The sequence below is a fragment of the Terriglobales bacterium genome (assembly GCA_035573675.1).
In the GTDB taxonomy this organism is placed as follows: Bacteria; Acidobacteriota; Terriglobia; order Terriglobales; family Acidobacteriaceae; genus DATMAB01.
Map to the genome: position 1 here is coordinate 52501 of DATMAB010000026.1, position 188041 is coordinate 240541.

A 188041-nucleotide genomic window follows, 5' to 3' on the forward strand; every position below is an offset into this window, starting at 1 on the left:
AGATCGCCTGCTAAGGTCCCTAAGTCTCGGTTAAGTGGGAAAGGATGTCGGAACGCCCAGACAGCCAGGAGGTTGGCTTAGAAGCAGCCATCCTTTAAAGAAAGCGTAATAGCTCACTGGTCAAGCGGTCCGGTGCCGACAATTCAACGGGGCTCAAACCGAGTACCGAAGCAGCGGATGTCCGCCGTCAAGGCGGACGTGGTAGGAGAGCATTCTCAACCGTGCAGCCAGACCGCAAGGACTGGTCTTCGGCTGAGAAGAGACCCTGCCGGCATAAGTAGCGATAACGGAGGTGAGAACCCTCCGCGCCGAAAGTCTAAGGTTTCCTGAGAAAGGTTAATCCGCTCAGGGTTAGTCGGTCCCTAAGGCGAGGCCGAAAGGCGTAGCCGATGGACATCCGGTTAATATTCCGGAACTCCCGTGGGTTCGTTACGACGATGGGGTGACGCAGAAGGATAGGCGGGACGTGTATTGGTTCCGCGTTCGATGCGTGTCAGCCGGTCCCTGCAGGCAAATCCGCAGGGGCATTCAACGGTGAGACGCAAAGCAGGGCTTTTGTGGCCCGAAGCCGCTGACTCCATGCTGCCAAGAAAAACCTCTAAGCAGAACTTGCGGGAACCGTACCTCAAACCGACACAGGTAGACGAGGAGAGTATCCAAAGGCGCTCGAGAGAACGCTCGTTCAGGAACTAGGCAAGTTGGACCCGTAACTTCGGGAGAAGGGTCGCCTCAGTAGGGTTCATAGCCCGAAGAGGCCGCAGTGAAATGCGCTCTGCGACTGTTTAACAAAAACACAGGTCTCTGCAAAGTCGAAAACGACGTATAGGGGCTGACGCCTGCCCGGTGCCGGAAGGTTAAAGGGAGAGGTCATCTCCGCAAGGGGAGAAGCTTCGATCTGAAGCCCCGGTGAACGGCGGCCGTAACTATAACGGTCCTAAGGTTGGCTTCGCTAGCCTTAGTAAAACTGAACTATATGCGGGAAACTCCTCACACAGCCGCGCGGTACTCGCAGGCCCCCTGGGCCGGCAGTCAAAATCCGACGGACAAGGGGACAATCCGCAGGGAAGGCTCCATCATGGAGAACCCTCAGAGACTTCACGTTCAGTCACAGTCAGGCAAGATGGAGGCGCAATGGGTGGTGGGTTTCGTGGACGGCGAAGGCTGTTTCTTCGTCGGCATCAACCCGCACCCGGAGATGTCCTCCGGGTTTCAGGTGTTGCCGGAATTCACGGTTGTCCAGCACCAGCGGGACATCCAGTTGCTGCACGCGCTCAAGAGGTTTTTTGAGTGCGGAGTGGTTCGCAGGAACCACGGCGACCGGATGGCCTATCGGGTGCGCGGTTTGGACCACCTGAATGACAAGATCGTTCCGTTCTTCGACCAGCATCCACTGAGATCGAAGAAGCGGATCGACTTCATCAAGTTCAGGAAGGTCCTGCGACTGATGAAGGAGGGAAAACACCTGGAACCGGATGGCATCGAGAAGATCCGCGCCATCGCATCTACCATGAATCGAGGCTGTGAAAGATAAAGTCCAGCTCCTCCGGAAACGGAGCGAGAACAACTGAGCGAAATTCCTTGTCGGGTAAGTTCCGACCTGCACGAATGGCGTAACGACAGAGCGACTGTCTTAACGAGCGACTCGGCGAACTTGTAGTACCGGTGAAGATGCCGGTTTCCCGCACCTAGACGGAAAGACCCCGTGCACCTTTACTATACCTTCACTATGAATTATGGCTCTTGCTGCGCAGGATAGGTGGGAGGCTTTGAATCCAGGCTCTCGGGCTTGGAGGAGCCGACGGTGAGATACCACCCTGCGAGTGCTGTGATTCTAACCTGCTCCCGTGATCCGGGAGAGGGACATAGTGAGGCGGGTAGTTTGACTGGGGCGGTCGCCTCCTAAACGGTAACGGAGGCGCACGAAGCTACGCTCAGGCTGTTTGGAAATCAGCCGGCGAGTGCAAGGGCATAAGCGTGGTTGACTGCGAGACCCACAAGTCGAGCAGATGCGAAAGCAGGTCCTAGTGATCCGGTGGTTCTGCATGGAAGGGCCATCGCTCAACGGATAAAAGGTACGCCGGGGATAACAGGCTGATCGGAGCCAAGAGTTCATATCGACGCTCCGGTTTGGCACCTCGATGTCGGCTCATCGCATCCTGGAGCTGTAGAAGGTTCCAAGGGTTAGGCTGTTCGCCTATTAAAGCGGTACGTGAGCTGGGTTCAGAACGTCGCGAGACAGTTCGGTCCCTATCTGGTGTGGGCGGAGGAGATTTGAGGGGGCCTGTCCTTAGTACGAGAGGACCGGGATGGACGAACCTCTTGTGTTCCAGCTGTCACGCCCGTGGCACGGCTGGGTAGCGAAGTTCGGTGGTGATAAACGCTGAATGCATATAAGCGTGAAGCACTCCCCAAGATGAGATCTCCCAACTCCCAAGGAGTACGAAGGGCACAGGAAGACCACCTGTTCGATAGGCGGGAAGTGGAAGCTGCCGCAAGGCGCGAAGCTGACCCGTACTAATCGCCCGTTCGGCTTGACCATAAAATTTACCGAGCGCACTGTGCGCCCGCGCGTTTTCTGGATTCCCGTCTGTTCCGTTGTGAGGCTTCGTCCTCGCGATCTTTGAAAAATTGCGATAAGCGATAAGCAGTAAGCAACAAGCTTATTGCCAATTGCTTATGGCTTCGCGCGCCGCAGGCGCCGAAATGGGTTGCCGGTGATCACACCGCGGGGGCAACACCCGTTCCCATCCCGAACACGGAAGTTAAGCCCCGCCGGGCCGATGTTACTGCACGGGAAACCGTGTGGGAGAGTAGGTCGTTGCCGGCATTAGACAAAGGCCGCACGCCAAAAGCGTGCGGCCTTTTCCTCTTTTGTCAGAGGATCCGCTTGCCGTGAATCACGGCCACGATCACCACTTCGCTCGCTTCGACTCGATAGATGATACGGTAGCTGTAGGCAAGCAGTTCTCGGACATCCTGGTCGTCGAACTCGGGGACGACGCGGCCACTGCGCGGAAAACTCTTCAGATTGCGGGTCAGGGCGATAATCTTTCGGACGACGGTCTTGGCGTAGGAGGGAGAGTCTTCTGCGATGAAGGCTGCAATGTCTTCCAAGTCGGCTAGCGCGCGTTGCGATCAGGCTACTCGGTCAGCCATCGCCTCAGCTTGGCTTCCACGTCTTCCTGGGGGATGGTTCCGTGCCGGCGCGCATCCTCCAGTCCGCCACGAACCTTTTCGAGCACGTAGAGGTGGTACTGGATGTCTTCCAGGGAACAATCATCCGGGAGCTTGCTCAGCAGCAGCTCGACATCATGTTTTGCTGTCCCCATCTCCACCTCCGCCGCTGCCTTAGGATAGCATCCGCCGGGCCGATGGGTACCGTCAGACGCAGCGGATGGGAAAGAGCAAGGTCGTTGCCGGCATTAATAAAGGCCGCACGTTCATAGCGTGCGGCCTTTTCCTTTTCTGCAGAAAGCTTCTCACCGCCGAGGGCGCAGAGAACGCAGAGGCTCAGCGCCGAGCGCGCTTGGCCCGCTGCTTCTTGCCACGATGGTTGCCCGCCGCCGGGGCTCCGCGCAGCAGGCCTTCGGTGCTCAGGTCTTCATCCAGGTCGGGCCAGTGAATTTCCATAGCCCCCGCCCGCAATCTTTCAGTTGTTCCTCTGGGCGGGGCTGGCGTGGAGCAGCCGCGGGTACCAGGCGAGCGGCGCGGAAATGACTCGCCCATCTTTGAGCGCGACCACCAGCGAGTCAGCCGTGAAGGAGACGTTCGCCACCCGTTCATCGGCGGCCAGAGCCAAAATACGCATTCCAAGGCTCCCAGAGTCTTGTGCGGTGGTCCTCAATGAGCGATTCCGTGTACATGCGGCGGTTCGTTGGGCTCGTGTGAATAGAAATAAAAGCGGTACGGCCCGGACCTCAACACCGTGAGGATCGCGCTGATTCTAGTCCTTCCGGAATCCTTCGAGAAACCTAGATAGGGTACCTTTCTTGCTTCTGTCGTCGGCAGCACGGTTGAGCTGGCTCGCCAAATGTTCCATTTCGGCGGCGAAGTCCTCGTGGGCAAGAAAGCGAGGTACAAGGAGATCCATGACGGGGTCAGAGATTCCGAGACAGGCTTGGATTCGGTCCATCGCGAAGAACAGCGACGCTCGTGCGTCGTTCGCCCCGAACCTGTCAAGTTCACCAAGTGTCCCTACCCAACCCCTAAGCATCTGTCGAAGTTGCTCGTCAATCCTCACGGCTTCGAGTGCGACGTCGCGGACGTCGGAGCCAGCCGTCACGGTTTTCGCAAGCTCTGTTGAGAACTTCTGTACCGTTGCCTCCATCAGATCACGGCGTAGTCGCGTGTTGTTCAAGTTCGACCAGACACCGTTCGCAATCGACCAATTCAGGAAGGCGAAGGCAATCATCAGATCGCGGCGCTGTGTGCCGTCGCAAGAAAAAGCGCAAGTGGCCAGCTCCTGTTCGAACAGCTGAGCCTGACGCCGGGCGCGCCGAACTCCTTCTTCAGCGATGAACCCTGCAAAACGCCCAAGAGGTTCGTTGTCCATTCGTTTGCCAAACACTCGCTCAAGCGCTCCACATTTCCGCGATGCAGAGCCCCTGTGCCAGGATTGCTGTCTATCAGCCACGAGGGAGTGCACGACTGCTCAGCACCGGACTGACTCACCGCTTGGGAGAGTATCCTACACGGGTAGTCCTCTCAGGCGACATGATGAAAGGGATTCAAGCACGAGCGTCTGTGCTCCGCTCAATCGCACCGGCTACCGGCCGCACTGGCTGGTCATCCACATTCCCCTCGACGCTGCCAAGGTCTGCGGAGTTGCGGGCAGATCCGCATCCGGCCACGTCACAGAACTTGCCGCTGGTGATTCTCGTCGCGTAACATGCAGCCATGCCCAGCCGTGTAGTAACCGTCTCGCCGGAGATCATGGGTGGGGCTCCTGTCTTCGCTGGAACCCGAGTCCCGGTGCAGACGTTCATCGAGCATCTGAAGGCCGGAGATTCCATCGACAGTTTCCTGGAGGGCTTCCCTTCGGTGTCACGAGAGCAGGTTCTGGCATTGCTGGACGAGGTCAAAGACCACATCTTCGAGATGGTGCATTGAGTGAAACTGCTGCTCGATGAGTGCATCGACCAGCGATTTGCCCGAGAGATCCCCGGTCACGAGGTTCGTACCGTCCCTCAAATGGGCTGGGCGGGTAAGAAAAACGGAGAGCTGCTGACGCTGGCGCAGGGGCGATTCGATGTGTTCATTACGGTGGACCGCAATCTATCCTTCCAGCAAAATCTGCCTTCCCTGGGTGTCGCGGTTGTGGTGCTGAGTGCGGCGACCAACCGGCTGGCGGATCTGAGGCCCCTCGCCCCGAAGCTGCTGCAAACACTCGCCAGCATTACCCGAGGAACCGTAGTTACCATCCGCTAGCTTCTTCGCCATGTCGATGGCAGCCGTCAGAACTTTCTCCACCACTCTCGAGCGCACCGGTGACCGGCTGCACTGGGTGGTCATCCGCATCCCCTTCAACGCCGCCAAACTCTGGGGCCGGCGCGGGCAGATCAAGGTCAAGGGCGAGATTTCGGCAGCGGGCGGCGGTGGAACGGGCAGCGCCAGGAGCTTCGCCTTCCGCACCTCGCTCTTCCCCGACGGCAAGGGCCGGCACTTCATGATGGTGAACAAGGAGATGCAAAAGGGCGCCGGCGTGAAACCCGGCATGACGGCGCGCTTCCGCATGGAGCCGGACACGGAAGTGCGCACGGTAACCACTCCGCCGGAACTGGAGCGTGTTCTGCGCGAGTCGAAGCGGCTGCGCAAGTTCTACGAGTCGCTGAACTACTCCACGCGTCGCGAGATCGCGAAGTGGATTGCGCAGGCGAAGCACTCGCAGACGAGGCGGCGGCGCTCCGAGCGGCTTGCGGTGCGGTTGATGGAGACGATGGAGGCCGAGCGCGAGCTGCCGCCCATGATCGAAGCCGCGCTGGCGCGCAATCCGAAAGCGCGCGAGGGCTGGCAGCGCATGACGCCTGCGCAGCGCCGCGCGGACCTGCTGTCCATTCTCTACTACCGTGATCCGGAGTCCCGCGCGCTGCGGATCGCCAAGGCGGTGGAGAGGATGCTGGAGAACACCAAAGGCCAAGGCGGCCACGGATCAACACGGATGAACACGGATAATGATTGAGGATCGATGATTGATGGAGACCCACCCTGTCGCTCCAACAGCGGGAGCGATAAGGGTGGGGCAACCGACGATTGGACATTCGCCGCGGATGAACGCCGATGGACGTGAATGAATTGCATGGGGTGATGTAGTCATCTCGTCATCTGGTCATCGGGGAGCCGGCGAGAGAGACGGGCTCTCAATCAGGCTGGACACGTGTCCTTGCCCTGCATATCCTTCCGACAATCTCAATGGGAGGTGGGCTATGAGAACGCGGCTGGGAATCCTGACGCTGGTGACGATAGCTTCGGTGGGTCTGCTGGGCATCGGTATCGACATGGGCAAGGCAGCTTCGCCGGGGTCGAGCGCGGGGAGTGCTCCGGCGCACGCGATGGTTTCGCCCGCGGAACTCAAGTGGACGCCGCTGTTCCTCGGGCTGGAGACGGCGGTGGTGCACGGGGATCCAGCCAAGGCGGGAGAGCCGTTCGTGATGCGGGTGAGGGCCACGAGGGCGGCCGAGGTGGCCGCGCACTGGCATCCGCAGGACGAGCACGTCACCGTGCTTGAGGGTTCGATCAAGCTCGGCATGGGCGAGAAGTATGACGCCAAGGGACTGCAGGACATAGCCGCCGGCTCCTACGTCTTCATTCCCCGGACCATGCGGCACTACGTGTGGCACGGGCCGGACAGCGTGATTCAGGTGCACGGCATCGGACCGTTCCAGTTGTACTTCGTGAATCCGGCGGACGATCCACGCACGGCTGCGCCCGGCAAGTAGTCCTCGCCTCGGGAAAGAAACGCGGGGACGGACGGGAAACCGGGCGGAGTTCTCCTGCGTACTAAGCTGGGAGGAGCTTCTCTGTGCGATCCCTGTCCGCAACCTTGGCCTGGATACTGATCTGGTGCCTGCCTCAAGCGGCGGCCGCCAGCGAGCAGAAATCGGCCGCGTCGCGGCTCGACGTGCGCATGGTCACCGACGAGCCGGAAGCGGTGCTCGCCATCCTGGCCAAGCGCAAGGCAGGCCAGCCCGTCACTGAGGCGGATTGGCAGCGCCTCTTTGCCACCGAGGGCTACGTCCGGCTGAAGAGGCGCGAGCGGGCGATGCAGCGTCCGTTCGAGGACGAGGACTTCCGCACATTCGTAATGTCCGATGCGCTGCTGGCAAAAGCGGCGGCGCTCGAAGAGACGCTGGGCCGCTGGAAACAGGCCGACCTCCACTCGGCGGCACAACGCGCATTCGCCTACCTGCCTCCCACCGCCACTATCCGCGCCAAGATCTATCCCTCCATCAAGCCGCGGGGAAACTCGTTCGTGTTCGAAGTGACGACCGACCCGGCCATCTTCCTCTATCTCGATCCGGCCATCACCTCCGAGGAGTTCGAGAACACGGTGGCGCACGAGCTGCACCACATCGGCTTCGGCACGGGCTGCGGGAGCAAAGAAGAAGTAGGCACGGGTGATCCAGCGCGGGCGCAGTTGCTGCGGTGGACCTCGGCCTTCGGAGAGGGATTCGCGACCTTGGCGGCGATGAACTCGCCGGACGGCCACCCGCGTCCATCGAACCGGCCGGAGCAGCGCGCCGAATGGGACAAGGAGATCGCCAGGTTCGGAGAGAACCAGAAAGAACTGGACACGTTCTTCCTCAAGATTGTGGAAGGGAAACTCGCCGAGGAAGAGACCACCAAGCAGGCGTTCGGCTACTTCGGCCTGCTGGGGCCCTGGTACACGGTGGGATGGAAGATGGCGGTGACGATCGAGAAGGCGTACGGCCGCGAGAAGATGATCGAGAGCTTCTGCGACCCGCGCCAGCTGTTCGCTAGCTACAACCAGGCGGTGGACAAGACGAACGCGGCGCTGCCGAAGTGGTCCGAGAAGCTGGTGGAAGTGGCGACCGGCTCCAGGACTCCGACCGGCGCGAAGTAGCGGCCGCATACCACTGGCCTTAGCGTCGCGTGGTCAACTACCCTTCGGCTTCCAAAGCGGGCCGCGGAATAGCTGTGGCGGTCGCTGACCTATGGACGCGTGCAGCCCGTGCGGATTGCCCCGAAGGCGGAATTGGCGGCTGGCGCCGCGGCCCCCTAAAGCGGCCGAATCGCAAGCACGGCCCGCGGCTTTGGGCGCAGCTTGCGGAACAGGTCGCCGACGCGCTTCCCGAAATACTTCCGGCTGAGCAGGTGGTCAGCGTGCGCAGCGCGCTCGCCGGCGAGCAGTTCGGCCTCGGCGTCGATCCATTCGCCCTTGGGGTTGCCGCGTATGTCCGAGGGCACAATGCGCACGCGCGGATTGCGCCGCATGCGCTTCACCTTGCCGGAGTCGGCCAGCGTATAGATGTAGAGGAGCCCGCCGTCCTGCGCGAACCAGAGCGGCGTGCGTATGGCACGGCCGTCCCTGCGGTAGCTCTCCAGGTTGAGATAACGGCGGCCGTGAAACTGAGCCAGCAGGTCCGTGGCGTTCATGAAACCTGATTGTAACCACTGACGGGAAAGACGGTCGCCGGCCGTGCTCGATCCTTGCGCGATTTTCGCCAGCTAGCTGAGGGCACGCAACCGGCGCACCGTTTCTTGCAGATTCCCCTGCTGGAACAGCCGGATCGCTGCCACTCCCGCGGCGCCGGCGTGCAGACAATCCTGCACGTTCTCGAGCGTGACGCCGCCGATGGCGAGCACCGGCGTTCCCAGTCCAGTCACGTTCACGGCCACCACGGCGGCGCGCAATCCCTCCACGCCCGCACCCGCTCCCGGACCTGAGCCCTGCTTCTCGAACACGGGGCCGAAAACGACGAAATCGGCTCCCAGAGCGGCGGCGCTGGTCACTTCGGCGGGGGAATGACAGGAAACGCCGACGACGAAGTGCGTCCGGACGGCCTGGGCAAAGATAGCCCGCGCCTCGTCGATGGGAATATCGTCAGAGCGCAGGTGAACGCCGTCGGCGGCAACGGCCAGGGCCACATCGCAACGTGAGTTGATGAGGATGCGGGTTTGCGTGGAGCTTTCCCTGACGACCCGCACGGCCTCGCGGGCCAGCCCCTCGAGTTCGCGCGCCGGCAGATCCCGTTCGCGGAGCTGGACGTAGTCCACGCCGGCGCGGGCGGCTTCCCGAATGTTCGCCAGCAGAAGCTCCCGGCGCGCCGTTTCACCGGCAGCAAGCTGTGCCCGGTCCGTGACGTAGCAGAGCAGCACTGCAGGCTCTTATGGGCGCGTGCGAGCGAGTTCCGGCGACTCCGGCCGCGCGGGTTCCTGCTGCAGGTGAAAGCGGGTCAGGCCCACCCGCAGCCGCTCGAAAGCTTCCTCGGGTGAATCCGCGACGCGGAACAGGTCGAGGTCGCTGGGAGAGATGGCGCCGGCCTGCAGCAAAGCCTGAAAGTTCATGACCTGGTCCCAGTACTCGCGGCCGTAGATGATGACCAGGATCTTCTTGGCCAGCTTGTCGGTTTGCGCCAGTGTGAGGATCTCGAACAGCTCGTCCAGCGTGCCAAAGCCCCCGGGGAAGATGACCAGGGCCTTGGCGGGATAGGCGAACCAGAACTTGCGCATGAAGAAATAGCGGAACTCGAAGTTAAGCGCGGGCGTGATGTACGGATTGGGTTTCTGCTCGTGGGGCAGGCGGATGTTCAGCCCGATGGTGACGCCGCCGGCCTCGCGCGCACCGCGGTTCGCGGCTTCCATGATGCCCGGTCCGCCGCCAGTCGCCACCACGAAGCGTCGCCGGCGCGAGGGCAGACGTTGCGCCCAGCGCGTCAGCAAAGTAGCCAGCTTCCGGGCGTCCTCGTAGTAGCGCGAGAGGTCCAGGTTCTTCTCCGCGAGCTTGCGTTCGGCGCGAAGCTGCTGCCGGGGCAGCGCCTTGCCTTCGGGGCTCTCCAATCGCGCCAGTCGCCGGGCCGCTTCCGCGCGGCTGGGAAACCGCGCCGAACCGAAGAAGACGACCGTGTCCTGAATGCGCTGGCGGCGGAAGCGGGCCAGCGGTTCCAGATATTCGGCGAGGATGCGGATGGCGCGTCCGTCCGCACTCTCCAGGAAGGCCGGGTTCAGGTAGGCAACCGGGACAGGATCGTGCGAAGACCTGGGCATAGGCGCGCTCGCCGACCGCAAGGCGCGTTTAGCATACGAGAAATCCTGCGAGGAACCAAGCAGAAGACCGAGGTTCAGGAGCCTTGCGGCGACGAAGTGTGCGCCCGTTCCTCCCGGTAACGGAGCGCTTCCGAGATGGCCAGCCAGATATCCACCAGCCCCAAACCGGAAACAGCGCCGCGCACAAAGTCGTTGTTCGCCAACGCCTCAAGATGGGAATGCCCCGCAACCAGCGAGTTGTTCAGCCACCACGAGGTCCAGGGAAGCACCAACAGCAGCATGCCCATCTCCAGGCAGAGGAGGATGTAGACAACCAGCGACAATCGGCGCAGCCAGTTGGGGACGTCGGCGCGCGGGACAGGTGCGGCCGGCGAGGCCGCGGAAGCGGAAAGCGATGGAGTTTCTTCGGAAGCTCCGGCGGCAGGCTCGGATTGCCGGCGGACGAGGTGCATCCGGGTACGGTTATCCCTTCAGCGCCTTGATGCGGTCGGCGACGTCACGGTAATCGATGTTGGTACCGTAAACTTCCATGAAGTTGCGCAAGGCGGCCTGTTTGTCACCGGCAGCCTCCTGTGCCGAGGCCAGTTCGTAATAGAGCGCGAGCCGGTTCTCCTGCTGCAGGTTGGGCACCTTCAGGGCTTTCTCGTACCAGCGGGAAGCCGCCAATGGCACACCCTTTTCCATGAAGCAGTGAGCCAGCCAGATGTACGCCTGCATTTCCTGGCTGAAGGGCTGGCCCTGGTCGATGGCCTGGCAGACCTTTTGTAGCTCGCCGATGGCTTCGTCCAGCAGACCCATCTCCTTGAAGGCCACGCCGAGGTTGTAATGCGTGTCGGGATCCTCGGCTTCCTGCGCGGTTTCTTCCACTTCGCCCTTGAACTCCTCGAACAGGTCGGAAAGGACCGAAGTGGCTTCCGCAGGGGCGGCTGCTTCGGCAACCGGAGCAGGGGTGGACGGGGGCGCAACGGCCTTCGCGGGCGGCGCTTTGGCGGCAGGAGCGGGTGGCGGCGGTGTGGGCGGGGGTGGCGGAGCGGCGACTGCGAAATCGTCACCCAGCGACTGCTCGATGTCGAGCACCATGTCGCCCAGCAAGTCACCAGCAGCCGCCGCAGGCGGCGGAGGCGGTGGCGGGGCGGCAGGCTTCGGGGGCGGCGCCGGTTTGGGCGGTGCGGCCTTCGGCGGGGGAGCCGCCGGCTTGGGTGGCGGAGGAGGCGGAGGAGGAGGCGGTGGCGGAGCCTCAACCACGGGCGGCTCGACAGCGGCGGCGTCGAACACGAACTCGGCCACGCTGGGTTGGGCTTCGGCGGGTGTGACCTCCATCTCCATCACCGGCGGAGCCGCCGGAGTCGTGGCGGCGGCAACCTGCTGGCGAAGCGCGGCCAGTTCCGCGTTGTCCGGCGCGAGCGCTTCTCCTCTTTCGATGGCAGACTGGGCTTCCGTCCACATGGACTGCGACACGTAGAAACGGATTTCCTCGACCAGGTCGGCGACCGATGGCGCTACCGGCGGGGCAGCGGCCGGGGCCTCGGGCGCTGCTTCGACCGAAGTCATGCTCTCCCACTCCGAGGAGAGGTCGACCTCGTGCGCCATGACCGGTTCAGGAGCCGACACTTCCATGGCAAACTCGCCGGGAGCCGCGGCAGGAGCGGGCGGCGGAGGCGAGACCTCCACGGCAAATTCGGCTGCCGCGGCAGCAGGCGCTTCCCCTGCGCGGGAGCGATACTTGGCGGCCATGTCGGCGTACTGCCTGGCCTGTTCAGGATGCCCAGCCTCGGCAAAGACGCCGGCCAGGATGTCGCAACAACGCGCCGCTTCCTCCATCCGATTGGCGCGGGCGTAAAGAGACGCGAGCTGCTGGTTGAGCTGCACGTCCCTGGGAGCTTTCGGCAGCGCGGCTTCCAGCGGGGCGATGGCCTTGGCCGGCACGTTGTAGGAAGCATAGAGCTCGGAATCGGTGAGGGCGGCACGAACCGCCTCGGCGACCTCCGGGGGGTATTCCTGCTGGACGGCGGGAGCAGCATGCTCCAGCTCATCCACCATGAAGGCCTGGGCGCCTTCCTCAGGAGTGAGCGGACGCAGGGCCGCGTCCTCGCCGAGTTTGGCAACCACCTGCTTGTAACTCTGCATGTGGAGCTCGTTCTCGGGCTCGAGTTCGGCCAGTTCCTTGTACAAGTCGCGGGCCTTGGCGAGTTCACCGGCCTGCACCCAGGCATGAGCCAGCAGCTCGCTCACGTCGGCAAGGTGAGTGGTGATTCCGGCCTTGAGGTACAGGTTGCGCAGGATGGCGAGGGCGGGGGCGTTCTCTTTGATCTGGTTGATGCTGCCGTGCAACGCGTCCAGCAGCGCCTGCGCATTGGAGGCGAGGAAGGTGTCGGCGTGCTGGTCGTAAATCTTCAGGGCGTCCTCGAAGCGCCCTGCCGCCAACAAGTTCTCGGCAAAGCTGGAGACGCCGCTGGCATCGTTGTGCACCGTGAGCAGCTTGCCGGCGATGGGCTCCGCGGCGGCCACGTTGCCCACCAGCAGGTAGGCGCGGAGCAAGGCGCGCAGCGCATCCGGACGCGAATCCAGGTTGGGGATCTTCTCCAGATGGTTGACGGCGGCGTTGCCGTCTCCGGAATCTACCGCGATCTGGCCGCGCAGCATGAGCGCGTCTGCGTTGCCCGGTTCGAGCGACAGGACCTTGCCCAGGGCTTCATCGGCGGCATCGAGCGCGCCGCGGGCGTACAGGGACTGGGACGCCGTGAGGTAGATATCGCGCGCCTCGGTCTTCTTGCCCAGCTTGATGTACAGGTCCGCCAGCCGGGCGCGCATGGCAGCGTTCTCGGGATCGAGCTCGAGGATCTTCTGGAAGATCTTGGCGGCCTGCTCGGTCTCCCCCGCCTGCATGAACTTGTCCGCGACCTGCACGTACTGAGCGCGGGCGTCGTTGTAGAGGCCCTGCTGGGTGTAGAGTTCGGCCAGCTTCAGGATGGCCTCGCTGGCTGATGGGTTGAGCTTGGTGAGCTTCTTGTAGAGGGCGATGGCCTTGACGGTAAAGCCCTCCATGGCGTAGCTGTCGCCCACGCGCTTGAAGTAGATGCAGGCCTTGTCGGTCTGGCCGACCTGGAAGTACAGGTCGCCGATGGTGTTCAGGATGGTAAGGTCCTTGGGGTCTTCCTTGGCGATCTTCTCGTATTCGGCGATGGCGTTCTGCAGCTTGCCCTGCTGCTGGTACTTCTGGGCCGCAGCCATGACCTTGGTCTTGTTGAAGCCGAATCCGAGCGCCATAGACGAGTGGTTCCCCCGGCCTGCTGGGCGGCGAACCGCGGCCTGCCCGGCCGGAATCTACAAAACTATCACGTCCGCAGCCGTGACGGTAACCCGCCGGGCAATAGCCTGCTCCCGGCCCAGGAACGACCGGGCTCACAGCCGCTCCGCCCTCTACGGTCACCGGGAGCTGACCAGCCGGAGCAGCAGGGAACGGCGCTAAACGTATCACAAACAAGGGCACTCCCCAAGTGCCCGGGGCGGGTGGATGCTCGTGCGATTGGCCGCCGTGTGGCTCCACATCACCGAAGGCTCGCGCAGTATAATCAGCCCGTCTGTGGGAGAGCCGGACCAGGCGGCTGCGGCCGCCATCCTGCACAGAGACCGGCTGCGATGAAGGCTCCACTGCCCAGCAACGAAGCGGCCCGGCTGAAAGCGTTGCGGCGGTACAAGGTGCTGGATACGCCGCCGGAGCCGGCCTTCGACGATATCACCCGCATTGCGGCGCACATCTGCGGCACGCCGCTCGCCCTGGTCAGCCTGGTGGACGCCGAGCGGCAGTGGTTCAAGTCCAGGATCGGCGTCGAAGCCACCGAGACCCCGCGCGAGGTCGCCTTCTGCGCCCACGCCATCCTGGGGGACGACCTGCTGGAAGTGTCGGACGCCCTCGCCGACGAACGCTTCGCCCACAATCCGCTGGTCACCGGGGAGCCGCGCATCCGCTTCTACGCTGGTGCGCCGTTGATTGATCCCGACGGCCACGCCCTGGGGACGCTGTGTGTGGCCGACCATGAGCCCCACCGGCTGACCCCGGAGCAGCGCGATGCCTTGCGGGCGTTGGCCCGGCAGGTCATCGTGCAACTGGAACTGCGCCGGCGCCTGGACGAGCTGGCCACTGCCATGGCGGAGCGGCGCCTGGCGGAGAAGGAACTGGACCGTTTCTTCCGGCTTTCGCCCGATCTGCTGTGCATCGCCAGTCTCGACGGGCGCTTCCAGCGCCTCAACCCTGCCTGGGAAACGGTGCTCGGTTTCTCGCGTGAGGAACTGATGGCCGCACCCTACCTTGACTTTGTCCATCCCGAAGACCGTGAACGCACCCACGCGGAAGCGCAGAAACTGAGTCAAGGCACGGATGCGCTGCAGTTCGAGAATCGATACCGCACCCGCGACGGACGCTACCGCTGGCTGCAGTGGACGTCACGCGCGGCGGTGCAGCAAGGGCTGATTTATGCCGTGGCCCGCGACGTGACCGAACTGCGCGATGCGGCGCGTCGCCAGGCCGCAGGCTACGCCGTGACTAAGGTGCTGGCCGATGCCGACTCGCTGGCTGAAGCCACGCCTCGCATCCTGGAGGCCGTGTGTCTGAACCTCGGTTGGGAGATGGGGGCCCTGTGGATCGTGGACGAGAACTCAGTCGCGCTCCGCAACGTGGAAATCTGGCACCTGCCCCAGACCGATCTGGGGGAGTTCGAGGCCATCACTCGCAGCATCCTGTTCCAGCCGGGCATCGGGCTGCCGGGGCGGGTGTGGACCAGCGGCCAGCCGGCCTGGATTCCGGACGTGGTCCGCGACTCCAACTTTCCTCGCGCTCCCTACGCCGAGCGCGTGGGGTTGCACGGGGCATTCGGTTTCCCCATCCGGCAGCGGGGCCGGGTGGTGGGAGTGCTGGAATTCTTCAGCCGCGAGATCCGCCAACCCGACCCGGCGCTGCTGGAGATGTTCGACGCCATCGGCAGCCAGGTGGGACAGTTCATGGAGCGCAAGCAGGCCAAGGAGGCGCTGCGCCGCTACGCCCGCGAGCTGGAGTCGGCCAAGCAGGCGGAAGAAGAGAACGCCGCCCGCCTCGCCCAACTGGTGAAGGAGCTGGAGGGCGCCCGGCATCGCGCCGAGGAGGCCACGCTGGCCAAGAGCCGCCTGCTGGCCAATATGAGCCACGAGATTCGCACGCCCATGAATGCCATCCTGGGCATGACCGAACTGGCGCTGGATACGCGCCTGTCCCGGGAACAGCGGGAGTACATTCGAACCGCGCACCATTCCGCCCAGTCGCTGCTGGCGCTGATCAACGACATCCTCGACTATTCCAAAGTGGAAGCGGGCAAGCTGGAGATCGATCGGCTGCCTTTCAGCCTGCGCGACACGCTGGACGAGACGCTCCGGGTGCTCGCCCTGCGGGCACGGGAAAAACGCCTGGAACTGGCTTGCCACGTGCATGCCGGTGTTCCCGACGCGCTGGTGAGTGATCCGGGGCGCTTGCGGCAAATCGTGATGAACCTGGTGGGCAACGCCATCAAGTTCACCGAGCAGGGCGAAGTGCTGGTAGAAGTGGGAATGGAATCCGCGACGCGCAACGAGGCGGTACTGAGTTTCGCCGTGCACGACACCGGCATCGGCATCCCCACCGACAAGCAGGCGATAGTGTTCGATCCCTTCGCGCAGGCGGACGCCTCCACCACACGTAAGTACGGAGGAACAGGGCTGGGGCTGGCCATCGTCAAACAACTGGTGGAACTGATGGGCGGGCGCGTCTGGGTGGAAAGCGAGGAAGGCCGGGGCAGCACGTTCCACTTCACTGCCCGCTTCGCCCTGCAGAAGGGCGCCGTCCGGCGGCGCGCGCCCGAGCGGCTGCGCAGTTTTCGCGTGCTGGTGGTGGATGACAACCAGACCACACGCCGCATCCTGCAGGAGATGCTTGCGGGGTGGAACATGCAGTCGGAGGCGGCGGCCGGCGGCGCCGAGGCGCTCGACCTCTTGCGCCGGAGCCGCAAGGAGCGCACACCGTTTGCTCTGGCCGTCATCGATGCTGATATGCCGCAGATGGACGGCTTTTCGTTGGCGGAGCAGATACAGCGGAGTCCGGAAAACGGCAAACTCAAGATCCTGCTGCTGACCCCGCCCGCTACGGGCGCCGATGAGCGCTGCCGCACGTTGGGTCTTGCCGGGTGGGTGCACAAGCCGGTGATGCAGTCGGAACTGTACGACGCGCTGGTAACGGCTCTGGACAGCGGCGCCCGCGAGACCGGGCCGCAGCGGATGCGCCGGGTTCCGGTCCGCAAGGGATTGCGCATCTTGCTGGCGGAAGACAATCCCGTGAACCAGAGGCTGGCCGTGAAGCTGCTCGAAAAGCAGGGACACCGCGTGGCGGTCGCAGCCACGGGCAGGGAAGCTCTGGCCGCAGTAGAGCGCGAGCCATTCGACGTGGTCCTGATGGACGTGCAGATGCCAGAGATGGACGGCCTGGAGGCGACGCGTGCGCTCCGCGAGCGCGAGCGTACCACCGGCGGCCATATGCCGGTCATCGCCATGACCGCCCACGCCATGAGCGGAGACCGGGAGCGCTGCCTGGAGGCGGGCATGGACGCCTATGTGGCCAAGCCCATCCAGAAACAGCAACTGGTGGCTGCCCTCCAGTCGGTTTCGACGTCGCCCGCCACGGTCGCGTCCACGGTCTTCGACGAGGCGGAGCTGATGGAGCGCGTGGAGGGGGATGCCCGCCTGGCGGCGGAGATGAGTGAGTTGTTTCAGGCGAACGCGCCGCAATGGATCCGGGCCATCCGTGAAGCTGCCGCGAAGGGTGACGCCGATTCCCTGGAATCGGAGGCGCACCGGTTGAAGGGGTCAGCCGCGGGGTTGGGAGCGCACACCGCCGCCGAAATCGCAGCTCAGCTGGAGAGCCTGGCGCATGCCCGCAATCTTGAGAATGCCGGCGCCGCCTGCGTGGCCCTCGAGGCAGCCTGCCGGGAGCTCGGCGACGTGCTCCAGTCCTTCTGCGCGCGTGTGCGCAGGAAGTCCGGGCGGGCCGGCAAGCGGCCGGCGCGAGCCATCGCGGCCAGGCGAAAGAAGCGGACCGGGAGCCGGTGACATGTCTGCTGGAATGAGCGGCAAGGAGAAGAAGACCAAGGTCCTGGTTGCCGACGACGACCAGTCCGTCCGGCTCCTGCTGGGCGAACTCCTGGACAAGGCGGGATACACCGTAACCGTGGTCCCGGACGGAGTGGCTGCCATCGCCCAGATTCGCAAGAAGCCGTTCGACCTGGTGATGCTCGATGTCCACATGCCGGGCATGGGCGGCCTGGAAGTGCTTCAGAAGCTGAAAGACCTGGGAAGGCGTTCGAAGGTCATCATCATGACCGCAGACAACACTCCGGAAACGCTGCTCCAGGCGGTACGCGAGCAGGCCGACCGCTATGTCCCCAAGCCGTTTCGCACTCAGGCGCTGTTGGAGCTGGTGAATGAGACGCTCGAGGAACGTCCGCCCGCCACGCCCATCGAGGTGGTCTCGGCGCGGCCGCATTGGGTGGAACTTGTGGTTCCTTGTGAGCGCCCCGTGGCCGACCGCATCCAGGGCTTCATGATGGCGCTGAAGGCCGACCTGCCGGATGAGGTGCGCAATGCCGTCGGGGATGCCTTCCGCGAAATGTTGCTCAATGCCATCGAGTGGGGCGGCAAACTCGACCCCACGCGCAAGGTGCGCATCTCTTACCTGCGCGCCCAGCGCATGCTCATGTACCGCATCGCCGACCCGGGCGCCGGCTTCCACTTCGAAGGCCTGGAGCACGCCGCCATCAGCAACCCACCCGAGGACCCCATCCGGCACATGCGGGTGCGCGATGAAAAAGGCCTGCGCGCGGGCGGCTTCGGCATCCTGATGACGCAGCAGAAGGTGGATGAAGTGCTCTACAACGAGAAGCAGAACGAAGTCGTGCTGATCAAGTACCTGGACTGACCGGCTGTCTCCGGATCCCGCCATCCACAAGCGCATGGCCGCGGGGTAGAGGTGTCGCGGTGCCGCCTGTGATTCTCCGCCAACACAATCTCGCCGGCTGGAAAGATGTCCTGCCGTATGCTTTCCCACGGCAATGAAGAATCGCGCTCGCAAGTGGCTGCCCTGGCTGGCGCTCGCCGCCTTGTTGACCGTACAGGGCCTCACGCTGGTTGAGCTTCGGCCGCGCATCCTGGGCGGGGAAGTTGACTTTACGGCGTTCTACAGCGCCGCTCGCGTGGTGGCGGAGGGACGCGGTGCCGATCTCTACAAGTTCGATACGCAACGCGAATTCCAGCGCGACTTCCCGGCACGTCGCACGCCGCTGCTCTTTTACCATCCGCCGTTCGAGCTGTTGCTCTTCCTGCCGCTCGCGTGGCTGCCTTATGTGCCGGCCTACGCTGCGTGGATGGCACTGAACCTGGGAGTGCTGGCCTGCTTGGCTTGGCTTCCACATCCTTACGCGGATGTCTTCCCCCGCTTCCGTGGATTGCTGCCCCTGGTGCTGGCACTGGCCTTCTTCCCTATTACGGTCGCCCTGATGCAGGGCCAGGATTCCATTCTGCTGCTGTGCGTCTTCACCCTGGCCTGGATGGCATTGCGCCGCGGTCAATCCTTCCACGCCGGGTGCATACTGGCGTTGGGGTTGTTCAAGTTTCAGTTCGTGTTGCCCTTCATGGTGGCGCTGGCCGTGCGCAGGAAATGGAAGGCGCTCAAGGGATTTCTGTTTACGGGCCTGGGACTGGGCCTTGTGTCGCTCGTTCCCGTGGGATGGCCAGGCGCACGGAGCTACGTGGAGTTCCTGCTGGAGATCAACCAGCACCTGGCCTACGGCACCATCCGTCCCGTCAGCATGCCCAACCTTCGCGGCCTCATGGCAGCGCTAGGTACCGGGTTGCCGGTGTTGTGGCTGAGTGTGACCACGGCCATCCTGTCGCTGTGCTTGCTGGCGCTGGTTGTACGGTACTGGCCGCCAGAGGAGCACAGGGCTGCCGATTCGCTCGATCTGGCATTCGCGGTGAACCTGATCGCCACCTTGCTGGTCAGCTACCACCTGAACGTCCACGACCTGGCATTGCTCTTCCTGGCGATGCTGCTGGTCGTTCGATACCTGGTTGCCACGAGCGGACATCGACGACCGGCCGGCAGGGCGCTGCTGGCATGCCTGCTCTTGCTGTTCTTCCCTCCGCTGCTGATGCCCTCCGACGCGACCATGCCTCCACCCGTCGTCTGGGTATTGCTGGTCATGGTCGGCGCCCTGGTGAGCGAATTGCGCGCCGCTAGCCGCCTTCATCTGTCGGCCGCCTGAAGCCGCCACCCCGGCGAGTCACGGCTAGGCCACGCGACGCAGGCTGCGCAGGTTGTCCGCCTTGTTGAGGTGGCGGTAGGCGTTGTCGATCATGGTGGGGATTTTCTTGCCGATCAGCCAGAGCAGCACGGCCAGTTGCGCCGCTACTGTCATCGGCAGGGTGATTGCGAACCAGTCGAAGAACCAGTCGGCGAAGGCCGCGAAGCGGCCAAAAAGATTCATCAGCACGACATCCACGCATTTGGCCAGCAGGAAAGCGATGGCAAAGAACGTCAGGAAGGTGTTGGAACCCATGAAGCGCTCGAACTCGCCGAATGACTCCTGAAGCAGCGCTTCCACTCCATGCAGCGGCCCGCGGCCCGTGGCCGAGTAGTGCAGCGTGCCTGATGGTGTCTCCATCTGCAGGTCGTTCACCGGGACCGTTTTCCAGTTACCACCCGTATTCTTTATCTGGTCCTGCACTTCATGACGCAATCGCGTGTGCACACCCCAGGTGAGGATCTGCGGATTGCGGCAGACGGCGCGGTGGCCGCGAACTTCCGCTTCCACCCGGTACAGCCCGTTCAGGTTGCGGCGGTTGGGCTCGATGGCGTCCTTGAGCGCGAGCCAGTATTGCTCGCCCTGCCCGCCCGCGGCCGAGGTCACGCGGAACAGTTGCGCGTAGTGGTATTCGGAAAAGTCGCGTGGCTCGGCCAGTCGCGGGCCACCGTGCATGCGATAGAACCAGTAGTCGAGGATGCGCAGCGCCTCCGAGAGCGGCCCGGGATAGACGCGGTCCGGCGTATCGGCAGGCGTATGGATTTTTCCACCGAACACCAAAGGCGATGCCTTACCGGGCATCAGGCAGACCAGCGCCGAAGCGGGGATCTTTCGCTTGCCGTGTTGGTGGCAGCCCAGCCAGCGCGGGCAGCCCAGCCAGTCGCCCAAACGGTCGCGCAGCCCGCTGTTCACCTCCAGGAAACTGATGTGATCCGTGGTGCCGCCGGCGATGAAGGTGTTGTACTTGATGCCGTTCAGGTGCGCCGCTTCTTCCAGCAGGTCGTTCAGCGCGGGATAACCCGGGAAGGGAAGGAAGGCGCGCACGAAATCGGCGCCCAGCGAAGACTCCGGGATATACATGCGGCCTTCCCCGACCGAATCCACGGAAATCACCGACTGGATGCGCGCCAGCTCGTCGGGCGACAGGCTCTCGACATACTCCCGCGAGCCGGAAACCCCGAAGCGGTACTTCGCCAGCGGGATCAGCGCGGCTCCCAGCAGCGTCAGCGCCCAGACGCCCTTGGCCAGCGCCTGGTTGGCCAAGCCGATGCCGAGCGCCAACAGCATCTGCGACGTAAAGCCGATCAGTCCGCATTCTTCCGAGCCGGCCAGAATGTAGGTATGGGTGAGAGGCGGGCGGCGGGTTGCGCGCAGGTCACTGAGCAGGTACTGCTTGGTGATTTCTTCGCCGGTGGTGTTGTCGTCGGCCCCGGGGCCGCGCCAGGTGTCGTAGTGCGCCACCAGGATGAGCCGCTCCGGCCGCTCGCCGGGTACAGTGAAGATGTAGTTGTAGCCCGTCGTGCGCCGCGCTACCGGATGCAGCCGCTGCCGCTCGACGATGACCACCGGCTGGTCGCCGTCGCCCGGGAGCGATTCCGGCGCGAGAGTGTCATCGCCCGGGTGAGGCCCGGTGCCCGTCTCGCGTTCGCGCGGGCGCGCCGTCAAGAACACGCGCCCTGTAAACTCACGCTCCAGTGAGGCAATGAACTCTTCGGCGTGGCGCTCGTTGGCCTGATCCCAGTCTTCGGCGACGTAGCGCTCTGCGCCTGCGCGCACCGCGGCCAGCAGCTCGGTCACGCGCTCCTCCACCGGACGCCGCGCGCAGGCTTCCACCTGGCGCAGCCAGCGTTCCACACGCAGCGTGGCGGGTTGGGTATGCGCCTCGGAAGCCACGGTGGCTGCTTTTCGCTACCGGCCTGTCCAGCAGGCCGGACGCTTCTCGAGGAATGCGGAGATGCCTTCCTGTGCATCCGCCGCCATGTTGTTCATGCTCATGACCTCCTTGGCGTAGGCGTAGGCTTTGGGCTGGTCGAGGTCGATCTGCGCGTAGAAGGCCTGCTTTCCCAGCCCGACCACCAGCGGGCTGGCCTCGGCGACGCGGCAGGCGAGCTTCTTCGTCTCACTGCGCAACTCGCCGGCAGGCACTACTCGATTCACCAGTCCCCACTCGGCGGCCGTGACAGCGTCGATCATCTCGCCGGTCAGCAGCATTTCAAGAGCGCGCTTGCGGCTGACCGCACGGCTCAGGGCCACCATGGGCGTGGTGCAGAACAGCCCGATTCGTACGCCGGGCGTGGCGAACTTCGCCGTCTCGGCCGCGACCGCCAGATCGCAGGTTGCCACGAGCTGGCAGCCTGCGGCGGTCGCTACGCCCTGCACCTCGGCGATGACCGGCTGCGGGATGGACTGCACCTTCTCCATCATCTCGGTGCACACGTCGAAGATGCGGCGGTACTCGGCGATGTTGCGGCCCACCATTTCGCTCAGGTCGTGGCCGGAGCTGAACACACTGCCGGCCGCGGCCAGGATGACCGCGCGCACTTCGGGATTGGCGCCGACCGCATCCAGGCAGTCGATGACCTCGAGCATCAGGTCGAGCGAAAGCGCGTTCCGGCGCTGCGGGCGGTTGAGCGTGACAAGGGCGATGGACCCTTCAGTCTCGTGCAACAGGTTCTTGTAGTTCATCCTTTCACCTTCTTCTCGTAGCCGGCCCAGGCTGCGTTCCGCAGCTCGGCCTTGCGAATCTTGCCGGTGGCGGTTTTGGGCAGCGGCCCGAACACAACCTTCTTCGGACACTTGAAGTGCGCCAGCCGTGCGCGGCAGAACTGGATGAGCTCATCCGGGGCTGCGTTGTGGCCCTGTTTCAGGGTGACGTGCGCCTGCGGCACCTCGCCCCACTTGTCATCCGGCACCGCGATGACGGCGCATTCCATCACCGCGGGATGCTCGTAGAGCACCTTTTCCACCTCGATGGAAGAGATGTTCTCCCCGCCGGAGATGACGATATCCTTCTTGCGATCGCAAATCTCGATGTAGCCGTCGGGGTGTACCACGGCGATGTCGCCGGAATGGAACCAGCCGCCGCGGAACGCCTCTTCAGTAGCCTCAGGATTCTTGAAGTAGCCCAGCATGACGTTGTTGCCCCGCATGAGGACTTCTCCCATGGTCTTGCCGTCGGCGGGCACGTCGTTCATCCGGTCGTCCACCACCCGCAGATTGGTGCCTGCGATCACGTAGGGCACGCCCTGCCGGGCCTTGAGCTGGGCGCGCTCGGCCAGCGGCAGCGCGTCCCACTCCGGCTTCCAGGCGCAAACCGTGTGCGGGCCGTAGGTCTCCGTAAGGCCATAGCCGTGGGCCACTTCGGCGCCCATCTCTTCGGCGGCGCGCAGCACGGCGGGTGAAGGCGGCGCACCCGCGGTAACGATCTTCAACCCGTGCTCGAAGCGGATGCCGTGGCGTGCACAGTGCTGCGTGAGGGCGTTGAGCACTACCGGAGCGCCGCACATGTGTGTCACCTGTTCGCGCCGGATGAGCTCCACGATGTGCGCATAATCCACGTGCGGTAACAAAACGTGCCGGCCGCCCACTGCCGTCACGGCCCAGGAAAAACACCAGCCGTTGCAATGGAACAACGGCACCGTCCACAGATAGACGGAACGGTTCGAAAGGCCGTACTCCAGTGCTTCGCCGATCGCATTGATCCAGGCGCCGCGGTGCGTGAACACCACGCCCTTGGGGAATCCGGTGGTGCCGCTGGTGTAGTTGATGCAGATCTCCGCATCTTCCTCGGGCGGCGGCGCCTCAGTGCACGGGAACTCCCCCTGAGCGAGCAGCCCCTCGTAATCGTCGGTGATCAACGACAGGCTGCGAAGTTCATGGCGCACAGGATCGAGGACGGGAAGAAACTGCGGATCGGCGATGAGGACCTTGGCTTCACAGTGATTCAAGATCCAGCCCAGTTCCTGGGCCTGGAGCCGGATGTTCAGCATCACCAGCAAAGCTCCTCCCAGCAGCACGCCGAAGTGGGGCTCGAGCGCGGCAAGCGTGTTGGGCGCGAGCACGGCGACGCGATCGCCGGGCAGGACCCCGTGCCGGCGCAGCGCCGAAGCCAGCCGGTGCACGCGCTGGTTGAATTCGGAGTAGGTGAAACGCCGGTCGCCCTCGACCACGGCCACACTGTCCCGGTACACCTGCGCGCTGCGCGCCAGGAAGTCCAGCGGCGTCAACACGTTCTTCATGGCGGGCGATTGTACTCCAGCGACGCAGGCTCAGCTTTCCTCCAGCGTCTCCTCCGGGCTGTATTGATGCAGGCCGCGGACTACCTTGTTCAGCGGCGCCTTGCGCATCAGATAGACGAAGCGGCGCGGTGGAGGGCCATCCACCGCGCGCAGGACTTCGTACAACTGATCCTGGTAGGCGATGGTGGAAAGCGCGGTCCAGGACTTGGGCCGGCAGCTTTCGATACGCAGGTCGTAATCGACCGCGCCCGGCTTGACCACGTCCACGACGCGCGGTCCGAGATGGCGCTGGCGCTGCTTGCGCTCGATGAAGCCGTGACTCCACGCCACCAGTTGCAGCGGCAGTGTGGGCATGACTTCGCCGGCAACCACCGCGGCCGACAGTCGCACCATGCTCTCCACCAGAAAGTAAAAGATAACGAATGTCACAGGTTGCGTGATGTATTCGACAAAAGTCATTCCGCTGAAAGCGAAGGCGGCTCCCGCTTCCGCGAAGCGGTCTCCTCCGGCCGCTGCGGCGGCGCGGTGCGCGTCTTCCATGCGGGCCGCATAAAGGACCTTATAGCGGTACCACAGCAGGAAGCCGCAGACGACGAACTGGACGACGCCGGAAAGGATTGCGCCGCGTTTCATGCCCAGGTCGGGATCGTCGAGAAAGCGGTGGCGATACCGCCGTGGCACCAGCGAAACGAAAATGCTCGTCAGCAGAGCGAGCATGGGAACTCCGGCCCGTGCGGCGGGGAATCTTACACCGGTTACGCCTCACGCGACAGGTAGAATGGCGAGGGTGAGGCTCCCTTGAGGACCATCTTTCACGTCGACATGGACGCTTTCTTCGTGTCCGTGGAGGAGATTTTCGACCCTTCGCTCAAGGGCAAGGCGGTGGTCGTGGGCGGGCAGCGGGACGAGCGCGGCGTGGTCTCCGCCGCCTCCTACGAGGCGCGCAAGTTCGGCGTGCACTCGGCCATGCCGCTGCGCACCGCAGCCAGGCTCTGTCCGCATGCCGTCTTCGTGGACGGACACCGCGACCGCTACCTCGCGTACTCGCAAAAAGTGAAGCTCGTATTGCAGCGCTTCTCGCCGCAGATCGAGATGGCCTCCATCGACGAGGCCTATCTCGACATGACCGGTACAGCGCGCCTGCACGGGCCGCCGTTGGCCGCCGCCCACGCGCTGCATCAGGCCGTGAAGGCGGAGACGAGCCTGAACGCCTCCATCGGCATCGGGACCTCACGGCTCATCGCCAAAGTAGCTTCGGACCAGGCCAAGCCGAACGGCATCCTCTACGTCCTGCCCGGGCAGGAGGCGAGGTTCCTGGCGCCGCTGGACGTGCGCAAAATTCCCGGTGTGGGCAAGGTCATGGAGAAAAGCCTGGAGGCGCTGGGTGTGCGGACCGTCGCCGATTTGGCGCGTCTGGATGAATCTGTTCTCGAGGAGCGCTTCGGCAAGTGGGGTCTCGCCCTCGCGGGCAAGGCGCAGGGTCTTGACGCCGGCGGATGGTTCGACGCGGAAGTGGGCGCGGACACCGGCCCCAAGTCCATCAGCCACGAGCATACTTTCATGGTGGATACCGGCGACGCGGAACAGCTCGAGGCCACACTCGCCAAGTTGACAGAGATGGTCTGTCGGCGCTTGCGGGAGCAGAGACTGTATGCCCGTACGGTGCAACTCAAGCTGCGCTACGAGGACTTCCACACCATCACCCGCGCCCGCACGCTCCACCGAGCCACGCAACTGGACACCGAAGTCGCCGCCGCGGTCCGCGATCTCTTCCGGCGCAACTGGAAGCGCGGCGCCAAAGTGCGCCTGCTGGGTGTGCAGACTTCGGGCTTCGCGCCGGAGGAGGGACAGATCGGCCTGCTCGACCGCGAGCAGCACCAGCGCTGGCAGAAAGCTCTGGGCGCCGCCGATCGCCTGCGCGACAAGTTCGGCGAAGACGCCGTCTCGCTGGGCGGCGGGCTGAAGGGCGCCTTCCGCGAGCGCATTCACGACGCCCTGCCCACGCGCCCGGAAAAGCGCGGCAAAACCTGATTGGTCTACTTCTTTTTCGCCGGCAGGTACTTCTTCGGGATCTTCGCGATCACGACGTAGTTGGGATCGACCATTTCGGACAGGCGGATCTGCGCCACCTTGGAGAGCAGCTCGTAGGCATCGAGCCGCGAGAGGCCGTAGTCGGCGTGAATCCAGTCGATAAGCTCGGTGAAGGCGATGCGCAACGCGTCATCCAGCGGCCGGTAGGCGCCTACAGCCATGATCGACCCGTCGTTTTCCAGGCGTGGCCACTTCAGCCGCCGGCCTTTGATCACCTCCACTTGCAGGCGCACGCGCATGGGGATTTCGATCCCGGTGCCGGCAACCTCGCCGTCGCCCTGCGCGGCATGGCCGTCGCCCACGTACAGCAGGGCGCCCGCAACATTGACCGGAAGGTACAGGGTGTGGCCGGCGCTGATCTCCGGCGCGTCCATGTTGCCGCCCCACTCGCCGGGGGTGATCGACGCGCGGGCCTCGCCCATCGGTGGCGCCACGCCGATGCATCCCAGGAACGGATGCATGGGAATCTGCACCGCGAAGTCGGAATCCTGCGCCCGGAACGTGGCCATGCCCGACTTCCGGTCGATGGGATAAAAGTAGATGCGCGCCGGCAGATCGGGATTCAGCATGGGCGTGTAGAAACTCGTATTGAGCGCGCCGAACCCAGGCCCCATTTCACCGATGCCCTGGTCGCGGTCCACCTCCACGCTCAGGATGCGGACGGCGAGGGCATCGCCGGGCTCGGCTCCCTCCACGTAGAACGGCCCTGTCAGCGGATTCGGCCCCTTGGAAGGATCGGGTTGGTCGCCCGGTTTGTTCACTGAGTTTCCGAGAGCGTCAAAGGTGTTGGTCTCAAGGACGTCGCCGGAACGCAGGCGTGCCACTGGTAGAGCCACGCCATACACGAACTTCAGCTCGTTTTCCTTCGCTTCGTAGCGGACCACTCTGGACTCAGCCGGTGCGCCGGCGTCGGCCGCAATCACCGCCGTGCCGTTGAGGAGAAGAAGAGCGAGCAGAACGCGGGTTCTCATGAGTCCTCCGTCAGTCCCGGTTGAATGGCGCGCATCTTACACCGTTCGCCACCGGCCTCCGAGCATGATTTTCCGTCGGCGGCGCGGTATGCTGCGCTCGCGCGGGAGCCTTCCCGAGGAGCGTATGGCCCATGAAAACCGTCGAGACCCGTTTTCTGCTCTACGCGGTTGTGTTGATCGTGCTGCTCATGCTGTACGGAGCGGCCATTCCCGTGATGCTGCCGGGCGTCGCGCGCATGCTGGGCGGCAACGTGATCGAATACCTGAACCGATCGCTGTTCGCCATCGGCCCACTCCATGTAACGCCCCTGTTCCTGGCCAAGTGCCTGCTGTTCCTGCTGGCCCTGACCGTGGCCTCACGCATGCTCAGCCGTTTCCTGCAGCATCGTGTGCTGCCGCACATTTCGATGGAGCCGGGACAGCGGTACGCCCTGGCCCGCTTCAGCTCCTACATGTTCTTTCTCTTGGGGCTGGCCATCGGATTGCAGTCTCTGGGTGTGGACTTGAGCAGCCTGGTGGTGCTGGCCGGAGCGCTGGGCGTGGGCGTCGGACTCGGCCTGCAGAATGTCGTTTCCAATTTCGTTTCCGGGCTCATCCTGCTCATCGAGCGCCCGGTGAAGGTGGGCGACCGCATCGAGGTCGAAAACACCTTCGGCGAAGTGGTTCGTATCGCCGGGCGCAGCACCTGGGTCCGCACCAACGACAACGTGGTCATCATCATCCCCAACTCGGAGTTCATCGCCGGGCGGGTGATTAACTGGACGGCCAACGACCGCCAGGTGCGCTTCTCCGTGCCGGTGGGTGTGGCGTACGGCAGCGATCCGGAGCAGGTGCGCCGCGCCCTGCTCGAGGTGGCGCAGCAGAACCCCGACGTGCTCCGCGACCCGGAGCCCGACGTCATCTTCACGGAGTTTGGCGAGAGCGCCTTGCACTTCCAGCTTCGCGTTTTCACCACCAGCAAGGTGAGCACGCCGCCCACGTTCCGGAGCGACCTGTACTTCGCCATCTTTCGGGCCTTCGCGGAAAAGGGCATTCACATCCCGTTCCCGCAGCGCGACCTGCACCTCCGCTCGGCGGTGCCCGTCGTGGTGACAGGTAACGCTACCCTTTCCGCCTAGCAGTCTTGGGAGGGCAGTGCCAGCACGTGTAAGATGACTCCCGCATCCGGGGGACTCATGGCTCCTCGCACCAGCGAAGAATGGATCGCGCAGTACGCCAGCAGCCACACCCATCCCGTGAACCGGTTCTGCCACACCATCGGGATTCCCATGATCGTGGTCTCGCTGTTGGTGCTGGCTGGGGAGTGGTTCATGTCCGGACTCTGGAAGCTCGCCGTTGCGCTGTTCGTGGTCGGCTGGATCTTCCAGTTCGTCGGCCATGCCTTTGAGGGCAAGCCGCCTGAGTTCTTCAAGGACCCGCGTTTCCTGTTCGTAGGGGTGCGCTGGTGGCTCGCCAAGTTGCGTGGCAAAGCGTAAGAGATAAGATCGGCTTCAGTCGTGCGGGAACAACTCCGGCAGCACCTTTCCTGATTCTCCCAACACGCATTCATCGAACGCGTGGCGGTTGAGCGGTTCTTCCGGGCCGATGTAAATCGTGCAGGCGCCAGCCTGGCGGGCCGCTTGCGCGAAGCTCGCCGCGGGATAGACCGCTCCCGAAGTCCCCACCGCCAGGAACAGGCTCGCGCGCCCGAGCGCATCCAGGATGCTGTCCAGATGAAACGGCGTCTCTCCGAACCACACGATGTTGGGCCGCCACAGGCCGCCGCACGGGCAGCGCGGCACCTCCGCAAGCGATGCGTAGCTGCGCGCATCCTCGGCCGGGGGTCGTGTGCACCGGTCGCACCGGCTCTCCAGCAGCCGGCCATGCATGTGAACCACACGCTTCGAGCCTGCTTGTTCGTGCAGGCTGTCCACATTCTGCGTGCACAGGAACAGGCGCTCCCCCAGCCGCTGCTCCAGGCGCGCCAGCGCCACGTGGCCGGGATTGGGACGCACCGCGCGATGCACCTCTCGCCGCCACGAGTAGAATTCCCAGACCATCTGCGGATCGCGATGCCAGGCCGCGGGCGACGCCACCTCTTCCACCCGATGACCTCGCCACAAGCCGTCGGCGCCACGGAACGTCGGCAGTCCGCTCTCCGCGCTCACCCCGGCGCCGGTCAGCACGAAAAGCCGGTCGTCATCGCGGATAGGAAGCGTCGTCATCGCCGGAAAAAGCAGAATACCGCAAGAAGACTGCTAGGCGCGGATGCCGGCCCCGCGCGAATAACGCGAGGGCGACGTGCCGAAGCGCCCCCGGAAGAGCCGGATGAAATGGCTCAGGTTGGAGAAGCCCACGGCGAAACACGTGTCGGTGACCGGGCAGCCGTCGCGCAAACGCTGCGCGGCACGCTGCAGGCGCACCTCCAGCAACCGCCGATGCGGCGGGGTCCCCGTCAGTTCGCGGAAAATGCGCGCGAAGTGGTAGGGGCTCATCCCCACTGCGCGCCCCAGCGAGGTCAGCGAATGCTCCTGCGCATAGTCCCTTTCGAAGCGCTCGCATACCGCGCGTACCCGCTCCGCGTACCAGGCAAGCTGGCGGGTCGACGCCACGTGCGTCCTGCGCTCCTCTTCCGTGAGGGTGGCTCGCAGAAGGTCGCAGGCTATCGTTTCCAGTGCCATGCTTTCGGCGGCGGGCGTCCGCTCGACCAGCCACTTCAGGTAACCCAGGCGGTTGGTCGCCTGGCGGACGCGGAGGCCCGGCCACTTCGAAACTCCCGCCGTGCGCTGCACGTCCTCGACCAGCCCGCGCTGAAAGGCGAGCGAAAAGCATACGTCGCTGGGGAAACGCTCCTCGTGCCGGCAGCGATAGACCAATCCCGGCGCGACCACGAAGACCGTGCCTGCTCCCAGCCGCCAACTGGCGCGCCCCGCCGAATACCGAAAGGCGCCCTGTTCCACGAAGTTCACCGTGAAGTCCGGCGCCACTTCTTCATGCGGGTCGTGGTGCGGCACCGTGCCGGGATGGTCGAAGCGTGCCAGGCTGACCTGTCCGGTCTGGGCCAAGGGGACGTAGCGAATCACGCTGCTAGTCTACCTCCTGGAAACAACTGCGCCTATGGATGCGGCCCAGCGCGCAAAAGGCGCAAGAAAGTGCAAGTCGGCCTCTTGAATTCGGCAAGAAAGCGCAAGCCGTTCCCGCCCTGCGACTCGCAGATTGGTCTGAGGAGGAACATGTGTCATGGTCGCTACCGGATTTCTCTTGGCGTCGCTGATGGCCGCCGGCGCGGCCGCGGGCGACGCCATACCCACGAAAACGCGCCAGGCTGACCGCGAGGCCATCCGGGCGCACATCGATCGCGTTTTTCGCGCCTACATGGCCCGCGACCGCGCCACCGTCGAGGCCACGCATGCCCGCGAGTGGCGCGGCTTCCTCACCCGTTCGCGCGGCATCATCCGCGGCCTCGACGAATACATGCGCGAAGCCGACGCCATCCTGGCCGGCCCTGTCCGTATCACCGCCTACCGCATGCGCGATTTTGACGTGTATTTCCTGGGCGACCTTGCCATCGTCCCCTACATCGCCGACCTCTCCCTGGACGTGAACGGCTCGCCGCGCCAGACCACTCTCCGCGTGCTCGATCTGTATGCCAAAGAGCACGCCGAGTGGAACCAGATGGCCTCACAGGTGGCGGCGCATCCCGATGTGGTGACTTTTGCCGGCGAAGCCCCGCCGCTGCGTGAGCTCGGCGCCGAAGAACGCCGCCAACTCCTGGCTGAGCGTGAGGCCGTATGGCGCGCCTACTTCGCCGCCGACGAAGCCGCGCTGAAAGAGGTTCTTCCTCCCGAACTCATCGGCATCAATGCAGGAGAGGAGGCGTGGGTGGACGCTCCCGCCACCATCACCGCCGCCAAAGGCTTTGTGAATTCAGGAGGAAAGCTGGTCTCGCTCAGTTTCCCTGAGACGCGCATGCAGGTCTATGGCGACGTCGCCATCCTGTACACCACGTGGGCTTACGAGCTGGAGAATGCAGGCCAGCGGGAACGCTACTCCGGCCGCGCCACGGAGATCTTCGTGCGCCGCAACGGCCATTGGGTCAACTCCGGCTGGCACCTGGACTCGGGGAAGTAAGCTCGAGAGGGCATGACTTTGGTCGTGCCCGAAGGCCAGCAAGAAAACAAAGCGGCTGACGCCGCCCCCGGCGTCAGCCGCCTCCCCTTTCGCGATGCTCAGTCTTCCGGCGTCCCTCTGGGTTTGCCCTCCGCCTTCTTCGCGGTCTCGGGCGGGCCCACGTCGGCCGGCATCGTCCCCGTCAGCGACTCCAGGAACGCCAGCAGGTCGGCGCGTTCCTGTCCCGTAAGGAAGTCGAGCACCTTCACTTCCTTGTCGAGGTAGGGATTGGAGTTTCCCCCGCCGATATAGAAATCGATTACCTCTTTCAGCGTCTTGCGGCTGCCGTCGTGGAAATACGGCGCGGTCAGCGCTACGTTGCGCAGCGACGGCGTCTTGAAGGCGCCCCGGTCGGCGTCGCGCTTGGTCACCTCGTAGCGTCCCAGGTCGGTGGGTTGGCCGTCCTTCACCCCCACGCCGATGTTGTGGAACTTGTCGTCGCTGAACAGCGCGTCTTTTTCGCCGATGGTATGGCAAACCGCGCAGTTGCCCTTCGCGGGATCACGGAACACTTCCAGGCCTCGTCGCGCCGAAGCGCTGAGTGCGTTCTTCTGCCCGCCGTAAAAGTAGCGGTCGAAAGGCGAGTCCCCGCTGATCACCGTGCGCTCGAAGCTGGCGATGGCTTTGCCCACCATGTCGAACGTGATGGGACCGGGTCCGAACGCTTCTTCGAAGGCTTGCTTGTAGGATGGGTCGGCCTCCAGCCGCTTTACGCACCCCTCCAGCGTGTGCACCATCTCCACCGGGTTCTGCACCGGGCCTTCGGCCTGCTTCTCCAGGCTGGGCGCGCGGCCGTCCCAGAACTGCACGCTGTAATAGGCGGCGTTGAACACCGTCGGCGCGTTGCGGGTGCCCTTCTTCCGGCCCACGCCTTCGGAGACCGGCTTGCCGTCGGAGAAGCCGAATCTCGGATCATGACACGACGCGCAGGAAACGGTGTTATCCACGGAAAGGACCGGGTCGTAATACAGCCGGCGGCCCAACGCGATGGTGGCTGCGGTCGGCGGATTGTCCGCCGGAATCGGTACCGCCGGCAGGCCCAGCGGCGCCTTGATTTCCACCGGCGCGCCGATCGGGCGGACCGCGGGTCGGACTGCTGTCTGCTGCGGTTGCGGTGCCGGTGCTTCCCGCCTGCTTGGCCAGAACACTACCGCCAGTGCCGCTACCAGGAGAATGAGCCAGATGAGCTTGCGGTTCATGATGCGTCCCAGTGCCTCCGAGATGGGATGGATTGCCTGTCTACGCGAGCGGTGCGACATGCAGCTCGCCTTGCGGGGCGATTTTCATGCTATCGGGCTGCTCCAGCCGGCGGCAATATTCGCACATGGAACTGTGACAGCCCGAAGCGCAAGAGATGCAGCCAATGGGAAGGAGGATGCGAAATCTTGCGGCTCTCTGTGCGCCGCCTTTCTGGATCAGCCGAGGAACTTCAGGAACTCTTGCACCATAGCGACAACGTCAACGCCGTGCTTCCGCCCAAAGCCCAGGTCGTGCCCTGCGTCGCGGACCAGGTAGAGCTGTGTCTCCGCCGGAATCAGTTCGAGCGCCGCCTGCATCTCTTCCGGTGTGCCGAAGTTGTCCCGCGTGCCCTGCACAAAGAATGCCCGCATGCGCAGGTTGGGAAGATGTGCGGTGCGCAGTTGTTCCGGGCGTCCCGGCGGATGCAGCGGGTAGGACTGCAGCAGCAAGGCATCGCCCAGACTGGGATCCTCGGCGGCGACCATGCTGGTTTGCCGGCCGCCGTAGGAGTGTCCGCCCAGCAGCAGGCGTCCTGAAGCCATGCCGCGCATCACCGCAGCCACGCGCCGGATGCCTTCGCGGTCCCGCGCCGCATCGCCCGGACGCGGCGGACCCTTGGCCCGCGCCTGCCGGTACGGCAGGTCGTAGCGCAGCACCGTCATGCCGGCAGCCGCCAGCGCCTCAGCCACGGCTACCAGCAGCGGCGCGCCGCTGTCCGACCCCGCTCCATGCGTCAGCGCCAGGCCGTCGCCCGACGTGCTCTCGGGCCGGTGCAGGTGTCCACGTACCGGGGGATCGGCGGAATCGTCGAAGTAAGGTTCGGCTCTGGCCATGGGCGTGCTGCGCTCCGAATTTCAGATCACTTCCCGGCGCAAGCGGCGTTTCATCTCATACAGCACGCGGTCGGCGGCGCGCAGCAGCCCTTCCACGGTCTCTCCGTCGTGTGGATATTCGGCCACCCCGATGCTCACCGAGAGGGGCGGCTGCTCGGCATCGTGCGCCAGTTGCTCGTAGATGCGGCTGGCCACCTGGCTGGCCGCCGTCGCCCCGGCTTCCGGCAGGATGACGGCGAACTCGTCGCCGCCGTAGCGCCCCGGAGTATCGATATCGCGGCATTGGTCGCGCAGCACGTCTGCCACCCGGCACAGGGCCCGGCTGCCTACCAGGTGGCCCTGCGCGTCGTTGATCTTCTTCAGTTCGTCCAGATCCAGCAGCAGCAGCGCAAACGGCTTCCCGCTGCGCGCCGACCTCCGAATCTCCGCCTCCATCTCCTCGAGCAACCTCCGATAATTGGCCAGCCCGGTCAGGGAATCGGTGATGGCCAGGTAGTACGCCCGCTCCTCGGCGCGCCGCCGTTCCGCCAGTGCCGCCGCAAACGCCAGCGTCATCACCGTGACGATTCCGAGAAACGACTGCAGCAGAAGCAGGGATTCGTGTGCCGTCGGCCGGAAGAAGGGTCCGGATCCCCTCAGTGTGCCCACCGACGCCACGATGGCGAGCAAGAGGATAGCCGTCGACGCCTCTCGCGGGCTGAACCGGTAGGCGGCCCACACCAGAAACGGCAGGCACAGGTACTCCAGTGGGTAGTGCTTGGGCGCCAGGATGTTGCCCGCGAACACTAGATGGCTTATCAGCAGCAGGCACACCGCCAACACCGCCGCTTCCACGCCGCGCACGACCGTCCAGCCGTCGCGCACCCGCGAACTCCACAAAAGGATCAGGGGCGTCACCACCACGATGCCGACCGCGTCCCCCAGCCACCACGTCAGCCAGATAGGCCCGAACTGGATCCATGGAGCGAAGCCCCCCAGCGAAAGACTGATGACGCCGGTCGTCGCCGCTACCGTAGTGCTCAGCATGGCGGCGAAAAACGCGAACTTGAAGGTATCCTGGGCCCGCTGAAATGCTTGCCGCCCTCCGGCGAACTGGTTCACCAGGTGCGCGGCCATCAGTGCCTCGAGCGTATTGCCCACGGCGATGCCGAGCGATGTGGCCGGCGAGCCCGCCGTCGTCAGATTCACCAGGAAGGCGCCCAGCATGATGCCCGGCCATACCGCGCGGCCGAAGATCAGCACCGCCGCCAGCGCGATCCCCGAAGCGGGCCACACCGCCGACGCGCTGGGATGCACGAACGCCAGCCGCAATCCCAGCTTCCCGGCCGCGAAATACACCACCGCCAGGCTCCCGATGATCGCCAGGTTCTTCCTCGTGAACAGGGTCCGTCTCCTTGGGCGCGCTTCCCCGGTCCATCCGCTTGCTCGAATCCGGCCGGAGTCGATTCTTGGACGAAGGATGCTATCACCGCAGAGCCAGCGTTGTTGAGAAACTCTGTAAAATCCGCATGGAATCCTTTGCGACTCGATTCCGCCGGAGCGACGATGACCCATCAGCAGCAGGTTCCGATCCGTACCCAAGGCCATGGGGACATGCATGACCTCACGGCGCAGGTGAAGAAAGTCGTGGCCGATTCCGGCGTTCGCCGCGGGACCGTCAACATTTTCAACGTCGGCAGCACCGCCGCCGTCGGCACCATCGAATTCGAGCCCGGCCTGCAGGGCGACTTGCCGGCCGTGCTCGACCGGCTGATTCCGGCCAGCCGCAGTTATGGCCATGAGCAGGCCTGGCACGACGGCAACGCCCATTCCCACTTGCAGGCGACGCTGCTCGGCCCTTCACTCACCGTGCCCATCGCCGATGGCAAACCCGTGCTGGGCGCCTGGCAGCAGATCTTCCATCTGGAATGCGACGTCCGCGGACGCGACCGCACCGTGGTGATTACCGTGGTCGGAGAGTAGGTGTTTCGGCGGCTGAGCCGAGCCGAGAATTGGAATGCAGCGCCGGCGTTCGTAACCCGCGGACTCAACTTCTGGCGGAGGGACTGGGATTCGAACCCAGGAGAGCCTTCCGACTCTAGCGGTTTTCAAGACCGCCCGTTTCAACCACTCACGCATCCCTCCGCGCGGGATATTGATTCATTCTAGCGGGATTCTGTGCGGCCGAAGAGCAGGAAGCGGCGGCATGCGGTCGACCCAAGAACCCGAAGAACACCAGGGAAGGCAGCAGCGGGCCGAAAAACGAAAAGGCCGGGCGGGTTAGCCCGGCTTCTTCCTTGGCGCTCTAGGCGGTACGGTTAGACCACCAGCGCCAATCTGTTCAGCTCGCGGCGCACGATCTCCTCGTTGCAACCCGAGCTTTCCATCAGAGCGGCGGCTTGCAGAGCGGCGTCGTGACTCAGCCCGTAACCGTGCCCGGTGAAGAAGATCTGCAAAAATTCTGCGGCCTGCCAGGGATCCATTTCGCCCGTCAGCAGGCTCTGACACACGGTGGCAATCTCGACCGCAGTGAATTTCTCGCCCATGACGACCCCACCTCCGACCCGGCCTGGCGCCCCGCTGGGCTGCCGTCCGTCCGAATTGGCCATCCTGCGCCGCATAAGCCAAAAAGCTTACCCAGTTAGATGCAATCTCCCCTCCAATGTCGCTTTCCAGAACAAGAATCGGTAACTCCAATGGATATAACGGATTACACAGACCCAAAACCAGGATGAGACGGTCAGCTGTCCGGAAAATGAGACGAAAACCGTCAATCCGTGAGACACAGCCTGCACTGCGACCCGCGGTGCGGGCAACAGTTTCCCAAAATGGGAAAACGGGCCTGAACCGGGTGTCGGCTCGCCCTGTAGAATCCGTTTGTGCGCCTGACATTGGCATCATGTGTTGTGTTGCTCACGGCGTGCAGCCCTTCCGCGCCGCAACCGGCAGCGGCGGAGCGCGGTGCGCTGACGGTTCCGCCCGGATTCCACGTGGAGGTATTCGCGGAAACGGGCTCGACGCCGCGGTTGCTGGCCTTCAGTCCGGGCGGTGTGCTGCTGACCACGGCCATGGCGGACGGCAAGGTGCTGGCGCTGCCGGACACGAAGCGCAACGGCCGCGCCGAGCGCGTGGTCCCCGTGCTGAGCGAGCTGAATGCGCCTCACGGCATCGCCTTTCATGAAGGCAAGCTCTACATCGCCGAGACCAACCGTGTAGTGCGTTATGACTGGGATGAGGCCAACCTGCGAGCCTCGAATCCCAAGCCACTGGCCGACCTGCCGGGTGGCGGCGGCCACTTCACCCGAACGCTGGTCTTTCACCAGGGCAAGATGTACGTTTCCATCGGCTCGACCTGCAACGTCTGCCGCGAGCAGGATGAGCGCCGCGCCGCGGTGATGGAATTCAACCCGGATGGCAGCGGCGGCCGTGTGTTCGCGCGCGGGCTGCGCAACGCCGTGGGCCTGGCGGTAAGCCCGCAGACCAACACCGTATGGGTGAGCGACAACGGCCGCGACTGGCTGGGCGACAACCTGCCGCCCGAAGAGATCAACGATCTGGGCGCGAGCGGCGGCGATTTCGGCTGGCCCTTCTGCTACGGCGATCGCACTCCCGATACCGAATTCTCGCGCGAAGCCACGACCCGCTGCCCCTCGACCATCCCCGCCAAGTTCCAGATGCAGGCGCACTCGGCGCCGCTGGGCATCGCCTTCTACACCGGGACGCAATTCCCGCCGGAATATCGCGGCGATCTGTTCGTGGCTTTCCACGGCTCCTGGAACCGCAGCGTGCCCACCGGCTACAAGGTGGTGCGCATCGAGGTGAACGAGCGCGGCGAGGCTACCGGCATCTCCGACTTTCTTACCGGCTTTATCGCGCCGGGCGAGACGCGCAAGGGCCGCTGGCGCGGCCGGCCGGTGGGCCTTGCCGTGGGGCCCGAGGGCGCGCTGTACGTCAGCGACGACTCGCGCGAGGGGCGCGGAAAAATCTATCGCGTGACTTGGGAAGGGAAGTAGCCGCTTCGGTCCCTTTCGTTTCGGGGGGGGGGGTACCCCCCTCCCCCCTGTTTTGCGCAAATTCGTAAAAACAAAGGGGGTTAGGCGATGCGATTCCGCCAAAATATTGATGTCAAAGAGCTTAGAGCCAAGATAGTCAAAACAAATGACTTATCATTTTGATAAGTCATAAAACAAGACTATATCACATGTGGGGAATTGTCAAGAGAAATTTTCGACAGCGCCTTGGGGGTTCGAGTTAGGACGAGGGCGTCCTTTGTCTTATGAATGGAACGGGACGTCCTTTGTGCCGAAATGGTCAATTTCCCCACGTAAGCCCTCGTAGGGTCTGTCTCCCCCATGTCTGCGCCGAACGGCATGGCGCAGACATGGGGCACCGCCAGGGTCCGGAGAGTATCCAGGCCGCGCTTTTTGGCAACTACGAGATAGAGAAATGAAAGGCTACGAGCCAGGCAAAACCCACGACCAGGAACGCCGGCATGAGGAAGCGTGAAAGCTTGTAAAGGCGGTCGTCGCCGATGGCTTCCTTGTACTGCGCTCGCACTTCTGCGAGGCTTGCTCTTGGCGGGAGCATCACCTTTCTTGAAAACAGCATTCGTTCCATCTTGAGTTTCACGGCGTTGAAGATCAAGACAATAGCAACACCCAGGAAGAACAGAATTGAGCTCAGGTTGAAGTCGTTACCTAGCGGCCAGCCGTCGCCCGCCTTGGCCTTGAACCAGGTGAGAAACCAAGCGACTGCGAGTACCCACTCCAAAGCTTTGGTCATGCTGGCTATCCGCTTCCCGACAGCTCCGTGATTATCGCGCCACTACGTTCTTCCCGCCGCAATTCTTCTCGTGCTGTTCCAGGATGAAGTTGTCGGTCATGCCGGCGATGTAGTCGCAGACCACGCGGGGCAGGGATTCCTGGCGGGCCTTTTCCTGGTAGGTGGCGGGAAGCATCTCGGGGCGGGCGATCCAGTACTCGAAGAGTTCGGTCACGACGCGCTCGGCGTGGTCTTTCTCGGGGCGCAAGGCGGCGGAGGAATAAAGGTTCTCGTGCAAGAAGGCCTTGGCCTGGAGGCGCTCTTCGTCCACCTGCGGGCTAAAGGCGGCCAGGCGCTCGGGCGAGTTGCGGACATCTTCGACGCTCTTGACGCCGGCTTGGTGCACGCGGCGGGCGGTATTTTCGATGAGGTCGGTGGCCATGCGATTGAGCATGCGCTTGAGGGCTTCGTTGAACTTCAGCTTGTCGAGGGCGCTGGGATACTTCTGCCCGGCCTCGCGGTAGAAGCGCTCGAACACGGGGAGGCCGCGGCGCACCTGGTCGAGCGAAAGGATGCGCGCCTCCAGGCCGTCATCGAGGTCGGCGGTGTTATAGGCGATCTCGTCGGTGAGGTCGATGAGCTGGGCTTCGAGCGGCGGCTGGCGGTCAAGCAGATATTCGGCCAGCTCGGGGAAGCGGGCGGCGTCGTAGTCGCGGGAGTGCTTGATGATGCCCTCGCGAACCTCGAAGGTAAGGTTCAGGCCGCGGAAGCCGGCGTAGCGCAGCTCGAAGTCCTCGACGATGCGCAGCGCCTGCAGGTTGTGGTCGAAGAAGTCGCCGTGGGCGCGCATGGCCGCATCCAGCGCCTTTTCGCCGGCGTGGCCGAAGGGAGGATGCCCGATGTCATGCACCAGGGCCAGCGCTTCCACCAATCCTTCGTTGAGGTGGAGGGCGCGGGCCAGGGTGCGCGAGATCTGCGCCACTTCGATGGTGTGCGTGAGCCGGTTGCGGAAATGGTCGGAATGGCGGCGGGTGAAGACCTGGGTCTTGTTCTCCAGGCGGCGGAAGGCGCGGGAGTGGATGACGCGGTCGCGGTCACGCTGGAAGTCGTCGCGATAAGGGTGGGGCGGCTCGGGATGCCTGCGCCCGCGCGATTCCTCCACCTGCACCGCGTAGGAGGCGAGCATGAGTGGAGTTTACCTCAGCGAGCCGCGGTGAAGGTCAAGGGTCGATACGTAGAGGAACCCGGCTCTCCGCTTTCCGCTCTCCGCTCTCCGGATCAAGCACAGGCGAAGCAAACACCCGTAAGCCGGTCCTGCGGAAAACGGATAGCGGGGAGCGACGCTACTCGCGCACTTGCTTCGCCAGGCGCACGCGAGCCTGTTCGAGCTTCTTCTGCACACGGGCAACTTCGGCGGGGTCAGCGTCGGAGGGCAGGCCGCGGGTCCACTCTTCCAGGGCGCGCTCCCAGTGAGCGGCGGCTTCCTTGAGGCGGCCGGTCTTGAGGTAGAGATCGGCGAGGTGGTCGTGGATGGTGGAGTCGTTGGGCAGGCGCGCGATGGCCTTCTGCAGATACTCCTCGGCGAGCACGTCCTGGCCCATCTTGAAGTAGACCCAGCCGAGGGAATCCAGATAGGCGCCGCTCTGCGGGTCGCGCTGCACGGCTTGCTTGATGTAACCCAGCGCTTCTTCCAGGCGGACGCCACGGTCGGCCAGCATGTAGCCCAGGTAGTTGAGCACCATGGCGTTGTGCGGATCGAAGGCCAGGATCTTCTTGAACATCTCCTCGGCCTGCTCGAACTTCTTCTGGCGCTCGTAGACGGAGCCGTACAAGAACCAGGCGTAGTACTTTTCGCGCGGGGTGGTAGAGAGCTTGTCGGCCTGGGCGATGGCGTCTTCGGCTTCCTTCCAACGGCGCAGGCGGCTGTAGATCTGCGCCAGAGCGAGATGGACGTCGCGATCCTCGGACGTGCCCTTCAGCAGCGCGCGCACCCGGGCGATGCCTTCGTCGGGCTTGCCGCTATCCGCGAGCTGGGCGCCGAACTGGATTTGAAGGTCGCGATCCTGGGGGAACTTGGCGGCGGCCTGCTCGGCCATGCGGAGGGCTTCCGCCCACTGCCGGGCGGCGCGGCGAGTCTCCACGATCTGCTGGTATCCGCGGGAAGCCTGCTCACCGCCCAGGGCCAGCATCTGGGTGAAAGTCTCAATCGCCTTCTCGGTCTGGTGGGCGTCGCGATAGAGATCGCCCAGGCGCTCCAGGAAGACGGCGCGGTTGGAACGCTCGCCTTCGCTGTAGTTCCCGTCCTCCCTGGCGGTGCGATCGAGCAACTGGGTGTAAACGCGGACGGCTTCGTCGAACTTGCCCTGGGCCTGGTAGACCAGGGCCATGTTGTAGTGGACCTCGAGGGAGTTGGCCACCAGCGCGTCGGCTTTCTTCAGGCTGTCGAGGGCCTCGTCGAACTGGCCGTCGCGCCGCTGGATCTCGGCGATGCGCACCAGGGTGGTGGCGTCCTGCGGATCGGCCTCGGCCAGCGCCTTGTACTGCTCCAGCGCTTCCTTGAGCTGGCCGTCGTTGAACAGGTTCTGGGCCAGGCCGCGCTGCCAGTCGAGATTGTCGCTGTCCTGCTCCACCGCCTTGCGGTAGGCTGCGACGGCTTTGGCGTAGTCCTTTTGCTGCTCGTAGCTGAAGCCCAGAGCGGCAAAGATCTTGCCGGTGCGCTCGGCCTCGGGCACCGCTTCCAGCGTCTGGACGGCGCGGGCGTAGTTGCCCTGCTCGGTGTAGAGATAGGCCAGGTTGGTGAGCGCTTCTTCCGACCCGGGATCGTTCTGAAGCGCGGCCTTGAACGCCGCCTCGGCCTGGTCGAGTTCCTTGGCCAGGATGTACAGGCGGCCGAGCAGCAGGTAGTTGTCGGTGTTCTTGGGCTCCAGGCGGACCACTTCGCGGATCTGCTCGAGGGCCCGCTTCAGCATCTCCTGCGAGGAGCCGCTCTGCGAATCGCCCAGGGAGCGCACGTAGATGCGCCCCAGCAGCTTGCGTGCCTCGAGGTTGTTGGGATCGCGCTTGAGGATCTCCTGCGCTTCGAGCACCGCGTCGCGGATGCGGCCCGTCTTGGCGTAGAACTCGGCCAGCTCCGAGTTCAGGAACTCCGAGGCGGGGTCGTTCTGGAGAGCCAGCTTGTACTGTTCCACCGCCTTGCCCACGTACTCCGGCCGGCCGTAGACCGTGGCCAGCTCCTCGTAGATGTGCGCCAGGGTGTAGTGGTAGTAGGCCTTGGCGCGATCCGGGGCCTTTGCCGGCGCTGCAGTCTGGGCCGCACCCGGGGCCGGAGATGGGGTCGGAGGCGGCGCGGCCTGCTTGGAAGCCGGGGTAGGCGCCTGAGTGGAAGGCGCAGTCTGCGGCACAGCCACAGCCTCGGGCTTGTCTTGCGCAGCGAGGGGAAGGGCGAGCAGAAGAGCAAGGGTCGGCAGACGACGAAGCTTCATCTAGGTTCCTTGACGGCCCGGCACGGCGCCATGATTGGTTGGATGCGCGCGGGGCCGACCCGGTACATAAGCCATTTTACGCTGCTCGCGGTGACGGGAGCGAGAGAAAGCGTGGCGAGGCGGGCTGGATCAATGGCGGAAATGGCGTACCCCGGTGAACACCATGGCCAGGCCCAGGCGATTGGCGGCGTCGATGACGTCCTGGTCGCGGACCGAGCCGCCCGGCTGGATGATGGCCGTCGCCCCGGCCCTGGCGATCTCCTCGACGCCATCAGGGAAGGGAAAGAAGGCGTCGGAGGCGGCGACGGTGCCCTTGAGCGGCAGCACGGCCTTCATGGCGCCAATCTTGCACGAGTCCACGCGGCTCATTTGCCCCGCGCCCACGCCCACGCTCTGCCCGTCGCGAGCGTAGACGATAGCGTTCGACTTTACGTGCTTGGCGATCTTCCAGGCGAAGAGCAGCGCGCGCATCTCTTCGTCCGTGGGCGGGCGCGTGGTGACGACCTTGAGGTCGGCTTCGGTGAGCGGGCGCTTGTCGTCATCCTGCAACAGCAGGCCGCCGGAGACGTTTTTCAGCACGCGGCCCGGCGGCGCCGGCGCGACTTCCATCAGCCGCAGGTTTTTCTTGGCGGCGAATGCCGCACGCGCGGCTTCGTCGAAGGCGGGTGCAGCCACCGCCTCGACGAAAAGCTTTGCGACTTCGCCAGCGGTTTCGCCATCCACCGGGCGGTTGAACCCGATGACGCCGCCGAAAGCGGAGACCGGGTCGCATTCAAGGGCTTTCTTGTACGCCTCGGCCAGCGTCTTGCCGGTCGCCGTGCCGCACGGGTTGGTGTGCTTGATGATGGCGCACACCGGTTCGGTGAACTCCTGGGCCAGGTTCCATGCGGCTTCGAGGTCCACGATGTTGTTGAAGGAAAGCTCCTTGCCCTGGAGCTGGCGGCCGTTGGCCACGCCCCGGCCGGAGCCATCGGAATAGAGCGCGGCTTTCTGATGCGGATTCTCGCCGTAGCGCAGGTCCATGGCCTTGGTGAAGGCCAGGCGCAGGGTCGTGGGAAAGGCCGGAGCGTCGGTGAACGCGAAGTCGCCGTCGGCCGGCTGGATGCGCTCGAGCGTGGAGGCAATGGCGGAATCGTAAGCGGCAGTGAGCGCGAACGCCTTCTGTGCTAGACGCCAGCGCGTAGCGAGAGAGAGTTCGCCGCCGGAGTTTTCCATCTCCTGGGCGATGGCGTCGTAGTCGGCTGGCGAAGTAACGATGGCGACGTCGCGAAAGTTCTTGGCCGCGGAGCGCACCATCGAAGGTCCGCCGATATCAATGTTCTCGACAATCTCGTCGAAGCGCACGCCCGGTTTCGATGCGGTCTTCTCAAAGGCGTAGAGGTTGACGACCACCATGTCGATGGGCGCGATGCCGTGCTGGGCGACGGCGGCACGGTGCTCGGCGTTCGAGCGGATGTGCAGGATGCCGCCATGCACCTTGGGATGAAGCGTCTTGACGCGGCCATCGAGCATCTCCGGAAAGCCGGTGAGTTCGCTGACGTCGCGGACCGCCACACCGGAATCGCGCAGCAGGCGGGCCGTGCCGCCGGTCGAGACCAGATCCACGTTCATGGCGGCCAGGCGGCGGGCGAATTCCGCGAGGCCTGTCTTGTCGGTCACGCTGAGGATGGCGCGCTGGATTCTCGGCACAGGTTCCCTCGAAGGCAGGATTGGCAGGGCGCAACAGAATACATGGCGCGCCGGAGGCGCGCAAAGATGTCACAGACACAAGTACCGAGTGGCGAGTACCGAGTGAAAGAGGCAAGGACGGGCTTCGGGACTCGCACCTCGGTACTCGGAAGTCGGAACCCGGTACTAGACTTTGGCTTTGGCCTTCAGGCGGACCTGGCCGTTCTCCACTTCGACGGCGTATTCCACCGCGTGGCAGCCGTAGTCTTTGCGCAGTTGGTCGGTTTTCTTCTTGACGAAGGACTTGAAAGACTCGAAGTTGGCGGCGCCGGCTCCGGCATCACCCGCCTTCTTGCGCGCTTCCACCATGGCGTTGAACAGCGCCTGCACTTTCTCGTGGTCGGAGTCGACATCGGAGCAGGCCACGCGGAAGGGCTCGGCCGCGCGTATCTCCTCGCGCGCCTTGGCTTCCTCCTCGACACGCATGCCCTGGATGCCCAGCACGGCGTCCTGCGGGCGGCGGAAACCTTCCTCCTTGATCTTGACCTTCTGCCGCCACAGGTCGCTGAAGATGGCGTACTTCTGCTGGATGGTGTTGAAGCGGAAGCGCTGCGCGAAGCTCAGCTTCTGGCTGTCGGAGTACTTCTTGAGGAGGGCCTGCACGCGCCATTCGCTGTCGGTGGGGGGCTTCTTGGCTCCGCCGCCGAAGTAAATGTCGTATTCGATCTTCAACCGGCGAACCATCTCGTCGAGATGACTGAGTTCCTCGTCGATGGTCACGGTCCACCTCGCCCACCGGGGAAACGGGAAGCGCGCAGCATGGGCCCAGCGCTGGGGCGCGAAGGGCACTATACCACAGGGCGAGTCTCGAGTAGCGAGCAGAGAGTTCGGGCCGACGACGAGCGGCCCGACCCGTCACGTTGCTTCGAGCCGCTGGCAGGGAGGTTTCGCTGCTCGAAAACTCGTTACTCTGGACTGGGAACTTGCTACTTGCCGCTGTTGACGGCCATCTTCTTGACCATGGCCAGCACCAGCTTGCGGTCGCTCTCAGAAAGGCTGGTGGAGTAGCGGCGGATCTGGGTGAGGAAGCGGACTTCGTCGTCGCTCAACTGGGGCAGCGCACGGGCGGAACCGTTGGAGCGCGCCGGATCGGCGAAAAACTGAGCCAGCGGCACTTCCATAGCTCCGGCGATTTTGGCCAGCGTGTCCAGCGAAGGAATGGTATGGCCGTTTTCCACGCGCGACAGATAGCAACGCAGTAACCCTGTCCGCTTCTCGATGTCGCCCTGGGACATGCCCCTCTGCAACCGAAAGCTGCGGATCGTTTCGCCGATGTTCATGCCGGGTGTAATAACGGTTCTCGAATCGTCTCGAAGTGCGGGAATAGTAGCGAGAGTCCCTCGCTCTTGCAAGCAGAATCTTCTCGGGTGGAAAGAATCGCCCGGACCGCAAGAGCACAACTTTCTGTGCAGTGTCAAACGGGGATGGACTCAGAGATCGAGCTGCATGTAGGTGGCGCTGGCGATGGGATTGGGACGGTAAGGAGGAATCTCGCGAAACCCGAGCGCGCGATAGAGCGCTACGGCTTCGCGCATGGAGTCGGCGATGGTATCCAAGCGCATGCTCCGGTAGCCGATGGCGCGTGCTTCCGCGATGACGCGCTCGGTGAGCGTGCGACCGAGCCGGCGGCCACGGAACACCGGCCGCACGTAGAGACGCTTCATCTCGCAGATGTCGTCTTCCAGCCGGTGCAGCGCCACACAGCCTGCCGCCCTGCCGTCTTCTTCGGCCAGCAACAGGCGGCCGGAAGGCGGTGCATAATCGCCGGGCAGACCGGCCAATTCCTGGTCAAAACTCTGAAAACAAAGGCTGAAACCGAGCGATTCGCCGTACTCGACAAAGAGCTTGCGAACCTCCTCCACCTGTTCGGGGGTCGCGGCTTGGATGAACTCGACGCTCACAGCCTGATCCGATGCGCGGGCTTGCGGGCAGACTCGGAATGTTCAGGGTCAGGTCGTCAGGATCGAATGCCAAGAGCCAATAAAGAATGGCTCCTACCCCATGTGCATGCCGCCGTTCACGTTGAGTACGTGGCCGGTGATGTAGGCGGCATCGTCGGAAGCCAGGAAGCGGACGGCGTGGGCGACGTCCTGCTCGGTGCCGGCACGGCCCAGCGGGATCATCTCCAGCACTTTCTTCTTCATGTCCTCGGAGAGCACGGCGGTCATGGCGGTTTCGATGTAGCCGGGCGCCACGGCATTCACGGTGATGTTGCGCGAGGCCACTTCGCGCGCCACCGCCAGGGTCAGGCCGATCAAGCCCGCCTTCGAGGCGGCGTAGTTGGCCTGGCCGACCTGTCCGATCTGGCCGAAGATGCTGGTCATGTTGATGATGCGGCCCCAGCGTTGTTTCAACATGGAGCCGATGACCTGCTGAATGGTGAGGTAAGCGCCGGTGAGGTTGGTCTGGAGGACGGCGTCCCAGTCGGCGCGCTTCATCCGCATGACCAGTTGGTCGCGCGTGATACCGGCGTTGTTCACCAGGATATCAATCTTGCCGAAACGTTCGAGGGCCGCTTTGCAAGCGGACTTGATCTCCTCTTCGCTGGCCACATCCATGCGGAAGGCGGCGGCCTGGCCTCCGGCGGCCGCGATGTCTGCCACCAGAGCAGCCAGCTTCTCTTCGTTGCGGGCGGCCACGGCCACGGCCGCCCCGTCGCGCGCCAGCTCCAGGGCACACGCCCGCCCGATGCCCTGCGAGGCGCCCGTCACCAGCGCGACATGTCCGGAAAGCCCCGCCACAGTCAAGCGCTCCTTGAGAGGTCGAGATTATACGGGAGACAGAAAGACAAAATGAAAAATGAAAATGCAAAAAAGCGAAGGTCAAAGCACAACCACCAAGACACGAAGGTTTGCACGAAGAAAAAGCCGCGATGAACGTGTCAATCCGTGGCTGCCTCTGGTTCCTCACGGCGAAAGAGCACACGCAGGGCGGGCGGGGCCAGGAGCGTGGTGACCGCGGTCATGAAGATGACGATGGCGTAGGACGATTGGGTGATGGCTCCCAGGTTCAGGCCGACCAGCGCCACGATGAGGCCGACTTCGCCGCGGGGCATCATGCCTACGCCCACGCGGAGCGCGATACGCCAGCCTTCGCGCAGCACCGGCAGCCCGCAGCCGGCGATCTTCGAGATGAGCGCCAGGATGGAGATGGCGACCGCGGAAATCAGGACTGCGGGCGTGAAGGCGTGCAGGTCGAGGCGGGTCCCCATGGTGAAGAAGAAGAAGGGAGCCAGGAACTCGTTGATGGCGTGGACCCGGGGCTGGAGGTTCCACTGGGGCGAGTACTCGGCGAAGGCCAGCCCGGCAAAGAAAGCTCCGATGATGGCCGCCATGCCGATCTTCTCCGCGGCCACGCTGAGGCCCAGGCAGAGGGCGAGGGAGGCCAGAAGCGGCGCATCGGGAACGGCCATCTGCTCCAAGCGGGGTTGCACTCGGCGGATGACCCGCGGCGCAATGAAAATCATGAACAGCGCAAAGGCCACGGCCTCGGCGAAGAGAATGCCCAGGTGAAGCCACTGCACACCCCCCGCTGAGCCCAACCCGGCCACCACAGCGAGCAGGATCATGGCCAGGATGTCATCGAAGACGGCAGCGCCCAGGATGATGCGGGCGGCACGCGTCTGCAGCACCTTCATATCGCCCAGCACGCGCGCCGTGATGCCCACGCTGGTGGCCACCATAGCGGCGGCCACGAACGTGGCCTCCTGTGCCTGTCCGTACCGCAGCATCATGTAGGCGAAGCCGAGGGCGAAGGGGACGATGACGCCGGCCAGGGCCACGCCCAGGGCTTTCCGCCCCACGCGGATCAGGTCCTTGGGGTGGGTTTCCAGGCCGACGGTGAACAACAGGAAAATGGCGCCCAGTTCGGCCACCGAATGGATGGTCTGGTCCGGTGCGACCCAGGCGAGCGCGTACGGGCCGAAGACCACGCCGGCCAGGATCTCGCCCAGCACGGCAGGCAGGCGGAGGCGCTCGAAGATCTCGCCCAGCAGCTTCGCCAGCACGAAGATCAGGAACAGGTTCAGCAGGAGCGGACTGGAGCCGTGCGGCATGGTCAGATTTTTCTACCGCAGCGGGACGCATTCCGCCAGAGAAATCGGCCCGCGATTCAGTCGGCCGCTCTCAGGAACGAAGAGGCCCAGTGGAAGATGTCGGCGCGGCGGATGATCTGCCGCAGAGTGAGCATGCGACGGTGGCGCTCGGCCAGGTCCATGGTAAACGCGCGATGAATGGCATCCGCCACGCCTTCCGAATCGTAGGGGTTCACCAGCAGGGCGCCACGCTTCAACTCGGCGGCGGCGCCGGCGAACTCGCTGAGGATGAGTGCGCCTTCGTGCTCGACCTGCGCCGCGCAATACTCCTTGGCGACCAGGTTCATGCCATCCTTGAGCGGAGTGATCAGCGCGATGGAGGCGGCGCGGTAGTAAGCCAGCAACTCACGACGCGACAGGCTTCGGTACAGATAATGGATGGGCACCCAGCCGGACTGGGTGTACTGCCCGTTGATCTCGCTCACGAGTCGCTCGATCTCGGTCTTGAGCTCGCGATAGCGCGGGATGTCGCTGCGACTGGGCACAGCCACTTGCACCAGCACAATCTTGCGGTGCAGATCGGGAAACCTGGCCAGCAGGTTGCGGAAGGCCTTCAGTCGCTCCGGAATGCCCTTGGTGTAGTCCAGCCGGTCGACGCCCAGGACGATCTGGCAGTCCTTCTGCTCGACTCGGATGCGGGCGGCGCGGTCGGCAACCTGAGGCTCGGAGGCCTGCTCGGTGAAGGTGCGGAAGTCGATGCTGATGGGAAAGAAGCCTACCCGCGCCCGATGGCCGTTCCGCCGCACTGCGAGGTACCGGCCGTCGTGCCCGAGCGTGGCGTCCCTTACCAGTCCGCGGACACACTGGAGGAAGTTACGCTGGTCGCGCTGCGTCTGGAATCCCAGCAAGTCGAATTCGAGCAACGACTTGAGAATCTGGTCGCGCCAGGGAAGCTTGGCGTAGATGTCGGGCGGCGGGAAGGGGATGTGGAGGAAAAACGCGGTGCGGGCAGCGGTGTGCTGCTCGCGCAGGAATCGGGCGACCTCCATCAGGTGGTAGTCGTGGACCCAGAACAGCGAATCGTCGCTGGCCTGGGCAGTCATGATGGCCGCGAACTTGCGATTGACCGTGAGGTAGCTTCCCCAGTAAGCCGGATCAAAATTGCAGCGCGATTGGAGGTCGTGGAACAACGGCCAGATGATCTCGTTGGAAAAGCCCAGGTAGAAGCGAGAACGCTCTTCCGCAGTAAGAAACACGGGTTCGAGACCGTAGCTGGTTTCTTCCGAGGCCGACCGCAATTGCTCGGCGACGGCGGGTTCCTCCTTGGTGCCTGGCCATCCAATCCACAGGCCGGACTCGGCCGCAAGCACGGGCGCAAGCGCGGTCACCAGGCCGCCGGTGGCGGGACGCATGCGCCACTCCGCGCCTTCGCGCGTCAGCACCAGCGGCAGACGGTTGGAGACGACGATCAGGCGGCGGGTCATGGAACACCTTCCCGCCAGCGATGAAGAAAATCCAGCAGCTCTTGCGGAGGCTTGAGCCAGACGTCTGCGGCTGTAGGACGCAACTCGGGCCGCACCAGGATGCGCAGCCCCCGTCCCTCGAGGGCCGCGAACGCGTCCTCATCCGTGTGGTCATCACCGAGATAAGCGGCCGGCGCGGTGTCTCCTTCCTCGTTGAGAAGCACACGCACGGCGTCAGCCTTGCTGCGCCAGGGCACACGCAGTTCAAGCCCGCCATCGAAGTCGCGCAGGTCAAGGCCGTATTTTTCGGCCAACTGCAGCCAGTGTTCGCGCACGCGGGTGCGGAGAGCCCGCGCGTCGGCCGGCGACAAGCCCCGCCAATGGATTGCCAGGCACCCGGGCTTGGATTCGGCATGTGGTTCGAGGCCCGCGGAGGCGACCCAGGAGTCGGCCTCCGCCAAGCCGCGGAGCGCCGCCGGATCCATCGCTGCCGTATACACGCCACCCTTGGGGCGCCGACGCTCGATGCCGTGCGAGCCCCAAAGTTCCACCGAGTGCCGCAGACCGAGGAGCGGCAGCACGTCCGCCACGGCGCGCCCACTGATGATGACCACGCGGTCCCGGTCCAGCGCCAGCAGATCGTCCAACGCTTCTCGTACACCAGGGTAGGGAATGGCCTGGTCACGCTGGGCCCGGAAGGGAGCCAGCGTGCCGTCGTAATCCAGCATCAGCAGCCGGCGCGGCGCGCGCCTCAGCTTGCGATAGAAGGATTCGAGGTCGAACTCCGGATGCAGGATTTGCACAGTCGGGTCCTGAGAACGTCGGTGACGCCGAATCACGATCTGAATTCCTGCGGTGAGTCCGAAGTTGTGGACTGCACCGCCCTGGCGTCGGCGCCGGATGAAAAAATGCCGTACTGCGAACTCTTTATTTTCGCGCGCGCAGCGGGACCATTCAACCGAAATCGAACTCGAGGCCGGGACATTTCGTGAGCCTCCCGAGGCAGTCGCACGAGCGCAGGTCGCATCTAAAATGCAAAGCATGAATGCAAGCGCCCAGATTGCAGCACGCACTTCGTTCGTTTTTCGGTCGGCTGCCCATCTGCTGCGCATTGAGCCGCAGCGTGCAGCCACGATCGCGGAACTGCTCGACGGGCTGCGGACGTGTTCCGATGCTTCGATCTTCGAGCACACCTTCCAGACGCTGCGCGAGCATCACTTCATCACCCGGGGTTTTTCCAACGATTTTGCGCACTGGGTGCTGGCGGCCTGCAACGAGGCCACTCTGGCTGAGCAGCTCACCGCGGTGGATGTAAGGGAATTCACCGATATCGCCGAACTGCGCAAGCGCCTGGTGGACATCCTCGAGGAATACGTCTTCCGGCGCCCGGATGCTGCCCAACGCCCCGGCTTTGAGCCGTTCTACTTCTGCGCCTCCGAGCTGTTCGTGGTTCCCACCCCGTACCAGGCGCGGAATCTCGCGGAATTCGCGGACTGCCTGCGACAGGTGTCGGTGCACAGCATTCACTACCACTTTGTGGATGCGCGCCTGCGCCTGAAGCTCGACTCCAATAATTTCTCGGTGTGGCTGGAGGAAGCGCTGGGTCTGCACGACGCGGCGCAGGCCATCAAGCGCATCGACATCTACACCCTGACGCTCGAAGGCGTGCGGCAGCGGATCCTGCAGGTAGTGCAGAAGGCTATGGACAGCAGCAGGAGTGAGGCGTGAGCCAGAAGAACAACCCGGGGACCGCGGTGCCCACCGAGAAGCAAGCGGGCACGCCACCGCCAGCGCCGCCGACCCCGACCCCCCGCCTGGAGGACTATGCGGCGGTGGTGGGCCGCGCGGAGATCGAGGAATTGCGCTATTTGGCGGGACAGCTTAGGGGCCGGACCGTCAAGATGGTGAACTCGACGGCGGTGGGGGGCGGGGTGGCGGAGATCCTGAACCGCCTGGTTCCACTGATGAACGAGCTGGAGGTCGCCACCCGGTGGGAAGTGATCACCGGCGGCGAGGATTTCTTCGCCGTCACTAAGGCCTTCCACAACGCGCTGCACGGCGGCGCGTATGAACTGACTCCGCAAGCTGCCGACATCTTCCTGCTCTACAACGAGCACAACCGGCAGCGCATGGAGTTCGACGAAGATGTAGTCGTCATCCATGACCCGCAGCCGGCGGGGTTAGTGCGCTCGAAAGCGGGCGGAAGGGCCCGATGGATCTGGCGCTGCCACATCGACCTTTCGCACCCCCACGAGGGCGTGTGGGGATTGTTGCGACCGCTGGTGGAGCAGTATGACGCCGCCATCTTCTCCTCCCCGTCGTTCAGCCGGCCCAACCTGGGCATTCCGCAATACCTGTTCTTCCCGGCCATCGATCCGCTGGCGGAGAAGAACAGGGAACTCGAGGAGAGCCAGGTACGGCAAGTGTGCGAGCGCTTTGGTATCAACCCGAGGCGTCCCATCGTCACGCAGATCTCGCGTTTCGACCGGCTGAAGGACCCGGTCGGCGTCATCCACGCCTACCGGATGGCCAAGCGTTACGCTGACTGCCAACTGGTGCTGGCCGGAGGCGGCGCCACCGACGATCCTGAAGGAGCCCAGGTACTGACGGAGGTGAAAGAGGCTGCGGCCGGCGACCCGGATGTCTTCATTCTCGATCTGCCGCCGTGGTCGCACCTGGAGATCAACGCACTGCAGCGGGCCTCGACCCTCGTGATCCAAAAATCGCTGCGCGAGGGATTCGGCCTGACCGTCTCCGAAGCCTTGTGGAAAGGCAAGCCGGTCATCGCCGGCGCGGTGGGCGGGATTCCGGTGCAGGTGATCCACAAACTGACCGGCATGCTGGTGCATTCGGTGGAGGGCTGCGCGTACCAGATCCGCTACCTGCTGACGCACCCCGAGTTCGCGCAACAACTGGGACGCAACGGGCGCGAGCACGTGCGCGCCAATTTTCTCATCACCAGCAGCCTGAAGCGCTACCTGCTGCTGTATCTGATTCTGCTCAAAATCTCGTCGCCCCTGGTCTCCTAGGCGACAGGCTGGCGCAGGACTTCCCGCACTTTGCTGGAGAGAGCGAGCGGCTCCTCGCGACGCCGTGTACTCCGTGTATCCCGGCATGTAGAGAACGCGGGGCTGATGACCCTGGGCTCCAGAACCTGCTGGCGGCTGAAGGCCAGCAGTTGCCTGGTGAGAGACCAAGCGCGCTCCGCGGCCTGCGCGATCTCCTGCACCTCGCCGGCCCCGTGCGAATTCGGCTGCGCCAGGAGCAGTTGCGCATTACTCTCTCTACTCCACGTTGCCCATGTTCGCCAGAAAAATCTGTGATGGGACGCACGCGACCGTCGGGAAAATGGGCTACGCGACTCTGTGCGGCGCCCACACCACCACGTCCAGCCGCCTTGCGAAATGGAGCAGCGGGGCCGTATCCGGCAAGCGGATTCCTGCCGCTTGGGCGAGGGTGTTGGTTTCGATCTCAGCCTCGGCAGCCTGGAGCGGCCAGGGCGCATGATGGATCTCAGCCGAATGGACTTGATGGGCGGGGTCGGCGGTGAACAAGCAGTACCGCTCCGTCAGCCAATGCTCCAGGGTGCCGGGCTGGGCTGCGCTCGGCGCGGAAACTGACCGGTAGCGCGCGCGAAACTCTGCCGGCCGCGGGCCTTCGCGCCGAGAAGACCGGTAGGCCACAACCTCATTTTCCGATTGCACGGACATGCGCGCGTGGAAGTATGGCAGCCTGTAGCAGGTTCGTGCGGCGCGGCAGGCCAGCCAACTGGCGGCATCGAGGCTGAAAAAGTAGACGCCGGCTCGACCGCCGGACCGCACATAGGTGCGCACGTTGACCTCAGGAAAATTTGCTGCGCCCGGCATGGCCGGCAGCCCGCGCAGCCGAACGCCGCTCATGCGAAAGGGAATCACGCCGACCCAGGCATGATCGTCGTACAGGTCGAGCTCCAGTTGTGACGGGACAAGCTTGCGAAGAGCTGCAGGTTCGACGGGCCAATGGGCGAACAGCAGGTCATGCCAGGTGAAGCAGAGGATCCAGGGCCGCGCCGGCAACGGCCAGGGTCGGTGGGCGACCGTCTTGAGGTGCTCGTTCACGCGATGCGCGTGCGCGCCGGGGGCGAGGGCTTTTCGAGGCGGCACGCGCGGTACCCTAAGTGCGCGGAAATCCGGTGTCGATGGCGCGCCAACCAGCGATACCCGATGCGCAGCAGCGGCTTCATCCCGGGCGCTTGGACCAGCGCCCACAGGGGCCACAACCACCAGACGTATCGTGTTAAGAAGATGATGGCCTCGGCGCCGGCCAGCGCCCGTCCGTCGGCGGTGAGCACGCGCATTTCCTTCAGCAGATCCTCCGGCGCGACTCCGTAAGAGATGTGGAGGCGCGCCGCCATCCACGGCGCCTGCAGCGTCTCGAAGACAAAGCCCTGCCGCCGGAGGTAGGGCGCGACGACACGCACCAGCCTCTGACACACGCCACAATCGCCGTCATAAGCCACCCAGCCGGCGACCGGCCGGTAAGGCGTAATGGAATGGGCGCGCAGTGGGGGCATGGCAATCATCGGGCCAGCGTCAGCAGCTTCTTTGCGCCACCCGCCGACTTCAGGAAGCGCACCATGGCGGCGGTGGGCATGCGGCGCAGCGTGTCGTACCAGTTGGTGATGGTCTCGCAGAAGTCGAGCATGTCGCTCAGGCGCTTGCGGGTGTGAGCCTCGCCGGGCCCGGCGGCTTCGGCTTCCGCCACGCACTCGCGCAGGATCTGCAGCGTGGGGTCGATCTCGCGGCGCTTGCGCTCGTCGAGGATGATCTGGAACATCTCCCAGACGTCCTTCAGGGTCTCGAAGTGGTCGCGACGATCGCCCAGCACATGCACTACCCGCACGATGCCCCAGGCCTGCAGCTCGCGCAGGCTGGTAGAGACGTTGGAGCGCGAGACCGAGAGCGCCTCGGTGATCTCCTCGGCGTGCAGCGGGCGGGGCGACACCCAGAGCAGGGCGTGCACCTGGGCCACGGTGCGGTTGATGCCCCAGCGCGTGCCCATCTCGCCCCAGTGGACGACGAACTTGCGCGTGACCGGCGTGAGCAGAGCCATGTAGCACCGTCCGTAATTTCTGTATAAACAGAAACTACAGTATCCAGGGTCAGCTTGTCAAGTCCCCCCTCTTGCCTGTTGAAAGCCGACCACAAAAGACACAAGCGGTTTCGAAGCGATCCGTGGAAATCCGCGTTAATCCGTGGCGGGGAAGGTCTTACGGTTGGCCGGCGGAGGCGGTTTGCACCGCCGCGGCGGCCTGGTAGTCGCCGGTGAAGATGCGGACAATCGCCCGCCCGATCAGGCGCACCTTGGCCTCTGACTGGATGCGCGCCGGGAAGGTGAACTCGCCCACGTCGGTGTAGTCCTGCACGAACTCCAGCCGCTTGATGAAGAACGAGGGCGTTTTCACCACCCGGCCTTCGGCGCGGCGCAGGCTGCCGGTGTAAGGATCGAGGAAGATCCTGCCCTTGAACAGGCCCTGGCGCTTCTGGCGCGGCTTCACCTGGAACACGTGCAGGGGAACGCCATCGAGTTGTTCCAGGCCCTTGTAGCTGAACTTGTAATTGGCAGAATTGAGGGCGGTTGCGGGGCCACGCTGCTTCTCGACGTGCTCCACTTCGGCCTGCATCAGGCGATGCATCACGTTGCCCTTCACAAAGCCGTCGCCGGTGAAGGCCAGGGGCTTGAACTCCAGCGTCTTAGGGGCCTGGTAGTGGCGGGTCAGCTCGTAACGGCCGTGCTGGGAGGAGTCCGGCAGGTCGGCCTCAATCACCTGGCGGGCGGTGTAGGCGGAAAGCGCAGCCGTCTGCCGCGCCAGCCGTCTCTCGTAAGCTTGTAGGGCCACATCGGCCGGCATCATGGGTTGGATTCTTGAAGGCGCCAGTTCAACCGGACGCGTGGGGAGATTCACTTCCGGGATGGAAGGCGTCTCGAGGGACCCGGGCAAGGAGGCTGGCATCAGAGGCATCGGTCCCGGCTTGAGGCGCTTTTGCGCCATCCCGGGAAGCACACTCAAAAACAAAAAAAGACCTACACAGAACCGGTTTCTCAAGCCTCTGTCCCTACTCCCTGAGAGTTCCTTTTACCCTGATTCGATGCGGCAGCAAAGTGCTTATTTTAATGCCTGAATGGGCATTCAGGCAAGATTGTGCACCATCTCTTGTGCAATTTCGGGATAACCGAAGTAACTGTCCGGCCCTTCCCGGATTCCAGGCATGGATGAAGGCCGGCATATCTATATCGGTGGGCGCCGGATTGCTGATTGTTGTGGGCCACGGTACCATCGGACTTCCTCATGCCTGCGTCTGAAACACCGGCTTCCGCTCCTGCCCCTGCATCCGCTCTCTCGGAGAACGCTCCCGGCATCAATGTGTTCGCCGTGTTCGGGGCCGAGCCTGAAGTGCAGGCCTACGCTATGGCCAGGTACTCGCGCTCGGCGCTCTCCATGAAGGAATCGCTCAAGGAGATCAACGAGCAGAAGGCGGAAAAGTTTCTCAACACCTTCTATTTTCAGTACGGGCACCGCTCCATCGCCGACCTGGCGCACGTCGCGCTGGCCATCGAAAGGCTGTCTATCCTGGCCGCCATCGCCGTGGCCGACGAGCAGCGCTGGGACGGCCAGGAGCGCTCCACCCGCTATCAGGACTTCAAGGCTTCCGGTTACTTCGCGCCCGATTTCGCGGGCGACGTCGAGGCGGCCGCGCTCTACCGCGATACCGTCGAGTCGCTGTTCCGCGACTACGAACAGTTCTCCGAAGGCATGTGGCGCTACCTGGCGGAGCGCGTGCCCAGGCCCGCCGAAATGAAACAGGAGCAATACGAGCGCACGCTTCGCGCGCGGGCCTTCGACCTGACCCGCTACTTCCTGCCCCTGGCCACCAACACTTCGCTGGGGCAGATCGTCAACGCGCGGACGCTGGAGTCGCAGGTGTCGCGCCTGCTCTCCCACACCCACGCCGAAGTTCGCAGGCTCGGCGAACTGCTGAAGCAGGCGGCGCGCGAGCCGGCGTACAACATCCATCGGGAGTCGCTCGCGAAGCTGGTGGAAGAGATACGCGCCGCCGATCCGGCGCTGGGGGAGCGCGCCGCGCAGGAGTTATTGAAGGAGGTCCGGGCCGCTCCCACGCTGGTGAAGTACGCCGAAGCCAATCCCTACCTGGTCCAGACGCGGCGCGAGTTGCGTCAGGCCGCCGCCCAGGTGATGAAAGGCGTCGAGCTGGCCCGCGTGAATGCAGTGGAGCTCCTGGAGGACGATCCGCTGGACGTCGAGCTGGCCGCCACGCTGCTGTACGCCCACTGCCACTATCCCTACAAGCAGGTGCGAAAGCAGGTGGAGGCACTCAGCCCTCAGCAACGGCAGGACATCATCGACCTGGGCGTGCGCCACCGCGGCAAGCACGACGAGCTGCTGCGCGAGTTTGCGTCCGGGCAAAAGCTGCGTTTCGACATCCTGATGGATATCGGCGGCTTCCGCGATATGCACCGCCACCGCCGCTGCATCCAGATCCTGCAGGGCTTCACCACGCAGCACGGCTACGAGACGCCCGAGGAGATCGGCCAGGCCGGGCTTCGTCCGCGTTATGACGCCGCCATGCAGCGGGCCGGGAGGGCGGCGGCCACGCTCGCCGGAAGCTCCGCTGCTGAGGCCGCGGAAAGCGCACAGTACGTAATTCCCTTGGCTTACCGCTGCCGCTCGCTGTTCAAGATGGATTTCGCCGAGGCCGTGTACATCTCCGAGCTGCGTACCACGCCCGCCGGCCACTACTCTTATCGCACCGTGGCCTGGGAGATGTTCCGCGCGGTGGAGCGGCGCTATCCGGAGCTGGCCAAATATTTCCGGGTTACCGACGTGCGCGAACCCGTGGACCTGCTGAAGCGTTAGGCTTGCGGTCGCTTGACGACCAGCTTCTCAGAAACCGAGCACGATCCCGCCCGAGATCACGACGTTGTGCTGGCGGCCGCCGAAGGTATCCACGTTGAGCTGCGGCTTGGCGGTGTAGAAGTCGCGCACCTCGCCGCGGAAGCTGATTCGCCAGAAGGCCTTTACGTCGGCGCCGCCGCCCATCTGCAGCGCGCCCGCATTGGTATTGACGACGGTGGGGTTGGGCGTGGTGCCATCGACCAGCGTCCCGCGCGGCTCGATGCGGGCGTATCCGCCGCCCACCGAGAGCCACGGCGAGACCCGCGCCTCCGGCCGGAACTTCGCACGCAGCCCAGGGGTGACGAACAGCAGCGCGTAGCCCTCCGCTACAGCCGTATTCGTCGTGTTCACGTTGGTCTCTGAGATGCCCATCACCGGAACTTCCAGGTAGAGCGCTACCTTCGACCACTGCCGGAGCTGCCGGGCGTAGGTGGCCTGCATGGCCAGGCTGCGGTCGAAGGTCAGCCGGTCGTTGTTGTTGACCACAGGGCTTACATTGATGCCCTGGGCCGGGGTGATGTTTACACCCAGCGACAGGGCAAGCTCGTTCTTCTGCTGTGCCGACGCCGGGAGGGCATAAAGAAGAAGGAACAGGGCGAAGGCTGCCAGCTTGAGGCGGTTTGTCAGCTTCATCGGTCTCCTAAGAATCAGTGTCCAGAAGGACAACGAGGGTTCGATGATTGAGGCCAGGGAAGGTGACAAATGGGGTTCCCGGACGCGGGGTCAATAATTCGCTTTTTATTCGCCTTGTGGAGGAATCCTGTGTATAATCGGCGGCAGAAGCTGAGGGACCTCCAAAGGCGCTTGTTCCGCTTCCGGAACGGAAAGCGGGCGGCGGGGGCGCCAACCGGAATGTTGGGTTATGGTAGGTAGTTTTGTGGGCAGTTCGCTGAATGCTGACTGCTGAGTGCTGACGGCTCAAATATAAGGAGAAGACGAATGGCAGACGAACGTACACGGGCGATCGACCTGGCGCTTTCGCAGATCGAGAAGCAGTTCGGCAAGGGTTCGATCATGCGTTTGGGGACGCGGGAGGCGATTGTCCCCATTTCGGTCATCCCCACCGGAGCGATCTCGTTCGACGCCGCCCTGGGCGTCGGCGGCTTCCCGCGCGGGCGCGTAGTGGAGATCTTCGGCCCGGAGTCCTCGGGCAAGACCACCATCGCGCTCCAGGTGATTGCCGAAGCGCAGAAGGCCGGCGGCATGGCTGCCTTCGTGGACGCCGAGCACGCCCTTGATCCCGGCTACGCCAAAAAATTGGGCGTGGACGTGGACAATCTCCTGGTCTCGCAGCCCGACTACGGCGAGCAGGCGCTGGAGATCGCCGAAGCCCTGGTTCGCTCGGGCGCCATTGACGTGCTGGTAGTGGACTCGGTCGCCGCCCTCGTCCCCAAGGCCGAGCTTGACGGCGAGATGGGCGACAGCCACGTCGGCCTGCAGGCCCGCCTGATGTCGCAGGCGCTGCGCAAGCTCACCGGCATCGTCTCCAAGTCGCGCACCTGCCTCATCTTCATCAACCAGATCCGCGAGAAGATCGGGGTGATGTTCGGCAATCCGGAAACCACCACCGGCGGCCGCGCGCTGAAGTTCTATTCCTCGGTCCGCATCGACATCCGCCGCATCGCGGCCATCAAGGAAGGCGACAGCGTCATCGGCTCGCGCACCAAGGTGAAGGTGGTGAAGAACAAGTGCGCCGCGCCCTTCCGCGACGCCGAATTCGACATCCTCTACGGCGAAGGCATCTCCCGCGAAGGCGACGTGCTCGACCTGGCCGTGGTCCACAACCTGGTGGAGAAATCCGGCGCCTGGTTCAGCTACAAGGGCGAGCGTATCGGCCAGGGCCGCGAGAACGCCCGCCAGTTCCTCAAGGACAACCGCGACATCCTGGCCAAGCTCGAAGCCGACGTTCGCCGGGCGGTCGGGCTGGTGCATGCCGAGAAGCCGCAGGCCGCGCCGGGACCGGTGGCGGTGGAAGCCGGAAAGGGCGCAGCCGGACGGCGATAGGCTTCACCGCGGATTCACGCGAATGGACGCCGAATACCCAGCGGACTTAGAATCTCGCGTCGATGAGCGGGAAGCTTGTAGCGTCGCTCCTTGCGGGGGCATTGCTTCTCTCCGCCGCCCTCGCCCGGAAGCCCAAGCCTGCCATTGAGCAATCCCTTGCCGGCCTCACCGTCAACCAAAGCACGCTGGCCGACGCCCGCAAGCTCTACGGCGAGGAGGTGCGGGAGGAGTTTGGCGCGCTCATCTTCGTCATCGGCCCGGACTGCAAGCTGGGCGTCACCGCGAACAAGGAAGGCGTGATCGAGATCCTCGACCTCGATCTTGTGGACGCCACCAAGCCCCCGCCCTATTCCGCGGTGTGCGATGCGGTCGCCACCGGCTCCGGGCTGAAGTTCGGCGGCACGCGCGAGCAGGTGAACCGGGCGTTCGGACTGGCTGATTCCGCCGCCGATCCCTACGGCGTCTATCAGCTCGATAACACCGCGCAGTGCGCCGCCAAGCCGCACAAGACTCCCATCCTCTACCAGCTTTTCTGGGTCAAGTATTCGCCGGAGAACCGGCACATCGTGAACATCCGCGTGCTGGGCCGCAAGACCACCTGCGACGACAGCGAGATCCAGATGACCCTCTCCGACGAAGGCGAAGGGCTGTAACCTAGCGCCTGTCTGCAGACCCTGCCGTTGGCGGCGGCGCTTGCTCCGCCAGGCGTTTCACCCACTCCTGCGGGAGCTGATGGAGCAACTCGAGGAAGACGCCGTTGGTCCACCCAAAGCCGATGACGTTCTCACTGTAACCGACCGCCACCTGGGTTTCGGAAGAGCGGGTCACGACATTGTACTTCTCACGGATGGTGCCGTCACGCCGGAAGTTCTCCAGCACCGTGGACAGGAACTCATAGGAGAGGCGGTTGGCCTCGTCGGCAAAGCCGTAGCGGCGGAAGCCCTCCGCGGCCAGAAGCTGAATTGGCGCCCAGCCGTAGGGATAGTCCCACTGGGTCCTGGTCTCGTTGCGGCTCATGGCCAGTCCGCCCGGGTGCTCGAAGCGCGCCAGGTTGCGCGCCAGGGCTCGGGCCTGCTCCGGCGTGGCCAGACCTGCCCACAGCGGGTAGAACGTCGTCGCGTACTCGTAGGAGGAGCGCTTCCCGGTCGTGAAGTCGTAATCCATGAACAGCCCGCGGGCTTCGTCCCACAGGTACTTCTGGATGTTCTCTTTGCGGCGGGTCGCGCGCTCCTGCCATTGCCGCGCGTCCTGTTCCCGTCCCAGCATCCGGCTCATCTTCTCCAGGTCGGTTTCCGCCTTGTAGAGCAGGCTGTTCAGGCAAACCGGCGCATAGTGGTGCGTCCGCCCGCTGAACGGGCCGAAACGGAAGGAGATGTCAAAGCCCGATTCGCGCATCGCGCGGTCGCCCTTGTAGTAGTCCGCAGTCAGACCCATAGATTGAACAACGTCGCAGCGGTCGGCGCCTCCCGGGCGCTTCTGCGGGTTGCAGATGTAAACAGGAAAGTGCGGGCCCGGCGAATCCGCCGCGCTCTTCGGGTTCACGACCACAAACGGCTTGGCTTCTTCCCGGTGCAGCAGGAAATAACGGAGCGCGCCCCGGTAGTCGCTCAAGTCGCTGTCGTCGATTTCCGGCACCGGCCCCTCGCCGAAGTCGTAATAGCGAGACAGACCCGTCTCGCCGGCGAGTTTCGAACCGGTGGTCCACAGGCGGTGATCCCTCACCGCATAGTCGTAGGCCCGGGCCAGCCATTCCTGCTTGGCGCTCTCCGGGCGCGGATCGGCTTCGTACACCGCAAGGACCATCGAGGTCAGGAAGGGCGGCTGCGAGCGCGTCAGAAAGTACGTGCGGTTCGCGTTCAGGACCGCGCCGTAGTGCTCGATCTCGAAGAAAAAGTTCTCCACCATGCCGCGCGCCAGCTCCAGCCTGCCGTCGCGCAGCAATCCAAGCAGGATGAAGTAGCTGTCCCAGCCGTACATTTCGTTGAAGCGTCCGCCCGGAACGACGTACGCATGCGGAAGATACAGGACCCCGTGGGTGCGGATCTGGCTCATCTCCACCTGGCCCAGGCGTTCGATCTTCTTCGGCAGCCGATCCACCCGGAGGCCGGCGCATCTCGTCTCCAACTCGCGCACGCTGCCCGGCGTCTCAAGCCCGAAAGGCAGATACAGCACGGAGAGATCGCCGACTTTGGGATCGTGTACGACGGCGCAGTCGCTCATGGAGCGCGTCAGGCGGTCCCAGCCTTCGTGGATGTAACGTGCAACGTCGGCCAGCTCTGGTGGCGGGGCGGCCGGGTTCTCGGCCGCCAGAGACGGTAGCCAGAGAGTGCACAGCGCTGCTGCCAGGAGCCATGCCGCGCGCCCTCTCCGCAGACGCGGGAGGTGCGGCGCCAACCGCACCGGGCAGGGTCCGCCGATGTACTGCCAGCTTCGGATTTCGTTCACGTCGCCCTCCTCTCATCCACCTGCGCGCGGCTATTCTATGTCATCGCTGCAGGCCTGCGATGGATCGAGGCCAGCGAGTGCGCCACGCCGGCACTGCGAGCGCATCACCAGACGAAGCTGGTTGAGCCATCGCGTGGCATGGTGTAAAGTTCCGGCTTCACCTGCAGCCTGGGGGGAACGCTGCAGCTAGAATCGACTGCGATGATGCAGACAGCCAACGCCGCCCTGACCCACCGCGCCCTGGAGACCCTGGATCTGGTCATCATCGCGGTGTATTTCGTCGTCGTCTTCGCCATCGGCTTCTATTTTGCACGCCGCGAGAAGACCTCGGCCGACTACTTCCTGGCCAGCCGCAACGTGGGCTGGTTCGCCATCGGCGCGTCGCTCTTCGTCTCCAATATCTCGACTGAGCACTTCATCGGGTTGGCGGGATCGGGAGCCACTTCCGGCCTGGCGGTCGGCCACTTCGAATGGCTTGCCTGCCTGATTGTCCTCATCCTGGGCTGGGTTTTCGTCCCCTTCTACCTGCGCTCGAACGTGTTCACCATGCCGGAGTTTCTGGAGCGACGCTTCAACCGGTCCTGTGCCATCTACCTGGCGGGCATTTCCATCATCGCCTATGTCTTCACCAAAATCTCCGTGCACCTCTACGCGGCGGCCGTCGTGCTGGAGCGGGTGGTGGGGTGGAGCCCGCTGACCGCCTCCATCATCCTCGTGGTGCTGACGGGGATTTACACCGTGGCCGGCGGCCTTTCCGCAGTCATCTATACCGAGGTTCTGCAGACGCTCATCCTCATCGCCGGTGCCGTGGCCCTGACGGTGATCGGGCTCGAACGGGTGGGAGGATTCGAAGGCTTGCGGGCAGCGGTTCCCCCGGACTACTTCCACATGATCAAGCCGGTCAGCGACCCTGAGTTTCCCTGGACCGGCATCTTCATCGGTGCGCCCATCCTCGGCATCTGGTACTGGTGCACCGATCAGGTCATTGTGCAGCGCGTCTTGTCGGCCAAGGATGAGGGCCATGCCCGCGGCGGATGCATCATGGCCGGCTACCTGAAGATCCTGCCGGTGTTCATGCTCGTGCTGCCGGGGCTGATTGCGCTGGCGCTGTATCCCGGCGCGTTCCACATCGTCGATGGGCGGGTGACCAACGGCGATGTCGCCTATCCCACGCTGGTCATCAGCCTGCTCCCTACCGGTCTGGTGGGAGTGATGATTGCGGCGCTGCTGGCCGCGCTGATGGGTTCGATGGCTTCGGTCTTCAACTCGGCCTCGACCCTGGTGACGCTGGATTTCTACAAGAAGGTCCGGCCCCAGGCCAGTGAGCGGCAGCTCGTGTTCATCGGGCGAATCGCCACCGCCGTGATGGTGTTCCTGGGAATCCTGTGGGTGCCCTTCATCAACCTGCTGAGCGCGCAGTTGTTCATCTACCTGCAGAGCGTGCAGGCCTACGTAAGCCCGCCCATCGCGGTCTGTTTTCTGCTGGGGATCCTGTGGCCGCGTTTGAACGGCACCGGCGCCATCAGCTCCCTGCTGACCGGGTTCGTTCTGGGTAGCGTTCGCTTCGTGCTGGAGGTGCTGGACAAGACCCGCCACTACCAGTCCTCAGCCATTCGCTGGCTGGTGGACATGAATTTTCTCCACTATGCCATTCTCATGTTCGCCGTATGCGCCGCGGTCCTGATCGGCGTGAGCCTCATGACCGCCGTCCCGGATCGCGCCAGGCTCGCCGGGCTGACCTTCGCCACCTTGGGCTCGAAGATCGATGTCACTGCGCTGCGCGATCCTGTGGTGCTGGAATACAAGCCCGCCCCGGAAACGCCCAGGGAACACCGCATCAACGTGGCCATGAGCGTCCTGCTGGTGGTCACCGTGGTAGCGTTGTGGATCTACTTCGCTTAGGAAGGGAGACGTGAGCGTCATCCGCAGCCTGCGGCCGAATCTCAGCCGGGAACAGGCTCTCGCGCGCTGGCGGCGCCCAGGTTTTCTGGGGCGATGGCTGGGTCGCGGTCCCCTGCGATCGCTCGCCGAGGTGTACATCCCCTTCCGGCTTTACCGGGTGGAGATACGGAACGCCGGCAAGTGCGACCGTCGCCTGCTGGCCCTGGACTCGGTCGCAGGGACGCTCGACCTCTACGGTTTCGACCATGTTCCCGAAGCCGGGGAAACCGTCGAGGTGGAGACGCGGAACCATCCTCCGCCCGCCATCGATACGGATCGGGCGCAGGACCTGGTCGTGGAGAAAGTCCGCCGGTTGCTCTTTCTCACCGGATTCTTCCGGGTTCGAGACTTGGCCGTGCGCGCGGAACCGCTGGACTTCGAGTTTCATGTCCCCTACTGGGTGGGATTCTTCGGTCGCGGGCCGGGTGTGCAGATGGCCGTGCTGGATGCGGTCCGCGGCAGTCCGGAAGGCGCCAAGATGCGCGCCCTGCTCCACGATTGGCTGATTCACTGAGAGCGGCTTCCGGGCCGGCGTACTTCCCTTGCGCTCTTGAGACTCAAGGACGCCAAGTCTCCGCCCCGCCAGCCTGCTCGGAGAAAGCTGCCGCGGGATCTTCAAGTGATTGAAACATTGGTGGCGGCGGGTGGACTCGAACCACCGACCTAGGGATTATGAGACCCTCGCTCTAACCACCTGAGCTACACCGCCATCCTCACGATGTGCAACCACCGAGGCTACACGGCCATGCCGACCACGCTCTGCTGTGGTGCAGCCAGAGAGTGCCACGGCGTGCGGGAAGAGGGCCGAAGTCAAGGAGGGCTGGCTCAAACAGCGGCCCAAAACCGATTTTAAGAGCGCGCCAGAGGGGTGTCAAACCAGCCGTCGCAGGGCCGCGTGCGGAGCCTGCTCACGGACAAGGCAGCGCCAGGGGCACGTGTAAGACACCTAGATCCCGGGCCACCGCGGCGCGGATTCGCGCCAGGTGGTGCCAGCTATGCCGCAAGGCATGGTCCTCTGCGCGTAGCGCTGGTGGCGGTAGGCGTGACTTTTGTCGTCGGGTTCTACAGCCTGATAGCGATTTGGCCTTCCGGCTGGTCGTGGCACGGAGGACAGTCACACAACCTGCCGAACTACCTGCAGATGATACTGGCCGTCTACCGACGCTGGGTATTTTCCTGCTGATTGCCAGCCGGAACCCGCTTGCCCACTTGAGCCTGATCTGGTTCACGGTGTGGTCGAGCATCGCGCACGCTGGGATCATGGCGGCACAAGCGTTGGAAAATCCCGAGCACATCGCCCATCTGTGGGGTGACGTACCTGCCCTTCTCGCAATAGCGGCCTTGCTTGCAGTACTGGCGCCGCGCCGTGCAAGGTCAGTTAAGACGCGGGGGCAAGTCGGAACTGCGTTCAAGGCCGAGCAAGTAGTGTACCGGTAAGGGCTGAACAGACCGGCGTGTCAGCCGGGTGCGGTGCTAACATCATCGCCGCGGAGGAATCCTGGACGCGATCGCCGTCATTCCGGCACGACTGGGTTCTACGCGGCTGCCGCGGAAGGTGCTGCGCGAGGTTGCGGGACGGCCGCTGCTGGCCTGGGTGGTGGACGCCGCACGGGCCTGCCCGGGCCTGCGCGAAGTGATTGTAGCCACCGATTCGGAAGAAGTCCTGGCCCTGTGCCGGGCGCACGGGTGGACCGGGCGCATGACCTCGGGGGCGCATCGCTCCGGGACCGAACGCGTGCACGAGGTGGCGCAGGCGGTGGCGGCCGATGTGTACGTCAACATCCAGGGCGACGAGCCGCTGCTCGAACCGGCACACATCGAACTGCTGCTCGCCACCATGCGCGATCCCAAGGCGCTGGTGGCGACACTGAAAGCGCCCTGCGCACCCGCCGATGTCAACAATCCCAATGCGGTGAAGGTGGTCACCGATCTCGTGGGCAGGGCGCTGTATTTTTCCCGCGCGCCGGTCCCGCACGACCGCGACGCCTCAGGCGCGGTCCGCTACTTCAAGCACCTGGGTGTGTATGCTTACCGGCGCGCGGCTCTGGACCGCTTCTGCGCCCTGCCGGAGTCACCGCTGGAACGGGGAGAACGCCTGGAACAGTTGCGCTTCCTCGAAAACGACATGCCCATCCAGGTTGCCGAGACCCCGCATGACACCATTGGAGTGGATACAGAGGAAGACCTGCGACGCGTAGAAGCAGTTCTGCTCTCGCGGGCTGGGAAGAGGTAGAGGTCTCAGGTCTCAGGTTATGAGCCTGCGGCTCCAGCTTGTCCCTTGGCAACGGCGTAGGCTTCGGCGGCGGCGATGCGACGCGAAATCGCGGGATGGGAGTGGAAGAGCCACTCCACGAAGCGCGAGGGAGTGCGTTCGGCCAGGTTCTGTGCGCACAGCTTGTTGAGCGCCGAGATGTACGGCACAACGCTGGGCACAGCCGCAAAGGCATAGCGGTCGGCCTGGCGTTCGTTGTGCCGGGACCACGCGTTCATCACCGGCATGAGCAGCAGCGAGAGCACGGTCGAGACCAGCGCGAGCAGGGGAAGGCTGGCGAAGTCGGCCAGGGTCTCAAACATGTGGCGCTGTTCGATGGCGTAGAGCAACGCCTGATTCGCCGCCCAGAATCCGAGGAACGTGGTCATGACGTGCACCACGATGCTCTTGGGAATATGGCGATGGACGTGGTGGCCGAGCTCGTGGGCCAGGACAGCCTCAATCTCATCGTGCGTGTAGTTCGCAAGGAGCGTATCGGCCAGCAGGATGCGGCGGGTCGCGCCCAAGCCGGTGAGCGCGGCGTTGGCTTTCCTGCTCTTCTCCGACAGCTTCCACTCGTAGACGCCGCGCACGCGGGTGCCAGCGCGCTCGCCCAGAGCGGTGAGTCTCTGCCTGAGGTCTTCGTCCTCGAGCGGCTTGAATTTGTAAAACAGCGGGAAGAGCACCACCGGAGCAATCTGCGCGAAGAACAAATACAGAAAGATGAACACGAACCAGGCGGCCAGCCACCAGTTTTGCGGCCACAGGCGAATGGCCAGGTAAATCAGCTCGACCACGAGGGTGGCGATGACCAGGCCGACCAGGAATCCCTTGAGCTGGTCCCAGGCCCAGGAGGCGAGCTTCTGGTTGGAAAGGTGGTAACGATGCTCGAGGCGGAACGCGTAGACATCGAGGCCCAGACCAAGCAGCTTGCTCGCCAGCAGCAACAGAAAAACGTAGAGGAAAACGGCGAGCCAGTAGTTCTCCAGCGATGCGCGAACGGCCAGGTCGCGCAGGCTGCGCGTCCAACCGGTGGCCAGCAGCACGAACAGGAACACCAGGCCGAGGAGGAAATCGGCGATGGCGAGCCAGCGCTTGGTGCGGTTGTAGGCCCGGGCCTCGGGAGTGTCGGGCGGGTTGGAGGAGGGGAGCATGGTCGGGGGTCTCACATGTCAGGTCTCAGCTTCCAGCTCCTGGCCGCTAGCTTCTAGCTGAAAACAACCCTCCGATTAAACGATTGACGGCCGTTATCGGTCACGCGCGCTGTGTGGCTGCAGTTGCCTTATCGGCGACGAACTCTTCGGCCTGGTCCAGGATGTTGCGGACCAGGTCCGGGGCAGCAGCCTCCGCGTACAGGCGCAGCAGCGGCTCGGTGCCCGAGGCGCGGACGAGCAGCCAAGGTTCTGCGCCGGAACCGTTGCGCGGCGCATCAAGAAACAATTTTATGCCATCCACCTTCTCGCGCCGCAGAACACGATAGGGGCCGACCGCAGCCGTCCCATCGCTCTCGGCATGGCGTATCGCCGCCCACTTTACCTCATCCGGGATGTGCAGGTCGCGACGGCCGTAATAGTGCGCGCCGAATTCCTGCTGGAGCTCGGCGACCAATTGTCCCAGCGTCTTGCCTTCCTCAGCCATCACGCCGGCGAGCAGCAGGGCGTTGAGGGTGGAATCGCGCTCGGGCAGGTGGCGCTTGAGGCCGATGCCGCCGGATTCCTCGGCGGCGATCAGGACGTTGCGCTCCATCATCAGCGCGCCCAGGTACTTGAAGCCGATGGGCGTGACGTGCATCTTGCGGCCGAAGCGGGCGGCGATGCGGTCGGCCATGTGGGTGGAGTTGAAGGCGCGGGCCACCTCGCCCGGCCACTGGCGGCGCGCCAGCAGCCAGTAGAGCAGGATGGAGAAGATCCTGTGGGGATCGACGAAGGCGCCGTTTTCATCCACGGCGCCGATGCGGTCGGCGTCGCCATCGGAAATGAAGCCGGCGTGGGCGCGCTCCTGCACCACCGTTTCCTGCGCCATGCGCACGTGCGGCTCGATGGGCTCGGGGTTGATCTCCGGGAAGAGCGGGTTGACGTCGTTGCGAATCTCGACGTGCTCGACGCGGTGCTGCCGGAAGATGCCGGCCAGCACGCCACGGCCGGAACCGTACATCACGTCGATGACGAAGCGGAATCCGGCGCGCGCGATGCGCTCCATGTCCACCAGGCGCGTGATGGCCTGGACGTAGTCGGGTTTGAAGTCCGCCGTGGTGATGGCGGCAGTCGCGCCCCTGGGCTGGGCGCCGGCGCGCAGCTCCTCCTCGATCTTTTTCATGATTTCGGGCGAGGCCGAACCGCCATAACGAGCCTTCACCTTGACGCCGTTCCAGTTCCAGGGATTGTGACTGGAAGTGACGACCACACCCGCGGCCAAACTGCGATTCTTCACCGTGAAGGAAACGACGGGCGTGGGAACGTAATCGTTTGAAAGCAGAACCGGAATGCCTGCAGCGGCCAAAGTCTCTGCCACAAGCTCTGCCGCGCGGGGCGAGGCAAAGCGTGTGTCATAGCCGACAGCGACGCCTTTGGCGGCATCCTCATATTTCACCACGTACGAGGCGATGGCCTGCGCGACACGGCGCACGTTGGCGAAGGTGAAATCGTCGGCGATCAGGCCGCGCCACCCGTCGGTGCCGAAATGAATCTCAGTTGCCAGTTGCCAGTACCCAATCGCCAATAGCTGCTAGCTCCCAGCTTCTAGCTAGAAAGCTAGGAGCTCACAGCTAGAGAAGGTCCTTTCTTCGTTTTGCTTCCAGGTGCTTCACGATCTTGCCCACGTCCTGGGCGCGGTCGCGGGTGGTGATGAGCAGGGCGTCGCCGGTTTCCACTACGACCAGGTCTTTGACGCCGACGGTGGCCACGAACTTGCGTGGCGCGTGTACATAATTGCCGGCGGAATCGACCTCGAAGCGACCGTCCGCCTCGACAATGTTCGCGCCGTCCTGGAATGCGGCGGCGCGATGCTCATAGAGCGCGGCCCAGGAGCCGAGGTCGCTCCAGCCGAAATCTGCGGTGATGCAGTAGAGATTCGACGCCGCCTCTCCCTTGGCCGACTGCGGCTCGGCCACGGCATAGTCGACGCTGATGTTCTCGACCTTGCGATACAGGCGCGCCAGCGTCCGCTTGAAGCGGCCGGTACCGCGCGCCGCAGCAATCTGTTCCAGCAGCGCCGCCGTGTGGGGCAAGTGCTCACGCAACAGATCGGCGAGCGTCTGGGCGCGCCACACGAACATGCCGCTGTTCCACTGATAGTTGCCGGCAGAAAGGAACTCGCGGGCGCGAGCGGCATCAGGCTTTTCGGTGAAGCGGCGGACACGGCGCAGGCCGGGCCCGACTTCCTCGCCGGTCTCGATGTAGCCGTAGCCGGTTTCGGGACGCGTAGGCGCAATACCCATGATGACCATGTTCGGTCCCGCAGCGGCGACTTCGACCGCCTGCAGCACCGCCTGGCGAAAGCGATTTGGATCGGCGATGACGTGGTCGGCGGGAAACATGCCGAGGACGGCATCGGGATCATCGCGCAACAGCAGGAACGCGGCCAGGCCGGCGGCGGGCGCGGTGTTGCGACCCACGGGCTCGGCGATGATGTGCTTGCGCGGGACGCGCGGGAGCTGGCGCGCGATGGGCGCCTTGAGCTGACTGCCCGTGATGACCCAGAAGCGCCGCGGAGGAGCCAGCGCCGCCAGGCGCGCGGCGGTCTGCTGGAGCATGGTGCGTGTGCTGTCGAGCGCCAGCAGTTGCTTGGGACGGCGGGTGCGGCTGCGCGGCCAGAAGCGCGTGCCGCGTCCGCCAGCTACGATGACGGGATAGAAGTGGGCGAGACTCATGGAAGCGCGATCTCCGGCTCCGGAATCTCCGGCAAGCCGAGCATGACGGAGAGCAACTCCAGGCGCCACTGGGGCGAAAGCCGGCATTCCGCGACCGCGGCCGGCACGATGACCGCATCGCCGCGCGCAAGAGTCACCCGCTGGCCTCCACCCATATCGACCGTGCCGCAACCGTCGAGCGCTACGAGGACATGCGGCGAGAGGCCTTCCGAACGCATCGTGACCAGGTCATCCTCGTCCAGCTTCCACTGCGAAACCACGAACAGGGGCGCAGCGATCAACTGTGTGACACGGGCCGAGCGCTTCGACTGCAGAAGCGGCCGCAGGTCCGGAACACGCTCCGGATCGGGCACGCCGGGCCGCACCTTCCCGGCCGCTGTCTGCTCCCTCAAGGCCGCCAGTCCCTGTTCCAAGTGCATCTCCCGCGCGCGCCCGTAATCATACAGGCGATAGGTGGTGTCGGAGTTCTGCTGGGTCTCGAGCAGCACCGAGCCCGGCCCGATAGCGTGGACGGTGCCGGCCGGGTTGTAGAGCATCTCGCCGGTGCGGATGTAAATCCAGTTGAGCAGTAGGTCGGCCCGGCCGCCGCCGCGGACGGCGGCTTCGAAGTCGGCGCGGGAAGTGCCGGGCTTCAGGCCGAGGCCTACCTGGGCGTCAATCTCCGCAGAAACCACGTACCAGCATTCGCTCTTGCCGCATGGGAGCCCCGCGCGGCGCGCGTCTTCGTCAGTCGGATGGACCTGCACGGAGAGCTTCTGGCGCGGGAACAGGAACTTCAGGAGCAGGGGAAGGCGGTCGGGCTCGGGCGCGGCCTCGCCTACCAGCTCACGGCCGTAGCGCTTCGCCAGGTCACCCAAGGTCTGCCCGGCCAGCGGCCCGTTGGCCACGCGGCATGCGTCTCCGGTCAGCCAGACTTCGCCGACGGGCTCGCCTTCGACCTTGTAGTTGGGATAGATGGGCGAAAGGTCGCGCGCGCCCCAGACGCGCTGCTTGAATTCGGGCAAGAGCAGGAGTGGATAGAGGTCGGACATGCGCGGCCGCCTAATGGTAACAAGGGCAGGAAAAGCTTAACCACAAAGGACACGAGGGAAGCGAAGTGCCGACTAGGACGCGCGATGTCCGCCTTGAAAGCAAACCCAAGGTCCTTCGCTCGGGTTTGCCAAGCTGGAGAAGGCGCTTGGGAGCCCTCCCTCACTCAGGATGACGGCATGAATGTTGCGTTTAGCCCCTCTCTGCGATCTCTGCGGGCTCAGCGGTGAAGATTTCTCATAGCGAGGTCAGGAACTTCTTCATCCGCTCCAGGCCCTTATCCAGCTCGGCGGCGGAGGTGGCGTACGACACGCGGATGTGCTCGCGCGTGCCGAAGGCTTCGCCGGGAACGGTGACCACGCCGGCCTCGCGCATCAGGCGGCCGGCAAGTTCGGTGGGTGAGTTGACGCCGCTGCGTCCGAGAAACGCGGAGATGTTGGGATAGGCGTAGAACGCGCCTTCCGGCTTGGCGCAGCGCACGCCCGGAATAGCGTTGAGGCCGGCTACCACGCGGTCACGCAAGCGGATGTAATCGGCCAGCATCTCTTCGACGCACTCCTGCGACCCGGTGAGGGCCGCCACCGCGGCCTTCTGCACGATGGAAGTGGGGTTGGACGTGGACTGGCTCTGCAGCTTCTGCATCGCGCCGACGATGGGCGCCGGCGCCAACCCGTAGCCCAGACGCCAGCCGGTCATGGCGTAGGTCTTCGACAACGAGCCGAGGATGACGAGATGCTCCTTGGCCTCGCGGACGGAGCCGCAAGAGAACTTCCGCCCGGTGAAGTTCAGGTAGACATAGCATTCATCAGCGAGGACGTAGATGCCGCGGGCGTGGGCCATCTCCACGATGGCGCGTACTTCTTCTTCGCGCATGACCGCGCCCGACGGGTTCGAAGGCGAATTGAGGATGATGGCCTTGGTGCGCGGCGTGATGGCACGCTCGATCATCGCCGCGCTAAGCGCGAAGCCGCGCTGCTCGTCGCACTCGATGAACACCGGCCGGCCGCCGGCGTACTGGATGATGTCCTTGAACGAGACCCAGTAAGGCACCGGCAGGATGACCTCATCGCCGTGGTCCACCAGCACTTGAATGGCGTTGAACAGCGCATGCTTGCCGCCCACGGAGGCGATGCATTCTTCGCGCCGGTATTCCGAGCCGAAGTCCTGGGCGTGGCGGCGGATGATGGCGTCGCGCAGCTCGGCTGAACCGGCAACAGGTGTGTACCTCGTGTAATTGGCTTCGAGGGCCCGGACGCAGGCCTGCTTGATGTGCTCCGGCGTAGAAAAGTGAGGCTCACCGGCGCCGAAGTCCACCAGGTCGACGCCCGCGGCGCGCAGCCTGTCCGCCTCGTTCACCACCGCGAGGGTGGCCGAGATCTCGATGCGCTGGATGCGCTCCGTCAATGGACCGGACTTCGCCTGCATCTTCACCGGGGCTGTTGCCGCCATGTCATCCTCTCCTTGATTGTCGCCGGCCGCGGGGCTGGCGCGGCGCGGTTCCGTTCACCTTGCTTTGCAGCCGTTCCTCGACGATGCGCGGCACCAGACCGCGCACCGAGCCGCCGTGCTCGAACACTTCCTTCACCAGGCGCGAGCTCAGGTACGAGTATTGCTCGGCGGGCATCATGAAGACGGTTTCCAGTTGGGGCTCGAGCTTGCGGTTCATCAAGGCCATCTGCAGTTCGTACTCGTAGTCGCTGATGGCACGGATGCCGCGCAGCACCGCATGCGCCTTCTTGCGGCGCGCGTAGTCCACCAGCAGGCCGGAGAAGATGTCCACACGCACGTTGCGGTAAGGGCGGGTCATGGCCTCCAGCATCTCGCGCCGCTCCGAGAGCGAGAACAGCGGCGCTTTTTCCGGGTTGCGCAGGATGGCGACGATGAGCTCGTCGAAGATCTTGCTGCCGCGCTCGATCAGGTCCAGGTGGCCGTTGGTAAGCGGATCGAACGAGCCGGGATAGATGGCGATGACCTTTTTCACGCGGCCTCGGGGGATGAGCGCACTGGCGCGATTCTAAGAGCTTTCGTGCCCGGAGCAAAGGCCGTTTTTTAGAGCGCAGGCCAGATTCGCCGGTCGCGGCCAAGCTACCGGCCCGAGCTCTGCACGGACTGCAATTCCTGTGCGAGACGCAACTCGCGTTCCGCTTCCTCGTTCCTGCCCACGGCCCGCAGGGCCTGCCCCAGCCAGTGGTGGGCCACGAAGTTGTTGGGATCCATTTGAATGGCGCGCTGCAAGGTGCGCAGGGCAAGCTGGTGCTCTTGCTTCTTCATCAGCACCTTGCCCAGCAGGATGAAAGGCCCGCTGGCGGTGGAATCCAGCCAGATGGAGTTCTGCAGCAGGCGCTGCGCCTCATCCCATTTCTGGATGCGGGTGTAGGCATCGGCCAATTTGTAGTAGGTGGCGGCTTGGGCCGGGTTGATGGCCAGCTCTTTCTCGAATTCGGCGATGGCTTCCGGGATTCTGGACTTGAACACGTACAGCTCACCCAGCAGGAAGTGGGCGCCGGGAAGCCTGGGGTCGAGCGACGCCGCCTTCAGGGCGTTCTCTTCGGCGACCGGATCGAACTCCTGGCGCAGCAGCATGCGGGCCAGGAAAAGATGCGCGGCGGCGGAATCCGGCGGGACGCCATACATGCTTGCGAAGGCCCTCCGGGCACGCTCGAAATCCTTGACCTGGATGTAGGAAAGGCCCAGCACGTAATCGGCGTTCACGTTGGCGGAAGGCATCCACGACCGGACCTTCTCCAGCAGCGGAATGGCGTCGGCCATGCGGCCGGTGAAGTGATAGCTGAGTCCCAGGAGCTGCGTGACCTCCGGGTCGCTCGGGTTTTCCTCAAGGGCGCGCTGCAGATGTGGGATGGCGCGCGCATGCTCGCCCTTGCGGTAGTAGGCAACGCCCAATTCCCGTGCCAGACCCGGCCGCCCAGGCTCGGTTTTCGCAATCGCTTCCAGCCGCGCGATGGCCTCGTCCAGTTTGCCCTCCTGGATCAGCGTGCGAGCGGCCGGCAGGGCATCGGGGCTCTCCTGCGGGGAGGCAGTCAGACTGCCGGCGAAGACCAGCAGTGCCAGAAATAGACAGGCGTCCCGCAGAGGCCTGCGTTTCCACGTGTGGGCCACGGTCACATCAGTATAGCGTTCGCGATGCGGTCCACGAGAGCGACAAAAAGGGGAGCCGCTTGGGCTCCCCCCCGAGATTCCTGCTACGTTCGAGACTTAGAAGCTTACTTTGGCGCCGAACTGCAACTGGCGCATGGGGCCACCGTGGTGGTCGATGGTCATGGCTCGGCCGCCGCAATCGATACAAGTATCTCCGCCGAATCCGAACTCGGACCAGAATACGCCGGGCGTGCCCCAGTTGACCCTGTTAAACACATTGAAGGCGTTGAAACGGAACTGGGCCCGCACCCGCTCCGTGATGGTGAAGTTCTTGAATATGGACAGGTCGGTGTTGAAGAACTGGGGACCGCGGAACGAGTTGCGACCGCTGGTGCCGAACTCGCCCACCTGGGGCCGTTGCCACGGGCCAATGCTGGCGCCGTTGGTCGTCAGGTTGCCCACGGTGGGGAGCCAGCCGTTCTCATCCCCGGTGTCCACGTCACCGATCAGGTCGGGACGACAGGGCCCAGTATCCCGATCCGACCCGCACTCGTCGTAGCGGACCGAGAACGGCAGGCCGCTGCTCCAGTTGGTGACGGTGCTGATCTGCCAGCCGCCGATCAGATAATCCAGCCCGCGGCTGACGTCGTTGCCGAACTTCTTGCCGCGCCCGAAGGGCAGCTCGACCAGATTGGTGAACACGAACACGTGCCGGCGGTTGAAGTTGTTCGGCCCGTAGTTCACCCGCGGATCGATGGGGAAGTAATCCCCGTCTTCGTTGAAGGCCTGCGCCCAGGTGTAGTGGGCCAGGAACTGGTAGCCCTTGGAGAAACGCTTCTCCACCCGCATCTGGAGCGCGTTGTAGTTGTTATCCGCCAGGTTGCCGAAGAAGTCGATGCTCTGACCCCAGCAGAAGCCTACGTCGTCTCCAGCCAGGTCACCGCCGGGCGGTGTATCGATGACCCCGTTGGGTCCGGGGTCGGCCACCGCGGTGCACGCCCCTGTCGCTGGATTCACCGACTGGAACGGGTAGCGATTGAAGAACAACAACCGCAACGACCGCGGCACGCCGGCGGCAAAGCCCTCGACCGTTGCTTGGTTAACATTGAACGCTGGACCGTCGCCAGCAAAGACGTGCGTGCCCTTGTTACCGACGTAGGCAAGCTCCACGGTAAGCGTGGGCGTGATCTCGCGCTGGATGGTGATGTTCCAGGCGTCCACTGTGGGCAGGCGCATCTGGTTGGGCCGCGCCCGCTGGAATATCCGGTCACTCAACGTGATCAGTCCATCGGAGGGAATCACAGGTGGGGCGACTCCAGGAACACCACCGGGAGCGGAGAGGTTGAACTCCTGCGCGTTTGCAGTCCCGGCGTCGTTCTCCTGGATGGGCAGAACCGGGAGGTTCTGGGTCACCGCATGCCCGAAGATGGAACCGAACACGCCGATGTCAAAGCTGCGGCCATAGCCCATGCGCAGAATGGTTTTGGGCGTGATCTGGTAGGCAAGGCCCAGGCGCGGCGCGAAGTTGCTGAGGCTGTTCTGCACGTTCATGTTGCTTTGGATGCCGCCCACTCCAGCCACGCGAATCTGGCCCGTCTCCAGGTCAAGGAATCCGCCTTTCTCCGGCCCGGTGACGCTCTCCGGGAAGTAAATCTCCCAGCGCAGTCCGACGTTGACGGTCAGCTTGGGAGTGGCGCGCCAGGTGTCCTGGCCGTAAAAGAACCAGCGCTTCTGGCGCTCACCCGCGTCGGTAGGTGAGTCCGGAGGGTAGCGCGTGAAGCGCGTCACACCACCCAACAGGAAGGTGGCGATGCCCAGGCCGTCGGTGCCGTTATCGGAGGTGAACCGGCGGTCGAAGCTCAGTTCGCCGGCGCGATGCCGGTCGCTGGGCACCCGCAGGTTGCGGGCGTAGCGGATATCTGCGCCCCACTTGATGGCGTGGTTGCCGTGGATCTTGGTCCAGTTGTTGACGAACTGGAACTGATCCTCGTTCTGGATGAGCGGGCAGTTGCAGCGCGTCAGACGATCGGATAGGGCATAGCCGAACTCGATGTCACCACCCAGTTGTCCCTGGTCGCCGATGAAGAAGGCCGGCATGCCCGAGGTGAAGTCATTGCCGAAGTTCAGGCCGACCAGGCCGGCATCCGTCGCCGGCGTGGTGCCCAAACCGTTGGGATTCACGTTCACGCGATACTTGAACCAGCCGAAGCGAAAGTCCATCAGCAGGCTGGGACTGAAACTGTAATCGAATCCCGCAGCGATGCTTTGATCGCGACTCGCGGACTGGCCGGCAAAGCCATTCAGGCCGAGCCCGCGCCCGCCCACCGCGACCGAGTCGGTGTCGAACGCGCCCCGACCGGTGAGGCTGTACTGGGCGAAGCTGTAGCGCCCATAGATATGCAGCCGGTCGGTGGCCGCGTAGTCGGTGCGTATGGAAAACAGGTTGGCGTCAAATCCGCCCGTGCCAGTAGCCGTGAAGTTGCCCAGCGTGCCCGGCGCACTCGGAGGGGGCAACAGGGACAGCAAGGCCACAGCCTGAGGCGACAGCAGATTGCTGGGAATGATGTTGCCCGCAAACTGGGTCCGCCCGGTTCCCGGGTCATCCGGCGTGCCAATCACGCTGTCAGGGCCGGGATCGCCGGTGAAAGGATTGAAAATAGGCGCTGTGTATTCGCTCAGGTCGCATATCAGGCTGGCCGGGTTAAGACAGGTGCTGCGTACCAGCGCCGTGGGTACGGTCAACTGAGCCGCGCGTCCTACTTTATCGCGCGTGCCTTCGTAGGCGCCGAAGACGAACAGCTTGTTCTTCAGGATGGGACCGCCCAAGGTGCCGCCGAACTGGTTATGGAGCGCGTCGGCGATCTGCCTCCCGGTAACGGGGTCGACGCCGATGGTCGCATCCACGGCCTGCTGCTCGTCGCTGTGCCGGAACCAGTAGGCGCTGCCGTGCACGTCGTTGCTGCCCGACTTAGTCTGGGCTGTGATGACCGCTGCCAGGGCCTGACCGAACTCGGCGTCATAGTTCTGGGTGGCGACTTTGGTTTCCGTCACCGACTCCAGGGGCGGATTCACCACGATGATGCCCAGGATGGGGTCGCGATTCTCGGTGCCGTCGAGTTGGAACGAGGTTCCGGCGAAGTGCTGGCCGTTCACGTTGATCTGCTTACTGGACTGGGGGTTCTCGCTGGAGGCGTGCTGCCAGGTAAACAGTTGCGTGCCGGGCGTGAGGAGCTGCAGATCGGTGAAGTTGCGGCCCAGGGAGACCGGCAGCTCGGTCACGGTTTTCTCAGAAAACGTGGTGGCCACATCGGCGCGGTCGGTCTTCAGCAGCGGGACGTCTTCCGCCGTCACGGTCACCGTTTCGACGGCAGCGCCGATCTCGAGCTTGATGTTGACTTGTGCGCCCTGGTCGGCAAACACCTTGATGCCCTTGGCCTCGAAAACCTTGAAGCCCTGGATTTCGGCACGGATGTCGTAGGTGTCGGGAATCAGGTGCGTGACGGTGTAGTTGCCGGTTTCATTGGTGGTCACCTCTCGAGAGGTGCCCTTGCTGACCGAAGTCACCGTGACCTTGACCGAGGGTACGGCGGCGCCAGCCGGGTCGGTGGCCACACCATAAATCTGGCCGAAGACCGCTTGGGCCGCAGTCCGGTTGGGCGACAGGAGCAGCAGCAAACCGCAAATCAGAGCGAAACCCAAAAGGCCTGAGGAAAGTCTTGCGACGCGCATCATCTCCCCCTCACAGTCAGCTACCCGATCGGGCGCTGTAGATGGCGCGAAAGCTTATCGGCGCAGCGCTCCGTTGTCAAGAGTTTTCAAGAGGTTAGCGTCGTTCGTCACAACTCAATGTGCGGGCGCTTCCAGCTTCGGGTCCAACTCGGCTGCCCGCTGAAAGGCGGTCTGGGCCTCGGCCTTCTGTCCCTTGCGCTGGAGCGCCTGGCCGAGGTGGTAGTAGGCGGGGGCGTACTCCGGCGCGGCCTTGATGGCGGACTGAAACTGCCCGATGGCTCCGTCGAGGTCGCCGGCGTTCAACATCCGCAGACCGGAATTGGTCGCGAACGTGGCAGCCTGCAGCGCGGTCTTCTCGCGCGTGATCTGTTCGGCCGCCTTACGTTCTGCGGCGGCGCCTTCCGAATCGCCCAGTTGTTCCAGGACGGCGGCCAGCGTGGTGTGCGCGCCGGCAAAATCCGGCTGCAGGCGCAGCGCTTCGCGAAGCGAGGCTGCGGCGTCCGGCAGGTTGCCCAACTGTTTCAAAACCGTACCCAGCGTGTAGTGAGCCTCGGCATACTGCGGCGTGATGGCAAGTGCCGCACGCAGTTCGTTGGCCGCCTCAGGGAAAAGGCCCTGCTGCCAGTACGTGACGCCCAGCGTGTAGTGCGCGTCCGCGAGTTGAGGGTCGAGTTCGATGGCGGTGCGGAATTCCGCGATCGCCTCCGGGAGCTGGTCCTTCAGTTTCAGCGCCAAGCCCAGGTTGTAATGCAGTGCGGCCATCCGGGGAGCAAGCTGGAGCGCACCCCGCAGCTCCGTAATGGCAGAATCGAAGTCGGCTTTCTGAAGGTATGCGATGCCCAGATTTCCGCGGAAGCTGGCGTCGGCCGGACTCATGCTCATGGCGATGCGGAATTGCTCGATGGCCGAATTGGCGTCCCCGCGCTGCAAAAGCGCCAAACCCAGGTTGTTGGGGATCTCGGGATTGGCCGGGTCGAGCTCTCGCGCGCGCCGGAAGGCGGTGATCGCCTCCTCCGGCTCGCCCGTGCGTTGCAGGAGCAACCCCAGCCGGTTGTGAGCCAGGGCATAGTCGGGCTTGAGCTCAACCGCCCGGCGAAGCTCCTCAATCGCCCGTTCCCGCTGCCCTTTGCGTTCCAGGACCAGAGCAAGGTAATAGCGAGGCTCCGCATGTTGGGGATTCAGCTCTGTGGCGCTCTGAAACGACGTCAGGGCGGAGTCGATGTCTCCCAGACGCCAGCGGGCGACGCCGAGATGGAAGTGCGCCTGGGCGAAACGGGGATCCAGGCGAACGGCTTCCGCGAATTGCTCGGTGGCCTGCTGCATGCGCTGGTCCTGGGCGAGGGCGGAACCGTAATCGTCGTGCAGGTCGGCACGGCCCGGCGCCAGCTCAACCGCGCGCCCAAGTTCGGCAATGCCCTCCGGGAGTTTTCCCTGGCTGACCAACAAGCGCGCCAGAGCCCGGTGCGACTCGGGATCGGAGGAATCCAGTTCGACGGCGTGCCGCAGTTGCGTGAGAGCCTCGTCCTGCTGTCCTGATCCGGAGAGCGCTTCGCCCAGGTTGCGCCGGGCCGCGGCAAAATCGGGCCGCAAGCTCACCGCCCGCCGCAGGTGCGGGACCGCTTGTTCGTAAAGGCCCTGAACCAGCAGCGCCCAGCCTAATCCGTTATGGGCCTCCGGACTACGCGGGTCCAGCCGTACGGCATCCTGAAAGGCTCGGGCGGCTGCGTCGAAGTCGCGCTGTTCGATCGCTGCCTGGGCCCTCTTGTAGGCGGCGGCCAACCGCGGATGCGGGCGGGCGTCGGAAGTGTGGGCCGGAAAACACGTAGCCGCGAGAATCAGCGCGAGCAGGCAAACAGCTCGCCGCGGGCCGCAAGCACGCGACACCATCCAGATGGTCCGAAACCCCATAACAGCTTTGTTGGTCGCCTCTGCAGAAAGCATGTCACAATTCTGTTCTTGCAGGGAATCTGCATCGCATCGCCGTCAACTCGGAGACAGCCATCCTGGATACGCGAGTCCCTTCTCCGCTTCGCATTGCTCTGGTCATCGTCTCGCTTTTGACGGGCACGGTGTCCGGCCAGCGGCAACCCGGCCCGGCGACCAAGGAAGAGCCTGTCGCACACTTCGTAGACTTCGGGCAACAGGCGGGGCTGGACATGCAGATCATCTACGGCGGCAAAGACACCAAGAAATACATCATCGAGACCACCGGTACGGGTGTCGCACTGCTGGACTACGACAACGACGGCTGGCTGGATATCTTCTTCGTGAACGGCCGGACCCTGGAAGGGACTGGCCCGCAGAGCGCGCCCTCGAACCGGCTGTACCGCAACCTCCGTAACGGGAAGTTCGCCGAGGTGACGAATGCGGCCGGCCTGGAAGCTGCCGGCTGGGGCCAGGGAGCCTGCGCGGGCGACTACGACAACGATGGGTGGCAAGACCTCTACGTCACGTACTACGGACAGAATCGCCTCTACCACAACCGTGGAGGCGTTTTCGAAGAAGTGAGCGAAAAAGCCGGTGTGGCAGGCACGAGCAGCCAGTGGGGAACCGGCTGTGCCTTCCTCGACTACGACCGGGACGGCCGCCTGGACCTGATCGTGGCGCGATATGTGTATTTCGATCTCGCCACCGCACCCGTCCCCGGCCAGACCGCCAACTGCGTGTGGAAGAGCATTCCAGTGATGTGCGGACCGAGGGGCCTGAAGAAGGACAGCAACGTCCTCTATCGCAATCGCGGCGACGGAACGTTCGAGGACGTGACCGCCCGCAGCGGCATCAACAAGACACCGGGCCATTACTGTTTCAGTGTCTCGACACTCGACTATGACGACGACGGCTGGACGGACATTTATATCGCCTGCGACAGCACGCCCAGCATTCTCTACCGCAACCAGGGCGATGGCACCTTCACCGACGTGGCGGTCATCGCCGGGGCCGCATACAACGAAGACGGGCACGCGCAGGCGGGCATGGGCTCGACGGTAGCCGATTACAACGGAGACGGTCACCTCGACCTGTTCAAGACCAACTTCTCCGACGATACCTCGACCCTGTATCGCAACAACGGGAACGGCACCTTCAACGACGTCACCTACGCCGCAGGTCTGGGCCTGAACACGCAATACCTGGGCTGGGGCACCATGTTCTTCGATTTTGACAACGACAGCTGGCCCGACCTGCTGCTGGTGAATGGGCACGTTTATCCGGAGGTGGATACGTACAACCTGGGCAGTTCCTACGCGGAGCCCAAGCTGCTTTATCACAACCAGGGAAACGGAACGTTTCGCGATATTTCGCGCCATGCGGGACCGGGAATCAACACGCCCAGTTCCGCGCGCGGCCTGGCCATGGGAGACCTGTGGAACGACGGCCGGATGTCCGCCGTCATCAGCAACATGCACGGCAAGCCCAGCCTGCTGGTGAATGAGGCCCGGTCAAGCAATCACTGGGTTGCGTTCAAGCTGGTGGGGAGCCAATCGAACCGGGATGGAATCGGCGCCCGGCTGACGCTCAAGGCGGGCACGCGGCAGTTGGTGGACGAGGTGCGCAGCGGGTCCAGCTACAACTCCAGCAACGACCAGCGGGTGCACTTCGGCTTGGGCCCGGCCACACGCGTGGATTGGCTGGAAGTTCGCTGGCCCAGCGGTCTGCGCGAGCGATTCGAGGGCCTGGCTGTGGACACGGTCCACATTCTGAAAGAAGCGACCGGCAAACCTGTTGACTCGGCTGAAACGAAACCACCGGCGCCCACGGTTCCGCGCCAAAAACCTTAGCGCGGCGGCTCCGCGTTCTTCGGAGGGGGGAACTTCATCGTACGAATGACGCCTTCGCCTTCCTTCACGTAGACAAGCTGGTTGACGGCGAGGTCCTTGAGCGTCTCCACCCTGCCGCTGGGCCAGGTGATTTCGAGCAGGTCCACCTTCGGCGCGGGGCCCAGGCCGAAGTGCACCCGCAGATCGTTCTGCGAAAAGTAGCTTCCGCCACTGCGCACCTCGTCCACCTGGCTGTGCACCCCTCCTCCCGGCATTTTCGTGACGCACCGCAAGCGCGCGCCAATACCACTGCGATTGGATTTGGTGCCGATGGTCCGCACCTTGATCCAGTTGTGGGCGAGCGTAAGGTCGCACCGCAGGAGCTCGGGATAATCGTTGACGGGATTGATGATCACATCCAGGTCGCCATCGTTGTCGAAGTCGCCGAAGGCGCAGCCGCGGCCCGCGATGGGTGTACTGATGCCCGGTCCGGCCTTCATGGAAACGTCCTCGAAGCGACCGTTGCGCAGATTGCGGTAGAGCAGCTTGCGCTGCGCATATCCCGCTTCCGTCCTGAGCTGTTCGACCTCCGGATAGACATGGCCGTTGATGAGCAGGAGGTCGACCCAGCCGTCGTTATCCATGTCGAAGAAGCCGCAGCCCCAGCCCAGATAGCGCGTGTTGGCTCCCAGACCCGAAGCATAGGTTGTGTCCTCGCAGGTCGCGTTGCCGCGATTGCGATACAGCGAGGGTGTGTCGCCTGCGAAGTTGGTCTTGACGATGTCGAGACGCCCGTCCCGGTCATAATCGCCGGCGGAAACCCCCATGCCGGCCTGCGGCTTGCCGTCCACGCTGTAGGCGCAGCCCGCGGCAATGGCTGTGTCCGTGAACTTGCCATTCTTCTGGTTGATGTAGAGCGCGCTGGCCGTCGAGTCGTTGGCCACATAGATGTCAGGCCAGCCGTCATCGTTAAAGTCCAAGGTGAGCACCCCCAGGCCGTAGGTTCCCAGGGCCTCCGTGATGCCGGCTTTTTCGGAGACATCCGTAAACGTCCCGTCGCCGTTGTTGCGGTAGAGGATGTTTTTGCCGCCCGGCAAGCCGGGAGGGCCGCAGGCCACCATCACACCCTTGTAAAGGCAAGGACCGGACTCAGGCACCGGCGCCGTCGCCAGGTCCAACTCAATGTAGTTGGCAACGAACAGGTCGAGCCAGCCGTCGCGGTCATAGTCCACAAAAGCGCATCCGGTGTTCCATCGGGTTCCCTGGCCGCCAACCCCGGCTTTGGCGGTCACGTCGGTGAAGGTGCCGTCGCCGTTGTTGTGGAAGAGGACGTTCTGCCCGTAGTAGGCGACGAAAAGATCCTCGTATCCGTCATTGTCGTAGTCGCCGACACACACACCCTGTCCCCATCCCGAATGCGCCAAACCTGCCTTCAGCGTCACATCGGTGAAAGTGCCGTCGCGGTTGTTCTTGAACAGGTGGCACGTGGGCTGCTCGCCGGCCGGGAAGCCCTCCAGCCGCCAGCCGTTGACCAGAAAAATGTCCAGCCAGCCGTCGTTGTCGTAATCGTAAAAGGCGACGCCACAGCCCGTGGTTTCCAACAGGTACTTGTTCTTATGTTCGCTTCCAAACAAGGTCCTGGCATTCAGCCCCGATTCTTTGGCCACATTGAGGAAGGAAACTCCGAGTGCGCCTTCCGAGGCGGACGCCGATGGGTTCGTCCCCATCCGCTGCTGTGCCGGCGACATGGACATGGCAAAGACCCCTTCCAGGGGCAGCACCAACAGCGAACGGCTGAGCGAACTCAGGAATCTGCGGCGGCTGAAGGGCAAGGGGGTGAGGATCCTCGGAAGCGTCGTGCTAGAATTCGCGCTGCTTTCGCGCTCGTTATATTGATATTGGAAGCGCGAGCCGGCTGCAACTGGTCGTTGCGGTCAGCGCGTCCGCAGCCGCCGACCCGACGGACGCACCATGATCAGCGGATCACGATTGTTCTCGCGGCGCCCGATTGGTTGTGGCCTGCTCGTTGTGTTCCTGCTCGGCGCCCCGCCAACAGGTTCCTCTCAGGAGGCGCCGGCTTCGCCCGCCGTTCAGGATCGGCCGCGCACCATGGAGCTGTCCCGGCCCGTGCGGCCATGGGAATTCCTCAGCGCGGTCGGCCGGCAAGCCGGCATTCTCGGGTATGAGAACGGCCGTGTGGAAGCCTGGGTCTACCCGCTGAAACTGCTGCGGAACTTTGAGTTGGCATTCCACGCCGGGCAACGCAAGATTGCGGCAGCCGCCCTGGCCCGCACGCTCATCACTCGTCCCGAAGCCACGACCGTCCTTTACGCCAGCGACTCGTTTTCCGTGAAGGAGACGTTCTTCGTTCCCCTGGATGAGCCCGGCGCCGTAATCCTGCTCGAGATCGAGACGCTGGAGCCGCTGGAAGTGGAAGCCGGCTTCGAGCGCGATTTCCAACTCATGTGGCCGGCGGCGCTGGGGGCCACGTATGCCAATTGGGACGACAAGCTGGGCGCGTTCAGTCTCGGCGAGGAGCAGCGCCGCTTCTTCGGACTGGTGGGCGCGCCGGGCGCCATCGACGCCCGCCCCGCTTTTCGCAGCAACTACACATCCTCGGAGCGGACTTTCTTCCGCCTGGCGCGGGTCGGGCCCGGAAGACATACACAGGTCATCGTCATCGCCGCCTCGACCGAAAGCGCGGAAGCCGCAGCCAAGACGTACAACCGGCTGGCGGAGCAGCACGAGGAGCTGCGCCAGCAGGCCGCCCGCTTTTACGCCCAGTACCTGGAACAGACCGTCGTGGTCCGTCTGCCCGATTCGCGACTGGAGCAGGCCTATGACTGGGCGCGCATCAGCACCATCCAGGGGCTGGTGAAGAATCCGTACCTGGGAACCGGACTGATCGCCGGCTACGGCCATTCCGGAAGCGAGGCTCGACCCGGTTTCGCCTGGTTTTTCGGACGCGATGCACTGTGGACGGTACTCGGCCTCAACTCTGCGGGAGACTTCCGGACCGCGCGCACGGCGCTCGAATTCCTCATCCGCTACCAGCGCGCGGACGGCAAGATGCCGCACGAGATCGCGCAGAGCGCCAGTGTTGTCCCCTGGTTCGAGGACTATCCGTACGGCTACGCTTCCGCCGATGCGACGCCGCTGTTCCTCATCGCCGCGGACGACTATGTGACGCGTAGCGGGGACACGGGCTTCGCCCAGGATCAATGGGCCGCCATCTGGAAGGCGTACCAGTTCCTGCGCTCCACGTGGGACGCGCGTGGGCTGGCGAAGAACGACGGCGTGGGGCACGGCTGGGTCGAGGGCGGTCCGCTCTTGCCGGTGAAGACCGAGCTCTACCAGAGCGGACTGGGCGTACAGGCGCTGCGTGCGCTGGCGCGCCTGGCTCGGCGGGTCGGAAAGCCTGAGGTTGCCGCCGAGATGGAGGGCGCCTTCGCAACCAGCCGGACGCAGCTGAACCGCGCCTTCTGGATGCCTGAGAAGCAGCGGTACGCGTTCGCCCTCGACCTGCGGGATCGCCCGGTGGACGTTGCCAGCGTTCTGGCCACCGTCCCCATGTGGTGGGATCTGCTGGATGCGGAGAAGGCTGACGCTATGATCAGCCAGCTCGCGCAACCCGACCACGCAACCGACTGGGGGATGCGCATCCTTTCGGACCGCCAGTCTTTCTACAGCCCGGCGGGCTACCACTTCGGCAGCGTGTGGCCGCTGTTCACGGGTTGGGCGTCGGTCGGCGAGTACCGTTATCACCGCAGCCATCCCGCGCTGGCCAACCTGGCTGCCAATGCACTGCTGGCGCTGGACGGAGCCGCCGGTCATGCGACCGAGGTGCTTTCCGGCTCCTTCTACGAACCACTCTCCACCAGCACCCCGCAGCAGATCTGGTCGGCAGCCATGATTCTCAACCCTTTGCTGCGCGGGCTGCTGGGACTGGAGGCGGATGCGCTCAACAGCCGCCTGCGATTTGCCCCGCACGTTCCGGCCACTTGGGAGGGGTTCGAGGTGCGGAACATAAAAGTGGGCGAGGCCCGTCTCGACTTCCGCTACCAGAGGTCCGAAGACACCATTACCCTCGACCTGTCACGCACCGGGACCAGCCCGCTTGAACTTGAGTTTGCGCCTGCGTTCAGCCCGCGCGCCGCGATTGTCGCAGTGGAGCTGAATGACCGACCGTTGTCCTTCCAGCGCGAAACCGGCGCCAGAGATCAGCACGTCGTGGTGCGATTTCCCGTATACGGCGGGCACAACACCCTGCGCATACGCTATCGAAGCGAATTCGAGGTGGAGGCGCCGTTCACTCCGCCGTCCCTCGGCAGCGCCAGCCGAAACCCGAGACTGGTTTCAGAAACCTGGGATGCCTCCGGCCGCAGCCTGGCGCTGGACTTCACGGGGCCGGCGGGAAGCGTTCATGATTTCCCCACGCGGGGAGGAGCAGCGATCACTCGTGTCGAGGGCGCGGTAGTGGTCGAAGATCAGCCGGGCCGGTATCTGCTGCGGGTCACCTTTCCGGCCGGAGATACGACGACCTACCAGCCGCAGCACGTCAGCATCACGTTTGCCCCGCCTTAGATCGCGCGCTCTAGTAGCTCACTCGAAGTTCCTGGGCCCGGCCGATCTCAGGGACAAACAATACCAGCTTCCGCTGCGCGGGATCGTAACTCCAATCGTGCAACGGAGTTTCGCCCAGCATCACACCGCGAGGACGGCGCTCCACTCCGAACACTTCGACCTGCACGTTCTTCCACCAGGGCGCAAAGGTGCCCTCCGGCGCGCCCAGGCTCACGCGCAGGGAATCGGGAGAGACAGCGCAGGTGTGTTCAACCCGGTAATACTCACCATGGGTGTAGGCAAAAGTCTTTCCGTCGTCCACATACAGCGAGCCACGGCAGTCCGGACCCGGATAGACGCGCACCTCCAGCGGACCGTCGGGGATCTCGTCCGAGTGCTGCACGACGGGCTGCTGCGGCAGGATGGCGCCGGCACGGACGTACACCGGCAGAGTGTCCAGCGGGGGAGTTACCTGGATAACTTTTCCCCCTGCTACGCGTTGTCCGGTCCAGTAGTCGAACCAGTCGCCCTTGGGAAGCTGCACGTCATAGGTGCTCAAGAATTCGTAGGCCGGAGGCGCCACCAGCAGGTCGCGTCCGAACAGGAACTGGTAATAGTCCTTCTTGTAGAAATCCGCTTCGTCGGGGTACTCGAGGAACATGGGCCGCATGATCGGCACACCTGTGCGAGCCGCTTCCTCGGTCACCGTATAGACGTACGGCAGCAGGCGGTAGCGGAGCTCGATGTAACGCCGCCGGATGGCCTCGTGCCTGGATCCATGCACCCAGGGTTCCTGGTCCCGCGTTCCCTTCGTGGTGTGATTGCGAAAGAGGGGAGTGAACACACCCAATTGCGTCCAGCGAGTCAGCAGGTCGGGCGAGGGATCGCCCCAGAACCCTCCCACGTCGTTGCCCACCAGCGCATAGCCGGAGATGCCGAGGCCCAGCAGCGTGGGGACCGTGAGTCGGAAGTGGTTCCAGGAGCTGCTGTTATCACCGGTCCAGGTCGCCGTATAGCGCCAGGCCCCGGCGTAGGCCGCGCGGGTGAGCACAAACGGGCGCTCCTCCGGTCGCAGCCGCCGCAGGCCCTCATAGGTGGCGCGCGCGTTCAGCATCCCGAAGACGTTGTGGACGGCGCGATGGTCGAGCACGCTTCCGTCGTCCATGCGATGCCGGGTGGCGAGCGGCATGGTCTTGTCTTCACGCTGGAAGATGGCGGGTTCATTCATGTCATTCCAGAAGCCTCGAATGCCCATGCCCACGAAATCCTTGTACAGCGTCCCCCACCACTCGCGGCTGCGGGAGAGCGTGAAGTCCGGAAACACGCTTTCTCCCGGCCACACCACGCCCACGTATTCCGAGCCGTCTGGATTCTTGACGAAGTGGTCGCCGGCGTGGCCCTGCTCGTAGGGCGCGTAGCCCGCTTCCTTTTTCAGATGCAGGTCGGTAATGGCGATGACCTTGAAACCCTCCGAACCCAGGTCTTTGATCATGCCTTCGAAGTTCGGGAACTTCTGCCGGTCGATGGTGAACGGCCGGTTGCCGTCCTGGTAGTCGATGTCCAGGTAGATGACATCGGCGGGAATCTTCTTCTCCCGGAAGGTGCGTGCGATTTCCCGCACCCGCGCCTCCGGGAAGTAACTGTAGCGGCACTGCTGGTAACCGAGCGCCCACAGCGGTGGCAGAGGTGTGCGTCCGGTGAGGGCCGCGAACTCCTGCACGACCTGCTTCGGATGCGGGCCATAGAAAAAGAAGTAGTCCAGCTCGCCGCCGTCGGAACCGAAGGAATATGCGTCCCGCGACTCTTTGCCGAAATCGAAGCTCGTGCGCCAGGTATTGTCCAGGAACAGGCCGTACGCCTTCCCCTGCCGCATGGCAAGGAAGAACGGGATGCTCTTGTAAAGAGGATCGGTCGATTCCTGCCAGCCGAACGCATCCGTGTTCCACATGGTGAATGCCTGGTTGCGGCGGTCCAGGGCGCCCGCCTTCTCGCCCAGCCCGAAGTAGTGTTCGTCCTCCGGCATGGTCTTCCACACCCGGAAGCCCCAGGGGCCCCATGAAATCGGACGCGAGGGCGAGTCTTCCAGGACCGTTTTTCCGTCCGGATCAAGGAACACGACGCGCAGCGGCGCCCGGGTCACGCGCACACGTACCCGGCTGGTCGCGAACTCAACCGCATCCCGGGACTGCGCGACGTTGACCCGCACGTCCGACGCCAGCGCTTCGGGCAGCACGGCCCACGAGCGCTCCTTGGGGAACACGCCTTCGGGAGCCAGGCGCACGCGGATGGCCGCATCACCTACCGCGACGACGCGCAATCGCGCTCTCCCTGAAGCCACTTCGACTCCGTTGGGAAGGACGCGAACGCCCGTCACCCGGCTGGCCCGCACGGTCTCTTGTGCCACGGCTGGTGGCACGAGCAAGGCCGGCAATAGTAGGAACAGCAGGAACGTTCCAGCCCGCTTCGTCATGGTCGCCCTCCAATGATGATTGCTGGGCAGGCTAGGCTAGTTGCTCCGCAACTGTCAAAGGGCCGGCACTTAGATTCGCGCACGCCAAGACGCTGGGCAAATCCAGGAAACAAGGCCCGCGACCTGCGGTGCGCCAAAGGGATGCCGCGTGGGCAGCCGGCTACTTCTCGAGCGACTTCAACTCACGTTCCAGCCGGGCGTGCAGGCGCTGGCGGAAGCCGGCGGGGAGGGTGAACACGCGCTCGTCAGCGAGCAGGACGACGATGTTGCGGGTGGCGTCGTATTCGGCGGCACAGTGGCGGCACTGTTCCAGGTGCCTCTCGATCTCGGCGCGCAGGGCGGGATCGAGGTCGCCCTCGAGGTAGTTGGAGACCTCGCGGCGGACGTGGTCGCAGTTGATGTTCACCATGGTTTCCTGCCCTTCTCGAACTCCTCCCGACCGCGCAAGCTCCGCGCCAATTCGGGCGCGAGCAGCTTCCGCATCCGCACGCGGGCCCGGAACAAGCGGATCTTCACCGTGGCCGGGGTCACGCCCAGGACCTCGGCGGTTTCCGCTATGGAGAGCTGCTGTGCGTCGCGCAACAGAAGCACCTCCCGGTATGTCTCCGGCAACTGTTCGATGGCACGGGCGACGGCCTCGCGCACCTCAGTGCGTTCCAACGCCTGGGAAGGCACTTCCCGCCAGTCCGCCAGGCGTTGATGCGGCGCTTCCTGTTCGTCGTCGGCCGTCTCATCGAGCGAGTCGTACAGGTGTCGCCGATCCTTGCGGTAGCGCATGCGGGCTTCGTTGATCGCAATGCGTACCAGCCAGGTGTGAAAACGCGATTCGCCACGAAACTCCTTGAGGTGGCGAAACGCCTTCAAGAAAGTTTCCTGCGTCACATCTTCGGCATCGGCCTGGTTTTTAAGTATCGAGAACGCCGCTACGTAGACGTGGCCCTCATAGGGTCGGATCAGGTCGTAGAAGCAGTCCTTCTCTCCGCGAAGAACGCGCTCGATGAGAAGGCTCTCCCTCTGCCGCGCCTCGGTTTGCGGCGAGTCCCTCCAATCCGTCCGCGTCTGGTTCACGCGACCGTCCTCAGGGTCAGGTTACGCAGGGATCCTCCCGCAGGGACAGATGCGCCCCCAGCGTCAAAGGTTACGCCTGCCGGAGACACGGCCATCGCGCGCCACCTCTCAACGGGCGTGCAACGCATAGTGGCCATAGATTTCCGCAGCCAGCAGCGCCAGGGTCAGGAAGGAGGCGGTCAGGACCAGCGCCAGGCGGCGCCGCTCCGCCGTGCTCAGCGGCCGGACGCGCCAGCGGGCGGCGGGCAAGCGGCGCAAGCGCCAGCCGTTCCAAGCGGTGTAGAGATTGGCCAGCGCGACGGCACCGGCAAGGGTCATCACAGGAATACGCACGAGATCGCGATGAAGCGAGGAGCCGGCGCCCGCTGCCATCAGGCCGAAAAGGGCGGTGAACAGTGAAACGCCCTTCAGGAGAACAAGGCCGGCGCACACTGCCTGGGTTGCGGCCAGCGACAGCGCTCCCACACTCGGCCAGGTCGCCTGCGAAGAAAGCCGAGGCTGGGCGGCCGTCTCGCTGTTGGCGCCCGGCACGCTTTGCGCCAGTTCTGTGGTCTCCGTCATGACACACCCAAAGACAAAAACCATCCCCAACACTTAGACGCAGCAAGACGCTCGAAGACACACAGATTCCGACGGGTCTGAAGTTGTTGGCGGCAAGGCAGGACCCAACGGGCGCTTCCGTCAGGCAGACGGACTGCCCGCCAGACGGGAGTATGGGAAGGAGTCGCCCGTCCCTTACCACCGTCCTCTGTTCAAAGGGTGCAGAAGATCTTGGGGGCGTCGCAACCCTTCCCACGGTTTGCAGTGTTACGCGCGAAGCCTCCGTATGCCGTGACCCTGGTCACTCGGGCGTGTGACTGCCATCACGCCGCCGCCTCGGTTCCGGTGCTACGGTAGCGATGGACGGGAATCGGAGGTGCCGTCATGTCCTTCTATGACCGCGCCGATGCCGGCCGCCGGTTGGCTGCCCTCCTGACGCAGTATCGCCGTCGCCCCGACGTGGTGGTGCTGGCCCTACCTCGGGGCGGAGTCGCCGTGGGCTTCGAGGTGGCTACCGCGCTGGAAGTGCCTCTGGATGTGTTCCTCGTGCGCAAGCTGGGCGTGCCGTTTCAACCGGAATTGGCCATGGGCGCCATCGCTTCCGGCGGCACGCGTGTGCTCAACCCGCTGGTGACGGATGCACTCGCCATCGCGCCGGAGGTCCTTGAGTCTGTGATCGCGCGCGAACAGGACGAACTGGAACGGCGCGAGCGGGTCTATCGGCAAGGTCGGCCCAAGCTTGACGTCAAGGGCAAGACGGCCATCCTAGTGGATGACGGTATCGCCACCGGATCGACCATGCGCGCCGCGGTCCTGGCGCTGCGCGAACAGGGAGTCAAGGAGATTGTGGTGGCCGTGCCGGTGGCGCCGCAGTCCGCCCTGGCCGAACTGGGCAGCCTGGCGGATGAACTGGTGTGCGTCCTCGAACCGAGCGAGTTTCTGGCCATCGGCGAGTGGTACCAGGATTTCTCCCAGCTGACCGATGAAGACGTGAACGAATTGCTGCGGCAAGCGGCTCAGCCGGCGGCCAAGGCCGGATGAGCGCGCGGAAGCATGCGAGGAGGGAGCATGAATCTCTGGAAGAGCAACAGCCTGATGTTCCTGTTCGGTTTCGGGATCGGTGCGGGCGTGATGTTCCTGCTGGATCCCGAGCGTGGCCGTCATCGTCGCGCCGTGCTGCGTGAGAAGGCGGTCGAGACTTTGGAGGAGATCGAGACCAAGGCCGCAGAAACCGCGTCGGGCGTGGTGAAGCGCGCCCGCGGGCTGGCGGTGGAAGCGAGGAGGGCGCTATGAACGCGCGAGGGACCTCGCTGCTGCTGGGCGGCCTGGGCCTGGGTGCGGGCCTCATGTACCTGTTCGACCCGGACCGCGGCCGAAGACGCCGGGCGCGCGTTCGTGACCGTGCCGTGGGCGCCTTGCACGACCTGGAGCAGTCCGCCGGCAAGACGGCCCGCGACCTGGCGCATCGCGGCCAGGGACTGCTGGCGCACGCGCGCGCGGTGTTCGAGCCGGAACAGGCGGTGGAGCCCGATGTGCTCGAACAGCGGGTACGCAGCGAGATCGGGCGTGTCGTCTCACATCCCGGGTCAATCGATGTGACCTGCTACGACGGCAACGTCGTGTTGACGGGCCTCATCCTGCAGGAGGAGATCCATCCTTTGCTCGATGCGGTGCGACGCGTCAAAGGGGTGAAGTCCACCACGGACTGGCTGTGCGAGGTGCCGGGCGCGGAGCACATCTCGGCGCTGCAGGGCGGAGTGCCGCGTACCGGCCGCCGCTTCGAACTGCTGCAGGAGAACTGGTCGCCGGCCACGCGACTGCTGGCAGGAGTGGCGGGGGGCCTGCTGGCTGCCTGGGGCGCGCGACGCCGGGATCTGACCAGTCTGGCAAGCGCCACCGCCGGCGTGGCCCTGCTGGCACGCGCCTGGACCAACACCGACCTGCGCCGGCTGCTGGGCGTGGGCCGCTACGCCGCTCCCATTGCTCTGCAGAAGACGCTGCGCATCGACGCGCCGGTGGCCGACCTGTTCGAGTTCTGGCGGAACCCGGAGAACTACCCGCGTGTGTTTGCCCACGTCCGTGAAGTAAAGAAGGTGGGTGAGAACCTCTACCACTGGAGCGTCGCCGGACCGGCCGGCAGTCACGTGGGCTGGGAAGGCACCATCACCCGTCTGGTACCGAACGAACTGCTGGAGTTCCGCAGCGTGGCCGGATCGCTGGTGGAGAATGCCGGGGTCGTGCGGCTGGATCCCAACTACGACGGCAGCACGCGGCTGCACATCCGCATGTCCTACCGACCGCCGGCAGGTCTGGTGGGCCATTGGATCGCCGAACTGTTCGGCGCCGATCCCAAGAGCGCTCTGGATGATGACTTGGCACGTCTGAAGTCGCTGTTCGAACGCGGTAAGACGCGGGCGCACGGAGAAACCGTCACGCGCCAGCAATTGCAGCCGCAACTCAAGAAGGCGGCGGCCGCCGGTCCCATGGACCTGATGGCCAGCACCTAGGAAAGGAAGCAAGCACTCATGGACGTCACGAGAGAGACCGCCCCGGAGCCGGGGCGACAGCGCAACGGACAGCAAATTGTCACCCGCGAGGTACCACGGCGGGAGTGGCCCGCTTTCTTCGACATGTTCGGCCGCCAGCATCAGTCCTGGCTGGTGACGGTGGAGTTGTTCGGACCGGAGATTGGAGCCCAGGTCGAAGTACGAGACCGCCCTCTGGGTGGCATCACGGCCGAACTCGGTCACGGCCGGGACGACTCGATCGTACTGTTCCTCGGCGCCATGCCCAGCGAGCTGACGCACATCGTGAACCGGCCCACACACGTGTGGTTGAAGCAGACCACTGCCGGCGTCGACCAGGCTGTGGCGATCGAACGCGACGGCGGGCCGACCACGCTTCTCCGCTTGCGATCGCCGATGCTGTTGGAGATGGTGGACGATTTCGTGGTTTGGGGGCGTTGAGAAAAAGCAGACGCAGCTCCGCCTGCGCCCGAGGAAAAGGGGGAGGAGAGTCATGGCCGATGTAATCCGATCAAAACCGACGGCATCCCGCGTGGTCCGGGTACCGGCAGGACGCGCGCTGCTGGAAGGCAACCTGAACCTGCCTGCGAACGCCACGGGCATCGTGTTGTTCGTGCATGGCAGCGGCAGCAGCCGGTACAGCCCGCGCAACCGCCACGTGGCCGAGATCCTCAACCGTGCCCGGCTGGCCACGCTGCTCTTCGACCTGCTGATGCCGGAGGAGGAAGAGGTGGACGAGTACAGCACGGAACTGCGCTTCGATATTCCGCTGCTCTCGCAGCGGGTGGTTCAGGCGATCGAGTGGACCACGCGGCACCCCGAGACGCGCTGGCTGCGACTGGGTTGTTTCGGCGCGAGCACCGGGGCGGCCGCAGCCTTGGTCGCGGCGGCGGAGTTGCCGGAAGCAGTGCAGGCGGTCGTGTCGCGCGGAGGGCGTCCGGACCTGGCCGGAGACGCGCTGGGCCGTGTGCGCACTCCCACCCTGCTGATCGTCGGCGGCGCGGATCGCGAGGTCCTCGAGCTGAACCGCGGTGCCATGGAACGGCTTCAGGGCGTGAAAGAACTCAAGGTAGTTCCGGGAGCCACGCATCTGTTCGAGGAGCCCGGCGCGCTCGATAACGTAGCCGGACTGGCGCGCGACTGGTTCCTGCAGTACCTGGCAGGGGCCGGCAGCCAGGCCGCGTAAGTCTGCGCAGCTTTAGTGGAGGTACCATGAAGCGACGCAAGGAAACCGGAGAGGCTCTGGCGACCGTGCAGGCCGTGAAGGCAGCGGCCCGGCTCGTGCCCCGCGGCACGCCGCTGCGTAACCGCAGGGTCCACCAACGGGGTTCCAGCGTTTCGGCCGTGGAGAAGCGAGCCGGCTTCCGAGGATGAGCATTCCTTATGCTGGAGGCACTGGTCATCATCGCGGCATTGGGCGGCTTGGAGCTGATTCTGTGGCTTGCGGATCACCGCCGCCAGAAGAAACAGATCGAACTGCTGGAAGCCATCTGGACTGAACTGGCGCTTCTCAACGTAGCCGAGGAGTCGGCGCATCCTACGGAGAGGGAGCCGGAGAAGAAATCGTGATGAGAGCGTGGCTCGGGCTGGCTGTGCTCGCAGCCCTGGCGCTGGATGCCTGGACTAAGGGCGCTGGCAACATCTCTGAGATGTTGTGGGCGTGTCACTGGGCCTCGGCGTTGATTGCCATGGGGCTGCTGGCGGATTCGCGAACCGCCGCCGCAGCAGGCTTGTTGTTCCATCTTGCGCTCGGCATCCCGGCCTGGCTGCTCGGCATCTTGTTTACCGGCGAGGTCTATCCCACTTCCGTCCTGGTGCATTCGGCGCCGGCGGTGGCCGCCCTCGTGTACTTGCGCGGGATTCGGACGTGGCCGCGCCATGCCTGGTCTTGGGCGTGGATCATCCATCCGGCAGCCATCGCCGTGAGCGAGCGCTTCGCCCGGCCCGAACTGAACGTGAACATGGCCCACCAGCCCTGGCCGCCCCTGGCCCATCTGTTTGCCAGCCTCCACTTATTCCACCTGAGCGCGATTTCCCTCTCTTTGATCATGCTGTTGCTGATGAACCGCGCCATGGAGCGCTGGGTGGCGGAGCGGGCACAGCCCCGTCGCGTGCGTGCTTCTCGTGAGCCGCACACGTTTCCCGCGCAGAGCGGACCGCGCCCGCAGGGATGTGGGAAGATCGAGGAACCGAACTCCGTCGCGCGGGCACGCTGATGCAGGTTTGAGCCTAGAGCGCACGCCTATGGGCGGGAGCCAAGTCTCGGGTGGCGGAAACGAATGTCCGAGGAGGGAAAATAATAAGGGCCGCGGCATTGGTTATGCTCTAGCCGCCAGCTCCTGCGAGGGAGCCAACAGCGTGGACGCATGCACCACCACGGCCCTCGATGCGACCACCGCTTTCGCGGTCCCAGACCCCAACGCGCCCTCGCAGGCGCTGTCGGTTTTTTCGGGTCCGGTTGCCCGGCGGGTTGCCCCGCCCGGCTGATCACCCAGCTTACTTCGGACTGGCGACTGTTTTCAGAAGCCAACCCTTTCAGCCGTCGACGGGGCACAAGTTAAATTTCAGGTCTATCTTTGTCAACGCCCGTTTTTGGTGCAACTGTGGAAAACTCAGACCTTGCTCCCGAGGACCTTTTTCCTCGCCAATTTTCCCCGCGAACCCGGCACTTTCCACAGACGAACCCAACAAAGCTCTTGACGTTTACTACATTTCTGCCGCATTTTGTTTTGAACGCAGCGCACATGTCCGATCTCGTAGCCTACGTGGATGGCGGCTCGCACGGAAATCCCGGACCCTCGGGTATCGGCGTGGTGCTTGAGGGTTCCGGCGAAGGCACCATCCGCATCGCGCGCTGGATCGGCCGCCAGGACAACAACGTCGCCGAATATATGGCGCTGCTGGAAGCTCTGCAACTCGCCGTCGCGCTCAAGGCCCGCACCCTTCACGTGTACTCCGACTCGGAGGTCGTCGTGCGGCAGATGCGCGGGGAATACGCCTGCCTGAGTTCGCGCCTCTATTCCCTGAACTGGACGTGCCGCAAGCTAGCGCGCTTCCTGGATTTCTCCATCGCGCACGTGCGCCGCGAGCACAATACCGAGGCCAATCATCTGGCGCTCTCTGCCGTTCGTGCAAGGCTGCAGTAAGCGAGACTCCATCCCTGGGTTGCCCCCGTGGTGTGATTAAGGTCACAGCCCGAATTCCCTTCCGGGGGTTCTACTGGCTCCAGCGGGGACACCATGACGGGCGATGCCGAGCCGGTTCCTCCCTTCCGAAACATCCTGTTCGCGACGGATTTCTCCGGCGAGTCGCGGGCGGCCCTGCCCTACGCCCTCGCGCTGGCGCGCCGTTACGACGCCAAGCTGTTCTTGGCGCACGTAATCGTTCCTGAAGAAGAGACCTTGCGGGACGGTGAAGAGGCTCGCCGCGCCGCCCAGCTCCTGATGGAGGAAATCGAAAAGGAAGCCCAGGGAGCCAACGTGCCTACGCAAACCCTCCTGGCCTGCGGCTCCATTCACGTGCGTTTGTGCGAGCTGGTCCGGCAGCATCAGGTGGACCTCATTGTCACCGGCACGCATGGTCGCACCGGCTGGAAACGTTTGGTGCTGGGTTCCACCGCCGAAGAAATCTTCCGCTGCGCGCCTTGCCCGGCGCTCACGGTGGGGCCGAAAGCCATCACTCGCGCGCACCTGCCTGACGTGCAGCACATCCTCTGCGCCACGGATTTTTCTCCGGAGTCGAGCCACGCTGCGCGCTACGCCCACGCGCTGGCGCGGGCGTATGACGCGCGCATCACCATGCTGCACGTGTTGCCGGGATTGCTGGCGTCCAACCCGGAGGCGGAAAAGCTGGCGCACATCTTCGTGGAGGAGATGCGCCGCCAGCTTCCCGGCGTGATCCCGGGCAAGACCTATCTGGAGTGCCGGCTGGCCTTCGGGGAGCCGTCGGAGGAGATCTTCCGCATGCGCGAAGCCAGCCAGGCCGATCTGGTCGTCCTCGGGGCGCGCCGGGCCGGCCGCTACGCCACCCATCTGCTGGGCGGGGTGGCGTACCGGGTGGTGGCCAGGGCGGAGTGCCCCGTGCTCATCGTGCCTTCCTAGCCCGGCGAAATCTCCCGAAAGACTCCGCCGTCTCCAGCGCTAGTGCCGGATGGTCAGCACCGGGCAGGGCGCTTCCAGCAACACCTTGTGCGCGGTGCCTCCGCCCACGTGTGTGGCCACGCCGGTGAACGCCGTGTGGCGCGCGCCCATCACGATGAGGTCCGCGCCCTGCTCGAGCGCCTTCTCCACAATCTGCTCGGCCGGGTCGCCGAACGCGACCAGCGGCTTGCACCACAGATCGGCGTTGCACTGTGGGACCATCTCCAGCAGCCGCTTCTGTCCGACTTCCTCCGCCATGTACCGGTCGAAGGAGAAGGTCTTGCCGTTGGGCTCCACGTGCAGCAGCAGCAGGTGCGCATGGAATTCCTGCGCCAGGGATACCGCGTAGGGAATCACCTGCTCCGCTCCACCGGAAAGATCAGTGGCAAACAGGATGTTCTTGAGCGCGAACTGTGTGGGTGGTTCGGTGCACACCTTCGGCCCGACCGTCAGCACCGGGCAGGGCGAGGTGCGGAACACGGACTCGGCCACCGAGCCCAGAATCAGGCGCTCGAAGCCTTTCCGTCCGTGCGTGCCCAGCACGATCAGGTCGATATCCCGCTCCTGCATCACCTTCCAGAGCACGGCCGAAACTTCGCCTTCCCCCAGGATGGTTTCGAATCGGATGCCGCTCAGCAGCGGGGACTGGGACAGCACCGCCATGTCGGCTTCCGCTTGTGCGCGCACCTTGTCGTAAGAGATTGGAGCGCGCGGCGGGCCCAGCACATAGCCCTCCGGTGGCGCCATCAGGAAGGCTTCCGGCAGCAGAACATGGGTGACGTGCAGCTTGGAGCCGTAGCGCCGTGCCATGGCCGCAGCGTAGTGCAGCGCCGTCTCCGAGCAGGTAGAAAAATCGGTTGCGAACAGGATGTTCTTGAGTGCGATTTGCGTTTTGGAGTCGACGACTTGCATGGCATACCTCCTTCAGCGCAGGCCGGCCATTTCTTGCAGCCGGCGCCAGTTCTCCAGCCGGTCCTGCTGCGCCAGTAAGAGTTGTTCATCGGGCCGGCCCTCGGCGTCGAAATGGCGCGCAAAGCGGCCCTCGGTACGCGCAAAACTTACGAAGTCGCACGGCTGATTGCTCTTGGGATCCGTGTACCAGTCTTCTTTCATCGCCGGATTCCCGCGCAGGCTCAGGCGCTCGCGGATGCGCTCACCGTTGCGCGGGTCATAGACCAGCAGCGGGAAGGCGCGCGATTCCACCGCCATCCGGGCGTGGATCACGGACTGGTCATCCGGCACGCCGTGCTCCGGCTGACAGGTGGAGTACGCAATCACGACCGCCGGACCGGGGAACTCGTTGGCGGCCATGACCGCCTTATAGAAATGATTCAGGTGCGCGGGCGTGGTCTGGGCCACGAACACGTTGGGATGCGCCATCAGTACCTGCGCCAGCTCCTTGCGCCGTTCACGCTTGCCCGGCTGGGCTTTTCCCACCGCCGCCATCTTGGCGTCCTGGCTGGTGAACGTCGCGGTCGAGGTCTGTCCGCCGGTGTTGGAGTAGACCTGGGTGTCGAGCACCAGCACTTTGATGTCCATGCCGGAAGCCAGCATGCGCGAGAGCGATTGCAGTCCGATGTCGAACATGGCGCCGTCGCCACCCACCGTCCACAATCGCCGCTTCTGATGTCCTTCCTGGTCCCAGCGCAGGCGGATGCCCATGGCGTCCGCGGGGGCGTTCTCGAATAGCGAATTCGTCCACGGCACAGCAAAGGGATTGAACGGGTAAGTGGAGCCGTAGACCGTGTTGCAGCCGGTGGCGGCCACGATGCCGATCTGGTCGGCTCCGTACACGAAGCCGGTCGCGGCCAGCATGAGCCGCAGCGCCGTGGCTTCGCCGCATCCCATGCAGGAGCCAGCTCCGCCGGCATAGAGCAGGGCTCGCGAGGCCAGCATCATGTCGCCCAGCGACTTCTCGTTGAGCAGGTGCGCCGGAGTCTCTGGCAGGGCGTGGTACAGATCCATCGCCAGGTCGTACGATTCGAGGGAAAGTTCCTGTTTCGGCGACATGTGCAGTGCGTTGTGCGAGCCGCAGGCCACGACGCACTCGCCGCACCCTTTGCACTTGTCGGGATCGATGAAAATCGAGAACAGGCCGCCCGGTTCGCCGCGCTTCTGTGGCAGATCGAAATACTTGCTGGTCTGGACGAACCGGGCGCGCAGTTCGTTGCGCAGATCCGGGCGCTCCACGCGCGACAGTTTCTCCTCCAGCGCCGACGGCAGCACCGCCTTGGCCAGGATGGCTGTGTCCGGGCACTGGTTCACACATTCCATGCAGCCCACGCAATTCGCCGCTGTGAGCACAGGGATCTCCGGCGCAAGATTGCGGAAGCTGCGCAGGACAGCGGTTGAAGGCGGCATGAAACTGCGCGCGACGTACTCGTCCGCCTCCAGTTCCTGTTCGCGTCCGCGGTTGTAGCCCGCCACTACGCGGTCGCAGAACTCGGGCGCCACTACGTCGGGCGCACCCGGACAGTGCCACTGCGGGTGATGGACGGAAAGCACGGCTGGGGCGGCGTCTTCGTCTCCCGCGGGGGGCACGACCTCGATCACCTCGTGGTAGCCGCGGCCCGCCGCTGTCAGATTGTCCTGTACGACTTTCTCGCCTCGCTTGCTGAAGTATTTCTCCAGCGGGCCGCGCAAGGCCGTGAACAGTTGCTCCTCGCTCAATCCGGCGCGTTGGCGGAAAGGCGTCAGGCGGAGGAACGCTCCCAACAGCACGATACCCTGCATGCGCACCTGCAGATCGGCGCGGCTGGCCGACTCGCGCGCGATGCGCAACGCGTCCAGCGCATACAGTTTCAGCCCGCGTTCGCGGATCGTGCGCCGTGCCGCCGCCGGCAGCCAGCGCCACACTTCTTCCGGCGGCAGGCTCGACTGCACCAGCACTGTCCCGCCCGCCTGCAAGCCCGCCAGCGGGTCCGAGTTCAAGAACGCGTTCTGGTCCTGCAGGGCGACGAACTCCACTGTGTTCAGTTCGGCGTGCAGCCGGATGGGTTGGTTCGCCAGCGTCAGGAAGTAATTCGTCGGCAGTCCCTTCTTTTCCGAGCCGTACTTGGGGAAGGCTTGCGCATAGACGCCGAACAGGTCGGAGGCTACCGAGGCCAGCACCTTGTTCGTGGTCACCGACCCGAAGCCGCCCACCGAGTGCCCGCGCAGCGAGTACGAGCCCGCCGGACGGACATCCGGATCTTCCGTGGCGTCCAGCGCTTCCGGATGCTTCACACCCAGCACGAAGCGGCGGCGCGTGTCGCCTCCCATCATGGCTTCCACCGTAGCGACGAAGTGTCCCGGACGGATGTCGCGCCCGCCCAGCCCGGCCACGCCGGAATACACCAGCGGCATCGGCAGCCGGCTGAACTCGCCGTCGCCCATCTGCGCGTCCGCCAGCGCCGCCTTGATTTCCGCTGTCAGGGGGTTGGATTCAGCCAGCGGAACGTCGGCGCGTTCGATGACGGCGAAGGCGCGACAGGGGAAGAGCAGCTCGGCCAGCTCGCGCGCCGGGAAGGGACGAAAACTCACCACCGTCACGGCGCCCACGCGCAAACCGCGGCCGCGGAGGAAATCGACCGTGGCTTCGGCCGTGTCCATCATCGAGCCCATACCCACCAGCGCGTACTCGGCGTCTTCCATGCGGTAAGGTTGCACGAACCCGTACTCGCGCCCCGTCAGCTCGGAGTACTCGCGCATGGCCGCGGCCAGCGCCGGCGCCACCCGATCGTAGAAGTAGCGTTGCGCTACCTTGCCCTTCATGTAGCTGTCCTGGTTCTGCACCGGACCGCTGAGCAGCGGATGCCGCGGGTCGAAAAGATTACGCAGGCGCGCTCTCGGCGCGCCCACGAGGTCGCGCATCAGTTCTGGCTCGGGCAGATTCACGGTTTCCAGGGTGTGCGTGGTCAGGAAGCCGTCCTGCACGTTGAGGAAGGGAGTTTCGCTCTCTTCGGCAGTGCGGCGCGCGATCAGCGCCAGGTCGGCGGCCTCCTGCGCGTTGCGCCCGAACAGCATTCCCCAGCCGCAATCGGCCACGCCCATCACGTCATCGTGCCCGCAGTGCACGTTCAGCGAGTGCGAGGTCAGCGCCCGGGCCCCGATGTGGAACACCACCGGCAGCCGCTTGCCGGCAATGACGTACAGCACTTCCTTCATCAGGATCAGGCCCTGCCCGGAGGTGAAGTTGGCCACGCGCCCGCCGGCCAGCGCGAACCCCTCGCAGGCCGTCGCCGAACTGTGCTCCGACTCCGGCTCCAGGAATTGCAGCGCCTCGCCCCACAGGTTTTTGGTGCCGTTGGCAAACTCCTGCGCGAACCCGTCGCCCATCGGGGTCGAGGGAGTAATGGGATAGGCGCACGCCCCCTGCGCAATGTGAGATTCCACCCAGACCACGGCGCCCGAACCGTCGGCCGTCGTCCGGATACCCGGATACGGCGGCTCGGCCTTTGGGCATTCCGGTGGCGGTAGGATGACTTCCTTCAGTAGCGACATGACGTCTCCGATCTCGACCAACTATCAACTTTAAGCCTACGGCCCGGGACAGGCAGGACACCGTGACAAGAGTCACATCGGGGTGTGACTCGCGTTACCTGTGTGCTTTACCCACGGACTGTCACCCCTGCTCGTGACCTCAATCACAGACGCTCACAGCCGCCGGTGGTGCAATGAACCCAGCGACGGGAGGTGTGCTGTGACCCTCGCGAATCTTCTTCTGATCGGCGCGCTCACTCTGGGTGGGCTGCTGGTTCTGTTGCGCCTGGTGCTGGCGATACGCTCGTATCGTCGCTTCCACGGCAAGATGCTGATTACCTGTCCCGAAAGCCGCACGCCCGAAGCGGTGGATGTCGAGGCCGGCCGCGCTGCCCTCACTGCCCTGGTCGGTACGCCGCACCTCCGCCTCAAGGACTGCACCCGCTGGCCGGAACGCGCCGACTGTGGCCAGGACTGCCTCACCCAGATTGCCGATCATCCTCAGGATTGCCTGGTGCGGAACATCGTGGCCCGCTGGTATGAAGGCAAGGGCTGCGTTTTCTGCGGCAAGTCCATCGCCACCGTCGATTGGCTCAAGCAGCGGCCCGCGCTGCTCTCCCCCGACCGCCGTACCGTGCAGTGGGACGAGGTGCATCCTGAGCGCCTGCCGGAAGTCTTCGCCACCCACCAGCCGGTGTGCTGGAACTGCCACATTGCCGAGTCCTTCCGGCGCGAGCACCCCGAGCGCGTCGTGGATCGCCCCCCGCACGACACCACCTACGTGGCCTGAAGCTGCCAGTCACATCTACCGGTGACATCAGTCACAGCCTGCTGCGACGCGCGCGCTTATAAACGACCACAAGCCTGACGGGGCGTGAGTGAGCGGCTCTGCTTCCGGCGCTGCGCATCGCTCCCAAGTCCGGGCCGTGAGATTCCGGTCCAGGAGAAGCGAACCATGGCGACTGCGGCTTCTGCATATCAGGGCAAGTGGGTTCCCAGCACCTGCGGCATGTGCCTGCACGGATGCGGCATCAAGGTGCTGGTGAAGGACGGCGTGGCGCTCAAGATCGAGGGCGACCCCACCAATCCCGACAACCTGGGCAAGCTGTGCCCCAAGGGCAACGCCGGTCTGGCGCGCCTCTACGACGCCACCCGCATCCTGCATCCCATGAAGCGCACCAATCCCCGGAAAGGCCCGGGCGAGGATCCCGGCTGGATCAAGATCTCCTGGGAAGAAGCCTTCGAGATCACCGCCCGCGAGCTGGGCAAGATCCGCGCCGACGACCCGCGCAAGCTGCTCTGCGCCATCGGGGACTTCCAGCGCATCGTGCTCTGGGGATGGCCGGCGGTGTTCGGCTCGCCGAATTTCTTTACTTCCCTGGGCAATTACTGTGGCGGTTCCTACCACCCGGTGAACGGATCCGTGGATGGTTCCTTCGCCGCCATCAACGACTACGAGCGCTGCAATTACTGGATCCAGATCGGCTCCGGCGACGGCTTTTCCTCGCACCTGCACGTTTCCGGCAGTTCCAAGCGCATGGCCGATGCCCGCATGCGCGGCATGAAGCTGGTCGTTCTCGACCCGCGATGCTCGGTAGCCGCCGCCAAGGCTGACGAATGGATTCCGATTCTGCCGGGCACCGACCGCGCCTTCGTGCTGGGTATGGCCCACGTGCTGGTGCACGAACTGAACCGCTTCGACCGCGAGTTCCTGCGCGACCGCACCAATGCTCCCTATCTCGTCCAGGATGATGGGCACTTCTTCCGCGGCGAGGACGGCAAGGCCCAGGTGTGGGACACCCGCACCGGCGCCCCGGCCGCTTGGGACGCCGTCCCGCCGGAGGCCATGGCGCTCGAAGGCGTGTTCCTGGTGGACGGCCGGCGGCTCCGTACTGGTTTCCAGCTCTGGAAAAACGTGCTGGTGAACTGCACGCCCGAGCGCATGAGCGAGGTCACTACCGTGCCCGCGGCCACGATCCGTCGCATCGCCCGCGAGTTCGTGGACGCGGCTCAGATCGGCGCCACCATCGAGATCGAAGGCAAGACCTATCCTTTCCGCCCGGCGGCGCTCAATTACTACCGCGGCTCGCAATCGCACGCCAACGGCCTTTTCGACAACCTGACCTACAAGCTGTTCAACATGCTGGTGGGCAATCTCGATGTGCCCGGCGGCCACCTGGGCGTGCCGCTCGACCATCGTGGCTTCTTCGTCAGTCCGGGGGAGGACGGCATGCTCAAGCCGGAGCCGCACCAGCTCCACCCGGCGCCGCCCTTCAAGTATCCCCCGGATTCCACCCACCTGATGGAATGGTTTCCCATCGGCTTCGACGCCGGCCAGCTCAACACCGAGACTCTGCTCGAGCCCGAACGTTTCGGCCTGCAGTACCGGCCCGAGGCCATGCTGCTCTACCACTCCAACCCGCTGTGGAACATGCCCGAGACGGACAAGGTGGAGCGCATCATGCGCCGCATGAAGTTCGTGGTCGCCATCGACATCCACCGCACGGAATCCACCGAGTGGGCCGACGTCTTCCTGCCCGACCAGACGTTCCTGGAGTCCACACTGCTGAATTGCCTGGAGCCGCCCGTGGTTACCGGGCACTCCGTGCGCCAGCCGGTGGTTGAGCCGCTGGGCGACACCAAGGACGCCTACGAGATCCTCACCGAACTGGCGGAGCGGCTGGGCTTCCGCGACGATTGGAACGACCTGCTCAACGTGGTCTGCGGCTTCACGCAAAAGCCGCAGTACCTGCTCGACCCCGAGAAGCGCTACAGCGTCGAAGAACTGTGGGACCGCTATGCCCGCTCCATCTACGGCGACGATCACGGCCTGGAATGGTTCAAGCAGAACGGCCACGCTGTCCGTCCGCGCACCGCCGATGAGACCTTCATGCCCTATGGCAATCTGCGCGTGCCTTTCTACTTCGAGTTCATCCAGCGCACCGGCGAAGATCTGCGCAAGAAAATGGAACAGGCCGGCGTTCAGGATTGGCCGTTCGACAACTACAAGCCGCTGCCGTTCTGGAAGCCTTCGCCGGTCATCGAGGATGGCGCCCGCGGCTATCCCTTCTACGCCATCACCTTCAAGGAAGTGCTGCACACCTTCGCTGACACGGTGGTGATGCCCTGGCTCACGGAAATCAGCGAAAAGGACGCGGTGCACGGTGGCATCCTCATCAACTCAAAGACCGCCGCGAAGTTCGGCATCCGCACCGGCACCCGCATTCGTCTCACGTCACCGGCCGGCTTCATCGAGGGCGTGGCCCAGGTGGTGGAGGGCATCCACCCGCAGGTGCTGGGAGTCAGCAACGCCATCACCCGCGAGTTCGTCACCAACCGCGAAGTGCGCGTCAAGGGCAGCCACTTCAACCGGCTGCTCACCGGCTCCATGCGCTACACGGATAACGCCACCGGCGGCCTGGAATCCACCGCGCGCGTGCGTTTGGAGATCGCCCCGAAATGGGGCCAGGAGGCTCACGATGCCGACGATTGATGTGGCCGCGCTGGGCACGGCGCGCAAGCTGCTCGGTTTCTCACGGCGCACCGTCCCGTTCGAAGAGGGTACGGTAGCGGATCTGCTGCGCTCGCTCGACACCCTCGACGGCGGCAACCTCTACGCCTGCCTCACCTGCGAGGGCCGGCTGCGCGGCGATTTTGCCGTCCTGGTGGACGGCCTCAGTCTCAAACCCGATCAGCTCGACCGTCCCCTCCAGGGCGGCGAGCAGGTCGTGACCATGGCGATTCTGCGTCATTTGCACGGCGGTTAGCGGGGAGGAACGTATGGCCCGACTGGGAATGGTGATCGACCTCAAACGCTGTATCGGCTGCAACGCTTGCACCGTGGCCTGCAAGCAGGAGAACGGCACACCCGCCGGAGTCCACTTCGCCCGTGTCATCACCCGCGAAGTGGGCACCTACCCGCAGACCCGGCGAACCTTCCTGCCCGTGCTCTGCAATCACTGCGACGACGCCCCCTGCGCCCAGGTCTGTCCCAGCGGCGCTACGCATATCCGCGCGGACGGAATCGTCATGGTGGACAAGGACGTCTGCATCGGCTGCCGCGCCTGCGCCGTAGCCTGCCCCTACATGAACCGCCACTACATCGAGCGCGGCCTGCTCGCCCACGGCTACAGCGGGGATGGGGTCAGCCCGCTGGAGGCGGTGAAGTTTACCCAGTTCGAAGAGGGCACCATGACCAAGTGCACGTTCTGTGCCCACCGCGTGGATCAGGGTCTGGAGCCGGCCTGTGTGGTTACCTGCCCGACCGAGGCGCGCATCTTTGGCGACCTCGACCAGAAAGACGGACGCCTGCGGCGGTTGATCCGCGAGCGTAACGGCTGGACGCTCCTGCCCGAAGCCGAAACCAAGCCCAGCGTGTACTACCTGGACGAATAGAGTGAGGGAACCATGAGCGCGCAATCTTCCATCGCCATCGCGCCGCACCGCTTCGCTTACGGCTACTACCGTCAGAGCTGGTGGAACTGGCTGATCGGCACTGCCTTTTTCTTCGGCGAGATCGGCGCCGGCCTCTTCCTGGTTTCTCTGCTCACCGGGCCTGCGCTCGGCATGCTGGTGGGCTACCTCATCGTCATGGCGGGCAAGAACACCGCCCACCTCATGTACCTTGGCCGGCCCGCCCGCTTCTGGCGCGCCGCCATGCGGCCGGACCGCTCCTGGATCGCGCGCGGCATCTGGGCCACCGGCATCTTCGGCGCGAGCGGAGCCCTTCTGCTGCTGCCGCAGTTTTTCCCGCTCCCGTGGCAGCCGCAAGGAGCGACCGCTTCCGCCGTGACGTGGTTGGCCGGTCTCTCCGCCCTCTTCATCATGTTTTACGACGGCTTCGTCATGAACTCGTCCCGCGCTATCCCGTTCTGGAACACCGGCATGCTCCCACTGCTGTGCCTTACCTATGCCGCACTGGGCGGAACTACTCTTTCTCTCACCCTGCGCGAACTCACCGGCCTCGGCGAGGCGGCGCCCTCGCTTCTCGTCCAGGTCGAATACATCCTGCTGGTCACCAACTTCGTGCTGCTGGCCATGTACCTGGCGCACATGTGGGACTGGTCTCCGGCCGCCCGCGAAACGGTGCGCATGCTGGTGGTCGGGCGCTATGCCCGCTTCTTCCTTGGCCTGGTGCTGGCCGTAGGACTGGTGGCCACTCTCCTGCTGGCCGTTGTGCACAGCCGCATGCACGCCACCTGGCTGGCCATCCTCATCGCCGCCTGCGAGCTTACCGGCGACTTCGCGCTGCTCATGGTGTTGCTGAAATCGGGCTTGTTTTCTCCGCAGACCGCTCCTGCATTCCGCAGCTCCTGAACCGCGGCTGTTTCCCGGACTTCGCCTGTGGTAAGGTGCGCGCCACGGGTGTGATTCCCCGGGAAAGGAACACGGCCATGCTGCCCTCGCAGTTCGAGCAATTGAAGAAGGACTACCCCGAGGTCTGGAAGGCATTCACCGAGCTGGGCGACCGTTGCCACCACGCCGGACCCCTGGACGACAAGACGCGCCGTCTCATCAAGCTGGCGCTGGCCGTCGGCGGCGGCCTGGAAGGTGCGGCGCATTCGGCCGTGCGCAACGCCCTGGCTGCCGGCATCCAGCCCGAGGAGCTCCGCCAGGTGGCTCTGCTGGCGGTCACCACGCTCGGCTTCCCGGCCGCCATGCGTGCGCTCACCTGGATCGCCGACCAGACGCAAAACCAGGGCTGACGCCCTGCGGCGTCACGCGGGTTGGTGATATAGTCGGCTTAGGCGGTCGTCATGCGGACTCCCTACGGCCTGCAGATCCTGGACAGTTGCCTCACCTGTGAGCTCAGGGAGAAGCGCCTTTTTTGCAATCTTTCTCCTACCGCCGTCAGGGACCTGGAAGCCATCCGCTCCACCGCTTCGTATCCCGCGGGCGCCGTGTTGTATGTGGAAGGCCAGAACCCGCGCGGGGTGTTTATCCTGTGCCAGGGGCGGGCCAAGCTCACCGCCTCTTCGGCCGAGGGCAAGACGCTCATCCTGAAGATTGTGGAGCCGGGTGAAGTGCTGGGGCTGAGCAGCACCGTCTCCGGCAAGCCCTACGAGGCCACCGTCGAGTTGCTCGAGCCCACCCAGGTCAACTTCATCCGCCGCGACGAGTTCCTCAACTTCCTGCGCCGCCACGGCGATGCCGCCTTGCGCGTCGCCCAGCAGCTCAGCCAGAACTATCACACCGCCTACCAGGAGATCCGCACGCTGGGCCTGTCGCAGTCCGCCTCGGAGAAGCTGGCCCGCCTGTTGCTGGAGTGGTCGGCCAACGACAACTCCGGCCGCGGCCTGAAACTGAAGCTCACGCTCACCCACGAAGAGATCGCGCAGATGATCGGCACCTCACGCGAGACCGTGACCCGCGCTTTCGCCGACCTCAGAAAACGCCGCTTTATCGAAGTCCGCGGCGCCACGGTCACCATCCGCGACCGCACCGCGCTCGAAAGCCTGGTCGGCGCTTAAGCTCCTTCCCGCTCGGCATTCGTGGCTTGCTGCCGGCCGCCCTTGCTGGCCGCCAGCCCGGCTTTCGTTTCCCTCCCGCCACCTGTCTCATGTGCATCTGTCACTTTTCGGGGTGACTTAAGTCACAGCGCTCGCCCTAGCAAAGCGATATCAATAGTCCTAACGAGGCAAGCCAATGTCCCACATCCAGCATGCCGACCGGGCTTTCGCTTCCCCGGCCGACGCGGATCCCTGGCACGACCTGAACGGCACTCGCCAGGTGCGCCGCTACCCGGAAGGTGCGGTTCTGTTCGAGGAGGGGCGGATGGCCGAGGGCGCCCTGCTGGTGCGTTCCGGGCGGGTCAAGCTCTCGGTGTCCTCACCCCGCGGCAAGACCCTGCTGCTGGAAGTCGCCGGCCCGGGCGAGATGTTGGGCCTCAGCGCCGTGCTCTCCGGCCGCCCCCATGAGGTCACCGCCTGCGCCATTTCGCCGGTGGAGGCGGTGTTCTTCCCCCGCCAGGAGTTCCTCCATTACCTGGAGGACCACCCCGATGCCTGCCTGCGGGTCGTCAGCCTCCTCACCACCGACCTCGACGCCGCCTACGACCGGGTGCGCAACCTGCATCGACGTTAACTCGCCTTCGCTGCCGCCTTGTGACATTTGTCACATCCCCGGGTGACGCGAGTCACGGTTCTCGGCCCTTCGGTCCCTTATTCTCGTCTGCGTGGAGGGCAATCATGAATCTGGACCCGAAGAAGACGGTTGGCGAACTGGCCCTGGAAACGCCCGCGCTCTTGCCGGTGTTCGAAGAGCTGGGTATCGACTACTGCTGCGGCGGACAGGTTCCCCTGGAGCAGGCGTGCCGCAAGGCGGAGGTCCCCGTGGAGCAGGTGGCGCAGCGGCTGGAAGAGCGCGCCGCCATCGCCCAGGAGCGGGAGCGCGACTGGATGAACGAGCCCTTGTTCGGGCTCGTCGCTTATATCGTCAATCATCATCATTACTTCACGCGTCGCGAAACCGCCCGTTTGGAAGAGCTGCTGCGCAAGGTCTGTGACGCGCATGGCGAGAAGCGCCCCGAGCTGTTCCGTATGCGCGACCTGTTCCGCGCGCTCTCCGGCGAGTTGCACATGCATATGGCACGCGAAGAGCAGGTCTTGTTCCCCTACATCACCGACCTGGAGAAGCGCGTGACACGGCATGAGCCCGTCCTGCCTCCTCCGTTCGGTACCGTGCTCAACCCCATTCGCATGATGATGCACGAGCACGATTCGGCCGGGGAAACGCTCAAGGCCCTTCGCAGCCTGGCCGCCGGCTACGCCGTTCCTGCCGAGGCCTGCATGAGCTGGCGCGCTCTCTACCAGGGACTGCAGGAATTCGAGCAGGACCTGCATCGCCACATCCACCTGGAGAACAATCTGCTGTTCCCGCGCGCCGCCAAGCTCGAGGAAAAGGTGGAGACCCGCGCGGCCACGGCCTGAACTCATGGTGACTGTTGCGGCACGTCCGGGGTTCACGATGTCGAAAGCCATCACGGTGCGCGAGTGGGACGCCGAGAGCTTCCACGCCCGTGTGCTCGCTCTCGAAAAGCAGGGATACGTGGCGCGCCGCGAAACTTACAGCATCCGCGCCGAAATGCATCCCGAGACCGGCTGGATCGTCCATCTGCACTCCATGGAGATGGTGAAAGAGGAAGAGGAGACCAGGAGCTGAGCTGTAGCGCCGGCATCCTCGCCGGCTGTCGTGGCGGCATCTTGTCGCCGCTCACACAGGGAAGGCATTCATGAGGCAGGCGAATCAGGTCCGGAACAGAGGGAGCGTGCGATGGATCGCGAAATGATGGCCGTGCCCCGGCGTCCGTTCGACTTCAACCAGCGCCCGCTGGTGCTGATTTGGGAAACCACCCAGGCCTGCGATTTGACCTGCGCCCACTGCCGCGCCTGCGCCCAGCCCTTGCGCCACCCGCTCGAGCTCTCCACCGTCGAGGCTCGCGGCCTTATCGACCAGGTCGCCGCCTGGGAAGTCCCGGTCTTCGTGCTCACCGGCGGCGATCCCCTCAAGCGCCCCGACATCTATGACATCGTCGAGTACTCCGCCGAGCGTGGCGTGCGCGCCTCGCTCACTCCCAGCGCCACCCCGCTGCTCACGCGCGAGGCCATCGAGGAATTGAAGCGCCGCGGCCTGGCCCGGCTGGCCGTCAGCCTGGACGCTTCCACGCCCGAGATCCACGACGCTTTCCGCGGCGTGCCCGGCGCCTGGGAGCGTGCCCTGTCCGCCGTGCGCTGGGCCAGCGACTGCCATCTGCCCCTGCAGATCAACACCACCGTCACCCGCCGCAACCTCGACGACCTGGACAACATGGTCGCCCTGCTCGACCGCTTGCACATCGTGCTGTGGAGCGTGTTTTTCCTGGTGCCCACCGGCCGCGGCCAGCTCGAGGACATGATCTCGCCCGACGAAGCCGAGCAGGTCTTCCGCAAGCTCTGGTCGTACGAAAGTTCCGGCCGCACCCGCTTTCACATCAAGACCACCGAAGGCATGCACTACCGCCGCTTCGTGCTCCAGCAGAAGGCCGCGGCCCGCGCCAATGGCGAGGGCTCGGTCAACGGCGCCATCTTCGAAGAGATTGCCCGCGCCCGCCAGGGCGTCAACGACGCTAAGGGCTTCATGTTCGTTTCCCACGTCGGCGAGGTCTATCCCAGCGGCTTCCTCCCGCTCTCGGCCGGCAATATCCGCACCCAGCCGCTGGCCGAGATCTACCAGCGCTCGCCCCTGTTCCTTTCCCTGCGCGACCCCAGGAATCTGAAAGGGAAATGCGGCCTGTGCGAGTTCAACGACATCTGCGGAGGCTCCCGCGCCCGCGCCTACGCCACCTCCCGCGACGTCTTCGCCGAGGAGCCCTGCTGTGCCTATCTGCCGGGTCTTTACCGCCGCGAGGCCTCTGCGCCCGCAGCCGGCTAGCGCTGCAACCGTCATCCGTCGCTGCCTTTGGACAGCCACGTGCACTTGCAACCGGGGAGTTGTTGCCAGAACCCGATTCAAAAGAACTTAGGGGCCTTTTGCATCCAGAACCCGGACGCCGTTGTCTTGATTCCGGACGACGCGCGGGTGTGCCCGTGCTGCGGGCGCTCCTCCTGTTGAATCTGGACGCTTGTCGGGAGTACATTCTGCGGCAACAGGTCCGCAGCCTACGTCGCCTCGTTTCTGCGAGCGCCCGGCCCACGGGGGTGCTCGCGTGAGCCAGCGAATCCCGCACGACCGCGAGGCTGCCCATCGCCGGCTGCTCGACCGCATCCCGGTCGGCACTTTCCGCAGCACCGTGAGCGGGCGCATCCTGGAATGCAACCAGACCTTCGCCGACATCTTCGGCTATGACTCGCCGGAAGAAGCCTGCTCGGTCCCGGCCCTCGCCTTTTATGTGGACCCGGCGGAGCGAGAGGCGGCCATTGCCCGCCTGCGTCGGGACGGCTCGCTCACCAACTTCGAAGGCCTCCTCCGCCGCAAGGACGGCGCCCTCGTCTGGACCCTGGAAAACTGCACCCTCGTCTCCGACGAGGGCGGCCAGGAGGTGATTGAAGGGACCACCATCGATATCACCGCCCGCAGGCAGGCCGAGGCGGAGCGGAACAAGCTGGCTGAGCGCGATCACGCCCTCGTCCAGGCCATCGGCCAGATTGTTTACGAATGGCGGCCGGGCATCAGCTTTGTCTGTGAGGGCGATCTCTCGGGTGTGCTCGGCTACTCGCCTGAGGAGATGGGCGCCGACATTGAAAGCTGGACCAGCCGCATTCATCCCGATGATGTGAAGCGTGCCGTCACTGAACTGGAGCAGTGCACGCTCGAGCGCAGAAACTATTCTGCCGAGTACCGCTTCCGCCACAAGGACGGCGCCTACCGCTGGATGAGCGACCAGGGGGTTTGCTTCTTCACCCCCGGCGGCGACCTGGAGCGCATGATCGGCGTCTTCAGGGACATCACCGCCCGCAAGCAGGCCGAAGAGAAGCTCCAGGCGAGCGAGCAGCACCTCCGCCGCGTCCTGGATGGGCTCGGCCCGCACATGTTCGTGGCCTTGCTGACTCCGGACGGCAAGGTCCTCGAAGCCAACCGCAATGCCCTCGAAGCCGCCGGATTGCGCAGCGAGGACGTCCTGGGGAAGCCGGTCGAGGAAACCTACTGGTGGTCGTACGCGGAATCAGTGCAGCAACAGTTGCGTGCGGCGGTTCAGCGCGCGGCGGCCGGAGAGACCGTGCGCTACGACGTGGACATACGCGTGGCGGCAGGCCGGTTCATCACCCTCGACTTCTGCATTCATCCTCTGCTCGGTCTCGACGGCACCGTCGAATACCTGGTTCCTTCCGGTGTGGTCATCACCGAGCGCAGGCGCGCGCAAGAAGCGTTGCGGGCGTCGGAAGAGAAGTTTCACAAGGCCTTCCACGCCGCCCCCGATGCCCTTTCCATCGCCCGTCTCGACGACGGCCGCTTCCTCGAGGTCAACCAGGCCTTCGAGCGCATGACCGGCTATAGCCGCAGCGAAGTTCTGGGCCGCAACTCGCTGGAGCTCGGCATCACGGTCGATCCCCATCAGCGCGCGGCCATGGTGGAGGCGCTTCGCCGCCAGGGCAGCGTCCGCGACCTCGACTTCTATTTCCGCACCAAGCAAGGCAGGGTGCGCTTCGGCCAGTTGGGCGCGGAACTCATCCGGCTTGCAGACCAGGATTGCTACCTCGTCGTGGCCCGCGACATCACCGAGCAGAAGCAGGCCCAGGAAGCCCTCCTCGAAAGCGAAGACCGCTACCGCGATCTGATCCAGAACAGCGAAGACCTCATCTGCACCCACCTGCTCGGCGGCCGCATCCTCTCCGCCAATCCTGCCGCCTCTCGCATCCTGGGCTACGAGCTGCCGGATCTCCTCCGCATGAACATCCGCGACATCCTGGCCCCCGAGGTTCGGCCCGCCTTCGACCAGTACATCGACCAGTTGGAGCGGGAAGGCTCGGCCCGCGGGCGCATGCTCGTCCAGACCCGCAGCGGCGAAAAGCGCATCTGGGAGTACGCCAACACCCTGCGGTCCGAAGGTATGGCGAGCCCCATCGTGCGCGGCATGGCCCACGACGTCACCGAGCGCGAGCGCGCCCAGCAGGCGTTCCGCGAGAGCGAAGCCCGCTTGCGCCTCTCCGCCGAGGCTGCCAACGTCGGCCTGTGGGATTGGGACTTGCTCACCAACCAGGTCGTCTACTCTCCCCAGTGGAAGAGCCAGATCGGCTATGCCGAGGACGAGATTTCTGATTCCTTTCAGGAGTGGGAGACTCGCGTCCATCCCGACGACCTCGAACCCACGCTGCAAAAGGTCCGCGCCTTCCTCGCCAACCCGCAGGGCAAACACGAGGCCGAGTTTCGCTTCCGCCACAAGGACGGCTCCTATCGCTGGATCTACACCCAGGCCGACGTGCTGCGCGACACCCGCGGCAAGCCCGTGCGCATGCTGGGCTGCCACCTCGACATCACCGAGCGCAAGCGCGCCGAGCAGAAAATGCGCGACAGTGAAGCCAGCTTCCGCCTGCTGTTCGCCAGCAGCCCTCAGCCCATGTGGGTCTTCGACACGGAAACCCTCTCCTTCCTCGAGGTCAACCAGGCCGCCGTCCGCAAATACGGCTACTCCCGCGACGAATTCCTGCGCCTGCGCATCACGGACATCCGCCCGCCCGAAGACGTTCCCCGTCTCCTGGAACAGCTGCGCGCCGCGGACCGCGGCGAATACGAACTGCGTCCCGGAGAGTGGCGGCACATTCTCAAGGACGGCCGCATCATTGACGTCGAGGTCGTTTCCCACGACCTGGAATTCGGCGGACGCCCTGCGCGCCTGGTGCTGGCCACCGACATCACGGAGCGCAAGCGCATAGAACGCGACCTGCGGGATAACGAGCAGCGGTTCCGGTTGCTGGCCGACACCGCTCCGGCTGCCATCTATCTCCAAAATGCCGACGGCTTCATCTACGTGAACCCGGCCGCGGAGGCCATCTCCGGCTACTCGCGCGACGAGCTCCTAGGCATGGGGCCCTGGGACCTCGTCGGGCCGGAACGGGCCGCGGCCATGCGCTCTTTGGCCACCTCGCGCCTCAGTGCCGACCGGCCTCAGGACCGCTACGAGACTTCAATCGTGCGCAAAGACGGAGAGCTTCGTTGGGTCGATTTGTCCGTCGACCGCCTCGAAGTCCGGGGCGGGCGTTTGATTCTGGGTTTCGCCGAAGACATCACCGAGCGCAAGCGCGCACAAGAGGCTCTCCAACGGGCCGCCGTCGAATGGCGTCAGACCTTCGATGCCTTGCAGGCCTGCATCCTCGTCCTCGACGGTGACGGGCGCGTCGTCCGCCTCAACCGCGCCGCCGTCGAGTCGCTGGGCGGCGAACTCAGGACCTACCCTGGACTGCGGCTGGCCGAAGTCGGCAGCGGCCCGCTCTGCCAGGCCGCCGCCCAACTCGCCGCGCAGTGTCAACTCCAGGGCGAACGCTTAACCTCCACCATCACGGACTCTGCCTCCGGCACGGTATGGGACGTCGCCGCCCTTCCGCTGGAGCTGCCACGAACCGGCGCCGGCACGCTGTTGGTCCTGCGCGACATCACCGAGACCGTGCGCCTGCAGGAAACCTTGACCCGCCAGCAGACCCTGGCAGCGCTCGGCAACCTGGTGGGCGACGTCGCCCACGAGGTTCGCAATCCGCTGTTCGCCATCTCTGCCACCGTGGATTCCTTCGAGGCCCGCCACGGCCAGAAACCCGAGTACGAACGCTACCTCACGCCCCTCCGCCGCGAACTCGCTCGCCTCGAGGCGCTGATGCGCGACCTGCTCGAGTACGGCAAGCCCGTCAGCATGCAGCTCACTCCCGTCCCGCCCCGCGACGTCGTGGCCCAGGCCTTCATGTCGTGCGAGGCCCTGGCACGCCGCGCCGGCATCACCATCGAAAACCGTGTACCCAAAGACCTTTCCGGCGTCGCGATGGATCGTGACCGCATGGCCCAGGTCTTTCAGAATCTGCTGGAAAACGCCATCCAGCACACGCCCACCGGCGGAAAGGTCATCATCGAGGCCGCGCTAGGTTCCATGGATTCGCAACCTTGGCTGGAGTGGCGTGTCCGCGACTCCGGCCCGGGCTTCACCCCGGTCGATCTGCCGCGCGTCTTCGAGCCGTTTTACACCCGGCGCAAGGGAGGAACCGGCCTCGGACTCGCCATTGTGCAACGCATCGTTGAGGCCCACGGCGGCACCGTCACCGCCGCCAACCATCCTGATGGCGGGGCCCTCATCACCGTACGCCTGCCTGCCGGTCAACAGCGCCCCGAAGCCTCGCTCCCGGCTCCCAAGCCCACGGCGAGCAGCGCGGCACGGTCGGCTTCTCAGGTGGAAGGACTCTGAGGGAAAGGCCGCAGAGGGCCGGCCGGCCCGAAAGAACCCTCGCCCACTCCACCTTCAACGAACCTCCTTCGTGGCTCCAGCATCCAAATACCGTATAATCGTCCTCAGAAGGCGGCCGATTTCGGGCGAGTTCACCAAAGCAGGGATCAGATAGGAAGATGTCCAGGCGACTGAAAGCCATCCTCATAGGAACCTCCGCAGTAGTGGCGTTGTTTGCTGTTCTGGGCGGGTTGGGCGTGCGCGCGGCCTCGGGCGACGGCGCCTATCGCCAACTGGGCGTCTACGGCGAAGTGCTGCAGCGCATCCGCAGCGAGTACGTCGAAGAGCCCAACATGACCCAGGTCACCGACGGCGCGCTGCACGGTCTGGTGGAGTCGCTGGACGCCAATTCCAGCTACCTGAATCCCTCCGAGTATCGCCTCTACAAGCAGCACCGCGCCGACGGCAAGGGCAACATCGGCGCCACACTCTCCAAGCGCTTCGGCTACGCGGCGGTCATCTCGGTCATCCCCGGCGGTCCGGCGGCCAAGGCGGGCGTCGAGGGTGGGGACATCATTGAGGCCATCGACGGTCGCTCCACCCGCGAGATGTCCCTGGCCGAGATCCAGAACCTGATGCCCGGGCAGGTGGGTTCCAACATCACCTTCTCCATCGTGCGTGCCCGCCGCAACGAGCCGCAGAAAATCACGGTCACGCGCGACCTGGTGCGTGTCCCGCCGGTCTCCGAGCGCGTGCTCGAAGGCGACGTCGGCTACCTCAAGGTCGAGACCCTGGGCAAGGGCCGCGCCCAGGAGATTGCTTCCAAGATCCGCGCTTTGGAGAATGCCGGCGCCAAAAGCCTGGTGCTGGACTTGCGCGGCGTCGCGGAAGGCGAACTCTCCGAGGGCGTCGCCGTAGCCAACCTGTTCCTCGACCGTGGCGTTATCGCCTACCTCGAAGGGCAGAAGTATGCGCGTGAGACCTTCACCGCCGATCCGGCCAAGGCCATCACCAGCCTGCCGCTGGTCGTGCTGGTGGACCGCGGTACTGCGGGCGCAGCCGAGGTCGTTGCCGCAGCCGTCCTGGAGAACGCTCGCGGCGATGTGGTCGGCGGGCGTACTTTCGGACTGGGTTCGGTGCAGAAGATCATTGAGATCGGCGACGGGTCGGCCCTCATCCTCTCGGTCGCCAAGTACTACTCGCCCGGCGGCAAGGCCATCCAGGACAACGCCGTCACTCCCAACGTGGTCGTCGCTTCCGCCCAGGACCAGTTCGACCTCGAGGGGGAGGGCGAGGCGGAAGGTCCCGAGGAACCCGCCAAACCGGGCGCACGCGAGGATGACGTCCTGAAGCGCGCCCTTGATCTCGTAAAAGGCCGCAAGTCGTAGGGGTTCAGAAGGTCTCACATCCCGGGCCTCGGAACGATGGTTGTGGTGTCCAATCCTCTGAGAACTGGGACACTGAGAACTGAGAACCGAGAGCTGGCCTTTCTCTAGCCACTAGCCACTGACCACTAGCCACTGTATTCTTGGTATGCTCCGGCACGCGTAGTAGTAGATGGAACCCTTCGAGTCGCTAACCCCTTCCGAACAGGCTCCCCGCAGGAAGCTGGTCGGCAAAGTCCTGATCGCCTTTCTGCTGATGGCGGCGGTCGTGGCCGGCGCCGGCGCCGGCCTGCTGCTCGTCTACACCACCGACCTGCCGCAGGTCGCCGAACTGGAGCACTATCGGCCCAGCGCGGTCACCGAGCTCTACGACGACCGCGGGCGCGTGATCGGCTCGTTCGCGCTGCAGCGGCGCATCATCGCCTCCTATGACGACTATCCGGTAGTCCTGCGCGAGGCCATCCTCTCTATCGAGGACAAGGAGTTCGAGAGCCACTGGGGCGTCAATGTCTGGCGCGTGGCCGGCGCGGCGTGGCGCAACCTGGTCTCCGGCCGCATGCAGCAGGGCGCTTCCACGCTCACCATGCAGCTCTCGCGCAATCTGTTTCTTTCCCCCGACCGGAAACTGGGCCGCAAGATTCAGGAATCGCTGCTCGCCATCCAGATCGAGCGCCGCTTCACCAAGGCCCAGATTTTCACCATGTACGCCAACCAGATCTATCTGGGCCATGGCAACTACGGTTTCGAATCCGCCTCGCAATACTACTTCTCGAAACCGGCGCGCGACCTGACGCTGGAGGAAGCGGCGCTTCTGGCCGGGCTGCCGCAGAGCCCGGAATCGCTCTCTCCCATCAATCGGCCGGAGCGCGCGCTGGCCCGCCGCAACCTGGTGCTCAACGCGATGCTGGAGGACGGAAAGATCACCGCCGAGCAGGCCACGCGCGCCAAAGCCTCGCCCATCCGCCTGAAGGTAAACGTTCCCACCAACAGCCTGGCGCCCTACTTCGTCGAGGAAGTTCGCCAGTACCTGGAACGGAAGTACGGCAGCGACGAGGTCCATCGTGGCGGCCTGCGCGTCTACACCACGCTCAATCTCGAACTGCAGAAAGCCGCCAATAAAGCGGTGCTCGACGGCCTGGCTGCCTACGAGCGCCGCCACGGCTGGAAGGGCAAATTGCGCAATGTGCTGCGCATGGGCGAAACCCTCGAGGCCTGGCGGCATCCGGACTGGAGCGAACCCATCGAGCCGGGCAGCTACGTGCATGCGCTGGTTACCCAAGTGACACCAGCCACCGCGACTGTGAAGCTGGGCAAACGGATGGCGGAGCTGGCGCCTTCCGATATCGCCTGGACCGGGCGCCGCTCCCCGGACAAACTGCTCGAAGTCGGGGACATCGTCTATGTGCGCGTCGTCTCTCTGGAGGGCGCGGACCGTGCGAAGGCCGTCCTGGAGCAGGATTCCGGCGCGCAAGGCGCGTTGCTGGCCATGGACAACGCGACCGGCGACATCAAAGCCATGGTCGGGGGCCGCGACTTCGATGAATCCAAGTTCAACCGCGCCACGCAAGCCCTGCGCCAGGTAGGCTCCTCCTTCAAGCCCTACGTCTATACGGCCGCCATCGAGGAGGGCATGTCGCCGAACGACGTGGTCATCGATGCGCCGACCGTATTCGTTTCCGGCGGCGGACCCTACGCGCCCCGCAACTACGACGGCAAGTATGAAGGCGCCATCACGCTGCGACGGGCGCTGGCCCAGTCGCGCAACGTGCCCGCGGTCAAAGTGGCCGAGGCGGTCGGGATCAACAGAGTCATCGACACGGCGCGACGCTTTGGCGTCACTTCACCGATGCCGCCCTACTTGCCGGTGGCGCTGGGCTCAGCCGAAGTCACGCTCGCCGAACAGACGGCATCGTTTGCCGTCTTTCCCAATGACGGCGTGCGCGTGACTCCGCATTACATCCGCCGCGTCACCGATTACGACGGCCGCGTGCTGGAGGAGAACTTCCCCGAAGTGCGCGACGTCATCTCCGCCCGCACCGCCCGCATCATGACCATGATGCTCCAGGGCGTGGTGCAGTTCGGCACCGCCGTGCGCGCCAAGTCGCTGGGCCACGCGCTCGCCGGCAAGACCGGCACCACCAACGACTTCACCGACGCCTGGTTCATGGGCTTCTCGCCCTCGCTCACCTGCGGCGTCTGGGTGGGCTTCGACGAGAAAAAGACCCTGGGCGCGAGGGAAACCGGCGGGGTGGCCGCGCTGCCTATCTGGATCGACTTCATGAAGGTGGCGCTCGAGGGGCGCGACGGCGAAGAGTTCATTCCCGCGCCGCCCGTGCCGCCCACCGCCATCGCCCAGAAAATCGATACGCCGGACGAAACCCCGGGCGACGGGGAAGCGCATTAGTGGGAATCAGCCGCCAGCCGAAGGCTCGGCCCTAAGGAAGACCCCCTCCCCCTATACCCACGGTCTTTGAAAACACAGGAGTTACAGGCTGTGGTCTGCGGAGAATCCTTGATTTCAAAGAGCTTAAGTCCTCGGTCTTTGATTCCCAAGGACTTAGCGGTATGAGAACCGCACAAAATAATAATATCACTTAAGAAAGCAGCTGTCAAGAGATTTTTCAATGGAAAAAGTAATGCGAGGCGGCTAGCAGGCCGCAGGCCCGCAGGGCCGAAACAGATTAGCCCAGCCCGTAAGGGCTGGGTCAGGGTAGGGGTAGGATGCGGCGAGCCCGCGGAGCGGGCGACACAGGGAGGCAACGTGCCGCAATCCTTTGTCAGCAACAATCTGCACATCATCTTCAGCACCCGCGAGCGCCGGCCGATGATTCCGCGGGAGATTCAAAAGCGGCTATGGGCCTACCTCGCTGGGATTGCGAGAAACATCGGAGGGCATCCGATGGCGATTGGCGGAACCGAAGACCATGTGCACATACTCGCGGCGTTGCCGGCGGATTTGTCGATCGCCAAAGCCGTGAACCTGTTGAAGTCGAATTCGTCGAAGTGGATGGGGGAGCAAGGGCGTGAGTTCGCGTGGCAACGAGGGTATGGAGCATTCAGCGTGAGCGTCTCGAATCTGGCGAGCGTGACGGAATACATCGAGAGCCAGGAGGAACATCACCGGCGGAGGGATTTCAAGCAGGAATTCATTGCCTTGTTGAAACGCCTCCGGATCGAGTTTGATCCGCGGTACCTGTTCGAATAGTGCCGCCCGGTTCGCGGGCTTTATCGTTTCTTCGCTTGCGGACCCAGCCCTTACGGGCTGGGCTAATCTGTTTCGGCGCTGCGCGCCTGGGGATGACCTCTAACATCCGTGACATGGGGCCATTGCTACCACGTTCCATGCCCATATTCTGGAGTCTCAAATGTGTGTGATTCAGAGCCGCCGATTGTATCCCGCAGCGTAAGCACACAACTCAGAAAGTGTGTGTCCTTCTCAGGGATGTCGTTGACGAAGAAGACAAGCTGACCTGGGCCGATTGTCTTCTCGGCCTCCACCGTTAAAACATCACCGGGCGCCAAGTCTGTGCCCGCTATTCCGACGTGCGCGGTAGTTGTTTGAACCCCCGTCTTGCGCAGTTGCCGAAGGTCGGAATAGCTCTTTTTCAGTTCGGGGATTGCTAAATCAAATTTATTGACGGTCGAATGCCGATTGCCGCGGTTTTCAACCAACAGCTCGAGTCGAATACAGATACCATGCACTGCTCGCGTGTTTGGATCCGCCAAACGGTAGAACATGGATCGGCGCGGATGTATGACAAGTTCTGCACCGCGTTGCGCCAGGGAACCCACCCTTTCTTGTAGCAGCTGAATCTTCTCCTCCTGTTGAAGGAAGAGTCGAAAGGAAGCAACAAAGAATGCAACGGCGAATACAACAAGGGGCACCCAGCGAGGAAATCTGGAAAGCGTGAATAAAAGGCAGGAAGGTAAGTTGCAATTGTAGAGCCGAAGCCAAGCACCGCGAGGGTGGCCAGCCACCACTGACGAAATAGAGCTCCAGAGAAGCGTCGAAGATCTCTGTACATGGCCAATCTCTACCGACGGTTGGGGCTAGCGCGCCGCGCCTGCCATCCGAACTTCCTCCACCGCCGCGAAGCACTGGTCGAGGATGCGCGCGGCCTCGTCCACATCGCTCCGGGCGATGTTGAGCGGCGGCGACATGCGAATGACGTTGCCGTGCAGCCCGCCGCGGCCGATGAGCAGGCCGCGCTTGCGCGCTTCTTCCATGAGGGCAAGCGTAGCTTGCGTGGCCGGCTCTTTCGACTTGCGGTCGGCCACTAGCTCCAGCGCCTGCATCAGGCCCATGCCGCGCACGTCACCGATCAGCGGGTGCTTCTCCTTGAGCTCTTCCAGCTTTTCCCGGAAGTAGCCGCCGACCACGGCCGCGTTGGTGCGCAGGTCATCCTCCTCGATGAGATCGATGACCGCCTTGGCGGTGACGCAGGTTACGGGGTTCCCGCCGAAGGTGGAGATGGTCAGGCCCTGGAAAGAGTCGGCGATCTCGGGCCGGGCGACGGTCAGGCCCACGGGGATGCCGTTGGCCAGCCCCTTGGCGGAAGTGAGGATATCGGGCTCGACTTCCCAGTGCTCGATGCCGAACCACTTGTGCCCGGTGCGGCCCCAGGCGGTCTGCACTTCGTCGGCGATGAAGTCGCCGCCGTACTGCCGCACGATGTTGAAGGCCAGTTTGAAGTATTCCTTGGGCGGAGTGATGAAGCCGCCGACGCCCTGGATGGGCTCGGCCAGCAGCGCGGCGATGCGGCCCGAAGTCGAAGTCTGGATGACCTGCTCGATGTCGTTGACGCAGGCGATGTCGCACTCCGGGTACTTCAGACCCAAGGGACACCGGTAGCAGTAGGGATTCATGGCATGCACGATGCCGACTTCGATGGTGCCCTTGCGCCAGGTGTGCAGGCCGGTCATGGCACGGGCCATCGACGAGCGGCCGCTGTAGCCGTGGCGCAGCGCCACGATCTCGAAGTTGCCGGTGTGCATGCGCGCGACCTGCACCGCGGTCTCATTGGCCTCGGTGCCGCTGTTCGTAAAGAACGATTTCTTGAGCGCGCCGGGCGTGATCTCCGCGATCTTTTCCGCCAGCGCCACCATCGGCTCGGTAGGGAAGCAGGTGGAGACGTGCTGGAGCTTTTCAATCTGCGCCCTGGTTTTTTCGGTGATGCGCGGGTTGGCGTGGCCCACGCTGATGGTGACGATGCCGCCGAAGAAATCCAGGTACTTGCGCCCGTCAGTGTCCCAGACGTGCTGCATGAAGCCGCGGTCGAGCGGCAACGGCTCCTGATAGTAGGTCGCGACCGAGGGGAAGATGAATTCCTTCTGCTTGCGCACGATCTCTTCGCGGGTCATGAGCAGAGTCCTTTCCGCGGACGCGTGCGGCGTTCGCCGGGAAATGAAGAAACACATCTTCTCACGGAAGCCGCGCTCTGGCACACTGGCTTAGAACGATGACGGCGAAGAGCGTCTTCCGCGGACTGCTGCTGGGTGTGGCGCTGGTCTTCGTGGCCATGGTGTCGGGATTGCTGGCCATGCGCTGGGCCATCCACGGGCACGAAGTGGAGATCCCCAGGCTGGTGGGCATGGCGCCGGTGGAGGCGGAGCGCCGGCTGCGTACGCAGGGATTGCGGCTCGAAATCGAAGGCCGTTTCTACAGCGCCGACGTGCCCGAAGGGCACATCGTTTCGCAGCAGCCGCCTGCGGGCACGAAAGTGCGCGGCGGATGGCGCGTGCGGGTGGCGGTGAGCCTGGGCTCGCAGCGCGCCGAAGTTCCGAGCGTGGTGGGCCAGAGCTTGCGCGTCGCCGAGATCAACGTGGTGCGGCGGGGGCTGGAGGTGGGCAACATCGCCGTCGTACATCTGCCCGATCTGCCGGAAGACCAGGTGGTGGCGCAAAGCCCGCCGCCCTACGGCGGCCCGACCGCATCGCCGCGTGTGAACCTGCTGGTGACCGCGCCGCGCGATACGGAAGCCTTCGTCATGCCCGACCTGGTGGGACAGCCGCTGGCCGAGGCGTCAGCGGCGGTGGAGCAGGCGGGGCTGCTGGTGGGCAACGTCACCGTGGTGTTCGGCGAGCCCAAGACCGGGGATCCAACCTCCATCGCCAAGCCCACCGTCGTCAGCCGGCAGATGCCGGCGCCGGGCACGCGGGTGACGCCGGGCACCGTCGTGCACTTCGAAATCACACGCTGAGACGCAGGAGACACAGCAAGGTGCGCCTCTGCGATCATAGGCGGCCACGTTCCAGAATCGCTGCGAAGAAGCCGTCGCAGGGATGCACGCCGGGTAGCGTGCGCAGGTACAGACCGCGGAGGAGCGAATCGACATCGCTCCAGACGAGCAGTCCGTCGGCGCGAAGGCGCGCGAGTTCTGGGCCGCAGTCGATGAGGCGCACATCCTTCCGCTGGGCCAGCACCTCTTCCACGACTTGCTCGTCTTCTTCCGGTTCGAGCGAGCAGGTGGAGTAGATGACGCGCCCGCCCGCCGTGACCTGGGCCAGCGCGGCGGAGAGAATGGCAACCTGCCGGGCATGAAGGTCAGGAAGGTCTTGCGGCCGCAGACGCCACTTGATTTCGGGATTGCGCGCGAGCGTGCCCGTGCCCGTGCAAGGCACATCCGCGAGCACGGCGTCGAAACCGCCGGCGAAGGGCAGGCACGTGGCATCGGCGGCCATGACGCGCACGTTGGAGGCGCGCACTTGTAGGCGGAGCAGGCGGGCGCGATGCGGGTGAAGGTCGGTGGCGATCACGAGCGCCTCGGGATGGCGCGTGGCGATGGCAGCGCACTTGCCGCCGGGCGCAGCGCAGCAATCGAGGATGCGCCGGCCGCCCCCTACCAGCAGCGCGACAAGCTGCGAGGCCTCATCCTGAAAGTGGACGCGGCCGCTGGCGAAGACAGGCGTGACGGTAACGTCTCCACTCACGACGCGCCGCGCGGTTGAGACCAGCACACCGGGCGTGAGCTTGATGCCGGCCGCAGTGAGGTCCGATTCAACCGCAGGATCGTCGACCCGCAGCACGGCCTGCGGTGGTCGCTGGTCGAATTGGCAGAGCAAAGTTGCGGTTTCGAGACCGAATCGACCGGCCCAGCGCTCCACCAGCCACGGCGGATGCGCAAACTGTTCAGCCAGTTCCGAAGCGTCGCCCGGCGGTTGTGCGGCAGGCTTCAGGCTGCCGGCATTTTTCGCCAGGCGGCGCAGCACGGCATTGACGAAGGGCGCGGCGAAACGCTTGCCCGCACGCTTGGTCAACTCGACGCTTTCATCCACGGCAGCGTGTACGGGTACGCGGTCCAAAAATCCGAGCTGATAAACCGCGAGCCGCAGCGCCAGCAGTACTTCGGCATCAAGCTTGGCCAGGGCCTGGCGCGAAAGGGGTGCCAGTACAGCGTCCAGTCGCGAGCGCCAGCGGAGCACACCCATCACCAGCTCGGTGGTGAGGGCGCGATCGGCGGGTGAGAGCGGGTCGAGCATGCGCGAGTGCAACAGCTCATCCGTCCAGGCGGATTGCCGGTCCACGCGCAACAGGATGTCGAAGGCGGCGGCGCGGGCAGGTGAGACCGGCATCAGGCTGCCGCGCCAAGGCGCTCCCCGGGCTGCGGGCGATAGCCGTGCAGGAAGTCGCGCGCGGCCATGCGCTTCTTGCCTTCCGGCTGGACGTCCAGCAGTTCCAGCACGGTGCCCTCACCACATCCCACCAGCATGCGTTCGCCTTCGACATGCAGTTCACCGGGCGTCAGCGAAGAGAAGCCTTCCGCAACCCGGGCGCGTTGAATGGCCAGTTGCTTCCCGCGGAAGGTGCTGTAGATGCCCGGCCAGGGCTGGAAGCCGCGCAGACGATTGTGAATCTCACGTGCGGTCTTCGCGAAGTCGATAAGGCCATCTTCCTTCTTGAGCAGAGGCGCGAACGTGGCGTGCTCGTGGTTTTGCGGCCGCGGCTCGATGGTGCCGGCTTCGAGGCCGCGCAGCGTATCGGCCATCAGGTCGGCGCCCAGTGCGGCGAGCCTGGGAGCCAGGGTTTCCGCCGTGTCGTCATGCGCGATGGGCACGGCGCGTTGCAGCAGGATGTCGCCGGTGTCCAGTCCTTCGTCGATGCGCATGGTGGTGACGCCGGTGATGGTCTCACCGGAGGCGATGGCCCACTGGATAGGCGCGGCGCCGCGGTACTTCGGCAACAGCGACGCGTGCAAGTTCAGGTTGCCGAGCGGCGGCAGGTCGATCATCCACCTGGGGATGATGCGCCCGTAGCCCACCACGATGATGGCTCGCGGCGCGAGCGACTCCAACTGCTCGCGGAAAGCGGAGTTGTTCTTGATCTTCTCCGGCTGCACGACCGGAAGCCGGAGCGCTTCAGCGCGGCGCTTGACCGGCGAAGCGGCGAGCTCCAGGCCGCGGCCCCGCGGGCGATCGGGTTGCGTCACCACGAGACGGACGTCATGGCCGGCTTCAACCAGGCGGTCGAGCGTGGGAACGGCGAACTCGGGCGTGCCGCAGAAAACAAGATTCATTGGGTGATTGGAAAATTGGGCAACCGAGAAAAGCAACTGCGAATCCAATTATCAACTTTCCAAATTTCTCAATTTCCCAATCGCTCTACCATTCTCCCGCCTTGGCCAGCTTGCGGATCTTGCGCTTGATCAGGTCGCGCTTGAGAGCGCTGATGTGGTGAATGAACAGGCGCCCGTTCAGATGATCGGTCTCATGGAGCAGGGCGCGCGCCAGCAAGTCCTCGCCGGTTTTCTCGAAGACCTTGCCCTCCAGATCCTGGGCGCGCACGGTGACGCGATGGGCGCGCGTGACCTCGGCGCGGAACTCCGGCAGGCTGAGGCATCCTTCACTCGAGCGCTGCTTGCCCTCTTTGTGAATGATCTCCGGATTCACCAGGACCAGCTTGGCGCCGGGATCCTCCTTGAAGCTGACGTCGATGACGGCCAAACGCTTGGAGATGCCGATCTGCGGCGCAGCCAGCCCGACGCCGTGGGCGGCGTACATGCTCTCGAACATGTCCTCCACCAGCTTGCGCAGTTCATCGTCGAACACGGTGACCGGCGCGGCGGGCCGCTCGAGCACCGGGTCGCCAAACTTCACGATGGGATAGATCATTCAGTAGTTCCGTAACTGCTGGCAGTAGTTGCGGAAGTTGCGTTCCGTTTCCATCATAGAGTCGCCGCCGAATTTCTCCAACGCGCAGCGGGCGAGAGTCAGCGCCACCATGGACTCGGCGGCCACGCCAGCTGCGGGCACCACGCACACGTCCGAGCGCTCGTAGGCGGCCGCTACCGGCTCGCGCGTCTTGAAGTCCACGGATTCCAGGGGCCGCCGCAGGGTGGAAATAGGTTTCAAATAGCCGCGCACCAGGATGTCCTGGCCGTTGGAGACGCCGCCCTCGATGCCGCCGGCATGGTTCGAGCGGCGCGTGAAATGCGTGAACGTCGTCGCGCCGGCCGCATCGTAGACGATGGGATCGTGCACGGCCGAGCCGGGCGAGCCGGCTGCCGCCACGCCGGTACCGATCTCGACAGCCTTCACCGCGGGCAGCGACATCACAGCGTACGCCAGCAGGGCATCCAGACGCTCGTCCCAGTTGGCATAGGTGCCGAGGCCGGGTGGAACGCCGTGCGCCACGACTTCAAAGACGCCGCCGACGGAATCGCCCGTTTGCAGCGCCCGGTCCACTTCCTCCTTCATGCGCGGTTCGGCTTCCGGGTCGGCGCAGTTGAGCAGGACCTCATCGCGCTCGGCCAGCGCCCGGATGCGCTCCCAGGGGATCTCGGCGTCGCGCACGGAAGCGCCGCCCACAGCCAGCACGTGGCTGAGGACCTCGATCCCCAGAGCGCGCAGGAACAGCTTGGCGATGGCACCGGCGGCGACGCGCGCCGCCGACTCGCGCGCCGAAGCGCGCTCCAGCACGAAACGCGCTTCCGGGAAGTTGTACTTGAGCGCGCCGGCGAGGTCGGCGTGTCCGGGGCGCGGGGAAGCGACCGGGCGATGCTTGGCCGGATCGCCTTCCCCTACCGGCAGCGCTTCCTGCCAGTTCTTCCAATCGCGATTCTCCAGACGGATGGCGATGGGCGAGCCGATGGTCGCGCCCTGCCGCACGCCGCCGAGGATGTGCGCGGTGTCGCGCTCGATCTTCATCCGTCCGCCGCGCCCGTAGCCCTGCTGACGCCGCCAAAGTTCGCGGTCCAGGAAAGACTGGTCGATTGCGAGACCGGCAGGGATGCCGGAGAGCAACGCGATCAGGGCTTCTCCGTGGGACTCGCCGGCGGTGGAAAAGCGCAGCATGGCAGGCGGTCATTCTAAACAATAACCCACGTTCTTTCTTGACAGCCCGAGCGCACGGGCGTAGCGTGTGCGGCAACTTTTCGGTGAGTGGGTGCCCGGTCGCGGCGGCCCGACCCACGGCACACCGTCTCAGGGGAGACGGTATGGAACGGTGTGCGGTGGTCCTCGTTCTTTTGCTGGTGTCGCTTCCAGGCTCAGCCCAGCAGGCGGAACATGCTTCTGGCGCTTCCCAGATGCTCGCCCTCTGGGCACGTCCGCTGACTCCCATCGACACGGCGACGGCGAAGCCGGACCAACTGGTGGAGCTGGAGCTGTGGCGCGAAACACGTGATTCCGACGGCCGCGTGGTGATCCCTAAAGGCGCGCGGCTCTTCGGCAGCATCACCCTGGTCGAACCCCGCGGCAGGCACGGAGAGGCGCGGCTGGCGCTCTACATCCTGAAAGCGGAGTGGAAGGACGGACGTGCGGTGCTGAACGCGTTCCTCGCCGGGCCGGTCTGCGTGCCCTGGGAAAAATCAGGCGCCAGCCTGGTGACCGTGGACAAGGCCGTGGTTCGCGTGGTGCATGGGCCGGTTACCGTCGCCAGCGCCAGGCACCGGGAGGTGGTTCCCCAGCGCGATGACATGTACGGCGTGGTCTACGTATCGCGCGACGAGGAGATCCGCCTGACGCGTGACGTGCTGCTGCCGCTGCGGCACATCCCGCCGGACCTGCTGACCGCGGCGACACACCGCTGAGCCTTCGCCGCCTCTCCGCGCACTAGGGCACGGCCAGCGCCGCCAGCGCCTTCAAATCCGGGACTTCGAGATCGGGCTGCGCCTCCGACGGCATACTGGCGCCCCACGGCGTACCCTTGCCGGCCCGACGATTCACCCACACCGTCGCCAGGCCGATGGAGCGCGCGGGCGCAACGTCATGGAACCGGCTCTGGGCGCAGTGCAGGATCTGTTCTTTCGGCAGCCCGATGCGTGCGACAGCCTGCCGGAAGTTGTTGAGCGAAGGCTTGTAGCTGCCTGCCTGCTGCGCTGTGATGACGAAATCGAAATGGACCTCGAGCCGTTTAGCGGTTTCCGCGAAGAGGTCGTCGTCGGTATTGGAGATGATGGCGAGCTGGTAGCGTGTCTTCAGCCGGCGAAGCGCCGCGACCGTATCCGGGAACGGAGGCCAGGCGGGAAGCGAAGCCGGCAGCGCGTCGGCTTCTGCGGGGGAAACGGGGAAGTCCAGGCGCACGCCGAAGCCGTGAGCCACCGAACGCAGCACGTTGCGATACGTCCTGTACTCACCGCGTTCGGCCTCGGACTCGAGTTCGGCGTAGGTGTCGAGGATTTCGTCGTCGCTCAGCGCTTTGCCGTGGCGGCCAAGCAGCGGACGGAAGAAACCGAGAATGCCGCTCTCCCAGTCGATGAGCGTGCCGTAGCAGTCGAACGTGAGGACGCGGAAGCGCGAGAAGTTCACAGGCAATCGGTCTGGTGATTGGTACTCGGGTAATTGCGAACCGCGCGGAGCGCCAGCCGCGACGATTCTGCAATTACCCGATGACCGGATTCAACCATCAGCTACGGCTTGATCTCGACCGGCGACTGCAGCTTGAAGCTGAGCAGCGATTCGGCCGGGATGCTGATGTCCTGGTTGCCGGTGAGGCCGGCGCCGGCCGTGCCCGCGCCCGCACCGACGGCCGCGCCGATGGCGGCGCCCTTGCCGCCGCCCGCCAGGGCTCCGATCAGGGCGCCGGCGCCCGCGCCGCCGCCGATCATGGCCGCGGTGCGCTTGCCCTTGCCCTTCATCACGCGCTCGACCTCGCTGGTCTCCACGTCATACTTGGTCCCTTTGACGCGAACCGCGACCAGGTTCAGCCCCAGCCGGGCTTCACCCTTGAACTTGCCGCGGGCCTTGGCGTCGGTGACGGTTCCGACCACTTCCGAGCCCTCAGGGATGACGACTTTGCCGTCGATGGTGACGGGTTCGGCGACCACGCCGGTGAAGCTGTCGCCGGCGTGGCTGATCTTCGAGCCCAACGCCTCACCCGTGCGGATGATGATGGCGGTTCCGGCGGGCACGGTGATGGGCTTGGCGGTCACGCGTTCGATCAGGCTCGGCGACGATGGTTTGGCCGCCATTTCGCTCTTGGCGCCCTCTGCCGTAGTTTCTTCGCTCGGTTTGCTGCTGCAGGCCGCGAGCGAGATTACCAGTACGAATACCAGTGCGAATGTTGCAAGACGTGTGCGCATCTGCGCCTCCTCTTCGTTCTGCACTTCTTATCAAACTGTGCGTTGCCAGGCAATGTCCGGTTGGACATGTCCGGTTGGGAGCGGTCCGAGTATTGCCCAACTCCCGAGCTTAGATGATGCCGGGCCCCGGGCGGTTGCCGCCTCAGAGCAGCGATTCGTCAATGTGAGACGGAGCGAACGATGGTTTCTCCGCCGCTTTTTCTGCGCGCCGAAGCTTGCGTGAGCGGACGGTCGCGGGCGCCGACGTTCCATGCGAACGTTCCGCTCGTTGCGCCGGCCGCGCCAGGTATTCCACCAGGGCCGCGCGGTCGTTCTCGAACAGGTTGGCGAGCAGGCGCTCGACCGCCGCCCGGCGCGCGGTTTCGCGGTCCAGCACGGCCGAGTACAGGTACGCGCGGCCGTTCTTGTGCCGCGTCACCACGCCCTTGGAGGCCATGCGGTCGAGCACGGTCATCACCGTGGTGTAGGCCAGCGGACGGGGCAGCGCGGAACGGACCTCGGCCACCGTGGCAGCGGGCTGCCGCCACAGGACACTCATGCAGTCCATCTCCAGTTGTGGCAGCCGCGCGTTCAACGCTTCTCCTCTTCGGCAGAAGACGGGGTTGCGTCTTCGGCTGCTTCCGCTTCGCCCTCCAGAAACTGCCGCGTCTTGAGCAGCGTGCGGCTGAGCGAAGTGTTGTACCCGGTCCACTCGCCCTCGTTGGCGTCCCGCGCCAGGTGGCTGCGCATGCTCTCCATCTTGGAGTCGAGATCGTCGAGATAGTGCAGCAGCAGCGCTTCCGGGAACATGGGCAGCTTGGGCGAGCCGAACTCGTACTGCCCGTGGTGGCTGATGATCAGGTGTTCGAGCAGCGTCTTCAGCCTCTCCGGGAAGTCCGGCAGCGCGGCGATCTTCTGCTGCAGCATTTCCAGCTCGATGATCATGTGTCCCAGCAACTGGCCGCGGGTCGTGTAGCTGAAGGAGCGCTCATAAGAAAGCTCGTAGATCTTGCCGATGTCATGCAGGAATGCGCCGGTCAGGAGCAGGTCGCGGTCGATCTCGGGATAGTTCTGCACCACCAGGTCGCACAGCTTCATGAGCGAGACCACGTGCTCCAGCAGACCGCCGAGATAGGCGTGGTGCATCGACTTGGCGGCCGGCGCCGCGCGGTAGCGCGTGGAAATCTCCGGATCCGCCATGAACGCCTCCAGCAACGCCTTGAGGTGCGGATTCCGGAAGGTCGCCGCGAACTCCGCCAATGTCCGCCACAGCTCCTCGACGTCCTTTTCCGTTCGGGGAAGGTAGTCGGCGTAATCCACCTCCGACTCTTCCAGGCGGCGCAGCTTCTGGATGGTGATCTGGTACCGGTTGCGGTAGCGGCTGATGGTGCCGCGCACCTTGAGAAAATCGTCCTGCTCGAAGCTCTGCAGGTGCTCGGCGACGTTTTCCCACATGCGGCCTTCGAGCAGGCCGGTGCGGTCGGCCAGGGTGAGCGCCAGGTAGGGTTCTCCGCCATCCTTGCGCGATCGGATCTGCTTGGCGGCCACGACGAACGAAGAGGTGATGACCTTGTTCTCGTGGAGCGGCGCTTCGCGGACGAAAAATTCCTTCATCGCGCTCAGAAGATCAGGAACTTCTTCTTCTTTTTCTTCTTCTCTTCCTCGACGGAGGCGGTGGTGTACACGGGCTTGGTCTGGTTGGGGCTGGCGCCGGTGTCCACGTAGCCCTCGCGGATGTCGATATAGGCTTCCTCGCGCAGCTTGGTCAGGTAGGCGCGCAAGGCGGGCTGCAGCTTGGAGTAGTACAGCGCCTCCATGATGCGCGGTTCCACGGTCTTCATCTCCGGGACGCCGGGCGCCGGGTGCTCAGTGACCTTCAGGATGATAAAGCCCTGCCGGGTACGGATGACATCGGAAACGTCGCCCACCTTCATCTCGAAGGTGAGCTTCTCCAGTTCCGCCGCCAGGACGCCGCGCTGGAAGGTCCCCAGGTCGCCGCCCTGCGCCGCGGTGGGGCCTTCGGACGATTTGCGGGCCACCTCATCGAAGCTGGCGCCGCCGCGGATCTCAGCCAGCAACTCCTTCGCCTTGCGCTCCGCCTGTTCCACCTGCTGCGGGTCGGGCGACTGTCCTTCCGGTGCGGGCGTGGCCACCAGGATCTCGCTCAAGCGCACATGTTCGGGCTGGCTGAACTGCTGCTTGTGCTCCTCGTAGTACTTCTGGAGTTCTTCCTGCGTGAACTGGATCCGCGAGCCCACCTCGCGGCCGATCACCTGCTGGGTGATGATGCTGTTGCGCAGGTTCTGCTTGAAGTCCTCGTAGGAGACGCCCTGCTGCTGCGCCGCCTTCTCCAGATCTTCCATGGTCTCCAGGTTCAGCGACTTGCGGATCTCATCCAGCCGCTTGATCAGCTCGACCTCGGCGTTGATGCCCAGGTCCGCCCCCTTCTGCACCAGCAGGCGCTCATCGATCAGGTTGCGCAGCAGGTCCTTCTCGCGTTCGGCGAACAGGGTCTGAGCCTGGCCGGGGGCCTGCTGCTGCAATTCGGCCATCATCTGGTTGCGCTCGTGCTGCAGGTCGGAGCGGGTGATGACGTCCGCGTTGATCTGGGCGATGATGTCCTCGACCACGGTCCCGTCGGCGGCCAGCGCCGCCGGCGACAGCGTCACCGTCAGCAGAAGCAGGTATTTCCGCATGGTTCCCGGTATTCCCCCGGAAGTTTCGGACGAGGTCTCCCTCGTCCACCCTAGTCTACCTCCGCCTTCCACAAAAGGACAGGCACGCGCAGGCGCCCGCTATAATGCGGGCGCCATGAAGCGCGCCCTCCGGATGTGGTGGAACCTCGCTTTCCTTCTTGTTTGCTGCGTCGTGGCGTGGGGCCAGGCGCCGACGGCCCCGGCGCCCTCCATCCTGCGGCCTGCTGGGCCGCGGAGCATCGAGCGTTACCTGAACATCCGCTCGGCCACCGCACCGACCTACTCGCCCGTTACCGACGACATCGCCTACCTGACGAACGTCACCGGCACCAATCAGGTGTGGAAGCACCCGGCCCGCGGCGGCTACGCCGAGCAGCTCACCTTTTTCGACGACCGCGTGCAGTCGGTGCGCTGGTCGCCGCGCGGCGACGTGCTGCTATTCACCCGCGACGCCGGCGGCAACGAGCGCTCCCAGCTCTTTCTGATGGACCCGGAAGGGGAAACCATCGACGCCCTTACCGAGGCTCCGAAATCCATCTATCAGTTCGGCGACTTCTCCCGTGACGGCGCCTGGATCTGTTACTCCTCGAACGAGCGCAACGAGCGCATCTTCGACGTGTACGTCATGGAGCTGGCCACGCGCAAGTCACGCCGCATCGTGGCCGGCGAGGTGAACCACTACGCGCACTCGTTCTCGCCCGACGGCCGCCACCTGCTGGTCGTCCGGGAGCACTCCACCGACGACAATGACCTGTTCCTCTTCGATACGCGCAGCGAAAGCGTGCTCCATCTGACTCCCCACACCGGCGAAGCGTTCTACCGCGACATGGCCTGGATGCCGGACGGCAGCGGATTCTACGTCGCCACCAACCAGGGGCGCGATAAGTTCAACCTGGCGTTCTACGACCTGCGCCAGCAGAAGCTCACCTACGTGGAGGATTCCAATTACGACGTCGACGACACGACCGGGCTCACGGTCGATCCCAAGGGCAGGTGGTTGTTCTACGCCTGGAACGAGGACGCCGCCTCGGCCGTGCGCGTCCGCAACCTGAAGACCGGGACCGTCGAGCTCTTCCGCGGGCTGCCGCGCGGTGTGGTGAGCAAGGCCAGCTTCAACGGCGACGGCACCAAAGTCGCCTTCGCCTACTCCTCGCCGGGCATCAATTCCGACGTCTGGGTGCTGCAGTTGAGCGCGCCGGCAGCCCCGGGGACTGTCCCGGCGAGCAAGTCCGCCGGCGCCGTTGCCCGCCAGGTCTCGCACTCCAGCCGCGCCGGCATTCCCTCCTCCAGCTTCGTCACCCCGGAGTTCGTCCGCTATCGCTCCTTCGACGGAGTCGAGGTCCCCGCCTTTTTCTACCTGCCGCAGGGAGCGCAGAAAGACGGGCGCCTGCCGGCCATCGTCTATGTGCACGGCGGCCCGGAATCTCAGGAGCGCCCCGACTTCGACGCCGTCTTCCAGTACTTTTTGAACCGCGGGTACGCCATCCTGGCGCCCAACATCCGCGGCAGCGCCGGCTTCGGGCGCGCGTACGTCCATATGGACGACTACAAGAAGCGTCCCGACGCCATTCGCGACGTCGCCCTCGCCGTGGACTACCTGAAGTCCACCGGCTATGTGGACGCGCGCAAGATCGCCGTGATGGGCGGCAGCTACGGCGGGTTCATGGCGCTGGCCCAGGCCACCATGCATCCCGAACTGTGGGCGGCGGTCGTCGACATCGTCGGTATCAGCAACTGGAAGACGTTTTTCGCCAACACCGGGCCGTGGCGAAGGGCGCATCGCGCCTCCGAGTACGGCGATCCGGAAAAGGACCCGGAGTTCATGGCCTCCATCTCACCCATCAATTTCGTGGACCGCGTCCGCGCTCCGCTCATCATCATCCAGGGCGCCAACGATCCCCGCGTCCCCAAGATCGAATCCGACCAGATGGTGGAGAAACTGAAAGCCCGCGGCGTGCCCGTGGAATACCTGGTCTTCGCCGATGAAGGACACGGCCTGGCCAAGCGCCCCAACCGCATCAAGGGCTACTCCGCCATCGCCGACTTCCTGGACAAGCACCTGAAGAACGCGCCCTAGACGGTGCCCCATGTCTGCGCCACGCCTTTCGGCGCAGACGTGGGATAACGGTTCGTCCCAGGCTTTTCTTGCGGTGTTCCGGCTCCGCCGACGGTGCCCCATGTCTGCGCCACGCTTTTCGGCGCTGACGTGGGATAGCGGTTCGTCCCAGGCTTTTCCCGGGCTCCCCATCCCCGCGCACCCAAGTGCTTGAACACAAGGGAGTTGCGCGTATGTTCCGCTTCCGGAACAAAATCGGACCTTTTTGTCGCAGCGCTTGCAGGGTCCTGTATCCTGCGCGGTCGCCTTGAACGCCCTCAAGGTGCTCCAGGCGAACGAGGCTGGAAAACTCCGTCGGAGGCGCCGATGCTCGCTCGCCTTGTGGCCCTGCTTTGCGTGTTGGCTCTTTCTCCCGTGCTTGCCTTCCCACAGCCCCCACCGCACCTCGGCAAGGTGAAGGACCAGATCGTGTACGCCCCCTTCTGGAGCCTGGAGCCCGGCTGGTCTACTCACTTGGAAGTGCGCAACAGCCTGGCGGAAAAGAGTGTGACCGTGACCCCTGTTCTTCGGCAGTTCACCGGGCGTGAGATTCCGCTCACCCCTCGCACCCTCGAGCCGAATCAGGCCGTCGAAATCGACGTGGGACAGGAGGTCGCCAAGCTGGCTCCGGAACTCCCCCAGACGGTCGGGGCCTATGGCTCGGTCTTGTTCAGGTTCAGCGGGACCCACACCCGCAACATCTACGCCGATTCCATGGTGCACATGCCCGGCCATCCTATCGCCTTTCACTTCGATGGCCTCATGCAGGATGCGAACTTCAGCGCCGGCTCGCAGGAAAGCATCTGGTGGCTCCCGACAGAGACCGCTTCCGAGGTCCTGATCATTTCCAAATACCGGAGATCGCCCTGTCCAGGGAGCAATCGAGCTCTACAGTCCTGGGGGTACAGCTTCGCAGAAGAAGCTGGCGTTTGGGCCCGGCCAGACCACCAAGTTGGACGTTCGCGAACTCCTGCGATCAAGCAAGGTCGAGGGTTCGTTCGGAGGCCTGCGCCTCACCCTCGATGCCGACGGCGGCCTCATCCAGGTAGCTCATATCGTCTACGACGAGGCCACAGGCTACTCCGCGATCGTGAAGCCCTTTGACCGCGGCGCGCCCACCGATATCGCGGAGCAGCAGTACGTGGCCGCCATGGTCGCCCTGGCCAGCCCCGATCCAGCCTTGGCCTTGCCGGACAAGACGGAACTCGTCCCGGAAGTCTTGCTGCGCAATGCCTCCGCCAGCGCCTTGGGCATTACTCTCACTGCCAGTTGGCGCGACGGCGACCAATGGGGCATCGCCGACCTGGGTCAGGTCCAGCTAGGCGCGAACGAAACCCGGTCCGTCAACTTGAGTAAGTATCAGCAGGACGGCGTCATCCCCCGCAGCGCGCGTTGGGCAGCCGTCAGGCTCAATTACCGCGGCGCCCGGGGCGACCTGGTTGCCGTCAGCGCCACCCACGACCCGGCATTCCGCTATGTGCTCCAGTCGCCGTTCACCGACGCCCTCAGCTTTTCCTGGAGAGGCAGCATGTGGAGCGTCGATTCCACCCACAACTCCCTCATCACCACCGGCAACGCCGGTGACAAGCCTGCCCGTGTCAAGGCCACGCTCCGCCACGCCCTCGGCTCCTACGAGCTCCCCGAGCAGACCCTCCAGCCGGGCGAATCCATTTGGCTCAACCTTCGCGAACTGATTCAGAATCAGATTCCCGACCGGGAAGGCAACGTCATTCCTCTCAACGTGACCAGTGGCGTCTATGAATTCGACCAGGTGGACGACGACATGATCGGCTTTCTCTACGAAGGCAAGCTGATCCTCGATTCCACCTATGGGCGCGCCACCTATGGCTGCGCAAACTGCTGCGGGTATGACGCCCTGGGGCTCTCGCCCAATCCGCTTGGCATCGATGTGGGCTTCACCTCGCAGGATCGCATCTACGTCGAGAATGCCTGCACTGGCGCCATTACCGAACGCACAACCTACGGCTACAACTGGCTCACCGGAAGCTCCAGCATCGCCGGCATTAGCTCATCCGGACTAGTGTCCGCGATTTCGCCGGGACAAACGTGGTCCTCTGCTTTCATCAGCCTGCGCACTCCGGGTGTGCCGTTTTGCCCCCAGCAGGTGCAGGAGGTGGACAACACGGTCAATTCGAAGCCCAGGATCAGCGGGCCGAACACCGTCTGGTGGTTCAATAGCGCAACTCCTTCAGGCTACGCGACAGCCATCACCCTTACCTCGTCAGGAGGCTCGGCAACGTCCTGGCAGGTGACAGCCGGGGCCACCAAGGTAACGCTGTCGTCGACAGCCGGAAGCCAAATTACAGTCAGCAGCTCGGGTACGGCATTCAGTTCTTCTCCCGGAGACATCATAATCACGGCATCCGCAAATGGGCAGACGTCGCTCCCCTTTGCGATGACCACGCGAAAACCGTACCGACTGACAAGTCCGCAGACCGTGCATGAATGCGACTCTAATTTCGGCTATGCTGACCACATCAGCTATGTGATTCAGGATCAGCTAACGACCAATGTCCCTTCGGCGTTGCCATGGAACGAGAAATTCACTTCGGCTTGCGTGCAGGATAACGCCCAGGGGAACTGGTGCTCATATGGGCTTCCTGACGAAGTAGGCGACGTTGGTACAATCTTGGTCGACAACATCACCGGCCCGGGCATCAACAACAGTCCACCGCCCAATCCCACTCCCGTGTGCGTGGGCGACAGCACCAAGCAGCAGCATTGGGGCCAGGAATTTCGGGTTGGCTCTCTTACCCCTGGGCTGGGAGTTCGAGTGCAGACAAACACCTTCGTGAGGTTCACAAACCATGCAGAGCACCAAGCTATCGTCTCGCCGGCACCTTGAGCCAGGCATGAAAGCACAAATCGCCTGGCTTGTCGCCCTGCTAGCCGCTATACCTATCCCGGCGGGTGCGCAACATCGGACCTTCGACCTTCGCGAGCAAACCGAAGAAGCGGAGGTCATTGTAGTCGGAGGGGTGATCTCGGTTCGTGAAACCGGCACGACTGAGGTCACAATTGCCGGTCACACGCTTCCAGCTAAGGTACTGGAGGCCAAAGTTCAGGTTGATAGAACGCTGAAGGGGGCCAATGTCCCGGTGCAAGCAGCGGTTCGATTTGCACTCCCGATTTCTCCAGCCGGCTCGGTCGGCTATGTTGGCATCGCTTATCCCGACTATCGAATCTTCCTCCTAAAGCGAGCCGGCGACCACTTCGAACTCGCGAATCCCTACACTCCCTCACTGCCGGCCATGCCGCAGGCGTCGGCCTCGTCTTCCAGTGATGTCCTCACCGCAGTCGTGAATGAATTGGCCAGCGTCATCGAGTCTCCACACACTCCGGAGATCGTCAAACTGGGAGTCGCCTTTCGACTGGGATCAACCTCAAGCGCGGCGGCAACGGAGGTTTTGGTCCGGCAGCTACCTACCTCGAACCCCGCACTGCGTGCGGGCGTTGCTGATGCTCTGTTGCAGCACAACTACGTGCCCGCACTGGCGGTTGCACAGGAACTCTTGATGAATTCGCCGGCGACGGTTCCTAGGTATTTGCTCGTAAACCTGTCATCAGCAATTGGCCGTTATGTCAAAGACGAGCGGGCTATTCCTAGCCTTCATGCCTTGCTCAAGGCTCCCGACGCGTCTAGCCGTCGCGCGGCAGCATTGGCGCTCCGGAATACAGCGTCACGGCAGGCTCTCGAGGCTTTGGCGAGCGCCCTTCGCGACGGCGACCCCGAGGTTCGATACTATGCAGTCATCGGTCTTGCCGAGATCACCGGCCAGCCTGAGTGGCGGCCCCTCGAGGAAGACTTTCACGCCGATCAGGCGCGCTATCTTAGCCACTGGCTCCAGTGGGCAGAGGAGCACGATCGCTGATTGCCTGTGAACGGTCAGAAATGAACCGGTGCTACGAGCAGCCATAGTCGGACTGTTGCTGGTCTTCTTTCCTGTCGCGACCCTGTCGTCGCCGGAAGAGTTTTGGTGCCCCTCGCGAGCCCGACCAGCAGCTTCTCAATCAGACAGTTGCCCGCTTCGAAATGGACGATGAGACAGTCTTTGACGCAGTTGCCAAGCTCAGCCATGCTTACCGCTTCGCGGTTTCGATTGAGTATCCGCTGACATCGACGACTACCCGCACTCTGCCTCCATCGCCGCGCTTCACAGCCCGTGTCGAGGACAAGACACTCCGGGAGGTGCTTGATTGGTTGTTTACGCTGGATTCTCGTTACACCTGGAGCCGTGACCTAGTCATGGTCAACGTCTTGCCTCGATCCAAGACGGGGGACCAGCTCTACCTTCTAAATCGACGGCTCGCCCTGGTGAGCTTTCAGGACGTTCCAGACGCCGAAAAAGCGGTTTTTGCAGTTTTGCGGCTTGTTCCCGACAAGAAGGAGAATCCTGCCGTCCTACAATTAGGCCACAAGCCCACTTTTGGAGCGCCCTGGACCGCCACATTCGAGGAGATGACCGTCCGCGAAGCTTTCAACCGCATCGCCCAGCAACTCGGTCCAAGTTACGGCTGGCAGTACACCGGGACAGAAGAGTTTCAGTTGATTACCTTTCACGAAAAGGTCCAACCCTTGCGCAAGCCAGATCGCTAACAATGGCGAGTTGCTCATTTGCTGACGATATCTTTAAGTCTGCCGACGGTGCCCCATGTCTGCGCCACGCTTTTCGGCGCAGACGTGGGACTGCGATTCGTCCCTCTTTTCTTGTCCTCGCCTGGCGAGTCTCGCGCGCTTCGCGTGCACGACCAGGAACTAGCACTGGTTTAAACAACGGGTCTTCGGAGGGGCGCGGCTTCAGGCGTGCCGTTCCGGGCCTCACAAACAGCGGGCTTTAGCCCCTGAGGGCAGCCCTCCAACCCGGAAAGGCGGTACTTGAAACCAGCTTTGATCGAGTTTTCTGATTGATACTACCGAAGAAATGCCCTTGACAATTCTGCAATTAACTGATATTGTTCAGCATTGCTGGTTATCCAGCCGCAATATCGGGGTATCGAGGCCCGATCTTACGCTAAGTTCTTTGAAAACGAGACTTTGCCCACGACGCGCCCTCTAACCTGTTGATTCCATTAGGTCGTTCGCCAAGGCCAGCGGGATAAAGCCTTTGTTTAAGGGACTTTACCTCTAACTCTTTTAAATCCCTGGACTCAGCGGGAATTTCGCCCTAACCCAATGATTCCACTGGAGGGGTAGGGGGGAGGGGTAGGTATTGGGTTAACGGATTCGTTAATCCCCCAGGAAACCCGGCTGCCGCCAAAGCCGGAAGCTAACTACTGCTTCTTCTTTTTCCCGAAAAGGCCCAGGATGCCTTCTGCGCCGGTCACGGGCGCGCCCACGGTCTGGCCCATCGCCCCGGCCACATCCGGCACGAAGATGGGATTGGACGTGGTGCCCTGGATCATGAAGGGAATCGTGCCCTTCGACTGCCCGAAGGTGGAAAGCGTGGAGAGTCCGCCGGCCAGTCCGCCTCCCTGCGCCAGCTTGGCCACCATGCGGAAGTTCAGCGAGTTGTTGGCGCCGATCGTCCCCGCGCCGGTCACCGTACCCAGCGCCGGCGCCACAAGATTGATGTTGTCGGCGCGGATGCCGTCGGGCGCAACCCGCAGGCCGGAGCTCAGCGTCTGGATCTCGGTCGTGGAACCGGTACGCATGCCGCTGAAAGCGGCCAGCGCTCCCATCTTCGAACCCAGGTCAAAGCCCGCCAGGCGGGTCGCGGAGACGTTGAGCGGCCCGCTGATCACCAGCCGGTCGAGCGGCCCGTCGATGGAAAAATTCGCCGTGGCCACGCCGCCCTGCAGCGACGAGCCCGGCGGCAGAATCACGCCGAACGCCGGCAGCAGGCCGTTGACGTCGTCCACCTTCATCTGGTCGCCGCGCAGCTTCAGGTGCACCACCGTGGATTCCCCGCGCGTGTCATAGTTGCCTGAGAGCTTGGCCGCGCTCGAGCCGACTTTGATCTCGCCCTTGGTCAGCGTCCCGGCGTTGCGTTGCGGCTCGTAGTTGGTGGCGAAGTCGAAGCTCACCGGCTGGCGCGCCGGCTGCCCGCCGCGCGCCAGCTTGAGTCCCGCGGTCTTGGCCGTGCCCTCGGCGTGCGCCTCCTTGCCGTCGGATTTCAGGCTGGCCGTCAGGTCGAGCTTCCCGCCGATGCCGCTCGCCGGATCGAGAAACCCCGTGGCCCCCAGGTCCACGCCCTCGGCGTGCACTTCGGCCTCGATGGGACTGCGCGCGGCGTCCGTGGCATCCATCGGCCCGGCTTCGCCCTCGACATGCAGCTTGCCGCCGCTGGGCGTCTTGGCTTCCAGCTCAAAAGAGACCGGCGAAGTCATGGAAACGTTCTTCGCCGTGAGCTGGACGTCCTCATACACGCGAGTCTTGCCGCGCCCCACGCGTCCGACGGCCAGTTTGCCGTCCACAATCTTCAGCACGCCAATGGAAAACGAGGGCGGTTTGGCAGCCGGCTGCTTCTTGGCTTCCTTGGCGGCGCCGAGGCTGGAGAAGTTCCACTTGCCGCCGGGCGTGCTCAGCAGCGCGATCTGCGGCTCCACCAGCGTGAGCGAGCGCACCTGGAGCGAGCGCGAGAAGATGAGCGGCATCATCTCCACCCCCACCTCCATGGTCTTGGCCTGGAGGAAGGGCTCCTTGCTGAAGGCGGGATCGTCGGCAATGGAGAGATCGTGCGCCGTGACGCCGCCGGCCAGCAGCGAAAGTTCCAGCTTCCCGATGCGCACGTCGCGCCCGAGCGCGGCGCCGGCTTCCGACTGGATCATGGGCCGGTAGCGTTCCACGTCCACCAGCAGCGGTATGGCCACGGCCGCGATGACCACCAGGGCGAGGATGGCGCCCGCGATGAGGAGCCCCTTGCGTTTCATGGCTGAACCTCCGGCGTCAGCGAGGAACGATGCAGGTTATGGCCGCACACAGGAGCCGGGAGGGCTTCATGCTAGCACCGCCCCGGAACTCAGAGCAAAGGATGGGCGGCGGCGAAGTAGGCCAGCGGCGCGCGCACCAGGGCGACGGCGGTCATGTCATCCTGCGGCGGATTGCCGCGCACGTAGACGCGCACCGCCTCCAGCGCCACACCGCACAGTTCGGAGGCGTCGGAGAAGGGACGCGCCTGGAGCGTTTCCTTCAGGCGCTCGACGCCGAACTCTTTGCGCCCGTTGCGCGCGTCGATCAGCCCGCGCGAAGCTACCAGCAGCGCCGCGCCCGGCTCCAGTACCGAGTGCTGCGCGTCGTAGGTGGCGTGCGAAAACAGGCCCAGCGGCGGCCCGTGCGACTCCAGCAGCACCACGCCTCCGCCGTCGCGCAGCAGCCCCGGTTCATGCCCCGCGTTGATGTAAGTCAAGGTGCCCAGGCCTTCTTCATAGCAGGCGAGAAACGCGGGTGTGCAGCGAACGCCGTTCGACGACTCGATCAGGCTGCGATTGATCCCCATCAGCAGCTCGGTCAGGGCGTCGGACTGGTTCACGTCCAGCCGGTTGAAAAGTTCCGGGATGCGCGCACGATAGCGCTCCTGCACGGCCGCCGCCACGCCCAGCGCGTCGTTGCGTCGTCCTGCGATGTCCAGCAGCAGGATTATCAGCAGCCGTGGCTCGCTGGTTTCCTGCAGATCGCAGAAGTCGCCCGCCATGCGCGTCACCGCGTAGGAGACCGCCACGCTGCCCGCCTTCAACACCGGCCGCGGACTGGGCAGCGGCACCCGGACCGCCTTTTCCTCGGTCGTGGTCTGGAAAGGAAAACGCATCGCTTGCGCGGGGAGCCAGTTACGTTATCACAACCGCTCTCGCGAGCGAAGTGAGGGCCAACGAGGGGAAGGGGACTTGCCCGCGCGGGAGCCAGCGGTCGAGAGACGAGAAACGAGAAACGCGAAACGGCTTCCTACTCCCCGTAGGTCTTCTTGAGGTACTGCCCGATGTCCTCTTCCAGCCTTCCGTAGCCGGCGCGCACGGTATTGCGCAGCGCAGTTTCCGTGCTGGAGCCTTCGCCGATCCGTTCCAGCACGCGCACCACGTCGCTCATGCCGTAGGTGTCGCGGATGTAGTCCACGGCCGCCAACGATTGCAAATACGCCACCGTGGCCTGGGTCGGGGAGAAGCGCGCGAACGATCCTTCCAGCGCGTTCAGCGGGATGTGGCGCTGCGAGAGAAAGAGCTGTGCCAGCATGCGTCCGTAGGGCGCGGCGCTGCGCGGCTCCAGCGCCATGGCCACGCCTTCGTTCAGCCACACCGGGCAGCGGTTGCGCGTGATCTGGTTGATGAAGGAGTGCGCCAGCTCGTGCTTGAGCACGCGGGAGAGTTCGCCCGTCATGCGCTCCAGCCCTTCCACCGGGATGCGCAGCTTGCCGTCGTTCAGCGCCCCCATCCACGCCGGCGCCTGGGTCACGTCGCTGAACGCCTGCTCGGTATAGAGGATCACGGGGATGGTTTCGCGCGGGGCCACGCCCAGCTCGTTCACCAATGCGCTGTAATGTGCCTCGAGCGTGGCCAGGATGTCGCGCCGCAACGTCTCCGAAACCTGGCGTCCTTCGTAGCGCATGAAGAAGTGGCCGCTCTCCTGCTGGCCGTAGGTGGACTCGGCGGCCAGGTCGCGCTCCGCCTGCGCCAGATACTGCTCGACCGTGGCGCTGGGACGCAGCGCCAGCGACTTCCGCCACGCCTTCACCGCTTCTTCCGTTTTTCCGGAGTAGAACAGCGCCAGACCCAGCAAGCCGAAGGCATCCGCCGAATTCGGCGCCAGGCGGGTGGCCTGCTCGGCGCGTCCGATGGCTTCCTGATAGCGCTTCAGTTGGATCAGCACCGCCACGTAGTGCTCGAGCAGCACCGCATGTTCGGGCAGATGCGTGACCGCGCGCTCGAGATACCGCCGCGCCGTCTCCGGGCTGCCGAAGTTCAGCTCATGCTGTGCGGCGACGAAGTAGGCCGCGGCGGCCTGGTCGGGTTTCGCAGGATCGTCGAGCGCCGCGAGCGCTTCCGTGTCTACGCGTCCTTCGCGGACCACGCGCGCCAGCAGTTCATCGGCGCGCTCCACCGGCTGGCTGGGCGCAAGCACCGGCAGCTCCGCCCGCGGGGATGCCGCCGGCGGCGGCACACCGCCGGCATCGATCCGCTCCACCAGCGACTTGGCGATAGCGTAGGTGTTGTCGCCGATCTCGTACTCGATGCGGTTGCCTTTTTCGCGCACCCGGTCGGCCACGATCGAGCGTCCGTTCTTTAGCCGGATGGTCTCGGCCGCGGCCGGCATGGCCACATGGGCGCTAAAGAAACACGCAGAAAGAAGGATGACGACGGCCCGCACAACCCGAGATTCTAGCAGCAAGCTGGCGCGTGCCCGCCCCGTGGGCAGTGACTCGGAAGCTGCGGGTGCGCCTCCGATTTCAGGAATCGAGGTGGTGCAGGCCAGCATCTAGGCAGAGAGCGTCCACGTCACGCGGGATGAGAATCTATGTCGTTGAGTCGTCAGGCGGTACAGGAACTCTATACCCAGGGGATCGACCGCTATCACTCGTTCATCTCGGCGTTCCAGTCGCCCGAGGGCATGAAAGCGTTACTGCAGTCCTCAACGCTGATGCGGCCTGGGCTACGTGTGCTTGACGCCGGCTGCGGTTTCGGCATGGCTACGTTCGCTTTGATTGAAGCGCTTCGGGCGAAGAGCCTCGATTATCAGCGTATCGATGCATTCGACCTGACGCCGGCGATGCTGCTGCGCTTTCGCAGAGAACTGGAAGCCCGGGACATCGCCGGAGTACAGCTTCGTCAAGCCGATGTCCTCGCCCTCGACACGCTGCCAGCCACCTGGACAGACTACGATCTGATCCTGTCCGCTTCCATGCTCGAATACTTGCCGAGGCTCGAGCTCCCGCGCGCGCTGGAGGCATTGCGGGCGCGGCTGGCCCCAGACGGCCACCTGCTGGTTGTAATCACCTGCAAGACCCCGGAAACGAAAGTTTTCATCGAGTGGTTGTGGGGCGCTGAACGCTATGGCAAACAAGAACTGCACCATGCCTTCGAGCAGGCTGGGTTCCAGAATCTCACCTTCCGGCGGTTTCCCTGGCGTTTTGCCTGGTTGAACCGCGCGAACTACGTTATCGAGGCACGTCGGTGAGCCAATAAGACCGCCACTGCAGGGCCTTGTACGGCTCCGCCGAATTGCACCCCGGCTGCAGGCACGTATGTGGTTGAAGGTGACAACCACCCGTCCGACCGGGCATCCTACTGGTAGGCAGAGGCGGCCTTGACCGTGTCCGGGACCTCCCGATTCGTCCGATGGGTCTCCATCCTTATCTTTATCCTTACTTCTGCCGCTGCCCAGGATCAGCCTGGTCTGCCACCCGCGCCCGCCTTGCCGCCCGGACCCCTGACGGCGCTCTACCTCCGCCTGCGCTCGGTCGGCCTGGATGCCGCCCGCGTCTACACCGTGCGCGACGCCGTGCTCGACCGCGACGGCGTGCAGTTCATCTTCGACGACGGCACCATCGCCTTCACCGAAGCCGTGGACGGCCGCATCACCGGGGCGTTCTTCGAGGGCGATGGGGAAATGCTGCTCTCGCCGCCCGACCAGGTGGAGCGCGCTTCGCTGGCCCGCTTCACTGGTTCTCCGATTCTCACTGAAAAATTCTCCAGCGCCTATCTGCGCTTCACCGACGATGTCTTCCGCGAACTCCAGCCCTATCTGTGGCAGGCCGAGGGCGCCGAGAGCGAGGACTTCGTCCGCCGCTGGGATCCGGTGGCCCGCACGCTTGCCGAGCCCGACGCGCTGCGGGTGCTTCTCAGCTACGCCAACCAGCCGCCACGCCCGCTCGACGGCGCTTCCGATGAGAGTCCGGAGGCCGCTTCCCGCATGCTCCACGCCCGCATCACCGGCGAGGCGCTGGGCACCTTCGAGGTGCGCATCGACGCGCTGCTGGGCGAGAGCGTCGCCGCCGGCCAGATCGCCTGGCGCGAAGGTGTTGCCTACTACGACCTCTGGACATCGTTCCCCGGCCGCAGCCGCCGCACCTCGGCCACCGGCCGCGAGGTGGATTCCAGCTTCGCTCCCGAAGTGGAAGTGTGGGTTTCGGCCTATCGCATTCGCGCCGAAGTGAAGCCGCCCACGCGCCTGGAAGCCGAAGCCGAACTCGATCTGGAAGTCCGTGGCGCCGGCCGCCGTTTGCTCGGCTTCGAGCTTTCCCGAAACCTGAGAGTCGAGTCAGTCACCGCCGACGGCCGGCCGCTCGAAGTCATCCAGAACGAAGCCCTGCGCGGCAGCGAGCTGGCGCGCCGCGGCAACGACCTGGTGGCCGTCATCTTCCCGCAAGCGATTCCGGTCGGACGCAAGCTCACCCTGCGTTTTCGCTACGGAGGCGACGTGCTCCTGGATGCCGGCGGCGGATTGCTCTACGTCGGCGCTCGCGGCACCTGGTTTCCCAACCGCGGCTTGGCCATGGCCGACTACGACCTGCAATTCCGCTACCCGGAAGACTGGACGCTGGTGGCCACGGGCCGTCGCGTCTCGCTCGAAACCAAGGACGGCTTCACAGTTTCGCGCTGGGTATCCGACCGGCCCATTCCGTTGGCCGGGTTCAATCTCGGCCGCTACGAGAGCGCGCGCGCTGAGGCCTCGGGCGCGGTCATCGAAACCTACGCTGCGCGCAGCGTGGAAGATGCCTTTCCACACTCGAGCATGTTGATCCAGCCGCCGGGCGGCGACCCCCGGCTCATCAACCTGCCGCGCACGCCGATGGCGGTACCCGCGGCCCGCCCGCAGCCGGCGCGCTACGCGCAGGAACTCGCCGACCGCACCGCCCGCTCCCTCGACTTCCTTTCGCAGCGCCTGGGGCCGTTCCCCTACCGGCAGCTTTCCATCACCCAGATGCCGGGACGCGACAGCCAGGGCTGGCCCGGCCTCATCTTCCTCTCCAGTTACGCCTTTCTCACCCCGGAAGAACGCACGCGGGCCGGGCTCGGCGCCGTGGACAACATCCGCTTCGGACACGTCACTCCGGCCCACGAAACGGCTCACCAGTGGTGGGGCGACCTCATCCTGTGGCGCACGTACCGCGACCAGTGGGTCGTGGAGTCGCTCTCCAACTACCTCGCGCTACTCGAGCTGGAAGAACAGAAGCCCGATGAGTTCCGCAAGCTGATGGATTCCTACCGCGACGAGCTGTTGCGCAAGTCGGCCAGCGGTGCGCCTTACATCGAAGCCGGACCCGTCACCCTGGGCCTGCGGCTCTCTTCCTCCAGGTTTCCCGACGGGTACGACGTGGTGGCCTATGGCCGCGGCACCTGGCTCTTCCACATGCTGCGTCACCTGTTGCGCGACCCCGCCGGCGGCCGCGATGCCGACGCCGTCTTTTTCCAGGTGCTGCGCCGGCTGCGCGAACGCCACCAGGGCCGTGACCTCTCCACCGCCGACCTGCAGCAGGCCTTCGAGGAAGTCGTGCCGCCCTCACTGCGCATCGAGGGCCAGGCGTCGCTCGACTGGTTCTTCGAGGGTTGGGTGCGCGGCACGGCCGTCCCGCGAATCGAGCTGGCCGATGTCCGGTTCGAGCGCCGCGGTGCGAAGAGCGTTGCCGTCGGCCGGCTCATCCAGAAGGACGCGCCCGACCAGCTCATCACGTCCGTGCCCGTCTATGCGCAACCCGTCCGCGGCGCACCGGTGTTCCTGGGCCGCGTCTTCGCCGATGGCCCCGAGACCGAGTTTCGCCTTCCCGTCTCCGCCGGCGTCACTCGCTTGCTGCTCGACCCGCACTTCACTCTTCTGCGCCGGCCGTAGAAATCCGCGTCGAACCCGGATTCATTCCTCTCCGCCGAGGTGGTCGAATGGGTGAGGACGGCGAATGCCGAATATCAAGAGTCGCGCTTAGCGGGTTAGTTAATGGTCTTGGCCGCGATTGGAGACGGCGTGGCTTCCGCCGCGCCGACAGGCGGCCTCTCTTTGACCTTCGCGGGCTTCAGCCCGCGAAGAACGCGGAAGCACTTTTTCATGAGCCGGCCTAGCCCTCCTTGTCCTCACTCTTCAGAATGCGCACGACGGCGATGATGGTGTTCCAGTTCCGTGTGGTCGCGGGCACCCCGAACAGTTTGTCGATCTGGCCCAGATAACCGATCGTTTTCATGTGGCGGCGGTACACGCCGAAAACGAATCGGTTGTTCGACGCGATCAATCGCACCAGCCACTTCCCGCGGGGCGGAAGCGTGAATGGAATGGAGGCCGGGCCGCGGCCTGCTTTCGACAGGACGCTCACGAACCGAACCACATCGGGACGTGTGGCCTCGGTTCCAAAGGGATTCTCCCTCTCCAGCCGGAGAAGATCGCGACCGCTGCAGAGCATCACCTCTGTTTCGAACGGCAGCTTCCGGAGCAGCTCGGCACGGAACTTTGCCTGCGACCCTGGTCTCCGAACGACAAACGTGCCGGCCGCACCCACATTCACCACCCCATAGCGGCTCAGTTCTCGGGCCAGGAGGCTGGGGCGAAACCTCCTGTGCCCGCCCACATTGACGCCCCGAAAGAAGACCACGAGAGCCATGGGCGGGATTATAGGGAAAGGGGCGCGAGGGCGCGCCATTCGAGAGCGTCAAGCTGCGGTGCTCGCGCCCTTCGGCGCTGGAATCGATTGCGGTTGGAGTTCAGCGTGCACCTGCGCCGGCCTTGGAATTTGTTCCCGCGGCGGCTCCGCCGTACCTCGCCGCCTGCCGCCGCGCCGCTTCCGCTATAATCGTTGCAGGTCGAATCGCCCGCCTGTGATTCGTATCTCTCCGGAGAGGTGGCCGAGTGGCTGAAGGCGGCGGTTTGCTAAACCGTTATAGGGGCCAAAACCTCTATCAAGGGTTCGAATCCCTTCCTCTCCGCCAGCGAGTCTGCAGCGTTCTGTCTCCCCAGCAGGGCCGCGACCGAGCGGCGAATCGCTGCATCGATATCGTGTCTGCAAAGCCGGGCGCGTTTGCGCTGAAGGCGGTGAGGGGAGGACCCATGGAACACGATGGAATCGGCATTGTCGTCATTCGCGGCAGCGTTCGGCCGAACAACTACACCACGATGGCGGCGGCGCTGGTGGTGGACGAACTGCAGAGGGAGCCGCGAGTCAGAGTGGAAGTGATCGACCCGGCCGCGCTTTCGCTTCCGCTGCCGGGGACGAATCCAGACGCGAGCGGAACAAAGGTCCTGCAACAAAAGGTCGCAGCGGCAACGGGTGTGGTTCTGGCTACGCCGGAATACCACGGCAGCTTCAGCAGCGTGATGAAGCTGGTGATCGAGAACCTGGGTTTTCCCTCGGTGCTGGCCGGCAAGCCGGTGGCGCTGCTAGGCGTGGCGGCGGGGGCGATCGGCGCCATCAAGTCGCTGGAGCAACTGCGCGGCGTGGTGTCGCACATCGGCGCTCTCCCGTTGCCGCTTGCCGTCTCGGTAGCGAACGTGCAGAAAGTGTTTGCCGCCGACGGCCGCTGTCTCGATCCTGCGATGGAGAAGCTGGTGCGAAGCGTGGGCCTCAATCTTCTCGATTACATCCGGCAGAACCTCTGTCCGAGGATCACGCTGGAGCGCATCCTGCGGGAAGGGCCTTCCGCGCTGGCGGCTGCCGGCTGAAGGACAAGTACGTGGGCAACGCGTTGCACGAAGCACCAGCCGCTCACGCCAGCGGCGGTCCCTCGGGCGGGACCACGGCGGCTTCGCCGGCGATCGCCATTGTTGGACGCTTCCATGCCCGCTGTGCCAGGGCCCACAGCGCCGCGGCCATCCACGCAACCACGCCGATCGCCAGGGCCACGTGCGGCAGGGCGACGCCGCGATCGATGAACCGGCCGGCCAGCCATGCGCCCGTGCCGATGGCGAAAAAGGCAAAGCCCAGCTCGGCGGCGAAAACCCGTCCGCGAAAGCGGTCCTCGACGTTCAATTGCAGCAGCGTGGTCGAGAACACCCACACCACGCTCGCGCCCACGTGTCCCAGGGCGACCGCGGCGCAGGCCAGGGGCAGGTTCGGAGCGCGGCTGAGCAGCGCGTAGCCCAAGCCCGCCAGCGCCAGCCCGGCGACGATCCCCAACCGCAGGCGCGGTTGCTTCTGTTGCGCCCAGGGGGCCACCGCCAACGGTCCGATCAGCGCTCCCACGCCGCGCGCCCCCAGCAGCAGGCTCATGGACAGCATTGCGCCGCGTTCCACATCGAGCCCGTATCCGTGCAGTGGGAACATGCGGCGTCCCATCACCGGGAAGAGCACCCAGCTTGCGCCCACGATGCCCAGCCCGGACTTGACAAACAAGGTCGTCGCCAGACGTGCGTCGCCGCGCACGTAACGGATGCCCTCGGCGATGGGCGTGAAGTCCACCAGGTCGCGCAAGCGGAAGGGCGGATGGCCCTCCGTGTGCGGCTCCGCGAAGCGCATGCGCGCAATCAGCCACGCCGAAACCAGGAACGAAGCGCCGTTCAGGATGAAGACGGCATCGCGTCCCAGGGCGGCGGCCACCAGTCCGCCCAAGGTCGAGCCCATGGCCAGATTGAAGGACCAGGTGGTGGCGGAAAGCGTGTTGGCCACGATGATCTCCGGCCGCCGCACGAGGTTGGGAATCACCGACGTTCGTGCCGGCTCGAACATGGCCGCCATCATGCTCTCCAGCGCCAGCAGCGGATACACCAGCGTCACCATCTCGCGACTGCGCACCAGCAGCATCACCAGCACCACGGCGGCGCGCACCAGGTCGGAGGCGATCATCACCTGCCGCCGCGGCAAGCGGTCGTTCACCACTCCCGAGGTCGGGCCGAACAGCGTCTGCGGAAATACCTGCAGGACCAGCGCCAGCGCCACCGACTCGGCGCGCCCGGTGAATTCGAGCAGCAAGCTGTACACCGCCAGGGCGTAGAACCAGTCGCCCATCTCGCTGACGATCTGCGCCAGCCACAGGCGGCGGAAGTTGGCGTTGTGGCGCGCCAGGCGCCAGTAGGTGGCAACGGAAATGCGTTCATGCGACATGGAGCAAAACCAGGCACTGCCGCATCGATTGTAAATGCCGGAGGAATCGTCCCGGTCGCGTTAGGAGGACGTCGTGATGGGAATGCCGTTTAGCGCAGTCGCTCATGTTCAGCTCGCCATGCCTGCGGATGGAGCAGGCGAAGCCCGCCGTTTCTACGTCCATGTCCTGGGAATGGCCGAGATCGCGAAGCCACACGGGCTGGAAGCAACCGGCAGCATCTGGTTCGCGAGTGGTGGGGTTGAGCTGCACCTGGGAATCGATCCGAACTTCAAGCCCGCGACCAAGGCTCACCCCGCTTTCCGCTGCCGTGACTACGACACCCTGATTGACCGGCTGCGCAAGGCTGAGGTGGAGGTGAAAACCGACGGAAGGATTCCCGGCGTGCGTCGTTGCCACATCTCCGATCCATTCGGGAACCGCATCGAACTGATTGCAGAGTAGCCGGTTGCCCGCACGCGCCGGCTGCCTGGCACCTCGCCTTGGGTGTTACATTCATACCATCATGTCCGCGCCCGACTCCCGCTTCGTCCGCGCCTGTAAAGGGCTGCCCGTGGACGCTACGCCCGTCTGGTTCATGCGCCAGGCGGGACGCTACATGGCCGAATACCGCGCGGTGCGCAAGCGGCACTCGCTGGTGGAGATCTGCAAGACGCCCGCGCTGGCCGCCGAGGTCACCATCACCGCGGCGGAGAAACTGAATGTGGATGCGGCCATCATTTTCGCCGACCTGCTCCTGCCGCTTGAGCCCATGGGGATGCCGTTCCACTTCGAGGCCGGCGAAGGCCCGGTAGTGGAACGGCCCATCCGCGAGGCGGCCGACGTCGCTGCGCTGCGCACCGACCGCACCGCCGACCTGGGCTACGTGGCGGAGTCCATCCGTCGCGTGGTCTCGCATTTCGGAGCGCGTCTGCCGGTGATCGGTTTTGCCGGCGCGCCCTTCACCCTGGCCAGCTACATGATCGAAGGCGGCGGCTCGCGCAACTACCTCGAGACCAAGAAGCTCATGTACCGCCAGCCTGCCGTCTGGGACGATTTGATGCGCAAGCTGGTGGCGGTACTGGGCGAATATCTGGTGGCGCAGGCGCGCGCCGGCGCTGACGCTCTGCAGATCTTCGACAGTTGGGTCGGATGTCTCGCGCCGGAAGACTATCGCCTCTACGTCCTGCCGTATACCACCGAGCTGGTGCAGCGAGCTCAGTCCTCCGGCGTGCCGGTGATCCTGTTCGGCACGGAGACCTCGACGCTGCTCGCTGCCATGCAGGAGACCGGCGCCGATGTCGTCGGCGTCGACTGGCGCATCCCGCTCGACGATGCCTGGCGCATGCTGGGCTTCCGGGGCGCCATTCAGGGCAATCTGGATCCGGCGGCCCTGTTCGCCGAATGGGGAGAAGTCCGCGAGCGGGCCCACGACGTGCTGCGCCGCGCCGGCGGACGCGCAGGGCATATCTTCAACCTTGGCCACGGCATCCTGCCGGGCACGCCGGTGGAGAACGTGCGGGCGCTGGTGGAGTGCGTCCACGAGTACGCCGCCCGCGAGACTGCCACCCAAACGAGAATGGAATGAACGCAACTTCTTCGACCGCCGTCCTGCTGTTGGCGCATGGCAGCCCGGATTCTCCCGCCGATGTTCCCGAGTTTGTGCTCTCCGTAACCGGCGGACGTGCGCTGCCGCCGGCCGCGGTCGAAGAGATTCAGCGCCGTTACGCCGCCATCGGCCGCTCGCCGCTCACCGACATCACGCTTCGCCAGGGCAGAGCCCTGGAGGAATTGCTGAAGACGCCGGTGTACGTCGGCATGCGCAACTGGAGGCCGTTCATCGCCGACGTGGTGCCGCAAATGGCAGAGGCCGGCGTCACGCGTGCGGTCGCTATCTGTCTTGCGCCCCAGAACTCACGCACCAGCGTGGGACTCTACCGCCGTGCCGCCGAACAGGCCGCTGCCGGTCGCGTCGAGCTCGATTTCGTCGAGAGCTGGCACGACCATCCGTTGCTCATCCGTGCTTTCGCGGAAAAGCTCGAAACCGGATGGAAGGGCGCCTGCGCCGAAGCCGGCGCCAAGCTGCCGGTCATCTTCACGGCACACAGCGTCCCCGAGCGCACGATTGCGGAAGGCGATCCCTATGCCCAGCAGGCGCGCGAGACCGCCGCGATGGTCGCCATGCAGGTACCGTCGCTCGCCGTCGACGACTGGACGTTCGCCTTCCAGAGCCAGGGAATGTCCGGCGGGCCCTGGCTGGGGCCGACCGTAGAGGAGATCATTCGCGCCCTCAAGGAGAAAGGGCACCGCGGCGTCTTCATGCAGCCCATTGGATTTGTCTGCGACCACGTCGAAGTGCTCTACGACATCGATATCGCGTTCCGCGCGTTCGCCGAAGCGCAGGGCATGCGGCTATGGCGCGCCGGGTCGCTGAATGACTCGCCGACGTTCATGGCCGCGCTGGCCGATGTGGCCCGCTCGCGCCTGGCACCGCCCGCCAGCGGCGAGCCGCGTCCTTCGCTGGTCAGGATTGCGCCGACCGGGCAATGAAGCGCATCGCCATCGTCGGCGGCGGCATCGCGGGTCTGAGCGCCGCCTTCGAGCTGGAACAGCGGCGAAGGCAGGGTGATGCGCTCGAGTACGCCCTCTACGAGCGTGCGCCGCGCCTGGGCGGCGTCATTCGCACGGAACGTACCGATAACGGATGCCTGATCGAAGCCGGCCCTGACGCCTTCCTCACCGAGAAACCCTGGGCCGCCGAGCTCTGCTGCGAACTCGGCCTCAGCGACCAGCTTTTGGGCTCGAACGATGCCCAGCGGCGTACCTGCATCGTAGTGCGTGGCCGCCTGGTACCGATTCCCGAGGGTCTGCAGTTCATGGTGCCGACGCGGATTGCGCCCGTGCTCTCGACGCCGCTGTTTTCGTTCCGCACGAAGTTGCGCATGGCGCGGGAGTGGTTCCTGTCGCCGCGTGGCCCAGCGGGCGACGAATCCGCGGCCGACTTCGTCGCGCGGCACTTCGGCCGCGAGGTGGTGGAGCGTCTCGCCGACCCGCTGCTGGCCGGCGTCTACGGCGGCACGGCGGAGAGCCTCAGCGCCCGCGCCGTCCTGCCGCGCTTTGTTGCCATGGAGGAGAAACACGGCAGCCTGGCACGCGCCATGAGCGTGCGGCGCACGAGAACCGCTCCGCCGAATCCTGCGCCGCCGCTCTTCACTACGCTGCGAAACGGCATGCAACAGATGGTCGAGGCCCTTGCTGTGCGGCTGGATCCGGCTGCTTTGCGGCTGGGCGTCGAAGTCCGCCGCGTCGTGCATCAGGCGGGCAGGTGGCGCGTCGCTGGAGACAGCAGCGGGGAAGACTTCGACGCCGTCATCCTGGCCGTGCCTGCGTATGTCGCGGCTGCCCTTCTTCGAGACAGCCACACGCGGTTGCCCGGGCTGCTGGAGCAGATTCCCTACAGCTCCTCGGTGACCGTTGCCCTGGGCTACGACTCTGCTGTTCCTCTGCCCGCAGGCTTCGGCTTCCTGGTGCCACGCACGGAAGGCCTCCGCCTGCTGGCCTGCACGTTCGTTCACAACAAATTTCCCCACCGTGCGCCGGAGGGCTGGCGACTGCTGCGGGTGTTTCTCGGCGGCCGCAGCGACGAACGTGCGGGCGAGCTGACGGACGCCGAGATCGCCGCCATCGTCCGCGACGAGCTGCGGCAGCTCCTCTGCCTGGAAACCGAGCCGCGCTTCGTCCGAATCTACCGCTGGCCGCGCGCCATGGCGCAATACGAAGTCGGTCACCTGGAACGCCTGGCTGAGATTACCCGTTTGCGGAAGGGACTTCCCGGACTGTTCCTCGCGGGAAATGCCTACGGCGGCATCGGCGTACCCGACTGCGTCCGAGAGGGCCGGCAGGCTGCCAGGGATGCTCTTGTTATTCCCAGCGAGCGCGATGGAACGCAGTGATCGAGCCGAGTCGGGGAATCCCGCGGTCCATTGATTCCCCTCATCGGTTGGCGCGACTTTTTCCCCGCGCCGGGTTTATGCTCGGCACGATGACGTTCTTCGCCGGCCACTTCCGCGTCACCCTCTTTGCTGGCGCCCTCACCGCTGCGGGCTTCCTCCTGGCTCAGGATCACCAACACCAGCACGACCAGCGCGCCCCGCAGCCGGGGGAGGACGCGGCCACCCAGGCCATGTCCACGCGCACCCTGGACATGGGCCCGCACATGAAAATGACCCGCCTGTGGAAGCCCATGCCCGGCGACAGCGAGCGCGCACAGAACGTGGTCGACTCCGCGCGCCGCGCGCTCGAGCGCTACAAGGACTATCGCCATGCCGAGGCCGACGGTTACCGGGTCTTCTTCCGCCGCGTGCCGCAGAAGATGTATCACTTCACCAACTGGCGCTACGCCATGGAGTCCGCCTTGCGCTTCGATCCGGAGCGGCCGACCTCCCTGCTTTATGAGAAGCAGGGCAATGGCTACAAGCTGATCGGAGTGATGTATACCGCGCCCGCCAACATGCCGGAGGACGAACTGCACGCGCGCATCCCGCTCAGTGTGGCGCGCTGGCACGCGCACGTGAACCTGTGCCTGCCCCCGCGCGAACGCCGCCGGGAGGCCCTGGGCAAGAACGCCCGCTTCGGCCTGCAAGGTTCCATCACCACGCGCGAGGAATGCGAACAGGAGGGCGGCCACTTCATGCCCCAGATCTTCGGCTGGATGGTGCACATGTATCCCTTCGAAGAAACGGAAGCCAAAATCTGGTCGCTGGAACCGCAGGCCCCCGGGCATCACCACTGAAGAAGTCAGCCATCAGCCATCAGTTCTCAGGCGTCAGCCAATCCTGGGTTCGCACGGTCTGTCTCGAAGCTACGTCTGGCTTCGACAAGTGCGACGGCGATAGGCTTGCAGCCCCTTAGTTCCCCTCCGCCTCTTCGATGGCGGCGTGCAGGCGCTCCACCGCCCAGGCGATCTCCTGGGGCGTGATCACGGCGGGCGGCGCCAGCAGCAAGTGGTCGCCGCGCAGGCCGTCTACGCAGCCCTGCATGGGATAAACCAACACTCCGCGCCGCGCCGCCGCCTGGGCCACACGTCCGGCGAAATCGAGTTTCGGAGGAAAAGGCCGCTTGCTCTCCTTCTCGGCCACGAACTCGACGCCGCGCAAAAGTCCGATGCCACGCACGTCGCCGACCGAGCGGCATTGGCGCAGCAAGTCGAGTGCGCGCGCAAACGCGGCGGCGGCTGAGCCTCCGCGGGCGGAATCCGCCGCCGGGACCAGCCGCTTGCGCCGCATGTAGCTCAGCACGGCACGTCCGGCGGCCATGGCCACCGGGTGAGCGTTGTACGTGAACCCGTGGACGAACGCGCCGGAACCGCGCGCGATGGCGTCTGCCACATCGCGGCTGGCAATCACCGCGCCCAGCGGCGCGTAGCCGCTGGCGATGCCCTTGCCGGCCACGAGGATGTCCGGCTCGACGCCGAAGTGCTCGACCGCGAAGTTGCGCCCCGTGCGGCCAAAGCCCGTCATCACCTCGTCGGCGATGAGCAGGACGCCGCGCCTGCGGCACATCCGCGCCACGCGCTCCAGGTATCCCCGCGGCGGAACGGCTGCGCCCAGCGTGGCCCCGCTCACGGGCTCGAAGATGAACGCCGCGGTTGTGCTGCGAGAGTCTTCGAGCGCCTGTTCGACCTCGTCGGCGTAAGAGCGTGCGCACCGGCCGCACTCGTACGCGCAGCGATAACAATAGGGAAGTCCGACGTGTTCGAACTGTCGCGGGCGGCGCACCATGGGCACGTAGATGTCACGGCGGCGCCGGTTGCCGGAAACAGCCAGCGCGCCGAGCGTCGCTCCGTGGTAGCTCTGCCATCGGCTCAAGATGCGAAAGCGCCTTGCGTGCCCGGTTTCAACCTGGTATTGCCGGGCCAGCTTCAGTGCCGTTTCGACCGCCTCGGAGCCGCCGCCGGTGAAGTAGACCTTGCCGCCGCGGAAGTGCTCGCCGGCGAAGGCAAGGACTTCCGCGGCGAAGTCTTCCGCCACGCGGGTGACAAACTGGCTGGAGTGGACGAACTCGAGCGCGCGTGCCTGGCGGGCCATGGCTTCCGCCACCTCGCCTACGCCGTGGCCGATGAAGTTGACGGCGGCGCTGCCTGCCAGGTCGAGATAGCGGCGGCCGTCCGCGTCCCACAGCCAGGCGCCGCGGCCGCGCACCGCTTCCGGGTAAGGACGCAGGAATGAGCGGCGCAGCAGCGCGGAGCGGCGGGCGGAAGGATGGACGCGCGACATTGACTTGCGATTATCGGCGGCGCGCTTCGCGAGTGTCAAAAACCCCGGAGGCGCGCATCGCCAGAGGGAAGGCGCGCCTCCCTATGCCCGGCAAAGCACTCCGGTCGCAGTCTGGAGGTCGTTCAGGCTGCGGCTTTTTCCTCGCGCACCGTGAAGCGCTTCTCCAGCCGGGCGAGCTTGTCCATCACGCCGGTATACTCCAGCTCCGCCATGGGCAGCATGGCGGCGCCGCTGAAGCCCTGGCGGCGCATGTCGATGGCCTTGCGGCTCACCTGGTTGCGCACCTCGTCCCAGAACGGATGCGCGAAGCAATCGGCCGGTTCCGTGAGCCGCGTGTTGTGCACGCAGAACGCAGCACAGGAGACCAGCGGCGGCCCGTCAAAATAGGAGGTCGGCGTGCGCAGCGGGACCGGCATCAGCGGCATGTTGTGCGAACCGCGCATGCCGCCGGCGACATAGTGCCCGATGGAGAACGGCGCCAGGATCTCACCGGTGGCGGGGAAGTTCATCTGGCTGCGCACCAGCATGACGGGGTCGTCCTTGCCGGTGTAGCGTCCGGCGATGTTGTGCAGGCGCGAGGTGGCGACCACGGCCGCCTGCTCGCCAGTGGCCCGCGACCACACCGATTCCACCACGAAGCGCTCGTTGTCCCGCAGCAGCGCGGCCAGGTCGTAGATCTCCTCCGGCGTCACCAGCTCGATGATGCGGTCGCCTTCGGTGTAGCCGACGTCCATCACCACCCAGCGGAAGCCCTGGCTGAGCTTGGGAGAAAGGATGAGGCCGGGCGTGGTCATCACGTCGGCGAAAGTCAGGAAGAGCGGCAGGTTGAACGCGCCGGGATCGGTCTTGTCGGCGGCGAAGAACAGGAAGGGCTCGTTGGGACGCTCGTCGATCTCCATCTCGGCGCAGGCCGGGCCGAGTCCTTTCACGTTGCCGGAAAAGGAATCCTTGAGCAGATCCTGTCCGGCGCCATAGAGCCCTTCTTCCTTGGCGATCTCGGTGCCTTCGACGAAGGCGTCCCAGGCCAGCTTGTGGACGCGTGAGTCGCCGACGCCGTGGTCGTGAGTCATGAGGATGGCAATGTCGTCGCCGGTGAAGCCGATGTAATGGTCCTGGATGAGCGCCCGGCCGGCGGACTCGACCACCTGCGCGACGCGCTCCAGCAGGTGCTTGGAGGGCGCAATGTGGCCGCCGATCGAGCCGACATCAGCCTTGATGACAGTGAGCGTAGTTTTCATGCGCAACTCCTCCTGAGCGAATCTCGGGATTTCAGCTTAGGTCGGAGCGATACGCGGGTCTGTGAGCGGGGTCACAGGCGGATGTGCAGACCGCGGCGCTCACACCCAGTTGCGCCGCTCGAGGAAGGTCGGCGGCTCATAGCTGCAAGCAAAATTGCCCTTAGTAGCCCGGTCGTGTCTGCGAACGAGTCTCAATAGTAGTTTGACGGAGCTCCGGCGAGATTCTTGGTCCTAAGGATGCGAACCAGACGCTCCACCCAGGCCTAGTCCACATCTACAAGGAACTCGGCGGAGAGGAGGTCGGCAATCTCAGCGGCGGAGCGCCGCCCGTCCATGAAGTTGAGCGTCTCCCACAACAGCATGTCGAAGTCGGGCGCGCCGGCGGCGTTGGCGCGCTCCGCCGCGAAGCGGGCTTCTTGCTGGTCCCACCATGCACGGTCGTCGGGAGCGAGGTCGTCGAAGACGTCGCCGGCCAGAGGAAGGCGAACGAGCTTGCGAAGGCCGGACATCGAAGCTGACGTCAATGGCTCTGGCGAGGGCGCCACGCGCTCCTTGCCAAGAGCCGCGGTTCCGGCGCTGAGTTCTGCCGCGAGACCGTCGGCCACAGCCTGATTCAGCCGCAGGCGGCGCTCGACGGCCGGCGAATCGGCGCGCGCGAGATCAATCGCAATGCAGCGCAGGCGCTCGCGGAGCTGGTCGGCCTTCATCATCATCAGCAGGCGGTCCCAGGCGGCGTCGCTCGCGGAGGCCAGCCAGTAGGCCGCAGTGCCGGCCAGCACACCGGTGCGCAGGAACTCGCCGGCGTCGGTCTTGTCGATCATGTCTTCGCTGGTATGGTGTGTCCAGTCGCCCTCATGCACGAACATGGCCGAGGGAATGCCGAGGCTGAGAAAGTTCTCATGATCGCTGCCCAGGCTGATCGGATCCTGGCTCGCAGGCCATTGGTGGCGTGTTCCGGTGGGAGCACGAAGGTTGGCTTCGCGCGTCTGCTGGAGCACATCCGCGAGCAGAGCATCGAGGAATGAAGGCACGGAATCCGGGCTGCGGGTAATGGAAAGGCGCGAGTTGGTCTTGACGGTGTCCTCGCCCACCATGTCCAGGTTGAGGTTGGCGAGGATGCAGGGTTCGGGCGGACCCTTGGTGTCGGGCGGACGCACGGACTGCCACGTGCGGCACTTGCGTGCTTCCGGGTGGTTATCCAGATAAGCATGCGTGCCGAAATGTTCGGGGATCCACATGAAATGAAGCGTCAGCTTGGGCCGCGGCAGCTTGCCGGCAGCGATGAGTGCGTGCAACGTGCGGGCCATTTCCAGGATCGCGCCGGAGCCAGAGGCGTTGTCGTTGGCGCTCCACTTGGGATGGTCGAGATGTGCCGTGATCATGATTTCGCGTTCCGGTTCCTCGGCACCGCGGATCCAGGCGTGCACGAGGGTCAGGTTTCCAGCCCCAAGCGTGGCGTCAATTTGCCCGCGGACGCGCACCGGCCCTGCGGCCATCAGCTTCTTCAGTTCGTGATACTGGTTGGCTGAGACCTGGAAGCCGCCCCGCGTCTTCTCCAGTTCCTCGGCGCGCGGCCAGATGCCGTTGTAGCGGACCATGTCCGGATGGTCGGGGCGATCCAGCGGATCGGGGTAGATCACCACGCCTGCCGCGCCGTGTTTCAGCACCGCCTGTCGGACGACGTCCGCGGCGTAGCCGTACGCCAGGGCGACTTTGCCGCGCACATCCGTGCCTTGGTAGTGCTTGGCTTCCGTACCTTTGCCGACGTCCACAAGTTCGCCTTCCCATTCGCCACCCTTGGAGTAGGTGGAAACGCACATGGGCACGTCGCCGTAACGGCAGAGGCGGTAAGCCTGGAAGCCGGACTTGGCGGCGGCGGTCACCCAGAGTTCGCCGCCGCGCATGTCCCAGGCCATGGGCGAGGTCATGGTGGCGTACTTGGTCCTGCCGTCGGAGGGGAATTGCTCCAGCCGCGCCTCGATGCCGTAGGACTTCAGACGGGTGAGCACCACGTTCTCCGCCACTTCGGCCATCATGGGCGAGCCCTGGATGCGGTGGTACTGGATGATGTTGCGCGTGTTTTCCTGTGCGCCTTCGCCGGAGTACTCGCCAGCGATCGCGTTGAAGACCTCTGGTTTCACAAGATGTTGCGCGGCAGCAAGCGGTGCGAGCGTGAGCAGTGCAGCGAGGCAGGTCAGTCTCATGGGCGCAACAGGTTACCGGAAGGGCGCTGCCCGTGGCTAATCCTTGTTCCACCTGCGTCGCAGGCGGCACGGAAACGGTAGAATCGCGCACAGATGAAAGGGGCCTCGACCGCCGACGCACCGCCGCCCCCGCCACGGCCCGGCAACTGGGCTGCGCGCCTGACCGATCCCCTGCACGCCCACACCGCTTTTTCCGCCACGCTTCTGCTGGCGAGCGCAGTTATGGTGTCGCGCGTGATCGGCTACCTGCGCGAGGCCTACATCGCCTACGCCTTCGGCGCCGGGCCGGAGACCGACGCCTACGTCGCCGCTTTCACGCTGCCGGATTGGCTGAACTATCTGGCTGCGGGAGGCGCGGCCTCCATCACGTTCATCACCATCTACAGCCGCCATTCCGCGGAAGGCCGGGAGGACGAGGCGCAGAAGGCGTTCTCCATCATTCTCACGGTGATGACCGCGGTGCTGACGGTGGGTGTGGTGCTGGGCGCGGTGTTCGCGCGGCCCATCGAACGCGCCATCTTCCCCAAGTTCACCGAGGAGCAACTGGACCTGTGCGTCTCGCTTACTCGCATCCTGCTGCCGGCGCAGATTTTTTTCTACGCGGGGGCGATCGTCTCGGCGGTGCTGATGTCGCGCCGCTACTTCCTGTTTCCGGCGCTGGGCCCGCTGCTCTACAACGTAGGAATTATTGCGGGCGGAGTGCTGCTGGGCTCGCGGCTGGGTGTGGCTTCGCTCGCCGTGGGTGCGCTGGCCGGGTGCATCGCCGGGCCGTTCCTGGTGAACGCGCTGGGAGCGGCGCGCGCCGGCGTTCGCTACCGCGTGTTGTTCGCCGTGCGCGATCCCGTGTTCCTGGAGTGGCTGCGCAAGTCCATCCCGCTGATGTTGGGAGTGACATTGGTCGCGGCGGACGAATGGATCCTGCGCTTCTTCGCCTCCGGAAGCGTGGGCGACATCACCCGGCTGAACTACGCCAAGCGGCTGTTCGCAGTGCCCATCGCGGTGCTGGGCCAGGCCACGGCGCAGGCCACGTTGCCGTTCTTTGCCGGCCTTTACGGCGAGAAACGGTTCGGCGATTTCGCCGCCGCGGTGAATAAAGCTGTGGGACGGGTGACCGCGGTAGCTCTGCTGGCCACGGCCTGGATGGCAGTGGCGGCGCTGCCGGCCGTGGACCTGGTGTACCGGCGCGGGCGGTTCCATTTCTCCGACTCCACGGAGACCGCCGCCTACTTTTTCTGGTTCTCACTGTCGCTGGCGCTGTGGGCGGCGCAGGGACTGTACGCGCGCGCGTTCTATGCCGCTGGCGACACCATGACGCCCATGGTGGCGGGCACCGTAGTCACTATGCTCTCGCTGCCGGTCTATGCGTGGCTGTTCGATGCCCGGGATGTTATCGGGTTGGCGATGGCGTCCGATATCGGGATACTGGCGCACACCGTCGTGCTGGCCGTATGGCTCAGTCGACAGGGACGCGTGCCGCTGGCGGGACTGCCCTGGGGCGAACTGGTGAAGGCCGCGGTCACCGCGCTGGTGGCATGGGCGGCGGCCTCGGGCGTCTCCCGCATGGTGGCCATCGATGGCAGCCATCGCGCAGACCTCACGGCGCTGGCGCTGATCTCTGTGACCTGGGCGGGCGCGGTGGCCGCCGGACTGTGGCTGACGCGCTCGCAGATCCTCGGCTGGCTGCGGCGACGGCCATGATTTCCGACGCCGCACTGCTGCGCCACATCGAGCGGCAACCCAAGCGCACCGCTACTCTCAAGCAACTGCTGCGCGAACTGGGCGTCCGCGGAGAAGAACGGCGCGAGTTCCGCGCGTTGCTGGACAAGCTGGTCCGGCGCGGCGAGCTCACCCAGGTCGGGAGCGAACGCTACGCGCTGCCGGCCGCGGCGAAGAACGTTGTTCTGGGACGGCTCACCATGCACCGCGACGGCTACGGCTTTGTCATCCCGGAAGAGGAGAAGCTGCGCGAGTCCATCGAGGGCGACATCTACATTCCCCCGTTTGCCATTGGTTCGGCCATGCACGGAGACCGCGTGCGCGTGAAGCTTGCCGAACGCAGAACGCCGGGACGCGCCGAAGGACGGATCCTGGGCGTGGTGGGGCGCGCACATCCCACCGTAGTGGGAACGTTCCATTACGGCTCGCGCTACAACTACGTGACGCCTATCGACGAAAAGATCACGCAGGAGATCGTGATTCCAGCCGGCCTGGAACGTCCGAAAAAGCAGTTCACCGCCGAGGGCGCCGAGACCGCCGAGAAAGGTCAAAAAAAGCCAAGGTCGGCAACGCCGCACCGTGTGCTCGGGACGGAAGCGCGTCAGCGCACGGAGTTCGAAGACCTTGAGGGCGTGGTGGTGGACGTGGAGATCACGGACTGGCCCGCGGCGACGCAACACGCGCGCGGGCGGGTGGTCGAGGTGCTGGGCTATGAAGACGACTTCGGCGTGGACGTAGAGATCATCATCCGCAAGTACCACCTGCCGCATCGTTTCCCGGCCGGGGTGATGGAGGAAGCGCAGTCGTTCGAGGACGTGCACCCGGCAAGCGAGCTGCGCCGGCGCCGCGACTACCGCGACCTGCCCATCGTGACCATCGACGGAGAGACGGCGCGCGACTTCGATGACGCGGTGTTCGTCCGGCGGCTGGCCAACGGCCGCTTCGAGCTGCAGGTGCACATCGCCGACGTAGCGCACTACGTGCGTGCCGGGTCGGAGCTGGACGCGGAGGCGCGCCTGCGCGGCACGTCCGTGTATTTCCCCGATCGCGCCGTGCCCATGTTGCCGGTGGAGCTTTCCACCGACCTATGCAGCCTGCGCCCGCGCGTGGAGCGCCTGGTGCTGAGCTGCGTGATGGAGATCGACCGCGCCGGCGACGTCGCCGGCTACGACTTGCATGAAGGCGTCATCCGCTCCACCGAGCGCATGACCTACACGGATGTCAACCTGCTGCTGGAGGGCGACGTGGGCCTGCGCCGCCGGTACGCTCCGCTGGTGGAGACCTTCGAGACCATGCGCGAGCTGGCGATGATCCTGAACCGCAAGCGGGTGCGCCGCGGCGCCATCGACTTCGACCTGCCCGAGCCGGTGATCGAGTTCGACGAGTTCGGGCTGATGCGCGCCATCCTGAAGTCGGAGCGCAACATCGCCCATCGCATCATCGAGGAATTCATGCTGGCCGCGAACGAATGCGTGGCCGGATACCTGGAAACGCACGGCGTGCCCTCGCTCTACCGCATCCACGAGAAGCCGGACGCGAAAAAAGTCTACGAGTTCGAGACTATCGCCGCCACCTTTGGGCATTCGCTCGGTGTCGGCCCCCTGCCCATTCAGCGCGTGGAGATGCGCGGGGAACGGCGGGCGCGGCATGGCACCGGGCAGAGACCGCGCGCCATCGAACTTCCACGCGAGGTACACGTGACGCCGCGGATGTACCAGAAGCTGACGGAGCGCATCGCCGGCAAGCCCGAGGAGCGCATCCTGTCGTACCTTATGCTGCGCTCGCTGAAGCAGGCGCGCTACTCCGAAGAGAACCTCGGACACTTCGCGCTGGCCTCGACGACCTACACGCACTTCACCTCGCCCATCCGGCGCTATCCGGACTTGATCGTCCACCGCATCCTGAAGGAAGTGCTCCAACGGGACGGCAGGACGCGCCACGAGCGTCCGCCGATCTCCGAAGAGGTGCTGCGGGAGATTGCGGAGGAATCCAGCCAATCCGAGCGCCGCGCCGACGACGCCGAGCGCGAGCTGATGGAGTGGAAGAAGATCAAGTTCATGCAGGAGCGCATCGGGGAGGAGTTCGAGGCGCTGGTCGTCAGCGTCACGCGCTGGGGTCTCTTCGTCGAGTTGATGGACCTGTTCGTCGAAGGCCTGGTGCCCATCGCTACTCTCACCGGCGACCGCTATACCTTCCGCGAAAACACGCGCCAGATCATCGGCGAACGCACCCGGAAGAAATACTCGCTGGGCGACCGCGTGCGCGTGCTGCTGGACCGCGTGGACCGCTTCCAGCGCAAGCTGCAGTTCGCAGTCATCGAAGGCTAGCCCCCGAGACACAGAGATTCTCGTTTTCATCTCGAATCCGCGCGGCGGACGAGGGATCCCCGATCCCCTCACTGAGTTGCCGGATATAGGGGTCCCTCGCTACGTTCGGGACAAGAACATTAGGCCCGCATTTCCAGTAGAATCACAGGATATGCCGACTCAAGACGACATCCTGGACCGGCTCCGGTTGTGCTACGACCCGGAGATCCCGCTGAATATCGTGGACCTGGGCTTGATTTACAGCGTGGAGGTGAGCGATGCGGGCGAGGTCGAGGTGCAGATGACGCTGACGGCGCAGGGCTGCCCGTCGCACACCGAGATCAGCCGCGATGTCCGCCAGACGCTGCTTTCCACCCCCGGCGTCACCAACGCCAAGGTCAACGTAGTGTGGGACCCGCCCTGGACACCGCATCGCATCAGCCCCGAAGGCCGCCGCAAGCTGGGCATCGACGACGAGCAGCTCGAAGCCATCAGTACGGGGATGTGATGTTTCGCCGCGGATGAACGCGGATCTGAGAGCCGCGAACCCCAAAAACTGGTCGGGACGGGCAGATTTGAACTGCCGACCCCTCGCACCCCAAGCGAGTGCGCTACCAGGCTGCGCCACGTCCCGACGCGGAGAACACCGCAGGGAATGCGGTGTGGGGTTTGACTTTTCTATTCTACAACACCCCCCGAAGCGCGACCTCGAAGGGCTCCTCCTACTCGACGCTTGACGTGTTCAGTCTTCCCGGTGGGGTGTTTCTTGTTCCAATCCGCGTCCATCCGCGCTAATCCGCGGCGAAGTCTCTCTAGGTTCCCGGAACCTCATCTGCCACTTGGGTAGGGCGACGACCTGCGTCAACATGAAGCCGAGATGTCCGTGCAGCGCCGATTGCCGCGCCACGTTCTGTGGGACACGCTGGCCTACGTCAATTTGAACCGCTCGAACGGCGGCATCATCCTCAACCTGAATGAGAACGGGATGGCGGTGCAGGCGGCGGCGCCGGTTTGCGTCCAGGCTCCTATCCACGTGAACTTCCAGTTGCCGGGAACGCGCACGTTCGTCGACGCGGCCGGCGAGGTGTGCTGGGCGAGTGCCAGCCAGGCCGGCATACAGTTCGTCGGGCTGGCGGAGCCGGAGCGCCGCAAGCTGAAGGAGGCGTTGTTCGACAGCCTGCTGACGCGTTGCGCAGCGGCGCACGGTGTGGCCGCCGACGCAAGACCTCGCGTGGGACCGGCGAACGCAGCCGCCGATACGCGGCAGCCCGCTGTGACGCCGGAGGCGGAACCAATGAGTCAGGCAGAACCAGGCGCGCGGCCCACCGCCCATGCTGCATCCCGCCAGCCCACGCTGAGCCGCCGGCGCGAGTCTTTTGTGCTGCTTGCCGGGACGGCGCTGTTCGCGGCCGCGTTCCTGCTCACCGCCGAAGTTCCCGCCGAAGCCGGCATGACGCTGCTGGCGGGCATGGACATTCCCTGCGTCCTGCTGGCAGTGCTGCATCAGTTAGTGGACCTGCAGGAGCGCCAGTAGCGAGGTCTCTCGCGCGCTCTGGATTTCGGCTGTGGGCTCCCACTCGCCCGCGGGAGCGGGCTCGCTCACGCCCGCAAAGCGCCTCAATTTTTCGTGCTTGACTCGTGGCAACGCTGTAGTAGGCTGCTGCCGGCTGTTAGCGCCCAGGATGTGCGGAGAGGGACGCCAGGTCCATGTCCGCGGCCGAGAGTCCGTTGCTGCAGGTCGAGGGCAGCCCATCCGACGGGCGCACGTCCTTCCTGCCGTCTGCCGCCGATGTCTATCGCCTGATGTTCAGCCCCTTGGGGTTGGTCGTGGCTCCGGCGATGCTGGCCGTGGCAGCCGTGCTTCCGCCGAATGGCTTGGGCATTCCCTTGTGCCTGTTCCGCATCCTTTCCGGCCTGCCGTGCCCGGGATGCGGCATGACGCGGGCGCTTTCCTCGTTGCTGCACGGAGACGGGGCCGCAGCCTTCCTCTACCACCCCTTCGTTTTCGCGGTATTTCCGGCGCTGGCCCTCATCTCCGTGCACGGATTGTTGCCGGTCAGGATGCGGCAGCGTTTGCGGCGCACGTTCGAGGAGCATGAAGCGCGCCTGCGGCCCCTTTATGAGGGTCTGGTGTATGCCTTTTTGGCCTTCGGGCTCATTCGTATGGTGGTGGTCTGGCTCACAGGCTCTTCTGCAATCTAGCTGTCGGGGAGGATGGAATGGGTGCGCTGCTGGGCATCGTTGGTCTGCTGTGCAGTCTGGTCTCGCTGGCGTGCGCGATCCTTGTGCTAATTCACGCGTTCCAGAAGGGCGGAGTGGTGCAAGGGCTGCTGTGCCTGTGCATCCCGCTCTACATTCTGTATTACGCCATCGCCAAGTTCGAGCACGAGAGGAAGAAGCTGATCCTGACGGTCTGGTTCGGTGTGATCGGTTTGTACCTGGTCGTGATGGGGCTGACGTTCATGCTGGCGGCGTCGTCCTCAGGCGGCTAGTCCGGGCGCACAAGTGAGAGCTTGACACGCAGGCCGTACTCTTCGCTGCCCGGGTCCACGTGCGGCGAGAAGCTGAGCCGCCTGCGGCCCGGGTTGGAGGCGTCGAAGAGTTCGCGCCCGGCGAGCTGGTTCACCAGCTTGCGGACCAACGGCCGGGCCAGCACCGGATTGCGCGCCAGGAACTGGGGCAGCGAGTTACTGCGCGGGCGGGCAGAAGTCGGCGGAGCGGTTCGCGCGAACGCCGGAGGTGTCCACGCAGTGGAATAACTGAAGGTCGGCGTGTGCTGGCGGCTGATCATTGCCAGCCGAGGAGCAGTGAAGCGCGCCGAGGGAGCCGGAATCGCGGCAAACCGGGCCTCGACCACGAGCGGCCGCGTCAGGGAACAATCCGCCGCGGGTTGAACTTCCTGTCCCGTTAGGACGCCCGGGATCACCAGGGCGGCCGGCAGCAGCCACCTGCACTTCATGGTGCCTCCAGTCCCCTGGGATTGCGCCCAGCATAGGACGGCCCCGGCCGGACCGCTAGACTACAGAGGGGCAGGTAACCGTGGGCATCGGGACATGGGTTACCGTGACCCCGCAGGTGAGGGGTTACGCCTGCCCGAGGCAACCGTTATAATGGTTGATGGAGTCGCGGTATGGCGCGGAACCTGATGGCCAACCTGTTGCACCGCCCGGCGCAGCTACGTCCCAACCTCTTTAGCTGCGACTAGTCCTTCCTCGTTTGCTGAACGGATGCGTCCGCCGCGGCGGATGCGCCTCTTCACGCGCGCTTTGGCGCGCCCAGCCCTTAGCGAGGAAACTGACTATGACCACGAAGACCCTGACGCCGGCCGGACCCCGAGTCAAGACCGCCCTCCCCGGCCCCAATGCCAAGCGCATTCTCGAGGGCGACGCACGATTTCTCTCTCCGTCCTACACCCGTTCCTACCCGCTGGTGGCGAAGCGCGGGCGGGGCACGGTGATCGAAGATGTGGACGGCAACGAGTTCCTGGATTTCTCCTCGGGCATCGCGGTGGTTTCCACGGGTCACTGCCATCCGGAAGTGGTCGCGGCCATTCAGAAGCAGGCGGCCGAGCTGATCCACATGTCGGGAACCGACTTCTACTACGAGAACATGGTCATGCTGGCGGAGCGGCTTTCCGCGATCGCGCCCATGCGCGGCCCGCACCGCGTCTATTACGGGAACTCGGGGACGGAAGCCGTGGAGGCGGCCATCAAACTGGCGCGGTACCACACCCGGCGGCAGCACATCATCGCGTTCTTCGGGGCCTTCCATGGGCGGACCATGGGCTCCTTGGCGCTGACCTCGTCGAAGCCGCAGCAGCGGCGCCGGTTCGCGCCCCTGATGCCGGGCGTGACCCACGTCCCGTATCCCAACCTCTACCGGCGTCCGGCCGGTAGCGACGCGGCGGAGTACGCGCGCGATTGCGCCCGCTTCATCGAGCAGAAACTGTTCAAGACCATTCTGCCGCCGGAGGAAGTGGCGGCCATCTTCGTCGAGCCCATCCAGGGCGAGGGCGGATACGTGGTGGCGCCGACGGAGTTCCTCCAGGAGTTGCGGCGCATCTGCGATGAGCACGGCATCCTGCTGGTGGCGGATGAAGTGCAGTCCGGCTGCGGCCGCACCGGCAAGTGGTGGGCCATCCAGCACGCCGGCGTCGAGCCGGACATCGTGTGCAGCGCCAAGGGGATCGCCAGCGGCATGCCGCTGGGCGTCACCCTGACGCGCGCGGAGATGATGGACTGGGTGCCCGGCTCACACGCCTCCACGTTCGGCGGCAATCCGGTGTGCATCGCGGCTGCTCTGGCAACGCTCGACATCATCGAGCGTGAGGCGATGAAGAACGCGGCCGACGTGGGCGGGCACATCCTCGATCGCATCTCGGACTGGCCCCGGAAGCACCCCATGGTCGGCGACGTGCGCGGGCGCGGCTTGATGATCGGCGTCGAGATCGTGGCGAACCAGAAGAGCAAGGTCCCGGCGGGCAAGCAGCGCGACCGCATCGTCGAGTTGGCCTTCGAACGCGGCGTGCTCTTCCTGGGCGCAGGCGAGACGGCGCTGCGCATCGCGCCGCCGCTGGTCGTCACCCGCGAGCAGGCCGACGCGGCGTTGGACGCCCTGGAAGAGTCGATCGTGGTCGTGGAAAAGGAAGCGGGAAAGTAGCTGAGCAGCGAGTACCGGCGTCATCCGCGTGGGGTGACCGCGTGACAGGAGGGTGAGATGTCCGGACGGCTGACGCGCCTGGCCGTGCGCACCTTGGATGGTGTGGCGCGGCTGGTCTTGCGGCCGCCCTCGGGCGAAGCCGCGCACATGGCCACCGGACGCCGGGGCGAGGAAGAAGCCTACTTCTACCTGCGGCAGCACGGATACGTGATGGTGGCGCAGAACTTCCGTTCGCCCCGTCGCAAGGGCGAGATCGACCTGATCGGCTGGGACGGCGACGTGCTCTGCTTCATCGAAGTGAAGACGAGGAGCACGCGCGCGGTGGCGCCGGCCGAGGCCGCCGTCGACGTCGAGAAGCAGCAGGAGCTGATCGCCATGGCGCACGAGTACCTGCGACGGGTGGAAGGGCAGCCGGGCTGCCGTTTCGACATCGCGAGCATCTATCTGGAAGAGGGCCGGCCTGTGGATATTACGCTGTTCAAGAATGCCTTTCCGATGGCGTAGAATAGCCGGACCCGGATTTTGAACCTCTTGAGCCTAAGGTGACTTCGATTGCCTGAACTCCGGAAGGACCCGATCACCGGGCGCTGGGTCATCATCGCGACCGACCGCGCCAAACGTCCCACCGATTTTTCCCGAGAGCCGATTCGCATGAAGGGGGGCTTCTGTCCCTTTTGCGCGGGCAACGAATCGAAGACCCCGCCCGAGATCATCGCCTATCGGCCGCACTCGAACGGAGGCCCGCCGCCTCAGCGCGATGCGCCCGGATGGAACCTGCGCGTGGTGCCCAACAAGTTCCCGGCGCTGATGATCGAGGGCAGCCTGAACCGCCAGGCCGAAGGCATGTTCGACAAGATGAACGGCGTCGGGGCCCATGAGGTCATCATCGAGACGCCCGACCACAACCTGACCCTGGCCACGCTGCCTCTCAAGCGGGTGGAGGACGTGCTGTGGGCGTTCCGCGACCGCATCGTGGACCTGAAGAAGGACAAACGCTTCAAGTACATCCTCATCTTCAAGAACCACGGCGAAGCCGCCGGTGCGTCGCTGGAGCATCCGCACTGCCAGCTCATCGCGCTGCCCATTTTGCCCAAGCAGGTGGTCGAGGAGCTGGAAGGCTCGAAGCAATACTTCCTCTACAAGGAGCGCTGCATCTACTGCGACGTCATCCGGCAGGAAATGGAGGCGATGGTGCGCGTGGTGGGCGAGAACGACGACTTCCTCACCCTTGCGCCGTATGCCCCACGCTTCCCCTTCGAGACCTGGATCCTGCCCAAGCGGCACGAGTCGTCGTATGAGAACTCGGCCACGCACATCTATGAGAACCTGGCGCGCTCGATGAAGACTCTGCTGGCCAAGATGGATCGCGTGCTCGACCTGCCGGCCTACAACTTTGTGCTCCACTCCTCGCCCGTGCAGGACCCGCCCAACGACTACTACCACTGGCACATCGAAGTCATGCCCAAGCTCACGAAGGTTGCAGGATTCGAGTGGGGGACCGGCTTCTACATCAATCCCACGCCGCCCGAAGAGGCGGCGCGCTTTTTGCGCGAAGCCAGCGTGGAGGCCGCGCAGCCAGTGGCCGTGTAGTTATCTGCGAACGTTGATTGATCTCCGAAGTGACACCAGAAGTCGTGAGCTCGCAGTTCGCCGATCGCAGATCGGAATTACCCGTGGTTCTCCTTGTACTCCTCGTACCAGGCCATCTGGATGGCTTCGAGCTTGGATTCGTTCGATCCCTTGGGATCACCCGTGAAGCCGGGCAGTTCGGTCACATAGCGGTGCAGGTCGGTGAAGCGCACAGTGAGCGGGTCGAGGTCGGGGAATCTTTCCGACAGCAGAATGCCGATATCTTCGGCGCTGTCCCAGTTGAGGTCAGGCATTGTGATCTCCTCCAGTTAAGTCCACATGACCCAGCTCTGCCACTGACCACCGACCACCGACCACTGCTTTTTAATGTTCTTCCCGCGCGTAGTTCTTGTTCCACTCGGGAATCTCGACCACCAGGTCCTTGGATCCATCCGGAACGGTCTGGCAGCCTAGGCGCGACTTGGTGGTGATGCCCGGCGCCATGTCCAGCTCGTCGAGTTCGGCGTCCGAAGCTTCGTTGCAGCTCTCCAGGCCCTCGTGGACGATGACGTGGCACGTCGAGCAGGCGCACACTCCGCCGCAGGCGTGATCCAGCGGAACGCCGGCGCCCAGGGCGATATCCAGAATCGAGCCCGGCAGCCCGTGGTCTCCGTAAGGAACCTCTTCCGGGTCCACCTCGACCGTCTTGCCCTCTTTCACGAACGTGACCTTGAACTTCTTGGTCGCGGGCGTGTATTGCACCTGCTCGGCGATGTACGGGTTCCTGCCACCCATGTTGAAGACTCCTCTATTCCTCGCGAATCTCGGCGGGCGCGAAGGGATGCGGCGCTTTCGGTCCTTCGCCCACGTCCGCGGTCTCCATGCTCTTGCCCTTCAGGGCCTCGGCGAGGGCCGAATCCATCATCATCTCCGCCAGCCGCAACGTGGCCTGATTCAGCCGCTCGATGGCCTCGCGGATGGCGCGATAGTCCTCGCCGAGCTTGGTCTTCTTCAATTCGTCTTCCAGCCGGCTGATCTCGGCGCGTTCGTCTTCGCTGAGCTGCTGCCAGGCGGGGTTCGTGCGCGCCTTGTCGAGGTGCAGCATGAGGTTGTCGGCCTCCAGGCGCGCCTCGATGATCTGCCGCTGGCGGAAGTCCTCTTCGGCGTAGTCGAAGGACTCCAGGATCATGCTTTCCACCTGCTCATCACTCAGGCCGTAGGTCGGCTTGACCTCGATCGCGGCTTCCTTGCCGCTGCGCTGTTCGCGCGCCGAGACGTGCAGGATGCCGTTGGCGTCAATCAGGAACTTCACCTCAATGCGCGGCAGCCCGGCCGGCATGGGCGGAATGCCCTTCAGATCGAAGCGCGCCAGCGAACGGCAATCCCTGGCCAGTTCGCGCTCGCCCTGCAATACGTGGATGGCGACGTTGGTCTGTCCATCCACCTGCGTGGTGTAGTGCTGCGTGGCCGACGCGGGAATCGTGGAGTTGCGCAGGATAATCTTGTCGGTCGCGCCGCCCGCCACTTCGATTCCCAGCGAGAGCGGTGTGACGTCGAGCAGCAACATGTCCCGAGTGACGTCGGACCCGCCGGCCAGAATGTGCGCCTGCACGGCTGCGCCCAGCGCGACGACTTCATCCGGGTTCAGCTCACTGTGCGGCTCACGCCGGAACAGCTCGCGCACCAGCGCGCGCACGCGCGGAATGCGCGTCGAGCCGCCCACCAGGACGACTTCGTCAATCTGCTCCGGGGTAAGCTTCGCGTCCTTCAGCGCCTGCCGGCACGGGCCGGCCGTGCGGGCGATGACGGGCTCGATGAGCTGCTCGAACTGCCTGCGTGTGATCTGGCGCTGGTACCGGCGTCCGCCGGGAAGCTCCACGTCGATGGAGGCGGCGTCGTCGGCCGACAGTGCGATCTTGGCGTCAATGACTGCCTTGCGGATGGCCTGCACGGCTTCGCCGTTGCGGCGCAGGTCGAGATTCATGTCGCCGCGGATGTCGTCCAGCGCGATGCCGATCAGCAGGTTGTCGATGTCGTCGCCGCCCAGATGCGTATCGCCGCTGGTTGCGATGACTTCGAAAATGCCTTCGTGCAGCTTGAGGATGGAGATATCGAACGTGCCGCCGCCCAGGTCGTAGACGGCAACGACGCCTTCCTTGCGCTTGTCCAGGCCGTATGCGAGCGAAGCGGCCGTGGGTTCGTTCACCAGCCGCAACACGTCGAGCCCGGCAATGCGCCCGGCGTCCTTCGTGGCCTGGCGCTGCGCGTCGTTGAAGTACGCGGGCACGGTGATCACAGCCTTGGTGACCGGCGCAGCAAAGTAGCGCTCGGCGTTGCGCTTGAGCTGGCGCAGGATGAAGGCTGAAATCTCAGGCGGCGTGAATTCACGCTCGCCCAAACGGATGCGCAGCACTTCTCCCGGCTGCACTCCCTCGGCGAAGCGGAAAGGGAAGAACCTCAGCTCCTCCTGCACATCCTCGATGCCGCGTCCCATCAAGCGCTTGACGGAATACACGGCGCGCTCCGGGGTCTCGATCAGGTGCCTGCGCGCCGGGTTGCCGACCACTACCTCGCCCTGCGCGTCGAGCGCCACCAGGGAAGGCAGCAGGTTCGCTCCGTCCTCGCCGGGGATGACCACAGGCGCGCCATCCACCATGAACGCCACCAGGGAGTTCGTGGTGCCGAGGTCGATGCCGACGACACGATCTGTAGTATCGTTTGTCATTCCAGTTCTTGCAATTGTCGAATTGCCACATTTACGAATTGTCGAATTTGTCGTGGAGGTGCTGACAGTCGTGGGTTTAATTCAGCAATTCGAAAATCCGACAATTCTTCAATTCTCCAATGCTTCATTCACATCTCTTACCAGATTGCGGATATACGACCGCCGGTTGAGCAAGTCCACCATCTTGTCGCGCACGGGGACGCGGGCGGCCTCCGCCGCACCTTCCGGCAATGCATCCCACTCATCCCAATACGATTCGAGCTCCGCACCCAACGCACTCAATTTTTCGTCGAAGTGCGACTTGTGAGCTTGAAGTTCCTTCACCAGCGCCGGATCCTCTTCGCCGAGCTTCTTGCCGGCGCGTAGCTCTTCGAGCTGCATGTTGAGCTCGAAGACTTCCTCGAGCAGGTCGGGCGGGACCACCTGTTTCTTTTCCTCGCCGGTCTGGCGGGCGCGGTCCGTAGCTGCTTTGGACTGCTCCTCGAGCTGTACGCCTTCGAGCTGGAGCAGGTACATGGTGCGCGCAATCGGGTCCTTCAGCGTTCGGTAGGCGTCGTTGAGCTGCGAGCTCTTCTCCAGGCTCCAGCGCTGCTCCTCAGCCGAGGCCTGGGCATAGACGTCGGGATGCAGGCGGCGGCTCAGGCGGTAGAACTCGCGCTCCAAGGCTACGGTATCCACGTTCAGCTTCCGGGGCAGGCCAAAAAAACGGAAATGGTCTACAGCTGCCGCCGGCTGCACCTTGCCACAAGCGGAACAGAAGTGCCCGCCGGCGTCGACCTCTGCGGCGCACGACCAGCACGTCAGCGCTCTTCGGGTTGTGGTTTCCGTCGCCATTAGACAGCTTCCCCGCCGTCGTTAGCTCTGCGATCCGGGCAGGATGAGCGCCCGCGGTAGACGATCAGGCCGGCGGCCGGTCAGCCCGAGAACGATGTCCCGCAGCCGCACGACTTCGAAGCGTTCGGATTGACGAAGACAAAGCCCTGCTGCATCAGCGACTCCTGATAGTCCAGGGTCATGCCGTGCAGGTAGATGAATGATTTCGGATCGACGAACACTCGCACGCCGTCGAACTCGAACACGCGGTCGCGCTCGCGCGCCTTGGAGTCGAAGCGGATGTTGTACGTCAGGCCGGAGCAACCGCCGCCCTGCACGCCCAGCCGCAACCCGCCCTCGGCCGGCGAGACCTTCTCTTTCGCCAGGGCCGAGCGGATCTTGGCCAGTGCGCGCTCGGTCACCTGGATGCCGCGGGCCGGAGCAGCCGTAGGAGCGGCCGTCGGGACCGTGACCTCCGGTTTTTCCGTGGTTACGGACATCCGTGTCCCTCAGTCGCCCGCCTTGGCCTCGACCGGCTTGGCTGCAGCAGCTCCCTGCTTCTTCTTCCAGTCACCGATGGCGGCGCGAATGGCGTCTTCCGCCAGCACCGAGCAATGGATCTTCACCGGGGGCAGCGCCAGCTCGCGCACGATGTCGGTGTTCTTGATGCCCAGCGCCTCGTCGATGGTCTTGCCTTTCACCCATTCGGTGGCAAGCGAAGAGGAAGCGATGGCGGAGCCGCAGCCGAACGTCTTGAACTTGGCGTCCTCGATGCGCTGCGTCTCGGGATTGACCTTGATCTGCAGTTTCATCACGTCGCCGCACTCCGGCGCGCCCACCAGCCCGGTGCCCACGTCGGGGCTCCCCTTGTCGAGGGAGCCGACGTTGCGCGGGTTCGTGTAGTGATCCAGGACCTTGTCGCTGTATGCCATGTAACCTGTTCTCCTTCTCCTTCTGAAACTTGTCAGTGGCTCTCCGCGGGAGCGGCCCAACTGACCTTCTTGAGGTCGATGCCTTCCTTGGCCATCTCGTAGAGCGGCGAAAGTTCGCGCAGCCGACGGACCACTTCCGTCAGCTTGCCCACCACGTAGTCCACCTCGGCCTCGGTGTTGAAACGGCCGATGCCGAAGCGGATAGAACTGTGCGCCAAGTCGTCGCCGGTGCCCAGCGCCTTGAGCACGTACGAAGGCTCGAGCGTGGCCGACGTGCAGGCCGAGCCGCTCGAGACCGCGACGTCGTTGATGCCCATCAGCAGCGACTCGCCTTCCACATAGGCGAAGCTCATGTTCAGGTTGCCGGGAAGGCGATGCTCCATCGAACCGTTGATGAACACCTCGTCCAGGTTCTCCATCAGCTTTTCTTTCAGGCGGTCGCGCAACCCGGCCAGGCGCTTGGACTCTTCCGGCATTTCCTGCATGGCCAGTTCGCAGGCTTTACCGAAGCCCACGATGCCGGGGACGTTCAGCGTGCCGGAGCGCATGCCGCGCTCGTGCCCGCCGCCATCGATGATGGGCGCAAGCTGCACGCGCGGATTCTTGCGCCGCACGTAGAGCGCGCCCACGCCCTTGGGACCGTAGATCTTGTGCGCCGTCAGCGACGCCAGCGAGACGTTGGCCTTGTTGACGTCGAAGGGGACCTTGCCGATGGCCTGCACCGCATCGGTGTGGAACAGCACGCCGCGCTCCTTACAGATCTTGCCGATCTCTTCGATGGGCTGCAGCACGCCGATCTCGTTGTTGGCCGCCATGATCGAGACCAGGATGGTCTTGTCGTCGATGGCGCGCTTGAGATCGTCGAGGTCGATGCGCCCATCCGCCTGTACCGGCAGGTAGGTGACGCGGAAGCCTTCCTTCTCCAGGTGCTTGCAGGTATCCAGCACCGCCTTGTGCTCGGTAACGCAGGTGATGATGTGGTTGCCCTTCTCGCGGTACATATGCGCTACGCCCTTGATGGCGAGGTTGTCACTCTCGGTGGCGCCGGAGGTGAAGATGATCTCCTTGGCGGTGGCGCCGATGAGCTTGGCGATCTGCTCGCGCGCATTCTCCACCGCCTCCTCCGCGGCCCAGCCGAAGGGATGGTTGCGGCTGGCGGCATTGCCGAACTTCTCCGTGAAGTAGGGCAGCATGGCCTCCAGCACGCGCGGATCCATCGGCGTGGTGGCGTGGTTATCCATGTAGATCGGCAGCTTCACGTTCTGCCCGTTTCCCGTGCTGGCGCTCATACTCGCGTTCTCCTCAAAAATGCTTCCTCTCGATTCGATGATCGTGTTCACCTTGGCGTCGCGCCCGCGCTTACCGGCTCGCGGAAGCGATGCCGACCAGCTCGCGGGCTGGCTTCTCCTTCTCCATGTCGGCGGGGACGCTGCCGTTCTCTGCCAGGTCGGAGATGGTGATCCGGCCCAGCACCTGCTCAATGCTCTGGTTCACCTTGCGCAGCGGTTCCCGCACCGTGCACTTCGGGCTCTGGTAGCACTCGATCTCCTGGCTCAGGCAGGAAGTGATGAACAGCGGGCCGTCGATGGCCCGGATGACTTCCAACGCCGTAATGCGCTGCGGCTCGCGCGCCAGGGCGTACCCTCCGTTCATTCCCTGATGCGAGTGAAGCAGCCCGGCCTTCACCAGCCGTTGCAGGATCTTGGCCAGGGCTTCCAGGGGAATGCTGTAAGCCTCGGCAATGTCCTTGGCGCGGCACGAGCCCTCGCCGGAACACTCGGCGAGATGCTTCACTGCAATCAGGCCGTAATCCGCTTTCTTGGTCAGTTTCAGCATCCAAGGACCCGACCAGGGAAAATCCGACTAAATTGGTCGTATTTCATCATAGCCTGCCAGGAGGCCTTCCCGCAACCCTCTTCAGCCAACGGCAGCAAACCGGGGTTTGAATGTAACCCCATGAGGTTTAATGGGTTAAGAACTGGCACCCTTTTGGTCGCATTTTCCACTTGCCGTCGCAATACGCACTCCGTCCAAAACGCTTCACCTGCATCAGAACGCTCGCAAGCGCGTCCGGAGCGTACCGGAGCTGCAGTTATCGAACTGGTTATCAGGAGGAACCCGTATGTTTTAGCCTGAGCAAACCGATGCGCGAGCTCACTCAATGGGCGAGTGTCGGCTGCACGCCCTCTGCGTTTCTTCCGCTAAATGACACAGGCCGGATGCGGAAACGCTCTTGACAGGGATTGCCGCCGGTCTACAATACGACCGTTTTCCGCTCCCAGGGTGAGGTGGCGGGCGGAGAGCGCAGTGGAATCGGAGACCCCGCGTGCGGGGTGGATGATTCCGGTATGAGTTCTTTCCAGCCTCTGTCACCGTCGAGCCCCAACGGCCAGCCAGCCTCCAAGGATAAGTGCCTGCATCCGCGTGTGCAGATCGTCGCCCGCGAAGAGGACTCCGAGTTCGTCGAGTGCTTGGAGTGCGGCGAGATCTTCGAGGCCAGCGAATTCCAGGACATGGCGCGGGAAGAGCGAATCCAGACAGAAGAATCGTAGCCTCACACACACGGCTTCCTTCACTGCGCTCTTTTCCCTTGTCGCCCCTCGCCGCCTCCGCTACCCTTGAGCGCCATCGAGGGGAGAAGAAATGGCGCTGCGTGCGCTGGTGGTGGACGATTCCATGCTGGTGCGCCACACCGTGTGCCGCTTCCTGGAGCAGCGCGGCTACGAGGTGGACTCCGCCACCAACGGCGTCGAGGCGCTGGAGAAACTGACCCACGCTTTGCCCGACATCGTCATCACCGACATGGTGATGCCTCAGATGACCGGCAGCCAGCTCATCGATTCGCTCAAGGCGCGACCTGAGACCGCTTCGATTCCCATTGTTGTGCTCTCTGGCCGGCCTTCGGGCTCGGACGCTCAGGACGAAAAGCGGGCCAACTTCGTCATCCACAAAGATATCGACATCGAGCAGCAACTGGAGAAAGCGCTGGCGGGGGCGCTGGGGAATGCGTATCCATCGCAAAAGCAAGCAGTCGGCAATCAGGCTCCAACTAGCGGACTTCCCAGCCGTGCCTGAGACCTGAGACCTGCCACCTATCCCAGGCGCAACGAAGCTTCTGCCGAAAACTCCGGGTGCGCGAAGTCGCCCGCCAGCAGCTTGGGCCAGGCGGCGGCGGCGATCATGGCGGCGTTGTCGGTGGAAAGGGGCCGCGAAGGGAAGCAGACCGGCAGACCCTCTTCGGCGGCTTCCTGCTCAAAGCGGGAGCGCAATTCGCTGTTGGCGGCCACGCCGCCGGTGACAAACAACGTCGCCGTGTCGTGCTGGCGCGCAGCCTCGAGTGTCTTCGCGACCAGATCCTCGACCATCGCCCGCTGGAACGATGCCACCAGATCCAGAGTCTGCCGGTCGCACCAGCGCTGGTAGTCCTCGAGCGCAGGTCTTGCGACGGCCGCCAGCGCCCGCCGGCGTTCCTCGATGCTCGCGCGCATGCCGTGCGTTTCCACGTAGCGCAGCACCGCAGTCTTGATGCCGCTGTAGGAAAAGTCGCAGGCGCTGCCATTGCGCGGCTGGTGGCGCGCGGCTTTCTTGATCTGCGCCAGGCCGAACCTCACCGCGGTCGGATCGCCCAGCTTCGCCAGCCGATCGATGACCGGCCCGCCCGGATAGCCCAGCCCCAGCAGTTTCGCCACCTTGTCGAAGGCTTCCCCGGCGGCGTCGTCGCGCGTCTGGCCGATGTTGCGGTACACCCAGCCGCCCTCGCGCTCTTCGGCCAGGTACAGATGCGTGTGCCCTCCGGAGACCACGAGCGCCAGCACGGGGAAGCGTACGTCGCGGTTGCCCTTCTGCTTCTCTTCCAGCAGCACCGCGTGGATGTGACCTTCGAGGTGATTCACGGCGATCAGCGGCTTTTCCAGCGCGAACGCCAGCGCCTTGGCATAGGTCACGCCCACCAGCAGCGATCCGGCCAGTCCCGGCCCTTGGGTTACTGCCAGGGCGTCCACAGAAGCGAAGGTCCGACCCGCTTCCTCCAGCGCGCGTCGCACCACCGGGACGATGCCACGCAGGTGCTCGCGCGAGGCCAGCTCCGGCACTACGCCGCCGTACGGTCCGTGCGTCGCCAGTTGCGAAAGCACCACGTTGGACTCGATATGCTCGCCCGAGCGCACCACGGCCGCCGCCGTCTCGTCACACGACGTCTCGATGCCCAGGATGTAGCCCTCGCGCATACACTTAATGTTACCTGCTGGCCGGTATGGTGTGCACTGGCCGGCTGGGCGAATCCGAATGAACCAATGAGTCAATCGCTTAGGTCCGCCGCCACGCGCATCGTGCGCGCCCTGCGCGACGCCGGCCACCAGGCCTATCTGGTGGGCGGATGCGTGCGCGACATCGTGCTGGGCCGCGAGCCGCAGGACTTCGACGTCTCGACCGACGCCACGCCCGAACAGGTGATGGCGCTGTTCCCGCAAACCTACGAGGTGGGTGCGCGATTCGGCGTCGTGCTGGTGCCGGTTGAGCATCCGCCCGCTACTTCTGAGGCAACTCGAGACTCGAAACTTGAAACTCCAAACCAGGTCATCGAGGTCGCCACCTTCCGCTCCGACGGCCTGTACACCGACGGCCGTCATCCCGACCAGGTCACCTACACCCGCGACCCGCGCGAGGATGTGGCCCGCCGCGACTTCACCATCAACGGCTTGCTGCTCGATCCGCTGGAGGACGACAAGGTCCTGGATTTCGTAGGCGGCCGCGCCGACCTCGAGGCCGGCATCATCCGCGCCATCGGCGAGCCCGGCCGGCGCTTCGCTGAAGACAAGCTGCGCATGCTGCGCGCCGTGCGCTTCGCCGCCCGTTTCGCATACAGCATCGAGCCGTGCACGTTGGCGGCCATCGGCGAGCATGCCCGCGAGATCCACAAGGTCAGCCGCGAGCGCGTCCGCGACGAACTAGTGAAGATGCTGACTGAAGGGCACGCCCGCCGCGCCTTCGAGCTATTGGATACGACCGGACTGCTTGCTGAAGTCCTGCCGGAAGTCGCGGCCATGAAAGGCGTCGCGCAGCCACCGCAGTTCCACCCTGAGGGCGACGTCTGGGTGCATACGCTGATGCTGCTCGAAGGCCTCAAGCCGGGCTGCTCTCCCACGCTGGCGCTCGGCGCTCTGCTCCACGATGTGGGCAAGCCGCCGACGTTTCGCGTGGCGCCAGACCGCATCCGCTTCGACGGCCACGCCGAAGTCGGCACGAAGATGGCGGAAGAGATCTGCCGCCGCTTCCGCTTCTCCAACGACCAGACCGAGCAGGTGTGCGCCCTCGTGGCCAACCACCTGCGGTTCATCGACGTGCCGCGCATGAAGCAGTCCACGCTCAAACGCTTTCTGCGCCTGCCTCAATTCGAAGAACACCTCGAACTGCATCGGCTCGACTGCCTCGCCAGCCACGGCGACCTCTCGGTCTACGAGCTGGTGAAACAAAAGCTGGTTTCCACTCCGCCGGAGCAGATTCGCCCCAAACCCCTGCTCACCGGTGACGACCTGATTGCCGCCGGCTATGTGCCCAGCCCTCGCTTTAAGGAGATCCTGCGCGCCGTCGAAGATGCGCAGCTTGAAGGCACGCTCGCCGACAAACCGCAGGCGTTGGAATTCGTGCGCCGCACCTTTCCACCATAGGTCTCAGGTGCCAGGTCGCAGGTCTCAGGCATCCGCCGCCTGCGCAGAGGAGTGATAGAATTCCGACTCCTTGCTGGACTTGTGCTGCAGTCAGGCTGAGGAGCTGAGAACCGGCCACTGCCACTGACAACTGGTTTTCATGGAGCACATCCGCCCGACTCTCGACAAGATCATGACCGACGCACTACGCCGCGCTCCGGCTGCCGAAGCGCCGTTGCTGGCCTGGCCGGTGGTGGCGGGTGCAGCGGTGGCAGAGCGCACCCGCGCGCTCGACTTCCGCAGTGGCGTGCTACGCATCGAGGTTCCGGATGCCACTTGGCGCGCGGAACTGCTCACGCTCGCGCCACGCTACGTCGTCGCGCTCAATCGCGTCTCGGAAGGTGTCGAACGCATCGAATTCGTTCTAAAGTCACAGCCGTCAACTGGCGACTAACCACTGACCACTGGCCACTGGATCATGAAGGTTTCCGAAAAAGACGTTCGCTACGTCGAGGACCTGGCGAACCTCGAGCTCACCGATGCCGAGCGCGCCCGCATGGTCAAGGATCTGAACTCGATCCTCGATTACATCGACCGGCTGAACCAGCTCGATACCGCCAATGTTGCGCCCATGACCCAGGTGTCGGACCGCTATGGTGATCCGGCCAGGACCGGCACGGCGCGCTTCGAGCACGCCCTGCGCGCCGATGTGCCCGGCAAATCGCTCGGCCGCGAGGACGCGCTCGCCAACGCTCCGGAAACCGACGGCGTCTTCTTCAAGGTTCCTAAGGTAATCGAGCGATAGTCTGCCCGGGAGAGCCATTAGCCAAGAACCACTAGCCCAGAGCCGAACTTGAATCTCACCACCCTCACCATCGCCGACGTTCGCTCCGCCATCGCCGCGCGTAGGACTACCGCCACCGCGTTGGCCGAAGCTCACTACGCCCGCATCGCGGACCAGGACGGCGAGATTCACGCCTACCTCACTCTCTCCAAAGGGCGCGCTCTGGCGCAGGCCGCACGCATCGACCGCATGGCGGAAAAGGGCGAGCCATTGCCACCGCTGGCTGGCGTCCCGGTGGGCATCAAGGACGTGATGGTGACGCGCGGCGTGCGCACCACGGCGGGATCCAAGATCCTGCAGCACTATTTCCCGCCCTACGACGCGACTCCGGTCGCGCGCCTGGAGGCCGCCGGCGCCGTGGTGCTGGGCAAGACCAACTGCGACGAGTTCGCCATGGGCTCCTCCAATGAAAACTCCGCCTACGGCCCGGTGCGCAACCCGCACGACAAAACGCGCGTGCCCGGCGGCTCTTCCGGCGGCTCGGCCGCGGCCGTCGCCGCCGGCATGTGCGTGGGTGCGCTGGGATCCGACACCGGCGGTTCCATCCGCCAGCCCGCGGCGTTGTGCGGCGTGGTCGGCGTCATGCCGACTTACGGTCGCGTTTCGCGCTATGGCCTGATCGCCTTCGCGTCCTCGCTCGACCACGTCGGACCGTTCGCACGCACCGTGCGCGACACCGCCATCCTGCTGCGTGCGATTGCCGGACGCGATCCGCTGGACTCGACCTCCGCCGACCTTCCTGTCCCTGACTACGAAGCCGAACTGGAAAAGCCGGTGCGCGGACTGAAGCTCGGCATCGCCAGGGAATACTTCGGCGAGGGACTCGACGCTGAAGTGCGCGCCGCGGTCGAGTCTGCCATCCAGAAGCTGGCCGCCGCCGGTTGCGAAGTAGTCGAGGTTTCGCTCCCGCACACCGAGTACGCCATCCCGACCTACTATGTGGTGGCTACCGCCGAAGCATCTTCCAACCTGGCGCGCTACGACGGCGTGCGCTACGGCTTCCGTGCCAAGGACAGCAAGACGCTCTCGCAGATGTATCGGCGCACGCGCGATCTGGGCTTCGGTCCGGAAGTGAAGCGCCGCATCCTGTTGGGGACCTACGCCCTCAGCGCCGGCTATTACGACGCCTACTATCTCAAGGCCCAGAAGGTGCGCTCGCTCCTCACCCAAGATTTCGACGAGGCCTTCGCGCGCGTCGATGCCATCCTTACTCCCACCACGCCCACTCCCGCCTTCAAGCTGGGCGAGAAAGCCGACGACCCGCTGGCCATGTACCTGGCTGACATCTACACCGTCACCGCCGACCTCGCCGGAGTCCCCGGCGTCTCCGTGCCTTGCGGCAAGAGCCGCTCCGGTCTCCCCGTCGGGCTGCAGATTTTGACTCGCCACTTCGATGAGGCCACGATGCTCAGGCTTGCGGCCGCCGTGGAAAACGGTAACCGGTAGTGCATGTACCGGGGTCACTTGTGCCCCAGCTACCTTTGGGCGCAGAATGCGCATCCTAGGAAGGCGAGAAGGGGGAGTTATGCAGACACGATTCTTCCGGTTTCTGATGGCCCTGGCCGTCCTCCTGACATTGGCGTCGCTTCCGGCGCTTGCCAAGGGTCAGGGCAAGGGCAGCGGCCAGGGCAGCGCCCAGGCGAGCGGCAAGGGCAAGAGCGACAAGGCCAAGACGGACAAGGCTAAGACCCAGAAGACAGCGCACAAAAAGGGCAAGTCCGGCAGCCACCAGGTTTCTGAGCATGAGCCCGGTCCGAACGACCGGCCCAAGGGCTGGGACGAAGGCGAAAAGGAAGGCTGGGGCGACTGCGACGTCCCGCCGGGCCTGGCCAAGGAGCGCGGCTGCGACGCCACCGGTCTTTCTACTCGCGAGCGCGCGGAAAAGGCGCGGCGTGAGAAGGAGAAGGCCAAGGCCAAGGAGAAAGACAAATCCAAGGCCACAACCAAGTCCAAGACGCAAACAGCCAGCACTCAGACCACTACAACTCAAACCAGCACTACCACCTCTTCCGCCCAGACCTCAGCGAAAAAGACTTCCACCACCACGACGAAGTCCGGCGAACGCACTGGCAGCAGGACCGATTCCAAGGCCAAGCCGATGGAGAAGTAACCCACGGCTGACCGCAACGACAAAGGCGGGGCCAAAGCCCCGCCTTTGTTTTTCAATCATCGATGCCCAACATGTTTCAATCGTCAATCTCGTAATACCTTTCCCCCGCACACCCTCTGCACAACACCTTTCCGTCGCGCCTGACTTCCCTCCGGAAATTGATTCCTTCGCCGCAGGCTTCGCACACCACGCGCTCGCCCTTGTAGCCGGGGAACTCCTCCGGCGGCAGCTCGACGCGCACCCATTGCACGTCGAACAGGTCTTCGTCGTGCATTTCGCGATAGGCCAGCATCTGCTGCTGGTTCTTGCTCTCGATCTCGGGATGCAGGGAGCGGGCCAGCGCCTTGGACGACTCGCGCGCCACCACGCGCACCGCCCTGCCGCTTGTCACGTCCACAAAGGTCGCCGCCACCTTGCCCCAGTCGCGGAACTTCAGGGCGCGCTTGCCCAACCGGCAGCCGGTCACCACGGCCACCGCGTCCGTGGCACAGCGGTCGATCTCGACGAACGTCACCAGCCGCTTGCGGTCCTTGCCGCGCGGGTCTGTGATGCCCAGCTTCTCCAGTCCCAGCATGGCCATGCGCACGCCCAGCACCTGCCCGGCGCACAAATGCCCGTGGGCACGCTCTGCATCCGCCAGATATTCGTCCAATGTCTTCATGGCCGGGTCATCGGCCAGCCTACCGCCTTCATTGTGACCGGCGCAATCGCCGGCTGGAACGGGGGTAGTTGCGCTCGGCGCACAGGCCGGACTAGAGTGGCACTTCCATGCGCAAGCGTGCTGCACGGCGCCGTCGCGCGCGCATCCTGGTGGTGGACGACGACCCGGTTGCGCGCCTGCACATCGGCCGCGTGCTGGCCATCCACGACTACGACGTCCGCACGGCGAACAACGTCGCTCAGGCTCGCGAGGCCGTTGCCGAAGAGCCTCCCGACCTGATCGTGCTGGACGTCGTGTTACCCGGCACCTCGGGACTCGATTTTTGCCGCGAGCTGAAGGAGAATCCCCACACCCGTCTCATCCCCATCGTGGTCGTCACCGGGTTGCGCCGCCGCGACGACCGCCTGCGTGGCATCCGGGCGGGCACAGACGATTTCCTCCGCAAGCCCGTCGATCCCGACGAGCTGCTGGCACGCGTGCGCTCCCTGCTGCGGCTGAAGGAATACACCGACGAGCTGGAGCACGCCGAAGCCGTCGTGATGACGCTGGCGCGCGGCGTCGAGGCCCGCGACCCCTACACCGGCGACCACTGCGACCGCCTCTCGCGCATGAGTGCGGCGCTCGGCCACCGCCTCGGCCTCGACGAGGATCACATCATCGCCCTGGAGCGCGGCGGCGTCCTGCACGATATCGGCAAGATCGTCGTGCCCGATGACATCCTGAAAAAGGGCGACCACCTGACCCCCGACGAATGGGATGTCATGCGGCAGCATCCGGTCACCGGCGAGAACATCGTCAAGCCGCTCAAGTCCATGCGCCTGGTGCTGCCCATCATCCGTCACCACCACGAGCACTGGAACGGCTCCGGCTATCCCGACCGCCTGCGCGGCGAGGAGATTCCCCTGCTGGCGCGCGTGCTTCAGGTGGCTGATGTCTACGATGCCCTCCGCACCGCTCGTCCCTACAAGCCCGCCCTCTCTGCCGCCGAAGCCGAGCACGTCATGCGCAACGAAGCCCGCCACAACCTGTTGGACCGCCACCTCGTGGACGCCTTCTTCGACATGCTGGAAGACGAGGACGTGGCGTAACCTGCGAGCGCCGGCCCGCAGGTGAAATCCTGAGCGAAGCGCGGGACCGCTATTTTCCTAAGCGGAACGTGAGACCGACTGTTACAGCGACAGGATACCCTGGAGTGCCGTGGGTTCTGGTCCTGGCTTCCTCGCCCGGATGCACGCGTGATTCGAAATGGTTCTGCGTCTCGTAGTACTTCTTGTCGGTAAGATTGTCGACCGCCAGGTTCAGGTCGAGATCGTGGCGGAGCTTGCGCGTCAGGCCCAGGTCGAGCACGCCGTAGCCAGTCGCACGGATTGCAGGGTCGAGTGTGTCCAGCCGGTAGCCGTTACCGTAGCGATAGCGCAGCCACCCGCTCCAGCCTCGCCAGTCGGAGAGCGTGATTCCGGCGTTGGCCACGGCGTGGGGCGCCGAAGCTACGTACTCCCGAGGCGCCGTACCGCGATAGAACGCATTCCCAACGCGCGTGATACCGGAGGTCAGCCCCAGCCGGCGAGTGATCCGCACCGAGTTCTTGAACTCGAACCCATAAGCGCGGCTCGGCCCGCGGAACTGAATCGTACCGTTGTCTGGAATGTACACCTGCTCGTGCGAGCGGTCGATCAGAAACAAGTCGGCGCTCACCGACACGCGCCACCATGGGCTGGACAGGCCCGCCTGGTAGAAGTCGGTGGTCGAAAGCCTGGGGCCGGATGCATCCCGCACCACGCCGCGCGCGTCCTGGCTCGCGATGCCGCGGCCGTAGTTGACGTGCAACGTCAGCGGCACTCGCCGTGACGGTGTGAACGCCAGATTCGCCTTGGGCTGGGCGCGTCCCGATCCTTCGGTACCCGAAAGCGTCGGGGTCAGCCTGTCCTCCACGTCGAGGCGGAACCAGTCGTATCGCAGGCCGCCGTCCAGATGCAGCCGCCCGCCGGCCAGTTCCACGCTCTGCTGCATGTAGCCCGCAACGTTGAACACATCGGCGTGCGCCAGCGTCGTCGCACCCCTGGGCTGGCGGCCTGCGCTGGGGAACAGTCCAACGCGGATCTGGTTGGCGTGCAGGTTCCCGCCGGCCACGAGCAGCGCCGGCTGCCCGAAGAGCTTCCATGCATGCAGATACTGCCCGTTCACGCCTTCGATGAGCCTCGAGTCATGCTGCTGAATCTCATCGCCCTGCACCGGGTCATTCAGAAAGAACGTGAAGTTGGAATAAAGGTCAAAGAGGGAGCGCGAAACGAAGCCGTCAAGGCGCAGCGCGGAGCCGTCGGCGAAATCGCATTTGTAGTAGAGGCCCAGCGTGCCGCTTCTCCCGCGCCCTCCGAGCTCAGGATCGATGAATCCGAAGCGGTCCAGGTTCCCCCTGGCGACCTCGTCCAGCGGAATCTGCCCGGAGGAGTGAAAGCGGTTTGTCCCGGCGTTGAACTTGATGCTGAGCGCCTGCTCGCCATCCGGCTTCCAGGTGTAATTTCCGGTGAAGTTGTGCCGCCGGTAGCCCAATGGATTCTCAAACGGTCCATCGGTACGCGAGCCTTCGTACGCCAGAAAAGCAGCCCCGGAGCGCATCTCCGGGCTCCATCCCAGGAACGTTCGCAGGCCTCCGAAGGATCCGCCTTGCAGCCGCACGGTCAGCCGGTCGCCCAGGCTCTCGCGCTGGCGGATGTGCACGATGCCCAGTCCGGAGAAATCGCCGTATTCCGCGCGGAACGGCCCGTTGATGACCTCCACTTCTTCCACCAGCTCCGGCGTCAGGGTCTTGAGTTGTCCGAGGTAGCCCTGCCCGTGCCCCTGTGTGGCCTGGTTCTGCTGCACGTCGTCCACCAGCACCTTCAGCCCGCCGGAGACGCCGCCATGATCCAGGTTGAATCCGAAGCGCCGCACCTCCAGCGACTTCCCTCCGCCTTCGTGCTGCCCGGCGCTGATGCCCGCGCCCACGACCTGAAGTAACTGGTCGTCACGGTTGGCCTCGTTCTCGCGCAGGCGGCGGCGCTGGACATCCGGCTCGATCGTGGCCGTCACGTCTATCGTTTGGAGCACAACAGGGAGCGCCGTTGCTGCCTTCTCATCCTCCGCCGTCTGCGCGGTGAGCGAATGAGGCTGCACGCATGCCAGCATCAGGCAGACGACGAAGGACCAGCGAACCGGCATGGGAAGTGAGTGCCGCATCACTCACGGTACGCATCAGGTTCATGACCGGATTTGCTACCATGCCCCCTGCTTCTGGGACCTGAGACCCGTAACCTGAGACCTTGCACTACAGCATCATCATTCCCGCCTACAACGAGAGCGAGCGCATCACCGCCACGCTCGACAAGGTCTTGGCCTATCTCGAGCAGCAGCGTTGGGACGCCGAGGTGCTGGTAGTCAACGACGGCTCCCGCGACCCGACGCCCGCCATCGTGCGCGACTATGCCAGCCGGCATGCGCGCGTCCGCCTGCTCGAGAATCCCGGTAACCGCGGCAAGGGCTACAGTGTGCGTCATGGCATGATGGAAGCGAAAGGCGACCTCTTGCTGTTCAGCGACGCCGATCTGTCATCGCCCATCTACGAAGCGCCCAAGCTCTTCGACGCGCTCACCGCCGGCGCCGACGTCGCCATCGGCTCGCGCTGGCTCCAGCGCGAGCTCCAGACCGAGCGCCAGCCTCTCTACCGCCAGTTCTTCGGGCGCGTCTTCAACCTCATGCTGCACGCCCTTCTCGGCCTGCCCTTCAAAGACACGCAGTGCGGCTTCAAGGCCTTCACCCGCCGCGCCGCTGCGGCCATCTTCCCGCTGCAGCGCATCGAGCGCTGGGGCTTCGATCCTGAACTTCTGTTTCTTGCCCGGAAGCTCGGCTTCACCGTGCGCGAAGTGCCCGTCGAGTGGGCCCACGACGAGCGCTCCAAGATCCATCCCCTCCGGGACGGCCTCGCCATCTTTCTCGAGATGTTGAGGATTCGCTGGAATGATGTGCGCGGAAGGTATAGGCAATAAGCCGCAGCCATAAGCGATAAGCGGCAGCGATAGGCCCTGTGCCACCAAAGCAGAGCCCCGGCAGCTTTGTCGCACTCAGCCAACTGCTTATGGCTTATCGCTTATCGCTGGTTCTAGGCCGGCACAAAATAAAACGCGATCCCCAGGATCACATACAGCGCCAGCAGTTGCGCGCCCTCGAACCAGTTGCTCTCCCCGTCCGACGAGATCATCTCCACGATGATCACCGAGAGCGCGATGGCGGCGATTTCAAAGGCGTTGAACACCAGCGACGTGGGCTTGCCGATGGCCCAGGAGAGCAGCACCAGCAGGGGCGCCACGAACAGCGCGATCTGCGTGCTCGAGCCCACGGCGATGGTCATGGCCAGGTCCATCTTGTTGCGCGTGGCCACCAGCACTGCGGTGGAGTGTTCGGCGGCATTGCCCACGATGGCCACCACGATCACGCCCACGAACAGCTCCGTCATCCCCAGCGCCGCGGTCACCGCGCCGATCTCGTCCACCATCATCTCGCTCATGAAGGCGATGGCCACCGTCGCCAGCGCCAGCGAAACCAGCGCCGACTTCACCGAGGTTTTCGGCTTCTCTTCCGGTTCTTCGGCCGCGATGAACAGCGCCTTGTGCGTCTTCAGCATGAACAGGAAGCTCACGCCGTAGACCGCGATCAGGATGATGCTGGTCCACAGGCTCAGCGTCTTTACCGTGACGTCCTCGTGGCGCAGTGTGCCCGCTACGGAAAGGTCGTAGACCGCGGGCATCACCAGCGCCGCCACGGCCAGGAACAACATGCTGCTGTTGGCGCCGGCCGCGGTGCGCGAGAACTGCTGCTTTTCCCGCCCGATCCCACCCACCAGGATCGCCAGCCCCAGCACCAGCAGCAGGTTGCCGATGATGGAGCCGGAAAGCGACGCTTTCACCACCTCTACGTGTCCGGCGCGCAACGCGAAGAAGGCGATGATCAGCTCGGTGGCGTTGCCCATGGTCCCGTTCAGGATGCCGCCCACCAGCGGCCCCGAGTAGGCGGAGAGCACCTCGGTGGCTTCGCCCAGCAGCGCCGCCAGCGGGATGATGGCCACCGCGGCCAGCGCGAAGATGACCAGCGGGCTGGCGTGCATCAGGTGGGCGGCGATGGCCGCCGGCAGCGCCAGCAGCAGCAGGTTCATCCAGCCGTGGTGAGTACGCAGCGGGAAGCCATGCCAGAGGGCGGCCAGTGGCCCGCGCGGGGCGGTGGTCATGGCGCGCGATTGTACACCCGCGGTTGATCATGCCGTGCCGACAAGGAAAGGGGCCGTTGATTCCGTCGGGTTGCTCAGAGGACTCCGGGGCAGGTCAGGCTTGTATCAGGGTACGGCTTTAGTCGTGCCGTCCCCGAGCCGCGTAAATCCACGGCTTTAGCCCCTGAGGCTCAAGGGCCGGAAGCCTCTCCGCAGCTCTCCGGAGCATCCCGCCCCGCCGCCGCGGCATCGAACGAGTGATAGCGGCGGG

The 188041-nt window shown here is 64.6% G+C and carries 168 protein-coding genes, 4 tRNA genes, 2 rRNA genes and 1 pseudogene (1 of these 175 cut by a window edge); 86 read left to right on the forward strand and 89 right to left on the reverse strand.

Features of this window, described 5'->3' with window-relative positions:
- Positions 1-2539: ribosomal RNA gene (locus VNK82_11630) — 23S ribosomal RNA — on the forward strand; it begins 1133 nt to the left of the window's first position.
- A 171-nt stretch (positions 2540-2710) separates the two neighbouring features.
- Positions 2711-2827 (forward strand): 5S ribosomal RNA (gene rrf / locus VNK82_11635).
- A gap of 47 nt (positions 2828-2874) precedes the next feature.
- Here rrf and VNK82_11640 read toward each other — a convergent pair.
- The 5 genes and pseudogenes from VNK82_11640 to VNK82_11660 form a co-directional block, all read right to left on the reverse strand.
- Positions 2875-3123: pseudogene (locus tag VNK82_11640) on the reverse strand (type II toxin-antitoxin system RelE/ParE family toxin).
- A gap of 17 nt (positions 3124-3140) precedes the next feature.
- On the reverse strand, positions 3141-3329 hold the full coding sequence (locus VNK82_11645; GenBank protein ID HXE91602.1) for a hypothetical protein: 189 nt from the start codon (positions 3327-3329) through the stop codon (positions 3141-3143).
- Positions 3330-3510: 181 nt separating this feature from the next.
- Positions 3511-3630: a DUF2442 domain-containing protein gene (locus tag VNK82_11650; GenBank protein ID HXE91603.1), complete on the reverse strand. Its 120-nt coding sequence runs from the start codon at positions 3628-3630 to the stop codon at positions 3511-3513.
- Between the two features lie 19 nt (positions 3631-3649).
- A complete protein-coding gene (locus VNK82_11655) occupies positions 3650-3808 on the reverse strand; it encodes a DUF2442 domain-containing protein (protein HXE91604.1) in 159 nt (52 codons plus the stop codon).
- 135 nt (positions 3809-3943) lie between these two features.
- Positions 3944-4552, reverse strand: coding sequence for a hypothetical protein (locus VNK82_11660; GenBank protein HXE91605.1), 609 nt, complete (start codon positions 4550-4552; stop codon positions 3944-3946).
- A 344-nt stretch (positions 4553-4896) separates the two neighbouring features.
- Here VNK82_11660 and VNK82_11665 point away from each other — a divergent pair, with 344 nt between their 5' ends.
- From VNK82_11665 to VNK82_11685, 5 genes are all read left to right on the forward strand, one after another.
- Complete coding sequence (locus VNK82_11665; GenBank protein ID HXE91606.1) at positions 4897-5109, forward strand: DUF433 domain-containing protein; 213 nt, start codon at positions 4897-4899, stop codon at positions 5107-5109.
- Positions 5110-5427 carry a DUF5615 family PIN-like protein gene (locus VNK82_11670; protein HXE91607.1) on the forward strand — a complete coding sequence of 106 codons (318 nt, stop codon included), beginning with the start codon at positions 5110-5112 and terminating at the stop codon, positions 5425-5427.
- Positions 5428-5437: 10 nt separating this feature from the next.
- Positions 5438-6178: a YdeI/OmpD-associated family protein gene (locus VNK82_11675; GenBank protein HXE91608.1), complete on the forward strand. Its 741-nt coding sequence runs from the start codon at positions 5438-5440 to the stop codon at positions 6176-6178.
- A gap of 244 nt (positions 6179-6422) precedes the next feature.
- Positions 6423-6935, forward strand: coding sequence for a cupin domain-containing protein (locus VNK82_11680; protein ID HXE91609.1), 513 nt, complete (start codon positions 6423-6425; stop codon positions 6933-6935).
- Positions 6936-7018: 83 nt separating this feature from the next.
- Positions 7019-8080, forward strand: a complete 1062-nt coding sequence (locus VNK82_11685; GenBank protein ID HXE91610.1) for a DUF5700 domain-containing putative Zn-dependent protease — start codon at positions 7019-7021, stop codon at positions 8078-8080.
- A 155-nt stretch (positions 8081-8235) separates the two neighbouring features.
- Here the strand turns inward: VNK82_11685 and VNK82_11690 are convergent, their stop codons facing one another.
- From VNK82_11690 to VNK82_11710, 5 genes are all read right to left on the reverse strand, one after another.
- The gene (locus VNK82_11690) at positions 8236-8613 is read right to left on the reverse strand and encodes a PPOX class F420-dependent oxidoreductase (protein HXE91611.1); all 378 of its coding nucleotides are present in this window, start codon (positions 8611-8613) and stop codon (positions 8236-8238) included.
- Between the two features lie 72 nt (positions 8614-8685).
- Entirely contained in the window at positions 8686-9336 is a 651-nt protein-coding gene (locus tag VNK82_11695) for a thiamine phosphate synthase (GenBank protein ID HXE91612.1), read from the reverse strand.
- Positions 9337-9345: 9 nt separating this feature from the next.
- The gene (locus tag VNK82_11700; protein ID HXE91613.1) at positions 9346-10224 is read right to left on the reverse strand and encodes a TIGR00730 family Rossman fold protein; all 879 of its coding nucleotides are present in this window, start codon (positions 10222-10224) and stop codon (positions 9346-9348) included.
- Positions 10225-10298: 74 nt separating this feature from the next.
- Positions 10299-10676, reverse strand: coding sequence for a hypothetical protein (locus VNK82_11705; protein HXE91614.1), 378 nt, complete (start codon positions 10674-10676; stop codon positions 10299-10301).
- Between the two features lie 10 nt (positions 10677-10686).
- Positions 10687-13491, reverse strand: a complete 2805-nt coding sequence (locus VNK82_11710) for a tetratricopeptide repeat protein (GenBank protein ID HXE91615.1) — start codon at positions 13489-13491, stop codon at positions 10687-10689.
- Positions 13492-13738: 247 nt separating this feature from the next.
- Between VNK82_11710 and VNK82_11715 the strand changes: the two genes are divergently transcribed.
- From VNK82_11715 to VNK82_11730, 4 genes are all read left to right on the forward strand, one after another.
- The gene (locus tag VNK82_11715) at positions 13739-13867 is read left to right on the forward strand and encodes a hypothetical protein (protein ID HXE91616.1); all 129 of its coding nucleotides are present in this window, start codon (positions 13739-13741) and stop codon (positions 13865-13867) included.
- Positions 13864-17331 (forward strand): response regulator, encoded by a 3468-nt coding sequence (locus VNK82_11720; protein HXE91617.1) that lies wholly within the window; start codon positions 13864-13866, stop codon positions 17329-17331. The genes VNK82_11715 and VNK82_11720 overlap by 4 nt, the downstream gene beginning before the upstream one ends.
- Before the next feature lies 1 nt (position 17332).
- Complete coding sequence (locus tag VNK82_11725; GenBank protein ID HXE91618.1) at positions 17333-18196, forward strand: response regulator; 864 nt, start codon at positions 17333-17335, stop codon at positions 18194-18196.
- A gap of 133 nt (positions 18197-18329) precedes the next feature.
- Positions 18330-19541: a glycosyltransferase family 87 protein gene (locus tag VNK82_11730; GenBank protein HXE91619.1), complete on the forward strand. Its 1212-nt coding sequence runs from the start codon at positions 18330-18332 to the stop codon at positions 19539-19541.
- A gap of 24 nt (positions 19542-19565) precedes the next feature.
- On the opposite strand, the gene VNK82_11735 is transcribed toward VNK82_11730, so the two are convergent.
- Genes VNK82_11735 through VNK82_11750 form a run of 4 tightly spaced genes read right to left on the reverse strand, consistent with a single transcriptional unit; the run spans position 19566 to position 24535 of the window.
- Positions 19566-21473, reverse strand: coding sequence for a M28 family peptidase (locus tag VNK82_11735; protein HXE91620.1), 1908 nt, complete (start codon positions 21471-21473; stop codon positions 19566-19568).
- A gap of 15 nt (positions 21474-21488) precedes the next feature.
- On the reverse strand, positions 21489-22265 hold the full coding sequence (locus VNK82_11740) for an enoyl-CoA hydratase (GenBank protein ID HXE91621.1): 777 nt from the start codon (positions 22263-22265) through the stop codon (positions 21489-21491).
- Positions 22262-23818: an acyl--CoA ligase family protein gene (locus tag VNK82_11745; protein ID HXE91622.1), complete on the reverse strand. Its 1557-nt coding sequence runs from the start codon at positions 23816-23818 to the stop codon at positions 22262-22264. Before VNK82_11745 ends, VNK82_11740 begins: the two co-directional genes overlap by 4 nt.
- Before the next feature lie 30 nt (positions 23819-23848).
- On the reverse strand, positions 23849-24535 hold the full coding sequence (locus tag VNK82_11750; protein ID HXE91623.1) for a hypothetical protein: 687 nt from the start codon (positions 24533-24535) through the stop codon (positions 23849-23851).
- Between the two features lie 81 nt (positions 24536-24616).
- On the opposite strand from VNK82_11750, the gene dinB reads away from it, so the two are divergent.
- Positions 24617-25849: a DNA polymerase IV gene (gene dinB, locus VNK82_11755; protein HXE91624.1), complete on the forward strand. Its 1233-nt coding sequence runs from the start codon at positions 24617-24619 to the stop codon at positions 25847-25849.
- Between the two features lie 5 nt (positions 25850-25854).
- Here the strand turns inward: dinB and VNK82_11760 are convergent, their stop codons facing one another.
- Complete coding sequence (locus VNK82_11760) at positions 25855-26880, reverse strand: acetamidase/formamidase family protein (GenBank protein ID HXE91625.1); 1026 nt, start codon at positions 26878-26880, stop codon at positions 25855-25857.
- 131 nt (positions 26881-27011) lie between these two features.
- On the opposite strand from VNK82_11760, the gene VNK82_11765 reads away from it, so the two are divergent.
- Together VNK82_11765 and VNK82_11770 are read left to right on the forward strand one after the other, a co-directional pair.
- Positions 27012-27998 (forward strand): mechanosensitive ion channel domain-containing protein, encoded by a 987-nt coding sequence (locus tag VNK82_11765; GenBank protein ID HXE91626.1) that lies wholly within the window; start codon positions 27012-27014, stop codon positions 27996-27998.
- Between the two features lie 57 nt (positions 27999-28055).
- Entirely contained in the window at positions 28056-28355 is a 300-nt protein-coding gene (locus tag VNK82_11770) for a DUF962 domain-containing protein (protein ID HXE91627.1), read from the forward strand.
- Between the two features lie 15 nt (positions 28356-28370).
- Here VNK82_11770 and VNK82_11775 read toward each other — a convergent pair whose 3' ends face one another.
- Positions 28371-29084, reverse strand: coding sequence for an NAD-dependent deacylase (locus VNK82_11775; protein HXE91628.1), 714 nt, complete (start codon positions 29082-29084; stop codon positions 28371-28373).
- Between the two features lie 33 nt (positions 29085-29117).
- Positions 29118-29942, reverse strand: coding sequence for an AraC family transcriptional regulator (locus tag VNK82_11780; GenBank protein HXE91629.1), 825 nt, complete (start codon positions 29940-29942; stop codon positions 29118-29120).
- 157 nt (positions 29943-30099) lie between these two features.
- On the opposite strand from VNK82_11780, the gene VNK82_11785 reads away from it, so the two are divergent.
- Positions 30100-30990 carry a nuclear transport factor 2 family protein gene (locus VNK82_11785; GenBank protein ID HXE91630.1) on the forward strand — a complete coding sequence of 297 codons (891 nt, stop codon included), beginning with the start codon at positions 30100-30102 and terminating at the stop codon, positions 30988-30990.
- A gap of 98 nt (positions 30991-31088) precedes the next feature.
- On the opposite strand, the gene VNK82_11790 is transcribed toward VNK82_11785, so the two are convergent.
- The 3 genes from VNK82_11790 to VNK82_11800 form a co-directional block, all read right to left on the reverse strand.
- On the reverse strand, positions 31089-32288 hold the full coding sequence (locus VNK82_11790; protein HXE91631.1) for a cytochrome c peroxidase: 1200 nt from the start codon (positions 32286-32288) through the stop codon (positions 31089-31091).
- Positions 32289-32444: 156 nt separating this feature from the next.
- Entirely contained in the window at positions 32445-33101 is a 657-nt protein-coding gene (locus VNK82_11795; GenBank protein HXE91632.1) for an alpha/beta family hydrolase, read from the reverse strand.
- 21 nt (positions 33102-33122) lie between these two features.
- Positions 33123-34442: an MASE1 domain-containing protein gene (locus VNK82_11800; protein ID HXE91633.1), complete on the reverse strand. Its 1320-nt coding sequence runs from the start codon at positions 34440-34442 to the stop codon at positions 33123-33125.
- Positions 34443-34646: 204 nt separating this feature from the next.
- On the opposite strand from VNK82_11800, the gene VNK82_11805 reads away from it, so the two are divergent.
- On the forward strand, positions 34647-35063 hold the full coding sequence (locus tag VNK82_11805) for a secondary thiamine-phosphate synthase enzyme YjbQ (protein HXE91634.1): 417 nt from the start codon (positions 34647-34649) through the stop codon (positions 35061-35063).
- A gap of 72 nt (positions 35064-35135) precedes the next feature.
- Here VNK82_11805 and VNK82_11810 read toward each other — a convergent pair.
- Both VNK82_11810 and VNK82_11815 read right to left on the reverse strand, forming a co-directional pair.
- Positions 35136-35225, reverse strand: a tRNA-Ser gene (locus tag VNK82_11810).
- A gap of 173 nt (positions 35226-35398) precedes the next feature.
- Complete coding sequence (locus tag VNK82_11815) at positions 35399-35626, reverse strand: hypothetical protein (GenBank protein HXE91635.1); 228 nt, start codon at positions 35624-35626, stop codon at positions 35399-35401.
- Between the two features lie 333 nt (positions 35627-35959).
- On the opposite strand from VNK82_11815, the gene VNK82_11820 reads away from it, so the two are divergent.
- Positions 35960-37093: a sorbosone dehydrogenase family protein gene (locus VNK82_11820; protein HXE91636.1), complete on the forward strand. Its 1134-nt coding sequence runs from the start codon at positions 35960-35962 to the stop codon at positions 37091-37093.
- Positions 37094-37511: 418 nt separating this feature from the next.
- On the opposite strand, the gene VNK82_11825 is transcribed toward VNK82_11820, so the two are convergent.
- The 11 genes from VNK82_11825 to otsB all read right to left on the reverse strand — a co-directional run bounded on the left by VNK82_11825 (position 37512) and on the right by otsB (position 49350).
- Positions 37512-37862 (reverse strand): hypothetical protein, encoded by a 351-nt coding sequence (locus tag VNK82_11825; protein HXE91637.1) that lies wholly within the window; start codon positions 37860-37862, stop codon positions 37512-37514.
- Positions 37863-37893: 31 nt separating this feature from the next.
- The gene (locus VNK82_11830; GenBank protein HXE91638.1) at positions 37894-39027 is read right to left on the reverse strand and encodes a deoxyguanosinetriphosphate triphosphohydrolase; all 1134 of its coding nucleotides are present in this window, start codon (positions 39025-39027) and stop codon (positions 37894-37896) included.
- Positions 39028-39184: 157 nt separating this feature from the next.
- Entirely contained in the window at positions 39185-41323 is a 2139-nt protein-coding gene (locus VNK82_11835) for a tetratricopeptide repeat protein (GenBank protein HXE91639.1), read from the reverse strand.
- Positions 41324-41452: 129 nt separating this feature from the next.
- Entirely contained in the window at positions 41453-43012 is a 1560-nt protein-coding gene (gene purH, locus VNK82_11840; protein HXE91640.1) for a bifunctional phosphoribosylaminoimidazolecarboxamide formyltransferase/IMP cyclohydrolase, read from the reverse strand.
- A 165-nt stretch (positions 43013-43177) separates the two neighbouring features.
- Positions 43178-43771 (reverse strand): MXAN_5187 C-terminal domain-containing protein, encoded by a 594-nt coding sequence (locus tag VNK82_11845; protein HXE91641.1) that lies wholly within the window; start codon positions 43769-43771, stop codon positions 43178-43180.
- 206 nt (positions 43772-43977) lie between these two features.
- A complete protein-coding gene (locus VNK82_11850; protein HXE91642.1) occupies positions 43978-44331 on the reverse strand; it encodes a helix-turn-helix transcriptional regulator in 354 nt (117 codons plus the stop codon).
- A gap of 150 nt (positions 44332-44481) precedes the next feature.
- Positions 44482-44952 (reverse strand): GNAT family N-acetyltransferase, encoded by a 471-nt coding sequence (locus VNK82_11855; GenBank protein HXE91643.1) that lies wholly within the window; start codon positions 44950-44952, stop codon positions 44482-44484.
- Positions 44953-45045: 93 nt separating this feature from the next.
- A complete protein-coding gene (fabG, locus tag VNK82_11860; protein HXE91644.1) occupies positions 45046-45792 on the reverse strand; it encodes a 3-oxoacyl-[acyl-carrier-protein] reductase in 747 nt (248 codons plus the stop codon).
- Positions 45793-45932: 140 nt separating this feature from the next.
- Positions 45933-47105: a cation:proton antiporter gene (locus tag VNK82_11865; protein HXE91645.1), complete on the reverse strand. Its 1173-nt coding sequence runs from the start codon at positions 47103-47105 to the stop codon at positions 45933-45935.
- A gap of 56 nt (positions 47106-47161) precedes the next feature.
- Complete coding sequence (locus tag VNK82_11870; GenBank protein ID HXE91646.1) at positions 47162-48568, reverse strand: trehalose-6-phosphate synthase; 1407 nt, start codon at positions 48566-48568, stop codon at positions 47162-47164.
- Positions 48565-49350: a trehalose-phosphatase gene (gene otsB / locus VNK82_11875; GenBank protein HXE91647.1), complete on the reverse strand. Its 786-nt coding sequence runs from the start codon at positions 49348-49350 to the stop codon at positions 48565-48567. The genes VNK82_11870 and otsB overlap by 4 nt, the downstream gene beginning before the upstream one ends.
- Before the next feature lie 238 nt (positions 49351-49588).
- Here otsB and VNK82_11880 point away from each other — a divergent pair, with 238 nt between their 5' ends.
- Both VNK82_11880 and VNK82_11885 read left to right on the forward strand, forming a co-directional pair.
- Positions 49589-50275 carry a DUF5752 family protein gene (locus tag VNK82_11880; GenBank protein HXE91648.1) on the forward strand — a complete coding sequence of 229 codons (687 nt, stop codon included), beginning with the start codon at positions 49589-49591 and terminating at the stop codon, positions 50273-50275.
- A complete protein-coding gene (locus VNK82_11885; GenBank protein HXE91649.1) occupies positions 50272-51576 on the forward strand; it encodes a glycosyltransferase in 1305 nt (434 codons plus the stop codon). The genes VNK82_11880 and VNK82_11885 overlap by 4 nt, the downstream gene beginning before the upstream one ends.
- A 324-nt stretch (positions 51577-51900) precedes the next feature.
- On the opposite strand, the gene VNK82_11890 is transcribed toward VNK82_11885, so the two are convergent.
- The 4 genes from VNK82_11890 to VNK82_11905 form a co-directional block, all read right to left on the reverse strand.
- The gene (locus tag VNK82_11890) at positions 51901-52689 is read right to left on the reverse strand and encodes a DUF2071 domain-containing protein (GenBank protein ID HXE91650.1); all 789 of its coding nucleotides are present in this window, start codon (positions 52687-52689) and stop codon (positions 51901-51903) included.
- Complete coding sequence (locus VNK82_11895) at positions 52641-53099, reverse strand: DUF393 domain-containing protein (GenBank protein HXE91651.1); 459 nt, start codon at positions 53097-53099, stop codon at positions 52641-52643. The genes VNK82_11890 and VNK82_11895 overlap by 49 nt, the downstream gene beginning before the upstream one ends.
- Before the next feature lie 5 nt (positions 53100-53104).
- Positions 53105-53638 (reverse strand): MarR family transcriptional regulator, encoded by a 534-nt coding sequence (locus VNK82_11900; GenBank protein ID HXE91652.1) that lies wholly within the window; start codon positions 53636-53638, stop codon positions 53105-53107.
- A gap of 157 nt (positions 53639-53795) precedes the next feature.
- Complete coding sequence (locus VNK82_11905) at positions 53796-54440, reverse strand: hypothetical protein (protein ID HXE91653.1); 645 nt, start codon at positions 54438-54440, stop codon at positions 53796-53798.
- A gap of 435 nt (positions 54441-54875) precedes the next feature.
- Between VNK82_11905 and VNK82_11910 the strand changes: the two genes are divergently transcribed.
- Positions 54876-56462 carry an FAD-dependent thymidylate synthase gene (locus VNK82_11910; GenBank protein ID HXE91654.1) on the forward strand — a complete coding sequence of 529 codons (1587 nt, stop codon included), beginning with the start codon at positions 54876-54878 and terminating at the stop codon, positions 56460-56462.
- 27 nt (positions 56463-56489) lie between these two features.
- Here VNK82_11910 and VNK82_11915 read toward each other — a convergent pair whose 3' ends face one another.
- Entirely contained in the window at positions 56490-57134 is a 645-nt protein-coding gene (locus VNK82_11915; GenBank protein ID HXE91655.1) for a hypothetical protein, read from the reverse strand.
- Positions 57135-57440: 306 nt separating this feature from the next.
- Between VNK82_11915 and recA the strand changes: the two genes are divergently transcribed.
- Both recA and VNK82_11925 read left to right on the forward strand, forming a co-directional pair.
- A complete protein-coding gene (gene recA / locus VNK82_11920) occupies positions 57441-58505 on the forward strand; it encodes a recombinase RecA (GenBank protein ID HXE91656.1) in 1065 nt (354 codons plus the stop codon).
- A gap of 62 nt (positions 58506-58567) precedes the next feature.
- Positions 58568-59158 (forward strand): hypothetical protein, encoded by a 591-nt coding sequence (locus tag VNK82_11925; protein HXE91657.1) that lies wholly within the window; start codon positions 58568-58570, stop codon positions 59156-59158.
- Between the two features lies 1 nt (position 59159).
- Here the strand turns inward: VNK82_11925 and VNK82_11930 are convergent, their stop codons facing one another.
- Positions 59160-60950: a trehalase family glycosidase gene (locus VNK82_11930; protein HXE91658.1), complete on the reverse strand. Its 1791-nt coding sequence runs from the start codon at positions 60948-60950 to the stop codon at positions 59160-59162.
- Between the two features lie 201 nt (positions 60951-61151).
- On the opposite strand from VNK82_11930, the gene VNK82_11935 reads away from it, so the two are divergent.
- Together VNK82_11935 and VNK82_11940 are read left to right on the forward strand one after the other, a co-directional pair.
- Positions 61152-62852, forward strand: a complete 1701-nt coding sequence (locus VNK82_11935) for a sodium:solute symporter (GenBank protein ID HXE91659.1) — start codon at positions 61152-61154, stop codon at positions 62850-62852.
- A 10-nt stretch (positions 62853-62862) separates the two neighbouring features.
- Positions 62863-63405 (forward strand): hypothetical protein, encoded by a 543-nt coding sequence (locus VNK82_11940; protein ID HXE91660.1) that lies wholly within the window; start codon positions 62863-62865, stop codon positions 63403-63405.
- Between the two features lie 118 nt (positions 63406-63523).
- Here VNK82_11940 and VNK82_11945 read toward each other — a convergent pair.
- Positions 63524-63600, reverse strand: a tRNA-Met gene (locus VNK82_11945).
- Positions 63601-63971: 371 nt separating this feature from the next.
- On the opposite strand from VNK82_11945, the gene VNK82_11950 reads away from it, so the two are divergent.
- A complete protein-coding gene (locus tag VNK82_11950; protein HXE91661.1) occupies positions 63972-64328 on the forward strand; it encodes a DUF6632 domain-containing protein in 357 nt (118 codons plus the stop codon).
- 79 nt (positions 64329-64407) lie between these two features.
- Positions 64408-65124 carry a 3-deoxy-manno-octulosonate cytidylyltransferase gene (kdsB, locus tag VNK82_11955; GenBank protein ID HXE91662.1) on the forward strand — a complete coding sequence of 239 codons (717 nt, stop codon included), beginning with the start codon at positions 64408-64410 and terminating at the stop codon, positions 65122-65124.
- 17 nt (positions 65125-65141) lie between these two features.
- Here the strand turns inward: kdsB and VNK82_11960 are convergent, their stop codons facing one another.
- From VNK82_11960 to VNK82_12000, 9 genes are all read right to left on the reverse strand, one after another.
- Positions 65142-66296: a M48 family metallopeptidase gene (locus tag VNK82_11960; GenBank protein ID HXE91663.1), complete on the reverse strand. Its 1155-nt coding sequence runs from the start codon at positions 66294-66296 to the stop codon at positions 65142-65144.
- A gap of 100 nt (positions 66297-66396) precedes the next feature.
- A complete protein-coding gene (locus tag VNK82_11965) occupies positions 66397-67860 on the reverse strand; it encodes a phosphoglucomutase/phosphomannomutase family protein (GenBank protein HXE91664.1) in 1464 nt (487 codons plus the stop codon).
- 46 nt (positions 67861-67906) lie between these two features.
- Positions 67907-69010 (reverse strand): sugar phosphate nucleotidyltransferase, encoded by a 1104-nt coding sequence (locus VNK82_11970; GenBank protein ID HXE91665.1) that lies wholly within the window; start codon positions 69008-69010, stop codon positions 67907-67909.
- Entirely contained in the window at positions 69007-70041 is a 1035-nt protein-coding gene (locus VNK82_11975) for a type I phosphomannose isomerase catalytic subunit (protein HXE91666.1), read from the reverse strand. Before VNK82_11975 ends, VNK82_11970 begins: the two co-directional genes overlap by 4 nt.
- Before the next feature lie 235 nt (positions 70042-70276).
- On the reverse strand, positions 70277-71488 hold the full coding sequence (locus VNK82_11980; protein ID HXE91667.1) for a pyridoxal phosphate-dependent aminotransferase: 1212 nt from the start codon (positions 71486-71488) through the stop codon (positions 70277-70279).
- Position 71489: 1 nt separating this feature from the next.
- The gene (gene coaD / locus VNK82_11985; protein ID HXE91668.1) at positions 71490-72020 is read right to left on the reverse strand and encodes a pantetheine-phosphate adenylyltransferase; all 531 of its coding nucleotides are present in this window, start codon (positions 72018-72020) and stop codon (positions 71490-71492) included.
- A gap of 104 nt (positions 72021-72124) precedes the next feature.
- A complete protein-coding gene (locus VNK82_11990; protein ID HXE91669.1) occupies positions 72125-73156 on the reverse strand; it encodes a tetratricopeptide repeat protein in 1032 nt (343 codons plus the stop codon).
- A 96-nt stretch (positions 73157-73252) separates the two neighbouring features.
- Entirely contained in the window at positions 73253-76810 is a 3558-nt protein-coding gene (locus VNK82_11995; protein ID HXE91670.1) for a TonB-dependent receptor, read from the reverse strand.
- 168 nt (positions 76811-76978) lie between these two features.
- Positions 76979-78805, reverse strand: a complete 1827-nt coding sequence (locus VNK82_12000) for a tetratricopeptide repeat protein (GenBank protein ID HXE91671.1) — start codon at positions 78803-78805, stop codon at positions 76979-76981.
- A gap of 116 nt (positions 78806-78921) precedes the next feature.
- Between VNK82_12000 and VNK82_12005 the strand changes: the two genes are divergently transcribed.
- A complete protein-coding gene (locus tag VNK82_12005) occupies positions 78922-80640 on the forward strand; it encodes a CRTAC1 family protein (protein HXE91672.1) in 1719 nt (572 codons plus the stop codon).
- Here VNK82_12005 and VNK82_12010 read toward each other — a convergent pair.
- Complete coding sequence (locus tag VNK82_12010; GenBank protein ID HXE91673.1) at positions 80637-82451, reverse strand: CRTAC1 family protein; 1815 nt, start codon at positions 82449-82451, stop codon at positions 80637-80639. The two genes, VNK82_12005 and VNK82_12010, sit on opposite strands and share 4 nt — an antisense overlap.
- A gap of 277 nt (positions 82452-82728) precedes the next feature.
- Here VNK82_12010 and VNK82_12015 point away from each other — a divergent pair, with 277 nt between their 5' ends.
- Complete coding sequence (locus tag VNK82_12015; GenBank protein HXE91674.1) at positions 82729-85203, forward strand: hypothetical protein; 2475 nt, start codon at positions 82729-82731, stop codon at positions 85201-85203.
- Between the two features lie 10 nt (positions 85204-85213).
- On the opposite strand, the gene VNK82_12020 is transcribed toward VNK82_12015, so the two are convergent.
- From VNK82_12020 to VNK82_12035, 4 genes are all read right to left on the reverse strand, one after another.
- Positions 85214-87652 carry a glycoside hydrolase family 31 protein gene (locus VNK82_12020; GenBank protein HXE91675.1) on the reverse strand — a complete coding sequence of 813 codons (2439 nt, stop codon included), beginning with the start codon at positions 87650-87652 and terminating at the stop codon, positions 85214-85216.
- 160 nt (positions 87653-87812) lie between these two features.
- Positions 87813-88061, reverse strand: a complete 249-nt coding sequence (locus VNK82_12025) for a zf-HC2 domain-containing protein (protein HXE91676.1) — start codon at positions 88059-88061, stop codon at positions 87813-87815.
- Entirely contained in the window at positions 88055-88720 is a 666-nt protein-coding gene (locus VNK82_12030; GenBank protein ID HXE91677.1) for a sigma-70 family RNA polymerase sigma factor, read from the reverse strand. The genes VNK82_12025 and VNK82_12030 overlap by 7 nt, the downstream gene beginning before the upstream one ends.
- A 108-nt stretch (positions 88721-88828) precedes the next feature.
- Positions 88829-89281, reverse strand: coding sequence for a hypothetical protein (locus VNK82_12035; GenBank protein ID HXE91678.1), 453 nt, complete (start codon positions 89279-89281; stop codon positions 88829-88831).
- Between the two features lie 363 nt (positions 89282-89644).
- Here VNK82_12035 and VNK82_12040 point away from each other — a divergent pair, with 363 nt between their 5' ends.
- The 10 genes from VNK82_12040 to VNK82_12085 all read left to right on the forward strand — a co-directional run bounded on the left by VNK82_12040 (position 89645) and on the right by VNK82_12085 (position 95885).
- A complete protein-coding gene (locus tag VNK82_12040) occupies positions 89645-90301 on the forward strand; it encodes a phosphoribosyltransferase (protein ID HXE91679.1) in 657 nt (218 codons plus the stop codon).
- Between the two features lie 27 nt (positions 90302-90328).
- On the forward strand, positions 90329-90553 hold the full coding sequence (locus VNK82_12045; protein ID HXE91680.1) for a hypothetical protein: 225 nt from the start codon (positions 90329-90331) through the stop codon (positions 90551-90553).
- Positions 90550-91767, forward strand: coding sequence for an SRPBCC family protein (locus VNK82_12050; protein ID HXE91681.1), 1218 nt, complete (start codon positions 90550-90552; stop codon positions 91765-91767). The genes VNK82_12045 and VNK82_12050 overlap by 4 nt, the downstream gene beginning before the upstream one ends.
- A gap of 18 nt (positions 91768-91785) precedes the next feature.
- On the forward strand, positions 91786-92226 hold the full coding sequence (locus tag VNK82_12055; protein ID HXE91682.1) for a DUF5335 family protein: 441 nt from the start codon (positions 91786-91788) through the stop codon (positions 92224-92226).
- Between the two features lie 52 nt (positions 92227-92278).
- Positions 92279-92971, forward strand: coding sequence for a dienelactone hydrolase family protein (locus tag VNK82_12060; GenBank protein HXE91683.1), 693 nt, complete (start codon positions 92279-92281; stop codon positions 92969-92971).
- A 26-nt stretch (positions 92972-92997) separates the two neighbouring features.
- Positions 92998-93159, forward strand: a complete 162-nt coding sequence (locus tag VNK82_12065; protein ID HXE91684.1) for a hypothetical protein — start codon at positions 92998-93000, stop codon at positions 93157-93159.
- Between the two features lie 9 nt (positions 93160-93168).
- On the forward strand, positions 93169-93354 hold the full coding sequence (locus tag VNK82_12070) for a hypothetical protein (protein HXE91685.1): 186 nt from the start codon (positions 93169-93171) through the stop codon (positions 93352-93354).
- Positions 93354-94001 (forward strand): hypothetical protein, encoded by a 648-nt coding sequence (locus tag VNK82_12075; GenBank protein ID HXE91686.1) that lies wholly within the window; start codon positions 93354-93356, stop codon positions 93999-94001. The genes VNK82_12070 and VNK82_12075 overlap by 1 nt, the downstream gene beginning before the upstream one ends.
- Positions 94002-94529: 528 nt before the next feature.
- Positions 94530-94931, forward strand: a complete 402-nt coding sequence (locus tag VNK82_12080; protein HXE91687.1) for a ribonuclease HI family protein — start codon at positions 94530-94532, stop codon at positions 94929-94931.
- Positions 94932-95024: 93 nt separating this feature from the next.
- Positions 95025-95885, forward strand: a complete 861-nt coding sequence (locus VNK82_12085; protein ID HXE91688.1) for a universal stress protein — start codon at positions 95025-95027, stop codon at positions 95883-95885.
- A 39-nt stretch (positions 95886-95924) separates the two neighbouring features.
- Here the strand turns inward: VNK82_12085 and VNK82_12090 are convergent, their stop codons facing one another.
- Together VNK82_12090 and VNK82_12095 are read right to left on the reverse strand one after the other, a co-directional pair.
- On the reverse strand, positions 95925-96836 hold the full coding sequence (locus VNK82_12090) for a universal stress protein (GenBank protein HXE91689.1): 912 nt from the start codon (positions 96834-96836) through the stop codon (positions 95925-95927).
- Between the two features lie 12 nt (positions 96837-96848).
- Positions 96849-100406 (reverse strand): 2-oxoacid:acceptor oxidoreductase family protein, encoded by a 3558-nt coding sequence (locus VNK82_12095; protein ID HXE91690.1) that lies wholly within the window; start codon positions 100404-100406, stop codon positions 96849-96851.
- Positions 100407-100605: 199 nt separating this feature from the next.
- On the opposite strand from VNK82_12095, the gene VNK82_12100 reads away from it, so the two are divergent.
- The 15 genes from VNK82_12100 (at position 100606) to tnpA (ending at position 118812) form a co-directional block, all read left to right on the forward strand.
- Positions 100606-101175: a hypothetical protein gene (locus VNK82_12100; GenBank protein ID HXE91691.1), complete on the forward strand. Its 570-nt coding sequence runs from the start codon at positions 100606-100608 to the stop codon at positions 101173-101175.
- Between the two features lie 165 nt (positions 101176-101340).
- Entirely contained in the window at positions 101341-103878 is a 2538-nt protein-coding gene (locus VNK82_12105) for a molybdopterin-dependent oxidoreductase (protein ID HXE91692.1), read from the forward strand.
- The gene (locus VNK82_12110) at positions 103865-104152 is read left to right on the forward strand and encodes a MoaD/ThiS family protein (protein ID HXE91693.1); all 288 of its coding nucleotides are present in this window, start codon (positions 103865-103867) and stop codon (positions 104150-104152) included. Before VNK82_12105 ends, VNK82_12110 begins: the two co-directional genes overlap by 14 nt.
- Positions 104153-104165: 13 nt before the next feature.
- Positions 104166-104780, forward strand: a complete 615-nt coding sequence (locus tag VNK82_12115; GenBank protein ID HXE91694.1) for a 4Fe-4S dicluster domain-containing protein — start codon at positions 104166-104168, stop codon at positions 104778-104780.
- A gap of 12 nt (positions 104781-104792) precedes the next feature.
- Positions 104793-105701: a DmsC/YnfH family molybdoenzyme membrane anchor subunit gene (locus VNK82_12120; protein HXE91695.1), complete on the forward strand. Its 909-nt coding sequence runs from the start codon at positions 104793-104795 to the stop codon at positions 105699-105701.
- Positions 105702-105778: 77 nt separating this feature from the next.
- On the forward strand, positions 105779-106090 hold the full coding sequence (locus VNK82_12125; protein HXE91696.1) for a carboxymuconolactone decarboxylase family protein: 312 nt from the start codon (positions 105779-105781) through the stop codon (positions 106088-106090).
- A gap of 51 nt (positions 106091-106141) precedes the next feature.
- Positions 106142-106855 carry a Crp/Fnr family transcriptional regulator gene (locus tag VNK82_12130; GenBank protein HXE91697.1) on the forward strand — a complete coding sequence of 238 codons (714 nt, stop codon included), beginning with the start codon at positions 106142-106144 and terminating at the stop codon, positions 106853-106855.
- A 175-nt stretch (positions 106856-107030) separates the two neighbouring features.
- Entirely contained in the window at positions 107031-107468 is a 438-nt protein-coding gene (locus tag VNK82_12135) for a Crp/Fnr family transcriptional regulator (protein ID HXE91698.1), read from the forward strand.
- A gap of 104 nt (positions 107469-107572) precedes the next feature.
- A complete protein-coding gene (gene ric / locus VNK82_12140) occupies positions 107573-108313 on the forward strand; it encodes an iron-sulfur cluster repair di-iron protein (GenBank protein HXE91699.1) in 741 nt (246 codons plus the stop codon).
- 37 nt (positions 108314-108350) lie between these two features.
- Entirely contained in the window at positions 108351-108545 is a 195-nt protein-coding gene (locus tag VNK82_12145; protein HXE91700.1) for a hypothetical protein, read from the forward strand.
- A gap of 111 nt (positions 108546-108656) precedes the next feature.
- On the forward strand, positions 108657-109793 hold the full coding sequence (locus tag VNK82_12150) for a TIGR04053 family radical SAM/SPASM domain-containing protein (GenBank protein HXE91701.1): 1137 nt from the start codon (positions 108657-108659) through the stop codon (positions 109791-109793).
- A 274-nt stretch (positions 109794-110067) separates the two neighbouring features.
- Positions 110068-114243 (forward strand): PAS domain S-box protein, encoded by a 4176-nt coding sequence (locus VNK82_12155; GenBank protein HXE91702.1) that lies wholly within the window; start codon positions 110068-110070, stop codon positions 114241-114243.
- A 158-nt stretch (positions 114244-114401) separates the two neighbouring features.
- Complete coding sequence (locus VNK82_12160; GenBank protein ID HXE91703.1) at positions 114402-115610, forward strand: S41 family peptidase; 1209 nt, start codon at positions 114402-114404, stop codon at positions 115608-115610.
- Positions 115611-115779: 169 nt separating this feature from the next.
- Positions 115780-118011 (forward strand): PBP1A family penicillin-binding protein, encoded by a 2232-nt coding sequence (locus tag VNK82_12165; protein HXE91704.1) that lies wholly within the window; start codon positions 115780-115782, stop codon positions 118009-118011.
- A gap of 357 nt (positions 118012-118368) precedes the next feature.
- Complete coding sequence (gene tnpA / locus VNK82_12170) at positions 118369-118812, forward strand: IS200/IS605 family transposase (protein ID HXE91705.1); 444 nt, start codon at positions 118369-118371, stop codon at positions 118810-118812.
- Positions 118813-118937: 125 nt separating this feature from the next.
- Here the strand turns inward: tnpA and VNK82_12175 are convergent, their stop codons facing one another.
- The gene (locus tag VNK82_12175; GenBank protein HXE91706.1) at positions 118938-119345 is read right to left on the reverse strand and encodes a hypothetical protein; all 408 of its coding nucleotides are present in this window, start codon (positions 119343-119345) and stop codon (positions 118938-118940) included.
- Positions 119346-119657: 312 nt separating this feature from the next.
- On the reverse strand, positions 119658-120968 hold the full coding sequence (locus VNK82_12180; GenBank protein HXE91707.1) for an aspartate aminotransferase family protein: 1311 nt from the start codon (positions 120966-120968) through the stop codon (positions 119658-119660).
- A 98-nt stretch (positions 120969-121066) separates the two neighbouring features.
- Between VNK82_12180 and VNK82_12185 the strand changes: the two genes are divergently transcribed.
- Entirely contained in the window at positions 121067-121807 is a 741-nt protein-coding gene (locus tag VNK82_12185; protein HXE91708.1) for a PASTA domain-containing protein, read from the forward strand.
- 34 nt (positions 121808-121841) lie between these two features.
- Here VNK82_12185 and rsmB read toward each other — a convergent pair whose 3' ends face one another.
- The 4 genes from rsmB to aroC form a co-directional block, all read right to left on the reverse strand.
- Positions 121842-123179, reverse strand: a complete 1338-nt coding sequence (rsmB, locus tag VNK82_12190; protein ID HXE91709.1) for a 16S rRNA (cytosine(967)-C(5))-methyltransferase RsmB — start codon at positions 123177-123179, stop codon at positions 121842-121844.
- Entirely contained in the window at positions 123179-124120 is a 942-nt protein-coding gene (gene fmt / locus VNK82_12195) for a methionyl-tRNA formyltransferase (protein HXE91710.1), read from the reverse strand. Before fmt ends, rsmB begins: the two co-directional genes overlap by 1 nt.
- An 85-nt stretch (positions 124121-124205) precedes the next feature.
- A complete protein-coding gene (gene def / locus VNK82_12200) occupies positions 124206-124715 on the reverse strand; it encodes a peptide deformylase (protein ID HXE91711.1) in 510 nt (169 codons plus the stop codon).
- Positions 124716-125897 (reverse strand): chorismate synthase, encoded by a 1182-nt coding sequence (aroC, locus tag VNK82_12205; protein ID HXE91712.1) that lies wholly within the window; start codon positions 125895-125897, stop codon positions 124716-124718.
- Between the two features lie 158 nt (positions 125898-126055).
- Between aroC and VNK82_12210 the strand changes: the two genes are divergently transcribed.
- Positions 126056-126634, forward strand: a complete 579-nt coding sequence (locus VNK82_12210) for a hypothetical protein (protein ID HXE91713.1) — start codon at positions 126056-126058, stop codon at positions 126632-126634.
- Positions 126635-126656: 22 nt separating this feature from the next.
- Here the strand turns inward: VNK82_12210 and VNK82_12215 are convergent, their stop codons facing one another.
- The 5 genes from VNK82_12215 to VNK82_12235 all read right to left on the reverse strand — a co-directional run bounded on the left by VNK82_12215 (position 126657) and on the right by VNK82_12235 (position 130800).
- Positions 126657-127352 (reverse strand): haloacid dehalogenase type II, encoded by a 696-nt coding sequence (locus VNK82_12215; protein ID HXE91714.1) that lies wholly within the window; start codon positions 127350-127352, stop codon positions 126657-126659.
- Positions 127353-127453: 101 nt separating this feature from the next.
- Complete coding sequence (locus VNK82_12220; protein HXE91715.1) at positions 127454-128125, reverse strand: hypothetical protein; 672 nt, start codon at positions 128123-128125, stop codon at positions 127454-127456.
- Between the two features lie 142 nt (positions 128126-128267).
- The gene (locus VNK82_12225; protein HXE91716.1) at positions 128268-128699 is read right to left on the reverse strand and encodes a BlaI/MecI/CopY family transcriptional regulator; all 432 of its coding nucleotides are present in this window, start codon (positions 128697-128699) and stop codon (positions 128268-128270) included.
- Positions 128696-129718, reverse strand: a complete 1023-nt coding sequence (locus VNK82_12230) for an HD domain-containing protein (GenBank protein ID HXE91717.1) — start codon at positions 129716-129718, stop codon at positions 128696-128698. The genes VNK82_12225 and VNK82_12230 overlap by 4 nt, the downstream gene beginning before the upstream one ends.
- A 5-nt stretch (positions 129719-129723) precedes the next feature.
- Positions 129724-130800 carry a peptidylprolyl isomerase gene (locus VNK82_12235; GenBank protein ID HXE91718.1) on the reverse strand — a complete coding sequence of 359 codons (1077 nt, stop codon included), beginning with the start codon at positions 130798-130800 and terminating at the stop codon, positions 129724-129726.
- A gap of 115 nt (positions 130801-130915) precedes the next feature.
- Here VNK82_12235 and VNK82_12240 point away from each other — a divergent pair, with 115 nt between their 5' ends.
- The 4 genes from VNK82_12240 to VNK82_12255 all read left to right on the forward strand — a co-directional run bounded on the left by VNK82_12240 (position 130916) and on the right by VNK82_12255 (position 137513).
- Entirely contained in the window at positions 130916-132877 is a 1962-nt protein-coding gene (locus VNK82_12240; protein ID HXE91719.1) for a S9 family peptidase, read from the forward strand.
- A gap of 970 nt (positions 132878-133847) precedes the next feature.
- Positions 133848-135761 carry a hypothetical protein gene (locus VNK82_12245; GenBank protein ID HXE91720.1) on the forward strand — a complete coding sequence of 638 codons (1914 nt, stop codon included), beginning with the start codon at positions 133848-133850 and terminating at the stop codon, positions 135759-135761.
- 7 nt (positions 135762-135768) lie between these two features.
- Positions 135769-136788: a HEAT repeat domain-containing protein gene (locus VNK82_12250; GenBank protein ID HXE91721.1), complete on the forward strand. Its 1020-nt coding sequence runs from the start codon at positions 135769-135771 to the stop codon at positions 136786-136788.
- A 161-nt stretch (positions 136789-136949) separates the two neighbouring features.
- Entirely contained in the window at positions 136950-137513 is a 564-nt protein-coding gene (locus VNK82_12255; GenBank protein ID HXE91722.1) for a hypothetical protein, read from the forward strand.
- A 674-nt stretch (positions 137514-138187) separates the two neighbouring features.
- Here VNK82_12255 and VNK82_12260 read toward each other — a convergent pair.
- From VNK82_12260 to VNK82_12270, 3 genes are all read right to left on the reverse strand, one after another.
- Entirely contained in the window at positions 138188-139786 is a 1599-nt protein-coding gene (locus VNK82_12260; GenBank protein HXE91723.1) for an AsmA family protein, read from the reverse strand.
- A gap of 89 nt (positions 139787-139875) precedes the next feature.
- Positions 139876-140661 carry a PP2C family protein-serine/threonine phosphatase gene (locus VNK82_12265; protein HXE91724.1) on the reverse strand — a complete coding sequence of 262 codons (786 nt, stop codon included), beginning with the start codon at positions 140659-140661 and terminating at the stop codon, positions 139876-139878.
- A gap of 134 nt (positions 140662-140795) precedes the next feature.
- Positions 140796-142157: a peptidase MA family metallohydrolase gene (locus tag VNK82_12270; protein ID HXE91725.1), complete on the reverse strand. Its 1362-nt coding sequence runs from the start codon at positions 142155-142157 to the stop codon at positions 140796-140798.
- Between the two features lie 201 nt (positions 142158-142358).
- Here VNK82_12270 and VNK82_12275 point away from each other — a divergent pair, with 201 nt between their 5' ends.
- Together VNK82_12275 and VNK82_12280 are read left to right on the forward strand one after the other, a co-directional pair.
- On the forward strand, positions 142359-143018 hold the full coding sequence (locus VNK82_12275; protein ID HXE91726.1) for a class I SAM-dependent methyltransferase: 660 nt from the start codon (positions 142359-142361) through the stop codon (positions 143016-143018).
- A gap of 237 nt (positions 143019-143255) precedes the next feature.
- Complete coding sequence (locus VNK82_12280; protein ID HXE91727.1) at positions 143256-145670, forward strand: M1 family aminopeptidase; 2415 nt, start codon at positions 143256-143258, stop codon at positions 145668-145670.
- 220 nt (positions 145671-145890) lie between these two features.
- Here VNK82_12280 and VNK82_12285 read toward each other — a convergent pair whose 3' ends face one another.
- On the reverse strand, positions 145891-146427 hold the full coding sequence (locus VNK82_12285) for a DUF1697 domain-containing protein (GenBank protein HXE91728.1): 537 nt from the start codon (positions 146425-146427) through the stop codon (positions 145891-145893).
- Positions 146428-146658: 231 nt separating this feature from the next.
- On the opposite strand from VNK82_12285, the gene VNK82_12290 reads away from it, so the two are divergent.
- Positions 146659-146752: transfer RNA gene (locus VNK82_12290), tRNA-Ser, on the forward strand.
- A gap of 118 nt (positions 146753-146870) precedes the next feature.
- Positions 146871-147482, forward strand: a complete 612-nt coding sequence (locus VNK82_12295; GenBank protein ID HXE91729.1) for an NAD(P)H-dependent oxidoreductase — start codon at positions 146871-146873, stop codon at positions 147480-147482.
- A gap of 43 nt (positions 147483-147525) precedes the next feature.
- Here the strand turns inward: VNK82_12295 and VNK82_12300 are convergent, their stop codons facing one another.
- Positions 147526-148860, reverse strand: coding sequence for an MFS transporter (locus VNK82_12300; protein ID HXE91730.1), 1335 nt, complete (start codon positions 148858-148860; stop codon positions 147526-147528).
- 118 nt (positions 148861-148978) lie between these two features.
- Between VNK82_12300 and VNK82_12305 the strand changes: the two genes are divergently transcribed.
- From VNK82_12305 to VNK82_12325, 5 genes are all read left to right on the forward strand, one after another.
- Positions 148979-149302: a VOC family protein gene (locus tag VNK82_12305; GenBank protein ID HXE91731.1), complete on the forward strand. Its 324-nt coding sequence runs from the start codon at positions 148979-148981 to the stop codon at positions 149300-149302.
- Between the two features lie 61 nt (positions 149303-149363).
- Positions 149364-150425 (forward strand): uroporphyrinogen decarboxylase, encoded by a 1062-nt coding sequence (gene hemE / locus VNK82_12310; protein HXE91732.1) that lies wholly within the window; start codon positions 149364-149366, stop codon positions 150423-150425.
- Positions 150422-151387, forward strand: coding sequence for a ferrochelatase (hemH, locus tag VNK82_12315; GenBank protein HXE91733.1), 966 nt, complete (start codon positions 150422-150424; stop codon positions 151385-151387). Before hemE ends, hemH begins: the two co-directional genes overlap by 4 nt.
- The gene (gene hemG, locus VNK82_12320; GenBank protein ID HXE91734.1) at positions 151384-152790 is read left to right on the forward strand and encodes a protoporphyrinogen oxidase; all 1407 of its coding nucleotides are present in this window, start codon (positions 151384-151386) and stop codon (positions 152788-152790) included. Before hemH ends, hemG begins: the two co-directional genes overlap by 4 nt.
- 89 nt (positions 152791-152879) lie before the next feature.
- Positions 152880-153629, forward strand: coding sequence for a hypothetical protein (locus VNK82_12325; protein HXE91735.1), 750 nt, complete (start codon positions 152880-152882; stop codon positions 153627-153629).
- A 115-nt stretch (positions 153630-153744) separates the two neighbouring features.
- Here VNK82_12325 and VNK82_12330 read toward each other — a convergent pair whose 3' ends face one another.
- The 3 genes from VNK82_12330 to VNK82_12340 form a co-directional block, all read right to left on the reverse strand.
- Positions 153745-155112: an aminotransferase class III-fold pyridoxal phosphate-dependent enzyme gene (locus VNK82_12330; protein ID HXE91736.1), complete on the reverse strand. Its 1368-nt coding sequence runs from the start codon at positions 155110-155112 to the stop codon at positions 153745-153747.
- A 122-nt stretch (positions 155113-155234) separates the two neighbouring features.
- A complete protein-coding gene (gene fbp / locus VNK82_12335; protein HXE91737.1) occupies positions 155235-156350 on the reverse strand; it encodes a fructose-1,6-bisphosphate aldolase/phosphatase in 1116 nt (371 codons plus the stop codon).
- 263 nt (positions 156351-156613) lie between these two features.
- Positions 156614-158554: a DUF4910 domain-containing protein gene (locus tag VNK82_12340; protein ID HXE91738.1), complete on the reverse strand. Its 1941-nt coding sequence runs from the start codon at positions 158552-158554 to the stop codon at positions 156614-156616.
- 93 nt (positions 158555-158647) lie between these two features.
- Here VNK82_12340 and murJ point away from each other — a divergent pair, with 93 nt between their 5' ends.
- From murJ to VNK82_12355, 3 genes are all read left to right on the forward strand, one after another.
- Positions 158648-160252 carry a murein biosynthesis integral membrane protein MurJ gene (gene murJ, locus VNK82_12345; GenBank protein ID HXE91739.1) on the forward strand — a complete coding sequence of 535 codons (1605 nt, stop codon included), beginning with the start codon at positions 158648-158650 and terminating at the stop codon, positions 160250-160252.
- Positions 160249-162597, forward strand: a complete 2349-nt coding sequence (locus VNK82_12350) for an RNB domain-containing ribonuclease (protein HXE91740.1) — start codon at positions 160249-160251, stop codon at positions 162595-162597. Before murJ ends, VNK82_12350 begins: the two co-directional genes overlap by 4 nt.
- Before the next feature lie 151 nt (positions 162598-162748).
- Positions 162749-163084, forward strand: a complete 336-nt coding sequence (locus tag VNK82_12355) for a metal-sulfur cluster assembly factor (protein ID HXE91741.1) — start codon at positions 162749-162751, stop codon at positions 163082-163084.
- Between the two features lie 49 nt (positions 163085-163133).
- On the opposite strand, the gene VNK82_12360 is transcribed toward VNK82_12355, so the two are convergent.
- Positions 163134-163210, reverse strand: a tRNA-Pro gene (locus tag VNK82_12360).
- 243 nt (positions 163211-163453) lie between these two features.
- On the opposite strand from VNK82_12360, the gene VNK82_12365 reads away from it, so the two are divergent.
- The 3 genes from VNK82_12365 to VNK82_12375 all read left to right on the forward strand — a co-directional run bounded on the left by VNK82_12365 (position 163454) and on the right by VNK82_12375 (position 165068).
- Positions 163454-164110: a PilZ domain-containing protein gene (locus VNK82_12365; protein HXE91742.1), complete on the forward strand. Its 657-nt coding sequence runs from the start codon at positions 163454-163456 to the stop codon at positions 164108-164110.
- Between the two features lie 173 nt (positions 164111-164283).
- On the forward strand, positions 164284-164778 hold the full coding sequence (locus VNK82_12370; GenBank protein HXE91743.1) for a DUF2752 domain-containing protein: 495 nt from the start codon (positions 164284-164286) through the stop codon (positions 164776-164778).
- A gap of 17 nt (positions 164779-164795) precedes the next feature.
- A complete protein-coding gene (locus tag VNK82_12375) occupies positions 164796-165068 on the forward strand; it encodes a hypothetical protein (protein ID HXE91744.1) in 273 nt (90 codons plus the stop codon).
- Here VNK82_12375 and VNK82_12380 read toward each other — a convergent pair.
- Positions 165065-165535: a hypothetical protein gene (locus VNK82_12380; protein ID HXE91745.1), complete on the reverse strand. Its 471-nt coding sequence runs from the start codon at positions 165533-165535 to the stop codon at positions 165065-165067. The genes VNK82_12375 and VNK82_12380 overlap by 4 nt on opposite strands.
- 341 nt (positions 165536-165876) lie before the next feature.
- Here VNK82_12380 and VNK82_12385 point away from each other — a divergent pair, with 341 nt between their 5' ends.
- Genes VNK82_12385 through galT form a run of 3 tightly spaced genes read left to right on the forward strand, consistent with a single transcriptional unit; the run spans position 165877 to position 168825 of the window.
- Entirely contained in the window at positions 165877-167235 is a 1359-nt protein-coding gene (locus VNK82_12385) for an acetyl ornithine aminotransferase family protein (GenBank protein ID HXE91746.1), read from the forward strand.
- Positions 167236-167292: 57 nt separating this feature from the next.
- Entirely contained in the window at positions 167293-167739 is a 447-nt protein-coding gene (locus VNK82_12390) for a YraN family protein (protein HXE91747.1), read from the forward strand.
- Between the two features lie 48 nt (positions 167740-167787).
- Entirely contained in the window at positions 167788-168825 is a 1038-nt protein-coding gene (gene galT / locus VNK82_12395; GenBank protein ID HXE91748.1) for a galactose-1-phosphate uridylyltransferase, read from the forward strand.
- Between the two features lie 77 nt (positions 168826-168902).
- Here the strand turns inward: galT and iscX are convergent, their stop codons facing one another.
- The 8 genes from iscX to VNK82_12435 all read right to left on the reverse strand — a co-directional run bounded on the left by iscX (position 168903) and on the right by VNK82_12435 (position 175110).
- Positions 168903-169118, reverse strand: coding sequence for a Fe-S cluster assembly protein IscX (iscX, locus tag VNK82_12400; protein HXE91749.1), 216 nt, complete (start codon positions 169116-169118; stop codon positions 168903-168905).
- A 70-nt stretch (positions 169119-169188) separates the two neighbouring features.
- Complete coding sequence (locus tag VNK82_12405; protein HXE91750.1) at positions 169189-169599, reverse strand: 2Fe-2S iron-sulfur cluster-binding protein; 411 nt, start codon at positions 169597-169599, stop codon at positions 169189-169191.
- A 13-nt stretch (positions 169600-169612) separates the two neighbouring features.
- Positions 169613-171529, reverse strand: a complete 1917-nt coding sequence (gene hscA, locus VNK82_12410; GenBank protein ID HXE91751.1) for a Fe-S protein assembly chaperone HscA — start codon at positions 171527-171529, stop codon at positions 169613-169615.
- A gap of 108 nt (positions 171530-171637) precedes the next feature.
- On the reverse strand, positions 171638-172363 hold the full coding sequence (gene hscB, locus VNK82_12415; protein ID HXE91752.1) for a Fe-S protein assembly co-chaperone HscB: 726 nt from the start codon (positions 172361-172363) through the stop codon (positions 171638-171640).
- A gap of 80 nt (positions 172364-172443) precedes the next feature.
- Positions 172444-172842: an iron-sulfur cluster assembly accessory protein gene (locus tag VNK82_12420; protein HXE91753.1), complete on the reverse strand. Its 399-nt coding sequence runs from the start codon at positions 172840-172842 to the stop codon at positions 172444-172446.
- 9 nt (positions 172843-172851) lie between these two features.
- Positions 172852-173274: a Fe-S cluster assembly scaffold IscU gene (gene iscU, locus VNK82_12425; protein ID HXE91754.1), complete on the reverse strand. Its 423-nt coding sequence runs from the start codon at positions 173272-173274 to the stop codon at positions 172852-172854.
- 32 nt (positions 173275-173306) lie between these two features.
- The gene (locus VNK82_12430) at positions 173307-174563 is read right to left on the reverse strand and encodes an IscS subfamily cysteine desulfurase (GenBank protein ID HXE91755.1); all 1257 of its coding nucleotides are present in this window, start codon (positions 174561-174563) and stop codon (positions 173307-173309) included.
- A gap of 70 nt (positions 174564-174633) precedes the next feature.
- Complete coding sequence (locus VNK82_12435) at positions 174634-175110, reverse strand: Rrf2 family transcriptional regulator (protein ID HXE91756.1); 477 nt, start codon at positions 175108-175110, stop codon at positions 174634-174636.
- A gap of 512 nt (positions 175111-175622) precedes the next feature.
- Between VNK82_12435 and VNK82_12440 the strand changes: the two genes are divergently transcribed.
- Positions 175623-175826 (forward strand): hypothetical protein, encoded by a 204-nt coding sequence (locus VNK82_12440; GenBank protein HXE91757.1) that lies wholly within the window; start codon positions 175623-175625, stop codon positions 175824-175826.
- Positions 175827-175917: 91 nt separating this feature from the next.
- Positions 175918-176349, forward strand: coding sequence for a response regulator (locus tag VNK82_12445; protein HXE91758.1), 432 nt, complete (start codon positions 175918-175920; stop codon positions 176347-176349).
- Between the two features lie 17 nt (positions 176350-176366).
- Here VNK82_12445 and tsaD read toward each other — a convergent pair whose 3' ends face one another.
- The gene (gene tsaD, locus VNK82_12450; protein HXE91759.1) at positions 176367-177500 is read right to left on the reverse strand and encodes a tRNA (adenosine(37)-N6)-threonylcarbamoyltransferase complex transferase subunit TsaD; all 1134 of its coding nucleotides are present in this window, start codon (positions 177498-177500) and stop codon (positions 176367-176369) included.
- Between the two features lie 66 nt (positions 177501-177566).
- Between tsaD and VNK82_12455 the strand changes: the two genes are divergently transcribed.
- The 5 genes from VNK82_12455 to VNK82_12475 all read left to right on the forward strand — a co-directional run bounded on the left by VNK82_12455 (position 177567) and on the right by VNK82_12475 (position 181873).
- The gene (locus VNK82_12455) at positions 177567-178940 is read left to right on the forward strand and encodes a CCA tRNA nucleotidyltransferase (protein HXE91760.1); all 1374 of its coding nucleotides are present in this window, start codon (positions 177567-177569) and stop codon (positions 178938-178940) included.
- 139 nt (positions 178941-179079) lie between these two features.
- The gene (locus tag VNK82_12460) at positions 179080-179373 is read left to right on the forward strand and encodes a DciA family protein (protein HXE91761.1); all 294 of its coding nucleotides are present in this window, start codon (positions 179080-179082) and stop codon (positions 179371-179373) included.
- 24 nt (positions 179374-179397) lie between these two features.
- Positions 179398-179724 (forward strand): Asp-tRNA(Asn)/Glu-tRNA(Gln) amidotransferase subunit GatC, encoded by a 327-nt coding sequence (gene gatC / locus VNK82_12465; protein ID HXE91762.1) that lies wholly within the window; start codon positions 179398-179400, stop codon positions 179722-179724.
- A 48-nt stretch (positions 179725-179772) separates the two neighbouring features.
- On the forward strand, positions 179773-181209 hold the full coding sequence (gatA, locus tag VNK82_12470) for an Asp-tRNA(Asn)/Glu-tRNA(Gln) amidotransferase subunit GatA (protein HXE91763.1): 1437 nt from the start codon (positions 179773-179775) through the stop codon (positions 181207-181209).
- A 79-nt stretch (positions 181210-181288) separates the two neighbouring features.
- Positions 181289-181873, forward strand: a complete 585-nt coding sequence (locus VNK82_12475) for a hypothetical protein (GenBank protein ID HXE91764.1) — start codon at positions 181289-181291, stop codon at positions 181871-181873.
- A 76-nt stretch (positions 181874-181949) separates the two neighbouring features.
- Here the strand turns inward: VNK82_12475 and VNK82_12480 are convergent, their stop codons facing one another.
- Positions 181950-182534 (reverse strand): FmdE family protein, encoded by a 585-nt coding sequence (locus tag VNK82_12480; protein ID HXE91765.1) that lies wholly within the window; start codon positions 182532-182534, stop codon positions 181950-181952.
- A gap of 107 nt (positions 182535-182641) precedes the next feature.
- On the opposite strand from VNK82_12480, the gene VNK82_12485 reads away from it, so the two are divergent.
- Positions 182642-183622, forward strand: a complete 981-nt coding sequence (locus VNK82_12485; GenBank protein ID HXE91766.1) for an HD domain-containing phosphohydrolase — start codon at positions 182642-182644, stop codon at positions 183620-183622.
- A gap of 49 nt (positions 183623-183671) precedes the next feature.
- On the opposite strand, the gene VNK82_12490 is transcribed toward VNK82_12485, so the two are convergent.
- On the reverse strand, positions 183672-185732 hold the full coding sequence (locus tag VNK82_12490; protein ID HXE91767.1) for a TonB-dependent receptor: 2061 nt from the start codon (positions 185730-185732) through the stop codon (positions 183672-183674).
- Between the two features lie 101 nt (positions 185733-185833).
- Between VNK82_12490 and VNK82_12495 the strand changes: the two genes are divergently transcribed.
- The gene (locus tag VNK82_12495) at positions 185834-186556 is read left to right on the forward strand and encodes a dolichyl-phosphate beta-glucosyltransferase (GenBank protein HXE91768.1); all 723 of its coding nucleotides are present in this window, start codon (positions 185834-185836) and stop codon (positions 186554-186556) included.
- 113 nt (positions 186557-186669) lie between these two features.
- Here VNK82_12495 and cax read toward each other — a convergent pair whose 3' ends face one another.
- On the reverse strand, positions 186670-187791 hold the full coding sequence (gene cax / locus VNK82_12500) for a calcium/proton exchanger (protein HXE91769.1): 1122 nt from the start codon (positions 187789-187791) through the stop codon (positions 186670-186672).
- Positions 187792-188041: the final 250 nt, after the last annotated feature.

Bases quoted from the DNA above. Each gene is read 5' to 3' on its own strand.
- VNK82_11745 (HXE91622.1), bottom strand. From the start codon at position 23,818: ATGAAGAACGTGTTGACGCCGCTGGACTTCCTGGCGCGCAGCGCGCAG.
- fbp (HXE91737.1), bottom strand. From the start codon at position 156,350: ATGAAAACTACGCTCACTGTCATCAAGGCTGATGTCGGCTCGATCGGC.
- VNK82_12035 (HXE91678.1), bottom strand. From the start codon at position 89,281: ATGACGGAGACCACAGAACTGGCGCAAAGCGTGCCGGGCGCCAACAGC.
- tsaD (HXE91759.1), bottom strand. From the start codon at position 177,500: ATGCGCGAGGGCTACATCCTGGGCATCGAGACGTCGTGTGACGAGACG.
- VNK82_11805 (HXE91634.1), top strand. From the start codon at position 34,647: ATGACCCATCAGCAGCAGGTTCCGATCCGTACCCAAGGCCATGGGGAC.
- VNK82_11750 (HXE91623.1), bottom strand. From the start codon at position 24,535: ATGCTCGCTCTGCTGACGAGCATTTTCGTTTCGCTGGTGCCACGGCGG.
- VNK82_12355 (HXE91741.1), top strand. From the start codon at position 162,749: ATGCCGACTCAAGACGACATCCTGGACCGGCTCCGGTTGTGCTACGAC.
- VNK82_12180 (HXE91707.1), bottom strand. From the start codon at position 120,968: ATGACCCGCGAAGAGATCGTGCGCAAGCAGAAGGAATTCATCTTCCCC.
- VNK82_12230 (HXE91717.1), bottom strand. From the start codon at position 129,718: ATGAAGGAATTTTTCGTCCGCGAAGCGCCGCTCCACGAGAACAAGGTC.
- VNK82_11850 (HXE91642.1), bottom strand. From the start codon at position 44,331: ATGAACATCGGCGAAACGATCCGCAGCTTTCGGTTGCAGAGGGGCATG.
- gatC (HXE91762.1), top strand. From the start codon at position 179,398: ATGAAGGTTTCCGAAAAAGACGTTCGCTACGTCGAGGACCTGGCGAAC.
- VNK82_12075 (HXE91686.1), top strand. From the start codon at position 93,354: ATGAGAGCGTGGCTCGGGCTGGCTGTGCTCGCAGCCCTGGCGCTGGAT.
- VNK82_12440 (HXE91757.1), top strand. From the start codon at position 175,623: ATGAGTTCTTTCCAGCCTCTGTCACCGTCGAGCCCCAACGGCCAGCCA.
- VNK82_12490 (HXE91767.1), bottom strand. From the start codon at position 185,732: ATGCCGGTTCGCTGGTCCTTCGTCGTCTGCCTGATGCTGGCATGCGTG.
- VNK82_11970 (HXE91665.1), bottom strand. From the start codon at position 69,010: ATGAGTCTCGCCCACTTCTATCCCGTCATCGTAGCTGGCGGACGCGGC.
- murJ (HXE91739.1), top strand. From the start codon at position 158,648: ATGAAAGGGGCCTCGACCGCCGACGCACCGCCGCCCCCGCCACGGCCC.
- VNK82_12305 (HXE91731.1), top strand. From the start codon at position 148,979: ATGCCTGCGGATGGAGCAGGCGAAGCCCGCCGTTTCTACGTCCATGTC.
- ric (HXE91699.1), top strand. From the start codon at position 107,573: ATGAATCTGGACCCGAAGAAGACGGTTGGCGAACTGGCCCTGGAAACG.
- VNK82_11645 (HXE91602.1), bottom strand. From the start codon at position 3,329: ATGGGGACAGCAAAACATGATGTCGAGCTGCTGCTGAGCAAGCTCCCG.
- VNK82_12145 (HXE91700.1), top strand. From the start codon at position 108,351: ATGTCGAAAGCCATCACGGTGCGCGAGTGGGACGCCGAGAGCTTCCAC.
- hemE (HXE91732.1), top strand. From the start codon at position 149,364: ATGTCCGCGCCCGACTCCCGCTTCGTCCGCGCCTGTAAAGGGCTGCCC.
- VNK82_12220 (HXE91715.1), bottom strand. From the start codon at position 128,125: ATGCGCACACGTCTTGCAACATTCGCACTGGTATTCGTACTGGTAATC.
- rsmB (HXE91709.1), bottom strand. From the start codon at position 123,179: ATGCCGGTCTCACCTGCCCGCGCCGCCGCCTTCGACATCCTGTTGCGC.
- iscX (HXE91749.1), bottom strand. From the start codon at position 169,118: ATGCCTGACCTCAACTGGGACAGCGCCGAAGATATCGGCATTCTGCTG.
- VNK82_12265 (HXE91724.1), bottom strand. From the start codon at position 140,661: ATGCGTTTTCCTTTCCAGACCACGACCGAGGAAAAGGCGGTCCGGGTG.
- VNK82_11785 (HXE91630.1), top strand. From the start codon at position 30,100: ATGGTCGCTACCGGATTTCTCTTGGCGTCGCTGATGGCCGCCGGCGCG.
- VNK82_12040 (HXE91679.1), top strand. From the start codon at position 89,645: ATGTCCTTCTATGACCGCGCCGATGCCGGCCGCCGGTTGGCTGCCCTC.
- VNK82_11665 (HXE91606.1), top strand. From the start codon at position 4,897: ATGCCCAGCCGTGTAGTAACCGTCTCGCCGGAGATCATGGGTGGGGCT.
- VNK82_12240 (HXE91719.1), top strand. From the start codon at position 130,916: ATGAAGCGCGCCCTCCGGATGTGGTGGAACCTCGCTTTCCTTCTTGTT.
- VNK82_11675 (HXE91608.1), top strand. From the start codon at position 5,438: ATGTCGATGGCAGCCGTCAGAACTTTCTCCACCACTCTCGAGCGCACC.
- VNK82_12235 (HXE91718.1), bottom strand. From the start codon at position 130,800: ATGCGGAAATACCTGCTTCTGCTGACGGTGACGCTGTCGCCGGCGGCG.
- VNK82_12160 (HXE91703.1), top strand. From the start codon at position 114,402: ATGTCCAGGCGACTGAAAGCCATCCTCATAGGAACCTCCGCAGTAGTG.
- VNK82_12375 (HXE91744.1), top strand. From the start codon at position 164,796: ATGGGTGCGCTGCTGGGCATCGTTGGTCTGCTGTGCAGTCTGGTCTCG.
- VNK82_12330 (HXE91736.1), bottom strand. From the start codon at position 155,112: ATGTCGCGCGTCCATCCTTCCGCCCGCCGCTCCGCGCTGCTGCGCCGC.
- VNK82_12445 (HXE91758.1), top strand. From the start codon at position 175,918: ATGGCGCTGCGTGCGCTGGTGGTGGACGATTCCATGCTGGTGCGCCAC.
- VNK82_12000 (HXE91671.1), bottom strand. From the start codon at position 78,805: ATGCTTTCTGCAGAGGCGACCAACAAAGCTGTTATGGGGTTTCGGACC.
- VNK82_11865 (HXE91645.1), bottom strand. From the start codon at position 47,105: ATGCCGCACGGCTCCAGTCCGCTCCTGCTGAACCTGTTCCTGATCTTC.
- VNK82_11705 (HXE91614.1), bottom strand. From the start codon at position 10,676: ATGCACCTCGTCCGCCGGCAATCCGAGCCTGCCGCCGGAGCTTCCGAA.
- VNK82_11725 (HXE91618.1), top strand. From the start codon at position 17,333: ATGTCTGCTGGAATGAGCGGCAAGGAGAAGAAGACCAAGGTCCTGGTT.
- VNK82_12260 (HXE91723.1), bottom strand. From the start codon at position 139,786: ATGAAACGCAAGGGGCTCCTCATCGCGGGCGCCATCCTCGCCCTGGTG.
- VNK82_12065 (HXE91684.1), top strand. From the start codon at position 92,998: ATGAAGCGACGCAAGGAAACCGGAGAGGCTCTGGCGACCGTGCAGGCC.
- VNK82_12110 (HXE91693.1), top strand. From the start codon at position 103,865: ATGCCGACGATTGATGTGGCCGCGCTGGGCACGGCGCGCAAGCTGCTC.
- VNK82_12405 (HXE91750.1), bottom strand. From the start codon at position 169,599: ATGGGTGGCAGGAACCCGTACATCGCCGAGCAGGTGCAATACACGCCC.
- VNK82_12085 (HXE91688.1), top strand. From the start codon at position 95,025: ATGACGGGCGATGCCGAGCCGGTTCCTCCCTTCCGAAACATCCTGTTC.
- VNK82_11720 (HXE91617.1), top strand. From the start codon at position 13,864: ATGAAGGCTCCACTGCCCAGCAACGAAGCGGCCCGGCTGAAAGCGTTG.
- VNK82_11690 (HXE91611.1), bottom strand. From the start codon at position 8,613: ATGAACGCCACGGACCTGCTGGCTCAGTTTCACGGCCGCCGTTATCTC.
- VNK82_12050 (HXE91681.1), top strand. From the start codon at position 90,550: ATGAACGCGCGAGGGACCTCGCTGCTGCTGGGCGGCCTGGGCCTGGGT.
- VNK82_12135 (HXE91698.1), top strand. From the start codon at position 107,031: ATGTCCCACATCCAGCATGCCGACCGGGCTTTCGCTTCCCCGGCCGAC.
- VNK82_11740 (HXE91621.1), bottom strand. From the start codon at position 22,265: ATGAACTACAAGAACCTGTTGCACGAGACTGAAGGGTCCATCGCCCTT.
- def (HXE91711.1), bottom strand. From the start codon at position 124,715: ATGATCTATCCCATCGTGAAGTTTGGCGACCCGGTGCTCGAGCGGCCC.
- VNK82_11730 (HXE91619.1), top strand. From the start codon at position 18,330: ATGAAGAATCGCGCTCGCAAGTGGCTGCCCTGGCTGGCGCTCGCCGCC.
- VNK82_11760 (HXE91625.1), bottom strand. From the start codon at position 26,880: ATGAGAACCCGCGTTCTGCTCGCTCTTCTTCTCCTCAACGGCACGGCG.
- VNK82_12250 (HXE91721.1), top strand. From the start codon at position 135,769: ATGAAAGCACAAATCGCCTGGCTTGTCGCCCTGCTAGCCGCTATACCT.
- VNK82_12080 (HXE91687.1), top strand. From the start codon at position 94,530: ATGTCCGATCTCGTAGCCTACGTGGATGGCGGCTCGCACGGAAATCCC.
- hemG (HXE91734.1), top strand. From the start codon at position 151,384: ATGAAGCGCATCGCCATCGTCGGCGGCGGCATCGCGGGTCTGAGCGCC.
- VNK82_11765 (HXE91626.1), top strand. From the start codon at position 27,012: ATGAAAACCGTCGAGACCCGTTTTCTGCTCTACGCGGTTGTGTTGATC.
- VNK82_11980 (HXE91667.1), bottom strand. From the start codon at position 71,488: ATGGCGGCAACAGCCCCGGTGAAGATGCAGGCGAAGTCCGGTCCATTG.
- VNK82_11710 (HXE91615.1), bottom strand. From the start codon at position 13,491: ATGGCGCTCGGATTCGGCTTCAACAAGACCAAGGTCATGGCTGCGGCC.
- aroC (HXE91712.1), bottom strand. From the start codon at position 125,897: ATGCTGCGCTTTTCCACCGCCGGCGAGTCCCACGGAGAAGCCCTGATC.
- VNK82_12020 (HXE91675.1), bottom strand. From the start codon at position 87,652: ATGACGAAGCGGGCTGGAACGTTCCTGCTGTTCCTACTATTGCCGGCC.
- VNK82_12060 (HXE91683.1), top strand. From the start codon at position 92,279: ATGGCCGATGTAATCCGATCAAAACCGACGGCATCCCGCGTGGTCCGG.
- VNK82_11775 (HXE91628.1), bottom strand. From the start codon at position 29,084: ATGACGACGCTTCCTATCCGCGATGACGACCGGCTTTTCGTGCTGACC.
- VNK82_11680 (HXE91609.1), top strand. From the start codon at position 6,423: ATGAGAACGCGGCTGGGAATCCTGACGCTGGTGACGATAGCTTCGGTG.
- VNK82_11650 (HXE91603.1), bottom strand. From the start codon at position 3,630: ATGGAAATTCACTGGCCCGACCTGGATGAAGACCTGAGCACCGAAGGC.
- VNK82_12420 (HXE91753.1), bottom strand. From the start codon at position 172,842: ATGTCCGTAACCACGGAAAAACCGGAGGTCACGGTCCCGACGGCCGCT.
- VNK82_12480 (HXE91765.1), bottom strand. From the start codon at position 182,534: ATGAAGACATTGGACGAATATCTGGCGGATGCAGAGCGTGCCCACGGG.
- VNK82_12055 (HXE91682.1), top strand. From the start codon at position 91,786: ATGGACGTCACGAGAGAGACCGCCCCGGAGCCGGGGCGACAGCGCAAC.
- VNK82_12285 (HXE91728.1), bottom strand. From the start codon at position 146,427: ATGGCTCTCGTGGTCTTCTTTCGGGGCGTCAATGTGGGCGGGCACAGG.
- VNK82_12340 (HXE91738.1), bottom strand. From the start codon at position 158,554: ATGAGACTGACCTGCCTCGCTGCACTGCTCACGCTCGCACCGCTTGCT.
- VNK82_12115 (HXE91694.1), top strand. From the start codon at position 104,166: ATGGCCCGACTGGGAATGGTGATCGACCTCAAACGCTGTATCGGCTGC.
- VNK82_12385 (HXE91746.1), top strand. From the start codon at position 165,877: ATGACCACGAAGACCCTGACGCCGGCCGGACCCCGAGTCAAGACCGCC.
- VNK82_12435 (HXE91756.1), bottom strand. From the start codon at position 175,110: ATGCTGAAACTGACCAAGAAAGCGGATTACGGCCTGATTGCAGTGAAG.
- VNK82_12485 (HXE91766.1), top strand. From the start codon at position 182,642: ATGCGCAAGCGTGCTGCACGGCGCCGTCGCGCGCGCATCCTGGTGGTG.
- VNK82_12430 (HXE91755.1), bottom strand. From the start codon at position 174,563: ATGAGCGCCAGCACGGGAAACGGGCAGAACGTGAAGCTGCCGATCTAC.
- VNK82_12025 (HXE91676.1), bottom strand. From the start codon at position 88,061: ATGGTGAACATCAACTGCGACCACGTCCGCCGCGAGGTCTCCAACTAC.
- VNK82_12125 (HXE91696.1), top strand. From the start codon at position 105,779: ATGCTGCCCTCGCAGTTCGAGCAATTGAAGAAGGACTACCCCGAGGTC.
- VNK82_11905 (HXE91653.1), bottom strand. From the start codon at position 54,440: ATGATGCCGGCCGATGTGGCCCTACAAGCTTACGAGAGACGGCTGGCG.
- VNK82_11910 (HXE91654.1), top strand. From the start codon at position 54,876: ATGCCTGCGTCTGAAACACCGGCTTCCGCTCCTGCCCCTGCATCCGCT.
- VNK82_12460 (HXE91761.1), top strand. From the start codon at position 179,080: ATGGAGCACATCCGCCCGACTCTCGACAAGATCATGACCGACGCACTA.
- VNK82_11825 (HXE91637.1), bottom strand. From the start codon at position 37,862: ATGACCAAAGCTTTGGAGTGGGTACTCGCAGTCGCTTGGTTTCTCACC.
- VNK82_12380 (HXE91745.1), bottom strand. From the start codon at position 165,535: ATGAAGTGCAGGTGGCTGCTGCCGGCCGCCCTGGTGATCCCGGGCGTC.
- VNK82_11870 (HXE91646.1), bottom strand. From the start codon at position 48,568: ATGACCCGCCGCCTGATCGTCGTCTCCAACCGTCTGCCGCTGGTGCTG.
- VNK82_11655 (HXE91604.1), bottom strand. From the start codon at position 3,808: ATGCGTATTTTGGCTCTGGCCGCCGATGAACGGGTGGCGAACGTCTCC.
- VNK82_12105 (HXE91692.1), top strand. From the start codon at position 101,341: ATGGCGACTGCGGCTTCTGCATATCAGGGCAAGTGGGTTCCCAGCACC.
- VNK82_12350 (HXE91740.1), top strand. From the start codon at position 160,249: ATGATTTCCGACGCCGCACTGCTGCGCCACATCGAGCGGCAACCCAAG.
- VNK82_12365 (HXE91742.1), top strand. From the start codon at position 163,454: ATGTCCGTGCAGCGCCGATTGCCGCGCCACGTTCTGTGGGACACGCTG.
- VNK82_12130 (HXE91697.1), top strand. From the start codon at position 106,142: ATGCGGACTCCCTACGGCCTGCAGATCCTGGACAGTTGCCTCACCTGT.
- VNK82_11660 (HXE91605.1), bottom strand. From the start codon at position 4,552: ATGGACAACGAACCTCTTGGGCGTTTTGCAGGGTTCATCGCTGAAGAA.
- hscA (HXE91751.1), bottom strand. From the start codon at position 171,529: ATGACAAACGATACTACAGATCGTGTCGTCGGCATCGACCTCGGCACC.
- VNK82_11770 (HXE91627.1), top strand. From the start codon at position 28,056: ATGGCTCCTCGCACCAGCGAAGAATGGATCGCGCAGTACGCCAGCAGC.
- hscB (HXE91752.1), bottom strand. From the start codon at position 172,363: ATGGCGACGGAAACCACAACCCGAAGAGCGCTGACGTGCTGGTCGTGC.
- VNK82_12325 (HXE91735.1), top strand. From the start codon at position 152,880: ATGACGTTCTTCGCCGGCCACTTCCGCGTCACCCTCTTTGCTGGCGCC.
- VNK82_12150 (HXE91701.1), top strand. From the start codon at position 108,657: ATGGATCGCGAAATGATGGCCGTGCCCCGGCGTCCGTTCGACTTCAAC.
- recA (HXE91656.1), top strand. From the start codon at position 57,441: ATGGCAGACGAACGTACACGGGCGATCGACCTGGCGCTTTCGCAGATC.
- iscU (HXE91754.1), bottom strand. From the start codon at position 173,274: ATGGCATACAGCGACAAGGTCCTGGATCACTACACGAACCCGCGCAAC.
- VNK82_12165 (HXE91704.1), top strand. From the start codon at position 115,780: ATGGAACCCTTCGAGTCGCTAACCCCTTCCGAACAGGCTCCCCGCAGG.
- VNK82_11880 (HXE91648.1), top strand. From the start codon at position 49,589: ATGAATGCAAGCGCCCAGATTGCAGCACGCACTTCGTTCGTTTTTCGG.
- VNK82_11715 (HXE91616.1), top strand. From the start codon at position 13,739: ATGCTCGTGCGATTGGCCGCCGTGTGGCTCCACATCACCGAAGGCTCG.
- fmt (HXE91710.1), bottom strand. From the start codon at position 124,120: ATGAATCTTGTTTTCTGCGGCACGCCCGAGTTCGCCGTTCCCACGCTC.
- VNK82_12175 (HXE91706.1), bottom strand. From the start codon at position 119,345: ATGTTCTACCGTTTGGCGGATCCAAACACGCGAGCAGTGCATGGTATC.
- VNK82_12300 (HXE91730.1), bottom strand. From the start codon at position 148,860: ATGTCGCATGAACGCATTTCCGTTGCCACCTACTGGCGCCTGGCGCGC.
- VNK82_12070 (HXE91685.1), top strand. From the start codon at position 93,169: ATGCTGGAGGCACTGGTCATCATCGCGGCATTGGGCGGCTTGGAGCTG.
- VNK82_11795 (HXE91632.1), bottom strand. From the start codon at position 33,101: ATGGCCAGAGCCGAACCTTACTTCGACGATTCCGCCGATCCCCCGGTA.
- VNK82_12455 (HXE91760.1), top strand. From the start codon at position 177,567: ATGAGTCAATCGCTTAGGTCCGCCGCCACGCGCATCGTGCGCGCCCTG.
- VNK82_11830 (HXE91638.1), bottom strand. From the start codon at position 39,027: ATGCTCGCCTCCTACGCGGTGCAGGTGGAGGAATCGCGCGGGCGCAGG.
- VNK82_11835 (HXE91639.1), bottom strand. From the start codon at position 41,323: ATGAAGCTTCGTCGTCTGCCGACCCTTGCTCTTCTGCTCGCCCTTCCC.
- VNK82_12185 (HXE91708.1), top strand. From the start codon at position 121,067: ATGACGGCGAAGAGCGTCTTCCGCGGACTGCTGCTGGGTGTGGCGCTG.
- VNK82_11925 (HXE91657.1), top strand. From the start codon at position 58,568: ATGAGCGGGAAGCTTGTAGCGTCGCTCCTTGCGGGGGCATTGCTTCTC.
- VNK82_12095 (HXE91690.1), bottom strand. From the start codon at position 100,406: ATGTCGCTACTGAAGGAAGTCATCCTACCGCCACCGGAATGCCCAAAG.
- VNK82_12295 (HXE91729.1), top strand. From the start codon at position 146,871: ATGGAACACGATGGAATCGGCATTGTCGTCATTCGCGGCAGCGTTCGG.
- VNK82_11960 (HXE91663.1), bottom strand. From the start codon at position 66,296: ATGCTCCCCTCCTCCAACCCGCCCGACACTCCCGAGGCCCGGGCCTAC.
- VNK82_11895 (HXE91651.1), bottom strand. From the start codon at position 53,099: ATGCCCCCACTGCGCGCCCATTCCATTACGCCTTACCGGCCGGTCGCC.
- VNK82_12090 (HXE91689.1), bottom strand. From the start codon at position 96,836: ATGCAAGTCGTCGACTCCAAAACGCAAATCGCACTCAAGAACATCCTG.
- cax (HXE91769.1), bottom strand. From the start codon at position 187,791: ATGACCACCGCCCCGCGCGGGCCACTGGCCGCCCTCTGGCATGGCTTC.
- hemH (HXE91733.1), top strand. From the start codon at position 150,422: ATGAACGCAACTTCTTCGACCGCCGTCCTGCTGTTGGCGCATGGCAGC.
- VNK82_12390 (HXE91747.1), top strand. From the start codon at position 167,293: ATGTCCGGACGGCTGACGCGCCTGGCCGTGCGCACCTTGGATGGTGTG.
- VNK82_12045 (HXE91680.1), top strand. From the start codon at position 90,329: ATGAATCTCTGGAAGAGCAACAGCCTGATGTTCCTGTTCGGTTTCGGG.
- VNK82_11790 (HXE91631.1), bottom strand. From the start codon at position 32,288: ATGTCGCACCGCTCGCGTAGACAGGCAATCCATCCCATCTCGGAGGCA.
- VNK82_11700 (HXE91613.1), bottom strand. From the start codon at position 10,224: ATGCCCAGGTCTTCGCACGATCCTGTCCCGGTTGCCTACCTGAACCCG.
- VNK82_11935 (HXE91659.1), top strand. From the start codon at position 61,152: ATGATGCAGACAGCCAACGCCGCCCTGACCCACCGCGCCCTGGAGACC.
- VNK82_11815 (HXE91635.1), bottom strand. From the start codon at position 35,626: ATGGGCGAGAAATTCACTGCGGTCGAGATTGCCACCGTGTGTCAGAGC.
- VNK82_11900 (HXE91652.1), bottom strand. From the start codon at position 53,638: ATGGCTCTGCTCACGCCGGTCACGCGCAAGTTCGTCGTCCACTGGGGC.
- VNK82_12270 (HXE91725.1), bottom strand. From the start codon at position 142,157: ATGCCGGCCGCGGCCGAGACCATCCGGCTAAAGAACGGACGCTCGATC.
- VNK82_11975 (HXE91666.1), bottom strand. From the start codon at position 70,041: ATGTCCGACCTCTATCCACTCCTGCTCTTGCCCGAATTCAAGCAGCGC.
- VNK82_12475 (HXE91764.1), top strand. From the start codon at position 181,289: ATGCAGACACGATTCTTCCGGTTTCTGATGGCCCTGGCCGTCCTCCTG.
- VNK82_12120 (HXE91695.1), top strand. From the start codon at position 104,793: ATGAGCGCGCAATCTTCCATCGCCATCGCGCCGCACCGCTTCGCTTAC.
- VNK82_12275 (HXE91726.1), top strand. From the start codon at position 142,359: ATGTCGTTGAGTCGTCAGGCGGTACAGGAACTCTATACCCAGGGGATC.
- VNK82_12255 (HXE91722.1), top strand. From the start codon at position 136,950: ATGGACGATGAGACAGTCTTTGACGCAGTTGCCAAGCTCAGCCATGCT.
- VNK82_12015 (HXE91674.1), top strand. From the start codon at position 82,729: ATGGAGCTGTCCCGGCCCGTGCGGCCATGGGAATTCCTCAGCGCGGTC.
- VNK82_11915 (HXE91655.1), bottom strand. From the start codon at position 57,134: ATGAAGCTGACAAACCGCCTCAAGCTGGCAGCCTTCGCCCTGTTCCTT.
- VNK82_12370 (HXE91743.1), top strand. From the start codon at position 164,284: ATGTCCGCGGCCGAGAGTCCGTTGCTGCAGGTCGAGGGCAGCCCATCC.